The organism is Kribbella sp. NPDC104218, assembly GCF_055584105.1.
The window spans coordinates 1,167,154-1,370,232 of record NZ_JBVJMQ010000003.1 but is presented as its reverse complement, the minus strand read 5'-3'; the positions used below and the strand labels follow the sequence as shown (position 1 = coordinate 1,370,232).

Genomic DNA, 203,079 nt, shown 5'->3' with positions numbered 1-203,079 from the left:
GAGGGCTTGTCTCATACCAACATTGTTGGCAACAGACCTGACTGCGCTACGAAGTAACTCGCGTTCACTGTACGGTTCAGAGAATATGAACAGGAACCCCGCACTGTGGTGTTGGTGGTTGTTGATATTTTCATAGTTGTTTCGGTGGTCATAGCGTTGGGGAAACACCCAGTCTCCATTCCGAACCTGGAAGTTAAGCCCTTCAGCGCCGATGGTACTGCGATCGGGAGGTCGTGGGAGAGTAGGACGCCGCCGGACTTTCACACTGTTAAGGGCCACCCCGTGAGGGGTGGCCCTTGGCATATCCACAGCCTTTTGGCGGGGTGGGTTCTGAGCAGTTCGTCGGCAGCGGTCGGCGGGTCGGGGCGCGGTGGCCGGCCGCCTCGTAATCTCGGGCGATGAGAACAGAAGATTTGGGGGGACGCCGGGCACTCGTGACCGGCGCGACATCGGGAATCGGGCGCGCTATCGCGCAGAGCTTCGCGGCGGCTGGGGCTGAGGTCGTGGTCACCGGCCGGCGTGCGGAGCAGGGGGCAGAGACCGTTGAGCTCATCACCGGAAGCGGTGGCAAAGCGACGTTCGTCCAGGCGGACCTGAGCGAGCTCGCCGAGGTGCAGCGGTTGGCACAGACGGTCGGGGAGGTGGACGTCCTGGCCAACAACGCGGGCTTCTACCCGATGGTCCCGACCGCGGCCGTGACACCCGACGAGTTCCAGCGCATCTACGACGTCAACCTGCGCAGCGCCTACTTCTTGACCGCGGCCATTGCACCCCGGATGGCGTCGTCCGGTGGTGGCGTCATCGTGAACACGTCGTCCATCGGCGCTCGGATCGGGATGCCGGTCGCGGCCGCCTACAGCGGGACCAAGGCGGCGCTGGAGTCGATGACCCGCTCGTGGGCGGTCGAGTTCGGCCCTTCCGGTATCCGGGTGAACGCGGTCTGCGCCGGCGGCGTCCGGACCGACGCGCTGCTCGCGATGGTCCCGGAGGAGGTTCTCCAGCTGACGAGCGCGCCGGCTCCTCTGGGGCGGGTCGGCACACCGGAGGAGATCGCCGAGGTGGTCCTGTTCCTGGCGTCGCCGAGGTCGAGTTTCGTGACCGGCGCCGTCATCGTCGCGGACGGCGGTTACAGCGTCCCCTAGGAGTGGGTACCGGGGTGGGCATGCGGACTCCGGGGCGCCGGCGTGAACCCGTGATCACTGGCAACCGATCACGGGGCGTGACTATTCCCTGGCCGGGCTGTGATGATTTCGACAGGTGGACACGGCGTCCCGGATTTGGCGGATTGCATACAGAGCCGTCAGAATGGTCGAGGAGAAGGGGAGTATTCCTTCGCGGCGGCATCGTCATCACGGTCTGTGGGTTCGGTCCCACGCCCGGTGCCCCCGGTCGGCCAGGTGGTCGGCGGAAGAGACCTTCGGAGTGGCTGACTCATTTGGACTCCGGAGGTTTCTGTGCACGTTGCTGACTACGTTTGGTACATCACTGTCGGCGTGCTGCTCGCGCTGCTGACATTCGACGTGTTCATCATCGGACGCCGCCCGCACGAACCCACCACCCGGGAGTCCGCGACCGCGATCGCGTTCTACGTCGGGCTCGCGGTCGTCTTCGGGCTCGGCGTCTGGGTGTTCTCGGGCGGTGAGTACGCGGGCCAGTTCTTCGCCGGCTGGCTGACCGAGTACAGCCTGAGCGTCGACAACCTCTTCATCTTCCTGATCATCATGTCGAGGTTCGCCGTACCACGGAAGTATCAGCAGACGGCGCTGCTCATCGGCATCATCCTGGCGCTCGTCTTCCGCGGGATCTTCATCGCGGTCGGCGCCGCGGCGATCAACGAGTTCTCCTGGGTCTTCTACCTGTTCGGCGCGTTCCTGGTCTACACCGCGATCCACCTGGCCTCTCAGGGCGAGAACGACGATGACGACTACAAGGAGAACGCGGTCATCCGGTTCGCGAAGAAGCGGCTGAACGCGACCGACGAGTACAACGGCGTCAAGCTCACCGTCATCAAGAACGGCAAGCGGCTCGTCACCCCGATGGCGATCGTGATCATCGCGCTCGGCACCACCGACCTGCTCTTCGCGCTGGACTCGATCCCCGCGATCTACGGCCTGACCCAGGAGCCGTTCCTGGTCTTCACCGCCAACGTGTTCGCGCTGATGGGTCTGCGCCAGCTGTACTTCCTGCTCGGCGACCTGCTCAAGCGCCTGATCTACCTGTCGATCGGTCTGTCGGTCGTGCTCGCCTTCATCGGCGTGAAGCTGGTCCTGCACGCGATGCACGTCAACGAGCTGCCGTTCATCAACGGCGGTCACCACATCGAGTGGGCCCCGGAGATCCCGATCTGGTTCTCGCTGGGCTTCATCATCATCACCCTCGGCATCACGACCGTGGCCAGCCTGGCCAAGTCGCGCAACATGGTGACCGAGGAGCCGGTCCAGGACGTCGTCCCGGAGCCCGAGGAGTCGGACGCCAAGAAGGCTTGAGTCAGCCGGTAACGGCCCGGATCCTGCTCAGGATCCGGGCCGTTGTCATGCCAGCTGGGCGGCCTTGACCAGGGTGGCGCGGCGGTCGGCCGGGATCGGCTCGTCCTCCAGCCGCTTGCCGGTCTCGGAGGCGTGCAGCATCCCGGTGGGGGAGACGAACCCGACGTGATGCACCACCTTGCCGGGCCGCGCGAAGAAGTACAGGTCGCCGGGTTCGGCATCGTCGATCGGGATGTTCAGGAGCGTGTCGGCCTGGTCGTGCGCGTCCCGCGGGATGCGCATCCCCAGCACCCGGCTGACCGTGTGCGTCAGACCTGAGCAGTCCAGCCCGTACGCCGACGTCCCGCCCCACAGGTACTCGAGGCCCAGGAACAGCCGGCCGAGCCGCAGCCGGTCGTCGGGGGTCGACGGCTCCGAGGCGATGCGTAGGACGTGGTCCGGGAGCCAGCCGCTGCCGCCGTCCGGCGTGGCGACCCGGGTGTAGCCCTTGTCGCGTTCGACGGAGGCCAGCACGGTCCCGAACGACAGCGTCAGCACGGGAGCGCCTGCCGCGGGCTCAGCCAGCAACGGAGCGCTTGGGACCGTGATCGCGACCGGATCGGTCGCACTGCCCGGCAGCTCGCCCAGGTGACTCGACGGCACCCACCCCGGGTAGCCGAGCGGATCGGCGGACGACGGCTGCCACGGTGCGAGGATCTCGGACCAGCCGTCCCGCTCCGACCGGACCAGGACCGGCTCCGCGAACAGCAACTGCGTCAGCGTCCGCCCGTGCAGGCCCAGGCGGCTCTCGGTGTCCATGGAGGCGGCCCAGCCCGGGACGTCGGGCTGCGTGGCGGTGGCTGGTGCGTCGACGTCGCGAGGCGCGTCCGGCGCGGTCCACACGGTGCTGATCGGGACCTTGGCGGCGACAAGCTTCATGCGCTCAAGCCTGTCACGCCGAGGCCCGGCTCAAACGGCAACCGGATCAGCGCGCCGTCGTACCGGATCCCGCCGGCCACCGGCGACTCGCGGAGCCACCACGCGGCGTCCAGGTCGTTCACCGCGGACGTCGGGTACGCCGCCACCAGCGCGGCGGCCGCGCCGACGCCGACGTGGCTCTCCATCATCGAGCCGACGATCGTCCGGATGCCGTGCGCGCGAGCCAGCTCGAGCAGGGTCCGTGCGGTCGCCAGGCCACCGCACTTCGCCAGCTTCACGTTCACCAGGTCGGCCGCGCCGAGCCGGATCACGGCCACCAGATCGCGGACGCCGTACACGGACTCATCGGCGAGGATCGGCGTCCCGACCCGGTCGGTCACCCACGCCATCCCCTCCAAGTCCGCGGCGGCGACCGGCTGCTCGACCAGCTCGAGGTCGCAGTCCTCCAGCGCGCGGATCGCGGTCACCGCGTCCCGCCGCGACCAGCCCTGATTGGCGTCCAGCCGCAGGCGCGGCCCGGGGCCGATCGCGGCCCGGACCCGACGGACGCGCTCGACGTCCGCGACGGCGTCTGTACCGACCTTCAGTTTGAGGACGCCGAACCCGTCGGCCACCCGTGCGGTCGCGGCCGCGGCGAGCGCGTCCGGCTCGCCGACCGACAGCGTGACATCGGTCTGCACGGTGTCGACCGTCGAGCCGAGGAAGCCGTGCAGGCTGACCCCGTGCCGACGGGCGGCGAGGTCGTGCAGCGCGATGTCGACGGCGGCCTTGGCGCCGAAGTTGCCGGTGGCGGCGTCCTGGACCCGGCGCAGGGCTTCGGTGAGGTCGTCCGGGCCGAGACCGGTCAGCGCGGTCGCGATCGGGCCTTCGATACACGCCTGCGCACCGGCCAGCGACTCGCCGGTCACCTTCCAGACCTGCGGCGCCTCGCCCCAGCCGCTCAGCGAGCCGTCGCTGAGCTCGACCAGTAGCGAGTCGGCGTGCGTTGCTGTGCGCAGGGCGGTCACGAACGGGGTGTGCAGGGGAGCGGAGATCAGGTGGGTGGTGAGCTTCATCCGATCGCTCCCAGGTCGTGCCGGTGTTCCCAGGCGACCAGCGCGATTTCCGCGATCAGCTGCTGGGCGCGCGCGTCCGGAAGGTCGGACGTCGTACAGACCACCAGGACGAACGGCTCCGCGTCCGGCGGCCGGACGACGCCGCCGTCATGCCGGATCCGGACGTCCCAGCCGTTCTTGTGCTCGACGCGGGTGCCGGCCGGGAGCCGGGCCGGGATCTCGCCGTTCCACTGGTTGGCCGCGAGCAGGTCGCGCAGGTACGGCTCCTCCTGGTTGCCGACCGCGACGAGGACGCCGGCGAGCCCGGCCGGGCTCATCTCGTTGCTGATCCCGGCCGCCTGGGCGGCGCTGTCGTCGATCCCGCGCCGGATCGCGCTGCGGCCGTCGCCGTACTCGGCCAGGACGGCGTTCGCCTGGGCGATGCCGACGCGTTCGAGGACCAGGTCGGTCGCGAGATTGCTGGACAGCGTGATCATCTCGGTGACGAGCCAGCCGAGCGGGACGTCGGTCCCCATCCGGCTCCAGGTCGCCGGAGCCTCGTCCTCGGCCGGGTTCACGCCGAAGCGGCCGCCGGCCGCGGACGCGAAGTCGTTGTGCACGGTGACCGGCTGGTCCAGCGTCAGCGAGCCCGCGGCGACCTGGCGCTGCAGAGCCATCGCGACCGGCAGTTTCATCGTGCTGGCCGAGTAGTGCGTGCGATCGGCCCGGTGTTCGAAGACCGGTTTGCCGTCCAACCCGCCCAGCCACACCCCGAACTCGCCGCTCCCGTCGACCGCGTGGAGCAGTTCCGCGATACCCATACCCGTCACCCTCGCACATATCTTTCCTGGCAGACTTGCCAGGGTGTCCACAACTTTCGGGTTGCTGCTCGGCTTCGCCGCCGACCGGGTTCTCGGTGATCCGCGGCGGTTCCACCCGGTCGCCGGATTCGGCCAGGCGGCGTCCCGGCTCGAGCCGAAGCTGTACGCCGACACCCGCACGGCCGGGGCGGCGTACACGGCTGCGCTGGTCGGGACGACGGCTGTCGTCGGTGTGGTCGCAGAGCGGCTGACCCGGGACCGGCCGATCGCGCACACGCTTGTCACCGCGGCCGCGACCTGGACTGTGCTCGGCGCCCGCAGCCTGGAGCGGGAGGCGGAGACCATGGCCGGGCTCCTGGACGAGAAAGACATTCCAGGCGCTCGTCGGCGGCTCAGTCATCTGTGCGCCCGTGACGCCAGCGAACTGGAGGCCGACGAGCTGGCACGGGCGACCGTTGAGTCGATCGCCGAGAACACGTCGGATGCTTGTGTCGCGCCGCTGCTGTGGGGTGGTGTGCTCGGCGTCCCCGGGCTGCTGGCCTACCGGGCGATCAACACACTCGACGCAATGGTCGGCTACAAGTCGGCGAAGTACGCGAACTTCGGCTGGGCGTCGGCGCGACTGGACGACCTGGTGAACCTACTACCGGCGCGGGCGTGTGCCGTGCTGACCGGTCTGGTCGCAGGGCGCTTCGCAGCGGCCCGGCGAGTCTGGAAACGGGATGCGCCGCAGCACCCGAGTCCTAACGCCGGTCCGGTTGAGGCTGCCTTCGCCGGCGCGCTTGACCTATCGCTGGGCGGCACCAACAGCTACGGCAGCTATCAGGAAGACCGGGGCACGCTGGGCGATGGTCCGACTCCGACTGTCGGCGACGTCCGGCGTACTGCGGTGCTGGCCCGGCGAGTCGGGTTCGCTGCGGTCGGCGTGGCGGCGATGCTGGCCGCAGTCAGGAAGGGGCGCACATGGGGTTGAGTCGGCGGCCGGTGCGGATTGCGCTGATCCGGCACGGCGAGTCCGAGGCGAACGTGGACAAGTCCATCTACGAACGCGTGCCGGACCACTCGGTGGCGTTGACGGCGCGCGGCTGGGAGCAGGCGGCCAAGGCCGGGCGTGAGCTTCGGGAGCTGTTCGAGGACGAGCCGATCCGGGTCTACGTGTCGCCGTACCTGCGGACGCTGGAGACGCTGAAGGGGCTCAACCTCGACGACCTGATCGGGATCGCGCGGGAGGAGCCGCGGCTGCGGGAGCAGGACTGGGCGAACTTCCAGGACACCGAGGACATCGAGCGCCAGGAGCGGCTGCGGGACTCGTACGGGCATTTCTTCTACCGCTTCACCCACGGCGAGTCCGGGTCGGACGTGTACGACCGGGTCTCGAGTTTCCTGGAGACGATGCACCGGGACTTCGAGCAGGCGGACGCGCCGCGCAATGTGCTGCTGGTGTCGCACGGGCTGACCATGCGGTTGTTCTGCATGCGCTGGTTCCACTGGTCGGTGAAGTACTTCGAGACGCTGCGGAACCCGGAGAACGCCGAAACCCGGGTGCTGCTGCGCCAGCCGGACTACCGTTACAAGCTGGACCGGCCGTTCGACCGGTGGTCGACGGCATACGAGCCCACGGACTTGGAGCGCGCAGCGTGGTTGTAGAGCAGACCCGGCAAGCGGCGATCGACCTGCTGCGCAGTCTGAGCCCGGAGCAGGTCAGCAAGCTCCAGGCACCGTTCGACACCCCGGACCACCAGGTGTGGACCTACCTGCCGGGAGACCGGCCCGGGCTACCGCTGGCCGAGCTGGAACCGGCGCAACAGCAGTTGGCGCTCCGGCTGATCACGCTGGGCCTCAGCGAGCGGGGTGCGGCCGATGTGCTCGCCGTACTGGACGCCGAGGTGATCCTGCGCGACATCCCGGCGCTGCCCGCGTCGGGAGACTGGCAGGGCTCTGTCCTCGGCGAACGCTACTTCCTGCGCATCCTCGGCGACCCGACCGACTTCGAGCCCTGGGCCTGGCGGCTGAACGGGCATCACCTCGCCGTCCACGTGGCGCTCGTCGACGGCGCCATCTCGTTCACTCCGTCGTTCATCGGCTCGAACCCGGCCGAGGTCCGCTCCGGCCCGCAGGCCGGGCGTCGCTTCCTGGCGGGCGAGACCGACCTGGGCTTCCAGCTGCTCAACGCGCTCGACTCCGGCCAACGTGCCGTCGCTGTCGTCTCCCCGGAGGCGCCCGACGACATCCTCACCCGCCACGACCCGGTCGCCGACCCGTCGCTCCTGCACCAGGGCCTCGCCTACGGTGACATGACCGCCGAACAGCGCCAGCTGTTCAGCCTCCTGATCGGCCAGTACGTCGGCCGCGCCGCCGGCCCCATCGGCCTCCAAACCTGGCAGGACCTCACCGACCACGGCCTCGAGCGCCTCACCTTCGCCTGGGCCGGCGAAACCACCCCCGGCCCCGGCCACCGCCACTACTACTCGATCGCCGGCCCCACCTTCCTGGCCGAGTACGACAACACCCAGAGCGACGCCAACCACATCCACTCCGTCTGGCGCTCCCACCAGTCCGACTGGGCCACCGACCTCCTAGCCGCCCACTACGCGATGCACAGCTGAGTCACCAGACGCGCTGCTCACTCGGCACCGAGCGGAACTGTCCGAGCTCGACGCTCCTCCGCAACCGCTTGCGCCGATAGGGCGCCACCACGATCAACGCGACGCCCTCCCGGTGCTCGGCCTCCACCCGGATCCCGTCCGCCCATCCGTCGTCCGGTAGCGACACGTCGACCACGACAGCCACCGCGGCCAGCTTGTCGCGCTGTTCGCGGGCTCCCGACCACAGAACCTCCAGCGCCTTGTCGCTGTCGGGCTCGTCGGCCATCGCGATCGATCCGTCACCCTCTGCCGTGACGTGCAGCGCGAACGGCGCGAAGCCGCCCTGCTTGCCGATCTGCTGCTCGGCGAGATCCAGCGCGGTGCTGAACAGCCCGTCGAGTGTTTCCTGCGCCTCTTCCGAGGCCGTATCCCGCCACGATGTCATGTTTGCTGCCTCTCCTCCACGGGGTGATATGTGCCGCATCCTGCCAACGGAGGGGGTCGGATAGAGTCCAGGGGTTAAGCGACGGCTGTGCAGGAACCCGGTGTGAGTCCGGGGCGGTCCCGCCACTGTGACCCGCTTTGCGGGGAGTCAGGAACTGCTGCCGACGCACCTCCGGACGGGGCGTGGACACCCCGAGGAAGGACCGGTCGCGCATGCCCGCGAACCTCCTGCTGCTTTCGACTGCCGACACCGACCTGCTCGCGGCTGCGGAGGCGGGTGCGGGGTGGAAGGTGGCGAACCCGGCCCGGCTCGAGCTGGATGCTCTGAGTGGGCTGCTGGACGCCGCTGATGTCGTAGTGGTCCGGTTGCTCGGTGGTAAGCGGGCCTGGGAGGACGGGCTGGAGGCGGTGCTCGCCTCCGGGAAGCCGGCCGTAGTGGTCAGTGGTGAGGCCGCACCGGACGCCGAGCTGATGTCACTGTCGACTGTGCCCGCCGGTGCGGTGACCGAGGCGCTGGCCTACCTGCGCGAGGGCGGTGCCGACAACCTGCGGAACCTGGCGGGCTTCCTCCGCGACACGATTCTGCTGACTGGCGACGAGTTCGACCCGCCGCGCGCGCTCCCGGCGTACGGCGTCCGCGGCACGTTCGTCCAGGACGAGCGGCCAGTTGTGGGCATCGTCTACTACCGGGCGCATGAGATCGCCGGAAACACCGCCTTCGTGGACACGCTGGCCGCCGCGGTTGTAGAAGCCGGTGCGCAGCCGCTGGCCGTGTACTGCGGCACGCTGCGCGGTCTGGACCCGAACAGCGCCGAAAACGCGGAGCTGTTCGAGCTGCTGCGCAAATGCGACGTACTGGTCACCACACTGCTCGCAGCGGGCGGTTCGGTCGCGGCTGATGCCAGCGCGGGCGGTGCGGACGACGCCTGGGACGCCGGTGCGCTCGCGTCCCTCGACATCCCGCTGATCCAGGGCCTCGCGCTGACCTCGACCCGCGAGCAGTGGGAGGCCAGCGACGCGGCCATCAGCCCGCTGGACGCTGCCACCCAGGTCGCCATCCCGGAGTTCGACGGTCGCCTGATCACCATCCCGTTCTCGTTCAAGTCGTACGACGCCGACGGCCTGGCCCGGTACGCGCCGGACGCCGAGCGCTGCGCGCGCCTGGCCGGGATCGCCGTCGCGCACGCGCGGCTGCGGCACGTTCCGGCCGCCGAGAAGCGGCTGGCGCTGGTGCTGTCGTCGTACCCGACCAAGCACGCCCGGATCGGCAACGCGGTCGGTCTGGACACCCCGGCGTCCGCAGTGGTCCTGCTGGGGCAGCTGGCGGAGGCGGGCTACGACCTCGGTGGCCTCGACCTGAGTGAGCTGCAGGGCGCGGACGGCGCCGACGGGCTGATCCACCGGCTGATCGCGGCCGGCGGGCACGATGTCGACTGGCTGACCGACGAGCAGCTCGCGACGGCCGTGGCGAAGATTCCGCTGTCGACGTACGCGCAGTGGTTCGGCGGCGTCCCGGAAACGTTGCAGGCGGCAATGACCGAGGCGTGGGGCGAGGCGCCCGGCTCGCTGTACGTCGACACCTCGGGGCCGGAGCCGGCGATCGCGCTGGCCGCGCTGCGGTTCGGCAACGTCGTCCTGATGATCCAGCCGCCGCGTGGTTTCGGCGAGAACCCGGTCGCGATCTACCACGACCCGGACATGGCGCCGTCCCATCACTATCTGGCGGCGTACCGGTGGCTGGAGGCCGCGCAGTCCGACGGCGGGTTCGGCGCGCACGCCGTCGTCCACCTCGGCAAGCACGGCACGCTGGAATGGCTGCCGGGTAAGGGCATCGGGATGGCGGCCGACTGCGCCCCGGACGCCGTCCTCGGGAACCTGCCGATGGTCTACCCGTTCATCGTGAACGACCCGGGCGAGGGCACGCAGGCCAAGCGCCGCGTGCACGCGACCGTCGTCGACCACCTGGTGCCGCCGATGGCGCGGGCCGAGACGTACGGCGACATGGCCAAGCTGGAGTACCTGCTCGACGAGTACGCGACGGTTCAGGCGCTCGACCCGGAGAAGGTGCCGACGCTGCGCGCGCAGATCTGGACGCTGATCCAGGCCGCGCAGCTGCACCACGACCTGCACACCGACGAGAAGCCCGAGGACGACGACTTCGACGAGTTCGTCCTGCACCTGGACGGCTATCTGTGCGAGATCAAGGACGTGCAGATCCGCGACGGGCTGCACGTCCTCGGCGGCGCACCGGACGGTGAGGCGCAGATCAACCTCGTGCTCGCCGTCCTCCGGGCGCGGCAGCTGTGGGGCGGCTCGTACTCGATCCCAGGGCTGCGGACTGCGCTCGGCGAGACCTTCGGAGTCGACGAGGCCGCGCTGCTGGCCGACCCGGGCCGCGCCGTCCCCGAGCTGGCCGACCTGGCGACGCTCGCCGACCTGCCGGCCGTCAGCGGCGCGGACGGCGTCGACCTGCTGGAGTCGCTGGCGCGCAAACTCGTCACCGAGCTGGCCACGGTGAGCTGGGATGCGGCCAAGGTGCCGGTGCTGGTCGGCGAGGTGCTCGGCCGGCCCGCGCCGCAGGTCGAGGCATCGCTGACGTTCGCCGCGACCGAGGTGGTGCCGCGGCTGGCGCGGACCACTGACGAGCTGACGAACGTACTGCGCGCGCTGGACGGCCGCTTCGTCGAGGCGGGCCCGTCCGGCTCGCCGACGCGCGGTCTGGTCAACGTGCTGCCGACCGGGCGGAACTTCTACGCCGTCGACCCGAAGGCGATCCCGAGCCGGAACGCCTGGGACGTCGGCGTCGCGCTGGCCGATTCGCTGCTGGCGCGCCACCAGGCTGACACGGGGGAGTGGCCGCGCTCGGTCGGTCTGACCGTGTGGGGGACGTCGGCGATGCGGACGCAGGGCGACGACCTGGCCGAGGTGCTGTGGCTGCTCGGCTGCCGCCCGGTCTGGGACGACGCCTCCCGCCGCGTGACCGGCTTCGAGGTGGTCGGGCTCGAGGAGCTCGGCCGGCCGCGGATCGACGTGACGATCCGGATCTCCGGCTTCTTCCGGGACGCGTTCCCGCACGTGGTCGCGCTGCTCGACGAGGCGGTCCGCGCGGTCGCGGCGCTGGACGAGCCGCCGGCGGACAACTACCTGAAGGCGCACGTCGACGCCGATGTTGCCGCGGGCAACGACGTCCGGGCGTCGACGGCGCGGGTGTTCGGCTCGAAGCCGGGCTCGTACGGCGCCGGTCTGCTCCCGCTCGTCGACGCGCGGAACTGGCGGACCGACGCCGAGCTGGCCGAGGTCTACGCGGTCTGGGGCGGGTACGCCTACGGCAAGGGCCTGGACGGCGCCGAGGCGCGCGGGTCGATGGAGCGGGCCTACGCGCGGATCCAGGTCGCCGCGAAGAACGCGGACACCCGCGAGCACGACATCATGGACTCCGACGACTACTTCCAGTACCACGGCGGCATGATCGCGATGGTCCGGCACCTGACCGGGACCAACCCGAAGGCCTACGTCGGCGACTCCGCCGTCCCGGCGCAGGTGAAGACGCGGACGCTGGAGGAGGAGACCAAGCGGGTCTTCCGGGCCCGCGTGGTGAACCCGCGCTGGATGGCCGCGATGCGGCGGCACGGCTACAAGGGCGCCTTCGAGATGGCCGCGACCGTCGACTACCTCTTCGGGTACGACGCGACCGCGGGCGTCGTCGACGACTGGATGTACGAGACGCTGACCACCGAGTACGTCGCGAACCCGGAGATGGCCGAGTTCTTCCGCAAGTCCAACCCGTGGGCGCGGCACGGGATCGCCGAGCGGCTGCTCGAGGCCGCCCAGCGGGGGCTGTGGACGGCGCCGTCCGACGAAGCGCTCGAGACGCTACGGAACGCTGTGCTTGAGACGGAGGGTGACATCGAAGATCGCGGCTGATTGGCTGACGGTATGGCGCGCATCCTGATCACCAACGACGACGGCTTCCAGGCCCCCGGCATCCGCGCGCTCGCGCCGGTCATCGCCGCACTCGGGCACGACGTCCTCGTCGTCGCGCCACTGGACGACCAGTCCGGCGTGGGCTCGGCCCGCGCCGGGGTCGTCGGCCGCCCGATCCGGACCGTCGTCGAGGAGCAGGACGGCGTCACCTACCGCGGCGTCGCCGGCACACCGGCACTCGCGGTCACACTGGCCACCGTCGGCGCCTTCGGCCCAGCGCCCGACCTGGTGCTCTCAGGAATCAACCGCGGCCACAACATCGGCGTCCCGATCTTCCACTCCGGCACCGTCGCCGCCGCCCTGACGGCGTCCGGCCAAGGCCTCTCGGCCGTCGCGGTCAGCATCGAAGGCGAGGCGCCGACGCACTGGGCGACCGCGGCAACCATGGCCGCCGAAGCCCTCGCCTGGATCGCCTCCGAACCCGTCGGCTCCGTCCTCAGCCTCAACGTCCCGGACCGCCCCCTCGACCAACTGGCCGGCGTCCGCCACGCAACCCTGACCCCCATCACCCGAGAACGCCTAACCGCCACCACCGCCCCCAACGGCGACCCAATGATCGCCGTCCAACCCCCACAACCCAACCCACCCGCCGGAACCGACGAGGCCCTCCTCCACGAAGGCTTCGTGACGGTAACCCCCCTCGTAGGCATCCGCGCCCTCCCCGACCAGGACGCCGCCAACGCACTGTCCAAACGCCTCTACGGCGCTAACGACAGGAGGTAGTGGCCGCGGCGGCTGCGTTGCCCGCTGTGGTCAGTTGGAATCGTTGGGGGGATGCCTTCTACGTCCTGTCGTTCGTGTCGTTGAGCCAGGCGAAGAGGTCGGCGTTGGTTTGGGCTGGTTGGCCGGTGGGGCCGGTGAGGGTGTCTTCGAAGCCTAGGCGGGTGTCGTAGTTGTGGGTGCGGGCCCAGTGGAGGGTGGGCCAGGCCCAGTGGTTTTCGCCGTGGACGAGGGCTGGGGTGTTGGTGGGGAGGGCGGCGAGGATTTGCTGGGCGGGGTCGGGGGTGGGGGAGATGCCGGGGATGGCTTCGACGAGGATGCGGACGGCGGGGCCGGACCAGGCCAGGTAGGTGGCGGCGGCTTCGGGGGTGAAGAGGCCGGCCTCGACGCCGATGCCGCGGGTGAGGAGGAGGTCGGCGACCTGGGCGGCGCCGGGCTCGTGGAAGTTGACGCTGGCGAAGTCGGGGCCGGGGCTCCACTCGGCGATGAGGCGGAGGCGTTCGGTGAGGTCGGGGACGATCGGCTCCCGGGTGGAGACGCCGATGGGGACGCCGGGGCACGCGGTGCGGACGGCGTCCACGGCGGCTCGGATGTCGGGCCAGTGCAGGCTCTCGCGTTCGTCGGCGCCGCGTGGATGGATGTGGATCGCGTCGGCGCCGGCCTGGACGGCGGCCGCGGCGGCGGTCGCGAGTTCGGCGGGCGTGATCGGGATGCCGGGGTGGTCGGCGCGGGTGCGGTCACCGTTGAGACAGGCCTTGATCATGGGGTCAGCGTAGGTGTGAACCTGGTCGCGGCCGGGGACGGCGGGGTGTGCCATGATCGCCGGGACAGGTGTGGAGGAACGCCGGTGACCGGGGAGACCCGGGAGTCCGGGGCGGTCCCGCCACTGTGACCGGGCGACCGGGAGCCAGGAAGTCCACGCTCTGTCCGCCGCGGTCGCCGTGGCGTACCAGCTGCCGAAGCGGGCGTGGACACCCGCGGACGAAGGGACTCCCCGCCGATGCGGCCTGCGCCACCCCCGACCGGCTTTCCGTTCACCGCAGTCGTCGGGATGGAAGACCTCCAGCTCGCGCTGATCCTGGCCACGATCTCCCCGGCGATCGGCGGGGTGCTGATCCGCGGCGAGAAGGGGACGGCGAAGTCGACCGCGGTCCGTGCGCTGACCGAGATCCTGCCGCCGGTGGACGTCGTACCGGGCTGTCGCTTCTCGTGTGACCCGGCGCAGCCGGCCGCCGACTGTCCGGATGGGCCGCATGGCGCGCCCGAGGCGGCCAGCCGGCCGGCGCGGTTGGTGGAGCTGCCGGTGGGCGCGACCGAGGACCGCGTGCTCGGGTCGCTGCATCTGGAGAAGGCGCTGGCCGAGGGAGTCACGGCGTACGAGCCGGGGCTGCTGGCGGCCGCGCACCGCGGTCTGCTGTACGTCGACGAGGTCAACCTCCTGCACGACCACCTGGTCGACGTCCTGCTGGACGCCGCCGCGATGGGCCGCGCGACCGTCGAGCGCGACGGGGTGTCGGTGACGCATCCGGCCCGGTTCGTCCTGGTCGGCACGATGAACCCGGAGGAGGGCGAGCTGCGGCCGCAGCTGCTCGACCGGTTCGGTCTGAACGTGGACGTCGTCGCCAGCCGGGACCCTGCCGTCCGGGTCGAGGTGATGCGCGCGCGGCTCGCGTACGAGGCCGATCCGGCGGCGTTCGTCAGCCGGTACGACGGCCCGCAGCGCGAGCTCGCCGAGCGGATCGTCAAGGCGCGCGACCTGTTGGGCGAGGTCATCCTGACCGACTCGGCGCTGCGGCAGATCGCCGAGATCTGCGCCTCGTTCGATGTGGACGGGATGCGCGCCGACCTGGTCACCGCGCGGACGGCGGTCGCGCACGCGGCCTGGTCCGGACGCACGGTCGTCGAGGTGGACGACGTCCGCGCCGCCGCCAAACTCGCGCTGCCGCACCGCCGTCGCCGCAACCCCTTCGACGCCCCCGGCATGGACGAGGACCAGCTCGAGCAGGCCATCCAGAACAGCACCCCGCCTGAGGAGCCGGACGACGACCCCGACGGCGGGGGACCCGACGGCGGCGGCGACGCGCCCGACACGCCGCCTCCAGCGGACGGCGACTCCGCGGCGGGCGGTCCGGAGGCCGGCGACGGTGCCGAGACTGCTGAGGAGGCCGGCCGTCACGACCCGACAGCCGAGCAGTCCGCTGACGGTGAGTCGGCGGGCCGTCCGGCGCCTGTGGGTGAGGTTGTCGGCAGTTCTGAGCCGTACAAGGCGCGGCTGCTGAGCGTGCAGGCCACAGGCGCGGGGGTTGCCGGACGGCGCTCCCGGGCGATCACCGAGGTCGGTCGCGTGGTCGGCGACCGGGCCCGGTTGGGGCGCGAGTCAGGTCGGCCGCATCTACTGGCGACGATCCGCTCGGCGGCTCCGCATCAACACGCACGAGGGCGGTCCGGTGCCGGCCTGGCGGTGCGAGCGAGCGACGTCCGGTTCGCGGTGCGGGAGGGGCGCGAGGGCAACCTGGTGCTGTTCTGCGTGGACGCGTCCGGCTCGATGGGGACGAAGAAGCGGATGGGCGAGGTGAAAACGGCGATCGTCTCGCTGCTGCTGGATGCGTACCAGCGGCGTGACACGGTCGGGCTGGTCACGTTCGCCGGTGCGGAGGCGACGGTCGCGTTGCCGCCGACGAGCAGTGTGGAGACCGCCGTACGCCGGTTGGAGTCGTTACCCACCGGCGGGCGGACGCCGTTGGCCGAGGGGCTGCTGCGGGCCGCGGAGGTACTGCGGATCGCGGCGATCCGGGACCCGCGGCGGCGTCCGCTGCTCGTGCTGGTGACCGACGGCCGGGCGACGCACGGGGAGAACGCGTTCGCGAAGGCGCGGCAGGCGGCCGGGTGGCTGGCGCAGCGCGGGATCGCGACCGTGGTGGTCGACTGTGAGCCGCGGCGCGGCGTCCGGCTCGGGCTGGCCGGTGAGCTCGCGGCAGATCTCGGCGCGGAGTACCTCGACCTCGGAGAGGTTGCTGCGGGCAACCTTGTTCGCGCGGTGACGGAGAGGGCGGCCTGATGCCGAAGGGACAGCCGAGTGTGGTGCCGCAAGACGGGCTGACCACGCGCCAGCGGCGGAACCGGCCGTTGCTGATGGTGCACACCGGTGAGATGAAGGGGAAGTCGACGGCCGCCTTCGGGATGGCGCTGCGCGGCTGGAACCAGGGCTGGAACCTCGGGGTCTTCCAGTTCGTGAAGAGCGCGAAGTGGAAGGTCGGCGAGGAGGAGGCCTTCAAGGCGCTCGGGAAGCTGCACGAGGCGACCGGGCAGGGCGGACCGGTCGAGTGGCACAAGATGGGCGAGGGCTGGAGCTGGTCGCGCAAGGCCGGTACCGAGGAGGATCACGCCGCCGACGCGCTCGAAGGCTGGCGCGAGATCCAGCGCCGGCTGGCCGCCGAGACCCACGACCTGTACGTGCTCGACGAGTTCACCTACCCGATGAAGTGGGGCTGGATCGACGTCGCCGAGGTCGTCGAAACGCTCGTCAACCGCCCCGGCCACCAGTACGTCGTCATCACCGGCCGCAACGCGCACCCGGATCTCCTCGAGGCCGCTGACCTGGCCACCGAGATGACCAAACTCAAGCACCCCATGGACGCCGGCCAGAAAGGCCAGAAGGGTATCGAGTGGTAATTCCGCGGGTTGTGGTGGCGGCGCCGTCGTCGGGGGCGGGGAAGACGACCGTCGCGGTCGGGCTGATGGCCGCGTTGCGCCGGGCCGGGCATGTGGTGGCCGGCTTCAAGGTCGGGCCGGACTACATCGACCCCGGGTTCCACGCGGTGGCGACCGGTCGCCCGGGGCGGAATCTGGACGCGATGCTGAGCGGCGAGGAGCGGGTCGCGCCGCTGTTCGCGCACGGGGCTCAGGGGGCCGACCTCGCGGTCGTCGAGGGCGTGATGGGTTTGTACGACGGCGCGCTCGGGACGGAGGGGTTCTCGTCGACGGCGCATGTCGCGAAGCTGCTGCGGGCGCCGGTGGTGCTGGTGGTGGATGCGGCGGCGGCCGGGCGGAGTGTGGGCGCCGTCGTCCAGGGGTTCGTTGCCTTTGACACCGAGGTGCGGATCGTCGGGGTCATTCTGAACAAGGTCGGCTCGGATCGGCATGAGGCGGAGGTGCGCGCGGGGGTCGCGCCGACCGGCGTGCCGGTGCTCGGGGTGCTGCGGCGGGACACGCGGGTCACCGTGCCGAGCCGGCATCTCGGGTTGGTGCCCGCGGATGAGCAGCGGGAGCAGGCCGAGCTTGCTGTGGATGCGGCGGCGGAGCTGGTCCGGCAGGGGGTTGATCTGGAGGCGTTCGTCGCGGCGGCCCGGGGTGCGGGTGAGCTGGTGAGGACGGCGTGGGACGCGAGCGCCGAGGTGACGCCGGCCGAGGAGGGTCGCCCGGTGGTCGCGGTCGCGGGTGGGCCGGTGTTCTCGTTCCATTACACGGAGACGACCGAGCTGCTGACCGCGGCCGGCGCGGACGTCGTCCGGTTCGATCCGTTGCACGAGCAGTTGCCGGAGGCAACTTCTGCGGTGTATCTCGGCGGCGGTTTCCCCGAGCTGCACGCGGAGGCGTTGTCGGCGAACGAGCCGCTGCGGCGGCAGGTCGCGTCCGAGATCGCGGCCGGGCTGCCGGTGATCGCCGAGTGCGCCGGGCTGCTGTACCTGTGCCGCGAGCTGGACGGGCACCCGATGACCGGCGTCCTGCCGGCGGTCGCGCGGATGACCGGCAGTCTCACGCTCGGCTACCGGACGGCGATCGCCGCGACCACGACCGCGTTCTTCGACGAGGGACGCCGGGTGCGCGGGCACGAGTTCCACCGGACGGCGGTCACCCTGGACGACGCGGTCGACCCAGCCTGGTACCTGCCCGGCGGCACCGAGGGCGCCGCCCGGTCGCGCGTCCACGCGTCGTACCTGCACCTGCACTGGACCGCGAGCCCCGACGTCCCCGCACGTCTCGTCGCGGCGGCCCGCGTCCACGCCGGGCTCGAGAAGTGAACCTGGTCGTCGGCATCGGCCTGCGCGCCGGGACGTCGTACCGCGAACTCCGCGACCTCGTCACCGCCGCCCTAGCCGAAGCCGGCGGCGGCCGCGTCCGCCTCCTCGTCACCGTCGAGGGCCGCGAGCAAGAGTCCGGCGTCCAACGCCTCGCGGCCACTCTGGAGGCCGAACTCCAGACCGTCCCGACTGCAGAGCTCCGCCGTCAGAACGTCCCCACCCCAAGCCCTCACGTCCAGGAGCTGACCGGTACGCCGAGCGTCGCCGAAGCAGCCGTCCTGAGCACCGGCGCCGAGCTGATTGTCAGCAAGCAGAAGTCGGACCGGGCGACGGTTGCGGTGGGGCGGTTGGAGGCTGCTCCGGCGTACGGGCCGGGGGAGCGGCAGGTGGTGCACCGGGTGATTTCCGAGCGGCGGGATGTTCGGCGGGGATTCGTGGATGTGCCGGTTGCCGACGAGGTGCTGACCCGGGTGCTGGCGGCGGCGCATCGGGCGCCGAGCGTGGGGTTGAGCCAGCCCTGGGATTTCGTGGTGGTGCGGGATCTCGAAACGCGGCGCAAGGTGCGGGATCTGGCCGCGGCGCAGCGGGACGCGTTCGCGGCGAGTTTGCCGGCTGGACGGCGGGAGCGGTTCGACGGGTTGAAGGTCGAGGCGATTCTGGAGTCGGCGCTGAACGTGGCGGTGACGTGCGACCCGGGGCGGGGCGGGCGGCATGTGCTGGGGCGGCACGCGGATCCGCGGACGGTGTGGTTCTCCGCGGCGATCGCCGTCCAGAACCTGTGGCTGGCGGCGCGGGCCGAAGGGCTCGGGGTCGGATGGGTTTCGTTCTTCGAGCCGGGTGCGGTGGCGGCGGTGCTGGGGTTGCCGGCGCAAATCGAGCTGATCGGCTACCTGTGCGTGGGGCCGGTGGAGGAGTTCGCTGCGGCGCCGGAGCTGGTGCAGAGCGGGTGGGCGATGCGCAGGCCGCTGTCGTGGGCGGTGCACCAGGAGTCGTGGGGCAATCGGGGGCTGCCGGGCGCGGAGCCGACGTCCATCGTCGCGGATGCGGAGGACGCCGCTGCGAGCGCCGTCGCGGTGAAAAGTGAGCAGGTCGTCCGCGTGATCGTGGGCGGGGAGCCGGCGGAGCACCTCCACGATCCGGAGGTGCTGGTGGTGCAGCTGGGCGAACGGCCCGCGGCGGACTTCGGGGTGCTGTGGCGGCCCGTGACGTCGGAGGCCGAGGGGGTGGAGGTCGGCGTCGAGCTCGTCCGCGACCTTGTGCAGCAGGGCGCCGGGCGGATCGTCGTCCGGGTGGTCGAGGAGTCGGCCGCGGCGGCCGGAGTGGCGCGCGGACTGCGGGTCGGGGCGGCGGCTTGTGGAGCCGAGTGGCGGGATGAGCCGGGGGAGATGCCAGACTCCTCCGCATGACTGAGTCACCTGGTGGGGGATCCATGTACGTGCCCGCGTTCTCGATGAAGCAGCGGATCACGTTGATGGCCAACAAGTACGAGCTGATCGCGACCAACCCGGACGGGTCGGACGGGCCGCTGCTCGCGTTCGCGCAGCAGAAGCGGATGGCCTTCAAGGAAGAGGTCACGTTCTACGCCGACGACGCCAAGACGCAGGTGGTGTTCTCGTTCAAGGCGCGTAAGCGGATCGACCTCGGCTCCGGGTACGACGTGTTCGACGCCGCCGGTCAGCCGATCGGCTGGTTCAAGAAGGAGTTCGGCAAGAGCCTGCTGCGGTCGAGCTGGCTGCTCAGCGGTAACGGCCTGGACGCCGCCGGGACCGAGCGCAGCGCCGGGATCGCGATCCTGCGCCGGGTCTGGGACTTCGTCCCGTTCATCGGCGAGATCCCGCTGCCGTTCATCTTCCACTTCGATTTCACCGACCGCGCCGACGGCCGGCCGATCCTGTCGGTCGAGCGCAAGATGTCGATCCGCGACCGGTACCGCGTCTCCGTCCAGGACCAGCGTCTCGACTTCCGCGTCGCCGCGGCGATGACGGTGGCCCTCGACGCCCTCCAGAGCCGCTGATCCCGGGTACGGCGTACGACCACGGTCGTACGCCGTACTCACTCTTTCGGGTGAACTCACCCTGAGGGCCCTTGGCTGCGGCTGTCCGTGGTGCGAGGCTTGACAACATGGGTGCAGCGCAGCGCAGTCGACGGTGGTTGGTTCCGGTCGCGGCAGTGGCGGTGGTCGCCGGGGTGGGGACACTCGGGCCGGTGGTGGCGGATGCCTCGCCGAAGCTGCCGGGGATCTCCGCGCAGGAGTTGCTGGCGAAGGTGCAGACCGCGAAGGTCGACGGCCTGAGCGGTACGGTCCAGTCGTCGGCGGATCTGGGGCTGCCCGCGCTGCCCGGTGTCGGCGGCGGCGAGTCCGGGAGCGGCGCCGTGACGGAGCTGCTCAGCGGTAAGCACACCGCGCGGGTCGCGTTCGCCGCGCCCGACAAGGCGCGCGTCTCGGTCCTCGACACGATGGCCGAGCGGGTCTGGACGACGGACGGCAAGTCCGCCTGGGCCTACGACTCGGGTCAGCGCGAGGCCGTCAAACTGAACCTCCCGGCGCACCAGCCCGGCAAACCTGCCGCCGGTACGCCGAAGTCGTACGACCCGCAGTCGGTGGCCAAGCAGTTCCTGGACGCGATCGACCCGAGTACGAAGGTCGACGTCAGCGGGACGGAGAAGGTCGCCGGGCGGGACGCCTACAAGCTGCGCCTGATCCCGCGCGCCGAGCAGACCACGGTCGGCTCCGTGACACTCGCGGTCGACGCCAAGACATGGGTGCCGCTGCAGGTGACCGTCCTGCCGCGGACCAGCAAGGATCCGGCGCTCCAGGTCGGCTTCAGCCAGGTCTCGTTCGACGTCCCCGCGGCGAGTACGTTCGCCTTCACCCCGCCCAAGGGCGTCAAGGTGACCGAGCCGAAGACGCCGACCACGCGCCCCGACCACCCGGTCAAGCCGATCGACCCGAAGGCCGTCCCGGCCAAGCCGAACCTGAAGGCCGGGAACGCGCCGACCGTGATCGGCGAAGGCTGGTCCTCGGTCGTCCTGGTCCGCGGCGCCAAACTCACCGGCACCGGCGGCCCGGTCGACCAGCTGCTGGCCGGCGCCCGGCAGGTCGAAGGCTCCTGGGGCAAGGGCAAGATCGTCACCAGCAAGATGGTCAACGTCCTCCTGACCGACGACGGCCGCGTCTTCGCCGGTCTCGTCACCCCGCAAACCCTCCAGGACGCCGCCGCGAAGGCCCCTCGCTGACGTGACCACACCCGACGCCGGGCGTGGGGGTTCAAGTACCCCACGCCCCACCACACCTGCTGCCGGTCAGGGCAGCCCGCTGGTTACGCGGGGTTTGACGAAGCGGTTTCGGGGTGGGCAGGTCGCCGTCGACGCGGTGGATCTGGAGGTGCCGGCCGGGAGTGTGTTCGGCTTCCTGGGGCCTAATGGGTCGGGGAAGACGACGACGATCCGGATGCTTCTCGGGCTGATCGCGCCGACGGCCGGTGAAGTGGAGCTGTTGGGCGAGGCGATGCCGAAGGCGCAGTTGCGGGTGTTGCCGCGGGTGGGCGCGCTGGTCGAGGGGCCGGCGTTCTACCCGTTCTGGAGTGGGCAGGCGAATCTGCTCCGGTTCGACGCGGCCGACAGCACGGCGGACCCGCGGACGCGCAAGGCCCGCGCGGGGGAGGCCCTCGAGCGGGTCGGTCTGTCGAACGCGGCCGGTAAGAAGGTCCGCGCGTACTCGCTCGGCATGCGGCAACGGCTCGCGATCGCGGTCGCGCTGATGCAGCGCCGCGAGTTGCTCGTCCTCGACGAGCCGACCAACGGGCTCGACCCGCAGGGGACGCGCGAGGTCCGGCACCTGATCCGGGAGCTGGCCGGTGACGGGACGACGATCTTCACCTCGACCCACCTGCTGGCCGAGGTCGAGCAGGTCTGTACCCACGCCGCGGTGATGAGCCGGGGCAAGCTGATCCGGCAGTCCTCGGTCGCCGAGTTGCGCGCCGAGCTGCGCCCGCGCCTCGTCGTCCGGACGCCGGATCTCGGCCGCGCGGCCGAGACCTTGCAGGGCCTCGGCGTCACCGACCTGCGGACGACCGAGGAGACGGTCGAGGGCGATGCCGGTGAGCTGCCGATCGAGAAGTTCGCCGCGGCGCTGGTCGCCGCCGACGTCCGCATCCACGGTTTCGGCCTGGAGCGGCCCAGCCTCGAAGAGACCTTCGTCGCGCTCACCGGGGAGGGTTTCGATGTCGCCCAGTAGCGCGACCAGTAGTGCGACCACCAGTAGTGCAGTCGCGCCGAGCGTGCGGCCGGGCCGGTATCCGCTGGCGCTGTTCCGCTCGGAGCTGCAGCTCGTCTTCGGCCGGGCCCGGACGTGGGTGCTGCTCGCCGTCCTGGCCGGCGTCCCGCTGATGATCGGGATCGCGATCAAACTGTCCGGCTCCGAGGGCGGCGGGGACGGCTTCATCGGCCAGGTCGCGGGGAACGGGCTGTTCCTGATCGTGGCCAGTCTCGGGCTCTCGCTGCCGTTCTTCCTGCCGACCGCGGTGACCGTGATCGCGGGGGAGTCGCTGGCCGGTGAGTCCAGCCTCGGCACCCTGCGGAACCTGCTCACCGCGCCGGCCGGCCGCTCCCGGTTGCTGGCCGCGAAGATGGTCGCGCTGATCGTCTTCTGCCTGGTCGCGACGCTGACGATCTGGCTGTCCGGCCTGATCGTCGGGTTCGCGCTGTTCCCGGTCGGCGACGTCCTGCTGCTGTCCGGGACGACGATCCCGCTCGGCGAGGGGCTGCTGCGGGCGCTGGCGATCGCGGTGGTGATCGCGCTGTCGCTGCTCGGCCTGGCCGGGATCGGCCTGTTCGTCTCGTCGCTGACCTCGACGCCGCTGGCGGCGATGGCGGCCACCTTCGGCACGTTCATCGTGCTCGGCATCCTGACCGCGATCCCGCAGATCGACGCGATCCACCCCTGGCTGCTGATGTACCGCTGGACGTCGTTCGCCGATCTGCTCCGCGACCCGCCGTACTGGGGCGCGATCGGGAAGAACCTGCTGCTCCAGGCCGGCTACCTGACCGTGTTCTACGCCGCGGCCTGGGCCCGGATCACCAGCCGCGACATCGTCTGACGACAATAGGGCGGTGGATCCCGACCTGGTCGCCGTACTGCGCTGTCCCGTCTGCGCGGAGCCGCTCGCGCTGACCGGCCGGACGGCGCGCTGCCCGCAGGCGCACGCGTACGACCTGGCGAAACAGGGGTACCTCAACCTGTTGCCCTCGGCATCGAAAGGGATCGAGGGCGACACCGCCGCCCAGATCGGCGCCCGCACGGTCTTCCTCGGCGGCGGCCACTACGCGCCGATCCGGGACGCGCTGATCCTGCAGAGCGCAAACAAACTCCCGCCGGACGGCGACGGGCTGGTCGTCGAGGTCGGCGCCGGCACGGGCTACTACCTGGCCGGCGTCATCGGCCCCGGCAGCACCCGGCGCGGCCTGGCCCTGGACGTCTCCCGGTACGCCGCCCGCCGCGCGGCCAAGGTGAATCCGCGGATCGGCTCGGTCGTCTGCGACGCCTGGCAGGAGCTACCGCTCGTGGACGGCGCGGCCGCCCTGGTCCTGAACGTGTTCGCACCCCGCAACGCCGCGGAGATGGCCCGGATCCTGACGCCGGACGGCGTCCTGCTGGTGGTGACGCCGAATCAGGCCCATCTGTCCGAGCTGGTCGGCGTCCTCGGGCTGGTGTCGGTCGACGAGGAGAAGGAGCGGCGCCTGCAGGACGCGCTCGCGGGGACCTTCACCGAGATCGGGCGCGCGGTGATCGAGGAGCCGATGCGGCTCGATCACACCGCGGTGGAACAGCTGGTGCTGATGACGCCGAGCGCTCGGCACATCGCACCCGATGAGCTGGCCAATCGCATCGCCGTCCTCCCGGACCCGATGCTCGCGACCCTCTCGGTCACGCTCACCACCTGGCGACGCAACGCCGGCTAGCACGGCATCGCGTCGAGGGCCGGTGGTCAGGCGGCCTTGCCGACCAGCTCCTTGGCGACCACGATCGCGTGCTCCTCGGCGGCGGTCAGCGCCTCGGTCTCGGAGACCTTGGACAGGTCGATCAGCTGTTCCATCCCCGGCGTGACCGGGGCCAGGGTGAGCTCGGCGGCCGCGATCCGGACCTTCATCCCGAAGACGTCGCCGAAGATGCGCTCCAGGTAGCCGGTCGCGTGGTCCCAGCCGTGTTTCGGCGTCCCGGGCTGGTAGCCGCCGCCGCGGGCCAGGGTGAGGATGACGGGGCGGCCCTCCAGCGGGTTCGGTCCGCGCAGGTATGCCGGGTCGAGCAGCAGCAGGTCGATCCACGCCTTCACGTGCTGGGCGATGCCGTAGTTGTAGAGCGGGACGGCGAGCAGGACGGCGTCGGCGCTCTTCAGCTCCGCGGTCAGCTCGGCGGCCAGCGCCTGGGCCTCGGTCAGCAGGTCCTGCTCGGCGGCCGTGGCCGGCTGCTCGCCGACCTGGGCCTTGGCGAGGGCGGGCCAGGCGGTGGCAGGCAGCGGGTTGCGACCGAGGTCGCGGCGAACCACCACGCCGTTCGGGTGCTCGGCCCGCCAAGCGGCCTCGGCGCTGTCCGCGAGGGCGCGGCTCACCGATCCGTTCAGCCGGACGCTGGCGTCGACACGGAGCAAGGTCGTCATGTTCGTTCTCTCCCAATGAGGCTTAGGTGGCAGCTCAGACGAGCTGCACTCAAGATAGTCTGTAGAACAGAACATATTCAAGTCAGATCGTATTCCGTGGCGAACGGACCCCGTAGACTGGTCACGTGACGAGTACTTCGGCGGATCTCGAGGCTCAGCGGGCCCGTGGCGTCTCGCCGCGGGTGGCCAGCGGCGCCCCGGTGGAGTCCGACCTGGGGTGGGCGCTCGGCGTGGTCTTCCGGCGGTACGCGAAGGCGTCGGGGGAGGCGCTGGCCGATGTGCCGGGCGGCCCGCGCGGCTACCAGGTGCTCGCCACGACGAACTCCGAAGGCCCGAAGCGCCAGCTCGACCTGGCCGCTCAGCTCGGCGTCGACCGCACCGTCATGACGTACCTGCTCGACGACCTCGAGAAGGCCGGATTGGTCCAGCGCCAGCCGGATCCGGCCGACCGCCGGGCGCGGCTGATCGTCCCGACCCAGCAGGGCCGGGAGACGCTCTGTGATCTGGAGCGCCGGCTGTCCGCCACCGAGGACGAGGTGCTCGGCAGCCTGGACGACGGCGAGCGGGAGAGCTTCCGCCGGTTGCTGCAGCGCGTCGCGCTCAAGGCCGACGCGGTCGACCCGCTGCACGACGCGTGTGTGCTGGCCGACGAGCGCGTCGACCCCGCGACGACCTGATCAGTGCAGCGGCACGAATCCTGACTCGTAGGCCTTGATGACGGCCTGCGTGCGGTCGCGGGCCCCGAGTTTGGCCAGCACGTTGGCGACGTGGGTCTTGACCGTCTGCAGCCCGAGGATGAGCTCGGCCGCGATCTCGGCGTTCGACAGGCCGCGCGCCATCAGCCGCAACACCTCCTGCTCGCGCTCGGTCAGCTGGTAGGCGTCGAGACCACCTGGCTTGGCGGGCTGCGCGCCGGCGTGGGCCAGCGCGAGCGCCCGGATCGCCTCCGGGAACAGCAGCGACTCGCTCCCGGCGACCGTGCGGATGGCGGCGATGATGTCGTCCGGCGGCGTCCGCTTCAGCAGGAAGCCGGAGGCGCCCGCCCGGAGCGCGTCGTACACGTAGTCGTCGTTCTCGAAGGTGGTCACGACCAAGACGCGCGGCGCCGGGTCGAGACTGTCGAGCAGCAGGCGGGTCGCCTGGATGCCGTCGACCGCGGGCATCCGGACGTCCATCAGGACGACGTCCGGGCCGGTCCGCCGGACGACGGGCAGCACCTCGGCGCCGTCACCCGCCTCGCCGACGACCTCGAGATCGGGCTCGGCGTTGATGATCGCGCGTAGACCACTGCGGATCAGCGGCTCGTCATCGACCACGACCACGGACAGCGTCATGCCACTCCTTCGGTGTTCCGGCTCTTCGTCGTCACGGCGACCGGCAGTGTCACGGCGAGCTCCCAGCCCGCTTCGGCGCGGCCGGCTGCGACGGTGCCCTGCAGTACGGCGACTCTTTCACGGATGCCGGCCAGACCGCGGCCGCCGCCGGGATGTTCCGACGAGCCGCTGACCGGGTTGGTCACGGTCAGCCGGAGCCCGGAGTGGTCCAGTCGGATCGCCAGCTCGACGCGGAGCTCGTCGGGAGCGCGGCCCGAGTGCCGGATCGCGTTGGTGAGGCCCTCCTGGACGATCCGGTAGGCCTCCCGCGAGACGGCGGCCGGCAGCCGGTCGAGCTCGCCGTGCCGCTCGACGGTGATGGTGATCCCGCCGGCCCGGCTGGCCTCGACGAGCCGGTCCAGCTCCTCGAGGGTGGCCTGTGGCGCGGTTCCCGAGCCTGGACGGCGGTCGTCGCGGAGCAGGCCGAGGACGTGGTCCAGGTCGGCCAGCGCGGCCCGGGCCGAGGTCTCGATCGCGTCGAGAGCCGTCGCGGCGAACTCCGGATCGCTGGCCAGGACCCGGCGCGCGGCGGCCGCCTGGATCGTGACCAGGCTGAGCGCGTGCCCGACGCTGTCGTGCAGCTCGCGGGCCAATCGGTTGCGCTCGGCAAGTGTCGCGGTCCGGCGTTCGAGCAGCTCGAGGCGCTCACTGGGCGACGGACCGAGGATGCGCGGCGCCAGCCGGGCGAGCAGCGCGCCGACCCCGGCCGAGATCATGAACAGCGCCGCGAGCGCGGCCAGCACGACGAGCGGCATCCAGACGTCGGCCCAGCCGCCGGTGACGACGTACTCGACGCCGGGAACGATCTCGTGCCGGCCGGTGGCGCGGAAAGGGGCCGCGAGCAACACCGGCCCGGCGCCGAACACGACCGTGCTGAGGATGCCGACCAGACCACCCGCGATCAGGTGCAGCGCGAACCAGAACGCCGTCCGGCGGCGCTGCGCCCAGCTCCGGGCAGGGCCCAGCGGGCGCTCCTCGAAGACGACGCCGAGCAGCGACGAGACCGCGATGCCCTCGACCTCGCGGACCGCGGGCAGCAGGCCGAGGACGAGCGGCGGACCGGTCACCAGCAGCAGCACCGCCACCGGGCCGATGACGGCCGGCATCCGCAGCTCGGTCGCGAGTGAGCCGAGCGCGCCGCCGACCATCAGGAACGCCAGCACCAGCGCCGCGCCGATCAGCAGATAGACCCAGCGCAGGTACGTCGACGCCCGGCCCAGGGACGCGAAGACGTTCAGCACCCCCTCATGGTGTCAAACGCCGGGGGTCCGGACCTCCCTCGCCGGAGGGAACCCTGTCCGGGAAGGTGCTCGGAGTCACAAGAAGTTGAGGGTTTACGCAAATTTGACCAGCGCCGCCGCGATCCGGCCCTCGGTGGCGTCGCGATCCGTCGTCGGTGCGGGTACGGTCTGTGGTCGGGGCGGGAGGCCGGTCCGGTACGGGCAGGTCTAGGGGAACGGCTCCAGGACGGGTGGCACCGGCAGGACCTGTGGGAACGCGCAGTGCAGGTAAAGTCACTGTGAAGTCCCCGCCTGCCGATTGACCACCCTTCCATATTTGATGTTTGATCAAATATCGGATGAGAGAGGTCGATATGAGGTTGAGGCGTTCCGCCGTCGCGCTGACGGCGGTCCTGGGGCTCGCCCTGGTCAGCGCGTGCGGTGGCAGCGGTGATGAGAAGGGCTCCGACCCGGGCTTGCAGAAGGTCAGTTACCTGACCTCCTTCGGCCAGTTCGGTCGGGAGGCCTACGCGTACGTCGCGCTGGAGAAGGGGTACTTCAAGGACGCCGGGTTCGACGTCACGATCACCAAGGGCAACGGCACCGTCGAGGTGATGAAGCAGGTCGCCGGCGGCCAGGCCGACTACGGGATCGGCGACTTCACCGCGATCGCGATCACCCTGGGTAAGCAGAAGCTGCCGGTGACGACGGTCGGGATGATCCAGCAGCGGTCGATGGCCGCGATCGTCTCGCTGGAGGGCTACAACATCTCCAAGCCCGAGGATCTGCTCGACAAGAGCGTCGGCGACCAGCCGGGTTCCACCAACCAGGTGATGTTCCCGGTCTACGCCAAGGCCGTCGGTATCGACGAGAAGCGGGTCACCTTCATCCCGTCGCCGCCGCAGAACCTGCCGGCGGTGCTGTCGACCAAGAAGGTGGACGCGATCGGCCAGTTCGTGGTCGGCGTCCCGCTGGTCGAGAAGGCCGACGAGAAGGGCCGCAAGGCGGTCGTGCTGCCGTACGGCGACAAGCTGCCGCAGCTCTACGGCAACGCGATCCTGACCCGGTCCGACGTGGCCAAGGAGCACCCGGACCAGGTGAAGAAGTTCACCGCCGCGCTGCTCAAGGGGCTGCAGGACACCGTCGCCGACCCGGCCGGTGCGGCCGAGACGCTGAAGAAGTACGTGCCGACGACCGATGTCACGGTCGCCACCAAGGAGCTCGAGCTGATGAAGAAGTACGTTCAGCCGGCTCCTGCCGACACGATCGGCGCCGTCGACGAGGAGCGGGTGCAGAAGGTGCTCGACACGCTGGTGGAGGCCGACACGGTCGCCGCGGGCAGCCTCAAGCCGGCTGACGTCGTCACCGTCGACCTGGCCCCGAAGGGCTGAGGCCGGTACCTGATGATCCGGCTGGACGGCGTAGGGCAGGTCTTCGACGGACGCGAGGGCCGGATCACGGCCCTGGAGAAGATCGACCTGCACGTCCACGCCGGTGAGTTCGTCACGCTGATCGGCCGGTCCGGGTGTGGCAAGTCCACCCTGCTCCGGCTGATCGCGGGGCTGTTGCCGCCGACGTCCGGCACGGTCGAGGTGGCGGGGGAGCCCGTCACCGGGCCGCGCGCCGACGTCTCGTTCATGTTCCAGCGGCCGGCCCTGCTGCCCTGGCGCTCGGTGCTGTCGAACGTGCTGCTGCCGGTCGAGCTCGACCGGCAGGCCGCCGCCCGTGACAAGACGACGTACCGGGAGCTGGCGCACACCCTGCTGGAGATGGTCGGGCTGCAAGGGTTCGAACGGCGGCTGCCGCACGAGCTGTCCGGCGGGATGCAGCAGCGGGTGTCGTTGTGCCGCTCGCTGATCCGCAGCCCGCAGGTGATGCTGATGGACGAGCCGTTCTCCGCGCTCGACGCGCTCACCCGGACCGAGCTGTCCGAGGAGCTGCAGCGGATCAAGATGGAGCTGTCGACCACGATCGTGTTCGTCACGCACTCGATCGAGGAGGCCGTGGTGCTGGCCGACCGGGCCGTCGTCCTGACGCCGCGGCCGGGCCGGCTGCGCGAGATCGTCGAGATCGACATCCCGCGGCCGCGCACGCTCGGCCCGAACGCGTACCTGGAGGACGTCGCCCGGATCAGCGGCCGGTTGCACGGGCTGCTGGCCGAGAAGACCGCGCCGGACGCCGCGCGCCCGACCGACGAGGTGCGGGCGCGATGACGGCGAAACGGTCCTGGGTCGCGCATTCGCCGGCGGCCGCGGTCGTCCTGCCGGTGCTCGGCCTGCTCGGGGCGATCGGCCTGTGGTGGCTGGCCGTGGTGGCGTTCTCGATCCCGGAGTACCTGCTGCCGACCCCGAAGGACGTGACGCTGACCTTCCTGGAGCAGCCGGCCTACCTGCTGGAGCAGCTGTGGGTCTCGTTCCTGGAGACGGTCGAGGGTTTCCTGCTGTCGATCGTGGTCGGCGTCCCGATCGCGTTGCTGATCGTCCGGTCGGTGCTGCTGGAGCGGCTGGTCTACCCGCTGCTGCTGATGCTGAACTCGATCCCGAAGATCGCGGTCGCGCCGCTGCTGGTGATCTGGTTCGGGTTCGGGCAGGGGCCGAAGGTCTTCATGGTGCTGCTGGTCTGCTTCTTCCCGGTCGTCATCTCGACCGCGCAGGGGATGAAGTCGACGCCGGCCGAGCTGGTCGAATTGATGCGCTCGCTGAACGCCAGCCGGACGCAGGAGTTCTTCAAGCTGCGGCTGCGGTTCGCGCTGCCGCAGATCTTCACCGGGCTGAAGGTCGCGATCTCGCTGGCCGTGATCGGCTCGGTGATCGCCGAGTTCGTCGGCGCCACCGAGGGGCTGGGATACGTGATCACGCAGTCCGGGGCGAGTGCCGACACGTCGCTGGCCTTCGCCGGCATCACCCTGCTCAGCCTGATGAGCATTGTCTTGTTCTACGGGCTGGTCTGGCTGGAGCACGTGCTGGTGCCGTGGGCCGAGGAGAACCGATGACCGCCCAGGCGTCGGACGCTGACCGGCGCGTCCTGGTCCGGCCGGCCTGGCTGGAGGCGACCGTCTCGGCCGTCTTCAGCGCCGTCGGCTTCGACCCGGACGACGCCGCCCGGATCGCTGTCGCGCTGGTCGAGGCGGACCTGCGCGGCGTCAGCTCGCACGGCGTCATGCTCGTCCCGATGTACGTCGACCGCCTGAACGCCGGCGGCGTGACGCGCGAGCGCGAGCTCGACGTGATCTCGGACGCCGGCGCCGCGCTGGTCGTCGACGCTCGCGGCGGGATGGGCCAGCTGTCCAGCCCGCAGGCGATGGGACATGCGATCGAGCGCGCCGGCCGGTACGGCATCGGCCTCGTCTCGGTCCGCAACGCGCACCACTTCGGCGCGGCCAGCCGGTGGGCCATGCAAGCGGCGCTGGCCGGGTGTATCGGTATCGCAATGTCGAACACCACGCCGTTGATGCCGGCCCCCGGTGGGGCCGAACGGCTGGTCGGCAACAACCCGCTGGCGATCGCGGTGCCGACCACGGCCGGTGCGGAGATCGTGCTGGACATGGCGTTGTCGGCCGTTGCCCTGGGCAAGATCCGGCTCGCGGCCTCGGCCGGGCGGCCGATCCCGGACACCTGGGCGACCGACGCGTCCGGCACGCCGACCACGGACGCCGAGGAGGCCGTGCTCGGCATGCTGCTGCCGGCCGCCGGGCACAAGGGATTCGGGCTGGCGCTGATGATCGACGTCCTGACCGGGGTGCTGAGCGGTGGCGGCTGGGGCGACCAGGTCCGCCCGCTCTACCGGGAGCCGGACCGGCCGAACGACTGCGCCCATCTGTTCCTCGCGATCGACCCGGAGCTGCTCGGCGGCGCGGAGAGCTTCCGCCGCCGGTCCTCCGGTCTGGCGGCGCGCGTCCGCGGCAGCGCGACCGCTCCGGGCGTCGACCGGCTCTATTTGCCGGGGGAGATCGAGGCCGAACGCGCGGCCCAGCAACGACGCAACGGCGTCCTGATCGAGAGGTCGGGGCTGGACGGTCTGCTGGCCGCGGCGCGCGCGGTCGGCGCCGTCGTCCCGACCGGAGGAATGGTGAACTGATGCCGAAGGAGCAGGTGTCGACGGCCGAGCTGCACAGCCCGAACGGCGTGTTCTCGCAGGCGACCACGATCGAGGCGACCGGGCGGCTGGTGTTCGTCTCCGGGATGACCGCGCGCCGTCCGGACGGCAGCATCGCGGGCGTCGGCGACATCACCGAGCAGACCCGGCAGGTCTGCGCGAACGTCGCGGCCGCGGTCGAGGCCGCCGGCGGCACGCTCGCGGATGTCTGCCGGGTCGACGTGTACGTGCGCAACATGGAGGACTTCGCGAAGATCCACGCGGTCCGGGCGCAGTTCTTCACGGCGCCGTTACCGGCCTCGACGATGGTCGAGGTCAGCAAACTCGCCCATCCCGACTACCTGATCGAGATCAACGCGATCGCCGTGATCGCCTGACCCTGGGGGCACCGGATGCGTGGCGTCGAGTGGACCTGAGATGCGGTACGTGATGGTTGAGCACGCCGGCCGGGAGCGACCCGGCGTGCTCGACGGAGAGTCGATCCAGTTGCTGGCGGCAACGGATCTGACCGAGGCGATCGTCGCCGGGAGTTCGCTGACCGGCGAGCGGATCCCTTATCGGGAAGAGCTGTTGCGGGCGCCGCTGCGGCGGTTCCGGCGTGACATCCTCTGCACCGGGTGGAACTACTGGGACCACTTCGAGGAGAGCAAGGGCAAACGCGAGGGGCAGGACGTCGATCCGCCCGAGCACCCGACCTTCTTCACCAAGGGGCCGGACGTCGTGATCGGTCCGTACGACGACATCGCCTGGGATCCGGCGCTGTCGGCCAAGTGGGACTACGAGGCCGAGGTGGCGCTGGTGATCGGCCGGACCGGGAAGAACATCCCGGTGGCCGAGGCGCTGGACCATGTCTGGGGCTACACGCTGGCCAACGACGTCTCGCAGCGCGACCTGCAGCGAGCGCACGGCGGGCAGTGGCTGAAGGGTAAGAGCATCGACGACACCATGCCGCTGGGGCCGTGGATCGTCACGGCCGACGAGCTGGGCGACCCGCAGGACATCCGGCTGCAGTGTCTGGTGAACGGCGAGCTCCGGCAGGACGCGTCGACGCGGCAGATGGCGTTCGACGTCGCGACGCTGATCAGTGAGCTGTCGTTCGGGATGACCCTGCGGCCAGGAGACCTGCTGCTGACCGGGACGCCGTCCGGTATCGGCAACGCCCGGGAGCCGCAGGTGTTCCTGCAGGACGGCGACGTCGTCGTCACGCGGTCCGACAAACTCGGCGAACTGCGGAATCGGGTGACGAAGGTATGAGTGGACCGTTGGAGCTGTTGCCTGGTGGCGGCCGGGGTGGGCGGCGGACGCTGGCTGAGCATGCGGCGGCTGAGCTGCACCAGCTGATCCTGTCGGGTGAGCTGCCGAGCGGTACGCCGCTGCGGCTCGTGGAGCTGGCGAATCGGCTCGAGATGAGCCAGATGCCGGTCCGGGAGGGGCTGCGCCGGCTGGAGGCGCTGGGGCTGGTCGAGATCATTCCGCACCGCGGCGCCTGGGTGCGTGACTTGTCGCTCGCGGATCTGCGGGACACCCATGAGACTCGGCTGGCGCTGGAGTCGCTGGCTGTTCGCGCTGCGGCGGAGCGGTTCACCGAGGCCGACGTGGAGAAGGCTGCGGGGGCGCTGTCCGACCACCTGCGGCTGTCGAAGGCGCAGGACCTGGCCGGTGCTCGGGACGCGCACGCCGACTTCCACTTCGCGATCTACCGGGCCAGCGGCTCGCAGTGGTTGCCGCGCGCAATCGAACCCGTGTGGCAGAACAGCGAGCGCTACCGGTTCGGCAGCCGGCAGACCGACGCGATGATCGAGCAGAACCGCAAGGAGCACCAGGCGATCCTCGATGCCTGCGCTGCGCGCGATGCGGCCGGTGCGGAGGCCGCTCTGCACGAGCATCTGGCCGGTGCGTTCCAGCGGATCACCGAGACGATGACGAGGCGAGCTGAGGGCGGTTCGTCGCAGCAGAAAGACGCGCCGTGAGAGTGCGCTTCGACGCGGCCGGTGAGGTCGTGATCGTCACCGGTGGTGCTCAGGGCATCGGTGCGGCGCTGGCTGCGGCTTTCGTGGCGGCTGGTGGGACGGCGGTCGTCTTCGACGTCGTACCGCCGTCCGATCCGTCCGTCGACTTCTACGCGGTCGACGTCGCGGACCGGGCTGCTGTGGTCGCGGCGGTTGCCGCAGTGGTCGAGAAGTACGGGCGGATCGACGGGCTGGTGGCCGGTGCGGCGGTGCAGCCGCGGTCGGCCGTCGTCGATCTGGATCCGGCGGTGTGGAGTCGCACGCTGCAGGTGAACCTGGACGGCGTGATGTGGGTGTGCCAGGCCGTCGTCCCGCAGCTGGTGGCGCAGCGGTCCGGTTCGGTGGTGGTGTTCACGTCGGGTCTGGCGACGACGGGCTTCGCGGGCGCTTCGGCGTACGCGGCCAGCAAGGCGGCGCTGGTCGCCTTCGCCAAGTCGCTGGCGGCCGAGGTGGCCGAGCACCGGGTGCGGGTGAACGTGGTCGCGCCAGGGGTTATCGACACCGACCAGTTCCGTACTGCGAACGCGGGTGCGGACGCCGAACACTGGCGCGAGACGATAGGGATCGGCGCGGCTGACGACGTGGTCGGCCCGCTGCTGTTCCTGCTGTCCGACGCGGCCACGATGACCGGTTCGATGCTGACCCGGGAGCGGGCCTTCCCGAGAGGTGACCTGTGACTGCTGACCAGCTCCCCGTCGTCGTCGTAGGCGCCGGACCGATCGGCCTCACCACGGCGCTCGGTCTCGCGCACTACGGCGTCCCGTTCGTCCTCATCGAGGAGGACGCGACGCTGTCGTCGGACACCAAGGCCGGGACGACGCTGAGTCGCACCCTGGAGATCTGGAACCGGTACGGCGTTGTCGACGACGTCCTCGCGGCCGCCGTCCGGATCGACGAGATCGGCGACATCGACCGGGCGACCAACACACCGCGGGCGTCGGTGCGGCTGGCCGAGCTGACCAACGACACGCAGTTCCCCTTCGTCATCAATCTGCCGCAGCAGCGGATGGAGCCGATCCTGGCCGCCGGGCTGGAGCGAGCCGGCCACACCGTGCGGACGCAGCACCGGCTGACGTCGTTCGAGATCCTCGACGACCGGGTAGTACTGCAGCTGGAGACGCCGGAGGGCCCGCAGACGCTGGAGGCGTCGCAGTTGCTCGCTTGTGACGGCGGCCGCAGCAGAGTGCGGGATGCGCTCGGTGTGCAGGTTGTCGGCGAGACGCTGCCCGAGCGGTACATGCTGATCGATGTCGCCGTCGACCTGGACGTCAACAACGCCCGCGACTACCCGTACCTCGCCTACTTCGCGGACCGGACCGAGTGGATGGTTCTGATCCGCCAGCCGGACAACTGGCGGTTCCTGTTCCCGCTGGCGCCGGGCGCCGATCAGCCAGGGGATGAGGACCTACTGGTCAAGGTGAAGCAGTTCATCGGCGAGGTGGACCGGATCGACCTGCTGGGCACCGTCATCTACAACGTGCACCACCGCGTCGCCGACGAGTGGACCCGCGACCGCAAGGTGTTCCTGATGGGCGATGCGGCGCATCTGATCACTCCGATGTGGGCGCTCGGTCTGAACACCGGTGCGCTGGACGCCTCCAACCTGCCGTGGCGACTGGCCTGGGTGCTGCGTGGCTGGGCCGACCCCGCGCTGCTGGACGGTTACGAGCAGGAGCAGCGGCCGGTGGCCGTCAACGGCTCGGGTGAGATGGCCGAAGCGGCCCGCAAGTACATGTCTCACCAGCGTGGCGCGGTGACTGCTGACACGAGTGACTGGGCGACGGCGTACACGCGAACGCTGCTCGGCGTACGGTTGGACGTCGAGGGTGTGGGGGACTGGTCCATGGTGGCCACGACCGCTGAGCCGCCCGCGGTGCGGGCAGGCGACCGTGCTCCGGACCTGTCGCTGCAGGGGCCGGAGGGGCGCGTCACGATCCACGACCTCTGCCGGGATTCGTTCGTCGCGCTGTACTTCACCGATGCCCGTCGTCGGCCGGACATCCCGCGCAACGAGTCGCCCGCCTTGCGGCACTACGCGATCTCCCGGTGGGACGCGCCGCACGATTCGGGGTTCCGGGACCGGGCCCTGTTCGACCCGGGCAGTGTCGCGACGAACCGGTACGGCGTACCGGCGGACAGCGTCGTCCTGCTCCGGCCGGACGGGCATGTGGCTGCGGTCGCGCCGATGCGCGCCGGAGTCGCGGAAGAGCTGTACACCCATGTCACTGGCCGGGAGGTTCCATGACCGGTTTCAACGAGCCGCTGCGGGAGCTGCTGCTGCAGACGGACGACCTGGAGTGGGTCGACAAGTCCCTGGCCGGGTTGTCGCACAAGATGTTGTGGCGCGACCCGGAGACGGAGGCGTCGATCGCGCTGGTCCGCTTCGAGAAGGGCGCCGGCATCCCGTCCGAGCACAAGCACGCGTCGAACCAGTTCATGTTCTGTCTGAGCGGGCGGTACGTGTATGTCCCGACCGGGGTCACGCTGACCAAGGGCAGCTTCTACTGGAACCCGAAAGGCTGTGTGCACGGGCCGACGCTGGCCGAGGAGGACTCCGTCCTGCTCGAGGTGTACGACGGGCCGCACTACCCGGAGCGGCCGTCGTTCTACGACAACGACGAGGACGCGCGCTGACATGCCCGGCTGGGACGTCCACACGCACCTGATTCCGCCGACCGTGCTGACGGCGGCGCATCGCGGTGAGTTCGGGCTGTCGGTCGACAACGGCTCGTTGGTGATCGACGGGCACCGGCTGCCGCTCAAACGGCTGGCTGACCCCGCTGCGCTGCTGCAGTGGATCGCCGACCAAGGGCTGGACGGCGCAGTCGTTTCTGTACCGCCTGCGCTGTTCCGGTACGACGCCGGCGTCGAATGGGCCGAGCTGGTCAACCAAGGGCTTCGTGAGCTGGCGACCCCGCAGCTGCGCGTGCTGGGACAGCTGCCGCTGCTGGATCCGGCCGCGCCTTCCGTCGCGGCCGCACTGGCTCGTGAGGGCGTTTTCAGCGGCTTCGCGCTCGGCACGCCGAGCTACTCGGGTCTGGATCCGGTCTGGCAGGTGCTGCACGAGCTGGAGGCATTCACCCTTATTCACCCCGAACACAGTGACGACAAGCGGCTCGGGTCGTTCTACTTGTCGAACCTGTTGGGCAATCCGTACGAGACCGGTCGGGCCGCGGCCGAGCTGGTCTTCGCGGATGTGCCGGGGCGGTTCCCGGGGATTCGGTTCTGTTTGTGTCATGGGGGCGGGGTGACGGCAGCGGTGGCTGGGCGCTGGCAGCGTGGGGTGGACACGTCCCGGCCGGGGATCGGTCCGCTGTCGCAGTCCGTCCGTGCGGCCGTGCGGAGCTTCTACGTCGACGATCTCGTGCACGACGACGGCGTCCGGGATCTGCTTGATGGGACGTTCGGCGCGGAGCACGTGCTCGCTGGGAGCGACTGGCCGTTCCCGATGGGCAGTGACGCGGTGGCGGCCGACCGCGCGCTCACCGCCGGGGAGCTGACCGTCCCACTCGCCAAGGAGGTCACCGCCCGGTGAGACGGCGGTGTTTGTGTGGGCAAGATGTGATCAGATATCAAATGTGCGGAACGGGGTGGAGACATGAGGTCACAGGAGGGGACCGTGCTGCGACGGCACGGGCCTGGGCCGGAGCTGGCGGCTGAGGCGATCGAGCTGACCGCCGGTCCGGGGGAGACGCTGGTCGAGATGCGGCTGGGCGCCGTGACCGCGCAGGACCGGACGGTGCTGGGCGGCAGGCAGCCTGCCGCGCCGTTCGTCCCGGGCTCCGAGGGGTACGGCGTCGTCGTCAGCTCATCCGTGGCCGAAGCCGGTGCCGGTGTGGTGATTCGCGGTGAGGGCGTCGGTGTGACGCGGGCCGGGCTCTGGGGCCGGTACGCCGTCGTCCCGGATGCTGCTGTGCACGTCGTACCGGAGTCGATGGAGCCGGCGACCGCGCTGGCGTTGCTGACGCCGGCCATGACCGCGCATGCCGCCGTCCGGCGAGTTGGTGAGGTGCGGGCCGGGCAAACGGTCGTGGTCACCGGCATCACCGGGCTGGTCGCGCGGCTGTGCGCAATCGCGGCCCGGGCGGCCGGTGCGGCGAAGGTGGTCGGCCTGGCCGGAATATCGGAGTCCGTGGATCATGTGGCCGGGCTGGTCGATCAGATCGTCCGAGTCGATGAGCTGGGGCAGGTAGGGCGTGAGCTGCCCTGGTGCGACGTTGCGATCGACACGCTGGGCGGGCCGGTGACCAGTGGGGTGCTTGGCCACATCACACCGGGCGGGCGGCTCGTCGTACTGGGTTATAAGGCCGGTGAGTTCACGACGCTCGACCTGCATCAGCTGATCGGTCGCGACTTGCGAGTGCTGCCGGTCAACGTCCAGCGGACGACGCCTGCGCCTGGCGACGTCGGTCAGGCCTTGGCCGATATCGCACCGGCCGGGCTGCGGCCGGAGGTCGAGCTGTTGCCGGCCGGGCGGGTGCAGGAGGCGCTGGAGCAGTCGGCGTCCAGTACACGGTTCCTGCTCGATCTGACAGCCCTTGGCTGAACTTTCCGCTGAGCAATCTGTTGGCGGAGGCCCGCAACCGGCCCGCCCTGCCGTACGGTTACCTCCCAAGCAGTAAGCGTTGCGTGGAGAGAGGCAGCCCGCATCTGATGACCCGACGACTCGAGCTCACTCCTGGGGGACCGACCGGACGTCGTACTCTCGCGGAGGAGGCCGCCGCCGAGCTGCACGAGCTCATCCTGTCCGGTGAGCTGCCCAGTGGGACGGCGCTGCGGCTCGAGGAGCTCGCCAAACGACTCGACATGAGCCAGATGCCGATCCGCGAAGGGCTGCGGCGGATGGCCGCGCTGGGCCTCGTCGAGATCGTGCCGCACAAGGGCGCGTGGGTGCGCGAGCTGTCTGTGGAGGACCTGCGCGACACCCACCAGACGCGGCTGGCGCTGGAGTCGCTGGCCGTGCGCGCCGCGGCCACGCGGTTCACCGAAGCCGACGCGAACGCCGCCCGGACGGCGCTGGCCGAGCATGTCCGGTTGTCCAAGCTGGGCGACAACATCGCCTCCCGGCAGGCGCACACCGAGTTCCACTTCGCGATCTACCGCGCCGGCGGCTCCCGCTGGCTGCCGCGCGCGATCGAACCCGTCTGGCAGAACAGCGAGCGCTACCGGTTCGGCTCCCGCCGGACCAAGGCCCGCATCGAGCAGACCCGCCGTGAGCACCAGGCCATCCTCGACGCCTGCGTCGCCCACGACGAAGCCGGCGCCGAGCTGGCCCTGCGCGATCACCTCGAAGGCGCGATGAAGCGCATCACCGAGACGATGGAACGCCGTACCGCCCGCTGACGATTTCGGGCAGTGCTGGTCAGTCCGCCAGGTGGGCCGGGAAGCCGCCGGTGGCCAGCGGGCTCCAGCGCGTCGGGGTGACGCGGATCAGGCACTTGCCCTGTTTGTGCATGGCCTCGCGGTACTCGTCCCAGTCCGGGTGCTCGCCGGAGATGGACCGGTAGTAGTCGACGAGCGGCTCGACCGCGTCCGGCAGCTGGATGACCTCGCCCTGACCGTCGACCTGGACCCAGGCGCCGTCCCACTCGTCGGACAGCACGACGACACTGGTCTGCGGGTTCCGCTCGACGTTCGTGCTCTTCGCACGCCCCGGGTACGACGAGATGACGATGCGGCCCTCCGCGTCGACACCACCCGACACCGGCGACGCCTGCGGCGTACCGTCCGCCCGCGTGGTGATCAGCAGCATGTGGTGCCGCGGCCGGATGAACTCCAGCAGTCCTTCGAGGTCGACCTTGGTGTTGGTGGCAATAGTCCTCGGCATACCTCCACCCTATGCGCGGCTCAGAGAACCGGAGTCTCCTGGACACTCAGCCACTGCCCGTCCGACGCCAGTACGGCGGTCGTCCACCGAGCCGACTCCGGCGAATGCCGCTCCAGGAACCTGCAGACAGTCGCCTCCGGCGCACTGACCAGCACCTCGAACTGCTCGATCCCGATCTTCAGCCCGGGCACCGCGTTGTACGCGCCGCTCAGCGACCGCATCAGCTCCTCGAGGCCAAGCCTGACCCCGTCGATCGTGATCAGCGTGAACTCCGGGTGGTGCGCGGCCCAGAAGGCCTGCAACGCCTCCTGCCCCGCCCGTCCCCCCAGCCAGTCAGCCAGCCGCTCATGATGCGACAAGACGGCGTCGTACGTGGTGGTCATCAGATGTCTCCGTAGATCGGGTGTGGGTCGACGAGGCGGTCGAGCTCGTGGTCGCTGAGCTTGTTGATCCGGGCTTTGGCCGCCTGGGCCTGAGGAGTGGTCGGGAGCTTGCCGGCGAGCAGCTCGGGCAGGATGAGCTCGTAGCCGGCGCGGGCGCGTGGTGTGTAGCGGTCCCGCGTGCGGGCGACGGCGGAGGCGACCCGGATGGCGTGCTCGTTGCCGCGGGGGACGTTCGGCCGGTCGGTCTCCTGGGCGGCGAAGCGGAAGCCGTTCGCCAGGTCGCAGGGCGCGCAGCCGGTGGGGCCGGCGCCGAGGCCCTGACCGCACTCGGCGCAGGTGAGCTCCTTGAGCGCGCCGTCCACGGTTCGCCAGCCGAACTCGGAGGTGTCCTGCCCGACGATCTGGGCCAGCTCACGGGCTTGCGACGTACCGGGCTCCGCGCCGGCGTCGGCGCAGAAGGCGCGCCAGGCCTCGTCGATGCTGTCCTCGACCTGCCGGAGAGCCGCGCGGAAGCGGGGGTGGTCGACGCGGAGCATGGTCGGACCTTAGTCGTTCGGGGGGTTGCGGGCGGTCGGATTGACACAGTCGAACAGGTGTTCGAACATGGGATCATGACGGGGATCACGGCGCTGGACGAGGCTCGGGCCTTCCTGGCCCGGGCGAAGTCGCAGGGTGCTGCGGAGCCCGCGGCGCGGTGGGCCAGCCCGCGGGCGACCGAGGCGCGGCTGCAGCAGGCGCTGGACACGGCGACGGTCGAGCGGGGGCTGCCGACGTCCCCGCTGGTGACCGGCCTGCTCGGCGGCGCCGCGTTGCGGGCCGGCGCGGTGTACTCCGTGTGCGGCTCGACTGCCTTGGTGATGGCGCTGATGGCCGGCCCGTCCGCCGAGGGCGCCTGGTGCGGGGTCGTCGGCGTCCCGACCTTCGGCGCGGAGGCGGCGCGCGACCTCGGCGTCGACCTCGAGCGCCTGGTCCTGATCCCCGACCCGGGCCCCGAGTGGCTCAGCGTCGTGGCCGCCCTCGTCGACGCCCTCACCGTCGTTGTGGTCCGCCCGCCCGGCGAAGTGACCCCCGGCGAAGCCTCCCGCCTGGCCGCCCGCCTCCGCACTCGCGGCGCCGTCCTCATCTCCACCGCCCCCTGGCCCGGCAGCGAAGCCCGCCTGGAGCTCACCTCCAGCACCTGGACCGGCCTCGGTGAAGGCGAAGGCCTCCTCACCACCCGCCAAGCCACAGTCCTCGTCACCACCCGCCGCACCACCACCCCCCACCCCCGCCAAATCCACCTGACCCCTCACCACCAACCCACCCCCCACCCCAGCACTCCCACCTGGCAAACCGAAGCAACCGCCTGATGCGGACGATGGTGGTTTGGGTGCCGGACTGGCCGGTGGTGGCGGCTGGGGGTGTGGGGGCGGTGGCGGTGCTGGAGAAGGGGAAGGTGCTGGCTACTTCGGCGGCGGCTCGGCGGGAGGGGGTGCGGCGGGGGCAGCGGGCTCGGGAGGCGCAGGCGCGGTGTCCGGAGCTGGTGGTGCTGAAGTACGACCAGCAGGTGGATGCGCGGGCGTTCGAGCCGGTGGTGGAGTGTTTGGAGGCGTTGACGCCGGGGGTGCAGGTGATCCGGCCAGGGATGTGCGCGGTGCAGGCGCGCGGGCCGGCGCGGTTCTACGGGAGCGAGCCGGCGGCCGCGGCGAAGCTGTTGGACCGGTTGGAGACGTACGACGTACCGGGCGGGCGGGTCGGGATCGCCGACGGGCCGTTCGCGGCGGAGCAGGCGGCGCGCGGCAGTTCGGAGCAGACGCGGGTGCTGGTGGTGCCGCCGGGGGAGTCGGCGGAGTTCCTGGCGCCGCTGAGCGTCGACGTCCTCGAGCAGCCCGCGCTTACCGGTCTGTTGCGGCGGCTCGGGCTGCGGTCGCTGGGCGCGTTCGCGCAGTTGCCCGTGGCCGACGTCCGGGCGCGGTTCGGGCCGGACGGCGCTTTCGTGCACCGGCTCGCCCGCGGGGTGGACGACCGGCCGGTGGTGGCGCGGGAGGTGCCGCCGGAGCTCGCCCGGGTCATCGACTTCGAGCCGCCGGTGGATCGGGTCGACCAGGTGGCGTTCGCCGTCCGGTCGATGGCCGACGAGCTGGTCGATCGGCTGACCGAGCTCGGCGGGGTCTGTACGACGTTGCGGGTCGAGATCGGGACGGAGTCCGGGCGGATCCATGAGCGGGAGTGGCTGCACCCGCGCTGGTTCACCGCGGCGGATGTGGTCGACCGGGTGCGTTGGCAGCTTCAGGGCAGCGGTACGGCGACCAGCGGGCTGACCGCACCGGTGACCCGGGTCCGGCTCGTCCCCGAGCAGGTCGACCCGATCGGCGCCCAGGCGGACGGGCTGTGGGGCGGCGGTCCCGACGAGCGGATCCACCGGGCGCTGTCGCGGGTGCAGAGCATGCTCGGGCACGGCGCGGTCGTGTCGGTGGTGATCGGCGGCGGGCGCGGGTTCGGCGAGCGGCAGACGCTGGTCCCGTGGGGCGACCGCCCGGCGCCGGTCCGCTCACCCGACGAACCCTGGCCCGGCGCGCTCGCCGGCTCCGCCCGCTGGCCCACCCTCGCACCCACCACGATCTTCCCCGACCCGCTCCCCGCCGAGGTCTTCGACGCCGCCGGCGCCAAGGTCGAGGTCACCGCCCGCGGGGACCTCTCCGCCGCCCCCGCCGCCTTCCGCCTCGCCCCCGGCCCCCGAGTTGCCGACAGCAACAAACTCCACCCGATCACCGCCTGGGCCGGCCCCTGGCCCTGCGACGAACGCTGGTGGGACCCCGACACCGCCACCCGCCAGGCCCGCTTCCAGTTCACCACCCCCGACACCCGCGCCTGGCTCTTCACCCTCCACCAAACCACCTGGCGCCTCCAAGCCACCTATGACTGAGGCGCGGGCAGCCAGATGCGTGTGCGGTGGTTGAGGAACCGTTCGGCGCGGTCTTACTGCGTCGTGGGCGTGGCGAGGGCGGATTCGAGGGTGGTCAGGGCGGTGTGGAGGGCGGTGAGTTGGGTGCGGGGGAGGGTGCCGAAGAGGTGTTGGAGGGCTGCTTCGCCGGTGGTGCGGGCGGTGCTGAGGGCGGTGCGGCCGGCCGGGGTGAGGGTGACGAGGTTGGAGCGGGCGTCGGTGGGGCTGGGGTGGCGGCGGACGAGGTTGTCGCGTTGGAGCGTTTCGAGGGCTTGGGTGACGGAGCGCGGGGCCTGCGCGAGGTCTTCGGCGAGGCGGGCCTGGTTGACCGGTTCGAGCCGGTCGATGGCTTGGAGGAGTTTGAGGCGGGCGAGCGAGACGCCGTCGGCGGCGAGCTGGTCGTCGACCGCCCGGCGGAGGTGGTGGGCCAGTTGGAGGTACTGCAATCCGACCTGGGTCGCGTCGACCATGAACCGATCCAATCGTGAGGTGCCTCAGCAAATGATAATTTAGTGAGGTACCTCAGGGAAAGGAGAAGGCTGTGCATGTGGTGATCACCGGGGCCACGCAGGGGTTGGGGCGGTTGGCCGCCGGGGAGTTGGTACGCCGAGGAGCGGAGCTGACGATCGTGGGGCGCAGTCGCGCGAAGGTCGACGAGCTGCGGCAGGAGCTCGACCGGCCGATCGGCTTCTGCCCGGCCGAGTTGTCGAATCTGGGGGACGTCCGCCGGGCCGGCGAGACGATTGCCGCCGGCCGCCCGGTCGACGTCCTGATCAACAACGCGGGTGTTCACGCGTTCTCGCAGCGGATCACCGACGAGGGCTTCAGCGAGATGGTCGCGGTCAACTACCTGGCGCCGTGGCTGCTGACCAGTCTGTTGAGCCCGACGACGCGGGTGGTGACGGTCGCGTCGCAGGCCTCGCGGCACTCCGGCCGGCTCGACCCGGTGTCCGACCTCCGGCGTACCGACGACTACACGCGCCGCGGCTCCAGCGCCTGGTACGGGTGGACCAAACTGCTGGACATCATGTTCAGCCAGGAGTTGGCCCGCCGCTTGCCCGGCGTCAGCGTGAACTGCTGCGACCCCGGGTTCAACACCACCGGCCTCGGCCGGGAGCTGCCCTTCGCCGGCGCCCTCCAGCGCCTCCTCACCGCGGCCAAGATCGGCGACCCGCGCCGCGGCGCCGCGATCATCACGGCCCTGGCGACCGATCCGGCGTACGACGGCGTCACCGGCGGCTACTTCGACCGCACCGGCCGGCCGCTCACCTGCCCCGAGCCCGGCCGCTCCGAGGACACCCAGCGCGCCCTCTGGGCCGAGACCGCGGCGATGTTACAGAGCGTCGGCGCGTGACTGGAGGTAGTGCTGCTCCGGAGTGCTCGCCGTTTGGCGGGCGGCCAGGGCGTAGGTGGTTCGGGCGGCGGGGAGGTCGCCGGCGAGTTCGAGGAGGTGGGCGCGGACGGCGTTGATGCGGTAGTGCTCGAAGGGCAGGCCTTCCAGTTGGGCCATGGCCCGGGTTGCCCCGTGGACCATCGCGACCGCGACGATCCGGTTCAGGGTCACCATCGGGCCGGGGGCGGTGGTTTCGAGGAGTTCGTAGAGCATCAGGATCTCGCGCCAGTCGGTGTCCTCAGCCGCGCGAGCGGCCGCATGGACGGCGGCGATCGCAGCCTGCAGTTGGTACTGCCCGATGGGCGCGGCCTGCAGTGTGGCGGTGATCAGCTTGGTGCCCTCGGCAATGGCCTCGGCGTCCCAGCGGGAGCGGTCCTGCTCGGGGAGCGGGATCAGGTGGCCCTCGGCCGTGGCCCGGGCCGGACGGCGGGCATCGGTCAGGAGCATCAACGCGAGCAGTCCCGCGACCTCACCCTCGGCAGGTAGCTGACCGTGCAGCTGCCGGGTCAGCCGGATCGCCTCCGCGCTCAGCTCGACCCGGTGCAGCGCATCACCCGATGAGGCGGTGTAGCCCTCGTTGAAGATCAGATAGAGCACGTGCAGTACTGCCGCCAGCCGCGCCGGTAGCTCATCGGCAGGCGGCATGGTGAACGACGCACCGGGCAGCTTCGCCTTCGCCCGGCTGATCCGCTGTCCGATGGTTGCCTCCGGCACCAGAAACGCCCGCGCGATCTCACCGGTCGTCAGCCCGCCCACCGCGCGCAGCGTGAGCGCGACCTGCGACTGCGCGGTCAGCGCCGGATGGCAGCACAGCATCAGCAGTGTCAGCGAGTCGTCGACTGCGGAGACCTCAGGCGCCGGTTCGAGCCCGACACTCTCCTCCCGGCGCTGCCGAGCCGCCGCACTCCGCAGTACTTCGATCCGCCGCCGCGACGCGACTGTGATCAGCCAGCTCCGTGGGTTGTCCGGTACGCCGTCCGTCGGCCACTGCTGCGACGCAGCAAGCAGCGCCTCCTGGACGGCGTCCTCGCACGCGTCGAAATCGCCGTACCGGCGCGTCAGCGCACTCAACACCCGCGGCGTCTCCGCACGCAGCACCTCCTCCAGGGCACTCACATGTACGCCGACAAGTCGCGCACCGGCCGTACCTCGACCAGGCTGAACGGCGCCTCCGGAATCAGCGCGACGATCTCCACCGCCCGTTCCATCGACTCACAGTCGAGCAGGTAGAACCCGGCCAATTGCTCCTTCACCTCCGCGAACGGGCCGTCCGTCGTCAGCGGCCGCCCGTCCCGCACCAGCACCTGCTTGGTCGTGCCGGGGTCGTCCAGCGACTCCGACGCGAGCAGTTCGTCCCGTTCGGCCAGGGCCTCGTGCAACCGGGCATACCCGGCCATGCCCTCCTGTTTCTGCTCGTCCGACAGCGCGTCCCACACCGCCCGCGACTCCGGATTGCCGTAGATCAGCACCAGGAACTTCACACTCCACCTCCGGATTCCAGCATCACCCTTGGATATCGATCGGGTCACCGGTTCATAGCATGCGTAGCGGCTCAGACTGAGAAGCGTTCAGGTATCAGGGGAAAGTCGGGGCATGCCCCTAGCGTGGCCGGGCATGGCCCGGACCGAAGGCCCAAGTACAGTTACCACCGGTGTCAGGGTGAGAGAGGAGGGGGCGCGTGCCGGACTTGGAAGTGTCCGACCGGGTGGTCACGATCCCGAACGCGCTCAGCTTCCTCCGGTTGCTGGGTGTGCCGCTGTTCCTGTGGCTGGTTCTCGGGCCGCAGGAGGACGGCTGGGCGTTGCTGGTGCTGGCGATCTCCGGGTTCACGGACTGGGCCGACGGGCAGATCGCCCGCCGGATGAACCAGACGACGCGGCTCGGCCAGATGCTCGACCCGGTCGCCGACCGGCTGTACATCTTCGCGACCGTGCTCGGGCTGGCGCTGCGCGACATCATCCCGTGGTGGCTGGCGATCGCGCTGCCGCTGCGTGACCTGCTGCTCACGTTCACGCTGCCGGCGCTGCACCGCCGCGGCTTCAACGCGCTCCCGGTGCACTTCCTCGGCAAGTCCGCGACCTTCTGTCTGCTGTACGCGTTCCCGCTGCTCCTGCTCGGGGACGGCGACAGCACGCTGAACCTGCTGGCCCGCGTGTTCGGCTGGGCGTTCGCGATCTGGGGCACCGCGCTGTACTACTGGGCCGGCGCGCTGTACTTCGCGCAGCTGCGGCACCTGATCCAGACGGTGAAACCGCTCAAGGATCCCGGGTAGCCCGTGACCGCATCGCCTCCACCGGCTCCGCCCGCACCGCCGCCGAAGCAACAGCCGCGGCGCGTCGACGCCTCGATGTCGCTGCTCAACAACCTGATGGCGCACCCGATCGACGAGGGGTACGCCGCCGCCGCGCGGACCCGCCCGAACCAGGACGGCAAGCGCGTCCGGCCGCGGCACCGGGTGCTGCTCGGCGCCGCGGCGATCGTGCTCGGCTTCCTGCTCGCGGTCGCCGCCTCGCAGAACTTCGCCGGCGCGCCCGAGGCCGAGAAACAGCGCCGGGAGCTGATCACCCGGATCAACCAGGCCGACAACCGCCTGGACGGGATGCGCACCCGGCAGACCCAGCTGGCCGATGAGGTCCGCCGGCTGCAGGCCGGTGGGCTGGCCAACACCAGCCAGGGTGCGGCGCTGCAGCAGAAACTCGACGACCTGGAGCTGCGGACCGGCGCGATCGCCGTCACCGGGCCGGGGGTCAAGGTGGTCGTCGACGACGCCAAGGACGCCGGCAAAGAGGGCCGGCTGCTCGACGTCGACATCCAGCAGCTCGTCAACGGGCTCTGGACGGCGGGCGCCGAGGCGATCTCGGTGAACGGTCACCGGCTCACCTCGATGACCGCGATCCGCGGCGCGGGCAGCGCGATCACGGTCGGCTACAGCTCGCTGACGCCGCCGTACACCGTGCTCGCGATCGGCGACTCGGCGACCCTGCCGGCCCGGTTCGCGCAGAGCTCGGGCGGCCAGTGGGTGCAGTACCTGGTCAGCAACTTCGATGTCCGGATGACGACCACGACGGAGGACTCCTTGCTGGTGCCGGCCGATGCCACCATCGCGCTGCGATACGCGAAGGTGGGTAAGAGATGATCGCCGTCCTCGGACTCGTCATCGGTGTGGTGATCGGCCTGCTGGTCGCCCCCGACGTCCCCGAGTGGGCCCAGCCGTACCTGCCGATCGCGGTGGTCGCCGCGCTGGACGCCGTCTTCGGCGCGCTGCGCGCGTTCCTGGACGGGATCTTCGACGACAAGGTGTTCGTCGTCTCGTTCGTGTCCAACGTCCTGATCGCCGCCCTGATCGTCTACCTCGGCGACCAGCTCGGCGTCGGGTCCCAGCTGTCGACCGGCGTCGTCGTCGTCCTCGGCATCCGGATCTTCACCAACATGGCCGCCATCCGCCGGCACATCTTCAGGGCCTGACATGACCGACAAACCCGACAAACCCGAGACCCCGGACGACGACCCCACCGTCGTCGCCAGCTGGTGGGCCGACGAGCCGGCCAAACCCGGCGCCCCGGACGAGACCCGCCCGGACGAGCCTGGCGCGGAGCAGCCGGCCGCCCGGGCGAAGGGCGAGCACGCGAAGCCGCCGCGGTACGAGGCGCCGGCCGCCGGCAAGCCCGAGGAGCCCGCCGAGCAGCCGCATCCGCCCGCGCCGACGCCGATGCCGGCGGTGAAGAAGGCCCGGACGCCGAACCAGGCACTGAACCGGCTCAAGGCGGGGTTCAAACCGTCGCGCGGGCAGGCGATCGTGGCGGTGGTGCTGGCGCTGGTGGCGTGTGTCGCGGTGGTCCAGGTCCGGGTGACCCGGGCGGACGACGGGTACCAGAACGCCCGCCGTGAGGATCTGATCGCGATCCTGGACGGCCTCGGGCAGAACACCCGCCGGCTGGAGAGCGAGATCACCGAGCTCGAGGAGCGGAAGAACTCGCTGTCCTCGAGCGCCGACAAGGCCGAGACCGCGCGCGCCCAGGCCGAGGCCCAGGTGCGCACACTCGGCATCCTGGCCGGGACGCTGCCGGCCGTCGGCCCCGGCGTCCGGATCACGCTGAACGATCCCGAGGGCAAGATGACGTCGAGCAACCTGCTGGACGCCATCGAGGAGCTGCGCGACGCCGGCGCGGAGGCCATCCAGATCAACGGCTCGGCCCGGGTGGTGGCCAGTACCGACTTCGTCGACGACGCCCCCGGGATCCGCGTCGACGGCCAGAAGCTCAACTCGCCGTACGTCATCGAGGCGATCGGCGAGTCGCACAACCTGGCCGAGGCGGCCAACTTCCCCGGCGGCCTGGTCAGCGAGGTGACCGGTCCGCAGGTCGGGGGGACCGCCGAGGTGACCGAGCAGACCAGTGTCTCGATCACCGCCTTGCACCCGCTGGAAGAGCATCGCTACGCTCGCCCGGCGCCCAGCCCGACCAAGTAACTTCGCGCGAGACTTTCCAGAAAGAGGACGAAGGTGTACCCCGAAGACCTGAAGTACACGGCCGAGCACGAGTGGGTGAAGGCCGACGGCGAGGCCCCCGTGCGGATCGGTATCACCGACTTCGCGCAGGACGCGCTCGGCGACATCGTGTACGTCCAGCTGCCCGAGGTGGGCAGCGCGGTGCGGGCCGGCGACGCCTGCGGCGAGCTCGAGTCGACCAAGAGCGTCAGCGATCTGTTCGCCCCCGTCAACGGCACCGTGACCGCGGTGAACGAGGCCCTGGCCGACCAGCCGGACCTGGTCAACACCGACCCGTACGGCGAGGGCTGGCTGCTCGACATCCAGGTCGACGACGCCGCCGAGGTCGAGGCCCTGATGGACGCCGAGACCTACCAGGGCCAGCTCGACCCGAGCTGATCACCGGCTGATAGGTTTACCGGACCTCAACCGCTGATCGAGGGTTGGGGTCCGGGTCCACACTGTTATCACGGGGTCTACGCAATCAACGTCGCCTAACGGCGATCGGGAGGATCACAGCATGCCGTTCTGCAACCAGTGCGGGCACGAGAACTCCGAGGGCAGCCGCTTCTGCTCGCAGTGCGGAGCGATGCTCCCTGGCGCGGACCGACCCGCCGCCGCGACGCCGGCCCCCGGCGTCACCGACACCGCGATGCTGACGCCGATCTCGGTCGAGCCCGAGACCGAGCGCTTCGATCAGGGTGAGCCGCTGTCGGCCGACGACCAGGCCGCCGTCGGCGCGCTGCCGGCCGGGTCCGCCCTGCTGATCGTCCAGCGCGGCCCGAACGCGGGCAGCCGCTTCCTGCTGGACGTCGACGTCGTCACCGCCGGCCGGCACCCGGACAGCGACATCTTCCTGGACGACGTCACCGTCTCGCGCCGGCACGCGGAGTTCCGCCGCGACGCCTACGGCGTCAAGGTCCGCGACGTCGGCAGCCTGAACGGCACCTACGTGAACCGGGACCGGATCGACGAGGTCCAGCTGACCAACGGCGACGAGGTGCAGATCGGCAAGTACCGGCTGGTCTACTACGCCAGTGGCCAGGCCTGAGCTCTCGATCGGCGAGGTGCTGGCGGTCCTGCAGGCCGAGTTCTCCGGCATCACGATCTCCAAGCTCCGCTTCCTCGAGGCCGAAGGGCTGGTGAGCCCGGCGCGGACCGCGTCGGGCTACCGCAAGTTCAGCCCGGACGACGTCGAGCGGCTGCGCTACGTGCTGACCGCGCAACGCGACCAGTACCTGCCGCTGAAGGTCATCAAGGAGCACCTCGGCGCGATCGACCGCGGCTTGCGACCGGCGGCCGGCGGACCGCCGGTCGCGCCCAGGACGCCGGCCACCGGTCCGGCCGCTGACGATTTCGGTGCCACCGGCATCGAGTTGCGGCTGACCCGGGCCGAGCTGCGGGCCGCCGCCGGCGTCTCGGCCGAGCTGCTCGACCAGCTGGAGAGCCACGGGCTGGTGGTGGCCGACGGCAAGCACTACGGCGGTGACGCGATCGTGGTCGCCCAGGCCGCGGCCGAGCTGGCGACGTACGGGATCGAGCCGCGCCACCTGCGCCCCTTCCGGACGGCGGCCGACCGCGAGGCCGGCCTGATCGAGCAGGTCACCGGCCCCCGCCGCACCGAGCAGACCGAACACCTCGCCGCCCTGACCGTTCGGTTGCACACAGCACTCGTCCGGTCCAGGCTGCCGCGGTGAACGACGCGGAGTAGGGTGGGGGAGTGCGCGAAGTCGACGTGGTCGGAGTCCGGGTTGAGATGCCCTCGAGTCAGCCGATCGTGCTGCTCCGAGAGGTCGGCGGCGAGCGGTACCTGCCGATCTGGATCGGCGCGGCCGAGGCGAGTGCGATCGCTTTCGCCCAGCAGGGGATGGAGCCGCCGCGCCCGCTGACGCACGATCTGTTCGCCGAGACCATCCGGCTGCTCGGGCACACGCTCAGCCAGGTCCGGATCGTGAACCTGACCGACGGCGTCTTCGAGGCGGTCCTGGTCTTCGACGACAAGACCGAGATCTCCGCCCGCCCGTCGGACTCGATCGCCCTCGCCCTGCGCACCGGGACGCCGGTGTACTGCACCGAGGAGATCCTCGCCGAGGCCGGGATCCCGGTCCCGGACAGCGAGGGCGGCGCCGACGAGGTCGAGGAGGAAGAGGAGGTCGAGCGCTTCCGCGAGTTCCTCGACCAGGTCACCCCCGAGGATTTCGACAAGAGCTGAGCACGTTTCGGCCTTGGGTACCGGCAAGACCGGGAAGGTAACGATTCGTGTGGGAGTCGCGACACGCTAGCGGCTCGGAGCGGTTGTCGTTGACCCTCCCAGGTCGGCGGCTTACCGTGAAGGAGTTGTGGGGTGCGGTAACTCCACGGAGGTAACTCGTTCCAGTCGGTATCCAGGGAGGCTCAGGCGTGACACGCACCGGCGACACGGATCTGACGGCGCAGACCACGTCCGAAGCACGAGCCGCGGCGGCCGCCACTGCCGGCGTGCAGGGTCTGCTCTTCGACGACGATCTGCGGCCGATGCCCGAGGATGTCGGCTTCCGCGGGCCGACGGCCTGCGCCGCGGCCGGGATCACCTACCGTCAGCTCGACTACTGGGCGCGCACCGGCCTGGTCTCCCCGTCGGTTCGCCCCGCGACCGGCTCGGGGACGCAGCGGCTGTACGGTTTCCGTGACGTCCTGTTGCTGAAAGTGATCAAGCGCCTGCTGGACGCCGGGATCTCGCTGCAGCAGATCCGGACGGCGATCGCCCACCTGAGCAAGCGCGGGATCGACGATCTGACCCAGATCACGCTGATGAGCGACGGCGCCTCGGTGTACATGTGCACCTCGCCGGACGAGGTCATCGACCTGCTGGCCGGCGGCCAGGGCGTCTTCGGTATCGCGCTCGGCGGCGTCTGGCGTGAGGTCGAGGGCTCGCTGTCCGAGCTGCCGACCGAGCGCGCCGACGGTCACGGCGAGGACGACGGCGAGAGCCACGCCAGCGACGAGCTGGCCGCCCGCCGCCGGGCTCGCATGACCGGCTGAGGTACCCTCGTTCCAGCTGTTCACCGCACTCGGGAGAGTCCCGTTCATCCAGCGGGCGCCGAAGGGGCAATTCCTCCCCGGAACCTCTCAGGCCCATGGACCGGGTGCGTCAGGCGACTCTGAAGCGTGCGTCCGCGCCGTGACAGAGGGGGAGGCCACCGGAAGCGACTAGCAACGGAGCCTCTTGATGACCGAAATATCAGCCATCTTCGCCGACCGGCACATCGGGCCGCGCCCCGATGAGGTCGCCCGGATGGTCCAGCTGCTCGGGTACGCCGACGTCGACGCGCTCGTGGACGCCGCCGTCCCGGATTCGATCCGGATCGCGGAGCCGCTGCGGCTGCCGGAGCCGGCGTCCGAGGTGGACGCGCTGACCGAGCTGCGCCAGCTCGCCGCCCGTAACAACGTCGCCACCTCGATGATCGGCCAGGGCTACTACGGCACGTTCACGCCGTCGGTGATCGTCCGCCGCCTGGTCGAGAACCCGGCCTGGTACACGGCGTACACGCCGTACCAGCCGGAGATCTCCCAGGGCCGCCTCGAGGCGCTGCTGAACTTCCAGACCGTCGTCTCCGACCTGACCGGTCTCCCGACCGCGAACGCGTCGCTGCTCGACGAGGGCACCGCGGCGGCCGAAGCCATGACCCTGGCGCACCGGTCGAACCGCAAGAGCAAGTCGAACCGCTTCCTGGTCGACGCCGACACCTTCGCCCAGACCATCGCGGTCGTCGAGACCCGCGCCGAGGCGCTCGGGATCGAGGTCGTCGTCGCGGACACCACCGACGGCCTGCCGCAGGGCGACTTCTTCGGCTTCCTCGTCCAGTACCCGGGCTCGGGCGGCGTCGTCCGCGACCTGAAGCCGCTGATCGAGGCCGCGCACGCGCAGGACACGCTCGTCGCGGTCGCCTCCGACCTGCTCGCGCTGACCCTGCTCGAGGCGCCGGGGGAGGCCGGGGCGGATATCGTCATCGGCTCGTCGCAGCGGTTCGGCGTCCCGCTGTTCTACGGCGGCCCGCACGCCGGTTTCATGTCGGTCCGCGCCGGGCTGGAGCGCTCGCTGCCCGGCCGCCTGGTCGGCGTCTCGGTCGACTCCGACGGCGCCCCGGCGTACCGGCTGGCGCTGCAGACGCGTGAGCAGCACATCCGCCGCGAGAAGGCGACGTCCAACATCTGTACGGCGCAGGTCCTGCTGGCCGTCGTCGCGTCGATGTACGCCGTCTACCACGGTCCCGACGGGCTGAAGGCGATCGCGAACCGCGTCCACGACTACGCGGGCAAGCTGGCCGCGTCGCTGCGCGCCGGTGGCGTCGAGGTCGTCCACGGCGACTTCTTCGACACCGTCCTGGCCCGCGTCCCGGGCGCCGCCGCGGACGTCGTCGACGCCGCCCGGCAGAACGGCATCTGGCTGCGCGAGGTGGACGCGGACCACGTCGGCATCTCCTGTGACGAGAAGACCGATGTCGCCGCGCTGACCCGGGTCTGCCAGTCCTTCGGCGTCCAGTACGACGACACGCTCGCGGCCCCGGCCGTCGCGGTCGCGCGGACGTCGGAGTACCTGACCCACCCGGTCTTCAACACGCACCGCTCGGAGACGTCGATGCTGCGCTACCTGCGCAAGCTCTCCGACAAGGACTACGCGCTCGACCGCGGCATGATCCCGCTCGGCTCCTGCACGATGAAGCTGAACGCGACCACCGAGATGGAGGCGGTCACCTGGCCGGAGTTCGCCGACATGCACCCGCTGGCCCCGATCGAGGACGCCGCCGGCTACGTGAAGCTGATCAGCCAGCTGGAGCGCTGGCTGGCCGAGGTGACCGGCTACGCGAAGGTCTCCATCCAGCCGAACGCCGGCTCCCAGGGTGAGCTGGCCGGGCTGCTCGCGATCCGCGGCTACCACCGGGCCCAGGGCGACGAGGGCCGCAACGTCTGCCTGATCCCGTCCAGCGCGCACGGCACCAACGCCGCCTCGGCCGTGATGGCCGGGATGAAGGTGGTCGTCGTCAAGGGCAACGAAGACGGCACGATCGACCTGGCCGACCTGCGCGCCAAGGCCGACGAGCACGCGGACAAGCTGGCCGCGATCATGATCACCTACCCGTCCACGCACGGCGTGTACGAGGAGAGCGTGACCGAGGTCTGCCAGATCGTCCACGACCACGGCGGCCAGGTGTACGTCGACGGCGCGAACCTGAACGCCCTGCTCGGCCTGGCCAAGCCGGGTGAGTTCGGCGGCGACGTCAGCCACCTGAACCTGCACAAGACGTTCTGCATCCCGCACGGCGGCGGCGGTCCGGGCGTCGGCCCGGTCGCGGTCGCCGCGCACCTGGCGCCGTACCTGCCGAACCACCCGCTGCTCGACCAGGCCGGGCCGGAGTCCGGCGTCGGCCCGATCAGCGCCGCGCCCTTCGGTTCGGCCGGCGTCCTGGCGATCTCCTGGGCCTACATCCGGATGATGGGCGGCGAGGGCCTGACCGCCGCGACGAAGAACGCCGTCCTGACCGCGAACTATGTCGCCAAGCGGCTCGAGAACGTCTTCCCGGTGCTCTACACCGGGGAGAACGGCCTGGTCGCGCACGAGTGCATCCTCGACCTGCGCCCGATGACGAAGGAGACCGGCATCTCCGTCGACGACGTCGCCAAGCGGCTGGTCGACTACGGCTTCCACGCGCCGACGATGTCGTTCCCGGTCGCGGGCACGCTGATGGTCGAGCCGACCGAGTCCGAGGACCTCGGCGAGCTGGACCGGTTCTGCGACGCGATGATCGCCATCCGGCACGAGATCGACCGCGTCGCCGCGGCCGAGTGGCCGGCCGACGACAACCCGCTGGTGAACGCGCCGCACACCGCGGCCTCGGTCATCAACGACAAGTGGGAGCACGCCTACACCCGCGAGGAGGCGGCCTTCCCGCAGTCGGTCGACCGCGCCTCGAAGTACTGGCCGCCGGTGCGCCGGATCGACGGCGCCTACGGCGACCGGAACCTGATCTGCTCCTGCCCCTCCCCGGAGGCCTTCGAGTAAGCCCGGTTCGAATTAGAGTTCGGTCCTATGACTGATGTCCGTCCCGACACCGCGGCCGCCCTGTACGCCGCGGTCGCTGCCGCTCAGAGTGAGACCAGAGTGCCGTCGCTGGCGGCCGGGGTGGTGCGGGACGGACAGCTGGTCTGGACGGGTGCGCGCGGGCGGTTCGCCACCGCGCACGGGCTCGAGCCGGGGCCGAACGTGCAGTACCGGATCGGGTCGATCACCAAGACGCTGACCGCGATCCTGGTGCTGCAGTGCCGGGACGAGGGGCTGCTCGCGCTGAACGATGCCGTGGGCAAGTATCTGCCCGGGATCGCGTTCGGTGAGCTGACCGTGCGGAACCTGCTGGCGCACTCGGGCGGGATGAACGCCGAGCCGGTCGGCCCGTGGTGGGAGCGCAACCCGGGGGTCTCGTTCGAGCAGCTGGTCGCGGCGATGGACGAGTCGCACGCGGTCGGCCCGGCTGATCGGCGGCATCACTACTCCAACCTCGGCTACGGGTTGCTGGCCGAGATCGTGGCCCGGGTGCGCGGCGCGTCCTGGCTCGACCTGGTGCAGCGGCGCATCCTCGATCCGCTGGAGATGCGGCGGACGTCGTACTTCCCGTTCGGCGCGGCGGCACAGGGGTTCTCGGTGCATCCGTTCAGCGGGCAGCTGGTCGAGGAGCCGGCGTACGACGCGGGCGCGATGGCGGCGGCCGGGCAGCTGTGGAGCACGGTCGAGGATCTGGCGAAGTACGCGCGGTTCCTGATCGATCCGGTCGCCGAGGTGCTCAGCCGGGAGACGATCGAGGAGATGGCGGCGCCGGCCGCGGCCGATCCGCGCGAGGCGCTGACGGCGTCGTACGGGCTCGGGTTGCGGCTGATCGCCGACGACCCGCATCTGTTCGTCGGGCACACCGGCTCGATGCCCGGCTTCCTGGCCGGGCTGTTCGTCGACCGTGCGCGCCGGATCGGCGCGGTCACCCTCGGGAACGCGACGAGCGGGCGGGTCACCTCGGTCGCGACCGAGCTGCTGACGACGCTGGTCAAGTACGAGCCGGCGGTCGCGCCGGAGTGGATGCCGGAGCCGGAGCTTGCCCAGGGCCACGAGTTGCTCGGCCACTGGTACTGGGGAAACAGCCCGCTGACGTTCTCGGTCGTGGCCGGCATCCTGCAGATGACGGGCGTGATGTCGACGCGGTTCTCGCCGGTCGAGCCGGATGTGTATCGCGGCCGGGACGGGTACTTCGCCGGTGAGCGGTTGCGGGTGGTCCGGCGCGGCGACGCGATCGCTCACCTCGACCTGGCCACCTTCGTGCTGACCAGGACGCCGTACGGCGAGTGAGGATGACCACGCGCGTCCGGCTGGTCACGGCGGCCGTTTCTAGTTAGGGTTCCCTAAGTAAGCGTTGCCTTACCAGGGAGAGTGGGCGTGACCTCGTCGACCGAGACGGCTGTTGCGGCGCATCTGAACGCGATTCTGCGGTGGTACACGCGGGAGGCCGGCGTGCCGGTGGCGTTCGGCGTCCTGCGGTTGACGGCCGGTGCGGCGACGGTGACTGCGCGCGTCGAGCACGCGTCGCGGACCGGCTGGCACCAGTTCACCGGCATCCTGGTGGACGGCGTGCCGCCCGCGCCCGAGGTGCTGGTCCGCGTGCTGTCGGCCGGCGCCGATCCGGCTGATGTCGACGACCTGGTGGCGCGGACGGCGGAGTCCGTGCGCAACGTCGCCCGGTTCGTCTCCGCGGGGGAGTGCGACCGCGGGCCGGGCCGCTTCCTGGAAATCGAGCAGGGGCTCCTGTTCGGGCAACTGAACCACCCGGCGCCGAAGAGCCGGGACGGACTGAGCGGCGCCGAGCTGGCGAGGTACTCGCCGGAGCTCGGCGGCCGTTTCGCAGTGCACTGGTTCGAGGCCGACACCGAATTGGTGTCCTCGGACCAGGTGGCCGGCGCGCCCTCGCTGCAGGGACTGGACGCTGTGCAGCTGATGGGCGCGCTGGCCGGTATCACTCCGTCGGGGGGCCGGGTGCTGATCCCGGCCCACCCGTGGCAGGCGGCCGCGCTGGTGCAGCGCCCGCGGGTAGCCAAACTGATCGCGGACGGCCGGGTCCGGGAGCTGGGCCCGCACGGCGCGCAGTGGTACCCGACGTCGAGTCTGCGCACGCTCTACCACCCGGACCTGCCGGTCATGCTCAAACTCTCGCTCGGCCTCCGCGTCACCGACACGAGCCGCGAGTCGACTCCGACCGAGCTGCGCCGCGGTGTGGAGATCTACCGGCTTCTCGACGCCGCCTACAACGCCGGTACGGCGACGGCGCACCCGCGGTTCACGATCGTCCGCGACCCGGCCTGGATCGCTCTCGACGAAGGCGGTCCGACGCTGACCGGCCTGGACGTCGCCGTCCGCGAGGTACCGCACGACGTCAACAGCTACGCCTGTCTGGCCGGTCTGGTCGCCCCGCGCCCGGATCGGATCAGCCGACTCAGCGAGTACGCCGGCGACGACCCGAGCGCCTGGGTGGCGGCGTACATCGACCACGTCCTCATCCCGATGCTGCACCTGTACGCCGAGACCGGCATCGGCCTCGAAGCCCACGGCCAGAACACGCTGGTCCGGCTCGACGGCCTCGGCCGGATCAAGGGCGGCGCGTACCGCGACAACCAGGGCTACTACCTCGCTTCGTCGTACCTGCGCGGTCTGTTGGCCGTCACCGGGCTGCGGGACTCGGCTCTGGTGGTGACCGACGACCAGGACGTCGACGACCTGCTCACCTGCAACCTGCTCCACAACCAGGCGCTGGCCGTAGTGGGCTGTCTGGCCGCGGATGGCATCGCCGACGAGTCGGAACTGCTCGACGTCGTCCGCGATCGCCTGATCCTTTCGCTGCCGCTCCTGCAGGCGGCCGGACCGGACGGCGACCGCCTGGCCCGCCGCTGGCTCACAGCGGACACTCTGCCGTGCAAACCCGACCTCCTCGCCCCGAACCCGCTCACGGCCTGACCCGCGCCCCGGGCCGGTGACGTAGGCTGGCGCGGTCTGCCGATCGTCCAGATCGGTGGGACGACCACGGGGAGCACCATGAATACTGGACACGTCGAGCTCGCACGGGCTCAGCAGGATCGCTGGGAGGCGGCGTATGCGCGCCATCCGCAGCTGCACGGGGCGGAGCCGTCGGCGGCCGTCCGCTGGGCCGCCGAGGCGTTCGGGGCCGCCGGCATCGATGACGTACTGGAGCTCGGCGCCGGCCACGGCCGGGACGCGCTTTACCTGGCAGCACAGGGCTTCAGCGTGCACGCCACCGACTTCAGCGAGACCGCACTCGACCAGCTGCGGCAGCACGCGCAGCGGGCCGGTCTCGACGACCGCGTGACGGCTGCGCTGCACGACGTCCGCGATCCACTGCCACCGGCCGACGCGACCGTGAACGCTGTCTTCGCGAACCTGTTGCTCAACATGGCTTTCACGCCAACCGAGCTGCAAACACTCCTCGGCGAGGTGCAGCGAGTGCTGCGGCCGGGCGGCCTGTTCGTGTACGCCGTCTGGTCGGCCGCCGACTCCTGTGCTCTTGACTGGCATGCCGTCGGCGACGGCCTGTCTGAACACGACGGCTTCGTCGGCCGCTTCTTCGACCGAGAGCTGGTCGACGACCTGTCCGCCGGCTGGCGGCCGGTCGACCTCACGGCTTATGCCGAGCCGCCACGCCAGCTTTGGCGGGTCGCAGTCGCGAAGAAATGAGCCCCGCGGACCTTGCTGGGTCCGCGGGGCGTTTGGTGCTCAGCTGGCTTGGCTGACGCTCGACATGTTGAAGTCGGGGACGAGCAGCGGCGGCGTGGCTGTGCGGGAGAACTCGTCGCCCCACTCACGGGAGAACGACGGGACCGTCGCACCGGCCTGGGTGAAGCGGGAGAGCAGGTCGACCGGGCTCTCGTTGAAGCGGAAGTTGTTGACTGCGCCGACGACCTCGCCGTTCTCGACCCGGTAGACGCCGTCCCGGGTGAGGCCGGTGACCAGCAGGGTCTGCGGGTCGACCATCCGGATGTACCAGAGGCAGGTCAGCAGCAGGCCGTCGTCCAGACCGGCGACCAGGTCGTCGGTCGTGCCGGTGGCGCCGTCGACGGACAGTGCGTAGTTGTCGATCGCTGGGGCCGCGGCTGGGGCGCCGATCAGCTCGGCGGTGTGCCGGCTGGTCATCAGCGTCTCGAGCTTGCCGCTGCGGATCCAGTCCGTCGCCGAGAGCGTGAGTCCGTTGTCGAAGACGCTCGCGGAGTCGCCGGACGCCTGCGCGATGGTGAAGGGGAAGGTCTCCAGCCCGGGCAGCGCCGGGTCGGAGCGCAGCTGGACGGCGTGCGGCGTCAGCGCCTCACCGACGCGCGTCCCGCCTGACGGCTTGGCGAACGCGCTGCGGCCCTCGAACGCGGACCGGCCGTCCAGCTCCCAGAACAGGTACGTCGTCAGGTCGGCAACCGCAGCCGGAGGCAGAACCGTCGCATGGCGGCCCGGCTCGACCGCTACGGTTCGCTGCGCCCAGCCGAGTCGGCGGACCAGCTCGGCGTCCAGCGCCAGCGGATCGATGTCAGCGAAGTCGCGCGTGGCAGCACCGGCCCACGCGGACTGGACGCGGTCGCCGGACTTTCCGGTCGCGCTGACGAAACCACGGGGGAGGGCATGCCGGATCCGCAGCCCAGCCGAGGAGCCGACGTACACCGTGACGACCTCATGGTCGGCGAAACCGAACAGCCAGCGCCCCTCGGACGTCGCCCGCTGCAGCGACTCACCCAGCGCCGGTGCGAACTTCTCGTAGACCGTCACCGACGTCTCGTCGGGTTCGTCGGCCCAGCTGTCGCTGACCGCGCCCTCGACCAGCGGCCGCGCGTCGTCGGCCGGACTGGCCGCCCGCGCGGTTGCGACAGCCGCCGCGATCAGCTCTGGCAGCGATACGTCCGTTACGAGCGATCGGCCGATGACTCCGGTCGCCGTGGCCTCACCTGCGCCGACAGTGGCGATCACGGTGACCTGCGAGCCGCGCATGGAGCCGTTGGTGGTCAGAGTGTTGTTGGCCCAGCGCAGGTTGGCGCTGGAGGTCTCGGTGACGATGATGACGCAGCCGTCGGCGCCTTCGGCCGCAGCGAGCTCCAGGCCGCGTTCAACCGTGTCCTGCGGGGTGAGCTGAATGGCGGTCACCGGCCGGCCTCCTGCGTGGTGTTGAGAATGTTGACGCCGCGGAACAGCGCGGACGGGCAGCCGTGGCTGACCGCGCCGGACTGCGCGGGCTGGGCCTTGCCGCAGTTCAGTGCGCCGTGCAGCACATACGTCTGGGGGCCGCCGACAGCTTCCATCGAGCCCCAGAAGTCGGTCGTGGTCGCCTGGTAGGCGATGTCGCGGAGCTGGCCGTCCAGCTTGCCGTTGGTGATCTTGTAGAAGCGCTGCCCGGTGAACTGGAAGTTGTAGCGCTGCATGTCGATCGACCACGACTTGTCGCCGACGATGTAGATGCCGTTCTCGACGCGGCTGATCAGCTCTTCGGTCGACGGACCGTCGGCGGCCGGCTGCAGCGACACGTTCGCCATCCGCTGGATCGGGATGTGGCCGGACGAATCGGCGTACGCACAGCCGTTGGAGCGCGGCGTACCGAGCAGCTCCTCGTTCACCTTCGCCATCCGGCGGTCGACCTGGTAGCCGACCAGGATGCCGTCCTTGACCAGATCCCACTGCTGGCCGGCGACGCCCTCGTCGTCGTACCCGACGGTGGACAGGCCGTGCTGCGCCGTCCGGTCGCCGGTGACGTGCATGACCGGCGAGCCGTACTTGAGGTTGCCGAGCTTGTCGGTGGTGGCGAAGCTGGTGCCGGCGTAGTTGGCCTCGTAGCCGAGCGCCCGGTCCAGCTCGGTGGCGTGGCCGATCGACTCGTGGATGGTCAGCCACAGGTTGCTCGGGTCGATGACGACGTCGTACACGCCGGCCTCGACGCTGGGCGCGGCCATCTTCTCGGCCAGGTAGCCGGGCATGCGGGCCAGCTCGTCGTCCCAGTCCCAGCCGGTGCCGGTCAGGTACTCCCAGCCGCGGCCGACGGGCGGCGCGAGGCTCGCCATCGAGTCGAACCGGCCGGTCTCGGCGTCCACCGCGAAGGCCGTGATGTCCGTGCCGGTGCGGACCCGCTGCTGCGTGTACGACGTGCCTTCGGTGTTGGCGTAGAACTTGCACTCGTGGACGAACGCGACGTGCACGCCGACATGCGCGACGCCGTCGGCCTCGAGCAGCCGGTCGCTGTAGCCGGTCAGCAGCGCGACCTTCTCGGAGCGCGGGACGCCGAACGGGTCGATCTCGTAGGCCGATACCCAGGTGACGTCGTCGTACACCGGCTCGTCGGCCAGCTCGATCGGCTCGGCGTTGATCGGCCGGGCGACCTGAGCCATGTGGACGGCCTGCTCGGCGACCTGGACGGCCTCATCCGTCGTCAGGGCCACTCCGGCCGCGAAACCCCACGTGCCGTCGTGGACGACGCGGACGGCCAGCCCGAGATCCTCGGTGTCGGTCGCGCTCTCCAGCACACTGTCGCGCAAGGCCAGCGACTCGTACCGGATCCGCTCCAGGCGGAACTCGGCGAAGGTGGCGCCCAGGTCGCGGGCCCGCTGCAGTGCGGCGTCCGCGAGCTCTTGTCTGGGCAGGGCAAGGAAGGACTCATCGACTTCAGGCACGTCGCCGACCTTATACACCGGAACCTACAGACGAGCTGCGGTGTAGTGACAATGACCAGAACGTGTCAGGAGGCCGCATCAGCGAGGTGGACGAGGTAGCGATCCTGGCTCGGGTGCGTGGCGGAGACTCCGCCGCGTACGGCGAGCTGGTGCTGCTGCATGCCCCGATCGCGAAACGGACGGCGGTCTTCCTCGGTGCGGGCGCGGACGCGGACGACGTCGTCCAGGAGGCGTTCGTGAAGGCGTACCGGGCGCTGGGGAGTTTTCGGAGCGAGTCGGCGTTCCGGCCGTGGCTGCTGCGGATCGTCGCCAACGAGACGCGGAACGCCGTCCGGTCCCGATCGCGGCGGAGTCGCCGTGAGGAGCTTGCTGCGCCGCTGGACGTCGTACTGGATCCGGCGGAGGCTGCTGTGTCGCTGGTTCGGCGTACAGAGCTGCTGGCAGCTGTTTCGGCGTTGCCGGAGCCGCAGCGGCTCGTGGTGACGTGTAGGTACCTGTTGGAGCTGGATGAGCAGGAGACCGCGGTAGTGCTTGGCTGGCCGCGTGGAACGGTGAAGTCGCGCCTGCATCGCGCGCTGGATCGGCTACGGAAGGAGGTGCCCGCATGAACCTGGACGACGAGCTACGGGCCCTCGGTCGCTCTGCCGTGGTCCCTCCGGTGGACGAATCGCTGACGGCCGCCGTACTGACGCGTGTCGCTGACATGCCGGTTCGGCGCCGGCTGCGCGACCGGTGGCGACTCTTCGTCGCCGGTCTGTGTGTACTGCTGGCTGGACTGGCGCTCACACCACCGGTACGGGCGACTGTCGCGGAGTGGCTGCGGATCGGGGGAGTGGAGGCGCAGCCGGTCGGTACTGCGCCCAGCACGGCGCCACCGATCCCTGTGGTCACCGGACGGTTGTCGTTGGAGGAGGCCGCGCGTACTGCTGGCTTCACGCCGGTCTGGCCGCAGGAGCTGGGCGCACCAACCGGTGTGGACGCGTCACCGCGATTTGTCGCGATGGGGTGGGACGGCGTCCGGCTGGAGCAGTTCCAGTCCGGGGTGTCACCGCTGTACTGGAAGAAGTACTACAACCAGATCGAGTACGTGCAGGCGGTTGGCGGCTACTGGTTCAGCACTCCGCATCAGCTGGTCCTTGTCGACCAACGCGTCGTCCGCATCGCCGGCCCGACGCTGGTCTGGGAGCGCGACGGCATCACCTATCGCCTCGAGGTCGCCGACAAGAGCCGCGCCATCCAGCTCGCGATCGGAACCTTCTGATCCGTCGCGGTGTATCCAGGTATGGCCCGACGATTCCTGGCACTGCTTGCCGCACTGCTCCTGCTGCCCGCCGTCCCGGCCCACGCCGGCGGCCCGACCAGCGTGCTTCTCAGCGCGCCCCCACGCGTCGTCGCGCTCGGGTACGACGATGCGCAGTACATCCGGTTGCTGAACCTCACCGATCCATCAGCCGCCCGCCCTGAGCCCAGCACGGGCTTCTACGAGGCCGGCGCCTTCGTCCGCGCCACCTGGCTCATCCACGACATGTCGGTCTACCGGCTCAGCCTCATCTACCCGGACGCGCCCGGCGGCCCCTGGATCGCCACCACAGAACTGCCCGGCGACAACAAACCCACCTGGCACCGAGCCGCCGACCCGGTCGCCCTCACCAAACTCCTCAGCGACCTCAAACTCCTCCCCGGCCAACGCAACGGCGAACCCCTCCGCACCGGCCCCACCGCCCCACCCCCACCCGCCGAAACCCCCCAACCCGCCACCCAACCAACAGCCGAAGTCTCCGCCGCCACCCCCTTCACCGGCTGGCGCTGGATCCTCCCCGGCCTCCTCCTCGGCGCAGCCCTCGCCGTCCTAGCCATCCGCCTCCTCCGCCCCCGCCGCTGGGACCTCACCGACTAACCACCCAAACACCTCCCGGAACAGACGCAGGCTGGTTGCTTCGTGGGCAGCCAGCCAGGAGGTCTGTTTGCGGCGGCGTCCTTGGTGGCTTGGACGAGGTCAGGTTGCTTCCGGCGGGTTGACGGCGAGCCGCCGAGCGAGAGGGCTGGTACGCCGCCAGAGTGGCCGTAGCGGCTGTAGTGGAGGACTCGGGGGCCGATGCGGAGCTCGTGGTCCATCTGCGGAGAGTAGCCGCGCGGCAGCCCCTAACCGAATCTGGAGTTATCGAGTCGAGATTCTCAGGATTCAAGACGGGGCAGTCGTGGTGGGAGGATGCGCTCTAACTTGTGTCGGCTGTTGGAAATTCAATCTCGTCGGGAGTGCTTGTGAGTTCGTCGGTCGCCGGGGCGGTCAGCCCGACCCGGCAGGCGTTGCGCCGGGTCCGGCGGGACCGGAGCGCGCGGGTCGGTCTGGTGCTGGTCGCGACCCTGATCGTGGTGGCGGCGGCGTCGCCGTTACTGGTGAAGCTGTCCGGGCAGGACGCGTTCACGTATCACATCGACCTGCTCGATCCGGCCCGCGGCAACGCGCCGCTCGGGCCGCTCGGCGGGGTCAGCGGCGCGCACTGGTTCGGCGTCGAGCCGCTGACCGGCCGCGACCTGTTCTCGATCGTGGTGCTCGGCCTGCGGACGTCGCTGCTGATCGCGATCGCGGTCACCGTCGTCACCACCGTGATCGGGACGCTGCTCGGGATCACCGCGGCGTACGTCGGCGGCTGGTTCGACGCGGTTCTGTCCCGGCTGCTGGACTTCCTGTTCGGGTTCCCGCAGCTCGTCTTCATGATCGCCCTCGGCATCGTCGTCCCGGCGAAGGTGCCGCGGACCTTGTTGCTGGTCGGCGTGCTGAGCGTCTTCGGGTGGGCGGGCCTGGCCCGGCTGATCCGCGCGCAGGCCCGCTCGCTGGTGACGCGCGAGTTCGTCGAGGCCGCGCGCAGCGTCGGCTCCTCCGGCTGGTGGGTGATCACCCGCGAGCTGCTGCCGAACCTGCTCGGCCCGGTGCTGGTGATCGCGACGATGGCGATCCCCGGCTACATCGGGGCCGAGGCCGCGCTGTCCTTCCTGGGCGTCGGCGTCCCGCCGCCGACACCGAGTCTCGGCCGCTCGATCTCGGACTCGATCGTCTGGGTCTACACCGGCGCCGACCCGTGGTTCATGGTCTTCCCCGGGATCGCGCTGTTCGTCGCCGTCCTCGGCTTCACCTTGCTCGGCGACGGCGTCCGCGACGCCTTCGACGTCCGGCTGCGGAGGACCCGCTGATGCCCGATCTGGTGTGGTTCGTCGTCCGCCGCCTGTTCGCGGCGCTGCTCGTCATGCTCGCGCTCAGCCTGGCCGTCTACCTGATCTTCTACGCGATCCCGGCCGACCCGGCGCATCTGTCCTGCGGCAAACCCTGTACGCCGGACCGCCTCGAGCAGGCCCGGCACTTCATGCAGCTCGACCAGAGCACGATGCAGCAGTACCTGAACTTCCTCCGCGGGATCTTCGCCGGCCGGACGTTCGGCGAGGGGCAGGCCGCGGTCCGCTGCGAGGCGCCCTGCTTCGGGTACTCGTTCCCGCTGGCCCGCCCGGTCGGCACGCTGATCGCGGACCGGCTCCCGGTGACCGCCTCGATCGCGCTCGGCGCCGCCGTCCTGTGGCTGCTGATCGGCGTCTCGCTCGGCGTACTCGCGGCGCTCAACCGCGGCCGCCTGCTCGACCGGCTCGCGGTCGGCGTCGCACTGATCGGGATCTCGACGCCGTCGTTCCTGCTCGGGCTGCTGGCGATCCTGGCCTTCGGGTTCTGGCTGAACATGGTCCCGGTGAACGGCTACGTCCCGCTGACCGAGAGTCCGGTCGACTGGGCCTGGCACCTGATCACGCCGTGGCTGGTGCTCGCGCTGATCCAGGCGGCGTCCTACATCCGGCTGACCCGCGCGCAGATGCTCGAGGAGCTCAACCTCGACCACATCACCACCGCGCGGGCCAAGGGCGCGGGGGAGAAGCGCGTCGTCGTCTCGCACGGGTTGCGGGGCGCGCTGGTCCCGATCGTCACGTTGTTCGGCCTGGATCTGGGCGGCCTGCTCGGCGGCGCGATCCTGACCGAGAAGGTGTTCAGCATGCAGGGCCTCGGCGAGCTGCTGATCAGCGCGGTCGGCCAGCTGGACGTCGCCGTCGTTGTCGGGGTGACGCTGTTCTCGGCGTTCCTGATCATCCTGGCGAACCTGGTGGTGGACGTCGTCCACGGTGTGCTCGACCCGAGGGTGAGTCATGGCTGAGCCGATTCTCGAAGTCCACGACCTGCGGGTCACGTTCACGACCGAGGGCGGGCCGGTCCCGGCCGTCGACGGGATCGACTTCGCCGTCGCGCCGGGGGAGACGCTGGCGATCGTCGGCGAGTCCGGATCCGGGAAGAGCGTCAGCTCGGCCGCGGTGCTGGGCATCCTGCCGCCGAACGCGGAGGTGTCCGGCGAGGTGCTGCTGGACGGCCGCGAGCTGGTCGGTCTGGAGGCGGACGAGCTGCGCAAGATCCGCGGCAACGACATCGCGCTGGTGTTCCAGGACGCGCTGTCGGCGCTGAATCCCTACTACAGCGTCGGCTGGCAGGTCGCCGAGGCCTACAGGCTGCACCACGACGTCTCGAAGAAGGTCGCGTACCGGCGGGCCGTCGAGATGCTCGACAAGGTCGGCATCCCGGACGCCGCGCGCCGGGCCAAGAGCTACCCGCACGAGTTCTCCGGGGGAATGCGGCAGCGGGTCGTGATCGCTATGGCTCTCGTGAACGATCCGCGGGTGCTCATCGCCGATGAGCCGACGACGGCGCTCGACGTCACCGTGCAGGCGCAGATCATGCAGCTGCTGGCCGACGTCCAGGAGGAGTTCGGGACGGCGCTCGTCCTGATCTCGCACGACCTCGGCGTCGTCGCGGAGGTCGCGGACGACGTCCTGGTCATGTACGCCGGGCGCGCGGCCGAGCGTGGGACCGTGCGCGACCTGTTCTTCCGGGCGGCGCACCCGTACAGCCTCGGCCTGCTGGGCGCGATGCCGCGGATCGACGTCCCGCCGAAACACCGGCTGACGACGATCCCGGGCAGTCCGCCGTCCCCTGGTTCGATCAGCACCGGCTGCCCGTTCCAGCCGCGCTGCGCGTACACCGAGCGAGTTGGTGAGCGGTGCATCACCGAGCGGCCCGAGCTCACGCCGCGACCGGGTGAGGGTGACCACGAGGCGGCCTGCCACCTCGGCCGCCGTCCGGAGGTGCTGGCATGACTGAGGAGCTGCTTCGGCTGGACGGCGTCCGGAAGTACTTCGGGCTGCGGGGCGCGCCCTGGCGCGCGGCCCAGGCGGTACGCGCGGTGGACGGCGTCAGCTTCGTCGTCCGCAAGGGGGAGACGGTCGGGCTGGTCGGCGAGTCCGGGTCCGGGAAGTCGACGCTGGCGCGGGTGGCGACGCGGCTGCTCGATCCGACCGCGGGCCGGGTAGAAATCGGCGGCAAGGACGTCACGCGGATGCGCGGCCGGCGGCTGCGGCCGATCCGGCGCAAGGTGCAGATGGTCTTCCAGGACCCGCAGGCCTCTCTGAACCCGCGGCAGTCGGTAGGGACGATTCTGAGTACACCGTTCCGCGCACAAGGGACGCGGCCGACGCGAGCGCAGCTGGTCGAGCTGCTGCAGCAGGTCGGGCTGTCCGAGGAGCATCTGGAGCGGTACCCGCACGAGTTCTCCGGCGGGCAGCGGCAGCGGATCGGCATCGCCCGCGCGCTCGCCGTCAGCCCGGAGCTGCTGATCTGCGACGAGCCGGTGTCGGCGCTGGATGTGTCGGTGCAGGCGCAGGTGCTGAACCTGCTGGCCGATCTGCGCGACGAGCTGGGCCTGTCGTACGTCGTCGTCGCGCACGACCTGGCCGTCGTCCGCCAGGTGGCCAGCCGGGTCGCGGTGATGTACCTGGGCACGATCGTCGAGGAGGGGCCGTCGGACCAGGTCTACAACGCGCCGGCGCACCCGTACACGAAGGCGCTGCTGTCAGCGGTCCCGGTGCCCGAGCCGGGCGCCGTCCGGGAGCGGATCGTGCTGACGGGCGACGTCCCGACGCCGATCGCGCCGCCGTCCGGCTGCCCGTTCCGGACGCGTTGTTACAAGGCTGAGGACGTCTGCGCCACCGAACGACCGGTCCTGGAGCCGGTCGCGGGCCAGACCGAGCACCTGGCCGCCTGCTACTTCCCAGAGCCCCCCACCTCCTGAGAGGACATGATGAAACACATCACCCGAGCGGTCGCGGTCGCGGCCGCACTGGCGTTGGCGGCGACCGCCTGCAACGCCAACAACAACAGCACTTCGCCGAGCGATGCGTCGGCCGGCGGTACAGCAGGCGGCACGCTGCAATTCCTGAGCACCAGCAAGGAAATCAGCTTCGACCCGGCCAAGAGCCAGAACCTCGGCACCAGCGCGATCCACCTGATCCTGCGCGGTCTGACGGCCTGGAAGACCGACCCGGCCAAGCCGACCGAGCTGATCCCGGACCTGGCCACCGACACCGGCCAGACCACCGACGGCGGCAAGACCTGGACCTACAAGCTCAAGCCGAACCTGAAGTACGCCGACGGCTCGACGATCGTTGCCGCCGACATCAAGTACGGGATCGAGCGGTCCTTCGCGCCGGAGCTGTCCGGCGGTCTGGGCTACCACAAGTCGCTGCTGATCGGCGGCGACAAGTACACCGGCCCGTACAAGGGCGCGTCGCTGGACTCCGTCGAGGCGCCGGACGACACCACGATCGTCTTCAAGCTGAACAAGGCGTTCGGCGACTGGCCGTGGGTGGTCAGCATGCCGGCGTTCTCGCCGGTGCCGAAGAAGGCCGACACCGACCCGGCCCACTACGGCGAGAAGCCGCTGGCCAGCGGCCCGTACCAGGTCAAGACCTACACCCCGGGCTCGAAACTCGAGCTCGAGCGGAACCCGAACTGGGACAAGGCCAGCGACCCCGCGCGGACCGGTCTCCCGGACGCCTACGTCTGGCAGATGGGCCTGGAGTCCAACACCGTCAACCAGCGCCTGATCCAGGACTCCGGTGACGACAAGTTCGCCGCCGCGACCGGCGTCAGCGTCCCGGCCGCGCTGATCCCGACCGTCACCGGCAACCCCGCCGTCAAGGCTCGCGTCGCGACGTCGCCGTCCGGCGCCCTGCAGTACCTGGCGATGAACAACAAGCGCCCGGCGCTCTCGAACCCCGAGGTCCGCAAGGCGATCCAGTACGCCGTCGACAAGCAGGCCGTCCAGGTCGCCGAGGGCGGCCCCGAGTTCGGCGGCGAGATCGCCTCGACGCTGATCACCCCCGGTATCGACGGCTACGCGAAGTACAACACCTACGAGGCCCCGCCGGCCGGTGACCCCGAGAAGGCCAAGCAACTCCTGGCCGCCGCCGGCGTCAGCAACCTCCGCCTCACCCTGGTCGCCGACAACGCCAACGGCCTCCCCGTCGCCCAGGCCATCCAGCAGGGCCTCAAGCGCGCCGGCATCACCGTCGACATCAAGCCCCTGGACGCCGAACCGCTCAGCGACCTCATCACCGGCAACAAACCCGACTACGACCTCACCGTCTCCAGCTGGCTGCCCGACTTCCCCAGCGCCCTGGGCAACATCCAGCCCCTCTTCTCCACCTCGGAAATCGGCAACGGCGGCTACAACATCTCCCGCTACTCCAACCCCGCCGTCGACACCGCCATCAACGCGGCCACCGCCGAACCCGACAAAACCAAAGCTGCCGCCGCCTGGTCCGCCCTGGACAAGCAGATCATGAACGACAGCCCCCTGGTCCCCCTCCTCTACGCCCGCAACGCCTTCCTCCACGGCTCCAAAGTCCAGAACTTCTACCTCCCCTCCTACCCGCCGTACCCCAACACCCTCATCCTCGCCCTCACCAAATAACACCCCAAGAGCCGGCTGAGCCTCACCAAACCCTCAGCCGGCTCTGGCGAAGGACAAGATCGCAGGGAGAGCGGACCAGGTGGTCGCGATCAGCTGAGTGTCAGCTTCCGGCCATGGGGTACTGCGGGTATACGACGGGTTCTACCGTGAGGCTGGTTTACCTACCTATCGGTTAGGAGCTGGAGATGAGCTTCCCCTGGCGTCGCGCCGTGCTGGGCGCGCTGCTGATCGGGGTCTTCCAGACCGTCCTCGCCGCACCTCCGGTGGTTGCCGTTGGCAACGGACCTGAGATGGCGGCACTGGACAGGTTCGTCCGGGAGCGGAGTGAATCGCTCGACGTGCCAGGCGCCGCGTACGCCGTGATCGGGCCGAAGGGCGTCCAGCACAAAGGTGTTTTCGGGGCGGACGGCGACGGCCGGGCGGTGAGCGCGCAGACGCCGTTCCTGTGGGGGTCGGTGTCGAAGCCGATCACCGCGACGCTGGTGACGTTGCTGGCCCGCGACAACGTTCTGAGCCTCGAGACCACGGTGGCGAAGCTGGTCCCGTCGTTCACCACGGCCGATCGGGAGGCGGCGGGCCGGATCACGGTCCGCCAGTTGCTCGACCACACCAGCGGACTTCCCGAGGGACTCGAACTCACCGACCGGTACGACGCGGATCGCAGTGTCAGCTCGCTGCTTCCGCAGATCGCCGGCCTCGAGCCGGTCGCGGCGCCGGGTAGCAAACACCACTACTCGAGCCTGAACTACATCGTGCTGGGGGCAGTTGTGGAGGCGGTGACCGGCCGCCCGTTCGCTCAGGTGCTGGCTGAGCGTCTCCTCAAGCCGGCCGGGGTGAGCGGTCCGCTTGCGGACGCCGCGCAGACCGAGCAGGCGCTGCCGAGCGGACATCGTTTCGTGTTCGGAGGTACCCGCGCTTTCGAGACACACGTCGATCCGGCAACGGTTCCGGCCGGTTACCTGGTCGGCTCGGTGGACGACCTCGCGGCGTACGCGCGGACGCAACTGACGGGTGGGCCGGTGCTCGACGACAAGCAGCGCGACCTACTGCACACCGCTCAGGTCGCCGTGGGCGAAGGCAGCGGATACGCGCTGGGGTGGCGTACGTCGAAGGTGCCGGGCACTGACGAGCCAATGGTCTGGCACGGCGGCGCCGCCCCCGGGTACCAAGCTGCGATCGTCCTGCTTCCCCAGCGCGGCCAGGCCGTCGTCGTCCTTCAGAACGCTTACGGGCCGTTCCACGACACCTCGTTGATGGATACCGCGTTCGGCGTCGCAGCGCTGCTGGCAGGCAGTCAGCCCGAGACCAACGGCACCGACCCGATCTACCTCGCCCTCCTTGCCGTCCTCGGTCTCCTCTCGCTGGTGCTGCTCACCCTCACGATCGTCACGGTGATCCGGCTGCGGAGAGCGCCGAAAGCTCGCACAGCCAGGCGTCGCGTCATTGGACTCGCGCTCAGCCTTCTCGCCCTCGGCGTGCTCGCGTTCACGCTCGCCAGCGTCCTGCCCGGTCTGGCCGGCGTCACTCTCGCTCAGCTCGGCCTCTGGGCACCGGACCTGTCCTGGCTGGTGCAGGCTGCTCTCGTCCTCTGCGCGGCGCTTGCCGTGACACGCGTCCTGGCCGCCCTTCGGTCGCCCACGAAGGTTCCCGAAGGATGACCGCTCGACGCTCTCCGCCCGGATTCAGAGGGCGGTGAGGGTTTTGCGGCTGCGGGTCAGCTCGTGGGGGCCGCTCAGTTCTTCGCCGTCGGCCAGGACTGATTCGAGCAGGGCGCGCGCGTCGTCGTACTGGTCGAGTGCGATGAGGGAGTCGGCGAGATCGTTGCGGACGCGGGCGGCCGAGTAGTACTGCTCGTATTTCTCGACCAGTTGGAGTGCCTCAGTCTGGAGTGCGACCGCTGTGGCGGGGGAGCCGGCGGCGTACTGGATTCGGCCGAGCATCGTTAGGACGTCGGGTTCGACGGCTCGGAATCCGGTGTCGCGGGAGAGTTTGAGCGCTGTTTCGGCGCAGGTGGTGGCTTGCGCCAGGGTGCCGCGGGCCTCGTGACCTAGCGCCAGACTGAAGAGGGCGTAGATGTGGTCGAAGCCGCCGTGCTCCTGTTGCTCGGCGGCGGTGAGGCACTGCTCGAACTCGGTCATGGCCTCGTCGGTTCTCCCCAGGCCGAGCAGGCATTGGCCCAGCTGGGCGCGGGTGCGGATGAGGTTGGGGGAGCGGTCCTGGGCGGTCATGATCGTCAGGGCTTCGCGGTAGCACTCCAACGCTTCGAGGCCGTTGCCTTGCCGGTCCTTCAGGTTGGCGACGTTGGACAGGCTGTTGGCCATACCGGCGAGATCGCCGTCCCGGCGTCTCAACTCCACGGCGCGTTCGAAGTGCTTGCCGGCGTCCAGATACCGGCCGCGGCGCCAGTAGACGTTGCCCAGACCGTTGTGGGCTCGGCCGAGTGTCTGTCCGTCTGGTGCGGATGCGATGGCATGGCTGAAGAGGATCTCGGCGGCTGTCCCGTTGGCGGTGACGTTCAGGTAGTAGGTCAGGGACGTGGAGAGCAGTGACGTGAGGTCTCCTCTCCCCAGGTCGTTCGCGCTGGTAGCGGCGGCGATCAGGTTCGCCAGTTCGGCTTGGAGCCAGGCGGCGGCTGGGTCGCGACCGGAGGCGGTTGGCAGTTCGACGATGACGTCCCGCTCCAAGGTCACGACAGGCATCTGGTGTGGGGCGAACTCCAGCGCGACCTGGTTCGCCGCCTTGGCGTAGTACGTCACCAGCCTGGTCAAGGCCTCGCGGCGGCTGCTGGCGCGGTCCTCGTCCCGACCACGCGCGGCAGCGAACACGGAGACCAAGTCGTGCAACGCGTACCGCCCAGGCAGTCTGGTACTCACCAGACTGGCCTTCGCCAGCTCGTCCAGGCCCGCGTGTACGACGGACTGCGGTGCAGCCGCCAGCGCGGCAGCCGCATAGCTGTCGAACTCGTGCCCCGGGTGCAGGGCGAGCGCTCGGAGCAGCTGCTGGTTCTCGAGGGTTTGCGCGCCGTACGACGCGGCCAGCGCCAGATCGACTCGGTCGTCCAGATGTAGTCGCGCACGGTGCTCAGCCAGCCGTTCTACGTGATCGGTCAGCGTCCAGGTCGGTGAGTCTTGGATCCGTGCAGCCAGCACAGCCAGGGCCAGCGGAAGATGGCCGGCCAGGTCGGCGATCTGCCGGGCGCCAGGTGGGTCTACCGAGATGTCCACAGCCTGGCTCAGCAGGCGCAGCGACTCGTCCGGTTCGAAGGCCGGTACGTCGACGAGAGCGCCGTCCGGGCCCGGGTCGAGGCGGTTCCGGCTCGTCACCACGGTCACGCAGCCCGGAACGAGCAGCGGGCTGAGCTGGTCCGTCGTCCCCACGTTGTCGAGCAGCACCAGCAGGTCGCGCCCTGCCGCGAGCTGCCGGAACCGACGGATCCGGCCAGCCAGGCCGAGGCGGGAAACCTCGACGCCCGAAACGCCTCGGGCACACAGGAAGCCTTCCAGTACCGCGGCCGGATCGGCAGGCGGTTGATCCGGGCTGAAGCCGCGCAGATCGGCCGTGAGCAGTCCTTGGGTGCCGAGGCCCGCAGCAAGGAACCGGTGGACGAGTGAGCGGGCCAACCAGGTCTTCCCGCTGCCGCCCATCCCCGCCAGCACGAAAGTGGTGGCGCCGGCTCGCTGCGCGGTCAGAACCTTGCCGACCAGCCCGGTCCGTTCGACGTACGTCCGTTCAGGCGGCGGTACGGCGTCCGCCACGACGACCAGACCGGCCTGGTCGGCTCGGTCGGCCAGCAGCCGCAGCGCCTGCCGCCACGCGGTCACCTGACTTCTGTCGTCCAGCAGCGCAGCGGCGATATCTGCGACCAGAGCGGCGTCCAGGCGTGTTCGGCCGCGCTGAAAGCATCGGTAGACGGTGTCGTAGGCCGGCAGCTCCGGCACTCCACGGAGGCGGCGCGATTTCGCGATCCGACGCTGCAGATCGCGGTACGAAAGTCCGCTCCAAACGCGCAGCGCGCGCAGCCGGTCGACCAGCTCATCCGTGGACCGCACCCCGGCCGGGCCGGGTGGTTCGCCCCTCCCCGTCTGTCCCACGACGCAATCAAAGCACGAAGCCGAGAAGGTGATCGGGTTTGACCGGGAACCCCGCCGTCGCCGTCCGGCGAGTGATCTGCTCGCCAGGCGGGTCACTGCATCGCCGTACCCGCACGCGCCGACGACCTCGCCGGCGGGTCTCACCGTCACCACCCCCTGGGGGACTGCATGAGAAGAACGTTCGTCGCCAGATCCGCCGCCTGTGCGGCGCTGGCCCTCGGCCTGACCGCGACGCCGGCGCTGACCAGCACTGCGAACGCGGCACCGGGAGACGCGGTACGGGTGTCCAGCAACGCCGCCGACCCGGACATCCTGCACGCTGCGGGCAGGTACTACATCTACTCGACCGGTGGCGGTTACCCGGTGCGTTCGTCGGCATCGCCGACCGGCCCGTACTCGGCTACCAACAAGACGATGACGACCATGCCGGCCTGGGTGATCGACGACGCCGCCCAGCAGAACCCGTGGGCGCCGCACGTCTTCCAGACGACGAAGGACGGCGCGCCGCTCTACGTCATGTACTTCACCGCCAAGCGCGGCGGCGGTTGGAACGCGAACTGCGTCGGGACGGCGGTCTCTCGGCAGCCCGATCGTGGATTCGTCGCCACCGGCGGACCGGTGTGTGAGGCGCGGGGCCAGGAGGCGATCGACGCCACCGACTTCAAGGACGGCTCCGGCCAGCGCTGGCTCGTGTACAAGACCCACACGAGCGGCAACTACCGCATCCGCGCCGTCAAGGTCGACGCGGCCGGCCTCAATCCGGGCGCTGATCGCCGGACCGTGGTCACCAATGACGGCGAGATGGAAGCACCCAGCTTCGTCTTCCACGGTGGCACCTTGTGGATGTTCGCCTCCACCGCCGCGCCCGGCAAGCACTACGACGACTGCAGCTACGCCACGACCGTGTGGAAGGCGCCGTCCTTCGCCAGTACGTTCGTCCGCGGGCGCACCGTCATCTCACAGGATCTCCACGGCCTGTGCGGACCCGGCGGCGCCAGCATCATCAACGATGGCGGCGTCTATCGAATCAGCTTCCACTCCTGGCCGAACCCCAGCAACAGAACCGGGCCCCGCACGGGCTGGGTCGGCGAGATCCGCTGGACCGCCGACAACGTCCCCTTCCTGCGCTGAGCGCTGAGCGCTGCACCGGCCCCGGACTCGCGTCGCGGCGCGGGGCCGGAGCTGGTGTGTCAGCCTGGCTGCCATGAGTTCATTGGTGTTGCTGCACGGGCTCGGGGCCACAGGGCGGGTGTGGGACGGATGGGCGCATCCGCGGACGGCGCCAGACTTGCCGGGGCATGGGCGAGCGGAGCCGCTGGCGCAGTACACGTTCGAGTCGATGACGACCGGGGTGGCCGAGAGGCTGCCGGTACGGCGGGGTCTGGTCGTCGTCGGACACTCGTTGGGCGGGGTGCTCGCGCTCGAGCTGGCCAGCGGGCGGTACGGCGTCCAGGTCGACCGCGTGATCGCCCTCGGGGTGAAGGTGTCCTGGACGGACGACGACCTCGGCAGGGCGGCTGCGTTGGCGCAGAAGCCGGTCACGTGGTTCGAGAACCGGCAGGAAGCGGCCGCGTGGTATCTGAAGGTGTCTGGGTTACATGGGCTGCTGGATCCGGCGGACGAGTCCGTCGACCAGGGCTTGCTGGAGGTCGACGGGCGCTGGCGGCTCGCGATGGATCCGGCCACCTTCGGTGTCGGTGCGCCGAACATGGCCGAACTGATCGCGGCGGCTCAGGCGGACGTCGTCCTGGCACGCGGCGAGCTCGACCCGATGAACACCGACGCCGAGCTGGCCGCGCTGCACGATCACGTCGTCACACTGCCCGGCCTCGGCCACAGCGCCCACGTACAGAACCCGCCCGCCGTCCTCCACCTCCACACCGGCACCGGCTAGAGCTCCGGGAGGAGGAGATCCGCTCTGAGAACGAAGTCCAGCTGATGATCCTCGCCGATACGGACGATGTACTGCGCTGAGTGGCTGCTGGGACCGGGCCGGATGATCAAGGTGATCTCCGTGCGGGGGATCAGGATCGGTGGAACGCCTACCGCGGCGAAGGCTGGGTGAGGCTCCCAGCGGAGCGTTTCGCCGTACCAGCTGAGGTGACCGGCGGCCCGGTGGCGGCCTGGGGCGCATGGGCCGTCAGGTAGGCGGCTGCGAAGGTGCGTCGGCGGGGCTCCTCCAACCGGCCGGCGATCTGACGCCAGACCGACGAGACTGTCCAGTGGTAGGCGTCGGGCCCGAGGCGGGCGACTGCGGCAGCGGCCTCGGTCAAGCGATCGCGGGATGCTGCGATGCCGGCGATCTGACAGAGGGCTCGCTGACGACCGTACGCCTGGTCGATGGTTTCGGCGGCTGCTGTACCCGCCTCGAGATCCGCGATCGCTAGAGCGACGGCGGCGTCCGGTCCGGGGCCACCAGTCAGCCACAACAGGTCCAGGCCGGGTTTGAGATGGCCGTGCTCGATGGCGGCCAGCGCCGCCATTCTGAGTGCACGATCGCGGTGCTGCGGGGACAGCGACTGCGCGGCTTGGACGGCGCGGTCGATCGTACCCATCGCGGCCAGCGTGCGACAGACGTCGGTGACGATGTCTCGATGGTGGATGGCGGCCGACGAAGCGAACCTCCGCGCGGCCTGTTGCGTCGCTACAACGGACGCCAGGTCGAGAGCAGCCGTGAGGTGCCCGCTGACGGCCGCGGCTCTCACGAGCGCAGGTGATGGTCCGGCGATCGCCAGCGCCTCGTCGACACGCCCTTGAGCGGCGGCAGCACAGGCAACGTGTTTCAAGGTCGCATCGGCCGGAGCATTGAGCTGGCGATGTATCTGTGGGAGGTCCGGCCGGTCAACCCGTGGCACATGTCGGTCGAGCCTGCCCGCAACGGCCGCAAGCTCGGCGATGGCGAATTCCGGCACGATCTCTCGGTGATCAGCAGTCTCGGTGACGAGTGCTTCCGCTCGGTTGAGCAGGCCCGTGGCAGGCACTCGGCCGGAGCGGACGAGCGCTCGGCCGACCGCGACCAGCGTGTACAGCTGGTCGTGTCGTGGGATGTGTTCATTCAGAAGCGTCAAGGCGTCCGCCAGTTTGCCGCGGGCCGCCGTGGCCCCGAGTACCGCGGCCGCCTGCTGTCGTTGCGCTTGGTCCCGATCGAGCTGCGCCACCAGCGCGAGCGCCGTCCGCGGGTGCCCATGACGCGCGGCGGCGAGCGCCGCCTTCCCGAGCACGACGGCTCGGTCCCGGCTGTGCGTGGTTTCGACGGCCGCAAGAGCGTTCGCCAGCTCCCCATGCGCTGCCGCAGCACACGCGCCGGGGAGGACGTCGTACGCCGGAGCGGGGTTCTGCCAGCCGTACGGCGTACAGATCGCCGGGTCGGTGATCATCGCGAGCGCGGCGTCGCGTCGGCCATGACGCGCGACTGCCTCGGCGACACGCAGAGTGGTCGCGGTGTCCGGTTCCAGGCCGGTCAACAGCTCGAGTGCGGTCGACACCGACCCGCGGCGGGCTGTCGCGACGGCGACTTCTCTCCGCATGTCGAGGTCTTCGGCAAACCCAAGTGCGTGGTCGACGCTCGCGGCCCGCACGGCGAGATCCGCGAGGCATCGGCGTCGCTCCCAGTCGGGAAGGGCGACAGTCAACCGCTCGGCGCCCGGCAGCGCGAGTGCCGAGCTCGCCGCGGCCCGTCGCGTCAGATGCCGACGCCGACGGCCCGAGATCAGGCTGATCACCGCCACCGCCTGCTCGTAGTCGCCGTGCTTGCCAAGGGCAACGGCCAGCTCGGCCCGGGCCACATCGACCTTCTCGATATCCGCGGCGTTGCTCTCGTCCGTCGCCAACGGCACGGCCCGCGCCTCGTCGACGAGACCGGCCGCGAGCAACACCGAGACCCGTGCGGGAGCATCAGCAACCTGGTCGGCGAGCGACCGGGCCACAGCGGGATCAGCAGTCTGCCGGGCAGCCTCGACGCTGACTGCCGCTGTCGCGCGATCCCGCCGCACTCCCGGAAGCGCTTCAGCTACTACCCGAGCGGCGCGGATGTCGCCCTTCTTGGCGAACTCGATCGCGCAGACCTCAGCGAGATGCAGAGCCAGGCCGGTTTCCACGGCGGACATGATCGGCAGCGCGACATCGCTCTGCCCCGCGCCGATCGCGGCACGGACCACGGCAATAGCCGCGATGCCGCGAGGCACAGCATGTGCGATCGACACGGCCTGGGAGCCGGCCTCCTGCAGCAGCTTCAGCGTCCGGTCGGCGGAGTCGGAAACCGCGACCAGCGACAGCAGGATCCGCACGGCCACGACAGGATCCGGAATGCGCCCGACCAGCGCGTCCGCCGCATCGGTATCACCGGCCGCCGCCAACTGCGCAGGGGAACCCAACATGCGATCCACCCTGCCAGAAAGCACGCCCCTCTCCGGGCCATGGCCCGTACCTGCCAGTCAGCGGGGCGTCCACCTGATCTGGACAGTTCGGCTCATGACGGTCAGGTGTGGAGTTTGAGGGAGCGTAGGGCGAGGGTGCCGTCGGGGGTGGGGCGGCCCAGGTGGAGGTAGGGGCCTCGGGGGGAGGTGTGTTTGGCGTGCGCCGGGGTGGGGTGGTCGGAGCGCGACCAGGTGAGGTGGGTGGGGGTGACTTTGAGGCGGAAGCGCATCCACTGGTTTGGGAGTAGGGCGGGGGTGGGTTGGGTGGAGAGGACGGTGGGGGTGGGGTTGGCGGGGTGATGGTGGGAGAGGGTGAGGTCGCCGTTGGTGTGGAGGGAGGCGGTGTAGCCGGGGGTGTTGAGGGTTTGGTCGTAGTAGCGGTCGTCGGGGTGGGCGAAGGCCAGGGTGAGGGCGGTGGAGGGGGTGGGGAGGGTTGGGAAGGAGGCCTCGAATTCGAGGGTGTAGGTGGGGGCGGTGATGGGGGAGAGGTTGCCCAGGGTGAGGAAGTGGGGAGTGTCGGCGGCGGCTAGTTCGATGGTGCCGTTGGGGCGCCAGGTGGGGCCGTAGCGATCGTTGTAGGGGTCGCGGGTGAGTTCGCCCGGGCTGATTGCGCCTTGGGACCATCGGGTGGTCGTGGCGGGTTTGGTTCGGCGGTTGATGTAGCCGAAGTTGGACGTGACGGCGCCGGCCAGGCCGCGGGCGCGGAAGTACTCGACGTCGGCTCGGCGGTGCAGGGGGTAGGGCCAGACCGGGATGCCGCTGGACTTGGTGAGCTCGATCAGGTCGTCGGAGAGGTAGCCGGTCGGGCTCGAGTACGGGACGATGATGGCGTCTGTTGCCGGGGACAACAAACTCTTCAGGTTCGCGACGGCGTCCGGGGTGATCTCGGGCGGCGCGGTGAAGTAGGCGAAGATGCCGTAGCCCTGGGCTTTCCAGTCGGCGAACTGAGGGCTCAGGTAGTACGACTTGAGCATCACCGAGCGCTGCAGCTTGTACTTCGCGACCATCGCGAGCAGCGGCTCCCAGGCGGGTCCGTCCTTGGCCTCGACGCAGAGGATGACGCGGCCGCCGAAGCGCCTGAGGACGTCCTCGAAGAGCGGGACCTGGAGCTTGGCCCGCTGCCAGTACGGACCGAGCCGGGGGACGTCGACCCAGCCTTCGCGCAGTTGCGCGAGGGTGGTGTCGCGGAGGCGGCCGGTGAGGTTGGTGGTGCGGTCGAGGGTCTTGTCGTGCAGGCAGACCAGGACGCCGTCCGCCGTGATGCCGACGCTGATCTCCATCGCCTTCGCGCCGTGATCGACCGCGGCCTGGTACGACTCCATCGTGTGCTCGGGATAGACGTCCCCGACGCCGCGGTGCGCGATCAGGTAGCTGGAGCCGCGCTCGGCGACCCAGTCCGCGAGGGTGTAGGGCCCGGCCGCGGACGCCGTCCCGGGCCAGGCTCCGATCGCACCACCCAGCGCTCCCGCCAGAACCACTCGCCTGCTGAGCTCAGCCGCAGTCATCGCCGACATCCTTTCGCACACCGTGATGGACGTCGGGAAGCCTAGGCGAGCGTGGGGGTAGCGGACGGGCTATTCGGTGCAGGACGAATGGTCACTTCGAGCGGACGCCGAGGGCGGTGAGAAGCATCGGCAGCGAGGAGTGGAGCTCGCGTTGCCAGTAGGGCCAGGCGTGCGTGCCGGGGCCGTAGAAGTTGGTGGTGAGGCGTTTGGCACCGGCTTGGGTCAGTGCGGTCGCCAGAGCTTTGTTCTGGCGGTTGAAGTCGGCTTCGAGCGCGTCGGAGGCGGTGGGCGGGTCGAAGGGGCCGGGGGTGCCGTCGCCTGAGGAGAGGTAGAGGGGGAGCGACTTGAGGCGGTGCGCCAGGTAGTAGGGGTCGTGGGCTTGCCAGATGCGGCGTTGTGCAACCGGGTCACCCCAGACGCGGCGGGGGTCGTCGCCCTGGGCGCCGAAGAAGCCCATGATCCGGTTGATCGACTCGGTGTTGAGGAGTGGGTGCGCCGAGGCCGAGTACGCGGCGGCTGCGCGGAACATGCCGGGGTGGCGTGCGGCGTACAGGAGCGCGCCCTGGCCACCCATGGAGAGCCCGGCGACGACGCGGTTGCTGCTGGCGCCCCAGTCCTTCTCGAGGAGGCGGCGGAGCTCGACCGTGTGGAACGTCTCCCACGCCGGGTCACCGCCGGCACCGTGGTTCCACCAGTTGCTGTACCAGCCGTTCCAGCCGGCCTCAGGCATGACGACAAGCACCTTGCGCAAGCTGTCGACCTTGGCGATGTCAGTACCGGACTAGGCCGTGTAGTCCCCGCAGCACCCCGCCAACAACCAAAACGTCGGCCAATGCTGCCTACGGTCCGCCGGATCCCAGCCGTCCGGAGTCAACAGCCGAACCTTGACCACCCGATCCCCAAGCGCAGGAGACCGCACCGACAAATCCGTCAGCCGGTCGCCCACCTTGGTGACCTGGACGACCTCCGCACCCCTGTGCGCGGCCTGCACCGCCGGCACCACAGACGGCGCCGCCGTCGCCGGCACGACCGGTCCAAGCGCAAGCACCAAAGCCGCCACGACCGCCGTACGCCGGCCGATCCACGAACGTCTCATCGAGTTCACCTCTCGGGGCGGGGAGAGCGAATAAAACCAACGCCGGGTTTTTCTCCCCCAACCTAATCCCCCCACCCCCCACCAGCAACCGCCACCGGCCCGCCGGGGGAGAGACCCTGCTTTTGATACGATCGTGTTGATACGAGCGTGTGAAAAAGAGAGGAGATCTTGATGCGCAAGGTTCTTTCGGTCGTGGCGGCAGCTGGATTGGGTGCGGCCGGGGTGGTCGGGATGTCTGCTGCGACCGCGGCGGAGGCGTCGGCGGCGCCGATGCAGCCGAACTGCCCGGACAGTTACGTCGACGGGCGCGGCACGGTGTGGGTGGCCAAATGCCGGGCGCTGAGTCCGGGCATGAACTGGTACCAGGCGGTGACCAATTGCTCGAACGGGCAGGTGGCGTACGGCGAGTGGGTCCGGGTGGACGAATACTCCAGCGCCTACTGCTTGGGCGGCTCGGTCGTCGGCAGCCGTCTGATCCAAGAGTCGCGCTAAGGCCGAGGGTGCGTCACCCACCCGGGTGGCGCACCCATTGGGCGGGTAACCGGGTGGCCGGGCAAGCGGTGATGGGGCCAACTTGGCGGGCGGCTGGTGCGTCGAAGGGGAATGTGAGTCAGACGAAGGCGGTGGGACTGGGGTATCTGGCGCTGGCTGTGCTCGGTGGGCTGCTTGCGTATCCGGTGTTGTTCGTTGCGGCGCTGGGGGAGCCGGTGAGCGGGCGAGGGGTCCTGGGTGGGGCGCTCGCGGTGGTGCTGCTGGTTGGTGCCGTGGTGGTCAGTTGGGGTGTTCGGCGTCGGCTGCGGGGTGGACGTTGGACGGCGGTCGTGCACTACGGGGTGTCGGTCGTGGTGCTGGTGGGGGTGGGGGCGCTGATGTTTCACGCGAATGACCAGCTGCGGGACTGTCACGCGCTGGATGCGTGTGTGGTGAGTTTCGGTTAGGTGCGGCCTTCTTTTTCTTGGGCGTCGAAGAGGGTGGGCTGGGTTTCGGGGTCCAGGCCCCAGTCGGCTCGTAGGACGGTGTAGCCGGCTTTTTGGGCGGCGGTGCAGACTTTGGGGTCGTCGTCGACGAGGATGGCGACGGGTTTGACTTCGGTGAGGCGGGCCAGGCGGTCGAGTTTTACTTGGGCGCCGGGGCGGCGGTCGGTGTTGCGGCGCATGTAGAGGGTGCCGTCGGGGAAGCCGTTGCGGGCCAGCCAGTCGCGGGTGTCGCGGCGGAGGTGTTCGGGGCGGCCGGTGAGGTAGATGATCTCGTGGTCGGCGGCGAGGGTGGTGGCGACGGCGAGGCCTTCGTCGAGGACGGCGTCGTTCTTGGACTCGGCGAAGAAGGAGGCCCAGTCCTTGGGTTTGCGCTCCAGGTAGTGGACGCGGCGGCTGGTGTCGGAGAGCGTCGCGTCGATGTCGAGGACGGCGTACTGCGGGTGGTCGTCAGGCACGGTGACCAGCTTCCCAGGTGCGGCGGTCGAGGGCGTACTCGACCTCGCCGAACTCGGTGCCGGGGAGCGGGTCGTCGAAGTGTTCGTGCCACAGCCGGACGAAGCGCAGGCCGCTGCGGCGCATGACCTGGCGCGAGCGGTGGTTGACCGCCATGGTGTCGGCGACGACGCGGTCCATGCAGAGTGTCGTGAAGGCGTGGGCGATGAGGGCCCGGGCGCCTTCGACTGCGTAGCCCTTTCCCCAGGCGGCGCGGTTGAAGCGGTAGCCGAGGTCGACGGTCGCCGGGTCGGACGTCGGTTGCAGGCCGAACCAGCCGATGAAGGCGCCGCCGGATTTCTCCTCGGCGGCGAAGGTGCCGAGCCCGGGGTGGTCGGCGTACACCCGAAGGATCGCCGGCAGGACGACGTCCGCGATCTCCGCCCGCGGCGTCGGTTGACCAGTCAGGTAACGCATCACCTCGACATCCGAGTCCAGCGCGACCAGCAGGTCGACGTCCCCGGGGGTGAACTGCCGTAGCCGCAGCCGCTCGGTCTCCACAGCTGAAGGGTGCCACTCTGGTCGGCCAGTCGCCAGCGAGTTCTGGCATCCAGTATGAGTTGACATACCGTCGTCCCGGGAGGAGCGCAACGCGAACCGCGTGATCGACAGGCCAATTATGTCCCGAGTGGTCCCGTGAATGTACTCAAACTCTTCCGCTCAAGCGCATCAGTGGCAGGAGATGTCGTCGTCTTCGCGACGTCAGGTCTGCGGAATGTGATCCCAGAACGATGGAAAGAAGATACTCAAAGGGTTCTCGACTCCGGATTTCTCTTCAAGGGTCTTCCGAATCTGAGCAGAGATCTCGGCCTTAAGTGATTCCAATTGCGGAACCAATGTATAGATGTCGGTTGTGTCCACCATGATGGTTCGAAACTGGCCTACATCGAACGGGAGGCGGTCGGCCACGCGACTGATTTGGACGATGGGTTTCCGGACGGCGTGCCGAAGCGCGAGTTCGTAGAAAACGTTTGGATTGTGGAACGAGAGGTCGACGATGACAAGTTTGCTGTGGACGATGTACTCGATGATCTGTCCTGTGATCATTCCTGCTTCGCCGATTTGGTCGGCGCGGACCAAGCGGAGACCGAAGTCTGCGAGGGCTGGTTCGACCAGCGAGCCCATGAAGAGATCGGAGTGCCGGCGCTGTTCGCTGCTGTCGGCGCCGATCGGGGTGATGTAGAAGCAGGCCGTGTCGAATTCTTCGTGTGCGGATTGTAAGGGCTTGGATGTTGGGGTTAGATGCGCACTGGTGATGTGGTTGGAATCGGCCGGAATGAAGTCGTCGATGATCGCTTCTACGCTCAGTAGGCGTTCCGCGCCGCTCGTCGATCGAAGCACGCCGACGAACTTCGTGTTTACAGTAAACGTCTCGATGCACTCCGCGACGTCGTCGTCCGGGACGCCGAGTTCTTTTGCTTTATCTGCCAGAACCGCTGGTGCGGGCAGGCGGCTGTCAAGGTATGAGTCGTACAGCGAACTGAAGACCGGGATCCCGGCGATAGCAAGCTTGAAGCGAGATCTTGTCCGTGTAGGCAGCGGTACATCGTCTGCGACAGTCTGCAGTCCCTCCGGCGTCAACTGTAAGAACTCTGCTCTGTAACTGCCGGTAGTTAGTCCATATCTGGTGCTATTAGTGACCCATTGTCGCGATCGGCCGCTGTCCGGACTGTGCCCTAGTTGGTCGAATAAGGTTATTCGCCTGACCGGCTTGCCGGCGCCCACATTGTAAATCGCGGCGGCCAACTCGAGCGCATCCTCGAACGTAGATGCGGGAAACAGGACCGTACGCCGCTTCTTGTTCGGCTGCGCCGTCTTGCGTGTGGCGCCCTGCTTCTTTGGAACGGCCTGCTTGCGAACCCGCTTTCGCGACGAGGCTCGAGGTTCGTCAGGTTGAGCGGATCGCTCCTCTTTTCCTGGCCCGCCGCCGCCGCCGACTGGCTGAGGCTGGGCGGCCTCGTCCTCACCGTGGGCCGGTTGCTCTGAGATACCTGCCGACATCGCTTCCCCCGATCACTCGGGTACCGCCGAAACCATCGCGGGCCCCTGCCCGCACGGTGGCAGAACGCCCTTGACAGCGCAACCCCGAAGGCTCTCATGCGACGGGTTGTCGGATGCTCTGACGAGTCCGTGCGTCGACCCTCCCGGAACACTCGTTCTCTCCCGGCGTCCGGAGTGTGGTCGGTCGGGGTGTTCAGGTGTGTTGGGTTGGGTCATTTTCGGTGCTCCGGGTTAGCGTTCTCAGCGCAATGGACGACTCGATCACGTTTCTGCACAGCTCGGACTGGCAGCTGGGGATGATGCGCCGGTTCCTGGGGCCGGACGGTCAGGCCCGGTGGGGCCAGGGCCGGCTGGATGCTGTCGCGCGGATCGGCGAGGTTGCGGCCCAGTCGGGCGCCGCGTTCGTGGTCGTCACCGGGGATGTGTTCGAGCACAACCAGGTCGAGCGGCAGACGATTCTGCGCGCGTGTGAGGCGCTGAAGCGGATCCCGGTCCCGGTGGTGCTGCTGCCCGGAAACCACGACGCCCTCGAGCCCGGCTCGTTGTGGACGTCGAGCCAGTGGCAGGCGCACGCGCCCGAGCATGTGACCGTGGTGACCGACACGACGCCGTTCGAGATCGTTCCGGGCGTCGAGATCGTGGGCGCGCCCTGGCGGTCGCGGCGGCCGTTGTCGGACCCGGCCGCCCCCGGATACGCCGACCTCGAACCAGCTCCGCCCGGGACGACGCGGATCCTGCTCGTGCACGGTCAGCTGACCAGTCTGAGCGGTGGGATGTCCGACGTCCCGACGATCGACCAGGCGGCGCTGGAGGCCGCGGTGACCGACGGCCGCGTCCAGTACGTCGGTCTGGGCGACCGCCACTCGACGACCCGGGTCACGGACCGCATCTGGTTCTCCGGCACCCAAGAGGTGACCACTCCGGAGGAGAACGACCCGGGCAACGTTCTGAAGGTCACCATCGGCGCCGGCATCACCGTCGAGCCGGTGCGGGTCGGCGCGTGGCACATGGTCGATCACCGCGTCGAGCTGTACGACGAGGAGTCGCTGACCGCTCTCGAGGACTGGTTCGCCGAGCTGCCCGACAAGGAGCGGACGTACGTGCGGCTGGCCGGTGACGGCTCGCTGGCGCTGCCGTTGCTGAGCCGGCTGGATGCGCTGATCGACGCGCAGGGTGAGGTGTTCGCCAGTGTCGAGCGCTGGACGAAGTTCTGGACCGTGCGCCCCGCGCCGGACGCCGCCGACCTGGATGCGTTGCAGCTGAGCGGCCCGGCCCGCGCTGCGATGGAGGAGCTGCGGCAGGCGCTGGCTGGTGGCGACGAGGCCGCCGGCGCTGCGCTGTCGCTGATGCACCGATTGGCGCGGGACGCGGGATGAGGCTGCACGCGCTGACGCTGCGGAATTTCCGCGGCGTCATGGAACGTACCGTTCGCCTGCCGTCGATCGGCACGACCGTCGTGGTCGGCGACAACGAGGTCGGGAAGTCCAGTCTGGTCGAGGCGTTCGGGCTGATCTTCGACCTGCCCGACGACTCGAAGTCGACGCGGATCCGCGACATCCAGCCCGTCGGTCAGGACGTCGCGCCGGAGGTGACCGCCGAGCTGACGCTGGGCGGCCGCGAGCTCATCTACACCAAGCGCTGGCTGAAGAACCGCTCGACCGAGCTGACTGTCGTCGAGCCGGACGGACGCCGCACGGCGTGGACCGGCCGCGAGGCGCACAACGAGGCCGAGCGCCTCTTCCACGAGAACGTCGACCCGGTGCTCTGGCAGACGCTGATGGTCAGCCAGGGCCAGTCGCTCGTCCTGCCGACCCCAGCGGACGCCGAGCCGCTCATCACTGCTGTCACGGCGGAGTCCGGGACGCCGGTCGACGGCGCCTCGATGCCGCTGGTCAGCGCGGTCGAGCACGAGTACCTGCGCTACTGGACGCGCGGCGGCCGGGCGACCGGCGACTTCGCTCGCGCCGAGAAGACAGTGACCGCTGCCGAGCTGGCCGCGGCCCAGGCGTTGAAGGCGATGGAGGAGGTCCAGCAGGACATCCGCCGCGCCGAACGGCTCACTCTGGATCTGGCGGACGTCGACGTCCGGCTGAGCGACCATCTGACCGCTGTCGAAGAGGTGCGCGAGCGGAAGCAGGCGACCGACGAGATCCTGCTCCGGCGGGATTCGGTGCGGTCCCGGGCCGAGACCGCGCGCGCCCGCCTGGAGAACCACACCCGGACCCGCGTCGAGCGCGAGCGCCTGCTCGACGAAGCGGAGCGCTTCACCAAGACCGACGCCGAGCTGACCGAGCGGCGCGCCGATGCGGACGTCGTCGCCAAGGTGGCCGCCGAAACCGTCCAGGCGGCCGAGGCGGCGCTGGCTGAGGTGATCGAGCTCAAGGACCTGCGCCGAGCCGACGTACAGGACGCCGAGCGCCGCGTCAGTGAGCTGGTCGACCGGGCCGAGCTGGAGCGGCTGGTCGATCAGCAGACCGAGCTGGCCGACGTCCGGGCCCGGATCGCCGCGGCCGGCACGATCCTGGACCGCATCAAGGTCGACGACACCGCAGTCACCGCTCTGGAGGAGGCCCGGGCCGCAGTGGTCGAGGCGCGGGCTGCGCTGGCGGTTGGTGTGCCGGAGGTCGTCGTACGGCGGCTGGGCGCGGAGCCGGTCGAGCTGTCGGGTACTGGTGTCGACGGGCGGGTGCCGGCAGAGCTGGGGTTCGACGAGACGGCTGAGCTGCTGGTGTCCGGTGAGCTCGTTGTCGGCGTGCCTGGTCAGGTCGAGGTGGTTGTGCGGGCCGGGGGTGAGGCGGCGACGCTGCGGTCCCGGGTGGACGACGCCGTCCGGGTCGAGAAGGAGCTGTTGAAGAAGGCCGGGGTGAAGGACCTTGCGGCCGCGCGCGAGCTGCTGCGTAAGGCCGACACCGCGACGGCGGAGTTGCACGAGGCTCGGCGTACCGAGCGGACGCTGACGGCCGGCGGCGACCCGGGGGAGCGGATCGCGGTGCTGACCGCGCGGCTCGGGGACCCGGAGGAGACTGAGGAGTCGGGCGGGAAGCCGGCTGCGGTCGAAGGTGTGCCAGGGCAGATGTCGCTGTTCGAGGAGTTCGCCTCGCCGCTGGACACTCTGTTCGACGACTTCGAGGTGCCAGCGCCGGAGCCGGGTGATCTGTCCGGTGCGCAGCGGCTGCTCGATCAGGCGCGTACGGAGCTGGCTGGTGTCGAGCGGATGCTGACCGACGCCGAGTTCGCAGTGGCGCAAGCGCGGAAGGCCGCCGAGGAGGACCGGTCCGAAGCGCAGCAGGCGCGGGCTCGGGCCGAGCTGGCCGGTGAGCGGCTCGCTGCGGCACTGGAGGCGCTGGAAACCGCGCGGGCGGTGCTGGACGACGCTGCGGTGACGGCTGCCGAGTCGGAGGCGACTGCTGAGGTCGAAGCGGTGCTGGAGGAGCTGACCGGCGTACAGGCACAGGCGGACGCGGCCGGCGCCGATCAGGTCGCGGGTGAGCTGACTGACGCGTTGGCGGTTGCCACCAGGTTGCAGAGTGAGCGGGACGGCCTGCGGGACGCACTGCGGACGACAGAGGGTCGCCTGGAGCAGTCCGGTCGGGACGGGCTCGCGACGCGCCGGGATCTGGCTGAGCTGGAGCTGGCCGCCGTCCGGGCTGAGCACGAGCGGCTGCAGCGGCGGGCCGAGGCGGCGCGGCGCGTGTACGAGACGCTCGGGCGGCACCGGGCCGAGGCGCAGACGAAGTACTCCGAACCGCTGCAGAGCCGGATCGAGGCGCTGGGGCGCAGTGTCTACGGGCCGTCCTTCCAGGTCCGCCTGGACGACGACCTGGCCGTCGCCGAGCGCGAGCTGGACGGCGTCCGGCTGCCGGTGGAGGCGTTGTCGACCGGCGCCCAGGAGCAGCTGGCGATCATCACGCGGCTCGCGATCAGCCACCTGGTCAGCACCGGCGACGGGAGCGTGCCGGTGATCTTCGACGACGCGCTCGGCTGGTCGGACAAGGCCCGGCTGCGCGACATGGGCGCGCTGCTCGGCCGGGCCGGCGACCACGGGCAGATCATCATCCTGACCTGTATGCCGGACCGCTACGAGTACGTGCCGAAGGCAACCTTCATCAAGCTGGACGGATGATCCGCTCCGGCCGGCTGTAGACGACGCAGCGTTCGCCGCGGGCGAAGCCGGCCAGCGTGATGTCGAACCGGCGGGCCAGGTCGACCGCCAGACTGGACGGCGCGCCGACCGCGACGATCATGCCGATCCCGGCCGCGACCGCCTTCTGGATGATCTCGTAGCCGGCGCGGCCGCTGACGGCGAGGACGAGGCCCTGGCGGCTGTGCTGGTTGAGGACCGTCCAGCCGACGACCTTGTCGACCGCGTTGTGTCTGCCGACGTCCTCCTTCACGACGATCTTGCGGCCGTCGGCGGTGAACAGGCCGGCCGCGTGCAGTCCGCCGGTTTTACCGAAGGTGGGCTGGCCCTCGCGGAGGAGGTCGGGCAGGCGGCGTACGACGTCCACCGGGACCTCTACCGGGTCGACCGGGGCGTAGTCACGGTCGGCGAGCTCGTCGAGGCTCTGCTGGCCGCAGACGCCGCAGGCGGCCGATGTGACGCCGTACCGTTGCGGGGGCTCGCGGTCGGGCGGGCCGTCGAAGGTGACGGTGACGGTGTTGAACTGCTGCTCACGGGTGAGCTTCTGGTCGGTGCAGTAGGCGACCGTGCGGATCGCGCCGGGGCGGACCGCGAAACCCTCGCCGAGGCAGAACCCCGCGGCGAGCTCGAAGTCCGAGCCCGGCGTCCGCATCGTCACGACCAGCGGCTCAGGCGCGCGGCCGGGCCACTCCAGCCGCAGCTCGAGCGGCTCCTCGGTGACGACGACATCCTCGCGGCGCGACGTCCGCTCGCCGTCCAGCACCTCGACCTTGAACCTGCTCGTGGGCGCCTTTGTCATACCTCTACGTTAGGTCGTCCATCCACGTCGGGTGGCCAGCCAATCCAGGAACGTCCACGCTGCGAGCCGCTGGTGCTCGCGAAGCGCCGCCGTCGTGCCGGGTGGGGGAGGCGCGTCGGGGTTCTTCAGCATGTACGCCGCGACCACCGCCGCGAAGCAGTCGAGCTCGTCGGCCGGTACGTCGGCAGTCAGCGGACTCCGGCGTACGGCGGCCGCGGTGTCGATTCCGTGGTGGTGCGCCATCGGCAGGAGACCTACCCAGTCCATCCAGCGCGGACCGAGCGCCAGCCAGTTCCAGTCGACCGTCCAGCACGCTCCGGCGCGGTCGATCAGCAGATTGTCCGGTCTGAGGTCACCATGGCCCGCCGCCGTCCCAGCCAGCAGTTCCGTCGCTGGTGCCGCCAGCTCTGCGAGTTCCGGGAGGATGCTGGACACCCACGGCTGCAACCCCGTCGGCAGCTCCCGTTCCCTGCGCGCGATCTGGGCCGGTACCTCCAGCACATCACCCACATCACTCAAGAAGCTCGTCAGACCAGCTACCGGACTGTCCGCCAGCGCCTCAGCCATCACCTCACACCGCGCAGTCACCACCTCGAAGTCCGCAGCAGTCCAAGGAGCCCCCGGCATCCGCCCCTCCACGTACTCCGAAACAACCGCAAACCACTCCACCCCGCCTTCGGAGGAGGAGAGGGAAGCAGGTGGCGCCGTGGTGTCGGTGGGGGCGGCTGGTGCCGGCGCGTGTGCTCGGGCGGTGGTGATGAGGCGTGGGGCGTTGGCGGCGGTGGGGAGGTGGGGGACGACCTCGGCTTCGCGTTGGTAGGCGGTGTGGGCGTGGAGGTGGGCGGGGGCGGCTTTGATGAAGACGTGGCGGTGGTCGGCGAGGTGGGCGGGGGCTGCGAAGCCGCCGGTGAAGCCGGAGCGGACGGAGGGGGAGACGGTGGTGATTTCGGTGCCTAGGGCAAGGGTCAGGGCTTGGTGGAGGGTGGTGGGGAGGTCGGACCAGGCGGGGCGGGCGGAGGTGGCTCGGTAGTCGACGTGGGGTGGGCCGCTCATGTCCACGAAGGGTAGAGGTCCCGGGTGGGGGAGGGCTCGTGGTTTACCGTTCGGGGGTGGCTTTGCACGTGCTGGATCTGGTCGGGATCTTCGTGTTCGGGATCACCGGGGCGCTGGTCGGCGTGCGGAAGCAGCTGGACGTGTTCGGCATCCAGGTGCTGGCGCTGGTGACCGGGCTCGGCGGCGGGTTCATCCGGGACGTGCTGATCGGGGCGACGCCGCCGACCGCCCTGCAGGACTGGCGGTATCTGGTGGTGCCGGTGGCGGCGGGGCTGCTGACGTTCTTCCTGCATCCGGGGATCGAGCGGCTCGAGCGGCTGGTGAACATCTTCGACGCGGCCGGGCTCGGGCTGTTCTGCGTGACCGGCGCGCTGAAGGCGATCGACTACGGGTTGTCGCCGCTGTCGGCGGCGCTGCTCGGCACGATCTCCGGGATTGGCGGCGGCGTCATCCGCGACCTGCTCAGCGGCCGGGTGCCCGTCGTCCTGCGGCGCGAGATCTACGCCACTCCGGCGTTCCTAGGTGCAGGCATCGTCGTGGTCGCCTCAGCACTGGACTACCACGCGCTGTGGGTCTCGTACGCCGCCGTCGCCACCTGCTTCGTCATCCGGCTACTGGCCATCCGCCGGGGCTGGAACGCGCCGCTACCGCGCACTGCCTAGTTGTGCGCGAACATCGTCCGTGGTCGGGCGAACGCGGTCGCAGCGAGGGCTACGAACGCACAGGCGATGCCAACGCCCACAGGCACCCAGAACGCCTCTGAAGGCCCCCAGAGGTCGACTGCGTGACCGGCAGCGGCATTTCCGGGCGCTACGCCGAGGAGGATGCCGGTGACGGTCCAGGTGATCGCCTCGGTGAGGCGCTCGGGCGGAACCCACTCCTCGACGCAGGCGGTGACGGCGACCATCGTTGGCGCGATCGTCAGCCCGCAGCCGAAGAGGACGACACCGAGCAGTACGACGCTGTCGACGAAGGGGAGCGGCGCCAGCGTGATCGCGAGCAGGATGGTCCCGATCAGCAGGCGGCGTTCGACAGGAGCGCGCCAGTGCACCGACCCGTACCAGAGCCCGGCCAGCAGGCTGCCGAACGCCCAGATCGCCAGTACGACGCCCGACATACTCGCCTGGCCCTTGAGCGTCGTGTAGGCGACAGTGATGACTTCGGCGCCGCCCAGCGTCGCACCGAGCCCCAGACCGATGATGGACAGCAGCAGGATCGATGCCCACGGCATCGGCGCCTGCTCCTTGCCGTTCGCCTTGCCGCGGCCTGGCGGGTCGGAGGCGCGCAGCAGCGCCAGCCACAGCCCACCGGCCAGCCCGAGGACGCCGGCCACCGCGAGCCCGGCGTACGGGCTCACTGCGGTCGCCAGCACCGTGACGAGCACCGGGCCGACAATGAAGACCACCTCGTCGCCGACCGCCTCCAGCGCGAACGCCGTCTGCAGCGCTCGGCCACGACCGAGCAGGTGATTCCAGCGGGCCCGGACGAACGATCCGACCTGCGGGCGGGTGCCACCGGTCACGAAGGCGAGTACGTAGAGCGTCCAGGTCGGCGCGTCCGCGCGGACGGCGACCAGCAGCGCGGCCAGGCCGACCGTGCAGATCACCGACCCGGCGAGCAGCAGCGTCCGCTGCCCGAACCGGTCGACCAGCCGGCCCTGGATCGGCCCGGTCAGCGCACCGGCGATCACCGCGACGCCGGAGACCGCACCGGCCAGGCCGTACGAGCCGCTCTCGCGGGCGATCAGGATGACGACGCCGAGGCCGACCATGGAGATCGGCATCCGGCCGAGGATGCCGGCGCTGAAGAAGGCACCCGCGCCGGGCCGGCGCATCAGGTGCACGTAAGGCTTGAGCATGTCAGTTGCACCTTAACCGCTCGCGGACTAAGTCCTGACATCGCACTCCGTCACCCCGCGCACCGTCGTCACCACCCGGCTGACAAACTGGAAACATGCCAGTGGGTGTGCCTGATCCTTCGCCGTACGACGCCGTCCTGCTCCTGTCCTTCGGGGGACCCGAGAAGCCTGAGGACGTGCTGCCCTTCCTGCAGAACGTGACCCGCGGCCGCGGAATCCCGGACGAGCGGCTGAAGGAGGTCGGCGAGCACTACTACCTGTTCGGCGGCAAGAGCCCGATCAACGACCAGAACCGCGCCCTGCTGCAGGCGCTGCGGGAGTCGTTCGCCGACATCGGCCTCGACCTGCCCATCTACTGGGGCAACCGGAACTGGGCGCCGTACCTGACCGACACCCTGCGCCAGATGACCGCGGACGGCGTCCAGCGCGCAGTGGTGGTCGTCACAGCCGCCTACCCGTCGTACTCCGGTTGCCGCCAGTACCGGGAGAACCTGGAGGACGCCGCCGCGCAGATCCCCGGCGCGCCCAGACTGGACAAGCTGCGCCACTACGCGAACCACCCGGGCTTCGTCAGCTCCTTCGTCGAGGCGACCGCGGACGCGCTCAGCACGCTCCCCGAGGGCAGTGCGGTCGCCTACGTGACGCACTCCATTCCGGACGCGATGAACGACACCAGCGGCCCGGACGGCGCCGGCTACGTCAACTGGCATCTGGACGTCGCGGCCGAGATCGATGCAGAGCTGGAGCGCCGGACCGGGCAGACGCGCCGCTCCGACCTGGTCTACTGTTCCCGCTCGGGCCCACCGCAGATGCCTTGGCTGGAGCCGGATGTGAACGACCATCTGGAGGCGCTGGCCGCGGACGGCGCGCCGGGCGTCGCCGTCGTCCCGATCGGGTTCGTGAGCGACCACATGGAGGTCATCTACGACCTCGACACCGAGGCCGCCAAGACCGCCGAGAAGCTCGGCCTGCCGATGGCCCGCGCAGCCACGCCGGGCACGGACGCCACCTTCGTGACCATGCTGCGCGACCTGGTCGTCGAGCGGGCTGCCGCCGAGCGCGGCGAGCAGCCGGACCGGCCCTGCGTCGGCAAGCTCGGCCCGGCCTGGGACGACTGCCGCCACGACTGTTGCCCGGCCCTGCGCCGGCCCGCTGCCAAGACGAAGGTGTCCGCATGACGAACCCACAGGACCTCCTCAAGCTGGCTGTCGACGTCGCGGAGGAGGCGGCCCGGCTGATCGTGGAGCGCCGCCGCGGCACGATCACCGTCGCCGACACCAAGAGCACGGTCACCGACATCGTCACCGCGGTGGACCGCGAGTCCGAGGAGCTGATCCGCGCCCGCGTGCTGGCTGCCCGGCCGGACGACAGCTTCCTGGGGGAGGAGGGCGACGACGTGATCGGCACCAGCGGCGTGCGCTGGGTGGTCGACCCGATCGACGGCACCGTCAACTACCTCTACGACCACCCGACGTACGCCGTCTCGATCGCCGTGGAGGTCGACGGGACGACGGTGGCCGGCGTGGTCGTGGACGCGCCGAAGGGCGAGGTCTTCACCGCGACCCTGGGCGGCGGCGCCTACCTGGACGGGCAGCCGATCCGGGCGTCGGACTGCGCCGAGCTGTCCAAGGCCCTGGTCGGCACCGGCTTCGGGTACGACCCGGTCCGGCGCAAGGTCCAGGCCGAGGTCGTCCAGCACCTGATCGCCGAGATCCGCGACATCCGCCGGATCGGCGTCGGCGCGATCGACCTCTGCTACGTCGCCTGCGGCCGCCTGGACGCTGTCTACGAGCGCGGCCTGAACCCGTGGGACTACGGCGCCGGCGCGCTGATCGCGGCCGAGGCGGGCGCCGCGATCGGCGGGCTGCACGGTGCTCCGGTGTCGCCGGAGATGTCGATCGCGGCCGCGCCGGGCGTCTTCGCCGCGTTCCACGACCTGCTGGCCGCCGCGGACCCACTCCGGGCGTGAGTGCGCGTTACTGCACGAACTGAGCAGTAATGAGCATTTTGATGTTCACTCCTGACATTTCCGGCGACACGCGGGTCACAGCATGGACCGGATCGTGCATGAACGGCGTTTATAGGGCACAATCCCGTCCTCGGGAGCGGTAGTTGCCGCTCCCGGCCTGGCTGTCAAGGGTTTCGGGGGACGAAAGTTCGGCGCGCTGTCCGGGCGCGGAATTTCTCGGCCGTGTTACCCGTTCAAGGGCTCAGCAAGGCAACACCACGGGTACGAAGAGGGCAGGGAAACACCATGGCGACTGATTACGACGCCCCGCGCAAGACGGACGAGGACGCTTCCGAAGAGTCGATCGAGGAGCTGAAGACTCGCCGTCACGACAAGAACTCCGGCAAGGTCGACGAGGACGAGGCGGAGGCCGCGGAGAGCTTCGAGCTGCCCGGCGCCGACCTCAGCCACGAAGAGCTGGCGGTACGGGTGCTCCCGCGCCAGGCCGACGAGTTCACCTGTTCGAGCTGCTTCCTGGTTCACCACCGCAGTCAGCTCGCGGAGACGAAGAACGGGCAGTTGATCTGCCGCGACTGCGCAGCCTGACACACAGCCGCCCTACTTCGCCTTGACAGCACGGGACCGTCCCCCTGCGGGGATCGGTCCCGTTGTCATGTCCTCTAGTCGATCTTCTTGACCAGCGCGGACTCGCCGTCCTGCTCCCAGCCGGGCGGCGGGTGACCGGTCGACTTCAGGTAGTACGACGCCGCCTGCCGCTCCGCGAACAGCTTCGCGACCGCCGCGGCCGCGCCGCTGGCCGCCGCCCAGGCCACGACCTCGACGTACCCGCCCTGGCCGTTCTTCGGCGGCTTCCCGCCGGAGCCGACCTTCCAGGCGGTGCTGACCGCCTTGCTCGCGGCCAGCCCCAGCACCACGGTGAACGCGGCCTGGACCAGCTTCCAGCCGAGCTTCGCTCCGACCACAGCAAACCCTCCTAACGACTCCTGACAGTCAGGATCTTCCCACGCTGTGCCCGCTCAGAGCCGCTGCCAAGCGGTCCGGGTGTCGGGTGGCGACCACCCAGTACGGCGCCGGGTCGCGCGGATCGGTGATCGCGACCCGGACGGCGCCGCGCGCGTAGCTGCGGAGCAGGAGGTACGCCTTCGGGTCGCAGTCGCGGCCGAACGCGTTGCGGGCGTCGTCACCGGTCAGAGCCTCGGCAGCGCCGACGTGGGTGAGCTCGATGGTCGCTCGGCCCGCACGGAGCCGTTCGGCGTCCACCTCGACCCGGGCGCCGCCGTACCGGAGCAGCCAGACCAGTAGTAGGACCAGCGCCAGACCGCCGACCACCGCGCCGGCGAGCAGTCCGGCAGGGACGACGGTGATGACGAAGAGCGTGATGACGGCTGCGGCGGAGACGATCCACCAGGACACCGGCACGGTCAGACGTTCGCGGTAGACACCCACGGGACCAGCCTGGCATGCGGCCCGCCGGAACGCGTCGGTAGGGTCGCCTCTCGTGACCGAGGTTCTCATTCAGCGACTCGACCCCGACCTGCCGCTTCCGTCGTACGCGCATCCCGGCGATGCCGGCGCGGACCTGGTGGCGGTCTCCGACATCACCCTGAAGCCCGGCGAACGCGGCCTGGTCGGCACCGGGATCGCGATCGCGCTCCAGGACGGGTACGTCGCCCTGATCCACCCGCGCTCCGGGCTGGCGGCCAAACACGGCGTGTCGATCGTGAACGCCCCGGGCACCGTGGACGCCGGCTACCGCGGCGAGATCAAGGTCTGCCTGATCAATCTGGACCCGCACGCCGAGGTCACGCTCAAGCGCGGCGACCGGATCGCGCAGTTGCTGATCCAGCAGGTGGAGAAGGCGAAGTTCGTCGAGGTGGCCACGCTGCCCGGCTCCGCGCGCGGCGAAGGCGGGTACGGCTCGACCGGCGGCTTCGCCGGTGTGACACGCTGATCAGGTCCGCCCTATGACACCGCCGATGCGCGAGACTACGGCGGCCGTACGAAACGACTCAGGAAGTAGGCAAGGGCTGTGATCTTCCGCCGCAAGGCCAAGAACGAGGAAGAGCCGGGATTCTTCGGCGCCGAGACCGACGGCGCCGCCGAAGAAACGGCGGCGGATGTCGCCGGCGGGCCGTTCGACTCCACCGAGGTGGAGCCGGAGCTGCTCGAGGCCGAGAACCGGATCGACCTGGGCGCGCTGAACATCACCGGGCTGCCGGGGATGGAGCTGCGGCTGCAGGTCGACGAGCAGAGCGGCGCCGTACAGGCGATCCTGCTGGTGCTCGAGGAGTCCGCGCTGGAGCTGCGCGCGTTCGCGGCGCCGAAGAAGAGCGGGATCTGGGACGAGGTCCGTCAGGAGATCGCCGACGAGGCGAACCGGATGGGCGGCTCGGCGACCGAGACCGAGGGCCCGTTCGGCACCGAGCTGGTGCTGGTCGTCCCGGTCGAGGACCCGGACGGCAAGATCTACAGCCAGACCTCGCGGGTGATCGGCGTGGACGGGCCGCGCTGGCTGCTCCGGGCGACCGTGCTCGGCCGCGCCGCCGTCGACGCCGAGGCCGCGCCGCCGCTGGAGGAGACGCTGCGCCAGGTCGTCGTCGTCCGCGGTACGGAGCCGATGGCGGTCCGCGAATCGCTGCCGCTGACGCTCCCGCCCGGCTCGGAACCGATCGAGCCCGACGAGGCCTGACGGACTACACTCGACCTCATGGGTAGCGACAAACCCGCCGGCCTGTTCCGGCGGGCCTTCCGGGGGCTGGCCGGGGACCGGGACCAGCAGGACGCCGAGGTCCTCCGCGACTACGCGCAGGACTGCGGCGCGCGGTCCATCACCGGCTGTCGCGACCGTGAGGTCGTCACGTTGTACGGCACGTTGCGCACGATCACGTTCAGCCCACGAGGCGGCGTACCTGCACTGGAGGGTGAGTTGTACGACGGCACCGGCACGGTGAAGCTGGTCTGGCTCGGCCGGCGCAAGATCGCGGGGATCCACCCGGGATCGGAGCTGACGGCCTCGGGCCGGATCGGCGTCGTCGACGGCGACCGGGTGATGTTCAACCCGCGCTACGAGCTGCGTCCGACGGCAGCCCATGGCTGAGCGGACGGAACAGCCGAAGAAGACCGGCTCGAAGCAGGTCCTCGGCTGGCTCGGCACCCTGGCCGATATCGGCCTGCCCTGGATCGCCTTCACGGTCGCCTACGCGGTCACCGACCACGACCTGAAGCTGTCGCTGATCATCGCGCTCTCGACGGCGGGCCTGGTCGGCCTGGTCCGGCTGATCCGTAAGCAGCCGATCGCGAACGTGATCGGCGGCGTCTTCGGCGTCGGCCTGTCCGCGTTCGTCGCCAGCCGGACCGGTCAGGCCGAGGACGTCTTCCTGCCCGGCATCCTGATGAACTGCGGCTGGTTCGTCCTCTACGCGCTCACGATCGTCATCCGGTACCCGCTGATCGGCCTGTTGTACGGCGCGGTCACGCAGACCTGGCTGGCCTGGCGGCGCGACCCGGAGCTCTACCGGGCGCTGAACCGGGTGACGCTGCTGCTCACCGCCCAGATCGGCGTCCGGCTGGCGATCATGGTCCCGCTCTACCTGGCCGACAACGTCAGCGCGCTCGGCGTCGCCAAGGTCGCGCTCGGCCTGCCCTTCTACGGGCTGACCGTCTGGGTCGGGTACATCGTTCTCCGCAGCTCGCTGTCGGCGGACAAGTGGGAAGAGGTCAAGGAGAACTTCACCCACATGCTCAAGGGCACCCAGCCGACCCCGCCGCCGGTCCAGGACAAGGTCCAGGACGAGGTCCGGGACGAGCAGAAGACCGAAGCGCCGGCCGCCAAGACCGACTGAAAAGGGCGGGGCGCTGCGGCCCCGCCCAATCGGTCAGCTGTTGTTCCGCCGGTGGTGATGCGGGGAGAGCATGTCTTCGAGCTGCTCCTCGGTCTCGTCGGCCGCGACGAACAGCAGCTCGTCGTTCATCTCGAGCGTGCCCTCGGCGTCCGGGCGGAGCACGCGGCCCTCGCGCAGGATGACGACCAGCGCGGTGTCCAGCGGCCAGTCGATGTCGCCGACCCGCTGGCCGACCATCGGGGAGTCCTCGGGCAGGGTGAGCTCGACCAGGTTCGCGTCGCCCTGGCGGAACGTGAACAGGCGGACCAGGTCGCCGACCGAGACGGCCTCCTCGACCAGCGCGGACATGATCCGCGGCGTCGACACCGAGACGTCGACGCCCCAGGCCTCGTTGAACATCCACTCGTTGCGCGGGTGGTTGACCCGGGCAACCGTCCGCGGGACGCCGAACTCGGTCTTGGCCAGCAGCGAGACGACCAGGTTGACCTTGTCGTCACCGGTGCTCGCGATCGCCACCTGGCAGCGCTGCAGGGCCGCCTCCTCCAGCGAGGACAGCTCGCAGGCGTCGGCCAGCAGCCACTCCGCGCGCGGCACCGACTCGGCCTTGATCGCCCGCGGGTCCTTGTCGATCAGCAGCACCTCGTGGCCGTTGTCCAGCAGCTCGGCCGCGATCGAGCGGCCGACCTGACCCGCACCGGCGATGGCTACCCGCATCACAGCTCCTCAGGCTTGGCGCCGAGCTGGGACTCGATCTTGGCGGCGTCCCGCTCCAGCATCACGACGTGCACCAGGTCACCCTCCTGGATGACCGTGTCGGCCCGGGGCAGCACGCCCTCGCCGAGCCGGGTCAGGAACGCGACCCGGGCGCCGGTGGCCTTCTCGATGTCGAAGGCGAGCCGGCCGACCCACTGCGCGTTCACGTGCACCTCGGCGAGCCGGACGGTGCCGGACGGATCGCGCCACTCCGGCTCCGAACCCTCGGGCAGCAGCCGGCGCATCATCTGGTCGACGGTCCACTTGACCGTGCCGACCGTGGGGATGCCGAGCCGCTGGTAGACCTCGGCGCGGCCCGGGTCGTAGATCCGGGCGACGACGTTGCCGATGCCGAAGTTCTCCCGGGCGACGCGCGCGGCCAGGATGTTGGAGTTGTCGCCGTTCGAGACGGCGGCGAAGGCCTCGGCGCGCTCGATCCCGGCGTCGATCAGCACCTCGCGGTCGAACCCCATCCCGGTCACCGTACGGCCGGTGAAGTTCGGGCTGAGCCGGCGGAACGAGTCGGCGGACTGGTCGATGATCGCGACCGTGTGGCCGCGTTTCTCCAGGGTTCTCGCCAGCGTCGACCCGACGCGTCCGCACCCCATGATGACGACGTGCACTCGCTGCTCACTCCTTGCCCCAACGGGGCCGCTGTGTCGGTTCGGCAGGGATAGACGCTACAGGAGACCGGGCCTCCCTCTAACATCCTCGGTGTGACTCCCGCTCTCGGCGACATCGGCAAACGGCTGCTGCTCGGTCGCAAACTGCGCAGCACCCAGCTGGGCGAGACGCTGCTGCCCAAGCGCATCGCGCTGCCGGTGTTCGCCAGTGACGCTCTGTCGTCGGTCGCCTACGCCCCGGACGAGATCTTCCTGACGCTGTCGATCGCCGGCCTGGCCGCGCTGACGATCTCCTGGAAGATCTCGCTCGCGGTCGCCGTCGTCCTGGTTGTCGTGGTGCTGTCCTACCGGCAGAACGTGCACGCCTACCCGTCCGGCGGCGGTGACTACGAGGTCGCCAACACCAACCTCGGCCCGACCGCCGGCCTGACCGTGGCCAGTGCGCTGCTGGTCGACTACGTGCTCACCGTCGCGGTGTCGATCTCGTCGGCCGCGCAGTACGCGGCGTCCGCGATCCCGGCGCTGGAGGGGCATCAGGTGACGGTCGCGGTGGTCGCGATCTTGTTCCTGACCACGATGAACCTGCGCGGCGTCCGCGAATCCGGCGCCGCGTTCGCGATCCCGACGTACATCTTCATGTTCACCATCCTCGGGATGGCGGCCTGGGGGTTCGGGCGGATGCTGTTCGGGGAGTTGCCGGAGGCATCCAGCGCGAGTTACGACATCGCCGCCGAGGGGCAGTTCGCGCAGGGCGCCAGCGGTCTGGCGATGGCGTTCCTGGTCCTGCGGGCGTTCTCGTCGGGCTGTGCGGCGCTGACCGGGGTCGAGGCGATCAGCAACGGCGTCCCGGCGTTCAAGAAGCCGAAGAGCCGGAACGCGGCGACCACGCTGGCGCTGCTCGGGTCGATCTCGATCCTGATGGTGATCAGCGTCGTGACGCTGGCCAACGTGATGAAGGTGCGCTTCGTCGAGGACCCGGCGCACCAGCTGTCCAGGGACGGCGTCCCGGTCGGGGCCGACTTCCACCAGGACCCGGTGATCGGCCAGCTGGCCAAGGGGATCTTCGACCACTTCTCACCCGGTTTCTACCTGGTCGCCGCGGCCACCGGCATCATCTTGGTGCTGGCCGCGAACACCGCGTTCAACGGGTTCCCGGTGCTCGGGTCGATCCTGGCCCGCGACGGCTACCTGCCGCGCCAGCTGCACACCCGCGGCGACCGGCTCGCGTTCAGCAACGGCATCATCATCCTGGCCGGGTTCGCGATCGTGCTGATCGTCGCGTTCGACGCCGAGGTGACCAAGCTGATCCAGCTCTACATCGTCGGGGTGTTCGTCTCGTTCACGATCAGCCAGACCGGCATGGTCCGGCACTGGACGCGGCTGCTCCGCGACGAGCAGGACCCAGCCGCCCGGGCGCGGATGCTGCGCTCGCGGGTGATCAACGCGGTCGGGCTGACGCTGACCGGCATCGTCCTGATCATCGTGCTGATCACGAAGTTCCTGCTCGGCGCCTACATCGCGATCATCGCGATGGCCGCGCTGTTCCTGATGATGAAGGGGATCCGGCGGCACTACGAGACGGTGCGCAAGCAGACGGCCGTCGAGGGTGACGAGACGCTGATGCTGCCGTCCCGGGTGCATGCGATCGTGCTGGTCTCGAAACTGCACAAGCCGACGCTGCGGGCGCTGGCCTTCGCCAAGGCCACCCGGCCGTACACGGTCGAGGCTGTCACGGTGGACGTCGACCGCGACGAGTCGGACGCGCTGCAGGCCGACTGGGAGCGGCTGGGCATTCCGATCCCGCTGAAGCGGCTGGCGTCGCCGTACCGGGAGATCACCCGGCCGATCCTGCAGTACGTGCGGGACATCCGCCGGCAGTCGCCGCGGGACGTGGTGACCGTCTACATCCCTGAGTACGTCGTCGGTCACTGGTGGGAGCACATCCTGCACAACCAGTCCGCGCTGCGGCTGAAGGGGCGTCTCTTGTTCACACCTGGTGTGATGGTTACGTCCGTTCCGTACCAGCTGATCTCGTCCCAGGCGGCTGAGGAGCGGCAGGACCGCGAGGATCGAGTGGCCGGGCAGGTACGCCGGGGCCCCCGTAAGACATCAGGAGATCGGTGACAGGCGACAACATCGTCGGGACGGTAGTAGAGCTCGAAGTCGGCCCGGTGGCCCACGGCGGCCACTGCGTCGCCCGGCACGAGGGCCAGGTCGTGTTCGTCCGGCACGCGTTACCCGGTGAGCTGGTGCATGCCCGCGTCACCGAGCAGACTACGAAGTACCTGCGGGCGGACGCCGTCCAGGTGCTGACACCGTCACCGCAGCGGATCGAGCCGCCCTGCCCGCACGCCGGGCCGGGGCTCTGCGGCGGCTGCGACTTCCAGCACGCCAACATCGTCGAGCAGCGCCGGCTGAAGTCGACCGTCGTGTCGGACACGTTGCGGCGCATCGGCGGGATCGAGCGGACCGTGGTGATGGAGTCGCCCGGTGACGAAGGGCTGGGCTGGCGGACGCGCAACCGGTACGCCGTTGTGGACGGACGGCCCGGAATGTACGCACACCGGTCCCACGAGCTCATCCCGGTGGACAAGTGTCTGATCGCTCATCCGGAGACGCCTGACGTTCTGGCGGAGCGCTGGCCGGAGGCGTCGTACGTACGCGCTGTTGTCTCGTCTGAGGGCAAGACCGCCGTACTGACCGACAAGGAGCCGGGTGGGCGCGTTGTCGAGGTCGTACGGAACAGGCGGTTTCGGGTGGAGGCAGGTGGCTTCTGGCAGGCGCATCCGGCCGCGCCCGAGACACTGGTGGACGCCGTCCTCGGTGGGCTGGAGCCGGTCGCGGGGGAGACGGCTCTGGACCTCTACTCGGGGGTGGGGTTGTTTGCGGCGTTCCTGGCCGAGGCTGGGTGCGCTGTGCTCGCTGTCGAGGGTGACAAGGACGCAGTGAAGAACGCGCGCCGCAACCTGCACGATCTGCCGGCGGTGACGCTGGAACAGGGTGATGTGGACCGCGTGCTGAACACAGCGGCCGGAAAGGGGCTGGAGCGGGTCGACCTGGTCGTCCTGGACCCGCCTCGGACCGGTGCGGGCAAGGACGTCGTACGACGGATCGCAGCGCTGTCGCCACGCAAGGTGGCGTACGTGGCGTGCGACCCGGCGGCGCTGGCGCGGGATCTGAAGACGTTCGGGCGGCTGGGCTACGGGGTCGCGTCGCTGCGGGCGTTCGATTTGTTCGGGATGACGCACCACATCGAGTGCGTGGCCATTCTGGAACCTGTAGACAGCTAGTGCGGTGCCTCAGGTAGCGTTCGGGGCTGGATTCCAATGCGCTGGAGACCTGTATGCCGCTCGTTGACCTGGACGACCCGGAGGAGTTGCGCGCTCGCTGGAGCGCCCTCGCCGCGGTCTCCCATGCCACCGGTTTCGACCGCCGGTGGTACGCCGATGCCGACGGCTACCACCACCAGGACGAGACCGGATCGATCCTGCGGCTGATCCGGCTCGACGGCCGGGCCGTGCTGTTCGGCCACCAGACGCAGCACAGTCAGACCACCGGATCCGACCTGCTGGCCGGCTCGCCCGAGTGGATCGGCCAGCCCGAGGTCCAGCGGCGGCAGGCGGCTGGGGAGCTCGGCTTCGTGTACGGCGCCTTCAACGGGACGTGGGCGCGCGCGGCGTACCCGGGTGACCCGTGGGAGCCGGTGCCGGACGGCTTCCTCGAGATCGGCGGCTGGATCTCCTCCGAGGAGGACTCCGCCCGCGAGATGGTCGAGTGGGTCGCGGAGTGGGCCGACTACCTCGGTGGGCTCGACGAGCTGGTGCCGTACGGCGTCCAGCTGATCCGGTCCGACCTCACGGCCGAGGCGCTGGCGGCGTTCTTCGCGCCGTTCCGGATCGACCCGCGGTCGCCGGTGCAGCCCGATGTGCCGGCTGGGGTCGCTGCGGCGCGTGCGTTCAGCGTTGCGGTCGCGGAAAGTTTTGCCTCCGCGCCTGACGTACCCCCGGTCTCGGTCGTTGAGCCTGTCGTGACCGGAGTTCCCAGCGGGCCGACCGCGCCCGAAGACGAGTCGTACGTCGTCCCGCCGGGGATCAGCCCGTTCACCGGCCAGCCGATCGAGACCGATTCGCCGGCGGCGTACCAGCAGGTCCCGTACCGCGCCGAGCGCGACGACGAGTACGGCGTCGTCGCCAAGAAGCAGGGCTGGCTGCGCCGCCGCAAGCAGGACGACGAGCCGGCCCCCGAGCCGCCGCCCGCCGCCGCCCCGGCCCCCGGCGCCTACCTGCCGCCCAACGTCCCCGACCGCGGCCTGCCCTACCAGCAGCTCCCCTCCCAAGAGCCTCCGCGCGTAGGCGGCGGCGTCCACGAAGGCGACGACTTCTACGCCAGCCTCTTCGCCGACGCCCCCGCTGCCACCCCGCCCCAGCCCGACGACGCCGACTTCGAAACCGCCGAACAACCCGGCTGGTCCGACCAAGACGCCACCGCCGAACACACCGTCCCCGCCTGGGACGGCCCCGGCTGGGTCAACGGCCAATGGGTAGAAGCCCAGCCCGAACCCCCCGTCCCCAACAGCCCCTTCGCCCCCCAGCCACCCCCCACCGAGCCGACCGACACCGCGCCAGGCAGCCCCTTCGCGCCCCAAGCGGCTCCCGCGGAGCCGGCCGACACTGCGCCGGCCAGCCCGTTCGCTACGCGGGCAGGTGCCGCGGAGCGGGCCGACGCCGCGCCGGGTAGTCCGTTTGCGCCGCAGGCGGCTTCCGGGGAGCCGGCTGATGCTGCGCCGGGTAGTCCGTTTGCGCCGCAGGCGGCTTCCGGGGAGTCGGCCGAGGCTGCGGTGGGTAGTCCGTTTGTGGCGCGGGCGACTGTGGGTGGTGCGGAGGACGACGATGCTCCGACGGCGGAGATCGCGGCTGTGCAGCTCGACGGGGAGCCGGAGTCGTTCGGTGGGCCGTCGCCGTTCGCGGGGCCCTCGCCGTTCGCCCGCCCGGCACCGGAGAGCGCGGACGCTTACCTCGGGGACGAGACTGCCGAGTTCGTTCCGTTCGACGCCGACGACACCGCTGAACGCCCGCAGGCGCAGGTCGACCCGCAGCCCTGGCCCCAGCCGCAGCCCGAGCCGTGGCCGCAACCCCAGCCGAACCCGGCCCCCTGGCCGCAGCCCACCGACCCCCACCCGGCCCCGGAGCCCTACCCGGCTCCCACCCCGCACCCGGCTCCCACTCCCGAGCCGACACCGGACCCCGGGCCCTACCCGACGCCGGAGCCGTCGCCCGAGCCCGATCCGGCTCCGCAGCCGTCCCCGGCCCCCATGCCGACGCCAGACCCCACACCGGGGCCAGACCCCACGCCGACGCCGGTCCCGGCGCCCGACCCGGATCGCGAGCCGTTCCCGGAGCCGTCGCCGAACCCGGTGCCCACGCCTGAGCCGACCCCGGAGCCGTACCCCGCGCCCGTCCCGGAGCCGGAACCGAGCCCTGAGCCCGCCCCGATTCCACCGCCCGAGCCGATCCCGGGCGTCCCCTCCGACGACGCCCCCACCGGCGAGATCCCCGCCGTCCTCTCCGACGACAACCCGACCGGTGAGACGCCGGCCGTCGGGTCCGACGCTCCGGCGGCGTACACGCATTCGTCGGCCCTCGACACGCCGCACCCGGCACCGCGGTGGCGGATGGACGAGGCGGACGCCGAGTCGCGCTGGGAGGCGCCCGAGCAGCAGGCGTGGTCGGACGACGACGAGACGGGTGTGGTGCCGGCGGTCGCGGCCGAGTGGTTGGAGGATGAGCCGACCGGTCTGATGGAAGCCGTCTTCGACGAGCCCTCATCGGACGCCGACACCCCAGCAACCACCCAGCACACCGAAACCACCCCCGACCCGCAGCACCGCGAAACCAGCGCCGACCCGCAGCTCGCCGAGACCAGCGCCGAACCGCAGGACGCCGACCCCGCGGAGGCGCCAAAGTCTGACGAGCCCGGCGAGCCGGCGCAGTACGACGAACCCGACGAGTACGCCGAGGCCGCACCAGCAGCGCAATACGACGACCCTGCCGAGGCGATGGAGCGGCAGGGCGGGGGAGTGCCGGCGGCGCGGGCGGGGCAGGAGCGTGATCCGGGCGGGCTGGCTGGACCGGTGCGGCAGTACGGCGAACCGGCCGAGTACCCCGAGGCCGCACCGGCAGCGCAGTACGACGAACCCGGTGAGCCCGTGGCGTATGCCGGGGCGGCACCGGGAGCGCAGTACGACGAGCCTTCTGAGACCTCACCTGCGCCGCAGTACGGCGGGCCTGCGGCCTCACCTGCAGCGCAGTTCGGCGAGCCCGGCGAGCCGGCGGCGTATGCCGAGGCTGCACCGGCGCCGCAGTACGGCGAGCCTGCTGAGGCCTCACCTGCAGCGCAGTACGACCAACCCAGCGAGCCCGCGGCGTATGCCGGGGCTGCACCGGCACCGCAGTACGACGAACCCGCCGCGTACGCCGGGGGCTCGCTGGAGCCGCGGCATGAGGAGCCCGCGGAGTACGCCCCTCAGTACGACCGGCCGAAGCAGCCCGAGCAGCTGGTAGAGCCGGGGTATGTTGCGGCGGCTGAGGGGGCGGTGGTGGCTGCGCTTGGGGGGATGTCTATTCCTGGGCTGGGTGTGATGGCGGACGCTCCGGGGGTGGAGTTGGTGCCGGGGTCGCTGGAGGAGGCGATGCGGGCGGAGGTGGAGCGGCCGCGGCCGCGGCCGGGGGAGACTGCGGCGTTCGAGGCTCTGCACGAGTGGTGCCGGGCGCGGACGAAGGTGGTGCCGTCGGGGTTCACGATTCAGGTGCAGGTGCTGGATCCGGCGGCGCCGTCGTACCGGTTCGATCTGGAGCCGCCGGAGGTGGACGACCCGGAGCTCGCGGCCGACAAGCTGAGCGGGCTGCTGGGGGACCTGTGGCTGACGGAGTCGCAGGGGGAGCAGGGCGGCTGGCTGTTCGCGCGGATCGACACCGCCGGCCGGACGCTGCGGATCGACCGCTGGTACGACCAGGTGCCCGAGTGGTGGGACAACCCGGTCGAGCCGCGGCTCGACGTCCACGGGCTGGTCCGGCGGCTGAACGCGCGCGACCAGCAGTGGCAGCCGACCTATCTCGGAAAGCTGTACACGACCGCGGGATAACGTTGTCCGCATGCTTCTCAGGATCTTCATCGAACCCCAGCAAGGCGCCACGTACGACGACCAGCTCGCGGTCGCCCGGAAGACCGAGGAGAACGGCTTCGACGCGTTCTTCCGCTCCGACCACTATCTCGTGATGGGCCCGAACGACGGTCTGCCCGGCCCGACCGACTCGTGGATCACGCTGGCCGGCCTGGCCCGTGAGACCAGCACGATCAAACTCGGCACGCTGGTCAGCTCGGCCACCTTCCGTAACCCGGGCGTCCTCGCGATCAGCGTCGCCCAGGTCGACCAGATGAGCGGCGGCCGGGTCGAGCTCGGCCTCGGCGCCGGCTGGTACGAGGCCGAGCACCAGGCCTACGCGATCGACTTCCCGGACACGCCGGGCCGCTTCGACCGGTTCAGCGAGCAGCTGGAGCTGATCACCGGGCTGTGGGCGACGCCGGTGGGGGAGAAGTACAGCTTCAGCGGCGAGCAGTACCGGATCACCGACTCCCCGGCCCTCCCGAAGCCGGTCCAGGAGAACCTGCCGATCATCATCGGCGGCGCCGGCAAGAAGCGCACGCCCGCGCTGGCCGCGCAGTACGCCGCCGAGTTCAACGCCGGCTTCAAGACGGTCGAGGACACCGCCGTCCTGTTCCAGCGGGTCCAGGCGGCCTGCGCCGAGCGCGGCCGCGACCCGAAGACCCTGGCGCTGTCGACCGCGCACACCGTCGTCGTCGGCAAGGACGACGCGCAGGTCAAGCAGCGGGCGGAGGCGATCGGCCGCGACCTCGGCGAGCTCAAGAGCAACCACATCGCCGGTACGCCGGCCGAGGTCGTCGACCGGCTCGGTGAGTTCGCGGCCGCGGGCTCGCAGCGCCAGTACGTCCAGATCATGGATCTGCAGGATCTGGACCACCTCGATCTGATCGCCGCGGAGGTGCTCCCGCAGGTGAGGTGAGCCTCAGTGGCTCGATGTCGTGTATCTTGATATCGAGAGACTTCCCGCCGCGAGGTTAGGTTTACCTGACCTCGCGGCCGGGCCGGGGGCCCGGGAGGATGGGCCCCAGCGGAACTGGACCGGATAGAGGAGCAGGTTGATGGCGAGCGTCGACAGCTTCGGTGCCAAGGGTGCACTCGAGGTCAACGGACAGTCGTACGAGATCTTCAGGTTGGCGGGTATCGAGGGGGCGCGGACGCTGCCCTACTCCCTCAAGGTGCTGCTGGAGAACCTGCTGCGGACCGAGGACGGCGCGAACATCACCGCCGACCACATCCGCAAACTCGGCAGCTGGGACCAGAACGCGGCTCCGGACACGGAGATCCAGTTCACCCCCGCCCGGGTGATCATGCAGGACTTCACCGGCGTGCCGTGTGTCGTCGACCTGGCCACGATGCGCGAGGCCGTGGCCGAGCTCGGCGGCGACCCGACCAAGATCAACCCGCTGGCGCCGGCCGAGCTCGTCATCGACCACTCGGTGATCATCGACGTCTTCGGCCGCCAGGACGCCTTCGAGCGCAACGTCGAGCTGGAGTACGGCCGGAACAAGGAGCGCTACCAGTTCCTGCGCTGGGGCCAGACCGCGTTCGACGAGTTCAAGGTCGTCCCGCCCGGCACCGGCATCGTCCACCAGGTCAACATCGAGCACCTGGCCCGCACGGTGATGGTCCGCAACGGTCAGGCCTACCCCGACACCTGCGTCGGCACCGACAGCCACACCACGATGGTGAACGGCCTCGGCGTCCTCGGCTGGGGCGTCGGCGGTATCGAGGCCGAGGCCGCGATGCTCGGCCAGCCGGTCAGCATGCTGATCCCGCGCGTCGTCGGCTTCAAGCTCACCGGCTCGGTGCCGACCGGCGTGACCGCGACGGACGTCGTCCTGACCATCACCCAGATGCTGCGCAAGCACGGCGTGGTCGGCAAGTTCGTCGAGTTCTACGGTGACGGCGTCGGCGCCGTCCCGCTGGCCAACCGCGCCACCATCGGCAACATGAGCCCGGAGTTCGGCTCCACCGCGGCGATGTTCCCGATCGACGACATCACGCTGGACTACCTGCGCCTGACCGGCCGCGCCGACCAGGACGTCGCCCTGGTCGAGGCGTACGCCAAGGAGCAGGGCCTGTGGCACGACCCGGCGGTCGAGCCGCGGTTCTCGGAGTACCTCGAGCTGGACCTGTCCACCGTCGTCCCGTCGATCGCCGGCCCGAAGCGCCCGCAGGACCGGATCGAGCTGAGCAAGGCCAAGGAGTCCTTCCGCGGCGTGCTCGGCGACTACGCGACCGAGGAGCTGGACGTCGACCCGTCGGAGACCGGGAGCTTCCCGGCCAGCGACGCGCCGAACGGGCACGGTCACGTCGACGACAACCCGCACACCGCGCCGCAGAAGGCCGACCGGCCGACCAAGAAGACCAAGATCACCCTCGAGGGCCAGGAGGTCGAGCTCGACCACGGTCACGTCGTGATCGCCTCGATCACCTCCTGCACCAACACCTCGAACCCGTCGGTCATGCTGGCCGCCGCGCTGCTCGCGAAGAACGCGGTCGACAAGGGCCTCGCGTCCAAGCCGTGGGTGAAGACGTCGCTGGCCCCGGGCTCGAAGGTCGTCACCGACTACTACGAGAAGGCCGGCGTCACGCCGTACCTGGAGAAGCTCGGCTTCCACCTGGTCGGCTACGGCTGCACGACCTGTATCGGTAACTCCGGCCCGCTGCCGGAGGCCGTCTCGGCCGGCGTCCAGGAGGCCGACCTGGCCGTCGTGTCGGTGCTCTCCGGCAACCGGAACTTCGAGGGCCGGATCAACCCCGACGTCAAGATGAACTACCTGGCCAGCCCGCCGCTGGTGATCGCCTACGCGCTGGCCGGCACGATGGACTTCGACTTCGAGACCGATGCCCTGGGCAAGGACACCGACGGCAACGACGTGTTCCTCAAGGACATCTGGCCGAGCGCGGCCGAGGTGGAGAGCGTGATCGCCACCTCGATCACCAAGGAGATGTTCACCAAGGACTACGCCGATGTGTTCGCCGGTGACGAGCGCTGGCAGTCGCTGCCGACGCCCGAGGGCAAGACCTTCGAGTGGGACGCCGAGTCGACGTACGTGCGCAAGCCTCCGTACTTCGAGGGGATGGCGCACGAGCCGTCGCCGGTCACCGACATCTCCGGCGCCCGGGTGCTGGCCAAGCTCGGCGACTCGGTCACCACCGACCACATCTCGCCCGCGGGCGCGATCAAGGCCGACAGCCCGGCCGGCAAGTACCTGGCTGAGCACAACGTCGACCGCAAGGACTTCAACTCCTACGGCTCCCGCCGCGGTAACCACGAGGTGATGATCCGCGGCACGTTCGCGAACATCCGCCTGCGCAACCAGATCGCCCCCGGCACCGAGGGCGGTTTCACCCGCGACTTCACCCAGGACGACGCGCCCGTCACGACGATCTACGACGCCGCGCAGTCGTACGCCGCCCAGGACACCAAGCTGGTCATCCTGGCCGGCAAGGAGTACGGCTCGGGCTCCTCGCGGGACTGGGCCGCCAAGGGGACGGCGCTGCTCGGCGTCCGCGCCGTGATCACGGAGTCCTTCGAGCGGATCCACCGCTCGAACCTGATCGGCATGGGCGTCCTGCCGCTGCAGTACCCCGAGGGTGAGAGCGCCGAGTCGCTGGGCCTGACCGGCGAGGAGACGTTCGACTTCACCGGCGTCACCGTCCTCAACGAGGGCACGATCCCGCGGACCGTCCACGTCACCGCCACCGCGCCCGACGGCTCGGTCAAGGAGTTCGACGCGGTCGTCCGGATCGACACCCCCGGTGAGGCCGACTACTACCGCAACGGCGGCATCCTGCAGTACGTCCTCCGCTCGCTGATCGCGAGCTGATGACCCACGGCTCGGACGACGCCGTCGTCCGCAGCTGGCAGGTCGACGAGGGCTGGGGCGTGCTGGACTGCCCCAGCACTCCCGGCGGCTGCTGGTCGCACTTCTCGGCGATCGACGCGCCCGGCTTCCGCTCACTCACCCCGGGCGACCGGGTCCAGCTCGAGTGGGAGTCCGGCGAGCAGGACGGCTACGACTACCGCGCCGTCCGCATCCGGACGAACTGAACAAGGGCCGGTCGGAGTCACCGACCGGCTCTTCGTCATGCCCTCAGCGGCACTGGAGGGTTTCGCGGTAGCCCTCGGCCGGGAGGCCGAGCGGCCCAGTGGACTTCTTCTTGCCGGCGATCTCATCGGCGAAGCGCCAGAAGTCGCTCTGGAACGAGCCGGTCGTCTTCATCTCGTGCAGGATCTTCCAGGAGTGACTGGTCTGCATGGCGGCGACCGCCTCGGCTGCCTTCACCTTGTCCCCGGATTTCGTGGCGGCAGTCCACTGATCGAGCCATCGGCAACCAACGGCGCTGGTGACCCGGACGCCGACCTGGTACCGGTCGTTCAGCTCGATCTTGTACAGCGGAGCGCGGTCGAAGCCGGCCGGGAGGGGGATATCGGCGAGCATGCCGTCCACGGCCTGCTGAGCCTGCTGCGGTTTGACGACGCTCGCCGGCATCGCGCCGAGCCAGGTGTCGACGTCCACGTGATGAAGTTTGCCGAGCAGCTCCAGGTACGCCGTCTTCGAGCCGAGGTCACCGCGCAGCTCCACGGTCGTCCGGCCCTTCGGCGGCAGGAGAGCGGTGAAGGCGCTGCTGCCCTGGTACTGGAACAACGTCGCGCGCTGACCGAGGACGCTGACCGTCTCCCGGCGGTTGTCCTCGCTGGTCCGGTCCCGGAAGAGGCCCGGGTAGACATCGGCGGCCGCCCAGCGGATCTCGAACTCCCGAGTGCCGTTCGAGAGCCGCATCTCACCGGTGTCCTTGGTGAGCTGTCCGACGCCGGTGACCTTCCAGGCCGGGTCGTCGATCAGGATCCGTTCGTTGACTTCGGCAATCGCCCGGAGCTCCGCGCCGTACGCCGGTTGCGGCGCGACGATCGGCCCGATCGGATTGTCCCGGGGCAGGACGGCGCCCACGATTCCGACGGCCGCGGCGACGGCCGCCGCGGCGGCGATACCGACGGTGAACCGCCGGCGGCGGCTCCGATGCAGCGCGGGAGCAGGTTCGGTGGTGGTCAAGATGTCCTCCAGCAGATCGGCCGCGGCAGTGCCGGCCGGCAGTCGCCGGACCGAGTCGTCGCCGTACGGGTTGGCCTCGGCGATCAGCCGGTCGAGTTCGCGGTCGTTCATCGCTCCTCCTGAGCTGCTCGCAGTGTTCGGTCGTCCCGTTCATGTCCGTGCTCGGTGAACGCGTCTCCCAGCAGTTTTCGCAATCGCCGCCGGGCCCGGTGCAGCCGGGTGCGCACCACCCGGTCCGGTACGTGGAGGACGACGGCTGCCTCCTGCGGCGTGAGGTGCTCCCACGCGGTCAACATGATGAGCTCCTGGTCGTCGCCACTCAGGGCCCCGATTGCCTGCCGGATCACCGCGGTGGTCTCCACCTCGGCCGCATGATCCGGTGCGACGTCCTGCAGTTGCAGGCGCAGCCGCTCACCGAGCCGGTCCCGCCGGACGCTGCCGCGGCGATGATTGGACAGCACATGCCGGGCGACGCCGTACAGCCACAGCAGCTCCCGGAAGTGGGTCTCGAAGAGCGTTCGGAACTGTTCCTCCGGCGTCGGGCGATGCCGTGCGGCGATCGGGACGGGCGGACTCGGCGTCGAGGTCATACTGGGTCCATGTCCGGCAGTATGGGTGGCGTCTCAGGTCAATCGGCGCGGAAATCACCGCGCGAGGTGATCGCCGCGGCCTGCGCCGAGCATGGTCAGGACGCCGTGGTCGACTGGGCGATCGCGTTCCTCACCGGCGAGTTCACTCCGGAGTCGGCGTACGCCGAACACCTGCCGAAACTGGTCGCGATCACCGGCCAGGCGAACCCGGGCGGCTGGACGACGAACGATCCGGTGAACCACTACTGGGTCCGCGTCTGGGCCGCTCGCGTCTTCCTCTACGCCTGGCGGGACGACGCCGTCCACGCGCTGCTCGCGGTCGCTGACGACCCGGCTTGGCGCGTCCGCGAGCACGTCGCGCGGGTGACCGCTCAGCGCGAGCTCGGTCAGCTCGTCGACGCGCTGCTGCCGATGCTCGACCACGAGCTCCCGCGCGTCCGCGCCGCCGCTGTTCGAGCGGTCGGCGCGGCCGGCGAGTTCGAGCATGTCGCTGCCGTCGAGGCCCTGACCGACGACCCGGACCAGACGGTCCGGGTCGCGGTCGAGCGAGCCTTGGAGCGGCTCGAGCAGCGGCTCGATCGGGTCAGAAACCCAAGAGGTTGAGCTTCTCCAGCAGCAGGGTCTGCTGCCGGATCTGGGCGTTGGTGGACGCCGGGTTGAGCCGGATCGCCTCGGCCTTGGCCATCACCTCGCCGAAGGTGCTGTCCAGGTGCAGGTCCAGGTCGGTGTTGACCCGGGTGCCGAGGTCGAACGAGCCGTCGGCGAAGTTCAGCCAGGCCGTCAGGGCCTGCCGGTCGAACTCGGCCTTCGGGTTCAGCAGCTGGATGTTGAGGACGGTGTTCGCCTTCGCCATCGTGGACACGTCGCGCGCCTCGGAGAAGACCGGGCTCATGTGCTGCGCCACCTGCAGGTAGCAGTTGACCGTGCTGACCGGCAGATCGACCGGCGGGATCCGGATCCCGGCCCGGGTCTGCAGGAACCACAGCGGCGCGATCCGGGTCAGGTGCGCGTTGCCCTGGACAACGACCTTGGCCGAGTCGGCGCTCGTCCCGCCATCGTCGTCCCGGGCTGTGAAGCCGACGTCGTAGTTGCACGCCGTGCCGAAGGTGTGCGCCTTGCTGTCGGTGACGTCGCGCGGCTGCAGGCTCGGGCTGTTGGCCGGGTCGGCGCCGGGTGGGTTGACCAGGTAGCTGGTCGTCGTGCCCCAGCTCCAGCCGAGCGCGAGGTCGTCGCTGCCCGGGTCGGTCGAGCGGCCCTTGAACTCGATCGGCTCGCCCTTGTGCGCGATGAACGTCGGTACGCCGTTCACCATCGTCGCCCCGGATTCGTCGATGACCGCGGTCGGCGCCACGTTCGTCACCTGCACCGGGAAGGACGCCGTCCCGGCGCCGCCGTCGTCGTCGGTCACCGTGACGCCGACGGTGAACGTCCCGTTGTCGCCGTACGCACGGCTCCCGGTGACGTCACCGCGGTCGGACGGCGGGCCGTCGTTCGTCACGAGCAGTGCACCGGACGTCGGCGCGCCGAAGCCCCAATCGATGGCCGCCGAATGCTTATCACCCCAGCCGAGGTCGACGAACGACGCCTTGGTCGCGAGTGTCGAGCCCTCGGTGATCGTCTTCACCTGCGCGGGATCGATCGTGACCACCGGCGCAACGTTGCTCACGGCAACCGGGAAGGACGCCGAGCTGCTGCCGCCGTCGTCATCGGTCACGGTGACCTTGACGGTGTAGTTGCCGTTGTCGGCGTAGGCGTGACTGCCGGTGATCTCGCCGAGATCGTTCGGCGGTCCCTGCGTGGTCACCGTGGTCGCGCCGGACGTCGTTGCCCCGTCACCCCAATCGATCGTCGCGGAGTACGTGTCCAGCCAGCCCGTGTCCGCGAAGGTCGCCTTGACGCCGAACGCCGTCCCCTCGGACGCCGTACCCGACTGACCCGGCGCGATCGCGATACTCGGTGCGACGTTGCCGACGGTCAGCTGGAACGTCGTGGTTGCCGTCTCACCCTTGTCGTCGGTCGCGGTGATGGTGACGCTGCGACTCTGGCTCGGGCCGTCGCTGGTCGGCGAGCTCCAGCCCCAGCGACCGCCGCCGAGGTTGGTGACGTTGCCACTGGACGCCGTGAGCGCCACCGGCCGGTTCTCCGGGTCACTGAAGCCGCCGGCGTTGTTGGCCGTCGTGCCTTCGTTGACGCTGACCGAGTTGCTGTCGGCGCCGATTGTGGGCGGCGCGTTGCCCTCCTGCAGCGCGGCGAGCAGGTCGATCCGCGGCGTGGTCGCGTTCGTCGTACCGCTCGTCGCGTAGGTGATGTCGACGCCGGTGTCCCGCAGGTAGCCGAGCAGGGTCGCCGCGGTGGCGTTCGGATAGGCGTGCCGGAGCGCGGCGTACGCGCCCGCGACGTGCGGCGCGGCCATCGACGTCCCGCTGAGGTTGGCCCAGGTGTCATCGGGGACGGAGGCCCGGATCGACGTACCGGGCGCGAACAGGTCGAGTCGCGGGCCGCGGTTCGAGTAGCCGGCCACGGTGTCGACTTCGTTGCCGGCGGCATCGGCATCGATCGCGCCGACGGTGACCGCGGTGGAGACGCAGGCGGGCTCGCCGACGCCGTTCGGGTGCGACTCGTTCCCGGCCGAGATGGTGGTGGTGATACCGACCGAGAGCAGCAGGTAGATCGAGGCCTTCGTCGAACTGCCGTCACAGGCGGTCGCCTGGTTGGTGTCGTCGCCGCCGCTCAGGTTCGCTGAGGCGATCGTGAACGTGTTGCGCAGGTCGTAGACGCGCTGCATCCCGGCGATGAAGTCGGAGTAGTAGAACTGCGCGCACGGCGGATTGCCGTCACAGCCGACGTTGTTGCGGTGGTAGATCTGGATGGCGATGATGTTCGCGCCCGGAGCGACGCCGTTCCCCGGTGAGCCGGTCACGCCCGCTCCCGCGCCGGCCGCGATCCCCGCGACATGCGTGCCGTGCCGGCAGATGTTCGCGGTCCCGTTCAGGCATTGCGCGGTCTCGGCGTCCGCGGATCCGGCGCCGGTCTGGCTCGCGGTCCCGTTCGGGCACAGCGAGACCTCGTTGCTGCCGTTCGTGCTGGAGTAGCAGGCCTCCGACACGATCCGGCTGCCGAAGAACGGGTGGTCGAGGTCGATCCCGGTGTCCAGGATCGCGACGGTCTGACCGGCCCCGGTGAAACCGAGCTGGTGCACCCGGTTGGCGTTGATGAACGGAATACTCTGCGCCAGGCTCGGCGAGCCGACCTTGTCCGGCTGGATCGAGACCACGTTCGGGTCGGCCGCCAGCTCGGTGAGCGCGGCTTTGTCGGCGTCCAGCGCCAGCAACGGGAACGACCGGTAGGTCCGGTTCTGCTCGGCGTTACCGCGGTCGATGTTGTCGAGTACCTCCTGCTTGTCGCCGAGCGCTCCGACCTGGACGATCACGCGGGCCGTTCCTTCGCGGTCCGCCTGTTCGATCAGTTGCCGCTCACCCGGCGACGGGTCCGCGGCGTACGCCGGGACCTGCGTGAGGCTCGCTGCCAGACCGGCCATGGCCAGCGCAACGAACAGTCTTCGGACTTGCATCGTGGTTCCCCCAACTCGATGTCTGTCTCAACCGGAGTGAGACTGGGCGGTGTCGTCCCGCACCGCGGCCACCCGGATCGAGTGCCGCAGCCGGTCGAGGGCGGTCGCGTCGACGGACAGCGCCAGTTGCGGCAGCGCGTCGTACCGCCGGATCACCTGTACGCCGGAGCCCGCGAGCTCGGTCAGTACGGCGTCCTGCGCGGCCCCGATCGCCCGCCGCTGCACCTGGCGCGACTGCTCGTCGAGTTCACCCTCCGGCCGGAAGTCCCCAGCCAGGGTGACGATCACCCTGGACATCCCCGTCGGAACCGGAGTCGCCCCCGGTGCACTGCCCGACCCCGTCGAACAGGCTCCTGTCACCACAAGCCCAGCCGTGAGCAGCGCACACCGGAACCACCCCATGACGACCCCCTCGTCAGCGGCCCGGATTGGCCGCGTTCACATCGTCACGGAGTCCCTTCAGACAGTCTTAAATACAGCTTTCAGAGGACTGCCCGGAGCCGGGCGGCGTAGTCGGCCGCCTCCGCGTCGTCGGCGTACTTCGTCCGCGGCCAGAAGAATCCGCGCAGCCCGTCGCCCTTCGTCCGCGGCACGACATGGACGTGGAGATGCGGGACGGACTGGGAGACGACGTTGTTGACGGCAACGAAGGAGCCCTGCGCGTCGTACGCCGTCCGGACGGCGGCGGCGACCGCGCGCGCCGTCCCGAACAGGGGAACGGTCAGCTCGTCGGGCAGCTCGACCATGGTCGGGACGTGCTCGCGCGGCACGATCAGCGTGTGGCCCTTGAAGACCGGCCGGATGTCGAGGAAGCCGACCACCTCGGGCGTCTCCAGGACGATGTGCGCCGGCGTCGTCCCGGCGATGATCCCGCAGAACAGACAGCCCGCCATCAGCCGAGCTTCTCGTCCACGAAGCACCAGCGCCAGCTCTCGCCGGGCTCGAAACTGCGCATCACCGGGTGCTTGGTCTCGTCGTGGTGCAGGCTGGCGTGCTTGGCCTCGGAGGAGTCGCAGCAGCCGACGTGCCCGCAGCCCAGGCAGAGCCTCAGGTGCACCCACGTGCCGCCGTCGGCCAGGCACTCCTCGCAACCGTCCGGTGTGTTCGGCGCGACCACGGCCGGTGCCTGGAGCAAGTGTTCGCAGCCGCCGGACGCCGAGCCCGGCGCCCGGAGGTCCTCGTACTGACCGCCGACGTCGTCGTCCTCGTCACGGTCCAGGATCGACTCCTCGATGTCGAGCACGGACTGCGCGCGCTGCAGGACCTCGTCGGCGACCAGACCGGCGTCCCGGACCTTGAGGATGTGCGCCCGCTCGGCCTCGAGCATCGCCATCCGCAGCCGCCGGTACGCCTCGCTCGGCGTCTCGTACTCGGTCTCCGGCCGGCCCAGCCGCTCCCACGCGGCCAGCGCGCGCGACTCGCCGCGCTGGCGCAGCACCGCGAGCACGGCCTCCGGGTCGTCCGGCGTGGTGATCTCCTCGAGTTTCTCGATCGCGGCCCGGTGCGCGCCCTGGAGGACGGCGGCCTCCTGCAAGGCGTCCTCCGCCGGGTCGGGCCCGGGCAGCTTGAGCTTGCGGACGACCCAGGGGAGGGTCGACCCGTTCAGCAGCAGCGTGCCACCGGTGACGGCCAGCGCGATGAAGACCAGCACCTCCCGATGCGGGGTGTCCTCCGGGAGGGTGAAGACAGCGGCCAGCGTCACCACGCCGCGCATCCCCGCCCAGCAGACGACGACGAGCGCGCCGAACGAGACCGGGCCGGGCCGCGAGCGGCCGAGGATGCGCCGGGACAGGTAGGTGGTCGGGATGACCCAGATCGGGCGCAGCAGCAGCGTCGCCAGGAAGACCGCGATCGTCGCGGTCGCGATCAGCCAGGCCGGCAGCGGGCTCTCGGACAGTTCGTCGAGAATCCAGCGGGTCTGCAGACCGATCAGCAGGAAGACCGTGTTCTCCAGCAGGAACTGGAACGTGCGCCAGTTGGTCCGCTCCGAGATCCGGGACTTGGCCGACTGGATGATCGGCGCCTTGTGGCCGAGGATCAGACCGGTCACGACGACCGCGAGGACGCCGGACGCGTGCACGGTGTGGTTCTCGGCCGCGACGTACGCGATGAACGGCGCGGTCAGGCTGAGCGTCGTGTCGAGCACCGGGTCGGTGAACCGCTTGCGGATCTTGGCGAGCACGACCGCGACGATCAGGCCGATCGCGATACCGCCGCCGGCGGCGCGGACGAAGTCGATGCTGACGTCGAGCACGGTCGGGGCGACGGCGGCCGCGGCGATCGCCGTCCGCAGGATGACCAGCGCGGTCGCGTCGTTGACCAGGCTCTCGCCCTCGAGGATCGTGACGACCCGCCGGGGGAGTCCCACCCGTTTCGCGATCGCGGTCGCGGCGACGGCGTCCGGCGGGGCGATGACGGCGCCGATCGCGAACGCGGCCCACAGCGGCAGCGGCTCGTAGCCCTGCGCCTCGGCGACGAGGTTGAGCAGCCAGTACGCGACCAGGCCGACGCCGACCGCGGTGAACGCGACCAGCCCGACCGACAGCAGCCCGATCGACCGCCGGTGTTTGGTGAAGTCGACCAGGCTGGTCTTGATCGCCGCGGAGTACAGCAGCGGCGGCAGGAACCCGACCAGCACGACCTCAGGGGCGAGCTCCACCCGGGGAACGAACGGTAGATAGGACGCGGCGACGCCGATCACCACGAGCAACAGCGGCGCCGACACCCCGATCCGCCGAGCCAGCGCGGCCCCGCCCGCCACCACGGCGACCAGCGCAACGATCTCGATCGCGATATGCACGGAGCACAGTCTCTCAGTTCCCCTGGCATTCCCCGCACGCCATCATCTAGCGTGTGCGCAACGGTTCCTGTCGACCACGGGGAGTAACCAATGCGCAGTTTTACTGCTCTGTTGACCGCCTTGGTGCTCTCCGGCGCGAGTCTGATGCCGGCTGCTGCCGCGGACTCGGTGACCACCGGGTGCGTGAACTCCGTGCCTGAGCCGGGGACGACGACGCCGGTGCGGATCTGCTATTCGCTGTTCAAGCCCGCGGCGGCCGCTTCCCGGACCGTCCCGCTCATCTTCCACAGCCACGGCTGGGGCGGCTCCCGGACCAAGGACGCCGCCGCCTTCAAGCCATGGCTGGACGCCGGGTTCGGCGTCCTCAGCTTCGACCAGCGCAGCTTCGGCGAGAGCACCGGCGTCGCCCACGTGATGAACCCGGACTACGAGGGCCGCGACGTGATCAAGCTCGTCGACCTGGTCGCGAGTCTCGACTGGGTGACCCGTGAGGCCCCGGGCGACCCGCTGATCGGCGCGATCGGCGGCTCGTACGGCGGCGGCTACCAGTTCGCCGGCGCGTTCACCGAGCTCCGCGACCGCGGCCGGACCCGCTTCGACGCGCTCGCCCCCGAGATCACCTGGTGGGACCTCAAACAGGCCCTCGCCCCGTCGGAGGCGGCCCGTGCCCTCTGGCTGACCTCCCTGTACGCCGCCGGCGGCAGCCACCTGCCGCCGTCCATCGGCAAGGCGTTCCTCGCCGCGATCGCCACCGGCGGCTGGCCGACCGGCAAACTCGGCCGCGAACTCGACGCCTTCTTCGCCCACAACGGCCCCGCCTGGCACGTCGCCCAGGGCCGCAAACTCGACCTCCCGGTGCTGATCGGCCAAGGCCTGTCCGACAACCTGTTCAACCTCAACGAAGGCCTCTCGAACTTCGCCCGCGCCTTGACCCCGGCCGCCCGCGCCAAGTCCCTCCTGATCGGCTACAACGGCGGCCACACCCTGCCGAGCGTCGTCCCGCCCGGTTTCGCCACCCCCGGCGACCCCTGCTCGATCGCCCTCGGCTCACCGTCGTTCGCCGCCCTGTCGATCCGCTTCATGCGACTCAACCTGCTCGGCCAGTCCACCGGCCTGACCGGCTTCGGCGTCCACCACCTCGCCACCGCCGACGGCCGTTGCGTGACGCAACGAAAGCTGACGCCGAACACCAAGATCCCGGTCGGCAAGATCGCCACCCCCACGGGCGTCGGCGTCCCGGTCAACGTGAAAGTTGCCACCGGCCCCATCACCGTCGCCGGGACGCCGTCCGTCACCGCGAACGTCTACACGATCGTCCCGCGCTCCGGCGCCTTCCTCGCCCTCAGCGTCGGCGCCAGCCCGCTGACCGCGCGCGTCGTCCAGAACAACACGATGCCGCTGCGAGAACCGAAGGCCGCACACGGCGTCCGCCGAACGATCGAGCTCCCCGCGATCGCCGTCGACGTCCCCGCCGGCAAGAACCTCTACCTCACCGTCGCCCCCGTCGCCGACATGTACGCCGGGCAACGCGGCCCGCTCCCCGGCGCGCTCCTGCTCAAGAACACGACCGTCAGCTACCGAACCCTGTCCAAGTAACTCTTGTACACCGTCTGAAACGGCTCATCGTCGGCCACGGCAACCACCAGCCGATCACACGAAGCCTGCGCCCGCGCGATCACCTCGGCCGGATACCCGTACTTCACCTGATGCTCCGCGAACTCGTCCTCGTCGTCCACGAGCACCGTCCCGTCCCGCTTCCGGATCACATCAAGATCCAGATCCACCATCGTCACCAGCTCATCGGCGAACTCCACCGGCGTCGTCACATCGCAGTAGATCTCCGTACTCCGCGGCGCATCATTGAAAATCGCCGTGAACCACTGCTCCCGTGGGAACAACTGCACATGCGCGACCTCCGAGACCAGCTTCAACCCTTCCCCCCGCTGCGACACGCTCCCGACCCGGCCGCCCAGCCACACCCCGTACTCGTCCTCCCCGAGGAACTCCATCCACTGGTGCCAATGCAACGCCCCGTCGTACTTCCGGTAAACGACCCGCACGTCCCGTCCCATCCCCAAAACCTACCCCGCCCCCCGCCCCACTTCTCTGCAACTTCCTGCAATTCCCTGGCCCACCCCCCACCCCCTCGGCCAAGATGTCCCGCCGAACGCACGCCGCCCGGGGAGGACCCACATGCACCACACCCGCCTGAAAAGACGCACCCGCCTCACACTGGCCCTCGCCGCCGCAGTGACCCTGCTGGTCACCGCGCTCCCGGCGTACGCCGCCGACCCACCCGTCCCACCCACCCCGCCAACGGTCACGGCGACCCACAACGGCCAGCCGCTGCAGAACTGCTGGGACCAGCCCAGGTGCCCCGAGACCGTCCGCCTGGGCGAGAAGGTGACCTTCACCTTCGCGGCGACGTCGGCCGATGTCACCGGGTTCGAGTACAGCTGGCCGGGCCAGGGCGCGATTTCGGTCGAGGGATCGACAGTCACCCTGGAGCTGGAGCCGCCGGGCAAGGGACGCCGCGACCTCGAGGTGCGGAGCGTCAACTCGTTCCAGCAGCGCAGCAGCTCGACGTACTTCCTGCTGAACGTCGGCCCGCCGCCCGGCCCGGTCGGGTCCTGGGGCTTCGACGACGGCAGCGGGACGACCGCCGCGGACGGGCCCGGCCTGACACACCCGCTGACGCTGACCGGTGCGACCTTCGAAGGCAGCGGCCGCCTGCACGGCGCGCTGGCCGTCGACGGCGCCGACGACTACGCGAGCGCGACCGGACCTGTCGTCGACACGGCGCAGAGCTTCTCGATTGCGACCTGGGTCCGGCCGGCGAAGCTGTCGAAGCTGGGCGTCGTGGCCGCGGTCAACGGTGTGAACACCACGAGCGTCGGGCTGGGCTACGACCCGTCGTCCAAGCGCTGGGTCCTTGCGCGGACCTCCGCCGACGTCCGCCGTCCGGCCCTGCGCACCGTGTCCTCGAAGGAGCCGCCGGTGCTCGGAGCCTGGTCGCACCTGTTGGCGACGTACGACGCGCCGTCCGGTGTGGCGAAGCTGTTCGTGAACGGCCGCTTGCAGCAGGAGCTGACGATCCCGGCCGCACAAGCATGGCAGGCGACCGGCCCGCTGACCGTGGGCCGCGCGTTGGTGAACGGCGCACCGGCGGGCTACTTCGCCGGCTCGATCGACAACCTCCAGGTCTGGCAGCGGGTGCTGCGCCCTGAGGAGGTCATCGAGGCGCAGGCACCCAGGGAGCCGGACGGCGTCATCGCTGGTGATGCGGCGCACTGGCCGCTCGACACCGCCGTCCGCGGTACCGACCGCGTCTGGCGCTCCCCGGAGACGATCCGCGGCGCTGACCTGACCGTTTCCGGCTTCCCCGGCTCCGACCAGTCCCAGGCCTTCGTCGACGACCCCGAGCGAGGCAAGGTCCTCGAACTGAGCGGCTCGTCCCGAGCGTCCGTCGTCCTCAACCGCCCGGTCGTCGACGCCAGTGCCAGCTTCGAGGTGGCCGTGAAGGTGAAGCTGACCGATCCCACCAAGCCCGGCGTGCTCGTCCGCCAGGGCACCGCAGGCAAGGACTCCTGGCGGCTCGCCTACGAGCCCGACGCCGAGGGAGGCCGCTTCATCTTCGCCCGCGGCAACGCCGGCGCCGCCACCGAAACCGTCGCCACCCTCAAGGTCTACTCGGAATACGGTGAACTCGACGGCTGGCACCTCCTCACCGCCACCTATCGCCTCAGCGACCGCAACCCCGCCGACGACCGAATCTCCCTCGCCTTCGACCTCCGTTCCCGCAGCGGCTCCAGCACCACCTTCACCGCCCCCCGCCGCGACGGCGCCACCACCATCGGCACCCCCGGCCCCACCGGCGCCCCCTTCACCGGCCGCCTCGACAACCTCCGCATCTACGCCGGCACCCCGTCCCCCACCCGCACCTGCACCGACTACCCCGGCACCGACGGCTGCGGCTCCTAACCACCCCAACCCACCCCAACGCCGTCCCGGCCCCACCGGGACGGCGTTGCCACTTCCTGCAACTTCCTGGACACAAAGCGCCACCATCAGGCAGGATGCCCGCTGTTTGAGCTGCCTCGGGGGAGGACCGACGATCCCAACTTGTATGGGTCGTTTGTATGAGTTGTCGCTGTTCGTGACAGCTCGCAGGGCTCAGAGTTAGCACTTCGGGACAGAACCAACAGTGGGGTGGGGAACGTGAGGCGGGGATCTCGAGTCGCTTCGGCATGCCGAAGCGCAGTAGCAGTGCTGGCGGCCGCAGCCGTCCTGACAACCAATCTGCATGCGACGCCGGCCACCGCCGCGCCACCACCGATCCCCAAGGTCGGCCGCGATGCCGCCGAAGCCGCCCGCTTCGCCGCCGCGAGCAACGCGCCGGTCGAGATCGCCGACCGCACGACCGAGACCTCCCAAACCTTCGCCAACCCGGACGGCACGCTGACGGCCGAGATGTCGAACGAGCCGGTCCGCGTCAAGCAGGCCGGCGGCTGGCGCGCAGTCGACGCCACCCTGGAATTTCGTCCGGACGGCTCAGTCGGTCCGAAGGCGGCTGTCTCGCGCATCAGCCTCTCCGGAGGCGGGGCGGGGCCGATCGGCAAGATCGGCCTCAAGCAGGGCAACTGGACGCTGAGATCACCTTGGACACTTCCTCGTCCGGTGTTGTCGGGTAGCACCGCGACGTACGCGGAGATTGCTCAGGGGGTCGATCTCGTGGTCGACGCGACTGTCCAAGGCTTCAGCTACAACCTGGTTGTCAAGACGCGTGAAGCGGCGTCGAACCCAGCGCTGAAGTCGATTCACTTCCCCGTGACGACCGAAGGTCTTTCACTGCGTGCCGACCGAGACGGCGGACCCGCGTACGTGTTCGACGACGGCAAGCTGGCCCTGACAGCCGGGGACGCGATCATGTGGGACGCGGCACGGCAGACGTCCCAAGGAAAGCAAGCCGTGGCAGCCCGTAGCTCGGCCGACCTGGTCGAAGACGGTCCCGCGGGTGCGCATACCGCCGAGATGGAGCTGAGGGGTGACAGCAACGGCCTGACGATGATCCCCGATGCGGACCTTCTCACCGCATCGACGACTGTCTATCCGGTTGTTTTGGACCCGCCAACGACGACCGTCGACCGGAATGCCTGGGCCGCTGCTTGGGAGCTGTACCCGACGACGTCGTTCTACAAGACCACTCACAGTCTCGGGGTCGGTTACGAGGACTACGAACAACACAAGATCGTTCGCTCCTTCTTCCAGTTCGACACCCGCGGCTTCCGTGGCAAGAAGATCATCGCCGCGACCCTGCAGAACTACGAGACGCACTCGGCGAGCTGCGCAAAGCGCCAGGTCACTTTGACCCGCACAACGACGATCACCGACCGTACGACGTGGAACAACCAGCCGGCCGTGCAGCACACCGTCACGACCCAGAGCTTTGCGCACGGATACAACTCGTCCTGTCCTGATGCGTACGTCGAGTTTCCCGTGACCAGCTCACTGGTCGACACCGCCGCCAAGGGCTACGCCAACACGACTTTCCGCCTCGCAGCCACGAACGAGAAGGACGGCAGCGCCTGGAAGCAGTTCAGCTCGTACGGCAAGCTCCGCGTGACCTACGCGACGCCCCCGGACGTACCGCGTCAGCTCGGTCTGACCGATCCCGCCGTCGGCTGTGACGATGCGAGTTCACCGACCAGCGTGGGGTCGATCAACCTTCAGTTCGCCGTCGAGCCGATCCTGCAAGGACGCATCAATGAGCAGAACGCACAGCTCATGGCGGACCTCTGGATCTACAGCAGCACAGGCAATGTCCATCGGCACGAGCAGCGCGGTCCAGCCAGTCCAGGGACGGTCCACAAGTTCTCCTTCCCCAACACGCTGCCGACACACTTCAGCGATGGCGCGACCTATCACTACCGAGCGCGATCGGTGTACAAGCTTCCGGATGGAGCAGAGCTCTACTCCGCCTATACGGCGTGGTGCTACTTCCGGGTCGACAGGTTCGGGCCCCCGGCTCCGATCGTCACGGCGAAATACGGCACCGTCGATGTGCCGAACTGCACGGACAAGCCGGAGTGCCAGCAGATCGCGCCGTTCAATGCTCCGATCACCTTCTCCGTGAAGGGGACGGCCGCAGATGTTGTTCGCCACGAGTACTGGTGGGAAGGGCAAGCCGGCCGCGGTTCCATCCAGGCTCACACCGGGACGAAAGCGCTCATACCTCCACGTGAGGGAGTCAACAAGCTGACTGTCCAGAGTTTCGATCCGGCCGGGCATGCAAGTAAGGACTTGACCGTTTACAAGCTGGCCGTCCAGAACGCGCCGCTGATCGGCGACTGGTCGTTCGACGACGGCAGTGGGACAACCGCGGCCGACGGCGCGGCACCCGCTCACCCACTGAGTGTGCATGGAGGCGGCGCCTTCGATGACGCGGGCAGAGACGGCAAGTCCATTCGCCTGGACGGTGTCGATGACTACGCCGAAACGCCGACGACCGTGGTCGACACCTCGAAGAGCTTTACGGTGTCCGCCTGGGCGCGACTGTGGACGGCGTCCGATGCGACCGTCCTCAGCGCCGCCGGGAATCTGGCCAGCGCTTTCGATCTGTCGTACTCGGCCGCAGCGAATCGTTGGGTGTTCCAGCGCGCCACGACCGACGTGTTGTCTCCGGCGGTCGTCAAGACGACATCCAACGAGCCGGCCGTTCTCGGCGCTTGGACGCATCTGGTCGGTGTCTACGACGCCGTGGACGGCAAGCTACGGCTGTACGTGAACGGCCGGCTGCAGACGCAGGGAAACGTTGCGTTCCCCGCCGACAAGGCCTGGAAGGCAGCGGGCCCGCTGAGTGTCGGTCGTGGTCAGTTCAACGACGTCTTCAAGAACTGGTTCTCGGGGTCGATCGATCGCGTTCAGATCTGGCAGACCGCGCTGAACTCTCAGAAGGCGATGGCGCTGACCGACCTTCGGCGAGATGGCGACGAGGTTGTCGTCGGCCGTGCGGCGCACTGGCCGTTGGACGGCGCTGCCAGGGGCTCAGATCAGATCTGGCGCACCAGTGAATCGGTCTACGGCGCGAACATGGTCATGGGAGGGTTCGGCGCCGGCGGCGATCAGTCCGCCTCGTTCATCCAGGACGACGAGCGTGGCGCGGTTCTGCGGTTCTCCGGTTCGGCTGAGGAAGCGCTGTCACTCCCAAGGCCAGTTGTCGACGCAGGCACGACATTCTCGGTTGCCGTCTGGGTCAAACTGGCCGACGCCACGAAGCCTGCTGTGATTGCCCGTCAAGCAGGCACCGACCGCGACGCATGGCGCCTGGAGTGGAAGCCGGTTGATGCCTTCGAAGGTACCTGGGTCTTCACTCGCGGGTCCGGCGGTGAGGAGGCGGTGGCGAGAGCCGCCCAGGACAACGACGCGGTCACATCCGACTGGCAACTCCTCATCGCAACGTACAACCCTAACCAGGGCGGGTCATCGAACCAGGCGGCGCCCGGCATGATCGGGCTGACAGTGAACTCGAATCAGCAGCCAGGCTCCCTCGTGCCGTACCCGGCGTCCTCTCCTGACCGAGTGGGCAGCACAGTCGTCGGCAAGGGCCGCGGCGCTGACACAGCCTTCGCCGGCCTCGTCGACGACATCCGGGTGTACGTCGGCCCGCTGGTCGACAACGCGATCTGCAGAGAGTTCCCAGACATCAGTGTCCCCGCCTGCCCGTCCGCAGGTTGACAGGAGAGCAACATGGCGAACCGATTCAACGCGCTGACCGCGATGGCAGCTGCCACCGTGCTGCTGGCAGCGGGGCTTGCAGGGCACGATAGCGGCGCCGAAGCCAGCGCTTCGACGTCCGTCCTCCCGCCGACACCGCCGCGGCACGACGCCAAGGTCGAGCAGATGGACCTGGCGGCAGCCAAGAAGTCCGAGGCCGAGCGGACCGAGGCCGAACGTCCGGCTCCTGCCCCGGCTCCGGCCGTCTGGCCCGCTCCGGGTGAGTCGATCGTCCAGCTGGCCGGCCCTCGTAGGGCGGCCGCGGAGTCGGCCGTCCGCCTGACACCGCCGATCACACGGACGAAGTCGGCGGCGACAACTGCCTCGGCAGCACGCGTTCGCGTGCTCGACCGGGCACGAGCTGAGGCTGCTGACGTCTCCGGCTTCCTCTTGACGGTCAGCCGAGCCGACGGAATGAAGGGCAACGCCCCGGCTCAACTGACAGTGGACTACGCCGAGTTCGCGGAAGCTGTCGGAGGTAGTTGGGGCGCTCGTCTCGAGTTGGTGTCGTTGCCACACTGCGCCCTGACGACGCCGGACAAGCCAGGCTGTTTGAAGGCGACGCCGGTTGGCTCGGTCAACAACAATGAGGGTAAGACGGTCTCCGCGCCTGTCACACTCAGCGGTGAAGAGCGGGTCATGGCGGTCACGGCGGCGCAGGCCTCGGGGAACGGGGACTACGGCGCAACGTCGCTGAGTCCCGCGTCGACATGGTCGGCGGGGCGCAACAGCGGTGACTTCACCTGGAACTACCCGCTGCGGGTGCCGCCGGCACCCGCAGGCCCGGCGCCGAGCCTCTCGATCGACTACTCGGCTCAGTCCGTCGATGGAACGACTGCGGCCACCAACAGCCAGCCGTCGTGGATCGGCGAAGGATTCAGCCTCAGCGAGTCGTACATCGAACGCAAGTACGCGACCTGTGAAGACGATGGACAGGCCGGCAAGTTCGACTTGTGCTGGAAATACGACAACGCCACTCTCGTCCTCAACGGTCAGGGGAGTGAGCTTGTCAAGGACACGACGGGCTGGCGGCTGAAGAACGACGACGGCTCGAAGGTCGCTCGGATCGTCACCTCGACGGGTGCGGACGGCGACGAGAAGGAGCAATGGGTCGTCACGACGCTCGACGGCACGAAGTACCACTTCGGTGTCGAGAAGGTCGTTCCCGGTGCCAACGCACCCGTGACGAACTCGGTCTGGACAGTCCCGGTCGCAGGCAACAACAGCGGCGAGCCCTGTCATAAAGCGACCTTCGCCGAATCGTTCTGCGACAACCAGGAATGGCGCTGGAACCTGGATTATGTGGAGGACCCACGCGGCAACGCGATGTCGTTGTGGTACGCCGAGGAGACGAACTACTACGCCAAGAACGGCGTGACGACCGGGACAGCGACCAAGAGCTACACCCGTGGCGGCTACCCGACGAAAATTCTCTATGGCCAGCGAGTAGGCGAGATGACCTCCTCCGCTCCGTTGCAGGTGCATTTCACGACGCAGGAGCGGTGTACCGATAACTGCTCGACGCTGAACAACACGACCAAGGCCAACTGGCCGGATGTTCCCTTCGACCAGATCTGTGCAGCCGGCGCGACGTGTACCAAGACCGGCCCGTCGTTCTTTTCCCGCCGAAGGCTGGACCAGATCACAACGCAGGTCCGAAAGGGGAACGAGTACCAGAACGTAGACCAATGGAAGTTGGCGCACTCCTTCCCGCAGCCGGGTGACAGCATGTCTGGCAAGGCGTTGTGGCTCGCTTCGATCACTCGCTCGGGGGTCGCACCCGGATCGTCCACGGCGACTCCGCTGAAGGTGAGCTTCGGCGGTTTCACCCTGCCGAACCGGGTCGACTCGGATGCTGACGGCATCTCACCGCTGAGTAAGTACCGGGTCGACAAGATCTGGACCGAGACCGGCGCGAAGGTCACGGTCAACTACGCCGAGCCGGAATGCAAGCTGGGCAACATGCCCGCCTCGGCGGCGAGTAATGCGATGCGCTGCTATCCGGTGCACTGGCAGCCGCCTCAGTCGGCGCCGAAAGACGATTGGTTCCATCGGCACGTCGTCTCGCAAGTTCGGGTCGAAGACGTGACTGGTGGCGCAGACGCGGTGGTGACGAACTACTCGTACGGCGGGGGAGGTGCTTGGCACTATCAGGAGAACGCCCTCGTTCCCGCGAAGGAACGCAACTGGTCGGAGTGGCGGGGCTTTCGAACCGTCACCACCAGCTCCGGTGACCCACTGGCGACCGGTCCTCGATCGCGCACAGTCACGTCGTACTTCCGGGGTATGAACGGAGACCGCGCCGGTGTGACGGGAGGAACGAAGTCCGTCTCCGTCCCGGATACTCAAAACGGCACCAGAGTGGACAAGGCGCCGTTGGCCGGACTGGTCCGTGAAGCGATCAACTACGCCGCGAGCGACAGCAACACCGTGGTGACAAGCTCGCTGACCGACTACTGGATTCAGGAGACCGCGGTTCAGACGACCGATAGCGCGGCCGGCATCGTTCGCCGCGCGAACCTGGTCAAGCCGTCGATCGTAACTGCGCGGACCAAGCGGGACGGCGGGCGGCCAGATCTGGTGCACACCGCCGTGACAACGTTCGATCCCGACACGGGTCTTCCGGTCACCTCGGAGGACCAAGGTGACGAGGGGGAGGTGGACGAGACATGCAGCGTCACGTCCTACGCCAAGAACGCGACCATGCGGGGCTACGTGTCCCGGGTCGTCTCGTCGAAAGGCAAGTGCGATGCCGAATCGGCGAACCCTCCGGAGAGCAGGCTGATCGGCGATCAGCGGAGCTTGTACGACGGCCAGGCGTTCGGCGTCGCTCCGACGAAGGGCAATCTGACCGCGAAACAGCGCGTCGGCAGCTACTCGTCGGCAGGCGTACCGAGTTATCAGACGACGGTGACGACGACGTACGACGCCCTCGGCCGCTCCAAGTCGTCGACCGATGCGCTGGGACGCACGTCAACGACGAACTACGTGCCTGCTGGGGCCGGCGCTCTGGAAGAGATGGTCGCGACGTCGCCTCCGCTGGTTGCGAGTAATCCGGACAGCGGCTTCAAGGCAACGACGCGCTATCGGCCGGAATGGGGCCTCAAGACACAGACGATCGACCCCAACGGCAAGATCACCGATCTCGACTACGACTCGCTCGGGCGCCTGACGGCGGTCTGGCTTCCGAACCAGTCGAAGGCGGACAAGAAGCTCCCGAACATGCGGTACACCTACGCGATCTCGCCGTCGGTTCCGTCGTACGTACGCACTGACGACCTGAATATCAACGCGGACGGATATCTGTCCGGCTTCGTCATCTACGACTCGCTGCTGCGCAGCCGCCAGACACAGGCAGTTGCTCCGAACGGCGGACGTCTGATCAGCGAAACGAAGTACAACACCCGCGGTCTGCCTGTTGTGGAGAACAAGGATCTGTGGAACTCGTCAGGTCCTTCGGGCACGCTGGCGCGAATTCTGGACACCGAGGTTCCGAACCAGACGATTCTGACCTATGACGGCATGGGCCGTCAGACGGAGTCGACGTTCGCGGTCTCGGCGCAGCCGCGGTGGTCGACGCGGACGCTGTACGGCGGTGACACGATCACCACCTTGCCGCCGAGTGGGAAGCCTGCGACCGCAGAAGTCAAGGATGCGCGTGGTCGGGTGATCGAGCGCCGCGAGTACGACGGCCCAACCGTCACTCCTGGCTTCATCCCGAGCAAGTACACCTATGACGCCGCTGGGCAGCTGGCACAGATGACCACCGCTGGAGCGACGTGGTCCTTCGACTACGACCTACTCGGGCGGAAGACAGCCTCGACGGACCCGGACTCCGGGACGACCTCGTACGAATACGACGCGGCCGATCGACTGGTCGCGGTTGCGAACGCGAACCAGAAGAAGCTGATCACCAGCTACGACGTCCTGGATCGTAAGACGGCCGTACACGAAGGGAACAAGACCGATCCTGGCCTCCGGCTCAGCTGGGACTACGATCGAGCGGGTAATCTCGGCCAGCTGTATCAGAGCAACCGTTACCCGACGGGCAAGGCCGGTCCGGTCTACAGATCGCGGGTCAGCCAGCGCAACGTGCTCTACAAGCCGACGCTGATGTCCCTGATCATCCCGGACGCGGAAGGTTCCGAGCTGGCTGGGACCTACTCGACCACAACGGAGTACCTGCCTGACGCCGAGTCGGTCTCGTGGACTCAGATTCCAGGTGGCGGTTCACTCGGCTCCGAGGTGCTCACCTTCACCTACAACAACCTCGCGCAGCCGGTCTCGATGAAGAGCGGTAACGCCGTCTACGTGAACAGCGTCAGTTACACCGCGCACGGCGATCCGGAACGCTACGACCTGGGCTCGCTGAACAACATGCCCATCTCGAACAGCTTCGAGGTGGGTACCAGACGCCTGCTGAACAGCTCGTCCGGCGTTGGGCAGTTCGCTGCCAACCACCTCTACTCCTACGATCCGGCCGGCAACCTGCTGAAGGACGACAACAAGGTCGGCGGTGACGCACAGTGCTACAAGTACGACGGGCACGCCCGTCTGATCGACGCCTGGTCTCCGGGCGACGCCAACTGCGCGGCGGCGCCGTCGACTGCCGGTCTCGGTGGCCCCGCACCGTACTGGCAGTCCTGGACCTACTCCGCGGGTGGTCTTCGCCTGACTCAGACGGACCACACCTCAGCTGGGGACACCAAACAGACCTACGGCTACGGCTCGACGCAGCCGCACGCGCTCAAGTCGGTGACGACCATCGGCGCGGTCCCGAAGCCAACGACGTCCTACGCCTACGATTCCGCGGGTAACACGACGACGCGGCCGGACCCCTCGAGCGGCGTCCAAGCTCTGACCTGGAACGCCGAGAACAAGCTGGCAAAGCTCGAGAACGTCGCCGGCGACACGTCGTACGTCTATGACGCCGACGGCAACCTCATCCTGCGCAAGAGCCCAGACGAGACCGTCCTGTACGTGGGCTCTCTGGAGATCACCCACGACAAGACGAACAACGCCCTGAGCTCGCGACGCGAGTACGCCATCAACGGCCAGACCGTCGCGGTCAGGTCCAGCGCCACCGAACTGGACTGGTTGATCCCCGACCATCACGGTACGTCCAGCGTCGCTGTCGACTCGAAGACCCTGATCGCGACGAAGCGGTACACAACCCCGTTCGGCGAGCGCCGCGGCGCCGAACCCGTCGCCTGGCCCGACGACCACGGCTTCCTGGGCAAACCAGAAGACGACAACACCGGCCTGACCCACATCGGAGCCCGCGAGTACGACCCCGGCATCGGCCGCTTCATCAGCGTCGATCCCTTGATGGACCCGACCGACCCCCACCAGATGCTCGGCTACACCTACGGCAACAACAACCCGCCCACCATCTCCGACCCCACCGGCCTGATCAACCAGGACCACGGCGGTCATGGCCCCAGTACCGGCGGTGGTGGCGGCGGTGGTGGAGGTGGAGGTGGCGGTGGAGGTGGAGGTGGCGGTGGAGGTGGAGGTGGTAAGGGAGGCGGTACCAACCAAGGCGGTGGTGGAGGCGACGACGGTGGTGGTGGCAACGACAGCACCAACACCAGCCGCAAGGGCCGCTGGGACAGCACCATCGACTACGTCACCAAGAAATTCGACAGAAGTCGAACCCCGAGCGGAGATGTCGGCCAAGGCATCATTCTCGCTGCCCTGGAGTCGGCCCGCGGCACCACCCAACTGGCCCAGCAGGCCTGGGCTTGCGCAGGCTTCGACCGAAACTCCTGCGGCGTCACCACCCAGGATCTCGGAATCTTTGCCAGAGACCCCAATGCCGCAATCGGCAAAGGCGCCATCGCCTCCGCCAAGTCAACCTTCGAGCCGGTCAAGGATGACGTAGCCGCAGGAAACATCAACCGCGCCGTCGGCCGCGCCCTCGAGTTCCCCCTGGAACTCCTCGTCGGAACCAAGGGCGCCGGCGCCCTTGGCAAGCTGTTGAAACCAAGGTCGAAGACCAAGGCATCCGGCGCCTGCAGCTTCGCCGGCGCAACTGCTGTCCTGATGGCCGACGGCACCCACAAGCCGATCAAGGACATCAAACCCGGCGACTTGGTCCTGGCCACCAATCCCAAGACCGGCGAACGAGCCGCGAAGACCGTCCTGCAGACCTGGGCTCACGACGATACGCTCACCGACCTCGTAGTAGTCGGCGGCAAGGTCTCCACCACCGAAGATCACCCGTTCTGGTCCGTCACCGATGCCCGCTTCGAACGCGCAGACGAACTGGCACCAGGTGAGCTGCTCCTCGGGGCGGATGGCCGCGCAGTGCGAGTGTCGGGACTTGTGCCGCGTGCTTCAGTACAGGCGAGGGCCCATAACCTGACTGTGGCGGACATTCACACGTACTATGTGGTGGCCGGCAACTCGCCGGTACTCGTCCACAATACAAATTGCGTTGATGCGATGCTGGACGATACGTCGGAAGCCTACGTTCGAGGTAAACACGTAGTTGGCGGAAGTAACGTCACGTCCAGTAAGAGTGTCTTCAATTCCAATGTCGATCTTGACCACCTGGTTGATGCTGCAAATCGATGCAAGTGTCACGGTCCGAACCGCAACGGAAATTTTGAACGTGATGTCAATGCGGAAGGCGTGATTGGCCGTCTGTCAGCAGATGCCGGTGGGTTGCCAACGACCTGGTATCGCGTCGTTCAAGACAAGTATGGCGGAGTGGTAACGATGCATCCAATCCCACAGCCGGCGGTGCCGAGGTGAGTGGTGGAGGGTCGTTGTGGTCCGTGCGGGACGAGGCTGTGAGGACGGAAGGAGTTCCAATGGGTCTCGATGTATACGTTGAAGATCAGAACCATCGTAGGGAACGCATGAGTCAGGAAGTCGGCGTGTGCTTCGAGTCGATACTGCCGCATGTTGGCGTTGAAACGCTTCTGGCGGGCGTCCATCTCCACGGTGATACAATGTTCAATTCTCCCCAGCTGGATCGCATTATCAATGAGATTGATGTCTTGGTTGAGCAAGGCGTCGGCGATCGGGGTGACCTGGACAAGCTGAGGTCAATACTTGACACGGTGGTCAGGAGTAGGGGTTATTTATGGATCTCCGGTGATTGATTGGCTTGCGGCAAGGTGCGATCCCATCGAGGTCCTGGGCGGCGGTTGGTGTGACGAGAGTCTTGCCTCCTGCCGCCCGCATCAAAGCAGCTGAATCGCAGGTTCTGCGAGGAGGGTGACGCGGACTGTCGCACGTCGTCGCAGGCGGTGTTCTCGCGGTTGGCGGCTCGGGTTGCCCGTTGTCGGGGCAAAGATCGATTGGCGAAAGCTGGCTCGTGGTGGCCTCTTTCGAGGGGCATGTGGACGTCGTGGATCGGCTTGGACTTCGATGATATTCCGTCCGCGAGGGAGGCATTGCAAGAGCTTGGTGAATCTATTATGAGAAACGGACTCCGTGAAGGCGGATTCGCGGTCTGCTGTATCAAGGGAAATGGTAGCGCTGTCCTTCGAACAGCTTTAAAATAGAGATAGTTTTTGATGCAAGACAAGCCATTCTGGATGCTGGAGACTCGGGACGAGCTTGCGGTGGTGCGGGCGATACTTGTTCGCAGGTTTCCAGCTGAGTACCGGTTGTTTGCTGCGAGTCTCGAAAGTGTTGATCCTCTTGATATCGTCTATCCAGGTAACCCTGGGGAATATGATGATGTCGTACGGGAAATGCTGGTGCTGGCTGCCGCGACTGCCTGGTCCGCCCGGGCTGTTGATCGCGGGCGTGTTGGGGATCTCGTCAGGATCAGTCTCGAGCGATGCTTCGAGGAGCGCGCGGATGAGTCCAGTGTGTGGCGGGTGGTCGATCTTATTCTTCAGGGTAGGGGGGCCCTTGAGGGTGGAAGGTCGGCGACGTGATGAGGGCGAAAGTTGCAGCTACTGTGACTCGCAGCGGAGTCATCTTGCGGCTGACGGAGACGCAGATGCAGTTGGTCGGTGAAGCGCTCAGGTTTCAGGCGGATCGCTCGGACGGTGATGGCCGCTCGACTGTGCGCCTCGGCGTTGATCGTGCAGGTGTTGCCCGGATAATGAAGAAGGTTGCCGGGGCAAATTCAGAGTTTCAGCTCGAAGAGGTGCACGTGCTGTTCGCGGCTCTGGTGACTGGTCCGGTGATGATGCCTTCTGAAGAGGCGTTCTATGAACGAGTTGGCTTCTTCAGGGAAGATTCGTTTGCGCTGGCTATCGGTTTGATGAACGCTATCGGGGAAGCGTTTGGCGCGGACGCTGGAAGCGTCTAGGTGGTCGAATGCGGGGTGGGGAGAGCTTGGGTGATCTTCGGGAGGATGAGTTGCCCTTGAGTGAGCCGTTTTGGGGCCAGTTGGACGCCGGGGAGATGGCGGTGGTCCAGAGGGTGTTGCGGCGGCGGTTTCCGCAGGCTTATGCGGCTCTGGTGGCTAGTCTGAATGAATCGGATCCGCTGGATGTGATTTATCCAGGGTATGACGATGAATATTCCGATGTGGTTCGGGAGGCGCTCGTTCTGCTGGCTCCTGTGCGGGGGGAGCTGGCGAGGGTTCGTGACGAGGAGTTGCGGCGTCTGATGGTTGAGGCGCTGGCTCGATGCTTCGGTGAGGAAGCGGATGAAGTGCGGGTGGATCGCCTGGTTGGGCTACTCCGGGTGCCTTCGGGTGCGGCGGAGGGGGCGGAGTGAGGGCTGGGGGCTGTTTCGTCGGGGGTTGCAGGAAGGTGCAAGTTTGCTGGGTGGGGTGGATTGTGTACTGAGGGTGGTTGAGGATGGGGGATCGCGGTTTTGCCGCGGGTTGATCGGCCCGCGTCGGCTCAGGGGGGCTCCTAGCCGGCGGGGGCCGGTTGCTGTTAGAGGGACTTGAGGGCTGTTAGGTAGGGCTGGTAGGCGGTGGTGAAGGGTTCGGCGGTGGTGATGGTGGCGGCCAGGTGGGTGCAGGTGGTGCGGGCGGTGGCTACTACTTGGGGTGGGTAGGCGTACTGCAGGCGGTGGGCTTCGAATTCGTCTTCGTCCATGACGCGGACGGTGCCGTCGCGGAGGAGGCGGATGTCGAGGTCGAGGTCGACGAGGGTGACGGTGCCGACGCCGAATTCGGGGGGCATGGTGATGTCGCAGTAGATGCGGGTGGGGTGGGGGGTGTCGTTGAAGAGGGCGGACCACCATTGGCCGCGGGGGAAGAGGCGGACCCGGTGGTGGTCGACGGTGATCCAGGTGCCGTCGGCGCGGCGGGCGCGCTGGCCGGGCAGGGAGCCGACCCAGAGGCCGTGTTCGTCTTCGCCGAGATGGACGGCCTCCATGAGGCGGTGCGGGGCGCCGTCGTACTTGGTGAACAGTGTCGTCACCTGCTGCATGCGGTCACTGTAGGGGAGACCCCGAACTAATCACCGTCAGTGAGCGTCTCAGGAAGTGAGATTCTTGGCACGCCCCGGCCGGGTTCGGTTTCGCGGGAGCGGATGCATAGACTCAAGCATTCGAGGACGACCTGGTGGGAGGAGCTCGATGCGCGTGCTGGAGACGGTCGGCGGGCCGGCTGATCTGAAGAAGCTGACCCCTCAGCAGCTCACCGATCTGGCGGCGGAGATCCGCGACGTGCTGGTCGAGACCGTGTCGCGGACCGGCGGTCACCTGGGTCCGAACCTGGGCATGGTGGAGATCACCCTCGCGATGCACCGGGTCTTCGAGTCGCCGCGGGACCGGCTCGTGTTCGACACCGGGCACCAGACGTACGTGCACAAACTGCTGACCGGGCGGGCGCCGAAGTTCGACACGCTGCGTCAGCAGGGCGGTCTGAGCGGGTACCCGAGCCAGGCCGAGTCCGAGCACGACCTGGTCGAGAACAGCCACGCCTCGACGTCCCTGTCGTACGCCGACGGTCTCGCCAAGGCCTACAAGATCCGCAAGGAGGACCGGCACGTCGTCGCGCTGATCGGCGACGGCGGGCTCACCGGCGGGATGGCCTGGGAGGCGCTGAACAACATCGCCGCGGCCGACGACCTCAAGCTGGTCGTGATCGTGAACGACAACGGGCGCTCGTACAGCCCGACCGTCGGCGGCCTGGCGACGCATCTGACCAGCCTGCGCACCAACCCGCGGTACGAGAAGATCCTCGACCTGATCAAGAAGAACCTCGGCCGGACGCCGTACGTCGGCCCGCCGATGTACGAGGTGCTGCACGGGGTGAAGAAGGGCCTCAAGGACATGCTCGCCCCGCAGGGCATGTTCGAGGATCTCGGCCTCAAGTACGTCGGCCCGGTCGACGGCCACGACCGGCAGGCGATGGAGGACGCGCTGCGCAGCGCGAAGGCGTTCGGCGGGCCGGTCATCGTGCACGCCGTCACCCAGAAGGGCTTCGGGTACGCCGCCGCCGAGCAGGACGAGGAGGACAACTTCCACCAGGTCCGCCCGGCCAGCAAACCGCGCGGCTGGACGGACGTCTTCGCCGACGAGCTGGTCCGGATCGGGCACCGGCGTCCGGATGTGGTCGCCATCACCGCCGCGATGCTGCACCCGACCGGTCTGCACCAGTTCGCCCAGGCCTTCCCGGAGCGGACGTTCGACGTCGGGATCGCCGAGCAGCACGCGGTCACCAGCGCGGCCGGCCTCGCGATGGGCGGTCTGCACCCGGTCGTCGGCCTGTACGCGACCTTCCTGAACCGCGCCTTCGACCAGCTCCTGCTGGACGTCGCGCTGCACAAGTGCGGCGTCACCTTCGTCCTCGACCGCGCGGGCGTCACCGGGGACGACGGCGCCAGCCACAACGGCATGTGGGACATGTCGATCCTGCAGGTCGTCCCGACGCTGCGGCTGGCCGCTCCGCGGGACAGCACGCGGCTGGTCGAGCTGCTGAACGAGGCGGTCGACGTGAGCGACGCCCCGACCGTACTGCGGTACGCGAAGGGCGAGGTGTTCCCGGATATCGACCCGATCGACCGGGTCGGCGGCCTCGACGTCCTGCACCGCTCGGGGACCGACGTCCTGCTGGTCGGGATCGGCTCGATGGCGGCGACCGCGATGGACGTCGCCGACCGGTTGCAGGCCCAGGGGATCGGGGTGACCGTGGTCGACCCGCGCTGGGTGAAGCCGGTCGACCCGAAGCTGGCCGAGCTGGCGCCGAAGTTCAAGCTGGTCGTCACTGTCGAGGACAACGGGCGGGCCGGCGGCTGCGGCGCGATGATCGCTCAGGCGCTGCGCGACGCGGGTGTCGATACGCCGGTGCGTGACTTCGGCATCCCGCAGCAGTTCTTGGAGCATGCGAAACGTGCGGCGGTCCTGCAGGAGATCGGCCTCACCGGGCAGCAGATCGCCCGTGACGTCATCGAGGCCGTCGCCCAGGTCCAAGGGGCGATCGATGAGCCGGCGCCGGTCAATCGGCCGGCAGGCGCCTGAGGCGGCGGGTCTGACCCGCGCGCGCGGCCGAGCCGCGGCGCGCGGGGAGAAAGGCGTGGGGAGCGCGCCGCCGGTCGCGGGGTGGCGGGGCTTGGGCTGGGGGCGTTGCTGAGTGGGGCGGCATGCGGCGCCGGCTCGGCGGCGGCGGAAGGGGCGGGCGCGGACGCCGGTTTGGCCGTTCTTGGTGTCGTTGGTGCTGGTGGCGGCGGCTGTGGCGGGTGGGCTGGCGTTGCATCGGTCGACGGAGCGGACGGCGGTGGGGGAGCAGGCGCCGAAGGGGCCGACGATTGATCTGGCGGCGCGGGCGGCGGCTGTCGACAAGGTGCTGAAGCGGCGGGCTCAGGCGGTGCTGAGTGCGGACCGGAGTGCGTTCCTGGCGGATGTGGATCCGGCGAACTCGGCGCTGATGCAGCGGCAGCGGACGCTGTACGACAACCTGCGGCAGTTCGGGTTCGGGCGGCTCGCGTACCACCAGCTCAGCCAGCAGTACGACGACGCCGTCAGTCGCAAGTACGGCCCGTCGACGTACCTGGTCGCGGTCGCGATGACCTACCAGATCCGCGGGATCGACAGCGTCCCGGTGCGCGCGATGCTCGGCTACACCTTCAGCCAGCGCGCGGCCGGCCACTGGGTGCTCGTCTCCGACAGCGACCTCGACAAGCGCTTGCCCAGGGGTTCGCACCAGGAGGCCTGGGACACCGGCGAGGTGCTCGTCAAACGCGCTCCACGGGTCCTTGTGGTCGTGGAGAAGGGCGAGCAGCAGCTGGCGGCCAAGCTGGTCCGGATGGCGACCAGCGCGGTCAAGGCGGTCAGCAAGAGCTGGCCCGGCGGCTGGACCGGCGCGGGCGTGGTGATCGCGCTCGACGACAAGGTCGTGCGCGGCGCCGACTACACCGTCCCGCAGAACGCCGAGGACGCGCTCGCGATGGCGACCTGGGTCTACCGCACCCTGCCCGGCGAGACCACCGGCGGCGGCGAGCGCGCCGACTCCTACGTCGTGATCAACCCGCGCAATCGCTCGAAGGTCGACCAGCGCACGCTCGCCCACGAGTTCACCCACGTCGCGACCGCGTCGTACGGCGCCGCGGCCCCGCGCTGGCTGGTCGAGGGCGCGGCGACGTACGTCGAGTTCCTCCCGATGGACGGCGCCGAGGACCTCGCCCTGGGCAAGTACCGCCAGCAGGTCCGGACGAAGTACCTGGCCAAGGCGAAGAGCCTGCCCCCGGACGCCGGCTTCTTCCAGACCGCCGACAGCTCGTACCCGCTGTCGTGGCTGGCGGTCGACTACCTCTTCGACCGGTTCGGCGGTACCGAGGTCGCCACGCTCTACCTCGAGCTGGCCAGCCTGGGCACCACCCAGGCCGAGCGGGACCGGATCATGATCGAGCACGTCGGCCTCGACGAGGCCAGTTTGTTCCGGGCCCTGAAAGCCGCCGCCGCGTCCTGACCGGCGTGTCGGTGGTGAAGTCCGCCGAACCGAGTAAGGTGGCCGGGCTGTGACAGACGGGTACTCGGAGGAACGACCCGACGTGAGTGCGACCATCCCTAGCGCCCCGCCGCCAGGCGCTCCGGCTGGCCCCCGCCGTTGGCTGGGGTTGCTGCTGGCGGTAGCACTCGTGTCCGGCGGCGTGGTGTACGCCGTGGACGCGCGCACCGACGACGCCGAAACCCGGCGCGCCGCGATCCCGGCGACCCCGGGCGACGGGCCGAAGACGCCGTCCAAGGCCGGGCAGGCGCTGATCGCCCGGCGGGTGGCCGTCGACTCGATCCTGATCCGGCGCGCGCAGGCCGTACAGACCCGCGATCTCAAACTCTTCCTGCGCGACCTCGACCCGTCGAACAAGACGCTGGTCGCCCAGCAGAAGGTCCTGTTCGCGAACCTGGTCGACATCGGGTTCACCGAGCTGGGCTACAGCCAGGCCGAGGAGCGCTTCTCCTCGGAGATCATGAAACGCCGCGGCCGCACGGTCTACCTGGTCCGGGTGCTGATGCGCTACCAGATCCCCAAGGTGGACGTCGCCCCGGTCACCACCGAGCTCGGCTACACGTTCATCAACCGGGCCGGCCGCTGGGTGCTCGCCGATGACGACGACCTGGACAAGGACCTCGGCCCGGGCGCGCACCGCGAGGCCTGGGACCTCGGCCGGATCGACGTCGTCCGCGGCCCGCGGGCGCTGGTCGTGGTGGAGAAGGGCGACGCCGCGCGCGGCCGCGCGATCCTGGGCGAGGCGGCCGAGAGCCTGCAGGAGGTCGCGGACTACTGGCCGCGGCGCTGGCGCGGCGCGGTGCTGATCATCGCGCTCGACGAGACCGAGGTCCGCGACGCCCGGTTCGCCGACGAGGACATCGAGTCGGCGGCCAGCGCGGGCTCGACGTTCTCCTCGCTGCCCGGTCAGGACACCGCCGACGGTACGGTCGCCGGCGCGTACATCGTGATCAACCCGTCCGAGCGCCCGCGCGTCGACGAGATCCTGCTGTCGCACGAGATCACCCACGTCGCGACCGCCGACCTCGGCGGGTACGAGCCGCTGTGGCTGGCCGAGGGCGCCGCGGAGTACGTGTCCTGGCGCGGGATCGAGGCGATCAGCGGCCCGGAGGGCGTGGCCGAGTGGGAGCAGGAGGTGATCGACGACGCCCTGCCGACGCTGCAGTCGTTGCCGACCGACCTCGGTTTCTACGACAGCTCCGCCGACGTGTACGGCGTCAGCTGGCTCGCCGTCCGCTTCCTGGTGCAGCGGATCGGCCTGGACGGCGTCGAGGAGCTGTACGACGACATGGCGCGACACGGCATCGATCAAGTGTCGCGCGACCGCATCCTGCTCAGCCGCAGCGGTCTCACCGAGGTCACGTTATGGACGTCATTACGGACTTACCGGCCGCGACGCTGAGTGCCGAATTGACCTCGCGCGGTCAGACAGGCAGGCTCGGAGGGTTCCGTCCTGTCTTGAAATAAGACGCAGTCGAGGAGGCGCAGATGAGCATTGTGCGGAAGAAGACGATCGAGCAATCGATCGCGGACACCGACGAGCCGGAGTACCAGCTCAAGAAACGCCTCACCGCCCTGGACCTCACGGTCTTCGGCATCGGCGTCATCATCGGCGCCGGGATCTTCACCCTGACCGGGCGCGCCGCGAAGGCGTACGCCGGCCCTGGTATCGCCCTGTCGTTCGTGCTGGCCGCCGTCTGTTGCGCGCTGGCCGCGCTCTGCTACGCCGAGTTCTCGTCGACCGTCCCGGTGTCGGGTTCGGCGTACACGTTCTCGTACTTCTCCCTCGGTGAGATCTTTGCCTGGATCATCGGCTGGGACCTGCTGCTCGAGCTGATGCTCGGGGCAAGTGTCGTGGCGCAGGGCTGGTCGACGTACGCCGCTCTGTTCCTGGAACAGATCGGCTTGAGCTGGCCCGAGTCGATCGGGCCGGACAGCGATGTGAACCTGCTGGCGATGCTGCTGGTCCTGGTGCTGACGACGCTGGCGACGATCGGTATCAAGGAGTCGCTGCGGGTCAACCTGGTGCTCGTCGCGGTCAAGCTGTTCGTCGTGCTGTTCGTGATCGTGGCCGGCCTGTTCTACATCAAGGGTGAGAACCTGACGCCGTTCATCCCGCCGAGCGTGCCGGCCGAGGGCGGCGACGTGACGATCACGACGCCGCTGTTCCAGGCGCTGTTCGGGGTCGAGCCGTCGACCTTCGGCGTGATGGGCCTGATCTCGGGCGCGTCGCTGGTGTTCTTCGCGTTCATCGGGTTCGACGTGGTCGCGACCACCGCCGAGGAGGCGAAGAACCCGCAGCGCGACCTGCCGCGCGGCATCATCGGCTCGCTGGCGATCTGCACCGTGCTCTACGTGCTGGTCTGCATCGTCATCACCGGCATGGTGAAGTACACCGATATCAACGGCGAGGCTGCGCTGGCCGAGGCGTTCCGCTCGGTCGGCCGCGGCGGGTTCGCGACGCTGATCTCCGCCGGCGCGGTGGCCGGTCTGACGACCGTCGTCCTGACGCTGATGATCGGCGCCGCGCGCGTCGTGTTCGCGATGAGCCGCGACCACCTGATGCCCAAGCAGCTCGGCAAGACGCACCCGAAGTGGGGTACGCCGTACCGGCTCACGATCGGCATCGGCGTCCTGGTCGCGATCGTGGCCGGCGTGACGCCGATCGGCAAACTCGAGGAGATGGTGAACATCGGCACGCTGGCGGCGTTCACGCTGGTGTCGATCGCCGTCCCGCTGCTGCGGAAGAGCCGGCCGGACGTCGAGCGTTCGTTCCGGGTGCCGTGGAGCCCGGTGATCCCGATCCTCGCCGCGGCGATCTGCATCTACCTGATGCTGAACCTGTCGATCGAGACCTGGCTGCGGTTCGGTATCTGGATGCTGCTCGGCGTCGTGATCTACGCGGTCTACGGCTACCGGCGCAGCCGCGTCGGTGTCGAGGAGCGCACCGGCGAGCAGACGAAGGCGTAGCGAAGTACAGCGATTGAGGGGTGGGCTCGGAGCCCACCCCTCACGTACGTCAGGCCAGGCTTGCGATGCCCTTGGGGAGGAAGCGCGCGCCGTTGACCTTCTCGGCGATACCGGACCGGTCCAGGTACGGCGTGATGCCGCCCAGGTGGAACGGCCAGCCGGCGCCGAGCAGGAGGCAGAGGTCGATGTCCTGGGCCTCGGCCACGACGCCCTCGGCGAGCATGATGTGGATCTCCTCGGCGAGGGCCGTCAGCACCCGGGTGCGGAGCTCGTCCGGGGTGGAGGGCTGGTCGCCGACGGTGACGAGGGCCTCGACGTCGGGGTCGACGACGGGTTTGCCCTCGGGCCAGACGTAGAAGGACTGCTTGCCGGCGGCAACCACCTTCGCGAGGTTGGCGGAGACGGCGAACCGGTCGGGATAAGCGCGGTTCATGGTCTCGGCGACATGCAGGGCGACCGGGAGGCCGACCAGCTGGAGCAGGACGAAGGGCGGCATCGGCAGGCCGAGGGCGGACAGCGCCTTGTCGGCCTCGGGGATGGGCGTGCCTTCGTCGACGGCGGCCGAGACCTCGCCGAGGAAGCGGGTGAGTAGCCGGTTGACGACGAACGCGGGAGCGTCCTTCACCAGCACACACGACTTCTTCAGCTTCTTGCCGACCGCGAACGCGGTGGCCAGCGTCGCGTCGTCGGTCTGGCCGGCGCGGATGATCTCCAGCAGCGGCAGCACGGCGACCGGGTTGAAGCAGTGGAAGCCGACCACCCGCTCGGGGTGCTCCAGATCCGCGGCCATGTCGGTGATCGACAGGGACGACGTGTTGGTCGCGAGGATCGCGTCCGGCCGGATGATCTTCTCCAGGTCGGCGAAGATCGTCTTCTTCAGCTGCAGCTCCTCGAAGACGGCCTCGATCACGAAGTCGGCGTCGGCGAAGACCGAGCGGTCGACCGAGCCGGTGACGAGCGCCTTCAGCTGGTTCGCCTTGTCGGCGCGCAGCCGGCCCTTGCCGAGCAGCTTGTCGATCTCACCGTGGACGTACCCGACGCCGCGGTCGACCCGCTCCTGATCGAGATCGGTCAGGACGACGGGCACCTCCAGCCGGCGCGCGAACAGCAGCGCCAGCTGACCGGCCATCAGCCCCGCGCCGACGACGCCGACCTTGGCCACCGGCCGGGCCAGCGACTTGTCCGGCGCGCCGGCCGGCCGCTTGGCCCGCTTGTTCACCAGGTCGAACGCGTACAGACCCGAGCGCAGCTCCTCGCTCATGATCAGGTCGGCGAGCGCCCCGTCCTCGGCCGCGAACCCGCGGTCGCGGTCGTTGTCCTTCGCCGCCGCGATCAGCTCGAGCGCCCGGTACGGCGCCGGCGCCGCACCGCTCACCTTCACATCGGCGAACGCCTTGCCCCGGGCGACCGCCGCGTCCCACGCCTCGCCGCGGTCGATCTCCGGACGCTCGACGACGACCTCGCCGGTGAGTACCTTCGAGGCCCAGATCAGCGACTGCTCCAGGAAGTCGGCCGACTCCAGCAGGACGTCGCCGATCCCGAGCTTGACCGCCTCCGGGCCGCTGAGCATCTTGTTCTGGTTCAGCGCGTTCTCGACGACGACCTTCACGGCGTGGTCCGCGCCGATCAGGTTCGGCAGCAGGAAGTTGCCGCCCCAGCCCGGCAGCAGCCCGAGGAACACCTCGGGCGTCGACAGCATCCCGGCCGCGACCGAGACCGTCCGGTACGACGCGTGCAGCGCGACCTCGAGCCCGCCGCCGAGCGCGACGCCGTTGACGAACGCGAACGACGGCTTGCCGCCGTCGACCAGCTTGCGCAGGACGCCGTGGCCGATCTGGCCGAGCGCCAGCGCCTGGTCCCGGCCGGTCAGCTTCGGGACGCCGGTCAGGTCCGCGCCGGCGGCCAGGATGAACGGCTTGCCGGTGACGCCGATCGCGACGATCTCGTCCCGCGCGAGCGCGGCGTCGATCGCGGTGTTCAGCGAGCCCAGGCCCTTCGGCCCGAACGTGTTCGGCTTGGTGTGGTCGTGCCCGTTGTCGAGCGTGATCAGCGCCATCAGGCCGGCCTTGCCCGGCAGGACGACGTCCCGCGAGTGCGCGAGCGTGACGACCTCGTCGGTCGAGAGCTCCGAAGCGCTGTCGATCAGTTCCTGCAGGCTCATGCGGCCGCGCCTTCCCAGTTCGGGTTCTCCCAGATGACAGTTCCGCCCATGCCGAGGCCGACGCACATGGTGGTGAGGCCGTAGCGGACCTCGGGGCGCTGCTCGAACTGCGTGGCCAGCTGGTTCATCAGCCGGACGCCGGACGACGCGAGCGGGTGGCCGTAGGCGATCGCGCCGCCGTACGGGTTGACGCGCGGGTCGTCGTCCGCGATGCCGTAGTGCTCCAGGAACGCGAGCACCTGGACGGCGAACGCCTCATTGACCTCGAAGGCCTGGATGTCGTCGATGGTCAGCCCGGCCAGCTTGAGCGCCTTCTCGGTGGCCGGGATCGGGCCGACGCCCATCACCTCGGGCTCGACGCCGGCGAAACCGTACGAGACCAGCTTCATCTTCGGCGTCAGTCCCAGCTCGGCGGCCGTCTCGGCCGACGCGAGGACGCACGCGGTCGCGCCGTCGTTGATCCCCGCGGAGTTGCCCGCGGTCACCCGGCCGTGCGGCCGGAACGGCGTCTTCAGCTTGGCCAGGTCGTCGGCGGTGGTGCCCGGGCGCATCGGCTCGTCGGTGCTCGCGAGCCCCCAGCCCAGCTCGGCCGAGCGGGTCGCGACCGGCACCAGGCCCGGCTGGATCAGGTCGTTCGCGTAGGCCTTGGCGGCCTTCTCCTGCGAGGCGACGGCGTACGCGTCGGCGCGGTCCTTGGTGATCGAGGGGAACCGGTCGTGCAGGTTCTCCGCGGTCGAGCCCATCACCAGCGCGGAGGTGTCGACGAGCTTCTCGGAGATGATCCGCGGGTTCGGGTCGACGCCCTCGCCCATCGGGTGCCGGCCCATGTGCTCCACACCACCGGCCACGACGACGTCGTACGCGCCGAAGGCGATCCCGGCGGCGGTCGTGGTGACGGCCGTCATCGCGCCCGCGCACATCCGGTCGATGGCGTAGCCGGGCGTGGTCTGCGGCAGGCCGGCCAGCAGCGCGGCCGTGCGGCCGATGGTCAGGCCTTGGTCGCCGATCTGGGTGGTGGCCGCGATCGCGACCTCGTCCACCCGCTCGGGCGGCAGGTCCGGGTTGCGGCGCAGCAGCTCCCGGATGCACTTGATCACCAGGTCGTCGGCGCGGGTTTCGGCGTACTGGCCCTTGGCCTTGCCGAACGGGGTGCGAACGCCGTCGACGAACACGACATCGCGGATCTCACGGGGCACGAGAGCGCTCCTCGGGGTAGGGAAAGCTACCTAGATACTACCCACCGGTAACACAACTCCCGTACAGCGGCGCGTTGTGCGGCTCCTCACACAGGCGCATGCTGGTGGTCTCGCACTTCTCGGGAGCTGCGCCATGACCAACTTTGATCTTTCCGTCCCCGTTCTGAGCCGGGGGAAGCACCGGAATCCGCGTAAGGGCGCGTGCTTCATGGAGTTCGCCTCGTACCTGGCCGGAGAGCCCTGGTCGGACCATCCCGCCTGTACGAACGCGCTGCTGGCCGGCGTCGCGCGGGACGTCAACGACTGTACGACGGACGCCGGGCGGAGCCGGCTGGCGCCGCTGATCCCGTCCGTGATCGGGCTGACGCCGAACGACCCACACGTCGTCCCGCGGGTCACCGCGCGCTGCATCCAGCATGCGCTGCCGATCGTGTCGCAGGAGCGGCAGTACATCTTGGCCGTCGCGCTGATCGTGGGGGAGCGGGAGCTGGCGGCTCTCGACGGCCGCCCGCGCGACGAGCTGGAGCCTGCCTCCCAGGAGGCGCTCGAAGCCGTCCCGTCGGCGACCCGCTGGGCGCGCGCGTTCACGGCGCGATCCCATCGCGGTACGCCGGACTTCGCCCGCCGGACGGCGCCCCGCGCGGTCTCGTGCGCGGTCGAGGGCATCTCACAGGCCTGCGTGCGGAACCCGGACGAGCGGTTGTACGACCTGCTCTCGGACGCGATCGACGAGACGAAGGCCTGGATGCCGGAGCCGGTCCGGCCCGTCGTGACGCCGGAGGTCGTACGCTTCACCGCATGAGCCTGTATGACATCGAGTTGACCACGCTGACCGGTGCGCCGACGTCCCTCGGCGACTACAAGGGCAGGACTGTCCTGGTCGTGAACGTGGCGTCGAAGTGCGGCGCCACCCCGCAGTACACCGCCTTGGAGAACCTGCAGCAGCAGTACGAGGACCAGGGCTTCACCGTCCTCGGTGCTCCCTGCAACCAGTTCGGCGGCCAGGAGCCCGGGTCGGCCGAGGAGATCGCCTCGTTCTGCGCGACGACGTACGGCGTGACGTTCCCGATGCTGGACAAGCTCGAGGTCAACGGCGACAACCGGCACCCGCTGTTCGCCGAGCTGACGCTGACGCCGGACGCCGCGGGTGAGGCCGGCGACGTGAAGTGGAACTTCGAGAAGTTCCTCGTCAGCCCCGAGGGCACGGTCGCGGCCCGGTTCCGGACGCAGACCACTCCGGACTCGCCCGAGGTCGTCGCCGCGATCGAGACCCAGCTTTCCAAGTAGCGGACAGAAGCTGGCCGCTACTGCTCCTACCGTGGTGATCACCAACCACGAAGGAGCAGCACATGACGGTCTCGCCGATTCCCCCGGGCTACACCTCGATCACCCCCTGGATCCTCGGGAAGGACACCGCCGGGCTGATGAAGTTCCTCGGCGCCGCGTTCGGCGCCGAGGAGCTCTTCCCGGCCGTGATCGACGAGCGCGGCGTCATCGGGCACGCGGAGATGCGGATCGGCGACGCGGTCGTGATGATGTTCGACATGCCGGACTGGCCGCCGACGCCGGCGTTCCTGCGGCTGTACGTCGACGACGTCGCGGCCACTCTGCGGACCGCGGTCGCGGCCGGCGGCACCGTCGTCACCGAGCCGACCCACATGTTCTGGGGTGACGTCGTCGCGCGCGTCCACGACCCGTACGGCAACCTCTACTGGCTGCAGAGCCGGATCGAGCTCGTCGACGAGGACGAGCTGAACCGCCGCTACACCGATCCCAAGTTCATCGACGCGATGAACTACGTCCAGGGCGCGCTCTACAAACCCGAGGTCTGAGAGCGTCAGTCCAGCCGGGCGGCGGGCTCGGTGGCGATCGCGTCGGTGAGTACGTCGCCGGTCAGGGCGATCTGCCAGTCGCGGGCGTGATGGTCGCGCAGGAAGGCGGCGATCGTGGGCCGATCGGCATCGGCCGGCGGCGACCAGGCGAGGCGGCGGATCGTGTCGGGGGAGAGCAGGTTCTCGGTCGGGAGGCGGTGCGCCTCCGCGATCTCGGCGACGGCGGCGCGGGCGGCCGACAGGCGGGCGGCGGCGTCCGGGTCGCGGTCGGCCCAGGCGCGGGCCGGCGGCGGGCCGTCGTACCGGGGGCCTTGTTTCGGCAGCTCGGTGTCAGGCAGTCGGCGGGCGTGATCGATCGCCTCCCACCAGGTGCGCATGTGGCGGTGCGCGCCGCGGCCCTTGAAGGCGGTCAGCTTCTGCAGGGTGTCGCGGTCGGCCGGCATCGCGGCCGCGGCCTCGACGATGGCGGCGTCCGGCAGGATCCGGCCGGGGGAGATGTCGGCGGACTCCGCGATCTGGTCGCGGGCCTCCCACAACGCGCGGACGACGGCCAGGCTGCGGCGGTTGCGGACCCGGTGCATCCCGGACGTCCGGCGCCACGGATCCGGCTTCGGCTCGCGCGGCGGCGCGGACAGGATCGCGGCGAACTCCTGCTCGGCCCACTCCCACTTGCCTTCGCGGCGCAGCTCGCCCTCGATCGCGTCCCGCAGCTCGATCAGCATCTCGACGTCCAGCGCGGCGTACACCAGCCAGGGCGCGGGCAACGGGCGCGTCGACCAGTCGGCGGCCGAGTGCTCCTTGCGCATCCGGTAGCCGAGGACTTCGCTGACCAGCGAGGCCAGACCGACCTTCGGGTAGCCGAGCAGGCGGCCGGCCAGCTCGGTGTCGAAGATCCGCCGCGGCACCATGCCGACCTCGGCCAGGCAGGCCAGATCCTGGTTCGCGGCGTGGATGATCCACTCGGCGTCGACGATCGCGTCGCCGAGCGCGGACAGGTCGCCGAACGGGATCGGGTCGACCAGCGCCGACCCGGCGCCCTCGCGGCGCAGCTGCACCAGGTACGCGCGATGCGAGTAGCGGTAGCCGGAGGCGCGCTCGGCGTCGACGGCGACCGGGCCGCTACCGGCGCGGAACGCTTCGACGACCTCGGTCAGCGCGGGGTCGGTGTCGACGACCTCGGAGAGGCCGTCGCGGAGTTCGAGGAGCGGCAGGTTCGCGGTCGGATCTTCCGGGACGGGCGGCTGCTGCTGGGTGTCGGCCGGGCTCATCGGCCCCGCTGTCCGCGCCGGGTCGGCATCGCGACCACGCCCGGCGGCACCGGCGGCAACCCGGCCGCCGTACAGAGCACCTCGCCCCAGGCCTCGGCGTGCCGGGTCACGTCGACCAGGCCGCCGGCCCCGGGCACCGGGCTCCAGGACGCGCGGATCTCGATCTCCGCCGTCGCGTCGTCATCGGCCATCCCGCCGAAACTCTCCGATACCACCCGGGTGACGGTACCGCTCGGGGCCAGGTAGTCGGCGCCCCGGTCGGCCAGCGCCTCGATCAGCCAGGTCCAGCCCACGCCGCCGAGCAGCGCGTCGGTCACCATCTCCGGTTCGACGGCCGCACGCACGTACGCGACACAGCGGAAGGTCGACTGCCAGGCGTCGTTCCCGGCCGGGTCGTAGAGGACGACGAGCCGACCGGTGGCGACATCGTCGCCGTCGATCGTCACATCGGCGCTGACCGCGGCCGCGTGCGGAGCGATCCGCTGCGGCGCGGGCATCTCCTCGACGAAGACCTCGGGCCGGAACCGAGCTCCGCGCAACTGCGTCACGGCCTCGGCGAACTCCGCGGGTGGCGCGTCGACCTGCTTGCGGGCACCCATGCTTCGCAGCCTACGACTGATTACGCACCGGCGCTGCCCTCGACGCGCCGGTAACCGGACGCGAGGGTGCCGAAATCCGGCACTCGCCGGTACCCGAACCCCGGGCCCGGATAACTCCGTCGCGGCGGCGTGGGATCATCAGCAGGTGTCTTCCACACCCGCCGCGACGCTTGCCCGCTCCCCGTTTCTGCTCGCCGCGCGCGGTGAGCGCGGCGCGCACACCCCGGTGTGGTTCATGCGCCAGGCCGGGCGCTCGCTGCCCGAGTACCGCGAGGTCCGCGCGGGGACGACGATGCTCGAGTCCTGTATGCGCCCCGGCCTCGTCGTCGAGATAACGCTGCAGCCGGTCCGCCGTTACGGCGTCGACGCGGCGATCTTCTTCTCCGACATCGTGCTGCCGCTGAAGTCGACCGGCTTCGGCGTCGAGATCAAACCCGGTGTCGGCCCGGTCGTCGCCGACCCGGTCCGCGACCGCGCCGGTCTGGACGCCGTCCGCCCGGTGACGCCGGCCGACGTGCCGTACATCACCGAGTCGGTGCAGCAGCTGGTCGCCGAGCTCGGCGGCACGCCGCTGATCGGGTTCGCGGGCGCGCCGTTCACGGTCGCGTCGTACCTGGTCGAGGGCGGTCCGAGCAAGGACCACGCGAAGACGAAGGCGCTGATGCACAGCGACCCGGAGCTGTGGCACGCGCTGGCCGACCGGCTCGCGGACGTCGCGATCGCGTACCTGTCGGTGCAGGTCGAGGCGGGCGCGTCGGCGATCCAGCTCTTCGACTCGTGGGCCGGGGCGCTCTCGCCGCGTGACTACGAGCGCTTCGTCCAGCCGCACTCGGCGAAGGTGTTCGACGCGATCGCGGCGTACGGCGTCCCGCGGATCCACTTCGGCGTGAACACCGGCGAGCTGCTCGGCCTGATGAGCGACGCCGGCGCGGACGTCGTCGGCGCCGACTGGCGCGTCCCGCTCGACGAGGCCGCCCGCCGGATCGGCGGCGCCAAACCCGTCCAGGGCAACCTCGACCCGGCCCTCCTGCAGGCTCCCTGGCCGGTCCTCCAGACCGAGATCGACCGCATCCTCGCCGAGGGCCGCGCCGCCCCCGGCCACATCTTCAACCTCGGCCACGGCGTCCCGCCGGACGCCGACCCCGACGTCCTGCACCGCGTCGTCACCTACGTCCAGTCCGCCAGTGCAACTGCCTGACGGCATCACGCTCGAACCACTCGCCGCGTCCCACGCGGCCGCCCTGCTCCGGTTCGAACGCGAGAACCGCGCCTACTTCGCCACCTTCATCGCCGACCGCGGCGACGCCTTCTTCACCAACTTCGACGCCAACCTCCAAGCCCGCCTCGCCGAACAGTCCGCCGGCACCTGCCGCTACCACGTCCTCCTCGCCCCCGACGGCTCCGTCCTAGGCCGAGTCAACCTGGTCGACCTCGAAAACGGCTCCGCCGAACTCGGCTACCGCATAGCCGAACACGCCGCCGGCCGCGGCCTAGCCACCGCCGCAGTCCGCGCAGTAGCCCACCTGGCCGCCACCCAGTACGGCCTGAGCCGCCTCACTGCCGGTACGTCGTCCGCGAACGCCGCCTCGCGCGCGGTGCTCACCCGCGCGGGGTTCCAGGAGCTGGACGGGCGTACGGTCGGGCAGGTGGCTTATGAGTTGGAGTTGGTGTTGTGAGTTCGGTGGTTGTGGTGGGTGGGGGGATCAGTGGGCTGGCTGCGGCTCATGCGTTGGTGAGCGGGGTTAATCCGCCGCGGGTGACTGTGGTGGAGGGGTCGCCTCGGTTGGGTGGGAAGTTGGCGGGGGGTGAGGTTGCGGGGGTGCCGGTGGATTTGGGGGCTGAGTCGGTGCTGGCTCGGCGGCCGGAGGGGGTTGAGCTGATCGGGGCCGTGGGGCTGGGCGATGAGCTCGTGCATCCGGCGACTACTTCGGCGGGGTTGTGGGTGGGGGACGGGATTCGGGCGATTCCGCCGACGGTGATGGGGGTGCCGGTTGATGCGGCGGCCGCGGCTGGAGTGTTGGGGGCCGAGGCGGCGGCGGTGGTGGCTCGGGAGGGGGAGCTGGGGGCGCCGGGGCTGACCGAGGATGTGGCGATCGGGCGGTTCGTGGCCGAGCGGATGGGACGCGCGGTGACGGACAAGCTGGTCGATCCGTTGCTGGGCGGGGTGTACGCCGGGAACGCGGAGGAGATCTCGCTCGCGGCGGCGGTGCCCGACTTGTACGCGAAGTTGCGGACGGCGCCGAGTTTGCTCGCGGCAACGGCCGAGCTGCGGGCGGCCGGGCAGAAGCGGGCCGGGCAGCCGGTGTTCGCCGGGATCGTCGGCGGCGTGAACCGGCTGATCAGCGCGCTGGAGAAGGATCTGACCGACCGTGGGGTGGTGATCCGCCGGCAGCTCGCCGTCCGCAAGATCACGCGCGGCCCGGAGGGTTTCGCCATCGAGGCCGGGCCCGTGCCCGCCCCGACGTACTTGAGTGCGGACGCCGTGATCGTGGCCGCCCCGGCCGCGCCGGCGAGCCGGATGCTGGCCGGATTGGTGCCGTCGGCATCGACCGAGCTGGCCGCGATCGAGTATGCGAGTATGGCGATCGTCACGCTCGCCGTCCGCAAGGCCGACTGGCCGGAGACCGCGACCGGCTCCGGCTTCCTCGTCCCGACGGTCGAGGGCCGCACGATCAAGGCATCGACGTACTCACACGCCAAGTGGCAGTGGTCGAACGACGCCGGGGGAGACCTCGCCGTACTGCGGACGTCGGTCGGCCGGCTCGGCGAGGAGTACGTCCTGCAACGCTCCGACCAGGAGCTGGTCCGCCTCGCGGCCGCCGACCTCCGCCAGGCGATCGGCCTGCACACGCCGATCATCGGCTCGCTCGTGACGCGCTGGGGCGGCGGCCTCCCGCAGTACGCCGTCGGCCACCTGGACCGCGTCGACCGGGTGGAGCGGGCGGTCGACGAGATCCCCGGACTCGCGGTCTGCGGCGCGGCCTACCGGGGCGTCGGAATCGCCGCGTGCGTGGCCTCGGGTGTGAAAGCGGCCACCCGGGTGCGTGGTTTCACCGATTCATTGGAGACAATGGCGCCGTGACGGACAAGCCGAAAGCGCGCGAGCTGAACAATGTGATCCGCTACACGATGTGGTCGGTCTTCAAGGTGGAGACCCCGCTCGGGACGGCGGACCGCGACGAGCTGACCGCGGAGCTCACCGAACTGGTCGGCAAGCTCGCGGCCGACGACGTGGTGATCCGCGGGATCTACGACGTCGAGGGGTTCCGCGCGGACGCCGACTTCCTGGTCTGGTGGCACGCCCCGACCTCGGACGCGCTGCAGCAGGCCTACCACGCGCTGCGCCGCTCGCGGCTCGGCCGGCACCTGGCGCCGGTCTGGTCGCAGCTCGCGCTGCACCGCCCGGCGGAGTTCAACAAGAGCCACATCCCGGCGTTCCTGGCCGACGAGGAGCCGCGCGGTTACGTCTGCGTCTACCCGTTCGTCCGGTCCTACGAGTGGTACCTGCTGCCCGACGAGGAGCGCCGGTTCATGCTCGCCGAGCACGGCAAGATGGCCCGCACCTTCCCCGACGTCCGGGCGAACACGGTCGCGTCGTTCGCGCTCGGCGACTACGAGTGGATGCTGGCGTTCGAGGCCGACGAGCTGCACCGGATCGTCGACCTGATGCGCGAGCTGCGCGCCTCGACCGCGCGCCGGCACGTCCGCGAGGAGGTCCCGTTCTACACCGGTAAGCGGACCGAGCTGGGCGAGCTGATCGCGAACCTGGCCTGACATGCCGGGCAAAGCGTTCCCGGTCCTGTACGTGACCAACGTGCGCCGGTCGGTGGAGTTCTACGCCCTGCTCGGCTACGAGACCAGGTACCAGTTCCCGCTCGAGGGCGACCCGCACTACGTCGGCCTCGACCGCGGCGACTCCTCGCTCGGGATCGCCGACGCCAACTGGCCCGAGGCCCAGCTGGGCATCACCGTCGGGACGGCGCCGCGGTTCGAGCTGTTCGTGTACGTCGACGACGTCGAGGCCGAGGTGGAGACGTTCCGCGCGGCCGGCCACGCGATCCTGCAGGAGCCGGCCACGATGCCCTGGGGCGAGCGTCAGGCCTACCTGGCCGACCCCGAGGGCAACCCGGTCGCTCTGGCCACGCCGATTTAAGTCCCCGGCTTCTGGAACAGGTAATCCTCGGCGCGCATCGACACCGGCGGCTTGACGTCCTGCGGCAGTAGTTCGCGCAGGTCGTGCTCGGTCAGGCCCTCGGGGTCGCGCGCCGACAGCCTGGTCGCCTGGTTCGAGATCGCCTCCTCCAGCACGTTGCGGATGAACCGCCCGTTGCCGAAGTTGTGCCCACGCGGCGACGGCGGAATGATCGAGCGGACGACGTCCAGCACGTCGTCGCTGTACGTCATCCCCTTCTGCCGCGCCTGCAGCTCGAAGATCGCGACCAGCTGCTGGGTGTCGTACTCCGCGAACGACAGCAGCTTCGGGAACCGCGACGCCAGCCCGGTGTTGGACTCCATGAACCGCTGCATCTCGCGGTGGTACCCGGCCACGATCACGATGCAGTCGTTGCGGTGGTCCTCCATCAGCTTCAGGATCGTCGCGACCGCCTCCAGCCCGAAGTCGCCCGGGCTGTTCTCCGGGACCAGCGTGTAGGCCTCGTCGACGAAGAGCACGCCGCCGATCGCCTCCCGGAACTTGCCGGCCGTCATCGGCGCCGTCGTACCGGTGCTGGAGCCGACCAGGTCGGAGCGGTCGACCTCGACCACGTGCCCCTTCTCCAGGACGCCGAGCTGGTGGTAGATCCGGCTCAGCAGCCGGGCGATCGTGGTCTTGGCCGTACCGGGCTTCCCGACGAAGACCATGTGCCGCGCCCGCTCGTGGCTGGGCAGCCCGAGCTCCTGGCGGCGCAGGTTCGTCTTCACCTCGGCGACCATCTTGCGGACGGAGTCCTTCACCGACTCCAGCCCGATCAGCGAGTCGAGCTCGGCGAGCGGGTCCGCGCTGTAGTCGACCGGACCGAGCGGCGCCGGCTGGGCGAGCTCGGACGTCTTCGGGACGACGGCGTCCCACGCGGACGACAGCGACTTCGCGGCCTCCGGCGCGTCGATCGTCGTCCGCCGATCCCGGTCCAGCAGCCGGAACAAGGCGTCCAGATCCGGGATCTGCGGGTCGGGCCACGGCCCGTCGGACAGGACGCCGGACAGGTGCACGGAAACCCGGGTCGCGGCCGCGGCCCAGCTGCGGGCCGCCGCGCGCTGGTCATGACGCACGGCCCGCGCCAGCCACTCCGTGTTCGCGGTCAGCCAGCGCTGCGCGTCGAACCCGGTCCGGGCGATCCCGAACGCCTGCTCGACGTCCTGGCTGGCCGGGCCGAGTATCTGCGCCAGCGCGGGCGGCAGATTGGTCAGGCGGGCGGTCAGGATCATCCCGGCCAGCAGCTGGGCGAAGTCACCGGCGTCCTCGTCCGGGATCGACATCAGCAGCTTCGCGTGCGCGTCGCGCAGCGAGTTCACCGAGTAGCGCAGCGCGGCTGACGAGCCGCCCAGCTCGGGCAGTACGACGCGCTCTTCGGGGCTGAGCGCCGCCGTCCGCCAGAACTGCAGGATGGACGCGTAGTCCCCGGTCTGGTGCAGGTGCAGCGCGTCCCGATCGGCCAGGACCCGGTCGAAGGCCGTCGTCAGCACCCGGGCCCGGGCCGCCATCGGGGTCGCGTCGAGGAACATCGCGACCACATCGCGGGAGACCTCGACCGCGTGCTTCCGGCCGGCCTCGCGGAACCCCTGCGCGCCGGCGATCACCTGCAACGGCCAGTCCGTCGTCGCCGTCCGGATCAGATGCCCGGCGCCGCCGGTCCGGTACGACGGCCGGTGGAACTCGCGGGTCAGTTCGGCGCCGAGATCCGCGGCGGCGCCGTGCAGCACGGGGATCCACCCGGCCAGCAGCGGCGCGGCGTGATGGGTGAACCACACCCCGGCCGGCGTCCCCTTCGTGAACTCGGCGAACGCGTCGGCGCGCAGCGGCCGCAGCGCCCGGGGGTCCTGCCCCCAGCCGTGCAACCGCTGCCGAACGGCCGCTACCCAGGCCCCCGGTACTTCCCATGGTTCCTCGGCACTCAGGACATCCAGCACCGCAGCAGTCTAGTAGTCCCGGGGGCTCCGGAGCGTGATCACTCCGGCTGGAGCGTCAGGCTGATGCTGTTGATGCAGTAGCGGAGGTCGGTCGGGGTGTTGTAGCCCTCACCCTCGAACACGTGCCCGAGGTGCGAGCCGCAGTTGGCGCACCGGACCTCGACGCGCTTCATCCCGAGGGTGGAGTCCTCGATGTACTCGACGCGATCCTCGGCGAGGGGGGAGAAGAACGACGGCCAGCCGCAGTGCGAGTCGAACTTGTTCTCACTGCGGAACAACTCGGCGTCACAGGCCCGGCACTTGTAGACGCCGACGGTCTTGGTGTCGGTGTACTCACCGGTGTAGGCCCGTTCGGTACCGGCCTTGCGCAGCACCTGGAATTCGGCGGGGGAGAGCTGCGCCTTCCACTCCGCGTCCGTCTTGCTCACGGCGTACTGCTTGGTGGAATCAGTCACAAGACCATTATCGGGGCCAGGGCAAGGAAAACCTCGCCCTGGCGCCCGACGTAAGCCTCCCGCAATCAGCGCACCCAGGAGGGCAGCGGGATCACCCGCGCCACCTGCGGGTCGTGGTCGCTGATCTGGTCGGGGAACTCGGCGTTCATGTGCACGATGTCGTACGACGACGCCGGCTGCAGGTTCTTCGAGATCAGGATCTGGTCGAGGATCTGGCTGTTGCCCTCGAACACGTAGCTGTACCGCTCCTTCAGCGGCAGCGTCCGCGGCAGCGAGATCATTGCGGTCTTCCCCGAGCCGACCAGGATGTCGGTGGTCTCGGAGAAGTCGAAGTCGTTCAGGTCGCCGAGCACGATCACGTTCGCGCCCTTGTCCTTCGCGAGCAGCTGGTCGACGAACCCGCGGACCGCGCGGGCCTGCTCGTGCCGCTTCGGCGCGGTCAGCTGGACGGGCGGCTGCACCCGGCCCCAGAGCGGGTTGTCGCCGCCCTTGGAGCTGAAGTGGTTGACCACCACGAACAGGCTCTGGCCGAGCCAGGTGAACTCGCCCGCGAGCGGGACGCGGGTCGCGGCCCAGGCCGGGTTGGCCGGGTCGACGCGGCCCGGCGACGAGCTCAGGTGCGGCCGGCCGAACCGGTCGGTGATCACCGTGGTCGGGACGGTCGGGCCGCCGCCGGCGCGGTCGACGAACTTGACCGGCTTGTCGGTCCGGTACAGGAACGCGACCCGGATGTTGCCGCCCGGCTCACCGCCCTCGGCGTTGTTGACCGGGTCGATCTGCCGGTAGGCGTACTTCGGTCCGCCGGCCTTCACGATCGCCGCGGTGAGCAGATCGAGCGTGACGTTCGCGGCCGTCGTCCCGGAGTTCGTCGCGCCGTCGTTGTCCTGGACCTCCTCGAGCCCGATGATGTCCGGCGAGGCGAGGTTCTTCACCACGGCCTGGGCGAGCCCGGCGAACTTGGCCTCGCCGTCGGACGGGTCGAGGTTCTCCACGTTGAAGGTCGCGACCGACACCTGCAGCGGGGACGACGCCTTGGTCGCCTCGCGCTTGACGCCGCCGTCGATCACGGTCGGCGTCGTGGTCGGCAGCAGCTTGAAGTTGCCGAAGGCGTAGTCGACGACCCCGGCGACCGTGCCGGCGAGCTTGTCACCGGTCTTCGCGTCCGGAATCGGCGTCAGCAGGTCGTCGAGCAGGATCCGCTCGGGGTTGCTGTCGGCCTTCTGCAGCACGATGCCGCCGCGTACGGTCCGCACGCCGGCCCCGGCCGGTACGACGGACAGCTCGCGGAACGAGCTGGTCGGGCCGGTGACCTGGGGCTGGTTGATCCCGGTCCACATGCCTTCCAGCGACTCCCAGAAGTCCAGGCCGTCGGTGGCCGGCTCGAACGTGCCGGTGGTCTCGACGTCACCGGTCGAGTCGTCGTCGATCACGGTGGACGGCGGCACCCGGCCGCCCGCGCCGATGATGACCGGGGCCGGGACGGCGGCCTGGCCGGTGACAGTGACCTTGGCCTGGGTCAGCTCGGTGATCGTCAGGTTGGTGACGCCGCCGGAGCCGCCGGCGCGGAACTCGGTCACCGTGCCCTGAACGGTCACGGCGTCGCCCACGGCGACGGTCGGCGCGGAGCTGGTGAAGACGAACAGGCCCTCGCTGGTGGCCGGGTTGTCGTCCGGCTGGGTGTCCTGGAACCAGAAGCCGTTTCCGCTCTTGGCGGTGACGACGCCGGTCACGTTCCCGACCAGCTTGCCGACGAGCGGCGACAGGTGCGCGGCGCCCTGGATGTCGTGGATCTTGGCGTCGATCGGGTCCGGGTCGGGCGGAGTCGACGTGAGCGCCTTCGGCGTCGGCGTCCCCTCGGCGAACTCGGCGCCGTTGTTGTCGGCGTCCGCGGTCGGCACCTTGCGGGTGACCGACGTCGTGTTCGAGGTGCCCGGCGCGGCGCTGGTCTCGAAGTCGTTGGCGGCGCCGTACCCGACGAAGTCGATCACGCCCGGCGCGGTGGCGCAGCCGGTCGCGCAGCTCAGGCTGGTCGTCGAGGAGACCAGGGCGACCTTGCCGGAGGCGGCGGACATGTTCACGCTGCCGGTCGCGTCAGGCGTCGGCAGCGGCTGCCCGTTGGCGCCGCCGGACGCGCCCTGCGCGAGATAGACGCCACCCGGCGCGATCGAGCCGCTCAGCGTGATCTTGTTGGTCCACGAGGTGCCCGCGGCGGACGCGTACTGGATCGTCCAGCCGGTCAGGTCGACCGGGGCGGAGCTGTTGTTCGTCAGTTCGACGTAGTCGTTGGTGTACGGCGCCCCGCTGTTGCCGCCACCGCCGTACACCTCGGTGATGACGACCGAGGTGGACGCCGCACCTGCCGGGCTGGCCGCGATGGCGGCCGCGCCGGAGGCGATCAGAGTGGAAGTGATGACCAGGGCGCCCAGGCGGCGCCGCGGTCGGATTTGGGCAGACATGTCGCGGATTCTCACACCCGCACCAGGCCGCGCCAAGGTCCAGTACGTGAACAGCAGGTTCTTGCCCGGAACCACAGGGGGGATCATTCGCCGGTCCTGCCCGCCCCAGTGGGACAGGACCGGCGAACGTCATCCGTTTAATTCACGCTGACGCCGGACCAGGCGGCGGCGACCGCGGCCCGCTCCGGGCTGCTCGCGCCGTAGATGTCGGACGCCGCGTTGAGCGTGGCCGTCCGGGCCTGGGCGTAGTTGGTGCTGGTGGTCATGTAGACGGTCAGCGCGCGGTACCAGATCTTGCCGACCTTGTCCCGGCCGATGCCCTGCAGCGTGGTGTTGTTGCAGGTGGTCGAGTTGTGCGCGAGGCCGCCGAACGTCTTGGCGCCGGTGCCCTCGGCCAGCAGGTAGGCGAAGTGGTTCGCCACGCCGGAGGAGTAGTGGACGTCGAGGTTGCCGACCCCGGACGACCAGCAGTCGACCGACTTGCCGTCCTTGCTCGGCTTGTCCATGTAGCGCAGCGCCGGGCGGTCCTTCATGATCTCTTCGCCGATGTAGTAGTCGCCCGGGTCGTTGGCGTTGTTGGAGTAGAACTCGACCAGCGTGCCGAAGATGTCGCTGGTGGCCTCGTTCAGGCCGCCGGACTCGCCGGAGTAGGTCAGGTTCGAGGTCGCCGAGGTGACGCCGTGCGACATCTCGTGACCGGCCACGTCGATCGAGACGAGCGGGCCCGCGACGACGCCGTCCCCGTCGCCGTACGTCATCTGCTTGCCGTCCCAGAAGGCGTTCACGTAGTTGTTGCCGTAGTGGACGCGGCTCGGGACGCCCTTGCCGTCGTTGAAGATGCCGTTCCGGCCGTGGGTGTTCTTGTAGTAGTCGAACGTCGTCGCGGCGCCGTAGTGGGCGTCGACGGCGGCGCTGGCGCGGTCGGTGTTGAGGCCGTTGCCCCAGTGGTTGTCCGCGTCGTTGAACTTGGTCGGCACGATGCAGCCGAGGCCGAACAGCTGGCACAGGATCGACTCGGTCTTGTTGTTCGCGTCACCGGTCGCGCCGTTGCCGCGGGCCGGGTCGGTCAGCGTGAAGCCGCTGCCGGACGGCGTGGTGTCGATCGGCACCGTGCCGGAGTACAGGCTCTTGCCGTCGCCGGTCGCGGTCTCGATGTGCTGCTCGCTGATCAGCTTGGCGCCGGTGAGCGCGTCCACCGTCGTGGTGATGTGGCTCGGCGTCCCGTCGGCCTGGGTGCCGGTCGTGGTCACGAGGTAGGCCAGCCGCGGCGCGCCCTTGCGGGCCTCGATGACCAGGCTGGGCTTGCCCTCGGCCTTCTGCCCCTTCGCGAGCGCCTTGGCGGTGGCGTTCGCGACGGTGACCTTCGGCGTCCGGCTGACGTTCGCCGACTTGGTCAGGGTGACGCTGGCCCCTTCGAAGGCGCCGGCGCCGTCCTGGTGCACGACGACGTCGCCACCGAGGACCTTCAGCCCACCGATCGTCCGATCCATCCGGACGTGCGTGCCGCCGTCCTTGTCGACGATCACGTCGCGGACGGCGAACGCGTCGGCGGTGGTTGCCTTCAGCGCGGCGAGATTGTCGCTCACGGCTGCTTTGGCCTGGGCGACGGCGGCGGCCGGCGTCGGGACGGGGGCTGCCGCGGGCGCACCGGTGGCGGTGGTGGCCGAGGTCAACCCGAGGGCGGTAGTGGTCGCTACTGCGGTGGCAGCGGCGAACAGGGCGGATCTGTTCATCCTCGCGCTCCTTGTCGAAGCGTCCCGGGGGCCTCACGCCCCAGGAACGAAGTGCGTGAACGTTACCGCCCAGTCACCCCACGTGGCCAGGGTTAACGAAAACTTGCCTTTCCGCACTTTTCCGGCGAAATGTCCTGGCCGGGCGGTAGCGTCGCGGCATGGCGGCGACCAAGGCAATCGAGCTCGAGATCGCGGGGCGGACGGTCCGGGTGAGCAATCCGGACAAGCCCTACTTCGCGGACCGCGGGCTGACCAAACTCGACATCGTCAACTACTTCGTCGCGGTCGGCGACGGCATCCTGGGCGCGTTACGGGACCGGCCGACCACGCTGGAGCGCTGGCCGGGCGGCTGGTTCGAGGGCGCGAAACTGTCCACCCGGGCCGACAACCGCGGTGACGCGTTCTACCAGAAGCGGGTCGCCAAGGGCGCGCCCGACTGGGTCGAGACGGCGACGATCAAGTTCCCGAGCGGGCGGCCGGCCGACGAGGTCTGCCCGACCGAGCTGGCCGTGGTCGCCTGGGCGGTCAACCTCGGCACGCTGACCTTCCACCCCTGGCCGGTCCGCCGGCCGAACGTCGACCACCCGGACCAGCTGCGGATCGACCTCGACCCGCAGCCGGGGACGGATTTCAAGAGCGCCGTCGCGGTGGCCCCCGCGCTCCGTGAGCTGCTCGCCGAGCACGGCCTGGAGGGGTTCCCGAAGACCTCGGGCGGCCGCGGTCTGCATGTCTACGTCCCGATCGAGCCGCGGTGGGACTTCGTCCAGGCCCGCCGCGCGGTGATCGCGCTCGGCCGCGAGCTGTCCAAACGGCTGCCCGACCAGGTCACGGTCAACTGGTGGAAGGAGGAGCGCGGCGAGCGGATCTTCATCGACTACAACCAGATGGCCCGCGACCGCACGATCGCCTCGGCGTACTCCGTCCGCCCGAACGAGCGCGCCCGGGTGTCGGCGCCGCTGCGCTGGGAGGAGCTCGAGGACGTCGTCCCGGACGATTTCGACGTGCTCACGATGCCGGCCCGGTTCGCCGAGGTCGGCGACCTGCACGCCGCCGTCGGCGAGCAGGCCTTCTCACTGGAGTCACTGCTGGAGCTGTCGGCCAAACACGAGCGGGACCACGGCGAAGCCGACCTGCCGTACCCGCCGGAGTACCCGAAGATGCCGGGTGAGCCCAAGCGGGTGCAGCCGTCCAAGGACCGGGACCGGCCCAAGGACACCGACTAGAGCGCGCGCAGCGCCCCGCCGTCGACCGGGATGACCGCGCCGGTCAGGTAGGAGGCGGCGGGGGACAGGACGAACGCGGCGACGCGGCCGAATTCGTCCGGGTCGCCGTAGCGGCGCAGCGGGATCGTGCGCTCGGCGCTGCGCCGGGCGGCCTCGGAGTCGCCGCCCTTGCTGTCCAGCTCGCGGAGCCGGTCGGTGGCGATCCGGCCGGGCAGCAGACTGTTCACGCGGACGCCGTTCGGTCCGAGCTCGTCGGCCAGGGTCTTGGCGACCATCGCCAGGCCCGGGCGCAGCCCGTTGGAGATGGCCAGGCCGGGGATCGGGGCCTTCACCGACGTGGACAGCACGAACGCGATCGACGTCCCGTCCGAGCCGGCCCGGGCGACCGACTTGGCGATCCGCAGGCCGCCCAGGAAGACGCTGTCGAAGGCGGCCTGCCAGTCGGACTCGTCGGAGTCCAGGGCGGTGCCGGGTTTCGGGCCGCCGACGCTGATCAGCGCGCCGTGCAGCGCGCCCCATTTCGCGATGGCGGTCGCGGCCAGCCGCTCGGCGCTCTCGGGGTCGGCGTTGTCGACGGGGATGCCGACCACGTTCTCCCCGAGCTCGGCCGCGGCGCGGCTGATCTTCTCCTCGCTCCGGCTGGAGATGACGAGCCGGGCGCCGTCGGCGGCCAGCGCCTTCGCGGTGGCGAAGCCGAGGCCGGTGCTGGCACCGGTGACGATGTAGATACGGTCGCGCAGTCCAAGGTCCACGGGCACCATCCTGCCTCACCGGTCCCGGGTCCGCACCTCGAACTTCGGGGCCGACGGCAAGCAGTGGACCGGGGCCGGATCAGTCGCGGCTGCTGCTGGGCTCCGGTACTTCGTTGCGTTCGGCAACGGCCGGGGCCGGGGCGTCGGCCGGGCGGATCGGATTGCGGGAGAAGTAGACCAGCCCGCCGACCGCGAGCACCGCGAAGAAGAACCACTGCAGCGCGTAGAAGAAGTGCGGCCCGTCGTCGATCTCCGGGCCGGGGAAGGTCTTGAACGCCTGGTCGTTGGCCGGGGTCTGCTGGTCGACCATCAGGTAGCCGTCGTACAGGTCCAGACCAAGGACCTTCGCGTACTCCGGCCCGTTGATCAGCCGGGCCGAGCCGTTGTCCGGCGTACCGCCGTTGGTGCGGCCGCCGCGCTCGCTGCGCTGCAGCCGGCCGGTGATGGTGACCTCGCCAGAGGGGACGGCGGGCACATGGCCTGGCGCCAGCTCCGCGCCCTGGCGGACCAGGAAGCCGCGGTCGACGAGCACCGCCTTGCCGTCGGGCAGGATCAGCGGCGTGACGATCTCGAACCCGGGCCGGTCCCGGACGTTGCGGTACTTGAGCACGATCTGCTTCGAGGCGTCGTAGCGACCGGTGACGACCGTCGTCCGCCAGGCGTTCTTATCGCCGACGATGCCGTCCGGGCCGGTGATCTGGTCGATCGGCGCCGGAGCGGCGGCCAGATTCGACCGGGTCACCTCGTTGCGCGCCTCGCGCTCGTGGAGCCGGTGCAGCTGCCAGCGGCCGAGCAGGACGCACACCGTGGCCAGCACCAGGATCGTCAGCGCGGCGCCGAGCCAGCGGACATTGAGTAAACGACGCACGTCTTGAACTTAAGCCATCCCCTGAAACCGTCGGTGGGCGGCACGTACCCTGGAGCGGTGACGGCGACTGAGCAAGCTCTGCAGCTGGGTCTGGCGGACCGCTACGGCCGGGTCGCCACCGACCTGCGGGTCTCCCTCACCGACCGCTGCAACCTGCGCTGTACGTACTGCATGCCCGCCGAGGGGCTGGACTGGCTGCCCAAGCCCGAGCTGCTCACCGACGACGAGCTGATCCGCCTGATCGGGATCGCGGTGACCGAGCTCGGCGTCCGCGAGATCCGGTTCACCGGCGGTGAGCCGCTGCTGCGCCGGGGCCTGGTCGGCATCGTTTCCCGGACGACGGCGTTCGCGCCGCGGCCCGAGGTCTCGGTGACGACGAACGGCATCGGCCTGGCCCGGCAGGCGGCCGCGCTGAAGGCCGCCGGTCTGGACCGGGTGAATGTGAGCCTCGACACGATTCGCCCGGAGACCTTCAAGGAGCTCACCCGGCGGGACCGGCTGGACGACGTCCTGGCCGGGCTGGCCGCGGCGCATGAGGCCGGGCTCACCCCGGTGAAGGTGAACGCCGTCCTGATGCGCGGGGTGAACGACGACCAGGCGGCCGAGCTGCTGGAGTTCTGTCTGGAGCACGGCTACGAGCTGCGCTTCATCGAGCAGATGCCGCTGGACGCCCAGCACGGCTGGGACCGGGCGACGATGGTGACGGCCGACGAGATCCTCGAACAGCTGGCCGGGCCGTTCGGCCTGCAGCCGACCGGTGCGGCGGTCCGGGGGAGCGCCCCCGCGGAGACCTTCACCGTCCGCGGCGGGCCGCAGACGGTCGGGATCATCGCGTCGGTGACGCGCCCGTTCTGCGGGGACTGCGACCGCGTCCGGCTGACCGCCGACGGCCAGGTCCGGGACTGCCTCTTCGCCCGGACGGAATCCGATCTGCGCGGCGCGCTGCGGGCCGGCGCCGGCGACGCGGAACTGGCCGAGCGCTGGCGGCGCGCGATGTGGAAGAAACTCCCCGGGCACGGCATCAACGATCCCGCGTTCCTGCAACCTTCGCGGCCGATGTCGGCTATCGGCGGATGAAAAGCGGAAATGTGCTTTTTCGCTAAGCGGTCGGCGCGCTGAATGGTTCGACCTCGCGCAGGAATGACCGGGCGCCGAGGAACTCCGACAAGCTCGACTTGTGCTCGTCACAGGCCAGCCAGGTCTTGCGCCGGTCCGGGGTGTGGATCTTGGGGTTGTTCCAGCGCAGCGCCCAGGTGGCAGCGGCGCCGCAGCCCTTCGCCGAGCAGATCTCGGACAATGTCATTCCTGATCCCTCAATAATCAAAAGCCTGGAGTAAATGATCCCCGGCACAAATGAAGCGACGTCGGACAGCCACGGGGGGAGCCGTCCGACGCCGCATCAAGTCTCTGAATTCCAACTGTGAACTTCAGAGCACGCGGGAGATTCTGACACGGAACCCGGCGAACTTTCCAGTCCCGACACCGATCACTTTTCGGTGTCGATCTTCGGGCCCGGTTCGGCGACCGGATCGGCGTGGATCACGACCCCCTCGGCGGGCTCGATCGAGGGCCGGTCGGGCGCGACGTACGGCGTCCCGCCGCGGACCGTGGCGGTCTTGGCGACGTTGGCCAGCACCACCGCGAAGTACGGCAGGAACACCGCGCCGGTCACGAACATCCACCGCCACGGGGACGGGGTGAACACGGCCAGCACGAAACAGGCGACCCGCAGGCTCATCATCGCGGCGTAGCGCACGATCCGGCTGTCGAGGTCCTCGGAGCGGCCGGGCTGAGCACTGGTCACCGAAATGACCGTTTCGCCGGGCCGTTCACGGCGTTTGGACATCTATCCTCCTCACCAACACCCACGGTACGCCTGCACGGAAGGACAGCTGATGACGGATCGGACCTATCGCATCACCGAGATCGTCGGGACCTCCAAGGAGGGCATCGACGCGGCGATCACGAACGGCATCACCCGGGCCGGCGAGACGCTGCGGCATCTCGACTGGTTCGAGGTGACCCAGATCCGCGGTCACATCGTCGACAACCGGATCGACCACTACCAGGTCGGTCTGAAGGTCGGCTTCCGACTGGAAGACAGCTGACCGGCGCCGATTGTGACGTGCCGACCCGCTGTCTTGACGAGTGGACAGCGGGCGATAGCGTTCGCATCGACTGTCGACGTGTGAGGGAGGACCTGTGAGCAGGTCGGTATTGGTGACCGGCGGTAACCGCGGGATCGGGCTGGCGATCGCGCAGGCGTTCAAGGACGCCGGCGACCAGGTCGCGGTCACGTACAACAGCAGCCCGCCGCCCGACGGCTTCCTCGGCGTCAAGTGCGACATCACCGACCAGGAGCAGGTCGACGCGGCCTTCGAGACCATCCAGGCCGAGCACGGCCCGGTCGAGGTTCTGGTCGCGAACGCCGGCATCACCAAGGACACGCTGCTGCTGCGGATGTCGGACGACGACTGGGACGCCGTCATCGACACGAACCTGAGCGGCTCGTTCCGGGTCGCGCGGCGCGCCGCCAAAGGCATGCTGCGGCTGCGCAAGGGCCGGATCGTGTTCATCTCCTCGGTGGTCGGCATGCTCGGCCAGGCCGGCCAGGTGAACTACGCGGCCAGCAAGTCCGGCCTGATCGGCATGGCGCGCTCGATCGCGCGCGAGCTGGGCAGCCGCGGGATCACCGCGAACGTCGTCGCGCCCGGTTTCGTCGAGACCGACATGACCGCTGTCCTGGCGGAGGAGACCCAGAAGCTCTACCTGAGCCAGATCCCGCTCGGCCGGTTCGGGCTGACCGAGGAGATCGCGAACGCCGTCCGCTGGCTCGCGTCCGAGGAGGCCGGGTACGTCACCGGCGCGGTGATCCCGGTCGACGGCGGTATCGGCATGGGCAACTAACTCAACTCACTTCCTAGAAAGGGCAGGCCGGTGGGCATCCTCGACGGCAAGCGCATCCTGGTCGCGGGCGTCACGCTCGACTCCTCGATCGGGTTCGCGACCGCCAAGGTGGCGCAGGAACAAGGCGCGACCGTGCTGATCTCGAATTTCGGCCGCGCGCTGAGCATCACCAAACGGATCGCCAAGCGGCTGCCCGTGGAGCCCCCGGTGCTGGAGCTCGACGTCACCGATCCCGAGCACCTGGCCGCGCTGCCGGCCGCCGTCCGCGAGCACGTCGACGGCCTGGACGGCGTGGTGCACTCGATCGCCTACGGCAACCCGGAGACGATCCTCGGCGGTAAGTTCCTCGACGGGCCGTGGGACGACGTCGCCCAGGCCGTCCACGTCTCGGCGTACTCGCTCAAGTCGCTCGCGACCGCCTGCGCGCCGCTGATGAGCCGCGGCGGCAGCGTCGTCGGCCTGACCTTCGACGCGTCGGTCGCCTGGCCGGGTTACGACTGGATGGGCGTCGCCAAGGCCGCCCTGGAGTCGACCAGCCGGTACCTGGCGCGGGATCTCGGCGCCCAGGGCATCCGGGTCAACCTGGTCTCGGCCGGCCCGCTGAAGACGCTGGCCGCGAAGGCCATCCCGGGGTTCGAGAAGTTCGAGGACCCGTGGCTGGACCGCGCGCCGCTCGGCTGGGACCCGACCGACCTCGAGCCCACCGGCAGGACCGTCGTCGGCCTGCTCAGTGACTTCTTCCCCTCCACCACCGGCGAGATCATCCACGTCGACGGCGGCTACCACGCGATGGGAGCGTAGTGTCCACCTCCCTTGTTGAGCTCCGGGTTCTGGACGGGGCCAACCTGTACTTCAGCCGCGCGGCGGTCAAGCTCACGCTCGACGTGACCGCGCTGGTGGACGCCCCGGCTCCGGCCGCGAAGGCGTACGCGCAGGCGCTCGGGCTGGGCGCCACCCGGCCGGGCCGGATCGGGTCCGGGTTCCGGCAGCGGTTCGCGATCCGGGTCACCGGGCACGTCGTCCGGCGGATCGCCCGCGAGGCCGGGATCGGGCGGATCGGCGTCCGCGTCCGGCCGGAGTCCGACAACCACCGCCTGGTCGTGGCCTTCCCCTGGGCCCACGAAGGGCGGGCCCGCGCGCTCGGCGCGGCGATCGCCGAGGTGCTGGACGCGTTCGGCTCCGACGACCTGCCGGAGCTGGTGGCCGCGGCCGGGCAGCGGGTGCACGACGAGCCGCCCGGTAACGTGCCGCCGACCATCCGGCCGAAGGTGCCGGTCGTCGCGGTCACCGGGACCAACGGCAAGACCACGACGTCGCGGATGATCGCGCATATCGGCCGCGCGGCCGGGCTGCACGTCGGCTGGTCGAGTACGGACGGCGTGTACTTCGACGGCGAGCTGGTCAAGTACGGCGACTTCTCCGGGCCGAGCGGCGCCGGGCAGGTGCTGTCCCAGCCGGGGATCCAGCTGGCCGTGACCGAGACCGCCCGCGGCGGCATCCTGCGCCGTGGCGTCGGCGTCGTCTCCAACGACGTCTCCGTCGTCACCAACGTGACCGCGGACCACCTCGGCCTGGGCGGGATCGACACCGTCGACCAGCTGGCCGAGGTCAAGGCGGTCATCACGCACATCACCCGCCCGCGCGGCTGGTGCGTGGTGAACGGCGACGACCCGCGGACGTTCGCGATGCGGCTGGGCTCGCCGGCCAAGTGCTGGGTGTTCTCCCGCGACCCCGACTCGCCGTCGATCCGCGCCGTCCTGGACGAGGGCGGCCGGGCGACGACCGTCCTGGACGGGTTCATCACCGTCCTCGACCAGGCCACCGACCCCGAGCCGCTGCTCAAGGTCGTCGACGTGCCGATGACGCTGTCCGGCCTGTCGCACTACAACGTCGAGAACGCGCTCGCCGCGGCCTCGGCCGCGCTCGGGCTCGGCCTGCCGCGGGCCGCGGTGGTCGAGGGGCTCAGCTCGTTCGCGCCGAACGAGAACAACCCCGGCCGGATGAACATGTACTCGCTGCGCGGGTTCACCGTCGTCATCGACCTGGCCCACAACGAGGCCGGGCTCGAGGCGCTGCTCGAGATCATGAACGGCGTCCGGGTCGAGGGCGGCCGGTTGATGCTGGCGCTCGGCTCGCCGGGGGACCGGGCCGACGACATGGTCTCCGCGCTCGGCGCGATCGGGGCCCGGGGCACTGACAAGGTCGCGATCGGCCACAAGAGCGAGTACCTGCGCGGGCGGCCGCCGTCCGAGCTGGAGGCCGTGTTCCGCGAAGGCGCGGCGTCGGTCGGGGTGGACGACGTCCCGGCGTACCCGACCGAGCTGGAGGCGGCGCAGGCGCTGGTCCGCGAGGCCCGGGCCGGGGACGTCGTCGCGGTGATGTCTTTGCAGGATCGCGCGAGTCTTGACGGCTGGTTGCGGTCCGAGGGAGCTACGGTCGACACACCGGAAGACTTGAAGAGCAAGGTCGAGAGAGCCCAGCACTAACCCCGTCCGCCTCGGTTGGGGTGGGAACGGGGAATGTGATGCGCTACCTGTGGTCGATCCCGGCCGCGGTCGCCGCCTGGTTCGTGGGTGGCTTCGCCGCGGCCTATCTGAAGGGCCTGCCCGGCGGTACGACGATGTTCGTGCCGCCGCGGCTCGACCTGTTGCTGCTCGGCGGTCTGGCCGGCGGTGTGCTGGCCGGATTGCTGGTCGCGCGCGTCCGGATCGCCGTCCCGCTGGTGCTGGTCGTTGCCGCCGGCATGTGGTGGCTGAGCGGAAATCCCTGGCAGGACAGGGCCGCGCTGATCACGTTGCTGGTGGCAAGCGCCCTGGGCGCGCTGTTCGGTGCCTTGGGCACCCGAAGTTCGGTCGTCGCCGCGTTCGCGCTGGCGGTGCCGATGGCGTGGTACGCGTTGCGGCCCGCGACTGAGCTGGCCGACTGGCGGTGGTTGTGGCAGCTGAACGGCCTGCTCGTCGGCGCGGGCCTCGCGCTGCTGCTCTACACGGCGTGCTGGCTGCGCGGCTGGCGTTCGGCGTCCTTCTGGGTCCCGTTGACGGCCTGGTACCTGGCGGCCTTCGGGATCGTGGCCGCCGTCCGCACGGTCGATCGCGCTCCCGCCGCGCAGGACACGAACGCGACCGCGGACGCCGCGATGGACGCCTTCTTCAACTCTTTCGAGCCGCTACTGCGCGAGTACGGCGCCTGGCTCGTGGTCGCCGTCCTCCTGGCGATCCCGATGGTCGCCCTCAAACTACGTGCCCTACCCCCGGCCCCGCCCCCGGCCGACCCCTACGCCCATCGCACCAACGACGCCGTCCTCGGCGACGACCTGGACTGGATCGACCGCCAGGAGCCGCCCCGCCGGCTCCTGCCACGCCGCGACAACACGCCAGAGAACGCTCTCTGAGTTCCTCAGCTTCCGTTTTCGGTGGCGATCACCCGGCCGTCGGCGTTCAGCACCTGGATCTTCGGTTCCGGGAGGTCCCGGCCGGCGAAGGCGACCGCGTAGTACCGCTCGGTGCTGCTTGCCGGGGTGCCGACCGCGTCGACGAGTGAGACCTTCTTGCCGACGGTGACGCGGACCTTGCGGGCTTCGACCGGCACCTTGCCGGCGTGGATGTGGAGATCGACCTTCGGATCCGGGGTCGCATGCAGGCCGTGTAGGCCGTGCAGGTCCGAGCAGTCCGCTTTCCGGTTGGCCCTGGCCCGTTTCAGCTCCTGTTCCCGCCAGGCCTGGTCCAGCTGCCCGTCGGCCGGCCGACGGTCCATCGGATTGCCGGCGCCCAGGCACCCGCCCGGGAAGACGTTCACCTGCCACTGGTTCTTGGCGACCGTGCCCTCGGCGACGATGTAGGCGCCCTTGAACTGCGGCAGCGGCTTGTCGGAGAACGGCTCCGGCATCGCGGTGGCGTCGGTGGCCGCGCTGGTGCCGGCCGGTGTGACGGCGGTCGCCGGGTGCAGCAGGCTGTTGATGGTCGGGACGGCGGCGACGGCGAGTGCGGTGACGGCCGCGGTGGCGAGCAGGCCGGTGGCGCGGCGGCGGCGCCGGCGCTTGGTGATGCCGGTGCGGACGACGGCCGCCGGGTCGAGCGGCTCGGGGCGGTCATCGGTGAGTACGGCGAACTTCGTGCCGAGATCGTCGGTCATGCGGTCCTCCCTCCGGCCAGCACGGCCAGGTCCGGGGTGTCGGTGGTGATGAAGTCGAGGTCGGCCCGGAGCGCGTCCAGGCCGCGGCGGGCGTGTTGCTTGATCGCGCCGACCGAGCAGCCGAGCAGCTCCGCGACGGTGCGCTCGGGCAGGTCTTCGGCGTACCGGAGGTAGAGCGTCGCGCGCTGGCGCGGGCTGAGCCGGCTCATCGCGCGGTGCAGGGCGAGCCGTTCGTCGACCTGGCCGGTCAGCGCGGCGACCGCGACGTCCGGTGGGCTGTCGGTCGGCCGTTCACCGAACCAGCGCCGCCGACGGGCGGACAGGAACGTCGTGGTGACGATCCGCCGCAGGTAACCCTCGGGGCTGCCGTCGCGGACCCGGTCCCAGTGGAACCAGAGTTTGGTGAACGCTTCCTGGGTCAGGTCCTCGGCACGCTGGTGGTCCAGGGTCAGTGCATACGCCAGCCGTGCGGTCGCGCTCCAGCGCGCCCGCACGAAGTCGTCGAAGTCCGCCTCGGTGGGACGGTCTTTCATCGGCATCGCCTCCTCACCCCGTTGAACGCTGCGACGAGCGTGCCAGGGTGACAGGTCAGCCGAGGATTTTTTCGCCGATCCAGCCGCCGGGCTGGAACCCGGGCGGGACGGCGAACACGGCCGAGCCGATCGTCGTCGTCCACTCGTTGAGCGCGTCGACGGCGTCCAGCCGGGACAGGAGCGGGAGGAACTGCCCGGCGACGTCCGCCTGGTAGCTGAGGAAGATCAGCCCGGACTCCCGCGCCGTACCGGAGTCCTGCACGTAGTTGAGGCCTTTGCGGAAGATCCGGCGGCCGTCGTTCTCCGAGTGGTGCGACAACCGCGCGTGCGCGTTCGCCGCGATCAGCGGCCGGCCGTCGGCGTCCCGGGCCTCCAGATCCAGCTCGTCGTGCTCCTTCTCCCCGGTCAGCGGCGCCCCGGTGGAGAGCTTCCGCCCCACCGCCCGCTCCTGCTCCGAGCGGGTCAGCTCGTCCCACGCGTCGAGGTTCATCCGGATCCGGCGGACGACGAGCGTCGTCCCGCCGTCCGCGTCCCAGACGGTCGCGTCGAACTCCGGCGACCCGGCCTTCGGGTTCCCCGTCCCGTCCACCTGCCCGAACAGGTTCCGCCCAGTCACCGCCTGTCCGTCGGCCCCGGTCCCGTTCCAGAACCCACTCTGCCGCCACACCGGCACCGCGAACGGCTTCGCATCCTTCACGAACTGCCGCACCGCGTGCACCACACTCACGGCGTCATCAGCCCCCACCAGCACCATCAGATCCCCGCCGGACCACTCCTTCTGCAACCGGTCGTGCCGCATCACCGGCAACTCGTCGAACCCGCCCGGACGCCGTCCCGCAAGCTCGAAAACCCGACCCCCGAACCCGACGGTCGCCGTGAACCCCGCATTCCCCACCGCCAGCTCCGGCGCCACATCGCCCGGCGCGCCCCGCCCGTTGCTCAACGCAACAACATCCGCGCTCCACAACCGCATCAGCCGCCCAAGAGCAGCCTTGTCCGTCTTCGCCAGCAGCCGAAACGCCACCAGCTCCCCGAACCTCGGCGACGCAGCACTCACCCCGGCCTGATGGACGCCGTACGGCGAGATGGCCCGCTCGGCAACCGCAGGCGGACCGGCCACAGGCTGATCCTTGCCCACCGCAACAACCCCGGCAGCACCCGCGGCCACCCCCGCCGCCGCGGCCCCCGCCAATCCGAACAACCGCCGCCGCGACGTCCGCCCCGCCTCGCCGTCCATTCCCGGACGGCTCACTTCGGGGTGGGGGTCGGGTGGTAGTGCTCTTCTTCTTCGGTGAAGGTCTTGACCGGGACGGTGAGGTCGTGGGTGGTGTTGTCGGAGAACTTGAGCGTGAGCGGAACCTCGTCACCGGGCTTGAGGGGCGACTTGAGGTTCATCAGCATGATGTGGTCGCCGCCGGGGGAGAGGTGGGTGTGCGAGCCCGCGGGGACGGTGACGCCGCCGGCCTTCTGCTGCATGACCATCTTGCCGTCCTTCATCGCCATCTCGTGCAACTCGACGAGACCCGCGACCGGCGACACCGCCGAGGTGAGCTTGAGGTCGGCCTTCCCAGGATTGGTCAGCGACAGGAACGCGGCCGTCATCGTCGTGTCCTTCGCCCCGACCGTAGCGCGCACCCAGGCGTCCTCGACGAGCACACTGGGCGTACTGATCTGGTTGGCCTGGGCAACCGGCTTCTCAGCGGACCCACAGCCCGACAACACCACCGGGACAACAACGGCGACAGTGGCCGCCAGCAACTTCATCTTCACGCTCTGCTGAACGACGCCACCACTCATCGAGTTCCGAGGGTGTCTCGAATCACCTCGAGGAACGCCGTCCCGTACGTCGTGTCCGGCAACAAGTACGACCCTTCGGTCCACTCGTTCCAGGCGTTGATCGTGATCACCGGACGCCGAACCCCGTGGCGCTCGACGAACTCGATCGCCTGCCGCAGCCCGCGCGCGAACTCGGCCGGCCCCGGATCCCACACCGACGTCCACGGATACCCGCCGTCGGCGTACGCCTGCTCCTGATCGGTCCGCGGCGACGGATCCCAGCCGACTGTCACGTTCGGGTGGAAGTCCACGTCGAGCAGCCCGGCGTAGCGCTCATACTCCGCGAACGCCGACTCCCGCAGCGCCGCCACCGGCGCGACCGGGAACGGCGACCCGCCGACATCGTGGTGATGCACCCACACGTACGACGTCCCGGAGTCGAACCCGAGCTCCCGCACCCAGTCGACCACCAACGGCGACTCGGCGGACGCCGGAAGCACGGCCGAACTCCACAGCACCGCATCCAGGTGCAGCCCACCGGCCTCGGCGCGGAACCAATCCAGCGCGTCGCGGGCCGCGGCGACGCCGCCCATCCCGGAGATGAAGTTCGCGAGATCGTACACCGTGAACCACGGCCGCCCGTCCACCGTCAGGTAGTTCGGCCGGCTGAAATAGTGCGAGATCACGTGCCGCGCCATCGCCTCGAACGCCGCGCGATCCAGCGCGCCGTCCTGCAACAACCCCGGGACGCCGCGCCGCCGGTCCGGGAAGATGTCGACGAGCTGATGATTGGCCCACATCAACGCGAACTGCAGCTCAGAACCGTTCGGCGCCTGCAGGAACCCGTCGTCCAGCTCTCCGGACAGGTACGGACCGTCGCCGTACCAGTAGTAGTCGAAGAGGAACCCGTCCACGCCGTGCGCCGCCGCCAGGGCGATCTCCTCGGCCGCGACCGCCGGATCCGACGCGTCGCGATACCCCGCGACCGGCACCCGCGGCTGCCGGTGCCCGGGGAACCGCGGCCGGGCGGCCTTCAGCAGCTCCCACTCCGTCCACCCGGCGCCGAACCACGCCGCGTTGCGTGGATCGGCATGCCAGTTGGGAAAGTAGTACGCGAGGACGGTCGGGCGCATGGCCTCACTCCTGCGGGACGTCGGTCTCGTCGGGTTTCACGAAGTCGGGGTCGCCGCCCTCGTCGCCGGAGCGGGCGCCTGCCTGGGCGAGGTGGGAGACCGACTCTAGCTCGGTCAGCACGGTCTGGTGCTGGTCGACGCAGAGGACGACGAGGTCGCCGCGGTTGGAACGGGCGAGGGCATGCCGGATGGCGGTCAGCTCGTCGATCACGATCTCGACCTGACGGCAGCGGGCCCCGGCCTCCATCGCCTCGCGGACGCCGGCCGCGATCAGCTCGGCCAGCTCGCCGCGCTTGCGGCCGCGCAACCGGGCGTCCTCGCGGACGACGAGGACGTCGAAGTGTTGCGCGGCCACCTCGCCGAGCTCGTGGATGTCTTCGTCGCGCCGGTCGCCCGCGGTGGCGATGACGCCGATCCGCGACGGGCGGCCGAGCTCGGACGACGCGTTCAGGCTCTCGCCGAGCCGGTCGACGAAGTCGCCGAGCATCCGCATCGCGGGCGCGTTGTGGCAGTAGTCGACGATGACGGTGCGGCCGTCGACGTCGATCTCGTTCAGCCGGCCCGGCGACAGGTAGTACGACGTGTTGAACGTGCGCAGGCCCTGCCGGATGTCGTGCAGCGGAGCGCCCGCCGCGAACGCCGCCGCGGCCGCCGCCATCGCGTTCTGCACGTTCATCATCGCGCGCCCGCCGAAAGTTGCCGGCAGCAAGTGAGTCCACGCGAGCTGCATCGAGCGCCGCCCGTGCTTGACCACGATCATGTCACCGAGATCGGACCGCTCGAGTACGACCGCGCGGCCGCCGCGCCGGCAGTGCCCCTCGATGTAGTCGCGGACCTCGCTGCCCGGCTCGGCCATGCTGAACCAGACGACCTGCCCCGAACACTTGCGCCGCATCTTCCGCACCAGCGGGTCGTCCGCGTTCAGGACGGCGTACCCGGTCCGCGGGACGGCCTCGACCAGCACGCCCTTCACATCGGCCAGCTGCTCGAGCGTGTCGATCCCGCGCAGCCCGAGGTGGTCCGGCTGCACGTTCAGGACGACGGCGATGTCGTTGCGCTCGTACCCGAGCCCCTCACGCAGGATCCCGCCCCGGGCGACCTCGAAGACCGCGAAGTCGACGCGCGGGTTCTGCAGCACCATCCGCGCGGACTTCGGGCCGGACGCGTCCGACCGGATCACCAGCCGCTCGTCGATCACGATGCCGTCGGTCGACGTCATGCCGACCTTGCGGCCCATGCCCTTGAAGACGTGGCTGATCATCCGCGACGTCGTCGTCTTGCCGTTCGTCCCGGTCACCGCGACGATCGGGATCCGGCTGGTCGCGCCCGGCGGGAACAGCATGTCGACGACCGGTTTGGCGATGTACTGCGGCTCGCCGATCGTCGGGTTGGTGTGCATCCGGAAGCCCGGCGCCGCGTTCACCTCGCAGATCGCGCCGCCGGTCTCGCGGACCGGCTGGGTGATGTCGGGGCAGATGAAGTCGATCCCGGCGATGTCGAGCCCGATCATCCGGGCCGCCTCCTCGGCGATCTCGACGTTCTCCGGGTGCGCTTCGAAGGTCCGGTCGATGGAGATCCCGCCGGTGGACATGTTGCCGGTCAGCGTGAGCTTGACCATCACGTCCTCCGGCGGGACGTCGTCCAGCTCGAAGCCCTGGCTGCGGACCAGCTCGCGGGCGGCGGCGTTGACCGTGATCCGGGTCAGGATCTTCTCGTGCCCGACGCCGCGGCGCGGGTCGGCGTTGGTGATGTCGACCAGCTCGGCGATGGTGTGCACCCCGTCGCCGACCACGTGCGCGGGGACGCGCTCGGCGATCGCCTCCATCCGCCCGTTGATGATCAGGCAGCGGTAGTCCTTGCCGACGACGAAGTTCTCCACGATCACCCAGCCGCGCCGGGACTGCTCGGCCGCGATCGGGAAGGCCGCGCGGACGGCGTCGGCGTCCGGCAGGTTGATGCAGACGCCGCGGCCGTGGTTGCCGTCGAGCGGCTTGCACACGACCGGGTAGCCGATCTTGCCGGCCAGGACCACCGCTTCCTCGACCGTGCGGACCGACTCCGAGCGCGGGACCGGCAGACCGGCCGAGGCGAGCAGCCGGGTGGTCAGGTCCTTGTCACTGGCCACGTCGACCGCGATCGAGCCGGTCTCCGACGTCATCGTGGCCCGGATGCGCTTGGCGTGCACGCCCTGGCCGAGCTGGACCAGGCTGGCCTTGTTCAGCCGGATCCACGGGATGTCGCGGGACACCGCCTCGTCGACGATCGCCTGCGTCGACGGGCCGAACGCCGTCCGCTCGGCCTGTTTGATGAAGCGCTCCAGCTCGACGGTGAAGTCGAACTCCGGATCCGGCTGGACCAGATGGTTGACGAACCGGACGGCGAGCTCACCCGCGGCCAGGCCGACCGCTTCGTCGGCGTACGCGTAGGTGATGTTGTAGCGGCCCGGGTGGCCCTTGACCTGGCGGGTCTTGCCGCGCCGCATGTCGTGGCCGGCCTCCTGCTGCAGCTGCAGCGAGACGTGCTCGGCGATGTGGCCGAGCCAGGTGCCCTCGTCCAGCCGCTCGATGAAACCGCCCTTGCGGCCGCGCGAGCAGTGGTGCTGGTCGAGCCGCGGCAGGTCGGCGAGCAGCCGCTCGGTGAAACCGGGGATGGTGTTCGAGGGGAACTGCTCCAGCGATCCGAGGTCGACGACCAGGTGGATCGCGGGGTCGTAGCTCCACACGTTCGGCCCGCGGTAGACGCGGGTCTCGATGATCTTCAGGTCCGGGCTGGGGGTGCCGTGCGTTTCGGTCTCGCTCATGGCTGTCCACTGTCTACTTGCGGGCTGTCGATGGAGTCAGGGTCGGCGCCGGCCGTGATCGGCTCGGTCGCCTCCGGTCTGGACTCCCCGGCGGCCGCCGGGCGGGTGGACTTCGCCGTCCGCCGGCCCGCGCGCCGCTTGCGCTCGGCGTAGTAGGCGGGCGAGACGCCTTCGGCCGCGATCTCCTTGGCCAGCTTGCGCAGGTCGGCCTCGGCGGCGGCCAGCTCGGCGATCTCGGTGGCCTGCGGCTGCGGGCCGTACGAGAGCAGCACGCGCGCCTCGAGGTCGAACATCGAGGTCGCGGGCAGCACGTGCAACTCGACGCCGGAGGCCAGGATCGGCTCGGACCGCTTGGCGTAGTGCGCGTTCGAGGTGATCCGGCGGCCGTCGAAGATCGTCACCGCGCCGCGGCCGACCACCTCCAGGTGCGAGCCGCGGATGACGGCGGCGGTGTCCTCGTCGACGCCGATGCCGAGCAGGCCGGGGGACTGCGCGACCAGCGACAGCAGCCGGCCGTACCGGTTCCGCTGCGCGAAGTGCTGGTCGACGATCGCGCCCTGGACCAGACCGAGCCCGTTCGACAGCTGGCTCATCCGCTGCCGCGGCGTCGCGCCGGACCGGCCGAACGCGATCATGTGCTCGGCCAGGATGCTCGCGCCGGCCGACGTCCCGCCGACGGCCGCGCCGCGCGCGTGCGCCGCGGTCACCGCCCGGCCGAACGCCGTCCCGGTGACGACCCCGGCCAGCTTCAGCTGGTTGCCGCCGGTCATGAAGATGCCGGTCGCGTCGTGCAGCGGCGCGATGAACGCCGGGTCGTCGGCGTCCTCCCGGTTCTCCGGACGGACGCCGACGACACTGGCCGCGCCGAGCGCGGCGAACAACGCGTGGTACACGTCGACCACGTCCGGACCGAGCGCCGAAGCGGTCGGTACCACCACGATCCGCGCCTTCGGCCCACCCGCGGCCTCCACGAACTCCTGGAGCACCATCCGCTTCTTCAGCTTGTCCTCGGCGCCGCCAATAGCGAACAGCGCCCCAGGACCACCCGGCAGTTCAGACATAAGCCGAAGGATAAGTGCTACGTACCTCAGCGGCCGAACGTGAACCAGTTGACGTTGACGAAGTCGGCGGGCTGACCGCTGGTGAAGGTGAGGTAGACGTCGTGGACGCCGGTGGTGGCGGCGATGTTGGCGGGTACCGAGCGCCAGGACTGCCACCCGCCGGTGTTGCCGACCGCGAAGCTGCCGATGGGTGGGTTGTTGCGGCTGTCGAGGCGGACTTCGACCAGGCCGCTGACTCCGGCACCGGCGCCGGAGGCGACTCGGGCGGTGAACTGGGTGGCGGCTTGGGAGCCGAAGTCGATACCGCGGTAGAGGGCCCAGTCGCCGTTGCCGACCTGCATCAGGTTCTGGCCGCCGCCGGTGTCGGTGGTGGTTTCGACGCCCGTGCCGGACTGCTGCTGCGAGGACTCGGCCTGCAGCGTGCTGTAGGCGCTGTTACCGGACGGCGGCGGCGTGGTCGGCGGCGTCGTACCGCCGCCCTTGGAGGTGACGTGGACGTAGTCGACGACCATCGGGTGGCCGGGGACGGTCTCGGCGCGCGGCGTCGGGCCGTTGAGCGCGTCGGGGAACGCACCGCCGATGGCGACGTTCAGCAGGATGAAGTAGCCCTGGTGCGAGGTCATGTTGTTCCACGTGTCAGCGGGGAACTGGTTCTGGCTGAGCGTGTGGTAGTTCTGGCCGTCGACGTACCAGCGCAGCTGGTTGGGGGAGACGCTGGTGTCCCACTCGAAGCGGTAGGTGTGGAACGCCGACTGGCACGAGGCGCCGGGGCAGACGCGGCTCGCGCCGAGACCGCTGGTCTCGTTGCACGGGCCGCCCGGGTTCACGCCGCAGTGCAGCACGCCCCAGACCGAGTTGATCCCGTTGACGTTCTCCATGATGTCGAACTCGCCGATCCCGGGCCAGTTCCAGTAGTTGCCCCGGTACGGCGCTCCGAGCGCCCAGAACGCGGGCCAGTAGCCGAGCGCGGCGTTACCGGTGACGTTCGGCATCTGCAGCCGGCTCTCGATCGCGAGGATGCCGTTGGCCGGGGCCTTGAAGTTGCTGCGCTGGGTCTCGATCCGGGCCGACGTCCAGTTGCCGGCGCCGTCGCGGCGCGGCGTGATCCGCAGGTTGCCGGTGCCGTCCAGGGCCAGGTTGTTGGTGCTGTTGGTGTAGTTCTGGATCTCACCGGTACCCCAGTTCCCGGGACCGCCGGGATAGCCGTGGCCGGTGTCGATGATCCAGTTCGCACTCGACGGGAGCGTGTTCGCCGGCCCGTCGAAGTCGTCGACCCAGACGGTCGACCACCCGGTCGGCGGCGGTGGGGCGCTGGCCTGCGCGACGACGGTCAGCGAGGCGGCGATGAGCAGTGGAGCGGCGAGGGACGCGATCAGCGTCAGGCGGGAACGCACGACGACCTCCAGGGGCGGTTGAGGCGTGATTCAGCCCAATGTGAGCGCTCTCACACGCCCTGTCAACAGCTCAGAACATCAGCCGATGAACAGTCGTGCTGCGACGCACGCGCAGGCCGAGGTGTTCGTACATCGCCAGCGCGCCCGTCCCGGAGTGGGTCCAGAGGATCAGCGTCGCCCGGCCGAGCCGGTCGAACTCGGCCGACGTCCGGTCGAGCATCGCGCGAGCGATCCCACGGCCGCGATGGTTACCGCTGACGGCGAGCTGCTCGACATACCCCTCCTCGCCGTCGAGCGCGATCACCACGCCGACCAGCTCGGCGCCGACGTACGCGAACGTGGTCGCCGTCGGCAGGAAGGTCGAGCGCAGGACGGTCAGCTCGGACCATTCCTCGAAGGACTTCCGCCGCGACTGGAACGCCGAGAACGCCGTACCGATCAGCTCGTGCGCCTCCTGTGCGCGCTCCGGGTCGTAGGCCTCGAGGCGGACGCCGTCCGGCAGATCGCGCGGCTCGATCGCGGCCGGGCGCTCCAGCAGCCAGTTCGTCGCGAGCACCTCGGCGCCGCGGGCGCGGAACAGATCCGTGCCGGCCTTGTCGGCATCGTCGACCGCCTGAGCGATCCACTCGCTGCCTACCGCGCGCGACCGCGCCTCGATCCAGTCCAGCAGCCGCGGCCCGATCCCGTGCCCCCGGTACGCCGGATGGACGCCGGCCTGCGACCGCTTGCCGTCGTGCACCCAAGCCCAGCCGGCCAGGTCACCGCCGGGCGCCTCGACCACCAGCGTGTCGAGCGCGAGGTCGATCAACGGCCGCCGCAGATCCGCCGCCACCGAGTCCGGCACGACTTCGGCCTGCCCGTGCCAGGACACCTCGGCCGCGGCCATCAGCTCGTAGATCGGGTGCGCGTCGTCCAGGGTCGCGGGCCGGGTGGTGAACTCCATAACCCCCGATCGTAGCTAGATGAGTCCGTCCGCGTCGGCGGTTTCGACCTCTTCGCGGCTGATGCCGAGCAGGTAGAGGATCGTGTCCAGGTAGGGCACGCTCAGGTGCGTGTCGGCGGCCGCCCGGACGACGGGTTTGGCGTTGAAGGCGACCCCGAGGCCGGCCGCCGCGAGCATGTCGAGGTCGTTGGCGCCGTCCCCGATCGCGACTGTCTGGGACAACGGCGTCCCGGAGCGCTGGGCGAACTGGCGCAGCGCGACCGCCTTACCGGGCCGGTCGACGATCTCGCCGATCACCCGGCCGGTGAGGATGCCGTCGACGATCTCCAGCTCGTTCGCCTTGGCGTAGTCGATGCCGAGCTCGGCAGCGAGTTTGTCGGTGATCTGGCTGAAGCCGCCGCTGACGATCGCGAACTGGTACCCGAGCCGCTTCAGCGTCCGGACCAGCGTGCGCGCGCCCGGCGCGAACTCGATCGCCTCGTAGACCGCGTCCAGCGCGGACGCCGGGAGACCGGCCAGCGCCTTGACCCGGTGTTCGAGCGACGCGGCGAAGTCCAGCTCACCGCGCATCGCGGCCTCGGTGACCGCGGCGACCTCCTCGAGCCGGCCGGCGTGCCCGGCGAGCATCTCGATCACTTCGCCCTGGATCAGCGTGGAGTCGACATCCATCACGATCAGCCGCTTCGCGCGCCGGTACAGACCGCCGTCCTGGACGGCGACGTCCAGACCCTGGCGGACGCCTTCGAGCGCGAGCACCGTCCGCAGCGTCTCCGGCTCGACACCGGACACGGCGATCTCCATCGCGGTCACCGGGTAGCGGGCCATCCGGCTGATCCGGTCGATGTTGGCGCCGGTGTCGGCGATCCGGCCGGCGATCGCGGCCAGGCCGACCGCGGTCAGCGGGTGCCCGATCACGGTCACCTGGCTGCGGCCCTGCCGCCGCGGCTCGTTGTCGCCGACGCCCTTCTTCACCGAGATGTCGATGTCGAGCGCGCTGGCGAGCTGCTTGAGCTCTTCCTTCAGGTTCTTGTGGTCGCGCGGCGCCGACAGCAGCACACCGAGGATGAGCCGGCCCCGCAGCACGACCTGCTCGGCGTCGATCACCTCGAGCCCGCGGGTCGCGAGCGTCGACAGGACGGCGGACGTCAGCCCCGGCCGGTCGGTCCCGGTCAACGTGATCAACAACGTCGGACGGTCGGCGGACTGCGTCTCGAACTCATGCTGTGCTGTCATGGCAAGCAGAACGCTACCGACAACACCTGTCACCCGGTGGTCCGGTCCACATCCCAAACGTGAACAGGGTGTCTCAGCCGGCGCTCGGCGGCGCGCAGGCGGCGACCAGGGCTCGGCGGGCGGCGGTGGCGAGGGTGACGAGGGCCCGGCGGCGGGCGTCGGCGTCCGTGGTGCTGATGGCGGCGCCGTCGTCTTCGAGGGCGGCGTCGGCGATCGCGAGCAGGCGGCGGGCGGTGGCGGCCGTCTTGACGGCTCGGGCGTCGTAGCCGGGGGCGAGGTCGTCGCCGCGGCTGCTGCCGATCTTGCGGATGTCGATCAGTGCGTCCGCGACCTCGGGCTTCCAGCGGGCGACGTCCATCGCTGCTAGGGAGTCGGCCGCGTCGATGAGCGCCAGCCGCAGGCCGCGGTCGGCCTCGCCGAAGTCGCCCGGCGGGGGAGCGGTTGCCGGCAGCACGCTCCACTGGACGGCCGGACCGACGTACGACGGCACCAGCCCGAGCTCCGGACCGGACAGGACGACGGCCTCGCCCGCCTCGACCGCGGCCTCGTTGAAGGCCGGGGGACCGGCCAGCCCGATCGGATCGCCGGGAACCGGCAGCGCGAGCAGCGCCTGTTTGGCGCCGGCCGCGCGGAGCAGATTCAGCGCGACGGGCAGCGTCGCGGGCTCCGGATGGCCGGGCAGGCCCGCGACGTGATGCCCGACATCGGCGCCGAGGATCTTCGTCGCGGCGGTGTCCGGATCGCAGGCGCCGAGCAGCATCGCATTCGTCCACACCGTGAACCGGACCGAGGCGGAGGTGGTCAACACGACGTCCAGTGTGACACCCGCCGCCCGCTGTCCGGGCGGGACGGGGCACCCCGTAGGTTTGCCCCCATGACTGCAGTGGTGGAGCTGGCCGGGGTCTCGATCGTGCGCGGCGACGCGCTCCTGCTGGACGGCGTCGACTGGACGATCGACGAGACCGACCGCTGGGTCGTCATCGGCCCGAACGGCGCCGGGAAGACCACCCTGCTGCAGATTCTGGCCGCGCAGATCCACCCGACGTCCGGTGTGACCGGTCTGCTCGGCGAGGTGCTCGGCGCGGTCGACGTCTTCGAGCTGCGCCCGCGGATCGGCCTCACCAGCGCGGCGCTGGCCGACCGGCTGCCCAAGGGCGAGCGGGTCTCGGATGTCGTCGTCTCCGCGTCGTACGCCGTCCTCGGGCGCTGGAACGAGGAGTACGACGAGCTCGATCACCAGCGGGCCAAGGAACTTCTGAACGAGCTGGGTATCGCGCACCTCTCCGATCGGACCTTCGGCACGCTGTCCGAGGGCGAGCGCAAGCGCGTCCAGATCGCGCGCGCCCTGATGACGGACCCCGAGCTGATGCTGATGGACGAGCCGGCCGCCGGTCTCGACCTGACCGGACGTGAGCAGCTCGTCCGCTCGCTCGGCGCGATCGCCACCGCCGAAGGCGCGCCCGCGATGGTCCTCGTCACCCACCACGTCGAGGAGATCCCGCCCGGTTTCACCCACGCCCTGCTGATCAAGCAGGGCCGGGTCGTGGCCGCGGGCCCCATCGACCAGGCCCTCACCGCCCAGACCCTCAGCGACACCTTCGACCTGGCGCTCTCGCTCAGCCACGAGAACGGCCGCTGGACCGCCCGCGCCTTCTAGAACGGAACCCCGCGCACAACAGGTGCGTCACAGCATCTGCCGACACCCCGATGAGTGGATAGGCTTGGCAGATGATGGATTGGCTGCGGGACAACCTGTGGGCGGCCTGGCTGACGATCGCCGGTGCGCTGGCGCTGGCCGAGCTCGCCTCGCTCGACTTCACTCTGCTGATGCTCGCTGCCGGCGCGTTCACGGCAGCCGGGGCGGCGGCGCTCTTCCCCGGGCAATTGTGGTTGCAGCTGATCGTCGGGCTGGTGACGGCCGCGGCGATGCTGGCGGCGATCCGGCCGCTGCTCGTGCGCAAGATCCACCACGGCGCCGAGCTGAAGACCGGCTCGGCGCACGTGATCGGCCGCAGTGGCACGGTGGTGAAGGAGATCCACCCGGACGGCGGGGGCTCGGTGCGGATCGGCGGCGACCTGTGGACGGCGCGCCCGTTCGACGAGGTCTCCACGATCAAGCCCGGCACCCGTGTCGAGGTGATGTCGATCGACGGCGCGACCGCCGTCGTCTATCCGGTCTCCGACCCGCTGCACAACGAGTTGAACAAACCGGAGCCCGGACAGCAGTAGGGTCACAACCAACAGTGATGAGTGGGAGGGTCGAGTGCTCGGGTTTCTGATCGTGCTGGCGGTGGTCGCCGTACTGGTGATCGTCACGCTGGCCAAGTCCGTACGGGTGGTGCAGCAGCAGACCGTCGGCATCGTCGAACGGTTCGGCAAGTACAGGACCGGTCTGCAGCCGGGCCTGAACCTGTTGACCCCGTTCGTCGACAAGGTCCGCTACACCATCGACATGCGTGAGCAGGTCGTCTCCTTCCCGCCCCAGGGCGTGATCACCGAGGACAACCTGATGGTGTCGATCGACTCCGTCATCTACTTCCAGGTCAACGACCCGGTCCGGGCGACGTACGAGATCTCCAACTACATCCAGGCCATCGAGCAGCTGACGATGACCACGCTGCGCAACATCATCGGCGGGATGGACCTGGAGCAGACGCTGACGTCGCGCGAGGAGATCAACGAGAAGCTGCGCTACGTCCTGGACGAGGCGACCGGCAAGTGGGGGATCCGGGTGAACCGGGTCGAGCTGCGCTCGATCGACCCGCCGCCCTCGATCCAGGACTCGATGGAGAAGCAGATGCGCGCCGACCGCGACAAGCGCGCGGCGATCCTGACCGCCGAGGGTATGCGGCAGTCCGCCGTCCTCTCGGCCGAGGGGCAGAAGCAGTCCGCGATCCTGACCGCCCAGGGTGACAAGGAGTCCCGGATCCTGCGGGCCGAGGCCGAGCGGCAGGCGCGGATCCTGAAGGCGCAGGGTGAGGCGCAGGCCATCACCACGGTCTTCAATGCGATCCACGCCGGCAAGCCCGACCAGGGTCTGCTCGCCTACCAGTACCTGCAGATGCTGCCGTCGATCGCCCAGGGCGACGCGAACAAGCTCTGGATCGTCCCGAGTGAGATCGGCGACGCGCTCAAGGGCCTGGGCAGCGCGGTCGGCCAGGTGGCCGGGATCCCGCAGCGGGCCGAGGGCAACTGGCAGGCGCCGGCGATCGCCGACGACCCGGCGACGCCGCAGGTCGAGGGCATCGGCGTCCAGGACACCGCGGTCGCCGAGGCGGACAACGCCGTCGCCGAGGCCATCGCCGAAGCCCAGAAGGCCGCCGTCGGTCGCGGCCAGGGCGCCGCGGCCGCTCCGCCGGCCACGGCCGTCACCCCCGAGCCGCCGGCTCCCGAGGCCGAGCCTCCGCTCGAGCGCTGACCTCAGTACTGCCGAACAGGGCCTTCCGGGAGACCGGGAGGCCCTGTTGCCGTTCATCCTCCGGACCGATGCGGGCGCGCGGGGCGCCGGTGCGTAGAGTCGGGCAACGATGACATGGTTCGAGGCGCTGTTCGTCCTGGTGGCGGGAATGGGCGCGGGCACGATCAACGCCGTGGTGGGGTCGGGCACGCTGCTGACCTTCCCCGCGCTGCTCGCCGTCGGTATCCCGCCCGTCCTCGCGAACGTCAGCAACAGCGTCGGTCTCGCGCCCGGGACGGCGGCCGGCGCGATCGGCTACCGCCGCGAGCTGGAGGGCCAGCGCGGCCGGATGCTCCGGCTCGTCCCGGCCTCGCTGATCGGCGGCGTCGTCGGGGGAGTGCTGCTCCTCACCACGCCGGACTCCGCGTTCCACGCCGTCGTACCGGTGCTGATCCTGCTGGGCTGTGTGCTGGTCGCCTTCCAGCCGTGGCTGTCGAAGTGGATCAGCGTCCCGTCGCATGCCCATCGCGGCGCCTGGTGGGTGATCCCGGCCGTCTTCGCGACCGGGATCTACGGCGGGTACTTCGGCGCCGCGCAAGGCGTGCTGCTGATGGCGATCCTCGGCCTCGGCCTCGATCCGGACCTGCAGCGGATGAACGGGCTGAAGAACGTCCTGGCCACGGTCGTGAACACGGTCGCCGCGATCCTGTTCATCGTCGTCGCGGACGTCGACTGGCTGGCCGCGGCCCTGATCGCGGTCGGCTCCACGATCGGCGGCTTCCTCGGCGCGCGCTACGGCCGCAAGCTGCCGCCGATCGCGCTTCGCGGCCTGATCGTCTGTATCGGCGTAGTCGCCATCGTCACGATGGTGTTCTAGCCGTCAGCCCCGCCAGCAACAGGTCGAGGCCGTAGTCGAACTGCTGCTGCCCGCCGCTCGTCCGCGCCAGCTCGGGCGCGAGCTCCACCACGGTCGGGAACTCGCGCGACGACAACGACTCCATCGACGCGCGCAACCGGCGTAACGCATCCGGGTCGCTCTGCTCGACGGTCATCTGGATCTCCCACGTCGTCGCGCCGAGGACGAACGTGAACAGCGTGGTGTGCGTCCGCGCCGCGGTCTCCGGATCGAGGCCGGACGAACGCAGGACGCTCAGCAGCCCTTCGGCGACCCGCGCGGTCTCGTGCCCACTCAACGGCCGGCTCGCCAATAGTTGCGCAAGGCAAGGATGTTCGAGCATCAGCACGCGCAGGTCGCGGCAGATCGCCCGCACCTGCTCCGGCCAGGGCAGGTCGGCCGGGGGCGGCGGCATCAGCGCCATCAGGTGATCGCGGATGGCGTCGTACAGGTCGTCCTTGTTCCGGAAGTAGGTGTAGAGCGCCATCGGGCCGACGCCGAGCTCGGCCGCGACGCCGCGCAGGCTGAACCCGTCGGCGCCCTTGGTCTCCATCACCTGCAGGGCCGTCCGGACGACGAGCTCGGAGCTCAACGTGTTCCGCGGTGTCCTCGCCATGTGACCCAGCTCCCTTCGATACTGAGCTACTTAAATGCGGGTAACGTACAGTGTATAGTACAACGTATGCGAGCAATCGAGATCACTGAGTTCGGAGGGCCGGAGGTCCTCAAGGTCGGCGAGGTCGCGGATCCGGCCGCCGGCGACGGCCAGGTACTGATCGCCGTCGATCGCGCCGGGATCAACTACGCCGACACGCATCAGGTGGAGAACAGCTACCTGCAGAAGGCGACGCTGCCGATGATTCCGGGCGGTGAGGTGGTCGGTCACACCGCCGACGGCCGTCGCGTGGTCGCGCTGGTCGGCTCGGGCGGGTATGCCGAGAAGGCCGTGGCGCACGCGCCGTACGCCTGGGATGTCCCCGCGGGCGTCACCGACGGTCAGGCGCTCGCGCTGGTGCTGCAGGGTACGACCGCCTGGCACCTGCTGAAGACCTCGACTCACTTCCGCCCTGGTGAGTCGGTGCTCGTGCACGCCGGCGCCGGGGGCGTCGGATCGATCGCCGTCCAGCTGGCGAAGCTCTGGGGCGCGGGCCGCGTGATCGCGACCGCGTCGTCGGAGGACAAGCGCCAGCAGGTGCTGGAGCTCGGCGCGGACGCCGCCATCGACGGGACGCCGGAAGGCCTGAAGGACCGGATTCTCGAAGCGAACGGCGGTAAGCCCGTCGACATCGTGCTCGAGATGGTCGGCGGCCCGACCTTCGACGAGTCGTTCGCCGCGCTGGCCAAGTTCGGCCGCCTCGTCACGTTCGGCGCGGCATCGCGCGAGACCGCGGCCGCGATCGATCCGACCCGGCTGATGAAGGGCTCCAAGACGATCGTCGGCTTCTGGCTGGCCGACTGCTTCGGTGACCCGCGGCTGCTGGGCGAGCCGCTGGCCGAGTTGTTCGACCTGGTTCAGGCCGGGTCGCTGCGCCCGATCGTCGGCGGTGAGTACGGCCTGTCCGAGGCCGCTACCGCCCATGAAGACATGCGAGCCCGCCGTACTGTCGGCAAGCTCGTTCTCGACCCCACTCGCTGAGGAGCAGATTCAGAATGACCACACCGGTTGAGAAGGTTCTGTACACCGCCAAGGCCACCGCCGAAGGCGGCCGCGACGGCAAGGTGACCAGCAGTGACGGCAAGCTGGACGTCGTTGTCGCGCCGCCGGCCGAGCTGGGCGGCAGCGGGAACGGCACCAACCCCGAGCAGCTGTTCGCCGCCGGGTACGCCGCCTGCTTCCAGAGCGCGATGATGACGGTCGCCCGGCGCCTGCGCGTCGAGGTCACCGGCTCCACCGTCACCGCCGAGGTCGGCCTCGGTGCGATCGCCGGCGGCGCCTACGGCCTGCAGGTCGCCCTCGTCGTCAGCCTGCCCGGCCTGGAGCCGGCCGTCGCCGAGGACCTGGTCGCCAAGGCCCACCAGGTCTGCCCGTACTCCAACGCCACCCGCGGCAACATCGTCGTGGACCTCAAGCTGGCGTGATCCGGATGCTGGGCTGACCCCGTCCGGTCAGTCCAGCCGCGACATGGCCTCCCTGAGCAGGCCGTCGGTCGCGGAAACGGGTGCGGCCGCGATCGTGAGCCCCTCCATGATCGCGGCGTACTCGTCGACCTCCTCGAGTTTGTCGAGGTAGAGCGCGCTCGCCGCGTGCTCGATGTAGACGATGTCCGGCAGGTCGCCCTCCGGGAAGCGCAGGATGCTGAACGCGCCCCCGGCGCCGGCCGCACCGGCGCTGCTGAACGGCATGATCTGCAGCGTGATGTTCGGCTGCTGCGCCCACTTGATCAGGTGCTCCAGCTGCCCACGCAGCACGTCGACGCCACCCACCGGTCGATGCAGGACCGACTCGTCGATGACAACCCACAGCCGGGCCGGATTCGCCCGGGTGAGGATCTGCTGCCGGTTGACCCGCAGCGAGACCCGCTGGGCCACCTCGTCCTTCGGCTGGTACGACTTACCCAGCTGGACGACGGCCCGCGCGTAGTCCTCGGTCTGCAACAGCCCCGGGACGAACATCACCTCGTACGTCCGGATCAGCGTCGCCGCGACCTCGAGACCGACGTAGTTGGTGAACCAGCTCGGCATCACATCGCCGTACCGCGACCACCAGCCCGGGTTGTTCGCGGCGCGCGCCAGCTCGGTCAGCCGGAAGCGCTCCTGCTCGTCGGCCTGGCCGTACAGCTCCAGCAGGTCGCTGACGTCGCGCTCCTTGAAGCCGACCCGGCCGAGCTCCATCCGGCTGACTTTGGACTCCGACGCGCGGATCTGCCAGCCCGCGTCGGCACGACTGATCCCGGCCTGCTCACGCATTCTGCGCAGCTGGCCGCCGAGCATGATCCGCAACGCGGTCGGCCCGCCGTCTCCGCCACCGCCGCCGCCCGCCACACTCACCGCTTCACCCGTCGCACCCGTCCACTCACCCATTTCAGCCCGCGATGCTACTCCCTGTCCACGGGATAGCGCCGGTTGCCGCTCCGGTCAGTGCTGCGCGAGGTCCAGAACCACGGCGTCCGGGAGCTTGGCCAGCTCGGCGCCGTCGAGCAGCACCTTCGAGCCGCGGACCCCGCTGCCGATCACCACCGGCCCGGCCGCGACCACGGCCTCGTCGACGAGGATCGGCCAGCCGGCCGGGAGCCCGATCGGCGTGATGCCGCCGTACTCCATGCCGGTCGTCGCGACCGCGTCGTCCTGGGCGGCGAACGAGATCTTCCGGACGCCGAGGTGCTTGCGGACGACGCCGTTCACGTCGGCCCGGTCGGTGGCCAGCACGAGCACAGCGGCGTACGCCGATTCACCCGCGCGCTTGCCGAGGACGACGACGCAGTTGGCCGAGGCGGCCATCGGGACGTCGTACTCCGCGCAGAACGTCGCGGTGTCGGCGAGACCGGGGTCGATCGCGGCCGAGTACGCCGGGAGGTCGCCGAGGGCATCCCGCGTCGCCGGGGCCAGCAGCTCCGGCGACGCGGCGGCCGGCTGTCAATCGAGTTTGCCGAGGATCACTGCGCGGCCTCGCCGACGAGGTCGGCGTACTCGGGGTGCTTCGCCAGGTAGTCCTGGTAGAAGGGACAGGCGGGTTTCACGCGCAGGCCGTTGGCGCGGGCGTCGTCCAGCGACTGGACGGCGATCCGGCCGGCCACGCCGCGGCCGCGGTAGTCGGGCAGGGTCTCGGCGTGCAGAAAGGCGATCACGCCCGGGCGCAGCGAATAGTCGACGAAGCCCATCAGGTTGCCGTCGGCGTCCAGCGCCTCGTAGCGGCTGCGCTCCTTGGCGTCCACCACGCTGATCTCGTTCTCCATACCGTCCACTGTAGCCACCGCGCGTTTGGAATTCGGGACCGCTGGGGTACGGGGTCCTGCGGATCCATTGGCGCCGAAAGGAGTTCGGATGAGCAGCGAACACGCTCTCGACGAGGGCAAGGCGATACCGAGTCTCGTGCCGGCCCGGATGGACCGGCTGCCGTGGACCCGCTTCCACTGGATGATCGTCGTCGGTCTCGGCGTCTCCTGGATCCTGGACGGGCTGGAGATCCAGCTCGTCTCGCTGGTCGGCAACACCTTGAAGGAGTCCGCGACGCTCGGGCTGACCACGGCCGAGGTCGGGCTGCTGGCCTCGATCTACCTGGCCGGTGAGGTGGTCGGCGCGCTGTTCTTCGGCCGGATGACCGACCGCTGGGGACGCCGCAGCCTGTTCATCATCACGCTGATGGTCTACCTGATCGCCTCCGGCGCGGCCGGCCTGACCTGGGACTTCTGGTCGCTGGCGTTCTGCCGGTTCGTGGCCGGGATGGGCATCGGCGGCGAGTACGCGGCGATCAACTCCGCGATCGACGAGCTGATCCCGTCGAAGTACCGCGGCCGCGTCGACATCGGCGTCAACGGCACCTACTGGGCCGGCGCGCTGATCGGCTCCGCGGTCGGCCTGGTCTTCCTGAACCCGGACCTGGTCCCGGTCGAGTGGGGCTGGCGGCTGTGCTTCCTGGTCGGCCCGGTGATGGGCCTGATGATCATCTACCTGCGCCGGCACATCCCGGAGAGCCCGCGCTGGCTGATGACGCACGGCAAGGTCGAGGAGGCCGAGCGGACGGTCGACCGGATCGAGGAGACGGTCCGCAACCAGGGCGGCGAACTGCGCGAGGTCAAGGACGACGAGGCGATCCGCGTCGTCGACTACCCGCCGGTGACGTACCGCGAGATCGCGCGGGTGATGTTGCGCGACTACCGCAGCCGGTCGTTCCTCGGCTTCTCGATGATGGTCACCCAGGCGTTCCTCTACAACGCGATCTTCTTCACCTACGCGCTGGTGCTGAAGTCGTACTTCGGGCTGAACGACTCCAGCGTCGCGCTGTACTTCTTCCCGTTCGCGATCGGCAACCTGGCCGGGCCGCTGCTGCTCGGGCACTTCTTCGACACCATCGGCCGGCGCAAGATGATCTTCTCGACGTACTCGCTGGCGGCCGTCGTCCTGTTCGGCACCGCGCTGCTGTTCAACGCCGGCGTCCTGACCGCGGCGACGCTGACCGGGCTGTGGTGCGTGGTGTTCTTCTTCGCCTCGGCTGGCGCCTCGTCGGCGTACCTGACGGTCAGCGAGATCTTCCCGATCGAGCTGCGCGGACAGGCGATCTCGTTCTTCTTCGCGATCTCGCAGCTGACCGGCGGCGTCGTCGCGCCGTTCCTGTTCGCGTCGCTGATCGGCGAAGGCGAGCACCCGGCGCGGGGCCCGCTGGCCGTCGGCTACATGGTCGGCGCCGGGATCATGCTGCTCGGCGGCGTCATCGCCTGGTTCTTCGGGGTGGACGCCGAGGGCCAGTCGCTGGAGAACATCGCCAAACCGCTGTCGGCGCGGGACGGCAGCCGGTTCCAGGGGTCGGCTCCGCGGCTGCCCAGCACGGACGCGCAGGGCCGCCGCATCACTCCAGTGAAACCGGAGTCGGAGCAGGGCGAGTCGCCCGGCTAGCCGAGCGCCCGGCGGAGGGCGTCCGTCCGGTCGGCCGCCATCCGCTGGCTCACGGCCGCGGTGGTCACGAAACCGGAGCCGTGGAAGGTGCCGGGGTAGTGGTGGACCTCGGTGCTGATGCCGGCGTGCAGAAGCCGCTGCGCGTAGGCCAGGCCCTCGTCGCGCAGTGGGTCGAACTCGCAGACCGCGACGAACGCCGGGGGTAGCCCGGAGAGGTCCTCGGCGCGGGCCGGAGCGGCGTACTGGAGGCCGAGCGACTCGGGATCGCCGGACAGGTAGTACTTCCAGCTGTACTCCGCGGACGGGCGGTTCCAGATCGGGGTGTCGACGAACTCGCGCATCGACGGGGTGTCGAGGCGATCGTCGAGCTCGGGGATGTCGAGCAGCTGGAAGCAGATCGCCGGGCCCTGGCGGTCGCGGGCGAGCAGCGCGACGGCGGCGGTCAGGCCGCCGCCCGCGCTGGTTCCGCCGACGGCGATCCGTTGCGGGTCGACGCCGAGCTCGGCGGCGTTCGCGGCGAGCCACTCCAAGGTCGCGTAGCAGTCCTCCAGGCCGGCTGGGAACGGGTGCTCGGGGGCCAGGCGGTACTCGGGGGAGACGACCACCGCGCCGACCTCGGCCGCGATGTCGACCGGGCTCTGCTCCATCGTGTCGATGTCGCCGACCACGAACCCGCCGCCGTGAATGTTCACGAACCCGGGACGCAGCCCGTCGGCGCTCGCCTTCGGCCGGTAGATCTTCGCGCGGATCGCGTATCCGTCGGGCCCGGGGATCGTCACCTCGCGGATCTCGACGCCGTCCGGGACGACGACCGGCGGCAACACCCCGGCCAGCTCCGCCGTACTCGCACGGACCACGGCCATGTCGCTCAGGTCGAGCTCCGGAATCATCGCCACCCACGGGAGCAGCTCGGGGTCGATCGGGTACTGGGTCATCGTCCTGCCTCTCTGATCGCCGACCCCACAACCATCCCGGCCCACCCTGCCACGGCGCAGCCGCCCGCTGTCGGGGATCCGGCTCTTCCCCTCCGCCAACTGTCGGACCACCCCGCTACCCTCGACCCATGGAAGGCCTCCTCCTGCGCCTGTCGTCCCTCGACGCCGACGCCGAGAGCGCCGTCCGCGTCATCGGCTTCTTCGACGCCCTGATGACCGACCGCGCCGACCTGACCGCCCTCCTCCGCTCCACCGCCGCCCTCGCCGAATGCCCCGTAGGCATCCACGCCCCCGCCCGAGGCCTGACCCTCCGCGCCGACCCCGCCATCTCCCTCGGCACACCCCCACCCGGTGCCGCCACCCACCCCCAAGCCGACGCCACCTTCTGGCTCTCCCGCCCCACCCCCTTACCTCTCGACGAAATCCTCCTCGAACGCTTCGCCCTCGCCGGCACCCTCCTCCTCGACCGCAACACCCTCCCCGCCCCCGGCGACCCAGCCCTCCTCGAGCTCGCCATCTCACCCACCACCCCCCTCCCAGACCGCTCCCGAGCCCTCCACCTCCTAGCCATCACCCCCACCGCCCCCCTCCAAGTAACCGTCTCCACCCCACCCACCCGCGCTCCTTCCACCCCCACCTCCGGTCCCAGGGGCGTGGCGTCCGCCTCCTCCAGGCCCGCCTCCGGCTCCGAGGGCCCGGCCCCCGCCCCTTCCACCTCCACCTCCGCCTCCGGTTCCGGCGCCTCGGCGTCCGCCTCTTCCACACCCGCCTCCGGCTCCCGGGCCTCGGCGTCCGTCTCCTCTACTCCCGCCTCGCGCTCCGGGCGCTTGGCGCCCGCCCACTCTGCGCCCAGGTCCGGGGCGTCGGCCGCCGGTTCGTCTTTGCCGAGTGCGCAGCGGTCGGTGGTTTTGGGTGATGTGTTGGTGAGCTTGTGTTTGCCGGGGGAGCTGCCGGCCGGCGAGCGGGTTGGGGTTGGGCCGGTGGTGCAGGCGTTCTGCGCGGCTGACTCGTGGCGTGCGGCGCGGACGGCGTACCGGCTCACTTCGCCGGAGGAGCCGGTTGTACGAGCTGACGACCTTGGCGGCGTCCTGCTACTTGCGGATCGGCTGCGGCCGGACGATCTGGCGGCGGCGCCGGATGTGGTCGCGCTGAACCGCTTGGCGAGTGAGCCTGGGGGAGACGACCTGCTGGCGACGCTGAGGGCGTACTGCGCGACGGACTCCGTCCGCAAGGCGGCGGCGCTCGTCTACCGCCACCACAGCACCGTCGCCTACCGCCTCGAACAGGCCGAAGCCGCGCTCGGCTTCGACTTCGGCAGCGCGCCCGGCCGCTTCCGCCTCCGGCTCGCGCTCGTGCTGCGGGCTCTAGGATCGACCCCGTGGCAGGCCTCCTGATCGCCGGTACGACGTCCGACGCCGGCAAGACGACCGTGGTGACCGGGCTGTGCCGCTGGCTGGCCCGCCAGGGCGTCCGCGTCGCGCCGTACAAGGCCCAGAACATGTCGAACAACTCGATGGTCTGCGCCGACGGCACCGAGATCGGCCGCGCCCAGTGGATCCAGGCGATCGCCGCGGGCGCCGAGCCCGAGGCCGCGATGAACCCGGTGCTGCTCAAACCCGGCAGTGACCGCCGTAGCCACGTCGTGCTGATGGGCCAACCCTGGGGCGAGCTGTCCGCCCGCGGCTTCCTCACCGAGCGCGCCGAGCTGGCGAAGGCGGCGTTCGCGGCGTACGACGACCTGGCCGCCCGCTACGACGTGGTGATCTGCGAGGGCGCGGGCAGCCCGACCGAGATCAACCTGCGCCGGTCCGACTACGTGAACATGGGCCTCGCGCAACACACCCGGTCCCCGGTCGTGGTGGTCGGCGACATCGACCGCGGGGGAGTGTTCGCGTCGATGTTCGGCACGGTCGCCCTCCTCGACGCGGCTGATCAGGCCCTGATCAGCGGCTTCCTGATCAACAAGTTCCGCGGTGACGTCTCCCTGCTCCAGCCCGGGATCGACATGCTCGAAAGCGTCACCGGCCGCCCGACGTACGGCGTCCTCCCGTGGCTGCCCGAGCTCTGGCTGGACTCCGAGGACGCCCTCGACATCCCGGTCCGCCGGCCCACCGCGAGTACCGACCTGTTGTCGATCGCCGTCGTCCGCTTCCCCCGGATCAGCAACTTCACCGACCTCGACGCCTTCGCCGCCGAGCCGACCAACAGCGTCTTCTTCACCACCAGCCCCGCCGAGATCCGGGACGCCGACCTCGTCGTCCTGCCCGGCTCCCGCGCCACCGTCGCCGACCTGACCTGGATGCGTTCCCTCGGCCTCGACGCCGCCGTCACCGCCCGCGCCGCCGCCGGCCGCCCGATCCTCGGCATCTGCGGCGGCTACCAGCTCCTCGGCGGCCTGATCGCCGACCCGCACGGCGTCGAGGGCGGCGGCGTCCACCACGGTCTCAACCTGTTGCCAGTAGCAACCGAATTCGCCCGCGCCAAAACCCTCGCCCGCCCCACCCGCACCGCCTACGAGATCCACCACGGCACCGTCACCCCCACCGCCGAAGCCACCCCCTTCCCCGGCGGCGTCCGCACCGGCCACACCTGGGGCACCATCTACCACGGCCTCTTCGACGACGACCCCACCCGCCAAACCTTCCTCACCGAAATCGCCGCCCTGACCCACAAACCCGCCCCCACCGGCGCCACCTCCTTCGCCGCCCTCCGCGAGTCCCGCCTCAACCGCCTCGCCGACGCCATCGAAGAACACGCCAACCCCGAAGCGCTCCTCCGCCTCCTCGACTCCGGCCCCGGCTCATTCACCTTCATCCCGCCCGGAGCCCCCAGCACGAACGACAGGAGGTAGTCGCCTACGCGGCCCACTCGCCGAAAGCCGGCCCGCTCACAGCACCCGGCCAGCCGGCCGTACCTCCTGTCCTTAATGCCGCCGCCGACTGCACCGTCTCAACCACCCAGCCCGGCTCACCCACCACCTGCTGGTAGGTGAACCGCAGCACCGTCCAGCCAGCGGCAACCAACTCGTCGTACCGGCGGCAGTCCGCCGCGAAGTCGGCAGCCGATCCGTGGAACTCGTAACCCTCTGCCTCGATGACCACCCGGGCCGCGGAGTTCGCGAGGTCGACCCGGCCGATGAACCCGCCGTCGCCGTAGATCACGACCTGCGGCTCAAAATCGGTCAGTCCGCCGGAGATCAGCAGGCTCCGCAGCATCGACTCGAGAAAGCTCTCCGCCAGCGGCGTCGCGGCAGCCGCGACCCGAAGCACATTCGCACGCCCCGGCCCGCGCAGCTTGGACGCCGTGTGCTCCAGCTCGGCAGCCTCCAGCTGGCCACTGCGAAGAGCAGCGTCGGCCACTGCCAGAGCCTCGCCGAACGGAAGGATCCGCGCGCAGTCGATCACGGTCCGAAGCAGCGACGTCATCCCGGCGCGCCGTTCGTCGGAGGTGACCGCCGCCCAGTGCAAGACCGCTGGCCGACCAGCCCGCGGGCGCCGATGAACGGGGACCATCACGTGCGGTGTCTCCGGTTCTTTCAGCAGCGGCAATCCCCAGAGCCGGGCGGCGCTGAGATGTGAGGCGACACCGTCGTAGGCGAGCGCCGTGATGCGCTCCGGGTCGAGCGCGGGCAGGGCATAGACCCCGCGGGCGACCCGCTCGATGTCGCCACACGACACCGCTGCCTCCAGCGCGGCCCGTTTGACCAGCCGCCGGAGCTGGGCAGCAGTCGCCGAACCGCCCAGCTCGGCAAGCACTTCGTCGACGGGCAGCACCGCATCAGACTGCCAAATCCGGCGGCGTCGTGCGTCGAGTTGTCCACAGGCAGCACGAACGACAGGAGGTAGGGACGCTGAGAGGCTGCACGGCGAGGCCGTTGAGCGTGGCCCTGCGGGTGGTTGGTGGTGTACCTCCTGTCGTTCGTGTCGAGGTGCGGAAACTGTCTGAGGGGGTGGTTAGCGTGGTGGGTATGAAGATCGCGTTGCAGAGCTACCTGCAGGAGACCCGCGCTCGAATGCTCGCGAAGCTGGAGGGGCTGAGCGAGTACGACAAGCGGCGGCCGGTGGTGCCTTCGGGGACGAACTTGCTCGGTTTGGTCAAACACCTGATTGGCATCGAGTACGTGTATTTGGGGACGAGTGTGGGGCGGCCGCCGGCGGAGGTGTTGCCGTGGTACGCGGACGGGTCGGTGTGGGAGGGGGCGGATATGTGGGCGCTGCCGACCGAGAGCAGTGAGTGGCTGACGGGCCTTTACCGGGAGGCTTGTGCGCACAGCGATCGGTCGATCGCCGAGCTGGAGCTGGATGCGCCGGCGGAGGTTCCGCATTGGGCGGAGGGGAAGCGGCGGACGACGTTCGGCACGTTGCTGGTCCGGGTCGTCGACGAGACCGCGGGGCATGCGGGGCATGCCGATATCGTCCGTGAGCTGATCGACGGGCAGGGCGGGAAGGACGCCGGGATGATGAATGAGGCCGAGTGGACGGAGTACTTCCAGAAGCTTCAGCGGGCGGCGGAGGGTTTCAAGGTCACCAGCCCAGGGGAGTGAGGACGGCGTTCTGGGCGGAGCCGCTGACGGCCCGGAGCCGGAGGTAGCGAGCGGACGTCGGCCAGCAGCGGACAGTCTGGGTGGTGCCGCCGAAGGTACCGGTGGTGTGGGGTGAGCCCCACGTGGTGCCGTCGGTGCTGAGGTACAGCTCGTACTGCCCGATCTGGCCGGGCTGGTAGGTCATACCGGTGACTGTGCGGACGGCGCCGAGGTCGAGTCGGACGCCGTCCGGGAGTGCAGCTGCCGTCGCGGTGAGGCGGGCTGAGGCCATGACTGGGTCGCTGATTCCGGAGGTTTCCATGCGGCCGGCGAATCGGCGGGTGAAGGCGTCGGTGGTGTCGGCGGTTGCGGTGAGGTCGTACCAGCCGGCCATGCCGTTCGCCGTACTGAACCAGTCCTCGACCGTTGCCCCCGGGCCGACCTGATAGGTCCACGGGCCGCCGGCGCGGTTGTTGGGGCGGATGGTGATCGTGCAGGACTTCGTCCCGGTGTTCGTCATCGTCAGCCACACCAGGTTGTCGGCCGGCGCGTAGCGCAGCTTGACCTCGGGGTTGGCGTTCCCGCTGGTTGTCGCGGTGATTCGGTTCCCGGCGAAGCGGCGGACGAAGCCGTTCGGCCCGTGCACGGTCAGGTCGTAGGCCCCGCTCGGCGTACCGGCCTGCCAGTAGTCGGACGCCGAAGCGCCCGCACCGATCGTGTAGCGCCACGGGCCGTCGGTCCGGTAGGCGTTCGCGTACACGTAGAAGTGCGCGCCGGCCGCGCCGGTGTTCGCGAAGTCGATCCAGAAGTTGTCGGCGGCAACCCGGCCGGAGGCGGCGAGGACATAAGGCAAGGGACGCGACGTCCGCGGTCCCGCCTCCTGCGGGGGCAGCGTCTGGTTCGCCGGGGGAGCAGGGTACGTCGTCTCCCACCCGGGCGTCGGCGGAGTCGCCGGTAGCGCCGGGTAGCTCGGGTTCGTCGTGGACAGATCGAGCGCGGCGGTCAGATCACCGCAGACCGATCGCCGCCACGGCGAGATGTTCGGCTCGGCGATCCCGGACCACCGCTCCAGAAATCGCAGCACCGACGTGTGATCGAAGACCTGCGAACACACGTTGCCACCGCGGCTCCACGGCGAGACCACCAGCATCGGCACCCGCGCGCCGAGCCCGATCGGTACGCCGCCGACCAGCTCGTCGGTGATCGCGACCGTCGACTGCCCTTCATTCGAGTTCACCGGCGGCACCGGCGGCGGTACATGATCGAAGTACCCGTCGTTCTCGTCGTACGTGATCAGCACGAGCGTCTTGTTCCACACCGCCGGGTTGGCAGCGAGCTTGTCGAGCAGCTCCTTGGTGAAGTTCGCCCCCTCGGCCGGCCCCCACGCCGGGTGCTCGCACTTCGGCTCCGGCGCGACGATCCACGACACCGCCGGCAGCCGATCGGCCGCGACGTCCGCCGCGAACGCCGGGATCAGCTGATCGGCGGCGACCCGGTGCAGCCCGCGGTCGTAGAGCCGCCGCTCGGCCGGCGTCAACGTCGCGACCCCGGCCGCGAGCTGGTTGAGCAGCGTCGCCCGGTCCGCGGCATTCGCCTTCCGGACGCCGTTGTCGTAGAAGAACTCCAGCTTCGAATAGCTCGTCCGCGCCAGCGCCTTCCGCCCGATGTCGAGGAACTTCTTGAAGTAGTCGAGCGAGTTGTCGCCGTAGTTGTCCCACTCCTGGTAGACCCGCCAGCTCTTGTTCGCCGCTTCGAGCCGCTCGGCGTACGTCGTCCAGGTGTAACCGGTGTGCCCGGCGTTCTGCCAGGCGTCGTTGCCGATCGCGCGCGTGCTGGTGCCGGGCTCGAAACCGAGCATGCCGGTGAACAGGTAGAACCGGTTCGGGTTCGTCGGGCCGAGCTCGGAGCAGTGGTACGCGTCGCAGATCGTGAAGGCGTCCGCGAGCGCGTAGTAGAACGGCAGCTCCGCGCGCAGGTGGGTCGCCATCGAGTACTTCGTCTTCTGCGGGATCCATTGGTCGTTGCGGCCGTGGTTCCAGGCGCCGTGGCTGGTGCCCCAGTCGTGCGGCGTCCCGGTCATGTACTGGCTCGCGACCGGATACGGCAGGACGTACCCGCTGCCGTTCGGCTGGTGGAAGACCGAGCGTCCGGTCGACAGCGTTCGCGCGGTCGGGTCGTTGAACCCGCGGACGCCGCGGAGCGAGCCGAAGTAGTGGTCGAACGACCGGTTCTCCTGCATCAGGATCACGACGTGCTCGATCAGCTCCAGCCCGCCGGCCGGCGCGGGCGCGGCCAGCGCGCGCTGCAGGCTCTCCGGCAGCGCGCCGAAGAGCCCGGCGGCCAGACCTGCGGTCTTCAGAAAATCTCTGCGGTCCATCGGATCACCTGTTCTGTCGGGGCGGGGACAGACGTGCTGTAACGGTGTAAACGGCGGTGGTGAACCCGTCAAGACCGCAACGTGTCCGATGATCGCCCGCCTGATGGCTTGACGACCGTGACAGTAGGACTGTCACAATAGCGGCATGGGTCCTCTCGAAGGTGTGAAGGTCGTCGAGCTGGCCGGGCTCGGACCGGCGCCGTTCGCCTGCATGATGCTGGCCGAGCTGGGCGCCGACGTCCTGCGGATCGAACGGCCGGGCGGCGGGCTCGCGATGGGACCGCCCGAGCTGGAGCTGGTCAACCGTGGCCGGCGCAGCGTCGCGCTCGACCTGAAGAACCCGGCCGCGATCGACGTCGTACGGCGATTGGTCGCGCAGGCCGACGTCCTGGTCGAGGGTTTCCGGCCCGGGGTCGCCGAGCGGCTCGGTGTCGGGCCGGACGACTGTCACGCGCTCAACCCGCGGCTCGTCTACGGCCGGATGACGGGCTGGGGTCAGGACGGCCCGCTGGCACAGACGGCCGGGCACGACATCGACTACCTGGCGTTGTCCGGTGCGCTGCATCTGATCGGCCGGGCCGGCGGGCCGCCGCAGGTCCCGGCGAACCTGCTCGGCGACTTCGCCGGTGGTTCGCTGTACCTGGTCGTCGGCGTCCTCGCCGCGCTGCACAACGCGCAGCGGACCGGCGCGGGACAGGTCGTGGACGCCGCCATCGTCGACGGCTCGGCGCACCTGACGACCATGCTGCTCGGCGCGCTCGCTGCCGGCAGCTGGAAGCAGGAGCGCGGGACGAACATCCTCGACACCGGCGCGCCGTTCTACGACGTCTACGAGACGGCGGACGGCGAGCATGTCGCGGTCGGCGCGATCGAGCCTCAGTTCTACGCCGCGCTGATCGACAAGCTGGGGATCGAGGCACCCGACCGCTACGACCCGGCGAACTGGCCGGAGCTGCGGAAGGTGCTGGCCGAGACGTTCCGGACGCGGACGCAGGCGGAGTGGACGGAGCTGTTCGACGGCTCGGACGCGTGCGTCGCGCCGGTGCTGCCGATGGCCGCGGACCACCCGCATCTCGCCGCGCGCGGGACGTTCGTCGACCAGGACGGCGTCCGCCAGGCCGCGCCCGCGCCGCGCTTCTCGCGGACGCCGACCACCCTCGAACGGCCGCCTGCGCGACCAGGTCAGCACACCCGGGAGGCGCTCGCCGACTGGGGGATCACCGACATCGACGGTCTGTTCGAGACCGGCGCCGCCGTCCAAGCACCGTAGATCTGAAAGGGATCCGCCTGTGGAACGTCAGCTCTTCGACGCCGATCACGACGCCTTCCGGGAGTCCGTCCGGTCCTTCTGCGACAAGGAGATCGTCCCGCACCACGACAGCTGGGAGGAGGCCGGCATCGTCCCGCGGGAGCTGTGGACGACGGCCGGGCGCGACGGGCTCCTCGGGTTCATGGTGCCCGAGGAGTACGGCGGGGGCGGGGCGCGCGATTTCCGGTTCAACGCCGTCCTGCTGGAGGAGATCACCCGGGCGCGTGGCGGCGGAGTCGGGTTCTCGCTGCACACCGACATCGTCTCGGCGTACCTGCTGGACTACGCGACCGACGAGCAGAAGGCGCGCTGGCTGCCCGGCTTCTGCTCGGGCGAGACGATCACGGCGATCGCGATGTCCGAGCCGGGCGCGGGCAGTGACCTGCAGGGGATCCAGACCACGGCGCGGCGCGACGGCGACCACTACGTGCTGAACGGCCAGAAGACGTTCATCTCGAACGGCATCCTGGCCGATCTGGTGATCGTCGTGGCGAAGACCGATCCGGACGCCGGCGCCCAGGGCATCTCGCTGCTCGTCGTCGAGCGCGGGATGGAGGGGTTCGACCGCGGTCGGAACCTGGACAAGATCGGGCTGAAGGCGCAGGACACCGCCGAGCTGTTCTTCGACAACGTGCGCGTTCCCGCCGCGAACCTGCTCGGCGAGGAAGGCCAGGGTTTCGTCTACCTGATGCAGAAGCTCCCGCAGGAGCGGCTCGCGATCGCCGTCATCGCGGTGGCGGCCTGTGAGAACGTCCTGGACGAGACGCTGAAATACGTCAAGGAGCGGACGGCGTTCGGCCGGCCGATCGGCTCGTTCCAGAACAGCCGCTTCGTGATCGCCGAGCTCGCGACCGAGATCCAGATCGCCCGCGTCTTCGTCGACCGCTGCATCACCGAGCTCAACGCCGGAACGCTCACCGTCGCCGAGGCCGCGATGGCCAAATGGTGGACGACCGAGCTGCAGAAGAAGGTCGTCGACCGCTGCCTCCAGCTGCACGGCGGCTACGGCTTCATGACCGAGTACCCGATCGCGAAGGCCTACCTGGACAGCCGTGTCCAGACCATTTACGGCGGCACCACCGAGATCATGAAGGAAATCATCGGCCGCACGATGGGCATCTGACCGTGGGCGGCCGGCAACCGGCCGCCCACCCGTCTCACTGCTCCCGCAACACCGCCGACACCCGCCCCGCCTCCAACATGTGCGGATTGTTGTGGTTCCCGCCGGTCGTCAGATACGCGAGCAGCTCGGCCCGAGCCGCCGCGATCTCACCCTTGCTCGCCAGCGTCTCCACCGCCATACAAGCCACCGGCGATTCCCGCACCGCCTCCGGGTCCAGCCCGACCCGCACCAGCCCCGCATGCCGGTCCCGCGCGAACAACTCCCGGAACCCGTCATCCGTAGCCAGCAACTCCAACAGCCGATCCGCGATGTGCAACGGAATCTCGAGCTTCGTGGCGATCATCTGGTTCTCCCCGGGCTCAGTTGTGACGGAGGACGGCGTGCATGGCGCCGGACTCGAGGGCGTGCGGGTTGGTGTGGTTGTTGGCCGAGGTGAGGTAGGCGGTGAGTTCGGCGCGGGCGGCGGCGATCTCGCCCTTGGAGGCGAGGGTTTCGACGACCATGCATTCGAGCGGTGCGATCTTGACCAGCTCCGGGTCGAGGTCGAGCCGGCTCAAGGCCGCGTGCCGGTCGGTGGCGAACAGGTCGCGGAAGTCGTCGTCCGTCGCAAGCAGCTCGAGCAGCCGATCGGCAACGTGCGGCGGAATCTGAAGCTTGGTGGCGATCATGTGGTTACCCCCAGGGCTAGTTGTGGCGAAGGACGGCGTGCATGACGCCGGCGTCCAGGACGTGCGGGTTGTTGTAGGCCGCGCCTGACAACAGGTGCGCGCGCAGCTCGTCGCGGGCGGCGGCGATCGCCGCCTTGTCGGCCAGCTGGTCGACCGTCAGGCAGGTGTAGGCGCCGCTCAGCTCGCAGCCGGCTTGGGCCAGGGCGGCGTGGCGGTCGCGGGCGAAGAGCTCGCGGAAGGCATCGTCGGTGGCGAGCAGGTCCAGCAGGCGGTCGATGACCGGTGCTGGGAGTTGTGACTTGGTCGCGGTTACTGGCATCTGGTCCCCCCCAAATGTTGTGTAGCCCCACAGATTCAGTTGTCGCGCGACTAACCTTAGCTGACGACTTTGGCTGGGGGGCGGGGATGTTGATGCGGGTACGGCGTTGTGCGGTGCTGTTCTTGGAGCCGCGGGAGGACGTCGGCTTCGACCTGGATTCGCTGTTGACGGGTGGCGCGGGGCTGAGCCGGACGCAGCGCTGGCTGGCGCTGGCGGCGCATCTGGACGGCGAGATCGAGGTGGACGCCGAACAGCGTGAGCTGCTCGGCCGGTTGAGCCCGAGCGAGTGGGCCGAGAGCGACGACGAGCTGTTGCCCGACCTGGTCAAGGCCGGTCTGGTGATCGCGGACGACGACTCCGCGCACCGCGAGCGGGATGACGCGCTGCGCGCCGGGCACTGGTGGCCGCCGGCTGCGATGCTGCACCGGCTCGCCCGCTGGGAGGGCCTCGACAGCGTCAGCGTGATGGAGGCCAACGAGATGACGACCGCGGCCGACCTGCGCCGCAAGCTCGGCGCGCCGCCGACCCACGCCCATGCCCGCCGCGAGCCGGCCGACCGGATCGCGCTGCCGCGGATCGACGGCAACGACTTCGACGCGATGCTCGCCCGCCGCGCGACCTGCCGCAACTTCGACGCCGAGCGCCCGCTGACCCAAGAGCTGTGCGCGCACATGCTGCAACGGGTGTTCGCCGCACAGGCCGAGATGCGCGTCGACGACGACACGGTCTTCCTGAAGAAGAACACGCCGTCCGGCGGCGGCCTGCACCCGACCGAGGCCTACCTGATCATCCAGAACGTCGAAGGTCTCACTCCCGGCCTCTACCACTACCACTCCGTCGACCACGCCCTGGAGCCGTTGCCCGCTCCCGACGAGCCGCTCGACCAGTTCGCCCGCCGCGCGCTCGCCGGTCAGCACTGGTTCTCCAACGCCCCCGTGCTCGCCGTCCTGGCCCCGCGGTACGCGCGCAGCTTCTGGAAGTACCGCCAGCATGCGAAGGCCTACCGCGCCCTCGTCCTCGACAGCGGCCACCTCTCCCAGACGCTCTACCTGAGCGCGACCGAGCTCGGTCTCGGCGCCTTCGTCACGTCGGCGATCAACGAGATCGACATCGAGCGCGCCTTCGGCCTCGACCCGCTGACCGAGGGCCCGCTGGCGATCTCCGGCTTCGGCTGGCGCGCCCGGACCATGGTGACCACCGAGTTCGACCCCGCCGAAGAGATCTGGTTGCGGACGCCGGAGTGAAAATCGCCGCCCGGGCGATGGGAATCCGAGAGGTCGAGGTGATTGACTGCCCTCAGGAACGTCGAGGGAGATCGGCATGGTGGTGTCGCCGGGGTTCACCGGGCGGAGGCGGAGCGGGACCGAGCTGCCGCCGGGGCAATACCTGACACACGAGTTCCCGGTGCTGTCCGCGGGGCCGACGCCCCAGATCCGGACCGATCACTGGGAGTTCACGGTCGCCACCGAGAGCGGTGAGACCTACAAGTGGGACTGGAAGGCTCTGCTGGCCCTGCCGGCCGAGGACGTCACGCGCGACATCCACTGCGTGACGCGCTGGTCCAAGCTGCAGACCGAGTGGAAGGGCGTTTCGCTCGACACGCTGCTCGCGGACGTCGAAACGGCCGCGGACTACGCGCTCGTCCACAGCTACGGCGGCTACACGACCAACCTCCCGCTGGAGGATCTGCTCGACGGCCAGTCCTGGATCGCCTACGAGTACGACGGCGAGCCGATCCACCCCGAGCACGGCGGCCCGGCCCGGCTGCTCGTCCCGCACCTGTACTTCTGGAAGAGCGCCAAGTGGGTCCGCGGCATGGTGCTGTCCGACACCGAGGACCTCGGCTTCTGGGAGACCGCCGGCTACCACGAGTACGGAGACCCATGGAAAGAACAGCGGTACGCCGGCGACTGAGCTGGCAGGTCGCGACCGTCGTCGACGTCCGCCGGGAGACCGCGACCGCCCGCACGATCGTGCTCGACGTCCCGGAGTGGCCGGGGCACCTCGCCGGTCAGCACCTCGACGTCCGCCTCACCGCGGACGACGGCTACCG

189 protein-coding genes, 1 rRNA gene and 2 riboswitches (1 of these 192 only partly in view) are annotated in these 203,079 nt (G+C 69.8%); of the genes, 118 read left to right on the top strand and 72 right to left on the bottom strand.

All coding sequences use genetic code 11. From position 1 onward, the window contains the following. The first annotated feature begins 140 nt into the window (after positions 1–140). From rrf to ACZ6ZD_RS31080, 3 genes are all read left to right on the top strand, one after another. Positions 141–258: ribosomal RNA gene (gene rrf / locus ACZ6ZD_RS31090) — 5S ribosomal RNA — on the top strand. Between the two features lie 140 nt (positions 259–398). Beyond that, positions 399–1,142 (top strand): SDR family NAD(P)-dependent oxidoreductase, encoded by a 744-nt coding sequence (locus tag ACZ6ZD_RS31085; protein ID WP_465677471.1) that lies wholly within the window; start codon positions 399–401, stop codon positions 1,140–1,142. 312 nt (positions 1,143–1,454) lie between these two features. Next, the gene (locus ACZ6ZD_RS31080) at positions 1,455–2,486 is read left to right on the top strand and encodes a TerC family protein (RefSeq protein WP_465677470.1); all 1,032 of its coding nucleotides are present in this window, start codon (positions 1,455–1,457) and stop codon (positions 2,484–2,486) included. Between the two features lie 45 nt (positions 2,487–2,531). Here the strand turns inward: ACZ6ZD_RS31080 and ACZ6ZD_RS31075 are convergent, their stop codons facing one another. From ACZ6ZD_RS31075 to ACZ6ZD_RS31065, 3 genes are read right to left on the bottom strand one after another with little or no spacing between them, the layout of a single operon-like run. Next, a complete protein-coding gene (locus ACZ6ZD_RS31075; RefSeq protein ID WP_465677469.1) occupies positions 2,532–3,404 on the bottom strand; it encodes a C40 family peptidase in 873 nt (290 codons plus the stop codon). Then, positions 3,401–4,459: a mandelate racemase/muconate lactonizing enzyme family protein gene (locus ACZ6ZD_RS31070; RefSeq protein ID WP_465677468.1), complete on the bottom strand. Its 1,059-nt coding sequence runs from the start codon at positions 4,457–4,459 to the stop codon at positions 3,401–3,403. The genes ACZ6ZD_RS31075 and ACZ6ZD_RS31070 overlap by 4 nt, the downstream gene beginning before the upstream one ends. Beyond that, entirely contained in the window at positions 4,456–5,259 is an 804-nt protein-coding gene (locus tag ACZ6ZD_RS31065; RefSeq protein ID WP_465677467.1) for a serine hydrolase, read from the bottom strand. Before ACZ6ZD_RS31065 ends, ACZ6ZD_RS31070 begins: the two co-directional genes overlap by 4 nt. A gap of 43 nt (positions 5,260–5,302) precedes the next feature. On the opposite strand from ACZ6ZD_RS31065, the gene ACZ6ZD_RS31060 reads away from it, so the two are divergent. The 3 genes from ACZ6ZD_RS31060 to ACZ6ZD_RS31050 are packed head-to-tail and all read left to right on the top strand — an operon-like array spanning position 5,303 to position 7,865. Next, positions 5,303–6,232 carry a cobalamin biosynthesis protein gene (locus ACZ6ZD_RS31060; protein ID WP_465677466.1) on the top strand — a complete coding sequence of 310 codons (930 nt, stop codon included), beginning with the start codon at positions 5,303–5,305 and terminating at the stop codon, positions 6,230–6,232. Continuing rightward, positions 6,223–6,906: a phosphoglycerate mutase family protein gene (locus ACZ6ZD_RS31055; RefSeq protein WP_465677465.1), complete on the top strand. Its 684-nt coding sequence runs from the start codon at positions 6,223–6,225 to the stop codon at positions 6,904–6,906. The genes ACZ6ZD_RS31060 and ACZ6ZD_RS31055 overlap by 10 nt, the downstream gene beginning before the upstream one ends. Next, complete coding sequence (locus ACZ6ZD_RS31050; protein ID WP_465677464.1) at positions 6,897–7,865, top strand: DUF3500 domain-containing protein; 969 nt, start codon at positions 6,897–6,899, stop codon at positions 7,863–7,865. Before ACZ6ZD_RS31055 ends, ACZ6ZD_RS31050 begins: the two co-directional genes overlap by 10 nt. Before the next feature lies 1 nt (position 7,866). On the opposite strand, the gene ACZ6ZD_RS31045 is transcribed toward ACZ6ZD_RS31050, so the two are convergent. Further along, a complete protein-coding gene (locus ACZ6ZD_RS31045; RefSeq protein ID WP_465677463.1) occupies positions 7,867–8,289 on the bottom strand; it encodes a hypothetical protein in 423 nt (140 codons plus the stop codon). 90 nt (positions 8,290–8,379) lie between these two features. Continuing rightward, positions 8,380–8,446: riboswitch (cobalamin riboswitch) on the top strand. 55 nt (positions 8,447–8,501) lie between these two features. On the opposite strand from ACZ6ZD_RS31045, the gene cobN reads away from it, so the two are divergent. Both cobN and surE read left to right on the top strand, forming a co-directional pair. Next, positions 8,502–12,212 (top strand): cobaltochelatase subunit CobN, encoded by a 3,711-nt coding sequence (gene cobN, locus ACZ6ZD_RS31040; protein WP_465677462.1) that lies wholly within the window; start codon positions 8,502–8,504, stop codon positions 12,210–12,212. Positions 12,213–12,224: 12 nt separating this feature from the next. Next, positions 12,225–12,995: a 5'/3'-nucleotidase SurE gene (gene surE, locus ACZ6ZD_RS31035; RefSeq protein ID WP_465677461.1), complete on the top strand. Its 771-nt coding sequence runs from the start codon at positions 12,225–12,227 to the stop codon at positions 12,993–12,995. Between the two features lie 58 nt (positions 12,996–13,053). On the opposite strand, the gene ACZ6ZD_RS31030 is transcribed toward surE, so the two are convergent. Next, on the bottom strand, positions 13,054–13,755 hold the full coding sequence (locus ACZ6ZD_RS31030; RefSeq protein WP_465677460.1) for a 3-keto-5-aminohexanoate cleavage protein: 702 nt from the start codon (positions 13,753–13,755) through the stop codon (positions 13,054–13,056). Between the two features lie 237 nt (positions 13,756–13,992). Here ACZ6ZD_RS31030 and ACZ6ZD_RS31025 point away from each other — a divergent pair, with 237 nt between their 5' ends. The 9 genes from ACZ6ZD_RS31025 to ACZ6ZD_RS30985 all read left to right on the top strand — a co-directional run bounded on the left by ACZ6ZD_RS31025 (position 13,993) and on the right by ACZ6ZD_RS30985 (position 23,974). Continuing rightward, entirely contained in the window at positions 13,993–16,050 is a 2,058-nt protein-coding gene (locus ACZ6ZD_RS31025) for a putative cobaltochelatase (RefSeq protein WP_465677459.1), read from the top strand. Continuing rightward, on the top strand, positions 16,050–16,664 hold the full coding sequence (gene cobO, locus ACZ6ZD_RS31020; RefSeq protein WP_465677458.1) for a cob(I)yrinic acid a,c-diamide adenosyltransferase: 615 nt from the start codon (positions 16,050–16,052) through the stop codon (positions 16,662–16,664). Before ACZ6ZD_RS31025 ends, cobO begins: the two co-directional genes overlap by 1 nt. Then, a complete protein-coding gene (locus tag ACZ6ZD_RS31015) occupies positions 16,658–18,013 on the top strand; it encodes a cobyrinate a,c-diamide synthase (RefSeq protein ID WP_465677457.1) in 1,356 nt (451 codons plus the stop codon). The genes cobO and ACZ6ZD_RS31015 overlap by 7 nt, the downstream gene beginning before the upstream one ends. Beyond that, complete coding sequence (gene bluB, locus ACZ6ZD_RS31010) at positions 18,010–19,419, top strand: 5,6-dimethylbenzimidazole synthase (protein ID WP_465677456.1); 1,410 nt, start codon at positions 18,010–18,012, stop codon at positions 19,417–19,419. Before ACZ6ZD_RS31015 ends, bluB begins: the two co-directional genes overlap by 4 nt. Continuing rightward, on the top strand, positions 19,416–20,027 hold the full coding sequence (locus ACZ6ZD_RS31005) for an LURP-one-related family protein (protein WP_465677455.1): 612 nt from the start codon (positions 19,416–19,418) through the stop codon (positions 20,025–20,027). Before bluB ends, ACZ6ZD_RS31005 begins: the two co-directional genes overlap by 4 nt. 107 nt (positions 20,028–20,134) lie before the next feature. Continuing rightward, positions 20,135–21,250 (top strand): LolA family protein, encoded by a 1,116-nt coding sequence (locus ACZ6ZD_RS31000; RefSeq protein ID WP_465677454.1) that lies wholly within the window; start codon positions 20,135–20,137, stop codon positions 21,248–21,250. 94 nt (positions 21,251–21,344) lie between these two features. Continuing rightward, on the top strand, positions 21,345–22,250 hold the full coding sequence (locus ACZ6ZD_RS30995) for an ABC transporter ATP-binding protein (RefSeq protein ID WP_465677453.1): 906 nt from the start codon (positions 21,345–21,347) through the stop codon (positions 22,248–22,250). Next, on the top strand, positions 22,237–23,112 hold the full coding sequence (locus ACZ6ZD_RS30990) for an ABC transporter permease (protein ID WP_465677452.1): 876 nt from the start codon (positions 22,237–22,239) through the stop codon (positions 23,110–23,112). Before ACZ6ZD_RS30995 ends, ACZ6ZD_RS30990 begins: the two co-directional genes overlap by 14 nt. Positions 23,113–23,125: 13 nt before the next feature. Continuing rightward, on the top strand, positions 23,126–23,974 hold the full coding sequence (locus ACZ6ZD_RS30985; protein WP_465677451.1) for a putative RNA methyltransferase: 849 nt from the start codon (positions 23,126–23,128) through the stop codon (positions 23,972–23,974). A gap of 26 nt (positions 23,975–24,000) precedes the next feature. Here the strand turns inward: ACZ6ZD_RS30985 and ACZ6ZD_RS30980 are convergent, their stop codons facing one another. Continuing rightward, positions 24,001–24,669 carry an FMN-dependent NADH-azoreductase gene (locus ACZ6ZD_RS30980; protein ID WP_465677450.1) on the bottom strand — a complete coding sequence of 223 codons (669 nt, stop codon included), beginning with the start codon at positions 24,667–24,669 and terminating at the stop codon, positions 24,001–24,003. A 125-nt stretch (positions 24,670–24,794) separates the two neighbouring features. Between ACZ6ZD_RS30980 and ACZ6ZD_RS30975 the strand changes: the two genes are divergently transcribed. After that, positions 24,795–25,346: a MarR family winged helix-turn-helix transcriptional regulator gene (locus ACZ6ZD_RS30975; RefSeq protein WP_465677449.1), complete on the top strand. Its 552-nt coding sequence runs from the start codon at positions 24,795–24,797 to the stop codon at positions 25,344–25,346. On the opposite strand, the gene ACZ6ZD_RS30970 is transcribed toward ACZ6ZD_RS30975, so the two are convergent. Together ACZ6ZD_RS30970 and ACZ6ZD_RS30965 are read right to left on the bottom strand one after the other, a co-directional pair. Then, on the bottom strand, positions 25,347–26,003 hold the full coding sequence (locus ACZ6ZD_RS30970) for a response regulator transcription factor (RefSeq protein ID WP_465677448.1): 657 nt from the start codon (positions 26,001–26,003) through the stop codon (positions 25,347–25,349). Beyond that, on the bottom strand, positions 26,000–27,283 hold the full coding sequence (locus tag ACZ6ZD_RS30965; RefSeq protein ID WP_465677447.1) for a sensor histidine kinase: 1,284 nt from the start codon (positions 27,281–27,283) through the stop codon (positions 26,000–26,002). The genes ACZ6ZD_RS30970 and ACZ6ZD_RS30965 overlap by 4 nt, the downstream gene beginning before the upstream one ends. A gap of 353 nt (positions 27,284–27,636) precedes the next feature. On the opposite strand from ACZ6ZD_RS30965, the gene ACZ6ZD_RS30960 reads away from it, so the two are divergent. From ACZ6ZD_RS30960 to ACZ6ZD_RS30900, 13 genes are all read left to right on the top strand, one after another. Then, entirely contained in the window at positions 27,637–28,653 is a 1,017-nt protein-coding gene (locus tag ACZ6ZD_RS30960) for an ABC transporter substrate-binding protein (protein ID WP_465677446.1), read from the top strand. A gap of 12 nt (positions 28,654–28,665) precedes the next feature. Further along, positions 28,666–29,475, top strand: coding sequence for an ABC transporter ATP-binding protein (locus tag ACZ6ZD_RS30955; RefSeq protein ID WP_465677445.1), 810 nt, complete (start codon positions 28,666–28,668; stop codon positions 29,473–29,475). Further along, positions 29,472–30,254: an ABC transporter permease gene (locus ACZ6ZD_RS30950; protein WP_465677444.1), complete on the top strand. Its 783-nt coding sequence runs from the start codon at positions 29,472–29,474 to the stop codon at positions 30,252–30,254. Before ACZ6ZD_RS30955 ends, ACZ6ZD_RS30950 begins: the two co-directional genes overlap by 4 nt. Further along, complete coding sequence (locus tag ACZ6ZD_RS30945) at positions 30,251–31,339, top strand: Ldh family oxidoreductase (protein ID WP_465677443.1); 1,089 nt, start codon at positions 30,251–30,253, stop codon at positions 31,337–31,339. The genes ACZ6ZD_RS30950 and ACZ6ZD_RS30945 overlap by 4 nt, the downstream gene beginning before the upstream one ends. Next, complete coding sequence (locus tag ACZ6ZD_RS30940; RefSeq protein WP_465677442.1) at positions 31,339–31,734, top strand: RidA family protein; 396 nt, start codon at positions 31,339–31,341, stop codon at positions 31,732–31,734. The genes ACZ6ZD_RS30945 and ACZ6ZD_RS30940 overlap by 1 nt, the downstream gene beginning before the upstream one ends. A gap of 40 nt (positions 31,735–31,774) precedes the next feature. Then, positions 31,775–32,611: a fumarylacetoacetate hydrolase family protein gene (locus tag ACZ6ZD_RS30935; protein ID WP_465677441.1), complete on the top strand. Its 837-nt coding sequence runs from the start codon at positions 31,775–31,777 to the stop codon at positions 32,609–32,611. Next, positions 32,608–33,327: a GntR family transcriptional regulator gene (locus ACZ6ZD_RS30930; RefSeq protein WP_465677440.1), complete on the top strand. Its 720-nt coding sequence runs from the start codon at positions 32,608–32,610 to the stop codon at positions 33,325–33,327. Before ACZ6ZD_RS30935 ends, ACZ6ZD_RS30930 begins: the two co-directional genes overlap by 4 nt. Beyond that, the gene (locus ACZ6ZD_RS30925) at positions 33,324–34,043 is read left to right on the top strand and encodes an SDR family NAD(P)-dependent oxidoreductase (protein WP_465677439.1); all 720 of its coding nucleotides are present in this window, start codon (positions 33,324–33,326) and stop codon (positions 34,041–34,043) included. Before ACZ6ZD_RS30930 ends, ACZ6ZD_RS30925 begins: the two co-directional genes overlap by 4 nt. After that, the gene (locus ACZ6ZD_RS30920) at positions 34,040–35,611 is read left to right on the top strand and encodes an FAD-dependent monooxygenase (protein WP_465677438.1); all 1,572 of its coding nucleotides are present in this window, start codon (positions 34,040–34,042) and stop codon (positions 35,609–35,611) included. Before ACZ6ZD_RS30925 ends, ACZ6ZD_RS30920 begins: the two co-directional genes overlap by 4 nt. Further along, positions 35,608–36,000: a cupin domain-containing protein gene (locus ACZ6ZD_RS30915; RefSeq protein ID WP_465677437.1), complete on the top strand. Its 393-nt coding sequence runs from the start codon at positions 35,608–35,610 to the stop codon at positions 35,998–36,000. Before ACZ6ZD_RS30920 ends, ACZ6ZD_RS30915 begins: the two co-directional genes overlap by 4 nt. 1 nt (position 36,001) lies before the next feature. Then, the gene (locus ACZ6ZD_RS30910; protein WP_465677436.1) at positions 36,002–36,901 is read left to right on the top strand and encodes an amidohydrolase family protein; all 900 of its coding nucleotides are present in this window, start codon (positions 36,002–36,004) and stop codon (positions 36,899–36,901) included. 63 nt (positions 36,902–36,964) lie between these two features. Continuing rightward, positions 36,965–37,912 (top strand): zinc-binding alcohol dehydrogenase family protein, encoded by a 948-nt coding sequence (locus ACZ6ZD_RS30905; RefSeq protein WP_465677435.1) that lies wholly within the window; start codon positions 36,965–36,967, stop codon positions 37,910–37,912. 107 nt (positions 37,913–38,019) lie between these two features. After that, positions 38,020–38,709: a GntR family transcriptional regulator gene (locus ACZ6ZD_RS30900; protein ID WP_171678906.1), complete on the top strand. Its 690-nt coding sequence runs from the start codon at positions 38,020–38,022 to the stop codon at positions 38,707–38,709. 19 nt (positions 38,710–38,728) lie between these two features. On the opposite strand, the gene ACZ6ZD_RS30895 is transcribed toward ACZ6ZD_RS30900, so the two are convergent. The 3 genes from ACZ6ZD_RS30895 to ACZ6ZD_RS30885 are packed head-to-tail and all read right to left on the bottom strand — an operon-like array spanning position 38,729 to position 40,112. Then, positions 38,729–39,193, bottom strand: coding sequence for a PPOX class F420-dependent oxidoreductase (locus tag ACZ6ZD_RS30895; RefSeq protein ID WP_465677434.1), 465 nt, complete (start codon positions 39,191–39,193; stop codon positions 38,729–38,731). Between the two features lie 20 nt (positions 39,194–39,213). After that, positions 39,214–39,576: a hypothetical protein gene (locus ACZ6ZD_RS30890; RefSeq protein ID WP_465677433.1), complete on the bottom strand. Its 363-nt coding sequence runs from the start codon at positions 39,574–39,576 to the stop codon at positions 39,214–39,216. Continuing rightward, the gene (locus tag ACZ6ZD_RS30885) at positions 39,576–40,112 is read right to left on the bottom strand and encodes a hypothetical protein (RefSeq protein WP_465677432.1); all 537 of its coding nucleotides are present in this window, start codon (positions 40,110–40,112) and stop codon (positions 39,576–39,578) included. Before ACZ6ZD_RS30885 ends, ACZ6ZD_RS30890 begins: the two co-directional genes overlap by 1 nt. A 75-nt stretch (positions 40,113–40,187) precedes the next feature. Between ACZ6ZD_RS30885 and ACZ6ZD_RS30880 the strand changes: the two genes are divergently transcribed. Together ACZ6ZD_RS30880 and ACZ6ZD_RS30875 are read left to right on the top strand one after the other, a co-directional pair. Then, positions 40,188–40,925, top strand: a complete 738-nt coding sequence (locus ACZ6ZD_RS30880) for a serine/threonine-protein kinase (protein WP_465677431.1) — start codon at positions 40,188–40,190, stop codon at positions 40,923–40,925. Next, positions 40,925–42,481, top strand: coding sequence for a DNA polymerase Y family protein (locus ACZ6ZD_RS30875; protein WP_465677430.1), 1,557 nt, complete (start codon positions 40,925–40,927; stop codon positions 42,479–42,481). The genes ACZ6ZD_RS30880 and ACZ6ZD_RS30875 overlap by 1 nt, the downstream gene beginning before the upstream one ends. 53 nt (positions 42,482–42,534) lie before the next feature. On the opposite strand, the gene ACZ6ZD_RS30870 is transcribed toward ACZ6ZD_RS30875, so the two are convergent. Continuing rightward, positions 42,535–42,969 (bottom strand): MarR family winged helix-turn-helix transcriptional regulator, encoded by a 435-nt coding sequence (locus tag ACZ6ZD_RS30870; RefSeq protein ID WP_465677429.1) that lies wholly within the window; start codon positions 42,967–42,969, stop codon positions 42,535–42,537. A gap of 71 nt (positions 42,970–43,040) precedes the next feature. Here ACZ6ZD_RS30870 and ACZ6ZD_RS30865 point away from each other — a divergent pair, with 71 nt between their 5' ends. After that, positions 43,041–43,853, top strand: a complete 813-nt coding sequence (locus tag ACZ6ZD_RS30865; protein WP_465677428.1) for an SDR family NAD(P)-dependent oxidoreductase — start codon at positions 43,041–43,043, stop codon at positions 43,851–43,853. Here the strand turns inward: ACZ6ZD_RS30865 and ACZ6ZD_RS30860 are convergent. Together ACZ6ZD_RS30860 and ACZ6ZD_RS30855 are read right to left on the bottom strand one after the other, a co-directional pair. Continuing rightward, positions 43,833–45,008 (bottom strand): RNA polymerase sigma factor, encoded by a 1,176-nt coding sequence (locus tag ACZ6ZD_RS30860; protein ID WP_465677427.1) that lies wholly within the window; start codon positions 45,006–45,008, stop codon positions 43,833–43,835. The two genes, ACZ6ZD_RS30865 and ACZ6ZD_RS30860, sit on opposite strands and share 21 nt — an antisense overlap. After that, positions 45,005–45,373, bottom strand: a complete 369-nt coding sequence (locus ACZ6ZD_RS30855; protein ID WP_465677426.1) for a YciI family protein — start codon at positions 45,371–45,373, stop codon at positions 45,005–45,007. The genes ACZ6ZD_RS30860 and ACZ6ZD_RS30855 overlap by 4 nt, the downstream gene beginning before the upstream one ends. Positions 45,374–45,570: 197 nt before the next feature. On the opposite strand from ACZ6ZD_RS30855, the gene ACZ6ZD_RS30850 reads away from it, so the two are divergent. The 13 genes from ACZ6ZD_RS30850 to ACZ6ZD_RS30790 all read left to right on the top strand — a co-directional run bounded on the left by ACZ6ZD_RS30850 (position 45,571) and on the right by ACZ6ZD_RS30790 (position 58,138). Next, on the top strand, positions 45,571–46,164 hold the full coding sequence (locus ACZ6ZD_RS30850; protein ID WP_171678913.1) for a CDP-alcohol phosphatidyltransferase family protein: 594 nt from the start codon (positions 45,571–45,573) through the stop codon (positions 46,162–46,164). A 3-nt stretch (positions 46,165–46,167) separates the two neighbouring features. Further along, positions 46,168–47,028: a DUF881 domain-containing protein gene (locus ACZ6ZD_RS30845; RefSeq protein ID WP_465677425.1), complete on the top strand. Its 861-nt coding sequence runs from the start codon at positions 46,168–46,170 to the stop codon at positions 47,026–47,028. Continuing rightward, the gene (locus tag ACZ6ZD_RS30840; RefSeq protein ID WP_131352136.1) at positions 47,025–47,357 is read left to right on the top strand and encodes a small basic family protein; all 333 of its coding nucleotides are present in this window, start codon (positions 47,025–47,027) and stop codon (positions 47,355–47,357) included. The genes ACZ6ZD_RS30845 and ACZ6ZD_RS30840 overlap by 4 nt, the downstream gene beginning before the upstream one ends. A 1-nt stretch (position 47,358) precedes the next feature. After that, on the top strand, positions 47,359–48,360 hold the full coding sequence (locus ACZ6ZD_RS30835; protein ID WP_465677424.1) for a DUF881 domain-containing protein: 1,002 nt from the start codon (positions 47,359–47,361) through the stop codon (positions 48,358–48,360). 33 nt (positions 48,361–48,393) lie between these two features. Further along, positions 48,394–48,777 (top strand): glycine cleavage system protein GcvH, encoded by a 384-nt coding sequence (gene gcvH, locus ACZ6ZD_RS30830; RefSeq protein WP_465677423.1) that lies wholly within the window; start codon positions 48,394–48,396, stop codon positions 48,775–48,777. Between the two features lie 121 nt (positions 48,778–48,898). After that, complete coding sequence (locus ACZ6ZD_RS30825) at positions 48,899–49,429, top strand: FHA domain-containing protein (RefSeq protein ID WP_465677422.1); 531 nt, start codon at positions 48,899–48,901, stop codon at positions 49,427–49,429. Beyond that, entirely contained in the window at positions 49,416–50,075 is a 660-nt protein-coding gene (ftsR, locus tag ACZ6ZD_RS30820; protein ID WP_465677421.1) for a transcriptional regulator FtsR, read from the top strand. Before ACZ6ZD_RS30825 ends, ftsR begins: the two co-directional genes overlap by 14 nt. 23 nt (positions 50,076–50,098) lie before the next feature. Then, the gene (locus ACZ6ZD_RS30815) at positions 50,099–50,590 is read left to right on the top strand and encodes a bifunctional nuclease family protein (RefSeq protein WP_465677420.1); all 492 of its coding nucleotides are present in this window, start codon (positions 50,099–50,101) and stop codon (positions 50,588–50,590) included. Between the two features lie 302 nt (positions 50,591–50,892). Continuing rightward, positions 50,893–51,399: a MerR family transcriptional regulator gene (locus ACZ6ZD_RS30810; protein ID WP_465677491.1), complete on the top strand. Its 507-nt coding sequence runs from the start codon at positions 50,893–50,895 to the stop codon at positions 51,397–51,399. A gap of 20 nt (positions 51,400–51,419) precedes the next feature. After that, a riboswitch (glycine riboswitch) is annotated at positions 51,420–51,512 on the top strand. 74 nt (positions 51,513–51,586) lie between these two features. Then, a complete protein-coding gene (gene gcvP / locus ACZ6ZD_RS30805) occupies positions 51,587–54,418 on the top strand; it encodes an aminomethyl-transferring glycine dehydrogenase (RefSeq protein ID WP_465677419.1) in 2,832 nt (943 codons plus the stop codon). A 27-nt stretch (positions 54,419–54,445) separates the two neighbouring features. Then, positions 54,446–55,747 carry a serine hydrolase domain-containing protein gene (locus tag ACZ6ZD_RS30800; RefSeq protein ID WP_465677418.1) on the top strand — a complete coding sequence of 434 codons (1,302 nt, stop codon included), beginning with the start codon at positions 54,446–54,448 and terminating at the stop codon, positions 55,745–55,747. Positions 55,748–55,834: 87 nt separating this feature from the next. After that, positions 55,835–57,403 carry an IucA/IucC family protein gene (locus tag ACZ6ZD_RS30795; protein ID WP_465677417.1) on the top strand — a complete coding sequence of 523 codons (1,569 nt, stop codon included), beginning with the start codon at positions 55,835–55,837 and terminating at the stop codon, positions 57,401–57,403. Positions 57,404–57,481: 78 nt separating this feature from the next. Beyond that, positions 57,482–58,138: a class I SAM-dependent methyltransferase gene (locus tag ACZ6ZD_RS30790; protein ID WP_465677416.1), complete on the top strand. Its 657-nt coding sequence runs from the start codon at positions 57,482–57,484 to the stop codon at positions 58,136–58,138. Positions 58,139–58,177: 39 nt separating this feature from the next. On the opposite strand, the gene ACZ6ZD_RS30785 is transcribed toward ACZ6ZD_RS30790, so the two are convergent. Both ACZ6ZD_RS30785 and ACZ6ZD_RS30780 read right to left on the bottom strand, forming a co-directional pair. Continuing rightward, complete coding sequence (locus ACZ6ZD_RS30785) at positions 58,178–59,584, bottom strand: metallopeptidase TldD-related protein (RefSeq protein ID WP_465677415.1); 1,407 nt, start codon at positions 59,582–59,584, stop codon at positions 58,178–58,180. Beyond that, entirely contained in the window at positions 59,581–61,098 is a 1,518-nt protein-coding gene (locus tag ACZ6ZD_RS30780) for a TldD/PmbA family protein (protein WP_465677414.1), read from the bottom strand. The genes ACZ6ZD_RS30785 and ACZ6ZD_RS30780 overlap by 4 nt, the downstream gene beginning before the upstream one ends. 62 nt (positions 61,099–61,160) lie before the next feature. On the opposite strand from ACZ6ZD_RS30780, the gene ACZ6ZD_RS30775 reads away from it, so the two are divergent. From ACZ6ZD_RS30775 to ACZ6ZD_RS30735, 9 genes are all read left to right on the top strand, one after another. After that, a complete protein-coding gene (locus ACZ6ZD_RS30775) occupies positions 61,161–61,706 on the top strand; it encodes an RNA polymerase sigma factor (RefSeq protein WP_465677413.1) in 546 nt (181 codons plus the stop codon). Continuing rightward, positions 61,703–62,359: a hypothetical protein gene (locus ACZ6ZD_RS30770; RefSeq protein WP_465677412.1), complete on the top strand. Its 657-nt coding sequence runs from the start codon at positions 61,703–61,705 to the stop codon at positions 62,357–62,359. Before ACZ6ZD_RS30775 ends, ACZ6ZD_RS30770 begins: the two co-directional genes overlap by 4 nt. A 21-nt stretch (positions 62,360–62,380) precedes the next feature. Then, positions 62,381–62,995, top strand: coding sequence for a hypothetical protein (locus ACZ6ZD_RS30765; protein ID WP_465677411.1), 615 nt, complete (start codon positions 62,381–62,383; stop codon positions 62,993–62,995). A 365-nt stretch (positions 62,996–63,360) separates the two neighbouring features. After that, positions 63,361–64,290, top strand: a complete 930-nt coding sequence (locus tag ACZ6ZD_RS30760; protein ID WP_465677410.1) for an ABC transporter permease — start codon at positions 63,361–63,363, stop codon at positions 64,288–64,290. Next, complete coding sequence (locus tag ACZ6ZD_RS30755) at positions 64,290–65,288, top strand: ABC transporter permease (RefSeq protein ID WP_465677409.1); 999 nt, start codon at positions 64,290–64,292, stop codon at positions 65,286–65,288. Before ACZ6ZD_RS30760 ends, ACZ6ZD_RS30755 begins: the two co-directional genes overlap by 1 nt. Next, positions 65,281–66,279: an ABC transporter ATP-binding protein gene (locus tag ACZ6ZD_RS30750; protein WP_465677408.1), complete on the top strand. Its 999-nt coding sequence runs from the start codon at positions 65,281–65,283 to the stop codon at positions 66,277–66,279. Before ACZ6ZD_RS30755 ends, ACZ6ZD_RS30750 begins: the two co-directional genes overlap by 8 nt. Then, positions 66,276–67,250, top strand: coding sequence for an ABC transporter ATP-binding protein (locus ACZ6ZD_RS30745; protein WP_465677407.1), 975 nt, complete (start codon positions 66,276–66,278; stop codon positions 67,248–67,250). The genes ACZ6ZD_RS30750 and ACZ6ZD_RS30745 overlap by 4 nt, the downstream gene beginning before the upstream one ends. A gap of 6 nt (positions 67,251–67,256) precedes the next feature. Then, positions 67,257–68,933: an ABC transporter substrate-binding protein gene (locus ACZ6ZD_RS30740; RefSeq protein WP_465677406.1), complete on the top strand. Its 1,677-nt coding sequence runs from the start codon at positions 67,257–67,259 to the stop codon at positions 68,931–68,933. Positions 68,934–69,118: 185 nt separating this feature from the next. Further along, the gene (locus ACZ6ZD_RS30735; RefSeq protein ID WP_465677405.1) at positions 69,119–70,591 is read left to right on the top strand and encodes a serine hydrolase domain-containing protein; all 1,473 of its coding nucleotides are present in this window, start codon (positions 69,119–69,121) and stop codon (positions 70,589–70,591) included. A gap of 24 nt (positions 70,592–70,615) precedes the next feature. On the opposite strand, the gene ACZ6ZD_RS30730 is transcribed toward ACZ6ZD_RS30735, so the two are convergent. Next, positions 70,616–73,024 (bottom strand): tetratricopeptide repeat protein, encoded by a 2,409-nt coding sequence (locus ACZ6ZD_RS30730; protein ID WP_465677404.1) that lies wholly within the window; start codon positions 73,022–73,024, stop codon positions 70,616–70,618. Positions 73,025–73,192: 168 nt separating this feature from the next. On the opposite strand from ACZ6ZD_RS30730, the gene ACZ6ZD_RS30725 reads away from it, so the two are divergent. Both ACZ6ZD_RS30725 and ACZ6ZD_RS30720 read left to right on the top strand, forming a co-directional pair. Continuing rightward, positions 73,193–74,155, top strand: a complete 963-nt coding sequence (locus ACZ6ZD_RS30725) for a family 43 glycosylhydrolase (protein ID WP_465677403.1) — start codon at positions 73,193–73,195, stop codon at positions 74,153–74,155. Positions 74,156–74,228: 73 nt separating this feature from the next. Further along, entirely contained in the window at positions 74,229–74,918 is a 690-nt protein-coding gene (locus tag ACZ6ZD_RS30720; protein ID WP_465677402.1) for an alpha/beta fold hydrolase, read from the top strand. A 148-nt stretch (positions 74,919–75,066) separates the two neighbouring features. Here the strand turns inward: ACZ6ZD_RS30720 and ACZ6ZD_RS30715 are convergent, their stop codons facing one another. The 4 genes from ACZ6ZD_RS30715 to ACZ6ZD_RS30700 form a co-directional block, all read right to left on the bottom strand. Beyond that, entirely contained in the window at positions 75,067–77,400 is a 2,334-nt protein-coding gene (locus ACZ6ZD_RS30715; protein WP_465677401.1) for a hypothetical protein, read from the bottom strand. Between the two features lie 101 nt (positions 77,401–77,501). Then, complete coding sequence (locus ACZ6ZD_RS30710) at positions 77,502–78,944, bottom strand: glycerophosphodiester phosphodiesterase (RefSeq protein WP_465677400.1); 1,443 nt, start codon at positions 78,942–78,944, stop codon at positions 77,502–77,504. Positions 78,945–79,035: 91 nt separating this feature from the next. After that, positions 79,036–79,686 (bottom strand): alpha/beta hydrolase, encoded by a 651-nt coding sequence (locus tag ACZ6ZD_RS30705; RefSeq protein ID WP_465677490.1) that lies wholly within the window; start codon positions 79,684–79,686, stop codon positions 79,036–79,038. Positions 79,687–79,725: 39 nt separating this feature from the next. Beyond that, the gene (locus ACZ6ZD_RS30700; protein ID WP_465677399.1) at positions 79,726–80,040 is read right to left on the bottom strand and encodes a hypothetical protein; all 315 of its coding nucleotides are present in this window, start codon (positions 80,038–80,040) and stop codon (positions 79,726–79,728) included. A gap of 171 nt (positions 80,041–80,211) precedes the next feature. Between ACZ6ZD_RS30700 and ACZ6ZD_RS30695 the strand changes: the two genes are divergently transcribed. Both ACZ6ZD_RS30695 and ACZ6ZD_RS30690 read left to right on the top strand, forming a co-directional pair. Beyond that, positions 80,212–80,532 carry a hypothetical protein gene (locus tag ACZ6ZD_RS30695; RefSeq protein ID WP_465677398.1) on the top strand — a complete coding sequence of 107 codons (321 nt, stop codon included), beginning with the start codon at positions 80,212–80,214 and terminating at the stop codon, positions 80,530–80,532. A 113-nt stretch (positions 80,533–80,645) separates the two neighbouring features. Next, positions 80,646–80,978, top strand: coding sequence for a hypothetical protein (locus ACZ6ZD_RS30690; protein ID WP_465677397.1), 333 nt, complete (start codon positions 80,646–80,648; stop codon positions 80,976–80,978). Here the strand turns inward: ACZ6ZD_RS30690 and ACZ6ZD_RS30685 are convergent. The 3 genes from ACZ6ZD_RS30685 to ACZ6ZD_RS30675 form a co-directional block, all read right to left on the bottom strand. Then, entirely contained in the window at positions 80,975–81,472 is a 498-nt protein-coding gene (locus ACZ6ZD_RS30685; protein ID WP_465677396.1) for a phosphatase domain-containing protein, read from the bottom strand. The two genes, ACZ6ZD_RS30690 and ACZ6ZD_RS30685, sit on opposite strands and share 4 nt — an antisense overlap. After that, on the bottom strand, positions 81,465–82,010 hold the full coding sequence (locus ACZ6ZD_RS30680; protein ID WP_465677395.1) for a GNAT family N-acetyltransferase: 546 nt from the start codon (positions 82,008–82,010) through the stop codon (positions 81,465–81,467). The genes ACZ6ZD_RS30685 and ACZ6ZD_RS30680 overlap by 8 nt, the downstream gene beginning before the upstream one ends. Before the next feature lie 201 nt (positions 82,011–82,211). Then, positions 82,212–83,510 (bottom strand): hypothetical protein, encoded by a 1,299-nt coding sequence (locus tag ACZ6ZD_RS30675; protein ID WP_465677394.1) that lies wholly within the window; start codon positions 83,508–83,510, stop codon positions 82,212–82,214. Between the two features lie 248 nt (positions 83,511–83,758). On the opposite strand from ACZ6ZD_RS30675, the gene ACZ6ZD_RS30670 reads away from it, so the two are divergent. Further along, entirely contained in the window at positions 83,759–84,886 is a 1,128-nt protein-coding gene (locus ACZ6ZD_RS30670; RefSeq protein ID WP_465677393.1) for a metallophosphoesterase family protein, read from the top strand. Then, positions 84,883–87,633, top strand: a complete 2,751-nt coding sequence (locus tag ACZ6ZD_RS30665; RefSeq protein ID WP_465677392.1) for an ATP-binding protein — start codon at positions 84,883–84,885, stop codon at positions 87,631–87,633. Before ACZ6ZD_RS30670 ends, ACZ6ZD_RS30665 begins: the two co-directional genes overlap by 4 nt. On the opposite strand, the gene fdhD is transcribed toward ACZ6ZD_RS30665, so the two are convergent. Next, a complete protein-coding gene (gene fdhD, locus ACZ6ZD_RS30660) occupies positions 87,617–88,450 on the bottom strand; it encodes a formate dehydrogenase accessory sulfurtransferase FdhD (RefSeq protein ID WP_465677391.1) in 834 nt (277 codons plus the stop codon). The genes ACZ6ZD_RS30665 and fdhD overlap by 17 nt on opposite strands. 9 nt (positions 88,451–88,459) lie before the next feature. Next, positions 88,460–89,503, bottom strand: a complete 1,044-nt coding sequence (locus ACZ6ZD_RS30655; protein WP_465677390.1) for a phosphotransferase family protein — start codon at positions 89,501–89,503, stop codon at positions 88,460–88,462. A gap of 56 nt (positions 89,504–89,559) precedes the next feature. On the opposite strand from ACZ6ZD_RS30655, the gene ACZ6ZD_RS30650 reads away from it, so the two are divergent. Further along, positions 89,560–90,165 (top strand): trimeric intracellular cation channel family protein, encoded by a 606-nt coding sequence (locus ACZ6ZD_RS30650; protein ID WP_465677389.1) that lies wholly within the window; start codon positions 89,560–89,562, stop codon positions 90,163–90,165. Here ACZ6ZD_RS30650 and ACZ6ZD_RS30645 read toward each other — a convergent pair. After that, a complete protein-coding gene (locus ACZ6ZD_RS30645; RefSeq protein ID WP_465677388.1) occupies positions 90,162–91,361 on the bottom strand; it encodes an MFS transporter in 1,200 nt (399 codons plus the stop codon). The two genes, ACZ6ZD_RS30650 and ACZ6ZD_RS30645, sit on opposite strands and share 4 nt — an antisense overlap. 95 nt (positions 91,362–91,456) lie before the next feature. Between ACZ6ZD_RS30645 and ACZ6ZD_RS30640 the strand changes: the two genes are divergently transcribed. From ACZ6ZD_RS30640 to ACZ6ZD_RS30630, 3 genes are all read left to right on the top strand, one after another. Continuing rightward, positions 91,457–92,539 carry a ferrochelatase gene (locus tag ACZ6ZD_RS30640; protein WP_465677387.1) on the top strand — a complete coding sequence of 361 codons (1,083 nt, stop codon included), beginning with the start codon at positions 91,457–91,459 and terminating at the stop codon, positions 92,537–92,539. After that, positions 92,536–93,330: an inositol monophosphatase family protein gene (locus ACZ6ZD_RS30635; RefSeq protein WP_465677386.1), complete on the top strand. Its 795-nt coding sequence runs from the start codon at positions 92,536–92,538 to the stop codon at positions 93,328–93,330. The genes ACZ6ZD_RS30640 and ACZ6ZD_RS30635 overlap by 4 nt, the downstream gene beginning before the upstream one ends. A gap of 285 nt (positions 93,331–93,615) precedes the next feature. Beyond that, entirely contained in the window at positions 93,616–93,915 is a 300-nt protein-coding gene (locus ACZ6ZD_RS30630; protein WP_130379292.1) for a DUF4193 domain-containing protein, read from the top strand. A gap of 74 nt (positions 93,916–93,989) precedes the next feature. Here the strand turns inward: ACZ6ZD_RS30630 and ACZ6ZD_RS30625 are convergent, their stop codons facing one another. Together ACZ6ZD_RS30625 and ACZ6ZD_RS30620 are read right to left on the bottom strand one after the other, a co-directional pair. Continuing rightward, positions 93,990–94,292, bottom strand: a complete 303-nt coding sequence (locus ACZ6ZD_RS30625) for a DUF4235 domain-containing protein (protein ID WP_465677385.1) — start codon at positions 94,290–94,292, stop codon at positions 93,990–93,992. 28 nt (positions 94,293–94,320) lie between these two features. Then, positions 94,321–94,776, bottom strand: a complete 456-nt coding sequence (locus tag ACZ6ZD_RS30620; RefSeq protein ID WP_465677384.1) for a DUF3093 domain-containing protein — start codon at positions 94,774–94,776, stop codon at positions 94,321–94,323. Positions 94,777–94,828: 52 nt separating this feature from the next. Here ACZ6ZD_RS30620 and dut point away from each other — a divergent pair, with 52 nt between their 5' ends. The 4 genes from dut to ACZ6ZD_RS30600 all read left to right on the top strand — a co-directional run bounded on the left by dut (position 94,829) and on the right by ACZ6ZD_RS30600 (position 97,172). Beyond that, positions 94,829–95,281, top strand: coding sequence for a dUTP diphosphatase (gene dut / locus ACZ6ZD_RS30615; protein ID WP_171673665.1), 453 nt, complete (start codon positions 94,829–94,831; stop codon positions 95,279–95,281). A gap of 78 nt (positions 95,282–95,359) precedes the next feature. Continuing rightward, on the top strand, positions 95,360–96,019 hold the full coding sequence (locus tag ACZ6ZD_RS30610; protein ID WP_465677383.1) for a DUF3710 domain-containing protein: 660 nt from the start codon (positions 95,360–95,362) through the stop codon (positions 96,017–96,019). 18 nt (positions 96,020–96,037) lie between these two features. After that, positions 96,038–96,427 carry an OB-fold nucleic acid binding domain-containing protein gene (locus tag ACZ6ZD_RS30605; protein WP_171673663.1) on the top strand — a complete coding sequence of 130 codons (390 nt, stop codon included), beginning with the start codon at positions 96,038–96,040 and terminating at the stop codon, positions 96,425–96,427. Further along, the gene (locus ACZ6ZD_RS30600) at positions 96,420–97,172 is read left to right on the top strand and encodes a DUF3159 domain-containing protein (RefSeq protein WP_465677382.1); all 753 of its coding nucleotides are present in this window, start codon (positions 96,420–96,422) and stop codon (positions 97,170–97,172) included. Before ACZ6ZD_RS30605 ends, ACZ6ZD_RS30600 begins: the two co-directional genes overlap by 8 nt. 33 nt (positions 97,173–97,205) lie before the next feature. Here ACZ6ZD_RS30600 and ACZ6ZD_RS30595 read toward each other — a convergent pair whose 3' ends face one another. Together ACZ6ZD_RS30595 and ACZ6ZD_RS30590 are read right to left on the bottom strand one after the other, a co-directional pair. Next, positions 97,206–97,886 (bottom strand): potassium channel family protein, encoded by a 681-nt coding sequence (locus ACZ6ZD_RS30595; protein WP_171673661.1) that lies wholly within the window; start codon positions 97,884–97,886, stop codon positions 97,206–97,208. Continuing rightward, positions 97,886–98,548 carry a potassium channel family protein gene (locus ACZ6ZD_RS30590; protein WP_465677381.1) on the bottom strand — a complete coding sequence of 221 codons (663 nt, stop codon included), beginning with the start codon at positions 98,546–98,548 and terminating at the stop codon, positions 97,886–97,888. The genes ACZ6ZD_RS30595 and ACZ6ZD_RS30590 overlap by 1 nt, the downstream gene beginning before the upstream one ends. Before the next feature lie 93 nt (positions 98,549–98,641). Between ACZ6ZD_RS30590 and ACZ6ZD_RS30585 the strand changes: the two genes are divergently transcribed. The 6 genes from ACZ6ZD_RS30585 to ACZ6ZD_RS30560 all read left to right on the top strand — a co-directional run bounded on the left by ACZ6ZD_RS30585 (position 98,642) and on the right by ACZ6ZD_RS30560 (position 109,767). After that, a complete protein-coding gene (locus ACZ6ZD_RS30585) occupies positions 98,642–100,672 on the top strand; it encodes an APC family permease (protein WP_465677380.1) in 2,031 nt (676 codons plus the stop codon). After that, positions 100,669–101,838, top strand: coding sequence for a class I SAM-dependent RNA methyltransferase (locus tag ACZ6ZD_RS30580; protein ID WP_465677379.1), 1,170 nt, complete (start codon positions 100,669–100,671; stop codon positions 101,836–101,838). Before ACZ6ZD_RS30585 ends, ACZ6ZD_RS30580 begins: the two co-directional genes overlap by 4 nt. Positions 101,839–101,891: 53 nt before the next feature. Next, on the top strand, positions 101,892–105,689 hold the full coding sequence (locus ACZ6ZD_RS30575) for a hypothetical protein (protein ID WP_465677378.1): 3,798 nt from the start codon (positions 101,892–101,894) through the stop codon (positions 105,687–105,689). Positions 105,690–105,699: 10 nt separating this feature from the next. Continuing rightward, positions 105,700–106,629: an LLM class F420-dependent oxidoreductase gene (locus tag ACZ6ZD_RS30570; RefSeq protein ID WP_465677377.1), complete on the top strand. Its 930-nt coding sequence runs from the start codon at positions 105,700–105,702 to the stop codon at positions 106,627–106,629. Positions 106,630–106,768: 139 nt separating this feature from the next. Then, complete coding sequence (gene acnA / locus ACZ6ZD_RS30565) at positions 106,769–109,543, top strand: aconitate hydratase AcnA (RefSeq protein ID WP_465677376.1); 2,775 nt, start codon at positions 106,769–106,771, stop codon at positions 109,541–109,543. After that, on the top strand, positions 109,543–109,767 hold the full coding sequence (locus tag ACZ6ZD_RS30560; protein ID WP_465677375.1) for a cold-shock protein: 225 nt from the start codon (positions 109,543–109,545) through the stop codon (positions 109,765–109,767). The genes acnA and ACZ6ZD_RS30560 overlap by 1 nt, the downstream gene beginning before the upstream one ends. A gap of 43 nt (positions 109,768–109,810) precedes the next feature. On the opposite strand, the gene ACZ6ZD_RS30555 is transcribed toward ACZ6ZD_RS30560, so the two are convergent. Together ACZ6ZD_RS30555 and ACZ6ZD_RS30550 are read right to left on the bottom strand one after the other, a co-directional pair. Continuing rightward, positions 109,811–110,881: a hypothetical protein gene (locus ACZ6ZD_RS30555; protein WP_465677374.1), complete on the bottom strand. Its 1,071-nt coding sequence runs from the start codon at positions 110,879–110,881 to the stop codon at positions 109,811–109,813. After that, positions 110,878–111,360 carry an RNA polymerase sigma factor gene (locus tag ACZ6ZD_RS30550; protein ID WP_465677373.1) on the bottom strand — a complete coding sequence of 161 codons (483 nt, stop codon included), beginning with the start codon at positions 111,358–111,360 and terminating at the stop codon, positions 110,878–110,880. The genes ACZ6ZD_RS30555 and ACZ6ZD_RS30550 overlap by 4 nt, the downstream gene beginning before the upstream one ends. A 9-nt stretch (positions 111,361–111,369) precedes the next feature. Between ACZ6ZD_RS30550 and ACZ6ZD_RS30545 the strand changes: the two genes are divergently transcribed. After that, the gene (locus ACZ6ZD_RS30545) at positions 111,370–111,963 is read left to right on the top strand and encodes a HEAT repeat domain-containing protein (RefSeq protein ID WP_465677372.1); all 594 of its coding nucleotides are present in this window, start codon (positions 111,370–111,372) and stop codon (positions 111,961–111,963) included. Here the strand turns inward: ACZ6ZD_RS30545 and ACZ6ZD_RS30540 are convergent. The 4 genes from ACZ6ZD_RS30540 to ACZ6ZD_RS30525 form a co-directional block, all read right to left on the bottom strand. Then, positions 111,944–114,931: a S8 family serine peptidase gene (locus ACZ6ZD_RS30540; RefSeq protein WP_465677371.1), complete on the bottom strand. Its 2,988-nt coding sequence runs from the start codon at positions 114,929–114,931 to the stop codon at positions 111,944–111,946. The two genes, ACZ6ZD_RS30545 and ACZ6ZD_RS30540, sit on opposite strands and share 20 nt — an antisense overlap. A gap of 27 nt (positions 114,932–114,958) precedes the next feature. Then, positions 114,959–115,219 (bottom strand): hypothetical protein, encoded by a 261-nt coding sequence (locus ACZ6ZD_RS30535; protein ID WP_465677370.1) that lies wholly within the window; start codon positions 115,217–115,219, stop codon positions 114,959–114,961. A gap of 194 nt (positions 115,220–115,413) precedes the next feature. Beyond that, the gene (locus ACZ6ZD_RS30530) at positions 115,414–115,824 is read right to left on the bottom strand and encodes an HIT family protein (RefSeq protein ID WP_465677369.1); all 411 of its coding nucleotides are present in this window, start codon (positions 115,822–115,824) and stop codon (positions 115,414–115,416) included. Then, positions 115,824–117,731 (bottom strand): Na+/H+ antiporter, encoded by a 1,908-nt coding sequence (locus tag ACZ6ZD_RS30525; RefSeq protein ID WP_465677368.1) that lies wholly within the window; start codon positions 117,729–117,731, stop codon positions 115,824–115,826. The genes ACZ6ZD_RS30530 and ACZ6ZD_RS30525 overlap by 1 nt, the downstream gene beginning before the upstream one ends. Before the next feature lie 111 nt (positions 117,732–117,842). Here ACZ6ZD_RS30525 and ACZ6ZD_RS30520 point away from each other — a divergent pair, with 111 nt between their 5' ends. Then, positions 117,843–119,327, top strand: a complete 1,485-nt coding sequence (locus tag ACZ6ZD_RS30520; protein ID WP_465677367.1) for a CocE/NonD family hydrolase — start codon at positions 117,843–117,845, stop codon at positions 119,325–119,327. On the opposite strand, the gene ACZ6ZD_RS30515 is transcribed toward ACZ6ZD_RS30520, so the two are convergent. Further along, positions 119,306–119,803, bottom strand: a complete 498-nt coding sequence (locus ACZ6ZD_RS30515) for a DUF402 domain-containing protein (RefSeq protein WP_465677366.1) — start codon at positions 119,801–119,803, stop codon at positions 119,306–119,308. The two genes, ACZ6ZD_RS30520 and ACZ6ZD_RS30515, sit on opposite strands and share 22 nt — an antisense overlap. Before the next feature lie 121 nt (positions 119,804–119,924). Between ACZ6ZD_RS30515 and ACZ6ZD_RS30510 the strand changes: the two genes are divergently transcribed. From ACZ6ZD_RS30510 to ACZ6ZD_RS30485, 6 genes are all read left to right on the top strand, one after another. Beyond that, positions 119,925–121,712: a LamG domain-containing protein gene (locus tag ACZ6ZD_RS30510; protein WP_465677365.1), complete on the top strand. Its 1,788-nt coding sequence runs from the start codon at positions 119,925–119,927 to the stop codon at positions 121,710–121,712. 285 nt (positions 121,713–121,997) lie between these two features. Next, positions 121,998–125,465, top strand: a complete 3,468-nt coding sequence (locus tag ACZ6ZD_RS30505) for a LamG-like jellyroll fold domain-containing protein (protein ID WP_465677364.1) — start codon at positions 121,998–122,000, stop codon at positions 125,463–125,465. A gap of 12 nt (positions 125,466–125,477) precedes the next feature. Next, entirely contained in the window at positions 125,478–132,263 is a 6,786-nt protein-coding gene (locus ACZ6ZD_RS30500) for a polymorphic toxin-type HINT domain-containing protein (protein ID WP_465677363.1), read from the top strand. Between the two features lie 59 nt (positions 132,264–132,322). Beyond that, positions 132,323–132,616, top strand: coding sequence for a hypothetical protein (locus tag ACZ6ZD_RS30495; RefSeq protein WP_465677362.1), 294 nt, complete (start codon positions 132,323–132,325; stop codon positions 132,614–132,616). 851 nt (positions 132,617–133,467) lie between these two features. Then, a complete protein-coding gene (locus ACZ6ZD_RS30490; protein WP_465677361.1) occupies positions 133,468–133,782 on the top strand; it encodes a hypothetical protein in 315 nt (104 codons plus the stop codon). 26 nt (positions 133,783–133,808) lie between these two features. Continuing rightward, a complete protein-coding gene (locus tag ACZ6ZD_RS30485; RefSeq protein ID WP_465677360.1) occupies positions 133,809–134,195 on the top strand; it encodes a hypothetical protein in 387 nt (128 codons plus the stop codon). Between the two features lie 164 nt (positions 134,196–134,359). Here ACZ6ZD_RS30485 and ACZ6ZD_RS30480 read toward each other — a convergent pair whose 3' ends face one another. Continuing rightward, positions 134,360–134,860, bottom strand: a complete 501-nt coding sequence (locus ACZ6ZD_RS30480; RefSeq protein ID WP_465677359.1) for a DUF402 domain-containing protein — start codon at positions 134,858–134,860, stop codon at positions 134,360–134,362. Positions 134,861–135,008: 148 nt separating this feature from the next. Between ACZ6ZD_RS30480 and dxs the strand changes: the two genes are divergently transcribed. The 4 genes from dxs to ACZ6ZD_RS30460 all read left to right on the top strand — a co-directional run bounded on the left by dxs (position 135,009) and on the right by ACZ6ZD_RS30460 (position 141,351). Then, positions 135,009–136,895 carry a 1-deoxy-D-xylulose-5-phosphate synthase gene (gene dxs / locus ACZ6ZD_RS30475; protein ID WP_465677358.1) on the top strand — a complete coding sequence of 629 codons (1,887 nt, stop codon included), beginning with the start codon at positions 135,009–135,011 and terminating at the stop codon, positions 136,893–136,895. 112 nt (positions 136,896–137,007) lie between these two features. Next, positions 137,008–138,342, top strand: a complete 1,335-nt coding sequence (locus ACZ6ZD_RS30470; RefSeq protein WP_465677357.1) for a gluzincin family metallopeptidase — start codon at positions 137,008–137,010, stop codon at positions 138,340–138,342. A gap of 193 nt (positions 138,343–138,535) precedes the next feature. Further along, entirely contained in the window at positions 138,536–139,783 is a 1,248-nt protein-coding gene (locus tag ACZ6ZD_RS30465) for a hypothetical protein (protein WP_465677356.1), read from the top strand. An 86-nt stretch (positions 139,784–139,869) separates the two neighbouring features. Continuing rightward, the gene (locus ACZ6ZD_RS30460; protein WP_465677355.1) at positions 139,870–141,351 is read left to right on the top strand and encodes an amino acid permease; all 1,482 of its coding nucleotides are present in this window, start codon (positions 139,870–139,872) and stop codon (positions 141,349–141,351) included. Between the two features lie 49 nt (positions 141,352–141,400). On the opposite strand, the gene ACZ6ZD_RS30455 is transcribed toward ACZ6ZD_RS30460, so the two are convergent. Together ACZ6ZD_RS30455 and ACZ6ZD_RS30450 are read right to left on the bottom strand one after the other, a co-directional pair. Then, positions 141,401–143,512: a 3-hydroxyacyl-CoA dehydrogenase NAD-binding domain-containing protein gene (locus ACZ6ZD_RS30455; protein WP_465677354.1), complete on the bottom strand. Its 2,112-nt coding sequence runs from the start codon at positions 143,510–143,512 to the stop codon at positions 141,401–141,403. Further along, entirely contained in the window at positions 143,509–144,708 is a 1,200-nt protein-coding gene (locus ACZ6ZD_RS30450) for a thiolase family protein (RefSeq protein ID WP_465677353.1), read from the bottom strand. The genes ACZ6ZD_RS30455 and ACZ6ZD_RS30450 overlap by 4 nt, the downstream gene beginning before the upstream one ends. A gap of 133 nt (positions 144,709–144,841) precedes the next feature. Between ACZ6ZD_RS30450 and ACZ6ZD_RS30445 the strand changes: the two genes are divergently transcribed. The 3 genes from ACZ6ZD_RS30445 (at position 144,842) to ACZ6ZD_RS30435 (ending at position 146,540) form a co-directional block, all read left to right on the top strand. Further along, positions 144,842–145,510: a hypothetical protein gene (locus tag ACZ6ZD_RS30445; protein ID WP_465677352.1), complete on the top strand. Its 669-nt coding sequence runs from the start codon at positions 144,842–144,844 to the stop codon at positions 145,508–145,510. Then, positions 145,507–145,995 (top strand): glutathione peroxidase, encoded by a 489-nt coding sequence (locus ACZ6ZD_RS30440; RefSeq protein ID WP_465677351.1) that lies wholly within the window; start codon positions 145,507–145,509, stop codon positions 145,993–145,995. The genes ACZ6ZD_RS30445 and ACZ6ZD_RS30440 overlap by 4 nt, the downstream gene beginning before the upstream one ends. 62 nt (positions 145,996–146,057) lie before the next feature. Continuing rightward, positions 146,058–146,540, top strand: a complete 483-nt coding sequence (locus ACZ6ZD_RS30435) for a VOC family protein (protein ID WP_465677350.1) — start codon at positions 146,058–146,060, stop codon at positions 146,538–146,540. 5 nt (positions 146,541–146,545) lie between these two features. Here the strand turns inward: ACZ6ZD_RS30435 and ACZ6ZD_RS30430 are convergent, their stop codons facing one another. Beyond that, positions 146,546–147,808: an HRDC domain-containing protein gene (locus ACZ6ZD_RS30430; RefSeq protein WP_465677349.1), complete on the bottom strand. Its 1,263-nt coding sequence runs from the start codon at positions 147,806–147,808 to the stop codon at positions 146,546–146,548. Further along, a complete protein-coding gene (locus ACZ6ZD_RS30425) occupies positions 147,805–148,407 on the bottom strand; it encodes a DUF3000 domain-containing protein (RefSeq protein ID WP_465677348.1) in 603 nt (200 codons plus the stop codon). Before ACZ6ZD_RS30425 ends, ACZ6ZD_RS30430 begins: the two co-directional genes overlap by 4 nt. Before the next feature lie 145 nt (positions 148,408–148,552). On the opposite strand from ACZ6ZD_RS30425, the gene hemE reads away from it, so the two are divergent. The 5 genes from hemE to ACZ6ZD_RS30400 are packed head-to-tail and all read left to right on the top strand — an operon-like array spanning position 148,553 to position 152,560. Then, positions 148,553–149,605, top strand: a complete 1,053-nt coding sequence (gene hemE / locus ACZ6ZD_RS30420; RefSeq protein ID WP_465677347.1) for a uroporphyrinogen decarboxylase — start codon at positions 148,553–148,555, stop codon at positions 149,603–149,605. Beyond that, positions 149,592–150,083 carry a GNAT family N-acetyltransferase gene (locus ACZ6ZD_RS30415; RefSeq protein WP_465677346.1) on the top strand — a complete coding sequence of 164 codons (492 nt, stop codon included), beginning with the start codon at positions 149,592–149,594 and terminating at the stop codon, positions 150,081–150,083. The genes hemE and ACZ6ZD_RS30415 overlap by 14 nt, the downstream gene beginning before the upstream one ends. Continuing rightward, positions 150,080–151,489, top strand: coding sequence for a protoporphyrinogen oxidase (gene hemG / locus ACZ6ZD_RS30410; RefSeq protein ID WP_465677345.1), 1,410 nt, complete (start codon positions 150,080–150,082; stop codon positions 151,487–151,489). Before ACZ6ZD_RS30415 ends, hemG begins: the two co-directional genes overlap by 4 nt. After that, positions 151,486–152,181, top strand: coding sequence for a hydrogen peroxide-dependent heme synthase (gene hemQ / locus ACZ6ZD_RS30405; protein ID WP_465677344.1), 696 nt, complete (start codon positions 151,486–151,488; stop codon positions 152,179–152,181). The genes hemG and hemQ overlap by 4 nt, the downstream gene beginning before the upstream one ends. Position 152,182: 1 nt before the next feature. Continuing rightward, positions 152,183–152,560 carry a VOC family protein gene (locus ACZ6ZD_RS30400; RefSeq protein WP_465677343.1) on the top strand — a complete coding sequence of 126 codons (378 nt, stop codon included), beginning with the start codon at positions 152,183–152,185 and terminating at the stop codon, positions 152,558–152,560. Here ACZ6ZD_RS30400 and ACZ6ZD_RS30395 read toward each other — a convergent pair. From ACZ6ZD_RS30395 to ACZ6ZD_RS30380, 4 genes are all read right to left on the bottom strand, one after another. Continuing rightward, positions 152,557–154,533, bottom strand: a complete 1,977-nt coding sequence (locus ACZ6ZD_RS30395) for an AAA family ATPase (protein ID WP_465677342.1) — start codon at positions 154,531–154,533, stop codon at positions 152,557–152,559. The two genes, ACZ6ZD_RS30400 and ACZ6ZD_RS30395, sit on opposite strands and share 4 nt — an antisense overlap. 38 nt (positions 154,534–154,571) lie before the next feature. Continuing rightward, positions 154,572–154,988 carry a peptide-methionine (R)-S-oxide reductase MsrB gene (msrB, locus tag ACZ6ZD_RS30390; protein ID WP_465677341.1) on the bottom strand — a complete coding sequence of 139 codons (417 nt, stop codon included), beginning with the start codon at positions 154,986–154,988 and terminating at the stop codon, positions 154,572–154,574. Positions 154,989–155,053: 65 nt separating this feature from the next. Next, complete coding sequence (locus ACZ6ZD_RS30385) at positions 155,054–157,444, bottom strand: lamin tail domain-containing protein (protein ID WP_465677340.1); 2,391 nt, start codon at positions 157,442–157,444, stop codon at positions 155,054–155,056. Between the two features lie 137 nt (positions 157,445–157,581). Beyond that, on the bottom strand, positions 157,582–159,177 hold the full coding sequence (locus ACZ6ZD_RS30380; protein WP_465677339.1) for a M4 family metallopeptidase: 1,596 nt from the start codon (positions 159,175–159,177) through the stop codon (positions 157,582–157,584). 158 nt (positions 159,178–159,335) lie between these two features. Here ACZ6ZD_RS30380 and ligD point away from each other — a divergent pair, with 158 nt between their 5' ends. Next, complete coding sequence (ligD, locus tag ACZ6ZD_RS30375) at positions 159,336–160,400, top strand: non-homologous end-joining DNA ligase (RefSeq protein WP_465677338.1); 1,065 nt, start codon at positions 159,336–159,338, stop codon at positions 160,398–160,400. Here ligD and ACZ6ZD_RS30370 read toward each other — a convergent pair. Together ACZ6ZD_RS30370 and ACZ6ZD_RS30365 are read right to left on the bottom strand one after the other, a co-directional pair. Beyond that, positions 160,397–161,161: an SDR family oxidoreductase gene (locus ACZ6ZD_RS30370; RefSeq protein ID WP_465677337.1), complete on the bottom strand. Its 765-nt coding sequence runs from the start codon at positions 161,159–161,161 to the stop codon at positions 160,397–160,399. The genes ligD and ACZ6ZD_RS30370 overlap by 4 nt on opposite strands. 70 nt (positions 161,162–161,231) lie before the next feature. Beyond that, positions 161,232–162,020 (bottom strand): SURF1 family cytochrome oxidase biogenesis protein, encoded by a 789-nt coding sequence (locus tag ACZ6ZD_RS30365; protein WP_465677336.1) that lies wholly within the window; start codon positions 162,018–162,020, stop codon positions 161,232–161,234. 57 nt (positions 162,021–162,077) lie between these two features. Here ACZ6ZD_RS30365 and moaA point away from each other — a divergent pair, with 57 nt between their 5' ends. Further along, positions 162,078–163,097, top strand: coding sequence for a GTP 3',8-cyclase MoaA (gene moaA, locus ACZ6ZD_RS30360; protein ID WP_465677335.1), 1,020 nt, complete (start codon positions 162,078–162,080; stop codon positions 163,095–163,097). Between the two features lie 22 nt (positions 163,098–163,119). On the opposite strand, the gene ACZ6ZD_RS30355 is transcribed toward moaA, so the two are convergent. Further along, the gene (locus tag ACZ6ZD_RS30355) at positions 163,120–163,323 is read right to left on the bottom strand and encodes a hypothetical protein (RefSeq protein ID WP_465677334.1); all 204 of its coding nucleotides are present in this window, start codon (positions 163,321–163,323) and stop codon (positions 163,120–163,122) included. A gap of 183 nt (positions 163,324–163,506) precedes the next feature. Further along, positions 163,507–163,866: a DUF3099 domain-containing protein gene (locus ACZ6ZD_RS30350; RefSeq protein ID WP_465677333.1), complete on the bottom strand. Its 360-nt coding sequence runs from the start codon at positions 163,864–163,866 to the stop codon at positions 163,507–163,509. A gap of 49 nt (positions 163,867–163,915) precedes the next feature. On the opposite strand from ACZ6ZD_RS30350, the gene ACZ6ZD_RS30345 reads away from it, so the two are divergent. The 5 genes from ACZ6ZD_RS30345 (at position 163,916) to ACZ6ZD_RS30325 (ending at position 168,318) form a co-directional block, all read left to right on the top strand. Beyond that, positions 163,916–164,128, top strand: coding sequence for a dodecin (locus ACZ6ZD_RS30345; RefSeq protein ID WP_171673618.1), 213 nt, complete (start codon positions 163,916–163,918; stop codon positions 164,126–164,128). Between the two features lie 94 nt (positions 164,129–164,222). Beyond that, positions 164,223–164,927 (top strand): 3-oxoacyl-[acyl-carrier-protein] reductase, encoded by a 705-nt coding sequence (gene fabG, locus ACZ6ZD_RS30340; RefSeq protein WP_465677332.1) that lies wholly within the window; start codon positions 164,223–164,225, stop codon positions 164,925–164,927. Positions 164,928–164,957: 30 nt separating this feature from the next. After that, positions 164,958–165,728 carry an enoyl-ACP reductase FabI gene (fabI, locus tag ACZ6ZD_RS30335; protein ID WP_465677331.1) on the top strand — a complete coding sequence of 257 codons (771 nt, stop codon included), beginning with the start codon at positions 164,958–164,960 and terminating at the stop codon, positions 165,726–165,728. Then, positions 165,728–167,413 carry a Mur ligase family protein gene (locus tag ACZ6ZD_RS30330; RefSeq protein ID WP_465677330.1) on the top strand — a complete coding sequence of 562 codons (1,686 nt, stop codon included), beginning with the start codon at positions 165,728–165,730 and terminating at the stop codon, positions 167,411–167,413. The genes fabI and ACZ6ZD_RS30330 overlap by 1 nt, the downstream gene beginning before the upstream one ends. Positions 167,414–167,451: 38 nt before the next feature. Continuing rightward, positions 167,452–168,318, top strand: coding sequence for a hypothetical protein (locus ACZ6ZD_RS30325; RefSeq protein WP_465677329.1), 867 nt, complete (start codon positions 167,452–167,454; stop codon positions 168,316–168,318). Between the two features lie 5 nt (positions 168,319–168,323). Here ACZ6ZD_RS30325 and ACZ6ZD_RS30320 read toward each other — a convergent pair whose 3' ends face one another. The 11 genes from ACZ6ZD_RS30320 to ACZ6ZD_RS30270 all read right to left on the bottom strand — a co-directional run bounded on the left by ACZ6ZD_RS30320 (position 168,324) and on the right by ACZ6ZD_RS30270 (position 180,739). Further along, positions 168,324–169,058 (bottom strand): hypothetical protein, encoded by a 735-nt coding sequence (locus tag ACZ6ZD_RS30320; protein WP_465677328.1) that lies wholly within the window; start codon positions 169,056–169,058, stop codon positions 168,324–168,326. Then, positions 169,055–169,591 (bottom strand): SigE family RNA polymerase sigma factor, encoded by a 537-nt coding sequence (locus tag ACZ6ZD_RS30315; RefSeq protein ID WP_465677327.1) that lies wholly within the window; start codon positions 169,589–169,591, stop codon positions 169,055–169,057. Before ACZ6ZD_RS30315 ends, ACZ6ZD_RS30320 begins: the two co-directional genes overlap by 4 nt. 55 nt (positions 169,592–169,646) lie before the next feature. Next, positions 169,647–170,711: a Dyp-type peroxidase gene (locus ACZ6ZD_RS30310; RefSeq protein ID WP_465677326.1), complete on the bottom strand. Its 1,065-nt coding sequence runs from the start codon at positions 170,709–170,711 to the stop codon at positions 169,647–169,649. Positions 170,712–170,839: 128 nt separating this feature from the next. Then, positions 170,840–171,388 (bottom strand): copper chaperone PCu(A)C, encoded by a 549-nt coding sequence (locus ACZ6ZD_RS30305; RefSeq protein WP_465677325.1) that lies wholly within the window; start codon positions 171,386–171,388, stop codon positions 170,840–170,842. Beyond that, on the bottom strand, positions 171,385–172,500 hold the full coding sequence (locus ACZ6ZD_RS30300; RefSeq protein ID WP_465677324.1) for a glycoside hydrolase family 99-like domain-containing protein: 1,116 nt from the start codon (positions 172,498–172,500) through the stop codon (positions 171,385–171,387). Before ACZ6ZD_RS30300 ends, ACZ6ZD_RS30305 begins: the two co-directional genes overlap by 4 nt. 4 nt (positions 172,501–172,504) lie before the next feature. Further along, complete coding sequence (cphA, locus tag ACZ6ZD_RS30295; RefSeq protein WP_465677323.1) at positions 172,505–175,300, bottom strand: cyanophycin synthetase; 2,796 nt, start codon at positions 175,298–175,300, stop codon at positions 172,505–172,507. Then, the gene (locus ACZ6ZD_RS30290; RefSeq protein WP_465677322.1) at positions 175,297–176,361 is read right to left on the bottom strand and encodes a cyanophycinase; all 1,065 of its coding nucleotides are present in this window, start codon (positions 176,359–176,361) and stop codon (positions 175,297–175,299) included. Before ACZ6ZD_RS30290 ends, cphA begins: the two co-directional genes overlap by 4 nt. Before the next feature lie 26 nt (positions 176,362–176,387). After that, complete coding sequence (locus tag ACZ6ZD_RS30285) at positions 176,388–177,755, bottom strand: glycoside hydrolase family 16 protein (RefSeq protein WP_465677321.1); 1,368 nt, start codon at positions 177,753–177,755, stop codon at positions 176,388–176,390. A 70-nt stretch (positions 177,756–177,825) separates the two neighbouring features. Then, positions 177,826–178,698 carry a GNAT family N-acetyltransferase gene (locus ACZ6ZD_RS30280; protein ID WP_465677320.1) on the bottom strand — a complete coding sequence of 291 codons (873 nt, stop codon included), beginning with the start codon at positions 178,696–178,698 and terminating at the stop codon, positions 177,826–177,828. Between the two features lie 15 nt (positions 178,699–178,713). Continuing rightward, positions 178,714–179,931 (bottom strand): phosphoserine phosphatase SerB, encoded by a 1,218-nt coding sequence (gene serB, locus ACZ6ZD_RS30275; RefSeq protein WP_465677319.1) that lies wholly within the window; start codon positions 179,929–179,931, stop codon positions 178,714–178,716. A gap of 73 nt (positions 179,932–180,004) precedes the next feature. Continuing rightward, entirely contained in the window at positions 180,005–180,739 is a 735-nt protein-coding gene (locus ACZ6ZD_RS30270) for a hypothetical protein (protein WP_465677318.1), read from the bottom strand. A 66-nt stretch (positions 180,740–180,805) separates the two neighbouring features. Here ACZ6ZD_RS30270 and ACZ6ZD_RS30265 point away from each other — a divergent pair, with 66 nt between their 5' ends. The 4 genes from ACZ6ZD_RS30265 (at position 180,806) to ACZ6ZD_RS30250 (ending at position 184,205) form a co-directional block, all read left to right on the top strand. After that, positions 180,806–181,588 (top strand): ABC transporter ATP-binding protein, encoded by a 783-nt coding sequence (locus ACZ6ZD_RS30265; protein ID WP_465677317.1) that lies wholly within the window; start codon positions 180,806–180,808, stop codon positions 181,586–181,588. Positions 181,589–181,659: 71 nt separating this feature from the next. Next, positions 181,660–182,160: an NfeD family protein gene (locus ACZ6ZD_RS30260; RefSeq protein ID WP_465677316.1), complete on the top strand. Its 501-nt coding sequence runs from the start codon at positions 181,660–181,662 to the stop codon at positions 182,158–182,160. Positions 182,161–182,194: 34 nt separating this feature from the next. Beyond that, complete coding sequence (locus ACZ6ZD_RS30255; RefSeq protein WP_465677315.1) at positions 182,195–183,349, top strand: SPFH domain-containing protein; 1,155 nt, start codon at positions 182,195–182,197, stop codon at positions 183,347–183,349. Positions 183,350–183,458: 109 nt separating this feature from the next. Then, the gene (locus ACZ6ZD_RS30250) at positions 183,459–184,205 is read left to right on the top strand and encodes a sulfite exporter TauE/SafE family protein (protein ID WP_465677314.1); all 747 of its coding nucleotides are present in this window, start codon (positions 183,459–183,461) and stop codon (positions 184,203–184,205) included. Here the strand turns inward: ACZ6ZD_RS30250 and ACZ6ZD_RS30245 are convergent. Next, entirely contained in the window at positions 184,189–184,839 is a 651-nt protein-coding gene (locus ACZ6ZD_RS30245; protein WP_171673598.1) for a TetR/AcrR family transcriptional regulator, read from the bottom strand. The genes ACZ6ZD_RS30250 and ACZ6ZD_RS30245 overlap by 17 nt on opposite strands. 66 nt (positions 184,840–184,905) lie before the next feature. On the opposite strand from ACZ6ZD_RS30245, the gene ACZ6ZD_RS30240 reads away from it, so the two are divergent. Both ACZ6ZD_RS30240 and ACZ6ZD_RS30235 read left to right on the top strand, forming a co-directional pair. After that, positions 184,906–185,859, top strand: coding sequence for a quinone oxidoreductase family protein (locus ACZ6ZD_RS30240; RefSeq protein WP_465677313.1), 954 nt, complete (start codon positions 184,906–184,908; stop codon positions 185,857–185,859). A gap of 14 nt (positions 185,860–185,873) precedes the next feature. After that, positions 185,874–186,302 (top strand): organic hydroperoxide resistance protein, encoded by a 429-nt coding sequence (locus ACZ6ZD_RS30235; protein WP_465677312.1) that lies wholly within the window; start codon positions 185,874–185,876, stop codon positions 186,300–186,302. Between the two features lie 27 nt (positions 186,303–186,329). Here the strand turns inward: ACZ6ZD_RS30235 and ACZ6ZD_RS30230 are convergent, their stop codons facing one another. The 3 genes from ACZ6ZD_RS30230 to ACZ6ZD_RS30220 form a co-directional block, all read right to left on the bottom strand. Beyond that, positions 186,330–187,154 carry a helix-turn-helix domain-containing protein gene (locus ACZ6ZD_RS30230; protein WP_465677489.1) on the bottom strand — a complete coding sequence of 275 codons (825 nt, stop codon included), beginning with the start codon at positions 187,152–187,154 and terminating at the stop codon, positions 186,330–186,332. Between the two features lie 144 nt (positions 187,155–187,298). Beyond that, a complete protein-coding gene (locus tag ACZ6ZD_RS30225) occupies positions 187,299–187,715 on the bottom strand; it encodes a YbaK/EbsC family protein (RefSeq protein ID WP_465677488.1) in 417 nt (138 codons plus the stop codon). Positions 187,716–187,816: 101 nt separating this feature from the next. Then, entirely contained in the window at positions 187,817–188,116 is a 300-nt protein-coding gene (locus ACZ6ZD_RS30220; RefSeq protein WP_465677311.1) for a GNAT family N-acetyltransferase, read from the bottom strand. Between the two features lie 88 nt (positions 188,117–188,204). Between ACZ6ZD_RS30220 and ACZ6ZD_RS30215 the strand changes: the two genes are divergently transcribed. After that, positions 188,205–189,773, top strand: coding sequence for an MFS transporter (locus tag ACZ6ZD_RS30215; RefSeq protein ID WP_465677310.1), 1,569 nt, complete (start codon positions 188,205–188,207; stop codon positions 189,771–189,773). Here the strand turns inward: ACZ6ZD_RS30215 and ACZ6ZD_RS30210 are convergent. Next, on the bottom strand, positions 189,770–190,708 hold the full coding sequence (locus ACZ6ZD_RS30210) for an alpha/beta hydrolase (RefSeq protein ID WP_465677309.1): 939 nt from the start codon (positions 190,706–190,708) through the stop codon (positions 189,770–189,772). The genes ACZ6ZD_RS30215 and ACZ6ZD_RS30210 overlap by 4 nt on opposite strands. Before the next feature lie 128 nt (positions 190,709–190,836). Between ACZ6ZD_RS30210 and ACZ6ZD_RS30205 the strand changes: the two genes are divergently transcribed. Both ACZ6ZD_RS30205 and ACZ6ZD_RS30200 read left to right on the top strand, forming a co-directional pair. Beyond that, a complete protein-coding gene (locus ACZ6ZD_RS30205) occupies positions 190,837–192,102 on the top strand; it encodes a helix-turn-helix domain-containing protein (protein ID WP_465677308.1) in 1,266 nt (421 codons plus the stop codon). Further along, complete coding sequence (locus ACZ6ZD_RS30200; RefSeq protein ID WP_465677307.1) at positions 192,087–193,559, top strand: cobyric acid synthase; 1,473 nt, start codon at positions 192,087–192,089, stop codon at positions 193,557–193,559. Before ACZ6ZD_RS30205 ends, ACZ6ZD_RS30200 begins: the two co-directional genes overlap by 16 nt. A 4-nt stretch (positions 193,560–193,563) precedes the next feature. Here the strand turns inward: ACZ6ZD_RS30200 and ACZ6ZD_RS30195 are convergent, their stop codons facing one another. Beyond that, positions 193,564–194,481 (bottom strand): DUF559 domain-containing protein, encoded by a 918-nt coding sequence (locus tag ACZ6ZD_RS30195; RefSeq protein ID WP_465677306.1) that lies wholly within the window; start codon positions 194,479–194,481, stop codon positions 193,564–193,566. 194 nt (positions 194,482–194,675) lie between these two features. Here ACZ6ZD_RS30195 and ACZ6ZD_RS30190 point away from each other — a divergent pair, with 194 nt between their 5' ends. After that, complete coding sequence (locus ACZ6ZD_RS30190) at positions 194,676–195,251, top strand: DinB family protein (protein WP_465677305.1); 576 nt, start codon at positions 194,676–194,678, stop codon at positions 195,249–195,251. Here ACZ6ZD_RS30190 and ACZ6ZD_RS30185 read toward each other — a convergent pair. After that, positions 195,232–197,607 (bottom strand): phosphocholine-specific phospholipase C, encoded by a 2,376-nt coding sequence (locus ACZ6ZD_RS30185; RefSeq protein ID WP_465677304.1) that lies wholly within the window; start codon positions 197,605–197,607, stop codon positions 195,232–195,234. The genes ACZ6ZD_RS30190 and ACZ6ZD_RS30185 overlap by 20 nt on opposite strands. Positions 197,608–197,752: 145 nt before the next feature. On the opposite strand from ACZ6ZD_RS30185, the gene ACZ6ZD_RS30180 reads away from it, so the two are divergent. Next, positions 197,753–198,877, top strand: coding sequence for a CaiB/BaiF CoA transferase family protein (locus ACZ6ZD_RS30180; RefSeq protein WP_465677303.1), 1,125 nt, complete (start codon positions 197,753–197,755; stop codon positions 198,875–198,877). Between the two features lie 19 nt (positions 198,878–198,896). Next, positions 198,897–200,039, top strand: a complete 1,143-nt coding sequence (locus ACZ6ZD_RS30175) for an acyl-CoA dehydrogenase family protein (RefSeq protein WP_465677302.1) — start codon at positions 198,897–198,899, stop codon at positions 200,037–200,039. 34 nt (positions 200,040–200,073) lie between these two features. Here the strand turns inward: ACZ6ZD_RS30175 and ACZ6ZD_RS30170 are convergent, their stop codons facing one another. Genes ACZ6ZD_RS30170 through ACZ6ZD_RS30160 form a run of 3 tightly spaced genes read right to left on the bottom strand, consistent with a single transcriptional unit; the run spans position 200,074 to position 201,026 of the window. Beyond that, a complete protein-coding gene (locus ACZ6ZD_RS30170) occupies positions 200,074–200,382 on the bottom strand; it encodes an NHLP-related RiPP peptide (protein WP_465677301.1) in 309 nt (102 codons plus the stop codon). Positions 200,383–200,398: 16 nt separating this feature from the next. Beyond that, positions 200,399–200,707 carry an NHLP-related RiPP peptide gene (locus ACZ6ZD_RS30165; protein ID WP_465677300.1) on the bottom strand — a complete coding sequence of 103 codons (309 nt, stop codon included), beginning with the start codon at positions 200,705–200,707 and terminating at the stop codon, positions 200,399–200,401. A 16-nt stretch (positions 200,708–200,723) separates the two neighbouring features. Further along, positions 200,724–201,026 carry an NHLP-related RiPP peptide gene (locus tag ACZ6ZD_RS30160; protein ID WP_465677299.1) on the bottom strand — a complete coding sequence of 101 codons (303 nt, stop codon included), beginning with the start codon at positions 201,024–201,026 and terminating at the stop codon, positions 200,724–200,726. A gap of 92 nt (positions 201,027–201,118) precedes the next feature. On the opposite strand from ACZ6ZD_RS30160, the gene ACZ6ZD_RS30155 reads away from it, so the two are divergent. From ACZ6ZD_RS30155 to ACZ6ZD_RS30145, 3 genes are all read left to right on the top strand, one after another. Further along, positions 201,119–202,270 carry a putative peptide maturation dehydrogenase gene (locus ACZ6ZD_RS30155; RefSeq protein WP_465677298.1) on the top strand — a complete coding sequence of 384 codons (1,152 nt, stop codon included), beginning with the start codon at positions 201,119–201,121 and terminating at the stop codon, positions 202,268–202,270. Between the two features lie 76 nt (positions 202,271–202,346). Then, positions 202,347–202,940, top strand: coding sequence for a molybdopterin-dependent oxidoreductase (locus ACZ6ZD_RS30150; protein WP_465677297.1), 594 nt, complete (start codon positions 202,347–202,349; stop codon positions 202,938–202,940). Beyond that, positions 202,910–203,079 carry the 5' portion of a ferredoxin reductase gene (locus tag ACZ6ZD_RS30145; RefSeq protein ID WP_465677296.1) on the top strand. 583 nt of this gene lie beyond the right edge of the window, so only the first 170 of its 753 coding nucleotides appear in the window; it begins with the start codon at positions 202,910–202,912; the stop codon falls past the right edge of the window. The genes ACZ6ZD_RS30150 and ACZ6ZD_RS30145 overlap by 31 nt, the downstream gene beginning before the upstream one ends.

Bases quoted from the DNA above. Each gene is read 5' to 3' on its own strand.
- ACZ6ZD_RS31085 (WP_465677471.1), top strand. From the start codon at position 399: ATGAGAACAGAAGATTTGGGGGGACGCCGGGCACTCGTGACCGGCGCG.
- ACZ6ZD_RS31075 (WP_465677469.1), bottom strand. From the start codon at position 3,404: ATGAAGCTTGTCGCCGCCAAGGTCCCGATCAGCACCGTGTGGACCGCG.
- ACZ6ZD_RS31070 (WP_465677468.1), bottom strand. From the start codon at position 4,459: ATGAAGCTCACCACCCACCTGATCTCCGCTCCCCTGCACACCCCGTTC.
- ACZ6ZD_RS31065 (WP_465677467.1), bottom strand. From the start codon at position 5,259: ATGGGTATCGCGGAACTGCTCCACGCGGTCGACGGGAGCGGCGAGTTC.
- ACZ6ZD_RS31055 (WP_465677465.1), top strand. From the start codon at position 6,223: ATGGGGTTGAGTCGGCGGCCGGTGCGGATTGCGCTGATCCGGCACGGC.
- ACZ6ZD_RS31045 (WP_465677463.1), bottom strand. From the start codon at position 8,289: ATGACATCGTGGCGGGATACGGCCTCGGAAGAGGCGCAGGAAACACTC.
- cobN (WP_465677462.1), top strand. From the start codon at position 8,502: ATGCCCGCGAACCTCCTGCTGCTTTCGACTGCCGACACCGACCTGCTC.
- surE (WP_465677461.1), top strand. From the start codon at position 12,225: ATGGCGCGCATCCTGATCACCAACGACGACGGCTTCCAGGCCCCCGGC.
- ACZ6ZD_RS31030 (WP_465677460.1), bottom strand. From the start codon at position 13,755: ATGATCAAGGCCTGTCTCAACGGTGACCGCACCCGCGCCGACCACCCC.
- ACZ6ZD_RS31025 (WP_465677459.1), top strand. From the start codon at position 13,993: ATGCGGCCTGCGCCACCCCCGACCGGCTTTCCGTTCACCGCAGTCGTC.
- cobO (WP_465677458.1), top strand. From the start codon at position 16,050: ATGCCGAAGGGACAGCCGAGTGTGGTGCCGCAAGACGGGCTGACCACG.
- ACZ6ZD_RS31005 (WP_465677455.1), top strand. From the start codon at position 19,416: ATGACTGAGTCACCTGGTGGGGGATCCATGTACGTGCCCGCGTTCTCG.
- ACZ6ZD_RS31000 (WP_465677454.1), top strand. From the start codon at position 20,135: ATGGGTGCAGCGCAGCGCAGTCGACGGTGGTTGGTTCCGGTCGCGGCA.
- ACZ6ZD_RS30990 (WP_465677452.1), top strand. From the start codon at position 22,237: ATGTCGCCCAGTAGCGCGACCAGTAGTGCGACCACCAGTAGTGCAGTC.
- ACZ6ZD_RS30980 (WP_465677450.1), bottom strand. From the start codon at position 24,669: ATGACGACCTTGCTCCGTGTCGACGCCAGCGTCCGGCTGAACGGATCG.
- ACZ6ZD_RS30970 (WP_465677448.1), bottom strand. From the start codon at position 26,003: ATGACGCTGTCCGTGGTCGTGGTCGATGACGAGCCGCTGATCCGCAGT.
- ACZ6ZD_RS30960 (WP_465677446.1), top strand. From the start codon at position 27,637: ATGAGGTTGAGGCGTTCCGCCGTCGCGCTGACGGCGGTCCTGGGGCTC.
- ACZ6ZD_RS30955 (WP_465677445.1), top strand. From the start codon at position 28,666: ATGATCCGGCTGGACGGCGTAGGGCAGGTCTTCGACGGACGCGAGGGC.
- ACZ6ZD_RS30950 (WP_465677444.1), top strand. From the start codon at position 29,472: ATGACGGCGAAACGGTCCTGGGTCGCGCATTCGCCGGCGGCCGCGGTC.
- ACZ6ZD_RS30945 (WP_465677443.1), top strand. From the start codon at position 30,251: ATGACCGCCCAGGCGTCGGACGCTGACCGGCGCGTCCTGGTCCGGCCG.
- ACZ6ZD_RS30940 (WP_465677442.1), top strand. From the start codon at position 31,339: ATGCCGAAGGAGCAGGTGTCGACGGCCGAGCTGCACAGCCCGAACGGC.
- ACZ6ZD_RS30935 (WP_465677441.1), top strand. From the start codon at position 31,775: ATGCGGTACGTGATGGTTGAGCACGCCGGCCGGGAGCGACCCGGCGTG.
- ACZ6ZD_RS30930 (WP_465677440.1), top strand. From the start codon at position 32,608: ATGAGTGGACCGTTGGAGCTGTTGCCTGGTGGCGGCCGGGGTGGGCGG.
- ACZ6ZD_RS30915 (WP_465677437.1), top strand. From the start codon at position 35,608: ATGACCGGTTTCAACGAGCCGCTGCGGGAGCTGCTGCTGCAGACGGAC.
- ACZ6ZD_RS30910 (WP_465677436.1), top strand. From the start codon at position 36,002: ATGCCCGGCTGGGACGTCCACACGCACCTGATTCCGCCGACCGTGCTG.
- ACZ6ZD_RS30905 (WP_465677435.1), top strand. From the start codon at position 36,965: ATGAGGTCACAGGAGGGGACCGTGCTGCGACGGCACGGGCCTGGGCCG.
- ACZ6ZD_RS30900 (WP_171678906.1), top strand. From the start codon at position 38,020: ATGACCCGACGACTCGAGCTCACTCCTGGGGGACCGACCGGACGTCGT.
- ACZ6ZD_RS30895 (WP_465677434.1), bottom strand. From the start codon at position 39,193: ATGCCGAGGACTATTGCCACCAACACCAAGGTCGACCTCGAAGGACTG.
- ACZ6ZD_RS30890 (WP_465677433.1), bottom strand. From the start codon at position 39,576: ATGACCACCACGTACGACGCCGTCTTGTCGCATCATGAGCGGCTGGCT.
- ACZ6ZD_RS30885 (WP_465677432.1), bottom strand. From the start codon at position 40,112: ATGCTCCGCGTCGACCACCCCCGCTTCCGCGCGGCTCTCCGGCAGGTC.
- ACZ6ZD_RS30880 (WP_465677431.1), top strand. From the start codon at position 40,188: ATGACGGGGATCACGGCGCTGGACGAGGCTCGGGCCTTCCTGGCCCGG.
- ACZ6ZD_RS30875 (WP_465677430.1), top strand. From the start codon at position 40,925: ATGCGGACGATGGTGGTTTGGGTGCCGGACTGGCCGGTGGTGGCGGCT.
- ACZ6ZD_RS30870 (WP_465677429.1), bottom strand. From the start codon at position 42,969: ATGGTCGACGCGACCCAGGTCGGATTGCAGTACCTCCAACTGGCCCAC.
- ACZ6ZD_RS30840 (WP_131352136.1), top strand. From the start codon at position 47,025: ATGATCGCCGTCCTCGGACTCGTCATCGGTGTGGTGATCGGCCTGCTG.
- ACZ6ZD_RS30835 (WP_465677424.1), top strand. From the start codon at position 47,359: ATGACCGACAAACCCGACAAACCCGAGACCCCGGACGACGACCCCACC.
- ACZ6ZD_RS30825 (WP_465677422.1), top strand. From the start codon at position 48,899: ATGCCGTTCTGCAACCAGTGCGGGCACGAGAACTCCGAGGGCAGCCGC.
- ACZ6ZD_RS30810 (WP_465677491.1), top strand. From the start codon at position 50,893: ATGCCCGAGGATGTCGGCTTCCGCGGGCCGACGGCCTGCGCCGCGGCC.
- gcvP (WP_465677419.1), top strand. From the start codon at position 51,587: ATGACCGAAATATCAGCCATCTTCGCCGACCGGCACATCGGGCCGCGC.
- ACZ6ZD_RS30800 (WP_465677418.1), top strand. From the start codon at position 54,446: ATGACTGATGTCCGTCCCGACACCGCGGCCGCCCTGTACGCCGCGGTC.
- ACZ6ZD_RS30790 (WP_465677416.1), top strand. From the start codon at position 57,482: ATGAATACTGGACACGTCGAGCTCGCACGGGCTCAGCAGGATCGCTGG.
- ACZ6ZD_RS30770 (WP_465677412.1), top strand. From the start codon at position 61,703: ATGAACCTGGACGACGAGCTACGGGCCCTCGGTCGCTCTGCCGTGGTC.
- ACZ6ZD_RS30765 (WP_465677411.1), top strand. From the start codon at position 62,381: ATGGCCCGACGATTCCTGGCACTGCTTGCCGCACTGCTCCTGCTGCCC.
- ACZ6ZD_RS30755 (WP_465677409.1), top strand. From the start codon at position 64,290: ATGCCCGATCTGGTGTGGTTCGTCGTCCGCCGCCTGTTCGCGGCGCTG.
- ACZ6ZD_RS30750 (WP_465677408.1), top strand. From the start codon at position 65,281: ATGGCTGAGCCGATTCTCGAAGTCCACGACCTGCGGGTCACGTTCACG.
- ACZ6ZD_RS30745 (WP_465677407.1), top strand. From the start codon at position 66,276: ATGACTGAGGAGCTGCTTCGGCTGGACGGCGTCCGGAAGTACTTCGGG.
- ACZ6ZD_RS30740 (WP_465677406.1), top strand. From the start codon at position 67,257: ATGATGAAACACATCACCCGAGCGGTCGCGGTCGCGGCCGCACTGGCG.
- ACZ6ZD_RS30735 (WP_465677405.1), top strand. From the start codon at position 69,119: ATGAGCTTCCCCTGGCGTCGCGCCGTGCTGGGCGCGCTGCTGATCGGG.
- ACZ6ZD_RS30725 (WP_465677403.1), top strand. From the start codon at position 73,193: ATGAGAAGAACGTTCGTCGCCAGATCCGCCGCCTGTGCGGCGCTGGCC.
- ACZ6ZD_RS30720 (WP_465677402.1), top strand. From the start codon at position 74,229: ATGAGTTCATTGGTGTTGCTGCACGGGCTCGGGGCCACAGGGCGGGTG.
- ACZ6ZD_RS30715 (WP_465677401.1), bottom strand. From the start codon at position 77,400: ATGTTGGGTTCCCCTGCGCAGTTGGCGGCGGCCGGTGATACCGATGCG.
- ACZ6ZD_RS30710 (WP_465677400.1), bottom strand. From the start codon at position 78,944: ATGACTGCGGCTGAGCTCAGCAGGCGAGTGGTTCTGGCGGGAGCGCTG.
- ACZ6ZD_RS30700 (WP_465677399.1), bottom strand. From the start codon at position 80,040: ATGAGACGTTCGTGGATCGGCCGGCGTACGGCGGTCGTGGCGGCTTTG.
- ACZ6ZD_RS30695 (WP_465677398.1), top strand. From the start codon at position 80,212: ATGCGCAAGGTTCTTTCGGTCGTGGCGGCAGCTGGATTGGGTGCGGCC.
- ACZ6ZD_RS30675 (WP_465677394.1), bottom strand. From the start codon at position 83,510: ATGTCGGCAGGTATCTCAGAGCAACCGGCCCACGGTGAGGACGAGGCC.
- ACZ6ZD_RS30670 (WP_465677393.1), top strand. From the start codon at position 83,759: ATGGACGACTCGATCACGTTTCTGCACAGCTCGGACTGGCAGCTGGGG.
- ACZ6ZD_RS30665 (WP_465677392.1), top strand. From the start codon at position 84,883: ATGAGGCTGCACGCGCTGACGCTGCGGAATTTCCGCGGCGTCATGGAA.
- fdhD (WP_465677391.1), bottom strand. From the start codon at position 88,450: ATGACAAAGGCGCCCACGAGCAGGTTCAAGGTCGAGGTGCTGGACGGC.
- ACZ6ZD_RS30655 (WP_465677390.1), bottom strand. From the start codon at position 89,503: ATGAGCGGCCCACCCCACGTCGACTACCGAGCCACCTCCGCCCGCCCC.
- ACZ6ZD_RS30645 (WP_465677388.1), bottom strand. From the start codon at position 91,361: ATGCTCAAGCCTTACGTGCACCTGATGCGCCGGCCCGGCGCGGGTGCC.
- ACZ6ZD_RS30640 (WP_465677387.1), top strand. From the start codon at position 91,457: ATGCCAGTGGGTGTGCCTGATCCTTCGCCGTACGACGCCGTCCTGCTC.
- ACZ6ZD_RS30635 (WP_465677386.1), top strand. From the start codon at position 92,536: ATGACGAACCCACAGGACCTCCTCAAGCTGGCTGTCGACGTCGCGGAG.
- ACZ6ZD_RS30630 (WP_130379292.1), top strand. From the start codon at position 93,616: ATGGCGACTGATTACGACGCCCCGCGCAAGACGGACGAGGACGCTTCC.
- ACZ6ZD_RS30605 (WP_171673663.1), top strand. From the start codon at position 96,038: ATGGGTAGCGACAAACCCGCCGGCCTGTTCCGGCGGGCCTTCCGGGGG.
- ACZ6ZD_RS30600 (WP_465677382.1), top strand. From the start codon at position 96,420: ATGGCTGAGCGGACGGAACAGCCGAAGAAGACCGGCTCGAAGCAGGTC.
- ACZ6ZD_RS30595 (WP_171673661.1), bottom strand. From the start codon at position 97,886: ATGCGGGTAGCCATCGCCGGTGCGGGTCAGGTCGGCCGCTCGATCGCG.
- ACZ6ZD_RS30575 (WP_465677378.1), top strand. From the start codon at position 101,892: ATGCCGCTCGTTGACCTGGACGACCCGGAGGAGTTGCGCGCTCGCTGG.
- ACZ6ZD_RS30570 (WP_465677377.1), top strand. From the start codon at position 105,700: ATGCTTCTCAGGATCTTCATCGAACCCCAGCAAGGCGCCACGTACGAC.
- acnA (WP_465677376.1), top strand. From the start codon at position 106,769: ATGGCGAGCGTCGACAGCTTCGGTGCCAAGGGTGCACTCGAGGTCAAC.
- ACZ6ZD_RS30560 (WP_465677375.1), top strand. From the start codon at position 109,543: ATGACCCACGGCTCGGACGACGCCGTCGTCCGCAGCTGGCAGGTCGAC.
- ACZ6ZD_RS30555 (WP_465677374.1), bottom strand. From the start codon at position 110,881: ATGAACGACCGCGAACTCGACCGGCTGATCGCCGAGGCCAACCCGTAC.
- ACZ6ZD_RS30550 (WP_465677373.1), bottom strand. From the start codon at position 111,360: ATGACCTCGACGCCGAGTCCGCCCGTCCCGATCGCCGCACGGCATCGC.
- ACZ6ZD_RS30545 (WP_465677372.1), top strand. From the start codon at position 111,370: ATGTCCGGCAGTATGGGTGGCGTCTCAGGTCAATCGGCGCGGAAATCA.
- ACZ6ZD_RS30540 (WP_465677371.1), bottom strand. From the start codon at position 114,931: ATGCAAGTCCGAAGACTGTTCGTTGCGCTGGCCATGGCCGGTCTGGCA.
- ACZ6ZD_RS30530 (WP_465677369.1), bottom strand. From the start codon at position 115,824: ATGGCGGGCTGTCTGTTCTGCGGGATCATCGCCGGGACGACGCCGGCG.
- ACZ6ZD_RS30515 (WP_465677366.1), bottom strand. From the start codon at position 119,803: ATGGGACGGGACGTGCGGGTCGTTTACCGGAAGTACGACGGGGCGTTG.
- ACZ6ZD_RS30510 (WP_465677365.1), top strand. From the start codon at position 119,925: ATGCACCACACCCGCCTGAAAAGACGCACCCGCCTCACACTGGCCCTC.
- ACZ6ZD_RS30500 (WP_465677363.1), top strand. From the start codon at position 125,478: ATGGCGAACCGATTCAACGCGCTGACCGCGATGGCAGCTGCCACCGTG.
- ACZ6ZD_RS30495 (WP_465677362.1), top strand. From the start codon at position 132,323: ATGGGTCTCGATGTATACGTTGAAGATCAGAACCATCGTAGGGAACGC.
- ACZ6ZD_RS30490 (WP_465677361.1), top strand. From the start codon at position 133,468: ATGCAGTTGGTCGGTGAAGCGCTCAGGTTTCAGGCGGATCGCTCGGAC.
- ACZ6ZD_RS30480 (WP_465677359.1), bottom strand. From the start codon at position 134,860: ATGCAGCAGGTGACGACACTGTTCACCAAGTACGACGGCGCCCCGCAC.
- dxs (WP_465677358.1), top strand. From the start codon at position 135,009: ATGCGCGTGCTGGAGACGGTCGGCGGGCCGGCTGATCTGAAGAAGCTG.
- ACZ6ZD_RS30460 (WP_465677355.1), top strand. From the start codon at position 139,870: ATGAGCATTGTGCGGAAGAAGACGATCGAGCAATCGATCGCGGACACC.
- ACZ6ZD_RS30455 (WP_465677354.1), bottom strand. From the start codon at position 143,512: ATGAGCCTGCAGGAACTGATCGACAGCGCTTCGGAGCTCTCGACCGAC.
- ACZ6ZD_RS30445 (WP_465677352.1), top strand. From the start codon at position 144,842: ATGACCAACTTTGATCTTTCCGTCCCCGTTCTGAGCCGGGGGAAGCAC.
- ACZ6ZD_RS30440 (WP_465677351.1), top strand. From the start codon at position 145,507: ATGAGCCTGTATGACATCGAGTTGACCACGCTGACCGGTGCGCCGACG.
- ACZ6ZD_RS30435 (WP_465677350.1), top strand. From the start codon at position 146,058: ATGACGGTCTCGCCGATTCCCCCGGGCTACACCTCGATCACCCCCTGG.
- ACZ6ZD_RS30430 (WP_465677349.1), bottom strand. From the start codon at position 147,808: ATGAGCCCGGCCGACACCCAGCAGCAGCCGCCCGTCCCGGAAGATCCG.
- ACZ6ZD_RS30425 (WP_465677348.1), bottom strand. From the start codon at position 148,407: ATGGGTGCCCGCAAGCAGGTCGACGCGCCACCCGCGGAGTTCGCCGAG.
- ACZ6ZD_RS30400 (WP_465677343.1), top strand. From the start codon at position 152,183: ATGCCGGGCAAAGCGTTCCCGGTCCTGTACGTGACCAACGTGCGCCGG.
- ACZ6ZD_RS30385 (WP_465677340.1), bottom strand. From the start codon at position 157,444: ATGTCTGCCCAAATCCGACCGCGGCGCCGCCTGGGCGCCCTGGTCATC.
- ACZ6ZD_RS30380 (WP_465677339.1), bottom strand. From the start codon at position 159,177: ATGAACAGATCCGCCCTGTTCGCCGCTGCCACCGCAGTAGCGACCACT.
- ligD (WP_465677338.1), top strand. From the start codon at position 159,336: ATGGCGGCGACCAAGGCAATCGAGCTCGAGATCGCGGGGCGGACGGTC.
- ACZ6ZD_RS30370 (WP_465677337.1), bottom strand. From the start codon at position 161,161: ATGGTGCCCGTGGACCTTGGACTGCGCGACCGTATCTACATCGTCACC.
- ACZ6ZD_RS30355 (WP_465677334.1), bottom strand. From the start codon at position 163,323: ATGACATTGTCCGAGATCTGCTCGGCGAAGGGCTGCGGCGCCGCTGCC.
- ACZ6ZD_RS30350 (WP_465677333.1), bottom strand. From the start codon at position 163,866: ATGTCCAAACGCCGTGAACGGCCCGGCGAAACGGTCATTTCGGTGACC.
- ACZ6ZD_RS30345 (WP_171673618.1), top strand. From the start codon at position 163,916: ATGACGGATCGGACCTATCGCATCACCGAGATCGTCGGGACCTCCAAG.
- ACZ6ZD_RS30325 (WP_465677329.1), top strand. From the start codon at position 167,452: ATGCGCTACCTGTGGTCGATCCCGGCCGCGGTCGCCGCCTGGTTCGTG.
- ACZ6ZD_RS30320 (WP_465677328.1), bottom strand. From the start codon at position 169,058: ATGACCGACGATCTCGGCACGAAGTTCGCCGTACTCACCGATGACCGC.
- ACZ6ZD_RS30315 (WP_465677327.1), bottom strand. From the start codon at position 169,591: ATGAAAGACCGTCCCACCGAGGCGGACTTCGACGACTTCGTGCGGGCG.
- ACZ6ZD_RS30305 (WP_465677325.1), bottom strand. From the start codon at position 171,388: ATGAGTGGTGGCGTCGTTCAGCAGAGCGTGAAGATGAAGTTGCTGGCG.
- ACZ6ZD_RS30300 (WP_465677324.1), bottom strand. From the start codon at position 172,500: ATGCGCCCGACCGTCCTCGCGTACTACTTTCCCAACTGGCATGCCGAT.
- cphA (WP_465677323.1), bottom strand. From the start codon at position 175,300: ATGAGCGAGACCGAAACGCACGGCACCCCCAGCCCGGACCTGAAGATC.
- ACZ6ZD_RS30290 (WP_465677322.1), bottom strand. From the start codon at position 176,361: ATGTCTGAACTGCCGGGTGGTCCTGGGGCGCTGTTCGCTATTGGCGGC.
- ACZ6ZD_RS30280 (WP_465677320.1), bottom strand. From the start codon at position 178,698: ATGGAGTTCACCACCCGGCCCGCGACCCTGGACGACGCGCACCCGATC.
- serB (WP_465677319.1), bottom strand. From the start codon at position 179,931: ATGACAGCACAGCATGAGTTCGAGACGCAGTCCGCCGACCGTCCGACG.
- ACZ6ZD_RS30265 (WP_465677317.1), top strand. From the start codon at position 180,806: ATGACTGCAGTGGTGGAGCTGGCCGGGGTCTCGATCGTGCGCGGCGAC.
- ACZ6ZD_RS30260 (WP_465677316.1), top strand. From the start codon at position 181,660: ATGATGGATTGGCTGCGGGACAACCTGTGGGCGGCCTGGCTGACGATC.
- ACZ6ZD_RS30250 (WP_465677314.1), top strand. From the start codon at position 183,459: ATGACATGGTTCGAGGCGCTGTTCGTCCTGGTGGCGGGAATGGGCGCG.
- ACZ6ZD_RS30245 (WP_171673598.1), bottom strand. From the start codon at position 184,839: ATGGCGAGGACACCGCGGAACACGTTGAGCTCCGAGCTCGTCGTCCGG.
- ACZ6ZD_RS30240 (WP_465677313.1), top strand. From the start codon at position 184,906: ATGCGAGCAATCGAGATCACTGAGTTCGGAGGGCCGGAGGTCCTCAAG.
- ACZ6ZD_RS30235 (WP_465677312.1), top strand. From the start codon at position 185,874: ATGACCACACCGGTTGAGAAGGTTCTGTACACCGCCAAGGCCACCGCC.
- ACZ6ZD_RS30230 (WP_465677489.1), bottom strand. From the start codon at position 187,154: ATGCTCGGCGGCCAGCTGCGCAGAATGCGTGAGCAGGCCGGGATCAGT.
- ACZ6ZD_RS30220 (WP_465677311.1), bottom strand. From the start codon at position 188,116: ATGGAGAACGAGATCAGCGTGGTGGACGCCAAGGAGCGCAGCCGCTAC.
- ACZ6ZD_RS30215 (WP_465677310.1), top strand. From the start codon at position 188,205: ATGAGCAGCGAACACGCTCTCGACGAGGGCAAGGCGATACCGAGTCTC.
- ACZ6ZD_RS30210 (WP_465677309.1), bottom strand. From the start codon at position 190,708: ATGACCCAGTACCCGATCGACCCCGAGCTGCTCCCGTGGGTGGCGATG.
- ACZ6ZD_RS30205 (WP_465677308.1), top strand. From the start codon at position 190,837: ATGGAAGGCCTCCTCCTGCGCCTGTCGTCCCTCGACGCCGACGCCGAG.
- ACZ6ZD_RS30190 (WP_465677305.1), top strand. From the start codon at position 194,676: ATGAAGATCGCGTTGCAGAGCTACCTGCAGGAGACCCGCGCTCGAATG.
- ACZ6ZD_RS30185 (WP_465677304.1), bottom strand. From the start codon at position 197,607: ATGGACCGCAGAGATTTTCTGAAGACCGCAGGTCTGGCCGCCGGGCTC.
- ACZ6ZD_RS30180 (WP_465677303.1), top strand. From the start codon at position 197,753: ATGGGTCCTCTCGAAGGTGTGAAGGTCGTCGAGCTGGCCGGGCTCGGA.
- ACZ6ZD_RS30170 (WP_465677301.1), bottom strand. From the start codon at position 200,382: ATGATCGCCACGAAGCTCGAGATTCCGTTGCACATCGCGGATCGGCTG.
- ACZ6ZD_RS30165 (WP_465677300.1), bottom strand. From the start codon at position 200,707: ATGATCGCCACCAAGCTTCAGATTCCGCCGCACGTTGCCGATCGGCTG.
- ACZ6ZD_RS30160 (WP_465677299.1), bottom strand. From the start codon at position 201,026: ATGCCAGTAACCGCGACCAAGTCACAACTCCCAGCACCGGTCATCGAC.
- ACZ6ZD_RS30155 (WP_465677298.1), top strand. From the start codon at position 201,119: ATGCGGGTACGGCGTTGTGCGGTGCTGTTCTTGGAGCCGCGGGAGGAC.
- ACZ6ZD_RS30150 (WP_465677297.1), top strand. From the start codon at position 202,347: ATGGTGGTGTCGCCGGGGTTCACCGGGCGGAGGCGGAGCGGGACCGAG.